The sequence below is a fragment of the Duganella phyllosphaerae genome (assembly GCF_001758785.1).
GTDB lineage: Bacteria > Pseudomonadota > Gammaproteobacteria > Burkholderiales > Burkholderiaceae_D > Rugamonas > Rugamonas phyllosphaerae.
On sequence record NZ_LROM01000090.1, the window covers coordinates 56,533 to 281,733 of the forward strand.

221 protein-coding genes, 1 tRNA gene and 2 pseudogenes (2 of these 224 cut by a window edge) are annotated in these 225,201 nt (G+C 62.9%); 114 read left to right on the forward strand and 110 right to left on the reverse strand.

Features of this window, described 5'->3' with window-relative positions; all coding sequences use genetic code 11:
* Positions 1 to 722 carry the 3' portion of a YheT family hydrolase gene (locus DUPY_RS14190; protein ID WP_070249046.1) on the forward strand. The gene continues 262 nt to the left of window position 1, outside the view, so 722 of the gene's 984 nt are visible here — the last part of the coding sequence; the start codon falls outside the window, past its left edge; the stop codon is at positions 720 to 722.
* The gene (locus DUPY_RS14195; RefSeq protein WP_070249047.1) at positions 715 to 1,308 is read left to right on the forward strand and encodes a DUF2946 family protein; all 594 of its coding nucleotides are present in this window, start codon (positions 715 to 717) and stop codon (positions 1,306 to 1,308) included. The genes DUPY_RS14190 and DUPY_RS14195 overlap by 8 nt, the downstream gene beginning before the upstream one ends.
* Here DUPY_RS14195 and DUPY_RS14200 read toward each other — a convergent pair.
* Positions 1,283 to 2,992 carry a M48 family metalloprotease gene (locus DUPY_RS14200; RefSeq protein ID WP_229255384.1) on the reverse strand — a complete coding sequence of 570 codons (1,710 nt, stop codon included), beginning with the start codon at positions 2,990 to 2,992 and terminating at the stop codon, positions 1,283 to 1,285. The two genes, DUPY_RS14195 and DUPY_RS14200, sit on opposite strands and share 26 nt — an antisense overlap.
* A 172-nt stretch (positions 2,993 to 3,164) precedes the next feature.
* Here DUPY_RS14200 and moaC point away from each other — a divergent pair, with 172 nt between their 5' ends.
* Positions 3,165 to 3,665 carry a cyclic pyranopterin monophosphate synthase MoaC gene (gene moaC / locus DUPY_RS14205; RefSeq protein WP_070249049.1) on the forward strand — a complete coding sequence of 167 codons (501 nt, stop codon included), beginning with the start codon at positions 3,165 to 3,167 and terminating at the stop codon, positions 3,663 to 3,665.
* Here moaC and DUPY_RS14210 read toward each other — a convergent pair.
* The gene (locus tag DUPY_RS14210; protein WP_070249050.1) at positions 3,662 to 4,129 is read right to left on the reverse strand and encodes a cupin domain-containing protein; all 468 of its coding nucleotides are present in this window, start codon (positions 4,127 to 4,129) and stop codon (positions 3,662 to 3,664) included. The genes moaC and DUPY_RS14210 overlap by 4 nt on opposite strands.
* 160 nt (positions 4,130 to 4,289) lie before the next feature.
* On the opposite strand from DUPY_RS14210, the gene DUPY_RS14215 reads away from it, so the two are divergent.
* Complete coding sequence (locus tag DUPY_RS14215) at positions 4,290 to 7,475, forward strand: glycoside hydrolase family 2 (protein ID WP_070249051.1); 3,186 nt, start codon at positions 4,290 to 4,292, stop codon at positions 7,473 to 7,475.
* A 47-nt stretch (positions 7,476 to 7,522) separates the two neighbouring features.
* On the opposite strand, the gene DUPY_RS14220 is transcribed toward DUPY_RS14215, so the two are convergent.
* The 5 genes from DUPY_RS14220 to recA form a co-directional block, all read right to left on the reverse strand.
* Positions 7,523 to 8,011, reverse strand: coding sequence for a pilin (locus tag DUPY_RS14220; RefSeq protein ID WP_275531537.1), 489 nt, complete (start codon positions 8,009 to 8,011; stop codon positions 7,523 to 7,525).
* Positions 8,012 to 8,244: 233 nt separating this feature from the next.
* Positions 8,245 to 9,126 carry a succinate--CoA ligase subunit alpha gene (sucD, locus tag DUPY_RS14225; RefSeq protein WP_019923788.1) on the reverse strand — a complete coding sequence of 294 codons (882 nt, stop codon included), beginning with the start codon at positions 9,124 to 9,126 and terminating at the stop codon, positions 8,245 to 8,247.
* Between the two features lie 13 nt (positions 9,127 to 9,139).
* Positions 9,140 to 10,309, reverse strand: a complete 1,170-nt coding sequence (sucC, locus tag DUPY_RS14230) for an ADP-forming succinate--CoA ligase subunit beta (RefSeq protein WP_070249053.1) — start codon at positions 10,307 to 10,309, stop codon at positions 9,140 to 9,142.
* A gap of 427 nt (positions 10,310 to 10,736) precedes the next feature.
* Positions 10,737 to 11,192: a recombination regulator RecX gene (recX, locus tag DUPY_RS14235; RefSeq protein ID WP_070249054.1), complete on the reverse strand. Its 456-nt coding sequence runs from the start codon at positions 11,190 to 11,192 to the stop codon at positions 10,737 to 10,739.
* Between the two features lie 214 nt (positions 11,193 to 11,406).
* Positions 11,407 to 12,501 (reverse strand): recombinase RecA, encoded by a 1,095-nt coding sequence (gene recA / locus DUPY_RS14240; protein ID WP_070249055.1) that lies wholly within the window; start codon positions 12,499 to 12,501, stop codon positions 11,407 to 11,409.
* 205 nt (positions 12,502 to 12,706) lie between these two features.
* Between recA and DUPY_RS14245 the strand changes: the two genes are divergently transcribed.
* The 5 genes from DUPY_RS14245 (at position 12,707) to DUPY_RS14265 (ending at position 19,431) form a co-directional block, all read left to right on the forward strand.
* Entirely contained in the window at positions 12,707 to 13,417 is a 711-nt protein-coding gene (locus tag DUPY_RS14245) for a response regulator (RefSeq protein ID WP_070249056.1), read from the forward strand.
* Positions 13,414 to 14,946 carry a sensor histidine kinase gene (locus tag DUPY_RS14250; protein ID WP_070249057.1) on the forward strand — a complete coding sequence of 511 codons (1,533 nt, stop codon included), beginning with the start codon at positions 13,414 to 13,416 and terminating at the stop codon, positions 14,944 to 14,946. Before DUPY_RS14245 ends, DUPY_RS14250 begins: the two co-directional genes overlap by 4 nt.
* A gap of 13 nt (positions 14,947 to 14,959) precedes the next feature.
* Complete coding sequence (locus tag DUPY_RS14255) at positions 14,960 to 15,223, forward strand: DUF4212 domain-containing protein (RefSeq protein ID WP_070249058.1); 264 nt, start codon at positions 14,960 to 14,962, stop codon at positions 15,221 to 15,223.
* On the forward strand, positions 15,220 to 17,274 hold the full coding sequence (locus DUPY_RS14260) for a sodium:solute symporter family protein (protein ID WP_070249059.1): 2,055 nt from the start codon (positions 15,220 to 15,222) through the stop codon (positions 17,272 to 17,274). The genes DUPY_RS14255 and DUPY_RS14260 overlap by 4 nt, the downstream gene beginning before the upstream one ends.
* Positions 17,275 to 17,337: 63 nt before the next feature.
* Positions 17,338 to 19,431 carry an alpha/beta hydrolase family protein gene (locus tag DUPY_RS14265; protein WP_070249060.1) on the forward strand — a complete coding sequence of 698 codons (2,094 nt, stop codon included), beginning with the start codon at positions 17,338 to 17,340 and terminating at the stop codon, positions 19,429 to 19,431.
* Here DUPY_RS14265 and DUPY_RS28905 read toward each other — a convergent pair.
* Positions 19,374 to 20,042, reverse strand: coding sequence for a hypothetical protein (locus tag DUPY_RS28905; RefSeq protein ID WP_229255371.1), 669 nt, complete (start codon positions 20,040 to 20,042; stop codon positions 19,374 to 19,376). The genes DUPY_RS14265 and DUPY_RS28905 overlap by 58 nt on opposite strands.
* Positions 20,043 to 20,061: 19 nt before the next feature.
* On the opposite strand from DUPY_RS28905, the gene DUPY_RS14270 reads away from it, so the two are divergent.
* Both DUPY_RS14270 and DUPY_RS14275 read left to right on the forward strand, forming a co-directional pair.
* Entirely contained in the window at positions 20,062 to 21,408 is a 1,347-nt protein-coding gene (locus tag DUPY_RS14270; protein WP_229255372.1) for an alpha/beta hydrolase family protein, read from the forward strand.
* Between the two features lie 39 nt (positions 21,409 to 21,447).
* Positions 21,448 to 22,662 (forward strand): 6-phosphofructokinase, encoded by a 1,215-nt coding sequence (locus DUPY_RS14275; RefSeq protein ID WP_070249061.1) that lies wholly within the window; start codon positions 21,448 to 21,450, stop codon positions 22,660 to 22,662.
* A gap of 51 nt (positions 22,663 to 22,713) precedes the next feature.
* On the opposite strand, the gene purM is transcribed toward DUPY_RS14275, so the two are convergent.
* Complete coding sequence (purM, locus tag DUPY_RS14280; RefSeq protein ID WP_019923774.1) at positions 22,714 to 23,757, reverse strand: phosphoribosylformylglycinamidine cyclo-ligase; 1,044 nt, start codon at positions 23,755 to 23,757, stop codon at positions 22,714 to 22,716.
* A gap of 245 nt (positions 23,758 to 24,002) precedes the next feature.
* Between purM and hda the strand changes: the two genes are divergently transcribed.
* From hda to panB, 5 genes are read left to right on the forward strand one after another with little or no spacing between them, the layout of a single operon-like run.
* Positions 24,003 to 24,689 carry a DnaA regulatory inactivator Hda gene (gene hda / locus DUPY_RS14285; RefSeq protein WP_070249062.1) on the forward strand — a complete coding sequence of 229 codons (687 nt, stop codon included), beginning with the start codon at positions 24,003 to 24,005 and terminating at the stop codon, positions 24,687 to 24,689.
* Entirely contained in the window at positions 24,686 to 25,360 is a 675-nt protein-coding gene (locus DUPY_RS14290) for a histidinol-phosphatase (protein WP_070249063.1), read from the forward strand. The genes hda and DUPY_RS14290 overlap by 4 nt, the downstream gene beginning before the upstream one ends.
* A complete protein-coding gene (gene pcnB / locus DUPY_RS14295) occupies positions 25,353 to 26,960 on the forward strand; it encodes a polynucleotide adenylyltransferase PcnB (protein ID WP_070249064.1) in 1,608 nt (535 codons plus the stop codon). The genes DUPY_RS14290 and pcnB overlap by 8 nt, the downstream gene beginning before the upstream one ends.
* A gap of 8 nt (positions 26,961 to 26,968) precedes the next feature.
* Positions 26,969 to 27,481: a 2-amino-4-hydroxy-6-hydroxymethyldihydropteridine diphosphokinase gene (gene folK, locus DUPY_RS14300; RefSeq protein WP_070249065.1), complete on the forward strand. Its 513-nt coding sequence runs from the start codon at positions 26,969 to 26,971 to the stop codon at positions 27,479 to 27,481.
* A gap of 53 nt (positions 27,482 to 27,534) precedes the next feature.
* Complete coding sequence (panB, locus tag DUPY_RS14305; RefSeq protein WP_208600047.1) at positions 27,535 to 28,416, forward strand: 3-methyl-2-oxobutanoate hydroxymethyltransferase; 882 nt, start codon at positions 27,535 to 27,537, stop codon at positions 28,414 to 28,416.
* 142 nt (positions 28,417 to 28,558) lie between these two features.
* On the opposite strand, the gene DUPY_RS14310 is transcribed toward panB, so the two are convergent.
* From DUPY_RS14310 to DUPY_RS14335, 6 genes are read right to left on the reverse strand one after another with little or no spacing between them, the layout of a single operon-like run.
* Positions 28,559 to 29,917, reverse strand: a complete 1,359-nt coding sequence (locus DUPY_RS14310) for an aspartate aminotransferase family protein (protein ID WP_070249066.1) — start codon at positions 29,915 to 29,917, stop codon at positions 28,559 to 28,561.
* A gap of 8 nt (positions 29,918 to 29,925) precedes the next feature.
* Complete coding sequence (locus tag DUPY_RS14315; RefSeq protein ID WP_070249067.1) at positions 29,926 to 31,263, reverse strand: glutamine synthetase family protein; 1,338 nt, start codon at positions 31,261 to 31,263, stop codon at positions 29,926 to 29,928.
* A gap of 17 nt (positions 31,264 to 31,280) precedes the next feature.
* Complete coding sequence (locus tag DUPY_RS14320; RefSeq protein ID WP_070249068.1) at positions 31,281 to 32,768, reverse strand: aldehyde dehydrogenase; 1,488 nt, start codon at positions 32,766 to 32,768, stop codon at positions 31,281 to 31,283.
* Position 32,769: 1 nt separating this feature from the next.
* A complete protein-coding gene (locus tag DUPY_RS14325) occupies positions 32,770 to 34,182 on the reverse strand; it encodes an aspartate aminotransferase family protein (protein WP_070249069.1) in 1,413 nt (470 codons plus the stop codon).
* 29 nt (positions 34,183 to 34,211) lie between these two features.
* The gene (locus DUPY_RS14330) at positions 34,212 to 35,582 is read right to left on the reverse strand and encodes a glutamine synthetase family protein (RefSeq protein ID WP_070249070.1); all 1,371 of its coding nucleotides are present in this window, start codon (positions 35,580 to 35,582) and stop codon (positions 34,212 to 34,214) included.
* Positions 35,583 to 35,599: 17 nt separating this feature from the next.
* On the reverse strand, positions 35,600 to 36,358 hold the full coding sequence (locus DUPY_RS14335; protein ID WP_070249071.1) for a gamma-glutamyl-gamma-aminobutyrate hydrolase family protein: 759 nt from the start codon (positions 36,356 to 36,358) through the stop codon (positions 35,600 to 35,602).
* Positions 36,359 to 36,469: 111 nt separating this feature from the next.
* Between DUPY_RS14335 and DUPY_RS14340 the strand changes: the two genes are divergently transcribed.
* Positions 36,470 to 37,612 (forward strand): MFS transporter, encoded by a 1,143-nt coding sequence (locus DUPY_RS14340; RefSeq protein WP_070249072.1) that lies wholly within the window; start codon positions 36,470 to 36,472, stop codon positions 37,610 to 37,612.
* Between the two features lie 4 nt (positions 37,613 to 37,616).
* On the opposite strand, the gene DUPY_RS14345 is transcribed toward DUPY_RS14340, so the two are convergent.
* From DUPY_RS14345 to DUPY_RS14415, 15 genes are all read right to left on the reverse strand, one after another.
* The gene (locus tag DUPY_RS14345; protein ID WP_070249073.1) at positions 37,617 to 38,462 is read right to left on the reverse strand and encodes an ABC transporter permease; all 846 of its coding nucleotides are present in this window, start codon (positions 38,460 to 38,462) and stop codon (positions 37,617 to 37,619) included.
* Complete coding sequence (locus tag DUPY_RS14350) at positions 38,459 to 39,352, reverse strand: ABC transporter permease subunit (protein WP_070249074.1); 894 nt, start codon at positions 39,350 to 39,352, stop codon at positions 38,459 to 38,461. The genes DUPY_RS14345 and DUPY_RS14350 overlap by 4 nt, the downstream gene beginning before the upstream one ends.
* 9 nt (positions 39,353 to 39,361) lie before the next feature.
* The gene (locus DUPY_RS14355) at positions 39,362 to 40,489 is read right to left on the reverse strand and encodes an ABC transporter ATP-binding protein (RefSeq protein ID WP_070249075.1); all 1,128 of its coding nucleotides are present in this window, start codon (positions 40,487 to 40,489) and stop codon (positions 39,362 to 39,364) included.
* Positions 40,490 to 40,710: 221 nt separating this feature from the next.
* A complete protein-coding gene (locus tag DUPY_RS14360; protein ID WP_070249076.1) occupies positions 40,711 to 42,081 on the reverse strand; it encodes a glutamine synthetase family protein in 1,371 nt (456 codons plus the stop codon).
* A gap of 77 nt (positions 42,082 to 42,158) precedes the next feature.
* Positions 42,159 to 44,903 (reverse strand): nitrate reductase, encoded by a 2,745-nt coding sequence (locus DUPY_RS14365; RefSeq protein ID WP_070249077.1) that lies wholly within the window; start codon positions 44,901 to 44,903, stop codon positions 42,159 to 42,161.
* A gap of 27 nt (positions 44,904 to 44,930) precedes the next feature.
* Positions 44,931 to 46,172 (reverse strand): NAD(P)/FAD-dependent oxidoreductase, encoded by a 1,242-nt coding sequence (locus tag DUPY_RS14370; protein ID WP_070249078.1) that lies wholly within the window; start codon positions 46,170 to 46,172, stop codon positions 44,931 to 44,933.
* A gap of 2 nt (positions 46,173 to 46,174) precedes the next feature.
* A complete protein-coding gene (nirD, locus tag DUPY_RS14375; RefSeq protein WP_070249079.1) occupies positions 46,175 to 46,522 on the reverse strand; it encodes a nitrite reductase small subunit NirD in 348 nt (115 codons plus the stop codon).
* Between the two features lie 10 nt (positions 46,523 to 46,532).
* Positions 46,533 to 49,061: a nitrite reductase large subunit NirB gene (nirB, locus tag DUPY_RS14380; protein ID WP_070249080.1), complete on the reverse strand. Its 2,529-nt coding sequence runs from the start codon at positions 49,059 to 49,061 to the stop codon at positions 46,533 to 46,535.
* 22 nt (positions 49,062 to 49,083) lie between these two features.
* Positions 49,084 to 50,388 carry an MFS transporter gene (locus DUPY_RS14385; RefSeq protein ID WP_070249081.1) on the reverse strand — a complete coding sequence of 435 codons (1,305 nt, stop codon included), beginning with the start codon at positions 50,386 to 50,388 and terminating at the stop codon, positions 49,084 to 49,086.
* Between the two features lie 383 nt (positions 50,389 to 50,771).
* On the reverse strand, positions 50,772 to 51,542 hold the full coding sequence (gene cobA, locus DUPY_RS14390; protein ID WP_070249082.1) for a uroporphyrinogen-III C-methyltransferase: 771 nt from the start codon (positions 51,540 to 51,542) through the stop codon (positions 50,772 to 50,774).
* A gap of 21 nt (positions 51,543 to 51,563) precedes the next feature.
* Positions 51,564 to 52,226 carry a methyl-accepting chemotaxis protein gene (locus DUPY_RS14395; protein WP_070249083.1) on the reverse strand — a complete coding sequence of 221 codons (663 nt, stop codon included), beginning with the start codon at positions 52,224 to 52,226 and terminating at the stop codon, positions 51,564 to 51,566.
* Entirely contained in the window at positions 52,226 to 53,032 is an 807-nt protein-coding gene (locus DUPY_RS14400) for an ABC transporter ATP-binding protein (RefSeq protein WP_070249084.1), read from the reverse strand. The genes DUPY_RS14395 and DUPY_RS14400 overlap by 1 nt, the downstream gene beginning before the upstream one ends.
* A gap of 10 nt (positions 53,033 to 53,042) precedes the next feature.
* Positions 53,043 to 53,945 (reverse strand): nitrate ABC transporter permease, encoded by a 903-nt coding sequence (gene ntrB / locus DUPY_RS14405; RefSeq protein WP_070249085.1) that lies wholly within the window; start codon positions 53,943 to 53,945, stop codon positions 53,043 to 53,045.
* Positions 53,946 to 53,984: 39 nt separating this feature from the next.
* A complete protein-coding gene (locus DUPY_RS14410) occupies positions 53,985 to 55,157 on the reverse strand; it encodes a CmpA/NrtA family ABC transporter substrate-binding protein (RefSeq protein ID WP_070249086.1) in 1,173 nt (390 codons plus the stop codon).
* Between the two features lie 385 nt (positions 55,158 to 55,542).
* Complete coding sequence (locus DUPY_RS14415) at positions 55,543 to 56,172, reverse strand: ANTAR domain-containing response regulator (protein ID WP_070249087.1); 630 nt, start codon at positions 56,170 to 56,172, stop codon at positions 55,543 to 55,545.
* Positions 56,173 to 56,421: 249 nt separating this feature from the next.
* Here DUPY_RS14415 and relB point away from each other — a divergent pair, with 249 nt between their 5' ends.
* A complete protein-coding gene (gene relB / locus DUPY_RS27235; protein ID WP_071651639.1) occupies positions 56,422 to 56,622 on the forward strand; it encodes a type II toxin-antitoxin system RelB family antitoxin in 201 nt (66 codons plus the stop codon).
* Positions 56,623 to 56,629: 7 nt separating this feature from the next.
* Here the strand turns inward: relB and DUPY_RS29165 are convergent, their stop codons facing one another.
* Positions 56,630 to 56,860, reverse strand: coding sequence for a hypothetical protein (locus DUPY_RS29165; RefSeq protein WP_307188196.1), 231 nt, complete (start codon positions 56,858 to 56,860; stop codon positions 56,630 to 56,632).
* Between DUPY_RS29165 and DUPY_RS29170 the strand changes: the two genes are divergently transcribed.
* Entirely contained in the window at positions 56,774 to 56,953 is a 180-nt protein-coding gene (locus DUPY_RS29170) for a type II toxin-antitoxin system RelE/ParE family toxin (protein WP_307188195.1), read from the forward strand. The genes DUPY_RS29165 and DUPY_RS29170 overlap by 87 nt on opposite strands.
* 57 nt (positions 56,954 to 57,010) lie before the next feature.
* Here the strand turns inward: DUPY_RS29170 and can are convergent, their stop codons facing one another.
* From can to DUPY_RS14455, 7 genes are all read right to left on the reverse strand, one after another.
* The gene (gene can, locus DUPY_RS14425) at positions 57,011 to 57,688 is read right to left on the reverse strand and encodes a carbonate dehydratase (protein ID WP_070249089.1); all 678 of its coding nucleotides are present in this window, start codon (positions 57,686 to 57,688) and stop codon (positions 57,011 to 57,013) included.
* 89 nt (positions 57,689 to 57,777) lie between these two features.
* Positions 57,778 to 58,908, reverse strand: coding sequence for a molecular chaperone DnaJ (gene dnaJ / locus DUPY_RS14430; RefSeq protein ID WP_070249090.1), 1,131 nt, complete (start codon positions 58,906 to 58,908; stop codon positions 57,778 to 57,780).
* A 192-nt stretch (positions 58,909 to 59,100) separates the two neighbouring features.
* The gene (dnaK, locus tag DUPY_RS14435; protein ID WP_070249091.1) at positions 59,101 to 61,059 is read right to left on the reverse strand and encodes a molecular chaperone DnaK; all 1,959 of its coding nucleotides are present in this window, start codon (positions 61,057 to 61,059) and stop codon (positions 59,101 to 59,103) included.
* 68 nt (positions 61,060 to 61,127) lie between these two features.
* On the reverse strand, positions 61,128 to 61,673 hold the full coding sequence (gene grpE / locus DUPY_RS14440; protein WP_070249092.1) for a nucleotide exchange factor GrpE: 546 nt from the start codon (positions 61,671 to 61,673) through the stop codon (positions 61,128 to 61,130).
* A gap of 260 nt (positions 61,674 to 61,933) precedes the next feature.
* A complete protein-coding gene (hemH, locus tag DUPY_RS14445; protein ID WP_070249093.1) occupies positions 61,934 to 63,043 on the reverse strand; it encodes a ferrochelatase in 1,110 nt (369 codons plus the stop codon).
* Positions 63,044 to 63,120: 77 nt separating this feature from the next.
* Positions 63,121 to 64,767 (reverse strand): DNA repair protein RecN, encoded by a 1,647-nt coding sequence (gene recN / locus DUPY_RS14450; protein WP_070249094.1) that lies wholly within the window; start codon positions 64,765 to 64,767, stop codon positions 63,121 to 63,123.
* Positions 64,768 to 64,798: 31 nt separating this feature from the next.
* Positions 64,799 to 65,707 (reverse strand): NAD kinase, encoded by a 909-nt coding sequence (locus DUPY_RS14455; protein ID WP_070249095.1) that lies wholly within the window; start codon positions 65,705 to 65,707, stop codon positions 64,799 to 64,801.
* A gap of 257 nt (positions 65,708 to 65,964) precedes the next feature.
* Between DUPY_RS14455 and DUPY_RS14460 the strand changes: the two genes are divergently transcribed.
* From DUPY_RS14460 to gloA, 4 genes are all read left to right on the forward strand, one after another.
* Positions 65,965 to 66,219, forward strand: coding sequence for a hypothetical protein (locus tag DUPY_RS14460; protein WP_070249096.1), 255 nt, complete (start codon positions 65,965 to 65,967; stop codon positions 66,217 to 66,219).
* 7 nt (positions 66,220 to 66,226) lie between these two features.
* Complete coding sequence (locus DUPY_RS14465; RefSeq protein ID WP_141749546.1) at positions 66,227 to 67,576, forward strand: PQQ-dependent sugar dehydrogenase; 1,350 nt, start codon at positions 66,227 to 66,229, stop codon at positions 67,574 to 67,576.
* A gap of 23 nt (positions 67,577 to 67,599) precedes the next feature.
* Positions 67,600 to 68,031: an OsmC family protein gene (locus tag DUPY_RS14470; RefSeq protein WP_070249097.1), complete on the forward strand. Its 432-nt coding sequence runs from the start codon at positions 67,600 to 67,602 to the stop codon at positions 68,029 to 68,031.
* A 164-nt stretch (positions 68,032 to 68,195) separates the two neighbouring features.
* Positions 68,196 to 68,603, forward strand: coding sequence for a lactoylglutathione lyase (gloA, locus tag DUPY_RS14475; protein ID WP_071651640.1), 408 nt, complete (start codon positions 68,196 to 68,198; stop codon positions 68,601 to 68,603).
* 132 nt (positions 68,604 to 68,735) lie between these two features.
* Here gloA and DUPY_RS14480 read toward each other — a convergent pair whose 3' ends face one another.
* The 5 genes from DUPY_RS14480 to DUPY_RS14500 form a co-directional block, all read right to left on the reverse strand.
* Positions 68,736 to 70,394, reverse strand: coding sequence for a DUF4394 domain-containing protein (locus tag DUPY_RS14480; RefSeq protein ID WP_070249099.1), 1,659 nt, complete (start codon positions 70,392 to 70,394; stop codon positions 68,736 to 68,738).
* A 122-nt stretch (positions 70,395 to 70,516) separates the two neighbouring features.
* The gene (locus DUPY_RS14485; RefSeq protein WP_070249100.1) at positions 70,517 to 71,869 is read right to left on the reverse strand and encodes a TolC family outer membrane protein; all 1,353 of its coding nucleotides are present in this window, start codon (positions 71,867 to 71,869) and stop codon (positions 70,517 to 70,519) included.
* Positions 71,870 to 71,967: 98 nt separating this feature from the next.
* Positions 71,968 to 72,291 (reverse strand): rhodanese-like domain-containing protein, encoded by a 324-nt coding sequence (locus tag DUPY_RS14490; RefSeq protein WP_070249101.1) that lies wholly within the window; start codon positions 72,289 to 72,291, stop codon positions 71,968 to 71,970.
* A gap of 11 nt (positions 72,292 to 72,302) precedes the next feature.
* Positions 72,303 to 72,956, reverse strand: coding sequence for a protein-L-isoaspartate O-methyltransferase family protein (locus DUPY_RS14495; RefSeq protein ID WP_070249102.1), 654 nt, complete (start codon positions 72,954 to 72,956; stop codon positions 72,303 to 72,305).
* 165 nt (positions 72,957 to 73,121) lie between these two features.
* Positions 73,122 to 73,766 carry a TetR/AcrR family transcriptional regulator gene (locus tag DUPY_RS14500; RefSeq protein WP_070249103.1) on the reverse strand — a complete coding sequence of 215 codons (645 nt, stop codon included), beginning with the start codon at positions 73,764 to 73,766 and terminating at the stop codon, positions 73,122 to 73,124.
* Positions 73,767 to 73,914: 148 nt separating this feature from the next.
* On the opposite strand from DUPY_RS14500, the gene DUPY_RS14505 reads away from it, so the two are divergent.
* The 3 genes from DUPY_RS14505 (at position 73,915) to DUPY_RS14515 (ending at position 76,989) form a co-directional block, all read left to right on the forward strand.
* Positions 73,915 to 74,133, forward strand: a complete 219-nt coding sequence (locus tag DUPY_RS14505) for a hypothetical protein (RefSeq protein WP_070249104.1) — start codon at positions 73,915 to 73,917, stop codon at positions 74,131 to 74,133.
* Positions 74,126 to 74,818 carry a nucleotidyl transferase AbiEii/AbiGii toxin family protein gene (locus DUPY_RS14510; RefSeq protein WP_070249105.1) on the forward strand — a complete coding sequence of 231 codons (693 nt, stop codon included), beginning with the start codon at positions 74,126 to 74,128 and terminating at the stop codon, positions 74,816 to 74,818. The genes DUPY_RS14505 and DUPY_RS14510 overlap by 8 nt, the downstream gene beginning before the upstream one ends.
* A 419-nt stretch (positions 74,819 to 75,237) precedes the next feature.
* Positions 75,238 to 76,989 carry a methyl-accepting chemotaxis protein gene (locus DUPY_RS14515; protein WP_070249106.1) on the forward strand — a complete coding sequence of 584 codons (1,752 nt, stop codon included), beginning with the start codon at positions 75,238 to 75,240 and terminating at the stop codon, positions 76,987 to 76,989.
* A gap of 64 nt (positions 76,990 to 77,053) precedes the next feature.
* Here DUPY_RS14515 and DUPY_RS14520 read toward each other — a convergent pair whose 3' ends face one another.
* Together DUPY_RS14520 and DUPY_RS14525 are read right to left on the reverse strand one after the other, a co-directional pair.
* Positions 77,054 to 78,139 (reverse strand): GDSL-type esterase/lipase family protein, encoded by a 1,086-nt coding sequence (locus DUPY_RS14520; RefSeq protein WP_084640720.1) that lies wholly within the window; start codon positions 78,137 to 78,139, stop codon positions 77,054 to 77,056.
* 2 nt (positions 78,140 to 78,141) lie between these two features.
* The gene (locus DUPY_RS14525) at positions 78,142 to 78,579 is read right to left on the reverse strand and encodes a PaaI family thioesterase (protein ID WP_070249107.1); all 438 of its coding nucleotides are present in this window, start codon (positions 78,577 to 78,579) and stop codon (positions 78,142 to 78,144) included.
* A gap of 230 nt (positions 78,580 to 78,809) precedes the next feature.
* Between DUPY_RS14525 and DUPY_RS27550 the strand changes: the two genes are divergently transcribed.
* Entirely contained in the window at positions 78,810 to 79,160 is a 351-nt protein-coding gene (locus tag DUPY_RS27550) for a CzcE family metal-binding protein (RefSeq protein ID WP_167359067.1), read from the forward strand.
* A gap of 79 nt (positions 79,161 to 79,239) precedes the next feature.
* Here the strand turns inward: DUPY_RS27550 and DUPY_RS14535 are convergent, their stop codons facing one another.
* The 3 genes from DUPY_RS14535 to DUPY_RS14545 all read right to left on the reverse strand — a co-directional run bounded on the left by DUPY_RS14535 (position 79,240) and on the right by DUPY_RS14545 (position 82,022).
* Positions 79,240 to 80,664: a glycoside hydrolase family 88/105 protein gene (locus DUPY_RS14535; protein WP_229255373.1), complete on the reverse strand. Its 1,425-nt coding sequence runs from the start codon at positions 80,662 to 80,664 to the stop codon at positions 79,240 to 79,242.
* A 72-nt stretch (positions 80,665 to 80,736) separates the two neighbouring features.
* Positions 80,737 to 81,540 carry a DUF2145 domain-containing protein gene (locus DUPY_RS14540; protein ID WP_208600048.1) on the reverse strand — a complete coding sequence of 268 codons (804 nt, stop codon included), beginning with the start codon at positions 81,538 to 81,540 and terminating at the stop codon, positions 80,737 to 80,739.
* A gap of 8 nt (positions 81,541 to 81,548) precedes the next feature.
* Positions 81,549 to 82,022 (reverse strand): hypothetical protein, encoded by a 474-nt coding sequence (locus DUPY_RS14545; RefSeq protein ID WP_070249110.1) that lies wholly within the window; start codon positions 82,020 to 82,022, stop codon positions 81,549 to 81,551.
* A gap of 133 nt (positions 82,023 to 82,155) precedes the next feature.
* Here DUPY_RS14545 and DUPY_RS14550 point away from each other — a divergent pair, with 133 nt between their 5' ends.
* The 6 genes from DUPY_RS14550 to recQ all read left to right on the forward strand — a co-directional run bounded on the left by DUPY_RS14550 (position 82,156) and on the right by recQ (position 87,959).
* Positions 82,156 to 83,172 carry a M14 family zinc carboxypeptidase gene (locus DUPY_RS14550; protein ID WP_070249111.1) on the forward strand — a complete coding sequence of 339 codons (1,017 nt, stop codon included), beginning with the start codon at positions 82,156 to 82,158 and terminating at the stop codon, positions 83,170 to 83,172.
* Positions 83,173 to 83,176: 4 nt separating this feature from the next.
* Entirely contained in the window at positions 83,177 to 83,956 is a 780-nt protein-coding gene (locus DUPY_RS14555) for an alpha/beta fold hydrolase (RefSeq protein ID WP_070249112.1), read from the forward strand.
* Between the two features lie 12 nt (positions 83,957 to 83,968).
* Positions 83,969 to 84,292, forward strand: coding sequence for a YkgJ family cysteine cluster protein (locus DUPY_RS14560; RefSeq protein WP_070249113.1), 324 nt, complete (start codon positions 83,969 to 83,971; stop codon positions 84,290 to 84,292).
* Positions 84,293 to 84,323: 31 nt separating this feature from the next.
* A complete protein-coding gene (locus tag DUPY_RS14565) occupies positions 84,324 to 85,049 on the forward strand; it encodes a substrate-binding periplasmic protein (protein ID WP_070249114.1) in 726 nt (241 codons plus the stop codon).
* 217 nt (positions 85,050 to 85,266) lie between these two features.
* Positions 85,267 to 86,106: an undecaprenyl-diphosphate phosphatase gene (locus DUPY_RS14570; protein WP_070249115.1), complete on the forward strand. Its 840-nt coding sequence runs from the start codon at positions 85,267 to 85,269 to the stop codon at positions 86,104 to 86,106.
* Between the two features lie 35 nt (positions 86,107 to 86,141).
* Positions 86,142 to 87,959, forward strand: a complete 1,818-nt coding sequence (recQ, locus tag DUPY_RS14575; protein WP_070249116.1) for a DNA helicase RecQ — start codon at positions 86,142 to 86,144, stop codon at positions 87,957 to 87,959.
* 4 nt (positions 87,960 to 87,963) lie between these two features.
* Here recQ and DUPY_RS14580 read toward each other — a convergent pair whose 3' ends face one another.
* Entirely contained in the window at positions 87,964 to 88,905 is a 942-nt protein-coding gene (locus DUPY_RS14580) for an AraC family transcriptional regulator (protein ID WP_371851793.1), read from the reverse strand.
* Positions 88,906 to 89,006: 101 nt separating this feature from the next.
* Between DUPY_RS14580 and DUPY_RS14585 the strand changes: the two genes are divergently transcribed.
* The 3 genes from DUPY_RS14585 to DUPY_RS14595 are packed head-to-tail and all read left to right on the forward strand — an operon-like array spanning position 89,007 to position 92,279.
* Entirely contained in the window at positions 89,007 to 89,903 is an 897-nt protein-coding gene (locus DUPY_RS14585; RefSeq protein WP_070249117.1) for a DMT family transporter, read from the forward strand.
* A 22-nt stretch (positions 89,904 to 89,925) separates the two neighbouring features.
* Entirely contained in the window at positions 89,926 to 91,713 is a 1,788-nt protein-coding gene (locus DUPY_RS14590) for an amidohydrolase (protein ID WP_070249118.1), read from the forward strand.
* A 53-nt stretch (positions 91,714 to 91,766) separates the two neighbouring features.
* Positions 91,767 to 92,279: a hypothetical protein gene (locus DUPY_RS14595; protein ID WP_070249119.1), complete on the forward strand. Its 513-nt coding sequence runs from the start codon at positions 91,767 to 91,769 to the stop codon at positions 92,277 to 92,279.
* A gap of 12 nt (positions 92,280 to 92,291) precedes the next feature.
* Here DUPY_RS14595 and trmB read toward each other — a convergent pair whose 3' ends face one another.
* Complete coding sequence (gene trmB, locus DUPY_RS14600) at positions 92,292 to 92,969, reverse strand: tRNA (guanosine(46)-N7)-methyltransferase TrmB (protein WP_070249120.1); 678 nt, start codon at positions 92,967 to 92,969, stop codon at positions 92,292 to 92,294.
* A 265-nt stretch (positions 92,970 to 93,234) separates the two neighbouring features.
* On the opposite strand from trmB, the gene DUPY_RS14605 reads away from it, so the two are divergent.
* Positions 93,235 to 94,590, forward strand: coding sequence for a GH1 family beta-glucosidase (locus tag DUPY_RS14605; RefSeq protein WP_070249121.1), 1,356 nt, complete (start codon positions 93,235 to 93,237; stop codon positions 94,588 to 94,590).
* A 140-nt stretch (positions 94,591 to 94,730) separates the two neighbouring features.
* Entirely contained in the window at positions 94,731 to 96,119 is a 1,389-nt protein-coding gene (locus DUPY_RS14610; RefSeq protein ID WP_229255374.1) for an MFS transporter, read from the forward strand.
* On the opposite strand, the gene DUPY_RS14615 is transcribed toward DUPY_RS14610, so the two are convergent.
* Complete coding sequence (locus tag DUPY_RS14615) at positions 96,107 to 96,349, reverse strand: hypothetical protein (RefSeq protein WP_070249122.1); 243 nt, start codon at positions 96,347 to 96,349, stop codon at positions 96,107 to 96,109. The genes DUPY_RS14610 and DUPY_RS14615 overlap by 13 nt on opposite strands.
* A gap of 76 nt (positions 96,350 to 96,425) precedes the next feature.
* Complete coding sequence (locus DUPY_RS14620; RefSeq protein WP_070249123.1) at positions 96,426 to 97,226, reverse strand: substrate-binding periplasmic protein; 801 nt, start codon at positions 97,224 to 97,226, stop codon at positions 96,426 to 96,428.
* A 179-nt stretch (positions 97,227 to 97,405) separates the two neighbouring features.
* Between DUPY_RS14620 and DUPY_RS14625 the strand changes: the two genes are divergently transcribed.
* The 5 genes from DUPY_RS14625 to crtB are packed head-to-tail and all read left to right on the forward strand — an operon-like array spanning position 97,406 to position 103,482.
* Positions 97,406 to 98,347, forward strand: coding sequence for a polyprenyl synthetase family protein (locus tag DUPY_RS14625; RefSeq protein WP_070249124.1), 942 nt, complete (start codon positions 97,406 to 97,408; stop codon positions 98,345 to 98,347).
* Positions 98,344 to 99,753, forward strand: coding sequence for a glycosyltransferase (locus DUPY_RS14630; protein ID WP_070249125.1), 1,410 nt, complete (start codon positions 98,344 to 98,346; stop codon positions 99,751 to 99,753). The genes DUPY_RS14625 and DUPY_RS14630 overlap by 4 nt, the downstream gene beginning before the upstream one ends.
* The gene (gene crtY, locus DUPY_RS14635) at positions 99,750 to 100,994 is read left to right on the forward strand and encodes a lycopene beta-cyclase CrtY (protein ID WP_229255375.1); all 1,245 of its coding nucleotides are present in this window, start codon (positions 99,750 to 99,752) and stop codon (positions 100,992 to 100,994) included. Before DUPY_RS14630 ends, crtY begins: the two co-directional genes overlap by 4 nt.
* Complete coding sequence (locus DUPY_RS14640; protein WP_070249126.1) at positions 100,991 to 102,490, forward strand: phytoene desaturase; 1,500 nt, start codon at positions 100,991 to 100,993, stop codon at positions 102,488 to 102,490. The genes crtY and DUPY_RS14640 overlap by 4 nt, the downstream gene beginning before the upstream one ends.
* Positions 102,487 to 103,482 carry a 15-cis-phytoene synthase CrtB gene (gene crtB, locus DUPY_RS14645; RefSeq protein ID WP_208600049.1) on the forward strand — a complete coding sequence of 332 codons (996 nt, stop codon included), beginning with the start codon at positions 102,487 to 102,489 and terminating at the stop codon, positions 103,480 to 103,482. The genes DUPY_RS14640 and crtB overlap by 4 nt, the downstream gene beginning before the upstream one ends.
* 88 nt (positions 103,483 to 103,570) lie before the next feature.
* Here the strand turns inward: crtB and DUPY_RS29060 are convergent.
* A pseudogene (locus DUPY_RS29060) lies at positions 103,571 to 103,936 on the reverse strand (sterol desaturase family protein); the annotation flags it as partial.
* Between the two features lie 37 nt (positions 103,937 to 103,973).
* On the opposite strand from DUPY_RS29060, the gene DUPY_RS14655 reads away from it, so the two are divergent.
* A complete protein-coding gene (locus tag DUPY_RS14655; RefSeq protein WP_084640722.1) occupies positions 103,974 to 104,408 on the forward strand; it encodes a DUF2141 domain-containing protein in 435 nt (144 codons plus the stop codon).
* Between the two features lie 147 nt (positions 104,409 to 104,555).
* Here the strand turns inward: DUPY_RS14655 and DUPY_RS14660 are convergent, their stop codons facing one another.
* Positions 104,556 to 105,695 carry an MFS transporter gene (locus DUPY_RS14660; RefSeq protein ID WP_070249128.1) on the reverse strand — a complete coding sequence of 380 codons (1,140 nt, stop codon included), beginning with the start codon at positions 105,693 to 105,695 and terminating at the stop codon, positions 104,556 to 104,558.
* 268 nt (positions 105,696 to 105,963) lie between these two features.
* Between DUPY_RS14660 and DUPY_RS14665 the strand changes: the two genes are divergently transcribed.
* The 4 genes from DUPY_RS14665 (at position 105,964) to DUPY_RS14680 (ending at position 109,392) form a co-directional block, all read left to right on the forward strand.
* Positions 105,964 to 106,698 carry an SDR family oxidoreductase gene (locus tag DUPY_RS14665; protein WP_070249129.1) on the forward strand — a complete coding sequence of 245 codons (735 nt, stop codon included), beginning with the start codon at positions 105,964 to 105,966 and terminating at the stop codon, positions 106,696 to 106,698.
* Between the two features lie 83 nt (positions 106,699 to 106,781).
* Positions 106,782 to 107,723, forward strand: coding sequence for an NAD(P)-dependent alcohol dehydrogenase (locus DUPY_RS14670; RefSeq protein ID WP_229255376.1), 942 nt, complete (start codon positions 106,782 to 106,784; stop codon positions 107,721 to 107,723).
* Positions 107,720 to 108,418 carry a helix-turn-helix transcriptional regulator gene (locus tag DUPY_RS14675; protein WP_070249130.1) on the forward strand — a complete coding sequence of 233 codons (699 nt, stop codon included), beginning with the start codon at positions 107,720 to 107,722 and terminating at the stop codon, positions 108,416 to 108,418. The genes DUPY_RS14670 and DUPY_RS14675 overlap by 4 nt, the downstream gene beginning before the upstream one ends.
* 80 nt (positions 108,419 to 108,498) lie before the next feature.
* Positions 108,499 to 109,392 carry a hypothetical protein gene (locus DUPY_RS14680; RefSeq protein WP_070249131.1) on the forward strand — a complete coding sequence of 298 codons (894 nt, stop codon included), beginning with the start codon at positions 108,499 to 108,501 and terminating at the stop codon, positions 109,390 to 109,392.
* Positions 109,393 to 109,555: 163 nt separating this feature from the next.
* On the opposite strand, the gene DUPY_RS27240 is transcribed toward DUPY_RS14680, so the two are convergent.
* A complete protein-coding gene (locus DUPY_RS27240; RefSeq protein WP_071651641.1) occupies positions 109,556 to 109,996 on the reverse strand; it encodes a DNA-binding protein in 441 nt (146 codons plus the stop codon).
* Positions 109,938 to 110,558 (reverse strand): nucleotidyltransferase domain-containing protein, encoded by a 621-nt coding sequence (locus DUPY_RS14685; RefSeq protein ID WP_070249132.1) that lies wholly within the window; start codon positions 110,556 to 110,558, stop codon positions 109,938 to 109,940. The genes DUPY_RS27240 and DUPY_RS14685 overlap by 59 nt, the downstream gene beginning before the upstream one ends.
* Positions 110,559 to 111,308: 750 nt before the next feature.
* Between DUPY_RS14685 and DUPY_RS27245 the strand changes: the two genes are divergently transcribed.
* Both DUPY_RS27245 and DUPY_RS14700 read left to right on the forward strand, forming a co-directional pair.
* Positions 111,309 to 112,463: an AAA family ATPase gene (locus DUPY_RS27245; RefSeq protein ID WP_071651642.1), complete on the forward strand. Its 1,155-nt coding sequence runs from the start codon at positions 111,309 to 111,311 to the stop codon at positions 112,461 to 112,463.
* Complete coding sequence (locus DUPY_RS14700) at positions 112,460 to 114,676, forward strand: S8 family peptidase (RefSeq protein WP_070249135.1); 2,217 nt, start codon at positions 112,460 to 112,462, stop codon at positions 114,674 to 114,676. Before DUPY_RS27245 ends, DUPY_RS14700 begins: the two co-directional genes overlap by 4 nt.
* Before the next feature lie 459 nt (positions 114,677 to 115,135).
* Here the strand turns inward: DUPY_RS14700 and DUPY_RS14705 are convergent, their stop codons facing one another.
* From DUPY_RS14705 to DUPY_RS14715, 3 genes are read right to left on the reverse strand one after another with little or no spacing between them, the layout of a single operon-like run.
* Positions 115,136 to 115,351: a hypothetical protein gene (locus DUPY_RS14705; RefSeq protein WP_070249136.1), complete on the reverse strand. Its 216-nt coding sequence runs from the start codon at positions 115,349 to 115,351 to the stop codon at positions 115,136 to 115,138.
* Complete coding sequence (locus DUPY_RS14710; protein ID WP_229255377.1) at positions 115,348 to 116,415, reverse strand: phage portal protein; 1,068 nt, start codon at positions 116,413 to 116,415, stop codon at positions 115,348 to 115,350. The genes DUPY_RS14705 and DUPY_RS14710 overlap by 4 nt, the downstream gene beginning before the upstream one ends.
* Positions 116,412 to 118,211, reverse strand: a complete 1,800-nt coding sequence (locus DUPY_RS14715) for a terminase ATPase subunit family protein (RefSeq protein WP_070249280.1) — start codon at positions 118,209 to 118,211, stop codon at positions 116,412 to 116,414. The genes DUPY_RS14710 and DUPY_RS14715 overlap by 4 nt, the downstream gene beginning before the upstream one ends.
* A 136-nt stretch (positions 118,212 to 118,347) precedes the next feature.
* Here DUPY_RS14715 and DUPY_RS14720 point away from each other — a divergent pair, with 136 nt between their 5' ends.
* The 23 genes from DUPY_RS14720 to DUPY_RS14820 all read left to right on the forward strand — a co-directional run bounded on the left by DUPY_RS14720 (position 118,348) and on the right by DUPY_RS14820 (position 137,365).
* Entirely contained in the window at positions 118,348 to 119,151 is an 804-nt protein-coding gene (locus tag DUPY_RS14720) for a GPO family capsid scaffolding protein (protein WP_070249137.1), read from the forward strand.
* A gap of 60 nt (positions 119,152 to 119,211) precedes the next feature.
* Positions 119,212 to 120,231, forward strand: a complete 1,020-nt coding sequence (locus DUPY_RS14725) for a phage major capsid protein, P2 family (RefSeq protein ID WP_070249138.1) — start codon at positions 119,212 to 119,214, stop codon at positions 120,229 to 120,231.
* The gene (gpM, locus tag DUPY_RS14730; protein ID WP_070249139.1) at positions 120,231 to 120,947 is read left to right on the forward strand and encodes a phage terminase small subunit; all 717 of its coding nucleotides are present in this window, start codon (positions 120,231 to 120,233) and stop codon (positions 120,945 to 120,947) included. The genes DUPY_RS14725 and gpM overlap by 1 nt, the downstream gene beginning before the upstream one ends.
* Before the next feature lie 108 nt (positions 120,948 to 121,055).
* Positions 121,056 to 121,559 carry a head completion/stabilization protein gene (locus DUPY_RS14735; RefSeq protein ID WP_071651643.1) on the forward strand — a complete coding sequence of 168 codons (504 nt, stop codon included), beginning with the start codon at positions 121,056 to 121,058 and terminating at the stop codon, positions 121,557 to 121,559.
* The gene (locus DUPY_RS14740) at positions 121,559 to 121,768 is read left to right on the forward strand and encodes a tail protein X (RefSeq protein ID WP_070249141.1); all 210 of its coding nucleotides are present in this window, start codon (positions 121,559 to 121,561) and stop codon (positions 121,766 to 121,768) included. Before DUPY_RS14735 ends, DUPY_RS14740 begins: the two co-directional genes overlap by 1 nt.
* Before the next feature lie 64 nt (positions 121,769 to 121,832).
* Entirely contained in the window at positions 121,833 to 122,207 is a 375-nt protein-coding gene (locus tag DUPY_RS14745) for a hypothetical protein (protein ID WP_070249142.1), read from the forward strand.
* Positions 122,204 to 122,779, forward strand: a complete 576-nt coding sequence (locus DUPY_RS14750; RefSeq protein ID WP_229255378.1) for a glycoside hydrolase family 108 protein — start codon at positions 122,204 to 122,206, stop codon at positions 122,777 to 122,779. The genes DUPY_RS14745 and DUPY_RS14750 overlap by 4 nt, the downstream gene beginning before the upstream one ends.
* Positions 122,776 to 123,297: a lysis system i-spanin subunit Rz gene (locus DUPY_RS14755; RefSeq protein WP_070249143.1), complete on the forward strand. Its 522-nt coding sequence runs from the start codon at positions 122,776 to 122,778 to the stop codon at positions 123,295 to 123,297. Before DUPY_RS14750 ends, DUPY_RS14755 begins: the two co-directional genes overlap by 4 nt.
* Complete coding sequence (locus tag DUPY_RS14760; protein ID WP_070249144.1) at positions 123,281 to 123,769, forward strand: phage tail protein; 489 nt, start codon at positions 123,281 to 123,283, stop codon at positions 123,767 to 123,769. The genes DUPY_RS14755 and DUPY_RS14760 overlap by 17 nt, the downstream gene beginning before the upstream one ends.
* Positions 123,766 to 124,242, forward strand: coding sequence for a phage virion morphogenesis protein (locus DUPY_RS14765; protein ID WP_070249145.1), 477 nt, complete (start codon positions 123,766 to 123,768; stop codon positions 124,240 to 124,242). Before DUPY_RS14760 ends, DUPY_RS14765 begins: the two co-directional genes overlap by 4 nt.
* Positions 124,243 to 124,365: 123 nt before the next feature.
* Positions 124,366 to 125,322: a YiiX/YebB-like N1pC/P60 family cysteine hydrolase gene (locus tag DUPY_RS27250; protein ID WP_071651644.1), complete on the forward strand. Its 957-nt coding sequence runs from the start codon at positions 124,366 to 124,368 to the stop codon at positions 125,320 to 125,322.
* Positions 125,323 to 125,424: 102 nt separating this feature from the next.
* The gene (locus tag DUPY_RS14770; RefSeq protein WP_070249283.1) at positions 125,425 to 126,084 is read left to right on the forward strand and encodes a phage baseplate assembly protein V; all 660 of its coding nucleotides are present in this window, start codon (positions 125,425 to 125,427) and stop codon (positions 126,082 to 126,084) included.
* A gap of 8 nt (positions 126,085 to 126,092) precedes the next feature.
* A complete protein-coding gene (locus tag DUPY_RS14775) occupies positions 126,093 to 126,428 on the forward strand; it encodes a GPW/gp25 family protein (RefSeq protein WP_307188194.1) in 336 nt (111 codons plus the stop codon).
* Positions 126,425 to 127,324 (forward strand): baseplate J/gp47 family protein, encoded by a 900-nt coding sequence (locus DUPY_RS14780; protein ID WP_070249147.1) that lies wholly within the window; start codon positions 126,425 to 126,427, stop codon positions 127,322 to 127,324. The genes DUPY_RS14775 and DUPY_RS14780 overlap by 4 nt, the downstream gene beginning before the upstream one ends.
* Positions 127,317 to 128,030: a phage tail protein I gene (locus tag DUPY_RS14785; protein ID WP_071651645.1), complete on the forward strand. Its 714-nt coding sequence runs from the start codon at positions 127,317 to 127,319 to the stop codon at positions 128,028 to 128,030. Before DUPY_RS14780 ends, DUPY_RS14785 begins: the two co-directional genes overlap by 8 nt.
* Positions 128,031 to 128,077: 47 nt before the next feature.
* Positions 128,078 to 130,582 carry a phage tail-collar fiber domain-containing protein gene (locus DUPY_RS14790; RefSeq protein ID WP_070249149.1) on the forward strand — a complete coding sequence of 835 codons (2,505 nt, stop codon included), beginning with the start codon at positions 128,078 to 128,080 and terminating at the stop codon, positions 130,580 to 130,582.
* Positions 130,583 to 130,644: 62 nt separating this feature from the next.
* Positions 130,645 to 131,820 carry a phage tail sheath protein gene (locus DUPY_RS14795; protein ID WP_070249150.1) on the forward strand — a complete coding sequence of 392 codons (1,176 nt, stop codon included), beginning with the start codon at positions 130,645 to 130,647 and terminating at the stop codon, positions 131,818 to 131,820.
* A 50-nt stretch (positions 131,821 to 131,870) separates the two neighbouring features.
* Entirely contained in the window at positions 131,871 to 132,380 is a 510-nt protein-coding gene (locus DUPY_RS14800; RefSeq protein ID WP_070249151.1) for a phage major tail tube protein, read from the forward strand.
* Between the two features lie 59 nt (positions 132,381 to 132,439).
* Positions 132,440 to 132,745 carry a phage tail assembly protein gene (locus tag DUPY_RS14805; protein WP_070249152.1) on the forward strand — a complete coding sequence of 102 codons (306 nt, stop codon included), beginning with the start codon at positions 132,440 to 132,442 and terminating at the stop codon, positions 132,743 to 132,745.
* An 8-nt stretch (positions 132,746 to 132,753) separates the two neighbouring features.
* Complete coding sequence (locus tag DUPY_RS27255) at positions 132,754 to 132,867, forward strand: GpE family phage tail protein (RefSeq protein WP_071651646.1); 114 nt, start codon at positions 132,754 to 132,756, stop codon at positions 132,865 to 132,867.
* Positions 132,868 to 135,522: a phage tail tape measure protein gene (locus DUPY_RS14810; RefSeq protein WP_070249153.1), complete on the forward strand. Its 2,655-nt coding sequence runs from the start codon at positions 132,868 to 132,870 to the stop codon at positions 135,520 to 135,522.
* Positions 135,523 to 135,533: 11 nt separating this feature from the next.
* Positions 135,534 to 136,142: a phage tail protein gene (locus DUPY_RS14815; RefSeq protein WP_070249154.1), complete on the forward strand. Its 609-nt coding sequence runs from the start codon at positions 135,534 to 135,536 to the stop codon at positions 136,140 to 136,142.
* Positions 136,139 to 137,365, forward strand: a complete 1,227-nt coding sequence (locus DUPY_RS14820) for a phage late control D family protein (protein ID WP_070249155.1) — start codon at positions 136,139 to 136,141, stop codon at positions 137,363 to 137,365. Before DUPY_RS14815 ends, DUPY_RS14820 begins: the two co-directional genes overlap by 4 nt.
* A gap of 105 nt (positions 137,366 to 137,470) precedes the next feature.
* On the opposite strand, the gene DUPY_RS27555 is transcribed toward DUPY_RS14820, so the two are convergent.
* Positions 137,471 to 139,930 (reverse strand): SEC-C metal-binding domain-containing protein, encoded by a 2,460-nt coding sequence (locus DUPY_RS27555; RefSeq protein ID WP_084640726.1) that lies wholly within the window; start codon positions 139,928 to 139,930, stop codon positions 137,471 to 137,473.
* Between the two features lie 465 nt (positions 139,931 to 140,395).
* Positions 140,396 to 140,839, reverse strand: a complete 444-nt coding sequence (locus DUPY_RS14830) for a helix-turn-helix domain-containing protein (RefSeq protein ID WP_070249157.1) — start codon at positions 140,837 to 140,839, stop codon at positions 140,396 to 140,398.
* Between the two features lie 296 nt (positions 140,840 to 141,135).
* On the opposite strand from DUPY_RS14830, the gene DUPY_RS14840 reads away from it, so the two are divergent.
* The 12 genes from DUPY_RS14840 to DUPY_RS14880 all read left to right on the forward strand — a co-directional run bounded on the left by DUPY_RS14840 (position 141,136) and on the right by DUPY_RS14880 (position 147,444).
* Positions 141,136 to 141,339, forward strand: coding sequence for a hypothetical protein (locus tag DUPY_RS14840; RefSeq protein WP_070249159.1), 204 nt, complete (start codon positions 141,136 to 141,138; stop codon positions 141,337 to 141,339).
* A 47-nt stretch (positions 141,340 to 141,386) separates the two neighbouring features.
* Positions 141,387 to 141,578: a hypothetical protein gene (locus DUPY_RS27265; protein WP_071651648.1), complete on the forward strand. Its 192-nt coding sequence runs from the start codon at positions 141,387 to 141,389 to the stop codon at positions 141,576 to 141,578.
* Positions 141,575 to 141,835, forward strand: coding sequence for an Ogr/Delta-like zinc finger protein (locus tag DUPY_RS27270; RefSeq protein ID WP_071651649.1), 261 nt, complete (start codon positions 141,575 to 141,577; stop codon positions 141,833 to 141,835). Before DUPY_RS27265 ends, DUPY_RS27270 begins: the two co-directional genes overlap by 4 nt.
* Before the next feature lie 119 nt (positions 141,836 to 141,954).
* Complete coding sequence (locus DUPY_RS14845; protein ID WP_070249160.1) at positions 141,955 to 142,173, forward strand: hypothetical protein; 219 nt, start codon at positions 141,955 to 141,957, stop codon at positions 142,171 to 142,173.
* Positions 142,174 to 142,274: 101 nt separating this feature from the next.
* Complete coding sequence (locus tag DUPY_RS27560) at positions 142,275 to 142,652, forward strand: hypothetical protein (RefSeq protein WP_084640727.1); 378 nt, start codon at positions 142,275 to 142,277, stop codon at positions 142,650 to 142,652.
* Positions 142,642 to 144,498, forward strand: coding sequence for a replication endonuclease (locus DUPY_RS14855; protein WP_084640728.1), 1,857 nt, complete (start codon positions 142,642 to 142,644; stop codon positions 144,496 to 144,498). The genes DUPY_RS27560 and DUPY_RS14855 overlap by 11 nt, the downstream gene beginning before the upstream one ends.
* Positions 144,495 to 144,647, forward strand: coding sequence for a hypothetical protein (locus DUPY_RS28405; protein ID WP_167359068.1), 153 nt, complete (start codon positions 144,495 to 144,497; stop codon positions 144,645 to 144,647). The genes DUPY_RS14855 and DUPY_RS28405 overlap by 4 nt, the downstream gene beginning before the upstream one ends.
* Complete coding sequence (locus DUPY_RS14860; protein ID WP_070249161.1) at positions 144,641 to 144,871, forward strand: hypothetical protein; 231 nt, start codon at positions 144,641 to 144,643, stop codon at positions 144,869 to 144,871. Before DUPY_RS28405 ends, DUPY_RS14860 begins: the two co-directional genes overlap by 7 nt.
* Entirely contained in the window at positions 144,868 to 145,731 is an 864-nt protein-coding gene (locus DUPY_RS14865) for a phosphoadenosine phosphosulfate reductase domain-containing protein (protein WP_070249162.1), read from the forward strand. The genes DUPY_RS14860 and DUPY_RS14865 overlap by 4 nt, the downstream gene beginning before the upstream one ends.
* A 78-nt stretch (positions 145,732 to 145,809) precedes the next feature.
* On the forward strand, positions 145,810 to 146,214 hold the full coding sequence (locus tag DUPY_RS14870) for a hypothetical protein (RefSeq protein WP_070249163.1): 405 nt from the start codon (positions 145,810 to 145,812) through the stop codon (positions 146,212 to 146,214).
* Positions 146,211 to 146,435, forward strand: a complete 225-nt coding sequence (locus tag DUPY_RS14875; RefSeq protein ID WP_070249164.1) for a DUF4224 domain-containing protein — start codon at positions 146,211 to 146,213, stop codon at positions 146,433 to 146,435. Before DUPY_RS14870 ends, DUPY_RS14875 begins: the two co-directional genes overlap by 4 nt.
* Positions 146,413 to 147,444, forward strand: a complete 1,032-nt coding sequence (locus DUPY_RS14880; protein WP_070249165.1) for a tyrosine-type recombinase/integrase — start codon at positions 146,413 to 146,415, stop codon at positions 147,442 to 147,444. Before DUPY_RS14875 ends, DUPY_RS14880 begins: the two co-directional genes overlap by 23 nt.
* Here the strand turns inward: DUPY_RS14880 and DUPY_RS14885 are convergent, their stop codons facing one another.
* The 3 genes from DUPY_RS14885 to DUPY_RS14890 form a co-directional block, all read right to left on the reverse strand.
* The gene (locus DUPY_RS14885; protein WP_070249166.1) at positions 147,445 to 148,074 is read right to left on the reverse strand and encodes a Fic family protein; all 630 of its coding nucleotides are present in this window, start codon (positions 148,072 to 148,074) and stop codon (positions 147,445 to 147,447) included. It lies immediately after the preceding gene.
* On the reverse strand, positions 148,071 to 148,268 hold the full coding sequence (locus tag DUPY_RS27920; RefSeq protein WP_141749548.1) for a hypothetical protein: 198 nt from the start codon (positions 148,266 to 148,268) through the stop codon (positions 148,071 to 148,073). The genes DUPY_RS14885 and DUPY_RS27920 overlap by 4 nt, the downstream gene beginning before the upstream one ends.
* Positions 148,269 to 148,484: 216 nt before the next feature.
* Positions 148,485 to 148,558: transfer RNA gene (locus DUPY_RS14890), tRNA-Gly, on the reverse strand.
* Positions 148,559 to 148,693: 135 nt separating this feature from the next.
* On the opposite strand from DUPY_RS14890, the gene DUPY_RS14895 reads away from it, so the two are divergent.
* The gene (locus tag DUPY_RS14895) at positions 148,694 to 149,812 is read left to right on the forward strand and encodes a glycosyl hydrolase (RefSeq protein WP_070249167.1); all 1,119 of its coding nucleotides are present in this window, start codon (positions 148,694 to 148,696) and stop codon (positions 149,810 to 149,812) included.
* A 95-nt stretch (positions 149,813 to 149,907) separates the two neighbouring features.
* On the forward strand, positions 149,908 to 151,191 hold the full coding sequence (locus DUPY_RS14900) for a M28 family metallopeptidase (RefSeq protein WP_070249168.1): 1,284 nt from the start codon (positions 149,908 to 149,910) through the stop codon (positions 151,189 to 151,191).
* Here DUPY_RS14900 and DUPY_RS14905 read toward each other — a convergent pair whose 3' ends face one another.
* The 14 genes and pseudogenes from DUPY_RS14905 to leuS form a co-directional block, all read right to left on the reverse strand.
* Positions 151,192 to 151,854: a DUF799 domain-containing protein gene (locus DUPY_RS14905; protein ID WP_070249169.1), complete on the reverse strand. Its 663-nt coding sequence runs from the start codon at positions 151,852 to 151,854 to the stop codon at positions 151,192 to 151,194.
* On the reverse strand, positions 151,851 to 152,225 hold the full coding sequence (locus DUPY_RS14910) for a DUF4810 domain-containing protein (RefSeq protein WP_070249170.1): 375 nt from the start codon (positions 152,223 to 152,225) through the stop codon (positions 151,851 to 151,853). Before DUPY_RS14910 ends, DUPY_RS14905 begins: the two co-directional genes overlap by 4 nt.
* Before the next feature lie 5 nt (positions 152,226 to 152,230).
* Positions 152,231 to 152,920 carry a CsgG/HfaB family protein gene (locus DUPY_RS14915; RefSeq protein WP_070249171.1) on the reverse strand — a complete coding sequence of 230 codons (690 nt, stop codon included), beginning with the start codon at positions 152,918 to 152,920 and terminating at the stop codon, positions 152,231 to 152,233.
* An 85-nt stretch (positions 152,921 to 153,005) separates the two neighbouring features.
* The gene (locus DUPY_RS14920; protein ID WP_167359069.1) at positions 153,006 to 154,064 is read right to left on the reverse strand and encodes a TraB/GumN family protein; all 1,059 of its coding nucleotides are present in this window, start codon (positions 154,062 to 154,064) and stop codon (positions 153,006 to 153,008) included.
* A 134-nt stretch (positions 154,065 to 154,198) separates the two neighbouring features.
* Positions 154,199 to 155,803, reverse strand: coding sequence for a tetratricopeptide repeat protein (locus tag DUPY_RS14925; protein ID WP_070249172.1), 1,605 nt, complete (start codon positions 155,801 to 155,803; stop codon positions 154,199 to 154,201).
* Entirely contained in the window at positions 155,800 to 158,034 is a 2,235-nt protein-coding gene (locus DUPY_RS14930; protein WP_084640729.1) for a putative bifunctional diguanylate cyclase/phosphodiesterase, read from the reverse strand. The genes DUPY_RS14925 and DUPY_RS14930 overlap by 4 nt, the downstream gene beginning before the upstream one ends.
* Before the next feature lie 4 nt (positions 158,035 to 158,038).
* Positions 158,039 to 160,184, reverse strand: a pseudogene (locus DUPY_RS14935) (HDOD domain-containing protein).
* A gap of 194 nt (positions 160,185 to 160,378) precedes the next feature.
* The gene (locus DUPY_RS14940) at positions 160,379 to 161,659 is read right to left on the reverse strand and encodes a multidrug effflux MFS transporter (RefSeq protein ID WP_208600051.1); all 1,281 of its coding nucleotides are present in this window, start codon (positions 161,657 to 161,659) and stop codon (positions 160,379 to 160,381) included.
* Between the two features lie 126 nt (positions 161,660 to 161,785).
* Positions 161,786 to 162,988: a THUMP domain-containing class I SAM-dependent RNA methyltransferase gene (locus DUPY_RS14945; protein WP_371851794.1), complete on the reverse strand. Its 1,203-nt coding sequence runs from the start codon at positions 162,986 to 162,988 to the stop codon at positions 161,786 to 161,788.
* A gap of 157 nt (positions 162,989 to 163,145) precedes the next feature.
* Entirely contained in the window at positions 163,146 to 163,562 is a 417-nt protein-coding gene (locus DUPY_RS14950) for a CopD family protein (RefSeq protein ID WP_070249174.1), read from the reverse strand.
* Between the two features lie 26 nt (positions 163,563 to 163,588).
* Positions 163,589 to 164,866: a glutamate-5-semialdehyde dehydrogenase gene (locus DUPY_RS14955; protein WP_070249175.1), complete on the reverse strand. Its 1,278-nt coding sequence runs from the start codon at positions 164,864 to 164,866 to the stop codon at positions 163,589 to 163,591.
* A gap of 22 nt (positions 164,867 to 164,888) precedes the next feature.
* The gene (holA, locus tag DUPY_RS14960; protein ID WP_070249176.1) at positions 164,889 to 165,905 is read right to left on the reverse strand and encodes a DNA polymerase III subunit delta; all 1,017 of its coding nucleotides are present in this window, start codon (positions 165,903 to 165,905) and stop codon (positions 164,889 to 164,891) included.
* Positions 165,906 to 165,914: 9 nt separating this feature from the next.
* Entirely contained in the window at positions 165,915 to 166,523 is a 609-nt protein-coding gene (locus DUPY_RS14965) for an LPS-assembly lipoprotein LptE (protein WP_070249177.1), read from the reverse strand.
* A gap of 12 nt (positions 166,524 to 166,535) precedes the next feature.
* Positions 166,536 to 169,154, reverse strand: coding sequence for a leucine--tRNA ligase (leuS, locus tag DUPY_RS14970; protein WP_070249178.1), 2,619 nt, complete (start codon positions 169,152 to 169,154; stop codon positions 166,536 to 166,538).
* Positions 169,155 to 169,355: 201 nt separating this feature from the next.
* Between leuS and DUPY_RS14975 the strand changes: the two genes are divergently transcribed.
* Complete coding sequence (locus tag DUPY_RS14975; RefSeq protein WP_070249288.1) at positions 169,356 to 170,432, forward strand: Fic family protein; 1,077 nt, start codon at positions 169,356 to 169,358, stop codon at positions 170,430 to 170,432.
* A 123-nt stretch (positions 170,433 to 170,555) separates the two neighbouring features.
* Here DUPY_RS14975 and DUPY_RS14980 read toward each other — a convergent pair whose 3' ends face one another.
* Positions 170,556 to 170,945 (reverse strand): winged helix-turn-helix transcriptional regulator, encoded by a 390-nt coding sequence (locus tag DUPY_RS14980; RefSeq protein ID WP_229255380.1) that lies wholly within the window; start codon positions 170,943 to 170,945, stop codon positions 170,556 to 170,558.
* 130 nt (positions 170,946 to 171,075) lie between these two features.
* Here DUPY_RS14980 and DUPY_RS14985 point away from each other — a divergent pair, with 130 nt between their 5' ends.
* From DUPY_RS14985 to map, 3 genes are all read left to right on the forward strand, one after another.
* The gene (locus tag DUPY_RS14985; RefSeq protein WP_070249180.1) at positions 171,076 to 171,819 is read left to right on the forward strand and encodes an SDR family oxidoreductase; all 744 of its coding nucleotides are present in this window, start codon (positions 171,076 to 171,078) and stop codon (positions 171,817 to 171,819) included.
* Between the two features lie 185 nt (positions 171,820 to 172,004).
* Complete coding sequence (locus DUPY_RS14990) at positions 172,005 to 172,376, forward strand: VOC family protein (RefSeq protein ID WP_070249181.1); 372 nt, start codon at positions 172,005 to 172,007, stop codon at positions 172,374 to 172,376.
* Between the two features lie 58 nt (positions 172,377 to 172,434).
* Complete coding sequence (gene map, locus DUPY_RS14995; RefSeq protein ID WP_070249182.1) at positions 172,435 to 173,244, forward strand: type I methionyl aminopeptidase; 810 nt, start codon at positions 172,435 to 172,437, stop codon at positions 173,242 to 173,244.
* A gap of 92 nt (positions 173,245 to 173,336) precedes the next feature.
* On the opposite strand, the gene DUPY_RS15000 is transcribed toward map, so the two are convergent.
* From DUPY_RS15000 to DUPY_RS15020, 5 genes are read right to left on the reverse strand one after another with little or no spacing between them, the layout of a single operon-like run.
* Positions 173,337 to 173,663 (reverse strand): barstar family protein, encoded by a 327-nt coding sequence (locus DUPY_RS15000; RefSeq protein ID WP_070249183.1) that lies wholly within the window; start codon positions 173,661 to 173,663, stop codon positions 173,337 to 173,339.
* Positions 173,645 to 174,094, reverse strand: a complete 450-nt coding sequence (locus DUPY_RS15005; RefSeq protein ID WP_070249184.1) for an ExbD/TolR family protein — start codon at positions 174,092 to 174,094, stop codon at positions 173,645 to 173,647. The genes DUPY_RS15000 and DUPY_RS15005 overlap by 19 nt, the downstream gene beginning before the upstream one ends.
* Positions 174,091 to 174,759 (reverse strand): MotA/TolQ/ExbB proton channel family protein, encoded by a 669-nt coding sequence (locus DUPY_RS15010; protein ID WP_070249185.1) that lies wholly within the window; start codon positions 174,757 to 174,759, stop codon positions 174,091 to 174,093. The genes DUPY_RS15005 and DUPY_RS15010 overlap by 4 nt, the downstream gene beginning before the upstream one ends.
* A gap of 6 nt (positions 174,760 to 174,765) precedes the next feature.
* Positions 174,766 to 175,575 (reverse strand): 4-hydroxy-tetrahydrodipicolinate reductase, encoded by an 810-nt coding sequence (dapB, locus tag DUPY_RS15015; protein WP_070249186.1) that lies wholly within the window; start codon positions 175,573 to 175,575, stop codon positions 174,766 to 174,768.
* A gap of 22 nt (positions 175,576 to 175,597) precedes the next feature.
* Positions 175,598 to 176,230, reverse strand: a complete 633-nt coding sequence (locus DUPY_RS15020) for an outer membrane protein assembly factor BamE (RefSeq protein WP_070249187.1) — start codon at positions 176,228 to 176,230, stop codon at positions 175,598 to 175,600.
* 215 nt (positions 176,231 to 176,445) lie between these two features.
* Here DUPY_RS15020 and fur point away from each other — a divergent pair, with 215 nt between their 5' ends.
* On the forward strand, positions 176,446 to 176,877 hold the full coding sequence (gene fur, locus DUPY_RS15025) for a ferric iron uptake transcriptional regulator (protein WP_056138182.1): 432 nt from the start codon (positions 176,446 to 176,448) through the stop codon (positions 176,875 to 176,877).
* A 104-nt stretch (positions 176,878 to 176,981) separates the two neighbouring features.
* Here fur and hrcA read toward each other — a convergent pair whose 3' ends face one another.
* Positions 176,982 to 177,998 carry a heat-inducible transcriptional repressor HrcA gene (gene hrcA / locus DUPY_RS15030; RefSeq protein ID WP_208600052.1) on the reverse strand — a complete coding sequence of 339 codons (1,017 nt, stop codon included), beginning with the start codon at positions 177,996 to 177,998 and terminating at the stop codon, positions 176,982 to 176,984.
* A gap of 11 nt (positions 177,999 to 178,009) precedes the next feature.
* Positions 178,010 to 178,744, reverse strand: a complete 735-nt coding sequence (locus DUPY_RS15035) for an HAD family hydrolase (protein WP_070249189.1) — start codon at positions 178,742 to 178,744, stop codon at positions 178,010 to 178,012.
* 227 nt (positions 178,745 to 178,971) lie between these two features.
* On the opposite strand from DUPY_RS15035, the gene DUPY_RS15040 reads away from it, so the two are divergent.
* Complete coding sequence (locus DUPY_RS15040) at positions 178,972 to 179,577, forward strand: hypothetical protein (RefSeq protein WP_070249190.1); 606 nt, start codon at positions 178,972 to 178,974, stop codon at positions 179,575 to 179,577.
* Positions 179,578 to 179,611: 34 nt separating this feature from the next.
* Positions 179,612 to 180,247 (forward strand): hypothetical protein, encoded by a 636-nt coding sequence (locus DUPY_RS15045; protein ID WP_070249191.1) that lies wholly within the window; start codon positions 179,612 to 179,614, stop codon positions 180,245 to 180,247.
* A 201-nt stretch (positions 180,248 to 180,448) separates the two neighbouring features.
* Here DUPY_RS15045 and rsmA read toward each other — a convergent pair whose 3' ends face one another.
* The 4 genes from rsmA to DUPY_RS15065 all read right to left on the reverse strand — a co-directional run bounded on the left by rsmA (position 180,449) and on the right by DUPY_RS15065 (position 186,259).
* Positions 180,449 to 181,225: a 16S rRNA (adenine(1518)-N(6)/adenine(1519)-N(6))-dimethyltransferase RsmA gene (gene rsmA / locus DUPY_RS15050; RefSeq protein ID WP_070249192.1), complete on the reverse strand. Its 777-nt coding sequence runs from the start codon at positions 181,223 to 181,225 to the stop codon at positions 180,449 to 180,451.
* Positions 181,226 to 181,237: 12 nt separating this feature from the next.
* Positions 181,238 to 182,332, reverse strand: a complete 1,095-nt coding sequence (gene pdxA, locus DUPY_RS15055) for a 4-hydroxythreonine-4-phosphate dehydrogenase PdxA (RefSeq protein ID WP_070249289.1) — start codon at positions 182,330 to 182,332, stop codon at positions 181,238 to 181,240.
* 62 nt (positions 182,333 to 182,394) lie between these two features.
* Positions 182,395 to 183,840, reverse strand: coding sequence for a peptidylprolyl isomerase (locus DUPY_RS15060; protein WP_084640734.1), 1,446 nt, complete (start codon positions 183,838 to 183,840; stop codon positions 182,395 to 182,397).
* 145 nt (positions 183,841 to 183,985) lie between these two features.
* Positions 183,986 to 186,259, reverse strand: coding sequence for an LPS-assembly protein LptD (locus tag DUPY_RS15065; protein WP_070249194.1), 2,274 nt, complete (start codon positions 186,257 to 186,259; stop codon positions 183,986 to 183,988).
* Positions 186,260 to 186,358: 99 nt separating this feature from the next.
* On the opposite strand from DUPY_RS15065, the gene DUPY_RS15070 reads away from it, so the two are divergent.
* From DUPY_RS15070 to DUPY_RS15085, 4 genes are read left to right on the forward strand one after another with little or no spacing between them, the layout of a single operon-like run.
* Entirely contained in the window at positions 186,359 to 187,402 is a 1,044-nt protein-coding gene (locus tag DUPY_RS15070) for an aminoglycoside phosphotransferase family protein (protein ID WP_070249195.1), read from the forward strand.
* A gap of 10 nt (positions 187,403 to 187,412) precedes the next feature.
* Positions 187,413 to 188,159: an N-acetylmuramate alpha-1-phosphate uridylyltransferase MurU gene (murU, locus tag DUPY_RS15075; protein ID WP_070249196.1), complete on the forward strand. Its 747-nt coding sequence runs from the start codon at positions 187,413 to 187,415 to the stop codon at positions 188,157 to 188,159.
* Positions 188,160 to 188,161: 2 nt separating this feature from the next.
* Positions 188,162 to 189,400, forward strand: a complete 1,239-nt coding sequence (locus tag DUPY_RS15080) for an aminopeptidase P N-terminal domain-containing protein (RefSeq protein ID WP_070249197.1) — start codon at positions 188,162 to 188,164, stop codon at positions 189,398 to 189,400.
* Positions 189,397 to 190,581 (forward strand): UbiH/UbiF/VisC/COQ6 family ubiquinone biosynthesis hydroxylase, encoded by a 1,185-nt coding sequence (locus tag DUPY_RS15085; protein WP_070249198.1) that lies wholly within the window; start codon positions 189,397 to 189,399, stop codon positions 190,579 to 190,581. Before DUPY_RS15080 ends, DUPY_RS15085 begins: the two co-directional genes overlap by 4 nt.
* A gap of 13 nt (positions 190,582 to 190,594) precedes the next feature.
* Here the strand turns inward: DUPY_RS15085 and DUPY_RS15090 are convergent, their stop codons facing one another.
* From DUPY_RS15090 to DUPY_RS15100, 3 genes are read right to left on the reverse strand one after another with little or no spacing between them, the layout of a single operon-like run.
* Positions 190,595 to 192,064, reverse strand: coding sequence for an NAD(P)(+) transhydrogenase (Re/Si-specific) subunit beta (locus DUPY_RS15090; protein ID WP_070249199.1), 1,470 nt, complete (start codon positions 192,062 to 192,064; stop codon positions 190,595 to 190,597).
* Positions 192,061 to 192,375: an NAD(P) transhydrogenase subunit alpha part 2 gene (locus DUPY_RS15095; RefSeq protein ID WP_070249200.1), complete on the reverse strand. Its 315-nt coding sequence runs from the start codon at positions 192,373 to 192,375 to the stop codon at positions 192,061 to 192,063. Before DUPY_RS15095 ends, DUPY_RS15090 begins: the two co-directional genes overlap by 4 nt.
* A gap of 13 nt (positions 192,376 to 192,388) precedes the next feature.
* Positions 192,389 to 193,501, reverse strand: a complete 1,113-nt coding sequence (locus tag DUPY_RS15100) for a Re/Si-specific NAD(P)(+) transhydrogenase subunit alpha (RefSeq protein WP_070249201.1) — start codon at positions 193,499 to 193,501, stop codon at positions 192,389 to 192,391.
* 223 nt (positions 193,502 to 193,724) lie between these two features.
* On the opposite strand from DUPY_RS15100, the gene DUPY_RS15105 reads away from it, so the two are divergent.
* Together DUPY_RS15105 and mnmA are read left to right on the forward strand one after the other, a co-directional pair.
* Positions 193,725 to 194,222, forward strand: coding sequence for an NUDIX hydrolase (locus tag DUPY_RS15105; protein WP_070249202.1), 498 nt, complete (start codon positions 193,725 to 193,727; stop codon positions 194,220 to 194,222).
* 16 nt (positions 194,223 to 194,238) lie between these two features.
* Positions 194,239 to 195,354, forward strand: coding sequence for a tRNA 2-thiouridine(34) synthase MnmA (gene mnmA, locus DUPY_RS15110; protein ID WP_070249203.1), 1,116 nt, complete (start codon positions 194,239 to 194,241; stop codon positions 195,352 to 195,354).
* Here mnmA and DUPY_RS15115 read toward each other — a convergent pair whose 3' ends face one another.
* Both DUPY_RS15115 and DUPY_RS15120 read right to left on the reverse strand, forming a co-directional pair.
* Positions 195,355 to 195,801, reverse strand: coding sequence for a response regulator (locus DUPY_RS15115; protein ID WP_070249204.1), 447 nt, complete (start codon positions 195,799 to 195,801; stop codon positions 195,355 to 195,357). It lies immediately after the preceding gene.
* Between the two features lies 1 nt (position 195,802).
* Positions 195,803 to 196,579: a 5'-3' exonuclease gene (locus DUPY_RS15120; protein ID WP_070249205.1), complete on the reverse strand. Its 777-nt coding sequence runs from the start codon at positions 196,577 to 196,579 to the stop codon at positions 195,803 to 195,805.
* A 122-nt stretch (positions 196,580 to 196,701) separates the two neighbouring features.
* On the opposite strand from DUPY_RS15120, the gene DUPY_RS15125 reads away from it, so the two are divergent.
* Together DUPY_RS15125 and DUPY_RS15130 are read left to right on the forward strand one after the other, a co-directional pair.
* Entirely contained in the window at positions 196,702 to 196,977 is a 276-nt protein-coding gene (locus tag DUPY_RS15125) for a hypothetical protein (protein WP_141749550.1), read from the forward strand.
* Positions 196,974 to 197,369: a type II toxin-antitoxin system VapC family toxin gene (locus DUPY_RS15130; RefSeq protein ID WP_070249207.1), complete on the forward strand. Its 396-nt coding sequence runs from the start codon at positions 196,974 to 196,976 to the stop codon at positions 197,367 to 197,369. Before DUPY_RS15125 ends, DUPY_RS15130 begins: the two co-directional genes overlap by 4 nt.
* Positions 197,370 to 197,380: 11 nt before the next feature.
* On the opposite strand, the gene DUPY_RS15135 is transcribed toward DUPY_RS15130, so the two are convergent.
* The 4 genes from DUPY_RS15135 to DUPY_RS15150 form a co-directional block, all read right to left on the reverse strand.
* Positions 197,381 to 198,052, reverse strand: coding sequence for a glutathione S-transferase family protein (locus tag DUPY_RS15135; RefSeq protein WP_070249208.1), 672 nt, complete (start codon positions 198,050 to 198,052; stop codon positions 197,381 to 197,383).
* Between the two features lie 85 nt (positions 198,053 to 198,137).
* Positions 198,138 to 198,443, reverse strand: coding sequence for a DUF6587 family protein (locus tag DUPY_RS15140; RefSeq protein WP_070249209.1), 306 nt, complete (start codon positions 198,441 to 198,443; stop codon positions 198,138 to 198,140).
* 1 nt (position 198,444) lies between these two features.
* Positions 198,445 to 200,346 carry a ferrous iron transporter B gene (gene feoB, locus DUPY_RS15145; protein WP_070249210.1) on the reverse strand — a complete coding sequence of 634 codons (1,902 nt, stop codon included), beginning with the start codon at positions 200,344 to 200,346 and terminating at the stop codon, positions 198,445 to 198,447.
* Between the two features lie 6 nt (positions 200,347 to 200,352).
* A complete protein-coding gene (locus DUPY_RS15150) occupies positions 200,353 to 200,619 on the reverse strand; it encodes a FeoA family protein (RefSeq protein ID WP_056138224.1) in 267 nt (88 codons plus the stop codon).
* Between the two features lie 259 nt (positions 200,620 to 200,878).
* Here DUPY_RS15150 and DUPY_RS15155 point away from each other — a divergent pair, with 259 nt between their 5' ends.
* Together DUPY_RS15155 and DUPY_RS15160 are read left to right on the forward strand one after the other, a co-directional pair.
* Positions 200,879 to 201,100: a (2Fe-2S)-binding protein gene (locus tag DUPY_RS15155; RefSeq protein ID WP_070249211.1), complete on the forward strand. Its 222-nt coding sequence runs from the start codon at positions 200,879 to 200,881 to the stop codon at positions 201,098 to 201,100.
* 151 nt (positions 201,101 to 201,251) lie between these two features.
* Positions 201,252 to 201,827, forward strand: coding sequence for an energy transducer TonB (locus DUPY_RS15160; RefSeq protein ID WP_229255381.1), 576 nt, complete (start codon positions 201,252 to 201,254; stop codon positions 201,825 to 201,827).
* On the opposite strand, the gene DUPY_RS15165 is transcribed toward DUPY_RS15160, so the two are convergent.
* Entirely contained in the window at positions 201,828 to 202,361 is a 534-nt protein-coding gene (locus DUPY_RS15165) for a pyridoxamine 5'-phosphate oxidase family protein (protein ID WP_070249212.1), read from the reverse strand. It abuts the gene before it with no gap.
* 261 nt (positions 202,362 to 202,622) lie between these two features.
* On the opposite strand from DUPY_RS15165, the gene bfr reads away from it, so the two are divergent.
* Positions 202,623 to 203,096, forward strand: coding sequence for a bacterioferritin (bfr, locus tag DUPY_RS15170; RefSeq protein ID WP_070249213.1), 474 nt, complete (start codon positions 202,623 to 202,625; stop codon positions 203,094 to 203,096).
* Between the two features lie 30 nt (positions 203,097 to 203,126).
* On the opposite strand, the gene DUPY_RS15175 is transcribed toward bfr, so the two are convergent.
* The 6 genes from DUPY_RS15175 to DUPY_RS15200 all read right to left on the reverse strand — a co-directional run bounded on the left by DUPY_RS15175 (position 203,127) and on the right by DUPY_RS15200 (position 211,711).
* Positions 203,127 to 204,449 (reverse strand): MFS transporter, encoded by a 1,323-nt coding sequence (locus tag DUPY_RS15175; RefSeq protein WP_070249214.1) that lies wholly within the window; start codon positions 204,447 to 204,449, stop codon positions 203,127 to 203,129.
* Entirely contained in the window at positions 204,446 to 205,441 is a 996-nt protein-coding gene (locus DUPY_RS15180) for a PfkB family carbohydrate kinase (RefSeq protein ID WP_070249215.1), read from the reverse strand. The genes DUPY_RS15175 and DUPY_RS15180 overlap by 4 nt, the downstream gene beginning before the upstream one ends.
* 57 nt (positions 205,442 to 205,498) lie before the next feature.
* Complete coding sequence (locus DUPY_RS15185) at positions 205,499 to 207,364, reverse strand: alpha-amylase family glycosyl hydrolase (protein ID WP_070249216.1); 1,866 nt, start codon at positions 207,362 to 207,364, stop codon at positions 205,499 to 205,501.
* A gap of 18 nt (positions 207,365 to 207,382) precedes the next feature.
* A complete protein-coding gene (locus DUPY_RS15190) occupies positions 207,383 to 209,713 on the reverse strand; it encodes a TonB-dependent receptor (RefSeq protein WP_070249217.1) in 2,331 nt (776 codons plus the stop codon).
* Positions 209,714 to 210,022: 309 nt separating this feature from the next.
* Positions 210,023 to 211,099 (reverse strand): LacI family DNA-binding transcriptional regulator, encoded by a 1,077-nt coding sequence (locus tag DUPY_RS15195; protein WP_070249218.1) that lies wholly within the window; start codon positions 211,097 to 211,099, stop codon positions 210,023 to 210,025.
* Positions 211,100 to 211,102: 3 nt separating this feature from the next.
* A complete protein-coding gene (locus tag DUPY_RS15200; RefSeq protein WP_070249219.1) occupies positions 211,103 to 211,711 on the reverse strand; it encodes a glutathione S-transferase family protein in 609 nt (202 codons plus the stop codon).
* Between the two features lie 145 nt (positions 211,712 to 211,856).
* Here DUPY_RS15200 and purB point away from each other — a divergent pair, with 145 nt between their 5' ends.
* The 5 genes from purB (at position 211,857) to DUPY_RS15225 (ending at position 217,376) form a co-directional block, all read left to right on the forward strand.
* Positions 211,857 to 213,233, forward strand: a complete 1,377-nt coding sequence (gene purB, locus DUPY_RS15205) for an adenylosuccinate lyase (protein ID WP_070249220.1) — start codon at positions 211,857 to 211,859, stop codon at positions 213,231 to 213,233.
* Positions 213,234 to 213,384: 151 nt separating this feature from the next.
* Complete coding sequence (locus DUPY_RS15210) at positions 213,385 to 213,912, forward strand: cytochrome b (RefSeq protein WP_070249221.1); 528 nt, start codon at positions 213,385 to 213,387, stop codon at positions 213,910 to 213,912.
* Positions 213,913 to 213,937: 25 nt separating this feature from the next.
* On the forward strand, positions 213,938 to 214,489 hold the full coding sequence (locus tag DUPY_RS15215) for a YceI family protein (RefSeq protein WP_070249222.1): 552 nt from the start codon (positions 213,938 to 213,940) through the stop codon (positions 214,487 to 214,489).
* Positions 214,490 to 214,524: 35 nt separating this feature from the next.
* Positions 214,525 to 215,097 (forward strand): YceI family protein, encoded by a 573-nt coding sequence (locus DUPY_RS15220; RefSeq protein ID WP_070249223.1) that lies wholly within the window; start codon positions 214,525 to 214,527, stop codon positions 215,095 to 215,097.
* A gap of 119 nt (positions 215,098 to 215,216) precedes the next feature.
* Entirely contained in the window at positions 215,217 to 217,376 is a 2,160-nt protein-coding gene (locus tag DUPY_RS15225; RefSeq protein WP_070249224.1) for a S46 family peptidase, read from the forward strand.
* Positions 217,377 to 217,429: 53 nt separating this feature from the next.
* Here the strand turns inward: DUPY_RS15225 and DUPY_RS15230 are convergent, their stop codons facing one another.
* Positions 217,430 to 218,158 (reverse strand): GAF domain-containing protein, encoded by a 729-nt coding sequence (locus tag DUPY_RS15230; protein ID WP_070249225.1) that lies wholly within the window; start codon positions 218,156 to 218,158, stop codon positions 217,430 to 217,432.
* A gap of 148 nt (positions 218,159 to 218,306) precedes the next feature.
* Here DUPY_RS15230 and DUPY_RS15235 point away from each other — a divergent pair, with 148 nt between their 5' ends.
* Positions 218,307 to 219,959, forward strand: a complete 1,653-nt coding sequence (locus DUPY_RS15235; protein WP_070249226.1) for a methyl-accepting chemotaxis protein — start codon at positions 218,307 to 218,309, stop codon at positions 219,957 to 219,959.
* A gap of 71 nt (positions 219,960 to 220,030) precedes the next feature.
* Here the strand turns inward: DUPY_RS15235 and DUPY_RS15240 are convergent, their stop codons facing one another.
* Both DUPY_RS15240 and DUPY_RS15245 read right to left on the reverse strand, forming a co-directional pair.
* Positions 220,031 to 221,071: a patatin-like phospholipase family protein gene (locus DUPY_RS15240; protein WP_070249227.1), complete on the reverse strand. Its 1,041-nt coding sequence runs from the start codon at positions 221,069 to 221,071 to the stop codon at positions 220,031 to 220,033.
* Between the two features lie 9 nt (positions 221,072 to 221,080).
* The gene (locus DUPY_RS15245; protein ID WP_070249228.1) at positions 221,081 to 221,569 is read right to left on the reverse strand and encodes a hypothetical protein; all 489 of its coding nucleotides are present in this window, start codon (positions 221,567 to 221,569) and stop codon (positions 221,081 to 221,083) included.
* 158 nt (positions 221,570 to 221,727) lie between these two features.
* Between DUPY_RS15245 and DUPY_RS15250 the strand changes: the two genes are divergently transcribed.
* A complete protein-coding gene (locus DUPY_RS15250) occupies positions 221,728 to 222,294 on the forward strand; it encodes an NADPH-dependent FMN reductase (RefSeq protein ID WP_070249229.1) in 567 nt (188 codons plus the stop codon).
* On the opposite strand, the gene DUPY_RS15255 is transcribed toward DUPY_RS15250, so the two are convergent.
* Complete coding sequence (locus DUPY_RS15255) at positions 222,295 to 223,047, reverse strand: hypothetical protein (RefSeq protein ID WP_070249230.1); 753 nt, start codon at positions 223,045 to 223,047, stop codon at positions 222,295 to 222,297.
* Positions 223,048 to 223,243: 196 nt separating this feature from the next.
* On the opposite strand from DUPY_RS15255, the gene DUPY_RS15260 reads away from it, so the two are divergent.
* Both DUPY_RS15260 and DUPY_RS15265 read left to right on the forward strand, forming a co-directional pair.
* The gene (locus tag DUPY_RS15260) at positions 223,244 to 224,932 is read left to right on the forward strand and encodes a M14 family zinc carboxypeptidase (RefSeq protein WP_070249231.1); all 1,689 of its coding nucleotides are present in this window, start codon (positions 223,244 to 223,246) and stop codon (positions 224,930 to 224,932) included.
* Between the two features lie 92 nt (positions 224,933 to 225,024).
* Positions 225,025 to 225,201, forward strand: partial view of an FUSC family protein gene (locus tag DUPY_RS15265; protein WP_070249232.1) — the start only. The gene runs 1,968 nt beyond the window's last position; 177 of the gene's 2,145 nt are visible here — the first part of the coding sequence; the start codon lies at positions 225,025 to 225,027; its stop codon lies off the right edge, out of view.

Below are 225,201 nucleotides of genomic sequence, written 5' to 3' on the forward strand. Positions count from 1 at the left end.
TGCCGCATTTTCGCGGCTGCTCGGGCGAAGCCAACCGCGCGCCGCGCTTTTACCACTCGGGCGACGCTGCCGAGGTGGACTGGATCGTGCGCAAGCTGCACGCGCGCCACTGCGGAAAATTCTACGCGGTCGGCGTCTCGCTGGGCGGCAACGCCCTGTTGCGCTGGCTCGGCGAATCGCAGCACCAGGCCGATTTTATCGATGCCGCCTGCTCGGTATCGGCGCCGCTAGACCTGGCGCAAGGCGGCGCCTCGCTCTCGCGCGGCTTCAACATGGTGTACACGCGCATGTTTTTGCAGACACTGAAACCCAAGTGCATCGCCAAGCTCGAGCACTTCCCCGGCCTGTTCGACCTGGACGCCCTGCACGCCGCCCGTGACCTGTACGCCTTCGACAACGTCGTCACCGCGCCGCTGCACGGCTACCGCGACACCAACGACTACTGGGACCGCGCCAGCGCCAAGCACGTCCTGACCGACATCACCGTGCCCACCCTAGTGCTCAACGCGAAAAACGATCCATTCCTGCCCGGGCGCCACCTGCCGCAACGTGCGGCGTCCAATGTGGTGCTCGAGTATCCTGATCACGGTGGCCACGTGGGCTTTGCCGTGGGCCGCCTGCCCGGCAAGCTGGACTGGCTGCCACGGCGCCTGCTCCATTTCCTCGACAGCGCCAGCGATCAACCGGGCAAACTACAGGACGGACAACTAAAACATGGATGACATCGTCAAGCAGGCCCTGGCCAAGTGGCCCGACGTTCCCAACTGCTACGGCTGGCTGGCGCTCGACGCGCGCGGCCACTGGCGCATGCGCGACGAGCGCGCCCAACACCTCGACCTGCCCGGCGACAAGCTCACCAATCCCGCCCTGGTCGGCTTCATCAACCGCAACTACGCCGCCGACGAGCGCGGCTGCTGGTATTTCCAGAACGGTCCGCAACGCGTGTACGTGCAACTGCAAGCGGCGCCGTACATCGTGCGCACCGATCCGGCCGCCGGCTGGCTGCTGCACACGGGCGCAGCCATGCCTGCCATCGAGGCGGTAGCGCTGACCGAGACCGGCGCCCTGCTACTGGTGGGGGAAGATGTGATTGCACAACTGGACGACCGCGACTTCGCCCAAGTGCTGCCGCGCCTGCACTTGCACGGCGCGCCGGTGGGCGACGATGCCCTGCTGGCATGGCTGGACGCGCCAGGCGCGCGATTGACCTTCGCCGACGGCGAACGTCATATCGACGTCGAACGCGTGGCTGCCGACCGGTTGCAGCAGCGGTTCGGCTTTGTCAGCGTGCCCAGCTCTCCGGCGTAGCGTCGGATTTTTGACGCAGTCGCTCGAACGGATCGGTGCTCTGGCGCAGCCGGCCGGACGGATCGGTCCACTCCCTGTCGGCGCTGTTGCCCAAACCGCCGGTACTGTTGGCGCCACCGTTGACACTGCTGTTGTTGCCGCTGCGTAGCTCCGCCTTGAAGGCCGGCTGTAACGCCAGGTCTTTCTTGGCCTTGTCCCCCATCGCCTCGCGCTGGCGCGCCTGCCAGTCGCGCTCGCGCGCGTCGATCAGCGCCTGGTCGTAAAACGAGGCATCGGACGCCTTGCGCGCATAGCCGAGCTGCTCCAGCGCCGACAGGGTGCCACCTTGCAGCATGTACGACTCGGCCAAAGCGATGTGCTGCAAAGCGATCTTGCCCTGCTTGGAATACACCTGCGCCAGGTAATCGAACACTTCCGGCTCCTCGCGGTAAAGCAGGGCCTGGTCGCGCAGGTAGGCGGCAGCATCGTCGTACTTGCCGGCGGCGATCATGGCCTCGGCGTACAGGTGCGACACCGTGCGCGACAGCGGGAACTTCTGCTGCGCCGCCTTGGCTTCTTCCAGGCCCTTGGCGATGGAATCGTGGTCGTCGGACTTGCCCAGCTTGATCTCGATCGAGGTGGTGACAAAAATCGCGTCCGACGCCGGCTTGGGCGCAGCGCTGAAGGTGCCGGGCGGCGGCGCCTTGTTGAAGGTGCCGCGCGCCTTGTCCAGCCACACCTGGGCATTGGCGGGGTCGCCATTCTTGAGCGACCAGAACGCCATGCCGTACTGGCCGGCCGTCAGCTGCAGGCGGTTTTCCTGCTTCATCTGTTCTTCGAAAAACTGTTTAGCTTCGGCCATCGCCTGCGAACCCTGTGCCTGCAACACGCGCGCGCGCGAGCGCACCAGGTAAAAATCGAGGCTGTCGGCACGCTGCTTGTACGGCTGGTCGCGGATGCGCGCCTGGATGTCGGCGATGCGCTCGGTGGTGAGCGGGTGGGTTTGCAGGTAGGCCGGCACCAGGTCACTGTAATTGCGCGTGGCCGACTGCATGCGCTGGAAGAACGCCACCATGCCGGTGGTGTCATAGCCGGCCTCGCCCATGATCTGGAAACCGATGCGGTCGGCCTCGCGCTCGGCCTCGCGGCCAAAATTGAGCTGGCGCTGGATGGCCAGTCCCTGCCCGCCCATGAACACGCCGATGGCCGCATCGCCACCGGCGCGCGACGCCAGCGCCGCCAGGATCATCGCTGCCAGCGGGATCAGCGCATCCTGCTTTTGCTGGCCGATCGAGCGCGCAATGTGGCGCTGCGCCACGTGGCCGATCTCGTGGCCGAGCACGGACGCGAGCTCCGACTCGGACTGCGCCGCCAGCAGCAAGCCCGAGTGCACGGCAATGAAACCGCCGGGCAGCGCGAACGCGTTCAACTGGGGATCGCGCACCGCGAAGAAATAATAGTCGTAATTGGCCTCGCCGCGTGCGCCGGGACGCGCCGCCACCAGCGCATTACCAAAATTGTTCAGGTATTCAAGGATGGGGCCGTCGTCGAGGAAATCGCGGTCGCGGCGGATGTCGCGCATGATTTCCTCGCCAATCTTGCGCTCCGAAATGGGCGACAAATCCTGGCGCTCGGTGTCGCCGAGCGCGGGCAAATTGGGGATTTTTGCGGGCGCGAGCGCATTTTGCGCGATGGCCATCGGCATCGCGATCAACAAAGCCGCAGCCACCATGCGCACACGCAGGGGACGGCGGGACTCACTGGCAGGGGGGCGGTGTTTTGAATTCACGGTGCTATGATACCCGCAACCGGGGCCTTGGCGCACCACGCGCTCCCCTTTGATCACCTTGTTGCCACTTTCCTATCCGCACCTTTCCATGACCGATAACCTCCCTCCAGCCGACCACCTGACCCACTTCGACGCCAGCGGCCAGGCCCACATGGTCGACGTGGGCGCCAAGGCGCAAACCCACCGCATTGCCGTCGCTTCCGGCACGATCCGCATGAAGCCGGAAACCCTGGCCATCATCATGGACGGCACCGCAAAAAAAGGCGACGTGCTGGGCATCGCCCGCATCGCCGCCATCATGGCCGCCAAGCGCACCAGCGACCTGATCCCCCTGTGCCACCCGCTGGCGCTCACCCGCGTGGCGGTCGATTTCGAGACCGACGCAGCCAACGCCAGCGTGCACTGCAAGGCGCAAGTGGAAACCTTCGGCAAGACCGGGGTGGAAATGGAAGCGCTGAGCGCCGTGCAGATCGGACTGCTGACCGTGTACGACATGTGCAAGGCGGTGGACCGGGGCATGGTGATGGGCGAGATCCGGGTGATGGAAAAGCACGGCGGCAAGTCGGGGGATTGGAGTGTGACGAGCTAGTCCGGGTAAGGGCTCGACGCGGGCTGGCCAGCCAGGTCGGTCCAGATGTCGTCCGGCAGTGAGCGGTCGCGCAGGCAAACCCGGTCGTGCTCGGGATAGGTAATGCGGTCGACCGGGGCGCGGGTGCCGACCACCAGGCAACGTGTGGGCGAAGCACTGCGGTTCTCCAGGCAATGTCCGACGGCGACGCCGGCCTTGAAGGTCGCAGTATCACCTGTACGCATCAGTGTCTCGGCCGGCCCTTCGATGACCATGATTTCACCATCAAGCACGTAGACCATCTCGTCTTCGGCGCTGTGCCAATGCCTGATCGACGATCTGCTGCCAGGCTGAAGCACCTCGACGAAGGCGCCGAACTGCGACAGTTCGCCCACCTCGCTGATCCAGCGTCGTTGATTCGGTTCCATGGAGCCTGCCGCCGGGTCGCTTTCGGTCAACAGTTGATCGGGCGTGAAGACAGGCATGGATGGGACTCCTTGATAACGTCAACAATGGCAGCGATGGCTGATTGTAACAACAAGCATCACCCTGCATGACGTAATCATGGCGTTGAGAATTGCCGCCACACCTGTCCGCGCCCGGCTTCGAAGTGATAGTTTCCTTAATCTCCAAGGAAACCATCGCATGCAAATGAAAAACATACCCTGGCTGGTGCTGTGGTTATTCGTCCTGGCCTTGTTCGGCCAGGCCAGCGCCGCCGATATCGTCCCGGCCAAAGACCCCGCCTGGTCGCAGTCCCTCAACGGCAACTGGTCGTTCAAATACCTGCCCTCTCTCGACGCCGGCGCCGATGCGCAGTTCACCGCGCCCGGTTTCGACGTCTCGCGCTGGCAGACCATCCCCGTGCCGGCCAACTGGGAGCTGCACGGCCATGCCGAGCCTTCCTATGGTGACGATCTCAGGGATGGCCTCGGCTTGTATCGGCGTACGTTCACGGTGCCGAAAAGCTGGCAAGGCCGGCGTACCTTCCTGCGCTTCGACGGCGTGGCGTTCGGCTACCAGGTGTGGGTCAACGGCAAGCTGGCTGGCACGTCATCGGCCAGCGCGTTCAATCGCCATACTTTCGATGTCACCGATATGCTGCAAGACCAGAATACGGTGGCCGTGCGCGTGACCACCAAGCCGCTCGGTTACGAGTTCGATCTCAACGATGACTGGTCGCTGTCGGGCATTTATCGCGACGTGACCTTGGTCTCGCTGCCAGCCGTGCACGTGCAGGACTTGAGCACCAGCACTGTCCTGCAAGGCAAAGACGCCCTGCTCGCGGTCAAGGTGCAACTGAGCGCGCCGAGCGCGGCGGTACATGCCGAACTGTTCGATACGCAAGGTAAGCGAGTAGCGCGGCAGGTACTCACCAACCTCGGCACGACAATACGCATCGAGCGGCCGCAACTCTGGAGCGCCGAAACGCCAACGCTGTACCGCCTGGTCCTCACCGTGACGCAGCAGGGCAAACCCATCCAGACCGTCGAACAGCGCGTGGGCCTACGCGACGTCAAGGTCGCTGGCAAGCTGCTGCTGGTCAACGGCAAGCCGGTCAAGCTGCGTGGCGTCAATCACCACGATCTCGATCCCGTCACCGGCCGTGCCGTGACCGGGGCGCAGATGCGGCAAGACCTGGCGCTGATGAAGCAAGGTAATGTCAATTATGTACGCACCTCGCACTACCCGCCCCATCCACGCCTGCTCGAACTGTGCGACGAACTGGGCTTTTATGTAATGGACGAAGTGGCCATCGGCCACGGTGAAAAGAACCTCGACAATCCTGCCTACCGCGACAACATCCTGGCCCGCGCCCGCGCGACCGTGATGCGTGACAAGAACCATGCGTCGGTGATTATCTGGAGCATCGGCAACGAGAATCCGATCAACGAGTTCGAGATGGACGCCGGCCGGCTGGTCAAGCAGCTCGATCCCACCCGGCCGATCACGCTGCCCAAGATCGGCAGTTACTTTGCCAAAAACTACGCGCGCATCCCGGCTTTCGTCGACCTGTATTCGCCGCATTACCCGAGCAACGATACCCTGGCAGGCTACGCCGACAAGCTCACGCGCCCGACCATCCTGACCGAGTACGCGCATGGCCTGGGCCTGGCCAGCGACCGCATCCAGGACCAGTGGGCGCTGCTGCAAGCCAACCCGGTGTTCGCGGGCGGCTCGCTGTGGCACTTCCACGACCAGGGCTTGCTGCGTCGCCGGGCAACGCCGGTCGATCCCGATCAGCCGACCCAATACGCGTGGCGCGCCCCCCACCAGTACTACGATACCCACGGCCTCGACGGCGCCGACGGCCTGGTCTATGCCGACCGCACGCCGCAGGTCGATTTCTGGCAGATGCGCAAGGTGTATGCACCGGTCCAGTTCGTCGAGCGCACGGCGCGGGTGGCACCTGGTCGGCAACGCATCGCCGTCACGCTGGAAAACCGCTACGACTTCCGCAGCCTGCGCGGCGTCACGTTGCACTGGGCCTTGCAACAGAACGGCGTGACACGCCAGCAAGGCAAAGAGGCGCTGTCGGCTCCAGCACGCGCTACGGAAGCGACCGCCATCGCGGTGGACATTCCGGCACCGGCCGCATCGCTCACCGACGTGCTGGTCTTGCAGTTGCGCGCGGTGGACGAGCACGGCACGCAAATCAACGAGCGCAGCTTGCACCTGCTGCGCGCGGAACCGGCACAATTCAACTGGACGGCCACTCCTGTGGATCCTGTGGCCTCTGTGACTCCTGCTGCTGCTCTTGCTGCTACTGCTACTTCTGCTACTTCTGCTGCCCCTGGTATTGCTGTCACTCCTGCTCCTCATTCGCCGATACTGGCCGAGGATGCGGACGCAACTTCCGTCACGACCGCGCAATGGATCTTGACCGTGCAGCGCGAAACCGGCGCACTGGCGATCCGCGACCGCGCCGGCCGGGTGCTGGTCGATGGCATCGTGCCGCATGGCGGACGCCGGTTCACCATGGCCGAGGCGCTGGGCGCGAAAAAATCGGGGACCTGGCCGGTGTCGATCCTGGAACAGGCCGACCAGCCCGTGATCAAGGCGGAGCGGCTGGGCGAGCGGGTGCGGCTGTCGGTACACGCGACTTACCGCCTGCCGGTACCCGCTGCGCTGGCAGAGGCGGCGCCGAAAGGCGCAGCCGCTCAGCCGGATGATCTGCTGCCCGCAGGCGAGGCCAACCACATCGCCAGCCCAGGCCGACCAGGTAGGCCAGGCAACAATGGCGGCGCCGCAGTCGCCAGCGAGCAAGGCCTGGTCGGCGGCTACACGCTCGAGATCGACGGCAAGAGCGCGATCGCCGTCAGCTATGCGTATCGGCCGCTGGCGCCTGGCGCCATCGTCTCGGAGGCGGGTTTGTCGCTGGTGGCGCCGGCAGGCATGGCCGAGTTCCGCTGGGTGGGGCAAGGGCCGTATGCCGGCTACCCGGGCAAGGATCAACTGAACGAATTCGGCATCTACCACCTGAACCGCGCCGACCTCCGCTTCCAGGGCAACCGGCGCCAGACCGAACTGGCGGTGCTGTCGGACGCCGTTGGCATCGGCTTTGCGCTGGCGCTGCCGGCAGCCGATGTGGCGGTGGAGCGCCACGGCGCACGCACGCTGCTCAGTCACAACGCGGTGATTGGAGGCTTGGGGAATAAGGGAACCCAGCCGGAAACCGTTGTCGCGCTGGACAAGGTGGGGGAAATCTCCGGCCGGTTCCTGCTGCTGCCGCTGGGTGGCGCCTGGCCCCAGGCCTTGCAAGGCTGGCTAGGTGCGCCGGGTGCGGCGGGGGAAGTGTTAAAACCGTTCTGGCACAGCTACGATCAATAGTAAAAGCAGAGTGGGCGCATGCCCGACTCCGCTCTATGTATCACTTATCAGCTCGCTGGCTTGTTGTTTTTCTTCAGCGCTTCGACTGCGGCTGCATTGTCGGTCGTGGTCGCGTCGGTATCCACGGTCCACGTGAGGCTGGTTGCGCCTGCGGCGACCACTGGCGTAAAGGTCACTTTCTTGTCCTTGAGTCCGGAGCCTACGCCATCGGCCAGCACGAGCGTGATGGTGCCACCGGTCACGGAACCGGAAGCGACTTCCTTCGTCGCCGTCACGGTCGGTACGCCGTTCGAGCCGGACGTGCAATCGGTCACCACGCCGCCAGCTTCCTGTGCGCACAGCGCCACGGCGGTCTTGGTGGCGTCGGCTGCCGACATGACGTTGGCGATCTTGGCCTTGACCGTGTAATTGCTGTAAGCAGGAATGGCCACCGCAGCCAGGATGCCGATAATGGCCACCACGATCATCAGTTCGATCAGGGTAAAGCCGGCTTGTGCCTGCGATTTCATGGATTTCATGGACTTGAGGGATTTCATGGTTGCGTCTCCGGGGTTGAGATGGGTCAGTGTCACACCTGAGATATCGCAATAGCTGTGCCAGCTCTGCGCCGGGGCAAACCGCGCCTCGGCAGCGCGAGAACTGCCGTTTTTTGTCAGTCGCGCCAGCGCGATTTGTCAGCGCTGACAATTTTCGTCAGCTCATCATGAGCCCAATAATGACAAAAGGGAGCGCAAGGCTCCCTTTTGTTATCGTGCGATCAAGCTGGCTATTACAGCATGGCTTTCAGCAGACGCGCCATTTCCGACGGGTTCTTGGTGACGGTGATGCCGCAAGCTTCCATGATTTCCAGTTTGGCTTGTGCGGTATCGGCGCCGCCGGAGATCAGCGCGCCGGCGTGGCCCATGCGCTTGCCCGGAGGAGCGGTGACACCGGCGATGAAGCCGACCACTGGCTTTTTCATGTTGTCTTTGATCCAATAAGCCGCGTTGGCTTCGTCAGGACCACCGATTTCGCCGATCATGATGACCGCGTCGGTATCAGGATCGTCGTTGAACATCTTCATGACGTCGATGTGCTTCAGACCGTTGATCGGGTCACCGCCGATGCCGACTGCCGACGATTGGCCCAGGCCCAGTGCGGTCAGCTGACCGACTGCTTCGTAGGTCAACGTGCCCGAACGCGACACCACGCCGATACGGCCCTTCTTGTGGATGTGACCTGGCATGATGCCGATCTTGATTTCGTCAGGGGTGATCAGGCCTGGGCAGTTAGGGCCCAGCAGCAGGGTTTTCGAACCGGCTTTGGCCATGCGGTCTTTCAGCGCCATCATGTCGCGCACTGGAATGCCTTCGGTAATGCAAATTGCCAGGTCCAGCTCGGCTTCTACGGCTTCCCAGATCGCGGCAGCTGCGCCTGCTGGTGGTACGTAGATTACCGACACGTTGGCGCCGGTTTCTTTTTTCGCTTCTGCAACGTTAGCGAAAATTGGAATGCCTTCGAAGTCTTCGCCGGCTTTCTTTGGGTTCACGCCTGCGACGAAGGCATTTTTGCCGTTCGCGTAGTCGCGGCAACCGCGGGTGTGGAACTGGCCGGTCTTGCCGGTGATCCCTTGGGTGACAACTTTGGTATCTTTATTGATCAGAATGGACATGTTGATTCCTTAATTAAGCTTGACCGGCAGCAGCTGCAACAACGCTCTTGGCTGCTTCTTCCATGGTGTCGGCTGCGATGATCGGCAGACCGGAATCGGCCAGCATCTTCTTGCCCAGGTCTTCGTTGGTGCCCTTCATGCGCACCACCAGTGGCACGTTCAGCGATACGGCTTTGACTGCGGTGATCACGCCTTCGGCGATGACGTCGCAACGCATGATGCCGCCGAAGATGTTCACCAGGATGGCTTTCAAGCCTGGGTTTTTCAGCATGATCTTGAACGCTTCGGTGACTTTCTCGGCCGTGGCGCCACCGCCGACGTCGAGGAAGTTGGCCGGCTCGCCGCCGAACAGCTTGATGGTGTCCATGGTGGCCATGGCCAGGCCGGCGCCGTTGACCAGGCAGCCGATGTTACCGTCGAGCGAGATGTAAGCCAGGTCGAATTTCGAGGCTTCCACTTCAGCTGGATCTTCTTCGTCCAGGTCGCGGTAAGCGACGATTTCTGGTTGACGGAACAGTGCGTTGGCGTCGAAGTTGAACTTGGCGTCCAGGGCGATAACCTTGCCCGAACCGGTCAGGATCAGTGGGTTGATTTCGGCCAGCGACGAGTCGGTTTCCCAGTAGGCTTTGTACAGGCCTTGCAGGTTGGTGACAGCGTCAGGGATCGAAGCTTCTGGTACGCCGATCTTGGCAGCGATGCCGGCAGCTTCAGCGTCGGTCAGGCCAACCGATGGGTCGATGGCGATCGAGTGCAGCAGTTCTGGATGCGATTCAGCCACTTCTTCGATGTCCATGCCGCCTTCCGACGAGGCCATCAGGACAACGCGCTGCGATACGCGGTCGGTGACCAGCGATACGTACAGTTCTTTCTTGATGTCCGCGCCTTCTTCGATCAGCAGGCGACGTACTTTTTGGCCTTCTGGACCGGTCTGGTGCGTGATCAGCTGCATGCCCAGGATTTGCTCGGCGTATTCTTTGACTTGTTCCAGCGATTTTGCGACCTTGACGCCGCCGCCTTTACCACGGCCACCGGCGTGGATTTGTGCTTTTACAACCCAGACCGGGCCGCCCAAGGTTTCAGCAGCTTTCACTGCCTCGTCGACGGACAGGCACGGAATACCGCGTGGTACCGTCACTCCGTATTTCCGGAGGATTTCTTTGCCTTGATACTCATGGATCTTCATGCTGGCTTCCCTTCTGATGCTGATGTGTAAAAATCGATTAAGACTGCGGAATAGTGTGGTGCTTGGGTAAAACTATGGCCCGGTCGCTATTGAAGCCAGCGGCAAGGCAAATCGGGGGGTGCAATGAGGGGGGTGGTCCACCATGGCGTGTACACGCTGAGGCGGCGATCGCGCGCGTGCGGAACGCACGACGAGAAACAGGAATCGACAATGACATAAGATGAATACCGCTTGCGCGGCATGAATTTTAGTTAGCAGCCTATGTATCCGTAGCTTCTACGGACAACCACCGCACCCACGGTGCTGCAAAAACCGTAAAAGTGTAGCACACACCAGACCGAGTTGATACGTGTCAAACGCCATCTGGCCGTAAACCGTTGGCGGTGACGAGGGTATTCATAGGTATTCACCAACTAAATATCGGCAATCACTGGTCGAAATCGGCAGTACCCTTCATGGCGGTGCGGATGGCGCGCTGGGAGAAGCCGCGTTGCAGCAGGAAGCGCATTTGCTTGTTGCGTTGCTCGGGATCGGTGGCGACCTCGCCGAACTTGCGTTCCCAGATCTCGCAACAGCGCGCGGTCTCGGTGTCGGCCAGGCTTTCCTTGAATCCTTGCAGCGCCTCGCCCTGCACGCCGTGGCTTTGCAGCTCGGCCATGATGCGGGCGTTGCCGAAACGGGCAGAACGACGGTGGATCAGCGATTCGGAAAAACGTTCCTGCGACAGCCAGTTGTTCTTTTCGAGCAGGTCGAGCAAGGCGTCGACGTCGTCGGTGTCTTCGGCGTAACGCGAGAGTTTGCGCGACAGTTCGAGACGGCTGTGTTCGCGCTGGGAGAGGTAGCGCAGGGCGCGGCCTTTGAGGCTGAGGGGGGGACGGGGCATGGTGGGACCTCTGGACTTTGAGGCGAGTGTACGGATGCTATGAAATACAGACACCGCACCGTTAGCCGGAGAACCGTCATCCCCGCGAAAGCGGGGATCCATACTGAGCGTGCGTTCTATGGATCCCCGCGTACGCGAGGGTGACAGGTATCAGGGCGCGGGCGCTTTGCGTTAAAGGCCGACGTGATAAAACGGCCAACCCGCCTCCATGAACTTACGCAGCGTCAGCTTCGCCTTTGGCAGGCTTGAGCTTGACCACGGTCTCTGGCTTTTCAGCGGCCAGCGGTGGCAGTGAACGAACGCCCAGCGATTCACGCACGCGGTTTTCGATTTCCCACGCCAGTTGCGGGCGCTCTTGCAGGAAGATGCGGGCATTGTCCTTGCCCTGGCCGACGCGCTCGCCGTTGTAGCTGTACCACGAACCGGACTTCTCGACGATCTTCGCTTCCACGCCCAGGTCGAGGATTTCGCCTTCGCGCGAAGTGCCTGCGCCGTACAGGATGTCGAAGTGCGCTTCCTTGAACGGTGGCGCGATCTTGTTCTTGACGACCTTGACCTTGGTTTCGTTACCGATCACCTCGTCGCCGGACTTGATCGAGCCGGTGCGGCGGATGTCCAGGCGCACGGACGCGTAGAACTTCAGTGCGTTACCGCCGGTGGTGGTCTCCGGGCTGCCGAACATCACGCCGATCTTCATGCGGATCTGGTTGATGAAGATGACCAGGGTGTTGGTGCGGTTGATCGAGCCGGTGAGCTTGCGCAGTGCCTGCGACATCAAGCGTGCCTGCAGACCTGGCAGCGAGTCGCCCATGTCGCCTTCGATCTCGGCGCGTGGCGTCAATGCAGCCACGGAGTCGATCACGACCATGTCCACGGAACCGGAACGCACCAGGGCGTCGCAGATTTCCAGTGCCTGTTCGCCGGTGTCCGGCTGCGAGATCAGCAGGTCGCTCAGGTTGACGCCCAGCTTTTGCGCGTAGGTGACGTCCAGCGCGTGCTCGGCGTCGATGAACGCGCAGGTGCCGCCCAGTTTTTGCATTTCCGCGATGGTTTGCAAGGTGAGCGTGGTTTTACCCGAGGATTCAGGGCCGTAGATTTCCACCACGCGGCCGCGCGGCAGGCCGCCCACGCCCAGCGCCACGTCCAGGCCCAGCGAACCGGTGGACACGACCTGTACTTCTTCGATCGGCGCACTGGCATCCATGCGCATGACGGAACCTTTGCCGAACTGCTTCTCAATCTGTGCCAGCGCGGCGGCCAGCGCCTTGGCTTTCTCGGATGCGGGTACTACAGCTTTTTTATCGTCCATAATGTGCTTTCAACCAGTTGGTGGTGACAATTTGTCGGTACAGGTAGTACTGTATAAAAAAACAGTGATAAGCGCAAGCGCGATTTGATTGAAATGTCGATTAATTTTGTTGCCAGCCCCGGCCGGTGCAAAAATTCGCCAGCAAGCAAAAAATCCAACACAATACCGGCTTGAGCCTTTGCCCCAGTGCACCCGGAGTATCCACATGCGTATTTTATTAGCCGAAGATGATGGCGTTCTCGCCGACGGGCTCACCCGCTCGCTGCGCCAGTCCGGCTACGCCATCGATTGCGTGCGCAACGGCCAGGAGGCCGACACCGCCCTCTCCACCCAGGAATTCGACCTCTTGATCCTCGACCTGGGTTTGCCCAAGCTGTCCGGCCTGGAAGTGCTGCGCCGGCTGCGTTCGCGCGGCTCGCTGTTGCCGGTGCTGATCCTCACCGCTGCCGACTCGATCGAGCAGCGCGTCAACGGCCTCGACCTGGGCGCCGACGATTACATGGCCAAGCCGTTTGCGCTCTCGGAACTGGAAGCGCGGGTGCGCGCCCTCACCCGCCGCGGCGCCGGCGGCGGCGCCACCGTCATCAAGCACGGTCCGCTGTCGTACGACCAGGTGGGCCGCAGCGCCTATATCAACGAGCAGATGCTGGACCTGTCCGCGCGCGAACTGGGCCTGCTGGAAATTCTATTGGCCCGGACCGGCCGCCTGGTCTCCAAGGAGCAACTGGTCGATCACCTGTGCGAATGGGGTGAAGAAGTGAGCAACAACGCCATCGAAGTGTATGTGCACCGGTTGCGTAAAAAGATCGAGGTGGGCGGCGTGCGCATCGTCACCGTGCGCGGTCTCGGCTATTGCCTGGAAAAATACACCGAAGCTAAGGCCGCAGCCGTGGAAGTCGGGGACGCCGTCAAGTGAGCGATCAGGCGGCAGACGAGGCTCCAGAATACCAGCCGCCTGCGGTCGAGCCCGACGAGAGCATGCAACGCTCGCTGTTCGGCGAGATCCTCGACTGGATGCTGGCGCCCTTGCTGCTGCTGTGGCCGATGAGCATCGCGATCACCTACCTGGTGGCCAAGTCGATCGCCAATCAGCCGTTCGACCATGCGCTCGAAGACAGCGTGACGGTACTGGCGCAACAGGTGCGCTCGGTCGATGGCAAGCTGATTCATGGACTGTCCGGGGCTGCGCGCGACATCCTGCGCGCCGACGATGTCGATAACATCTATTTCCAGGTTCAGGGCCCCAGCGGCGACGCCATCGATGGCGACCGCGACCTGCCTCATCCCGGCAGCGATCCCGAGGAAGACCAGGCCCGCGCCGGCAGCGTACGCTTTCGCAACGACATCATGCACGGCACCCCGGTGCGCGTGGCCTACATCCATATCCGCGTGGAACCCAGCGATGGCGCGCCCTCCCCGCACCCGCCGCTGGCGCTGGTGCAGGTGGCGGAAACCCTGGAAAAACGCGCCCAGCTGGCCAACGAGATCATCAAGGGCGTGATCCTGCCGCAGTTCATCATCCTGCCCATCGTGCTGGCCCTGGTCTGGTTTGCCTTGTCACGCGGCTTGTCGCCGCTGGCGCAGCTGCAGGAGCGCATACGCGCGCGCGGTTCCGACGACCTCAGCCCCATCGCCGCGAACCTGGTGCCGGAAGAAATCTCACCGCTGGTCGGCTCGCTCAACGAAATGCTGGAACGGCTCGGCCACACCATCGAAATGCAAAAGCGTTTTATTGCCGACGCCGCGCACCAGATGCGCACGCCCCTGGCCGGCATGCGCATGCAGTCCGAGCTGGCGCTGCGCCAGACCGACAGCGGAGAAATTCACCGCTCGCTCGAGCAACTGGCCAAAAGTTCGGAGTCGGCTACCCGGCTGGTGAACCAGCTGCTGGCCCTGGCCCGCGCGGAAAACCAGCCGCAGGCCGGATCAAGCATGGTGCAGCTGGAACTGTCGGCACTGGCGCGCAGCACCGTGCACGACTGGGTGCAGGCGTCGTTCGCCCACCAGATCGACCTCGGTTACGAAGAGCCGCCGGCGCCGGTGCACATCAACGGCGACCCGACCATGTTGCGCGAGCTGCTGTCGAACCTGATCGACAACGCGCTGCGCTACACCCCGGCCGGCGGCAGCGTTACCGTGCGGGTGCGGGTCGATTTCGAGGACCACGCGCTGCTGGAAGTGGAAGACACGGGCCCCGGCATTCCACCGGCCGAGCGCACCCGCGTGTTCGAACGTTTTTACCGCATCCTCGGCAATACCGCCGAAGGCAGCGGCCTGGGCCTGGCCATCGTGCGCGAAATCGCCCAGCAGCACGGCGCCGAGGTCGATGTGTTCAACAATCCGCGCGTGCAACTGGCCAGGCTGCCTGGCAGCCTGTTCCGGCTGACGTTCCCGCTGCCAGTCGATCCGCTCGACGATGCCGACGAACCGCCCCACTTTGGCTAACCAGGGATAAAGAATGGATAAAACCATCCGCCGCCGCCACTGGCAGCAAACCCGCCGCATGACCGGCTGGCTCCTGCTGCTGTGGCTGGTTACGACATTTTGCGCGGCCTTTTTCGCGCGCGAACTGAACAACCTGTCGATCTTCGGCTGGCCGCTGTCGTTTTATCTCGCCGCCCAGGGCGCCTCGCTGGTGTACCTGGCCATCATCGGTTTTTATGCCTGGCGCATGCGCCGGCTCGACCAGCAAGCCCGCGCCGCCGCCAGGGCCAAATCATGAAAGAGCGCAGCTTTTCCGGCAAACTGGGCCGCTACTACCTGCTGTTTACCGCCGGCTTCGGCGGCTTTTTGCTCTCGCTCACGCTGCTCGAACAGGAAGGCATGCCGCGCATCTGGATCGGCTACCTGTTCATGTTTGCCACCATCGTGCTGTACGCGATCCTGGGCGTGCTCAGCCGCACCTCGAACGTGCTCGAATACTACGTGGCCGGACGCAAGGTGCCGGCCATGTTCAACGGCATGGCCACCGCCGCCGACTGGATCTCGGCGGCCAGCTTCATCAGCCTGGCCGGCGGCCTGTATCTGCACGGTTTCGACGGCCTGGCCTACATCATGGGGTGGACCGGCGGCTACGTGCTGGTGGCGCTGCTGATCGCGCCGTACTTGCGCAAATTTTGCCAGTACACGATTCCCGACTTCCTGGCCATGCGCTTCGGCCACGCCAATGGCGAGGACAATGGCGCCGGACGCGTGGTGCGCATCATGGCGGTCATGGCCACCATCATCGTGTCTTTTACTTACGTGGTGGCGCAGATTTACGCGGTGGGCCTGATCACCTCGCGCTTTACCGGCGTCGATTTTTCGGTGGGCATTTTCCTCGGACTGGCCTCGATCCTGGTGTGCTCCTTTCTGGGCGGCATGCGCGCCATTACCTGGACCCAGGTGGCGCAATACATCATCATCCTGGTGGCGTTCCTGCTGCCGGCGATCTGGATGTCCATCAAGCTCAGCGACAACCCGATCCCGCAAGTGGCTTACGGCAAGCTGCTACCCAAGCTCAGCGCGCGCGAGGCCGTGCTGCAGGCCGATCCGAAGGAAGCCGAGGTACGCGCCATCTTCCAGCAGCGCGCCGATGACTACCAGCGCCAGCTCGACAACTTGCCAGCCTCGTGGGAAGCGGGCCGGCGCGACGCCCAGCGCCGGCTCGACCAGGTAAAAACCCGCAACGCCTCGCTGCTCGACATCCGCAGCGCCGAGCGGGCACTGATCGCCTATCCCAAGAACCCGGACATCGCCGCCCGCGAATGGGCCGCAGCCCATGCCTACAACCTGGCCCGGGCCCGTCCGATCAACCCGCACGCGGAACCGTACGCGGGCGACGCCGAAACCTCCGCCATCAAGCGCAACAACTTCGTGGCGCTGGTGTTCTGCCTGATGCTGGGCACGGTGGCGCTGCCGCACATCCTGATGCGCGCCTACACCACGCCGTCGGTGCATGCAACGCGGCAGTCGATGGTGTATGCGCTGTTTTTCATCCTGCTGATTTACCTGACGATTCCGGCCATGGCGGTGCTGGTCAAGTACGACATCTACACGGCGCTGGTGGGCAGCGACTTCAACCACCTGCCCGGCTGGGTGTCGTACTGGGCCAACGTGGACAAGGCCACGCCGCTGTTCAGCATTGCCGACGTCAACCGCGACGGCGTGGTGCAGCTGGCCGAAATCACCATCGACGCCGACGTGCTGGTGCTGGCCGCGCCGGAGATCGCCGGACTGCCGTACGTGGTCTCGGGCCTGGTGGCGGCCGGCGGCCTGGCTGCGGCCCTGTCCACCGCCGACGGCCTGCTGCTCGCTATTTCCAACGCGCTGTCGCACGACATCTATTACAAGATCGTCGACCGCCACGCGTCCACCCAGAAGCGCGTGACGATTTCCAAGCTGTTGCTGCTGGGCGTGGCCTTCATTGCCGCTTACGCTGCCTCGCAGCGGCCTGGCGACATCATCTCGCTGGTCGGCGCGGCGTTCTCGCTGGCCGGTTCGACGCTGTTCCCGGCGCTGGTGCTGGGCGTGTTCTGGAAGCGCGCCAACCACCAGGGCGCCGTGGCCGGCATGATCGCCGGCTTTGCCGTGTGCCTGTATTACATGTTGCACGCCAACCCGGTGCTGGGCGGCAGCGTGACCGGCCAGTGGTTCCATATCGCGCCCACGTCGGCCGGCATCTTCGGGGTGCCGGCGGGCCTGGTGGTGATGGTGGTAGTGAGCCTGCTGACGCCGGCACAGGATGCGCAGACCAGGGCGCTGGTGGACTATGTTCGTGCGCCTGAGAAATAATTTAATGGCGGTTATGACAACTCGGTGGTATTGTTGAGAGCTTAACAATTTATCTCGATCCCCATGGGCTCCAACCGAGTTTTCGCGCGCTTTGCACGCTGCGCAGTGCTGGCGGCAGTGGCTGCCAGCGCCGCATTTTCCCCGCTGACGTTGGCCGCCGAACCCCCGCCAGCCATTGTCACCCAGCGGCCGCCGATCGCCGACTTCTTTGAGAACCCCGAGTTCAGCGGCGCCCTGCTCTCGCCCACCGGCAACTACTTGGCTGTGCGCATCGGCAGCAAGGAGTTGCGCGACCGCCTGGCGGTGGTCACGCTGGCCGATAACAGCGTCAAGGTGGTGGCGGCGTTTGGCGACGCCGACGTCGGCACGTTCCAGTGGGTCAATGACGAGCGGCTGGTCTTCACCGCCACCGACCGTACCGTGGGCCAGGGCGACATGCGCTACGGCCCGGGCCTGTACGCGATCAACCGCGACGCCAGCAAGTTCATCCAGCTGGTCAGCCGCAGCAGCAAATCACTGTTTACCGGCGGCAGCATGATACGCAACCGCGACATGTTGCCGGTCACGGTCTACCTGCTCGGTCAGAAAGCTGCACAGGACAGCGAGTTCGTCTACGTGGTGCAACCCCAGGTGTCGGGCGCCAGCCAGGTGCACGAGGTGGGCCTGCTGCGCCTCAATACCCTGACCGGCCGCGCGACGCCGGTGACCGGCACCCCCGACAACAGCAGGCAGTGGCTGCTCGACGACAAGGGCGAGCCGCGCATCGTCACCACGGTCAACAAGGGCATCAGCACGATCCTGTACCGCGATCCGGCCAGCAATGCGTGGCGCGAGCTGGCCACGTACAACACCTATACCGGTGGCAAGGACGGGTTCTCGCCGCGCGCCTTCGGCCCCGATGGCACGCTGTACGTGGTCACCAACGCCGGCAACGACACCACGTCGCTGCACAAATACGACCTGGCCGCCAACCAGGTGGCGCCGCAAGCGCTGGTGCAGATCGACGGCTATGATTTTCGCGGCAGCCTGGTAACCGCCAACGGCAAGCTGCTCGGCGTGCGCTACCTGGCCGATGCGAACGGCACCACCTGGTTCGACGATGGCATGAAAGCGATCCAGGCGAAAATCGACACCATGCTGCCCAACACCGTCAACCTGCTCAGCGTGCCGACCCGGTCGGAGACGCCGTGGGTGCTGGTGATCGCCTATTCCGACCAGTTCCCGGCACGCACCCTGCTCTACGACAGCGCCACCAGCAACCTGACCACGGTGGGCGGCAGCCATCCGAAAATCAGGCCGGAACAGATGGCGCGCCAGACCCTGGTGCATTACAAGGCGCGCGACGGCCTGACCATTCCCGCCTGGCTCACCGTGCCCAAGGGTGGCGGCAAGAACCTGCCGCTGGTGGTGCTGGTGCACGGCGGCCCGTATGTGCGCGGCAATAGCTGGGGCTGGAAAGCGGACAGCCAGTTCCTCGCCTCGCGCGGCTACGCCGTGCTCGAACCCGAGTATCGCGGCAGCACCGGCTTCGGCAGCAAGCACTTCCGCGCAGGCTGGAAGCAATGGGGTCTGAAAATGCAGGACGATATCGCCGACGGCGCACGCTGGGCAATTGCCGAAGGGACCGCCGATCCGAAGCGCATCTGCATCGCCGGCGCCAGCTATGGCGGCTATGCCACCCTGATGGGCCTGATCAACGACAAGGACTTGTACCGCTGCGGCATCAACTGGGTGGGCGTGACCGACATCAACATGATGTACGACGGTCACTGGAACTTCTCGTCCGACCTGTCCGATCACTGGAAACAATACGCCATGCCACAGCTCGTCGGTGACCAGGTCAAGGATGCCGAGCAGTTGAACGCGACGTCGCCGTTACTGCGCGCAGCCGAGATCCGACAACCGCTGCTGCTGGCCTACGGCGGCGCCGACCGCCGCGTGCCGCTGCCGCATGGCACCAAGTTCTACAAGGCAGTCAAGCAGGCCAATCCCGACGTGGAATGGGTGGAGTACGAAGAGGAAGGCCATGGCTGGGCGCTGCCGAAGAACCGTATCGATTTCTGGGGCAGGGTGGAAAAATTCCTCGATAAAAATATCGGTCAGGCTGGCGCCGCAGCCGCAACCACGACCGCGAACGCAGCTGGAGCGCCGCAATGAGGCTGCGCATTGCGTTGACTGCGCTGCTGTTGCTGACTGCGCCGCAAGCGGCAGCCGCTGCACCGCCGCCGATTGCCAGCTTCTTCAGCAACCCTGCCTTCAACGGCGCCATGCTCTCGCCCAATGGCCGTTACCTGGCAGCTTTTACCGGCGCCCAGGGCCGGCGCGACGGCCTGGCGGTGGTGGACCTGACCACCATGGAAGCGGCCATGGTGGCGCAGTTTCGCGATACCGACATCGGCCAGGCGCGCTGGGTGAACAACGACCGGCTGCTGTTCTCCACCGTGGACCGTACCCAGGGCCGGCGCGACGTGCGCTTTGCGCCCGGCGTGTTTGCGGCCAACCGCGACGGCAAACAGTTCCGCCAGTTGGCCAAGCGCAACGAGCAATTCATCCGGTCCGGCGTCGATCGCGACGACATGCTGCCATGGCACACCTATATGCTGGACCAGGACGGCCCGCAAACCGGCGACGATGTGTACGTGACCGATGCCGGCATCATCGCGCCCGGCATCCTGGTCTCGCAAGACCTGGTGCGCGTCAACACCCGCAACGGCATCGCGCGCCCGGTAGATCACCCGGACACGGCGCAGGAATGGTGGCTCGACCACAAGGGGCGAGCCGCGCCTGATGGAAACCCTGGACCAGAACGTGCAAAAAATCCAGTATCTCGATCCGGCCACCGGCGCCTGGCGGGTGCTGGCCAGTTTCAATGCCTATGCCGCGAACAAGAACAGCTTCTCGCCGCTGGCCTTCGGCCCCGATGGCACCTTGTACGTGGTGGCCAACGGCGGCCAGGACTTGACCGCGCTGTATGCCTACGACCTCAAGAACAACAAGCTGGGGCCACGCCTGGTCACGCTCGACGGTTTCGATTTCCAGGGTCACCTGATCATCAGCAACGACAAGCTGCTGGGCGTGCGCGTGGATGGCGACGCCGAGGGTACGGTGTGGTTCGACACCGGCATGCAGATGCTGCAAAAAAAGATCGACACGAGGTTGCCGGGACTGTCCAACCTGATCACGCCGCCCAAGCGCCCGGACACCCCGTGGGTGCTGGTGGAATCGTATTCGGATCGCCACCCGCGCCGCTTCCTGGTGTTCAACACCGAAACGAACAAGCTGAGCGAAGTGGGCAACGTGGCGCCCGCCATCAAGGCCGCCGACATGGGCACGCGCGACCTGGTGCAATACACCGCACGTGACGGCCTGAAGATTCCTGCCTGGTTGACGTTGCCGCCGGGCGGCAAGGACAAGAACCTGCCGATGGTGGTGCTGGTCCACGGCGGCCCGTTCGTGCGCGGGAAGAACTGGGACTGGAACGCCGATGCCCAGTTCCTGGCCTCGCGCGGCTACGCGGTGCTGGAACCCGAATTTCGCGGCAGCACCGGCCACGGCAACGCCCACTACGTCGCCGGCTGGAAGCAATGGGGCCTGAAAATGCAGGACGACATCGCCGACGGCACGCGCTGGGCGATTGCCCAGGGCACTGCCGACGCCAAACGGATCTGCATCGCCGGCGCCAGCTATGGCGGTTATGCCACGCTGATGGGCCTGATCAACGATCCCGACCTGTATCGCTGCGGTATCAACTGGGTGGGTGTCACCGACATCGACCTGATGTACAACAGCGGGTGGCGCTATAGCTCTGATATGTCGGAAGGCTGGAAGCAATACGGCATGCCCGAACTGGTGGCCGACCAGGTCAAGGATGCGGCGCAGATCCGGGCCACCTCGCCCTTGCGGCGCGCGGCCGAAATCAAACAACCACTGCTGCTGGCCTACGGCGGCGCCGACGTCCGCGTGCCCCTGAGCCACGGCATCAAGTTCTACGACGCCGTCAAAAAGACCAATCCCAACGTCGAATGGGTGGAGTACGCAGAGGAAGGCCACGGCTGGCGGCTGCCGAAAAATCGCATCGACTTCTGGGGCCGGGTGGAGAAATTCCTCGACAAGCAGATCGGCGCGGGGCGCTAGGAGGGGTATAGTCGGGTTTCCACATACGGAGGAGACAGCATGACATCCGGCAAAATCCTGGTAGCGCAAGGAGGCGGCCCCACCGCCGTGATCAACCAGTCGCTGGCTGGCGTGGTGCTCGAAGCACGGCGCTTTCGCGACTGCACCCGCGTGTACGGCGCCATGCACGGCGTGCGCGGCATCGTCGACGAGAACCTGGTGGACCTCACGCGCGAAACCAGCCAGAACCTGGAAATGGTGGCCGCCACGCCGTCCTCGGCGCTCGGCTCCACCCGCGACAAGCCCGACATGGCCTATTGCGCGGAAATCTTCAAAGTGCTGCGGGCCCACGAGATCGAGCAGTTTTACTATATCGGCGGCAACGATTCGTCCGACACCGTGCGCATCGTCAGCGAGCAGGCGCAGCAGGCGGGCTACCCGCTGCGCTGCATCCACATCCCCAAGACCATCGACAACGACCTGGTGGGCAACGACCACACGCCGGGCTTCCCTTCGGCCGCACGGTTTGTCGCCCAAGCGTTTGCTGGCGCCAATCTCGACAACGCCGCCCTGCCCGGCGTGTACGTGGGCGTGGTCATGGGCCGCCACGCCGGCTTCCTCACCGCTGCAGCCGCCCTGGGCAAAAAGTTTCCTGATGATGGACCGCACTTGATCTACCTGCCCGAGCGGGTGTTTTCGCTCGAGCAGTTTTTGCGCGATGTGAAGGATGTGTATGCGCGCTACGGGCGCTGCGTGGTGGCGGTCTCCGAAGGCATCCACGACGCTTCCGGGGCGGCAATCGCCACCCTGCTGTCGAAAGAAGTCGAGCGCGATGCCCACGGCAACGTCCAGCTGTCGGGCACCGGTGCGCTGGCCGATCTGCTGTGCGACGAAATCAAGGCCAGGCTCGGCATCAAGCGCGTGCGCGGCGACACCTTCGGCTACCTGCAGCGCTCGTTCATCGGCTGCGTCTCGGACGTCGATCAGCGCGAGGCGCGCGAAGTGGGAGAAAAAGCGGTGCAGTTCGCCATGTGGGGCGACCGCGACGGTTCGGTGGCGATCAAGCGCACCGGCTTCTACTCGGTCGACTACGAATTGCAGGCCTTGCAGGCCGTGGCCGGCAAGACACGGGTGATGGAAGACGAATTCATCAGTGCCAGCGGCACCGATGTGACCGATGCGTTCCGCATGTACTTGCGGCCGTTGCTGGGCTCGGGGATGCCCGATGCGTTCCGGCTGCGGCCGGCGCCGGTCGAGAAAATCCTCAAACGGTAAACGTAAAAAAAGCACGCCGCAGCGTGCTTTCCTCGTTCCAGCGGATAAAACTTACACCACGATGGTCTGGTGCTCGTCGCCCACGCGCGCGCGGATCTTGCCGATGGTGTACACGGTTTCGCCAGCCGCTTCGAGCTGGGCGATCGCTGCCGCGGCGTTCTCTTGCGAGACGATCACGGTCATGCCGATACCGCAGTTGAACACGCGGTGCATTTCAGCGTCAGCCACGCCGCCATGCTGTTGCAGCCAGGTGAACAGCGGTGGCATGGTCCACGATTTGCCGTCCAGCTCGGCCACCAGGCCAGGCTGCAGCACGCGCGGGATGTTTTCCACCAGGCCGCCACCGGTGATGTGGACCATGCCTTTGACTTCGAGCGACGCCATCAGGGCCAGCAGCGGCTTGACGTAGATGCGGGTAGGCTGCATCAGCACGTCTGCCAGCTTGCGGCCGTGGAAGTCGCCTTCCAGGTCCGGCTTGGCTACTTCGATGATCTTGCGTACCAGCGAGTAACCGTTGGAGTGCACGCCCGACGACGCCAGGCCCAGGATCACGTCGCCCGGGGCGATCTTGGTGCCGTCGATGATCTGCGATTTTTCCACCGCGCCGACCGCGAAACCGGCCAGGTCGTATTCGCCGGCCGGGTACATGCTCGGCATTTCAGCGGTTTCGCCGCCGATCAGTGCGCAACCGGCTTGTTCGCAACCCTGGGCGATGCCCTTGATGACGTCGGTGGCGATCGCCACGTCGAGCTTGCCGCAAGCGAAATAATCGAGGAAGAACAGCGGCTCGGCGCCCTGCACCAGGATGTCGTTGACGCTCATGGCCACCAGGTCGATGCCGACCGTGTCGTGACGGTTCAGTTCGAATGCCAGCTTGAGCTTGGTGCCCACGCCGTCGGTGCCCGATACCAGGACCGGCTCCTTGAATTTCTTGCTGATCTCGAACATGGCGCCGAAACCGCCGAGGCCGCCCAACACGCCTTCGCGCAGGGTGCGCTTGGCAAATGGCTTGATCGCTTCGACTAAGGCGTCGCCTGCATCGATATCGACGCCGGCGTCACGGTAGGACAGGGAAACATTTGAAGGTTGGCTCATGGTGTGTATTTGGCAGCGGAGGCGGTAAAATAGAAGGCGGAGACCGTTTTTATGGCCCGGTCAATCCGCTATTTTATCAAACTGCCCCGTCAAAATCCCTTTTTATGCCATTTGCCGCCATTTTTCTGCTTGTGCAAGCAAAAACACACAGCGTTTCGGCCAGTTGTGGGGGCAGCACCTTCTATAATGCATAACATTAACAAGAAAAATGATTAGTACGAAGTTATGCAGATGATGGGACCACCATGAAGCAGTTGGTGCTCGATTTGGGCGCGGACCAGCCGCACAGCCTCGACGCGTTCGAGGTTGGCCAAAATGCCGAGGCGATGGCGCTGCTGGGCCAGTTCGCCTCGCGCACGGCGCGCGAGCACTTCGCCTATCTCTGGGGCAACGCCGGGGTGGGCAAGACCCACCTGCTGAAAGCGCTGGCCTCGGCCGGCGGCGAAGCCGAACAACTGCGCGCGCGCTATATCTCGCCGTTCTCGATCGAAACCGAATTCGTGTATTCGCCAGACGTCGACCTGTACCTGCTCGACGACTGCGAAAAGCTCTCGCCGGTCGCCCAGATCGACGCCTTTGCCCTGTTTAACGAAATCCGCGCAAATCACGCCTTCATGGTGTGCAGCGGCGCGGTGGCCCCGGCCGTATTGCCGGTGCGCGAGGACTTGCGCACCCGCATGGGCTGGGGTTTGATCTACCAGATTCATGGCCTGACCGACGACGAAAAGGTCGCGGCGCTGGGTGCGGCGGCCACCGCGCGCGGCTTGACGCTGTCGCCGGGCGTGATACCCTACCTGCTATCTCATTTCCAGCGAGACATGAGTTCCTTATCGACCATGCTCGATTCGCTGGATCAATATTCACTGGAAACCCAACGCCCGATCACCCTGCCGCTGTTGCGCGAGTGGTTGCAGGCGGAAGCAAAAGAATGAAAAAACTCGCCTTATTTGACCTCGACCACACGCTGCTGCCCATCGACTCCGACCACGAGTGGGGCGAGTTCCTGGTCCGCCTCGGCGCCGTCGATGCCGTCGAGTTCGCCCGCCGCAACGACGCCTTCTACGCCCAGTACCAGGCCGGCACCATCGACCCGGTCGAGTACCTGGAGTTCTCGCTCGGCACCTTGGCCACATTCCCGCGCGCCAAACTGGACGACATGCGCACCCAGTTCATGACCGAGGTGGTGGTGCCGAACATCCGCCCGGCGGCGCTGGCGCTGCTCAAACAGCACCAGGATGCCGGCGACCTGGTGGCCATCGTCACGGCCACCAACCATTTCGTCACCGAGCCGATCGCCCGCGCGCTGGGCGTGGAGCACCTGATCGCCGCCATGCCCGAACTCGACGCGGACGGCAACGTCACCGGCCGCCTGATCGGCACGCCCACCCAGGGCAAGGGCAAGATCACCCACACCGAAGCCTGGCTGGCCAAGATGGGCAAGACCTTCGCGGACTTCGAGAGCGTCCACTTCTACAGCGACTCGCACAACGACCTGCCATTGATGTCGCTGGTGAGCCACCCGGTGGCCACCAATGCCAACGCCACCCTGAAAACGCACGCCACCGCCCAAGGCTGGCAACTGATTGAACTGTTCAATGATTAAGAAACTGATCCGCAAAATCCTGGGCACCAAGACCAAGGTGCGTGATACCAATATCCCCGAGGTGCTGGGACCGGACGCGCACGGCATCGATCCGAAGCTGCTGTCCAATAACGCCGTGCGCGTGACCAGCACCTTGCAGGAAGCCGGCTTCGAAGCGTTCGTGGTGGGTGGCGCGGTGCGCGACCTGCTGCTGGGCGTCAAACCGAAGGACTTCGACATCGCCACCAACGCCACGCCGGAGCAGGTGCGCAAACTGTTCCGCCGCGCTTTCATCATCGGCAAGCGGTTCCAGATCGTGCACGTGATGTTCGGCCAGGACCTGCTGGAAGTGACCACCTTCCGCGGCACCACGTCGGACAACGCGCCCAAGGACGAACATGGCCGCGTGCTGCGCGACAACACCTTCGGCTCGCAGGCGGAAGACGCGGTGCGGCGCGACTTCACCATCAACGCCATGTACTACAACCCGGCCAACGGCCAGGTGCTCGACTACCACGGCGGCATCGAGGACATCCGCGCCAAGACGCTGCGCATCATCGGCCAGCCCGAAGCGCGCTACCGCGAAGACCCGGTGCGCATGTTGCGCGTGGTGCGCTTTGCGGCCAAGCTGAAATTCACCATCGAGCCGACCACCGCCGCCCCGATCGCGCTGATGGCGCCGCTGATCGACAACGTACCGGCCGCCCGCGTGTTCGACGAAATGCTCAAGCTGCTCATGAGCGGCCACGCGCTGGCGTGCCTGCAGCAGCTGCGCAAGGAAGGCCTGCACCACGGCCTGCTGCCGCTGCTCGACGTGGTGCTCGAGCAGCCGATGGGCTTCAAGTTCGTCACGCTGGCACTGGACTCGACCGACGCCCGCATCGCTGCCGGCAAGACCGTCTCGCCAGGCTTCCTGTTTGCCTCGCTGCTGTGGCACCAGGTGCTGGAAAAGTGGACCGCGTATCGCGCTGCCGGCGAGCAGACCATCCCGGCGCTGCACTTGGCCGCCGACGACGTGCTCGATTCGCAGACCGAAAAGCTGGCGCTGCAACGCAAGATCGGCACCGACATGCGCGACATCTGGTCGATGCAGCCGCGCTTCGAACGCCGTACCGGCAAGGCGCCGCACAAGCTGCTCGAACACCTGCGCTTCCGCGCCGGCTACGACTTCCTGCTGCTGCGCTGCGCGTCGGGCGAGATCGATGCCGAGCTCGGCGAATGGTGGACCGCGTTTTACGAGTCCGACGAAGCTGGCCGCGAGGCGTTGATCGCCAGCGCCAGCCGGGCGCCACGGCCGCCTCGTTCGGCTGGTTCGGCTGGTTCGGCTGGTGGTGCTGCTGGTGCTGGCTCGCGTGCTGGTGGTGGCGCGTCCCGTGCCGGCGCTGGTGGCTTCGGTGCTGGTGCTTCCAGTGCCGCTGACGGCTCCGGCGAGGACGATTATGCCGATGCTCCAGCCGCCAGCGAACCGCCGAAGCGCAAGCGCGCGCCACGTCGCAGCCGCGCGCGTGGCCCGGCAGCAGCCGCCGAGAGCGGTGCACCCGGCGCCTCGGGTGCTGGTGGCGCTGGTGGCACTGGTGGCACTGGTAGCGCCGGCGGCGGCGCGGGCTCCGATCACGACTAAATTTTGTCATGAGCATCACCGCCAAGCCCGATGAAGGCGGCTTCGCCTTCACCATCGCCTACATCGGCATCGGCGCCAACCTCGGCGACGCCCGCGCCAACGTGGCCGACGCCTTCGAGCGCCTGCAAAAACTGCCCGGCTGCACGCTGATGGCCACCTCGAGCCTGTACCGTACGGCGCCCATCGATTCGTCCGGCGACGACTACATCAACGCCGTGGCCCGCATCGCCACTACGCTGGGCGCCCCTGCCCTGCTGGCGGCGCTGCACGGCATCGAGCAGGCGCACGGGCGCGAGCGCCCCTACCGCAATGCCCCGCGTACCCTGGACCTGGACCTGCTGCTGTATGGCGACGCCGTGATCGACACGCCGGACCTGGTCGTGCCGCATCCGCGCATCACCGCGCGCGCGTTTGTGCTGGTGCCGCTGCTGGAACTGGCGCCGGCCATCCATGTTCCCGGTTTCGGCGCTGCACAGGATTATCTTGCAGCAGTCGCCGACCAGGGCATCGCCCCGCTCTAAACCGCTACAACCGCTACACTAGCGCCGTCTGCCCCCATTTTTAAAGGATTACCATGTCTGGTTATTTGCAAGGAAACGAACTGGCCGCGAGCCAACAGCCCGCCGCCAACGTACCCGCGCCGGCGCCGGCCAAGTCGGCCGCCACCAAGGCAGTGACCATCCACACCCTGGCCGAGCTGCGCGCACGCGGCGAGAAAATCGCCATGCTCACCTGCTACGACGCCAGCTTCGCCTCACTGATGGACCGCTGCGGCGTGGAGATGCTGCTCATCGGCGACTCGCTGGGCATGGTCTGCAACGGCCACGCCTCGACCCTGCCGGTGACGGTAGCCGAACTGGCCTACCACACGGCGGCCGTGGCGCGCGGCAGCAAGTCGGCGATGATCGTGGCCGACCTGCCGTTCGGCGCCTACGGCACCACCGAGACCGCGTACCACAACGCCGTGCAGCTGATGCAGGCCGGCGCCCACATGATCAAGATCGAAGGCGGCGCCTGGCTGGCCGACACCGTGCGCTTCATGACCGAGCGCGGCGTGCCGGTCTGCGCCCACCTGGGCCTGACCCCGCAATCGGTACACCAGCTGGGCGGCTACAAGGTACAAGGCAAAACCGCCGACAGCGCCGAACTCTTGAAGCGCGACGCCATGGCCCTGCAAGCGGCAGGCGCCTCGGTGGTGGTGCTCGAAGCGATCCCCGCCGCGCTGGGCAAGGAAGTGACCGACCTGCTGGCAATTCCCACGATCGGCATCGGCGCAGGCCCCGACTGCTCGGGCCAGGTGCTGGTGATGCACGACCTGCTGGGCGTCTTCCCGGGCCGCAAGGCGCGCTTCGTGAAAAACTTCATGGACGGCCAGACCAGCATTGATGGCGCGATCACTGCGTACGTGAGCGCGGTCAAGGACGGCAGCTTCCCGGCACTGGAACACTGCTTCTAAGCCCGGACCGATAAACCGTCATCCTCGCGCACGCGGGGATCCATGGAACATGTGAGCAGTGCGTCTCCAATGGATAGTAGCGCGACTCATCTGCCCTATGGATCCCCGCTTTCGCGAGGATGACGGAGCGGGGGCGGTGATTTTATACCAGCGCCGCCAGGCAGTCGTCGAACGCTTGCAGCAGTCGCTGCAAATCCGCTTCGCTGGTGGCAGGACACACCAGCAGCATATTGTGGAACGGTGTGATCAGCACACCGCGATTGAGCAGGTAGAGGTGGATCGCCTGTTCGAGTTCCTCGTCCATCAGCATTTTCGCTGCGCTGCCGTTCTGCGGTGGCACTAGGCCGAACTGGAATTCGGTGCGGGCCCCCACTTGCGTTACACACCACGGCAGGCCGCGCCTGGCGATGCCGGCGCGCAGGCCGTCGGCCAGTTGCTGCGCCAGCGCGAACATCTGCGTGTACGCGTCTTGCGTCATCACCTGTTCCAGGTTGGCGCGCATGGCCGCCATGGCGAACATATTGGCGGACAGCGTGGTGCCGATGCCCGAGTGGCCGTCCGGGGCGCTGCGCTTGGCGTGCTCCACGCGGCGCGCCAGTTCTTCCGTCATCCCGTACGCGGCACAAGGCAGGCCGCCGGCCAGCGGTTTGCCGATCACCACCGCGTCGGGCCGCATGCCGTGCGCTTGCGCGTAGCCACCGGGACCACTGCTGATGGTGTGGGTTTCGTCGATCACCAGCAGCGTGCCATGACGCGCGATGATCTGCTGCGCTGCCCGCCAGTAGCCGGGCTGCGGCAGCACCATGCCCACGTTGGTCATCACCGGTTCGGCCAGCACGCAGGCGATGTCGCCCGCGCCTAACGCGGCGTCCAGGGCATCGAGGTCGTTGAATTCCACCACCACCGTGTGCGCGGTCAGATCATGCGCCTGGCCGAGCAGGCTGGCGCGCTGGGTGGGCACGCCATCGACCAGATCGACGAACACATCGTCCACCGTGCCGTGGTAACAGCCGTTGAAGACCAGGAGCTTGCTGCGGCCGGTGGCCGCGCGCAGCCAGCGCAGCAGGAAGCGGTTGGCGTCGGATGCCGATAACGCGAACTGCCAGTATGGCAGGCCGAAACGGCGCGCCAGTTCGATGGCTACCGGCGCGGCGTCATTCGATGGCAGCATCGCCGTGTAGCCGCGCGTGGCCTGGCGGGCGATGGCGGCGGCCACCGGCACCGGTGCGTGGCCGAACATGGCGCCGGTGTCGCCGAGGCAGAAGTCGGCGTATTGAAGGCCATCGGCATCGGTAAAGTGTGCGCCGGAAGCTTCATTGACGGTGAGCGCGAACGGCGTGGACCAGTCGTTCATCCAGTGCATCGGCACGCCGAACAGCAAGTGCTGCGCCGCCTGCGCGGCCAGCGCTTGCGAGGCCGGATGGCGGGCGACGTAGTCGGCGCGTTCGCGTGCCGCCAGCGCCTGCACGCGTGGCCAGTTCAAGCCGTCGCGAGTACCCATGCGCCCTCCTACACCAGCAGCATCAGGTGCTCACGCTCCCACGAGCTGATCACCCGGCTGTAGGTGGAAAATTCAAGTTCCTTCACTTCGCAGAACGCTTCCACGAACAAGTCGCCGAGGATCTCGCGCAGCGGCGCGCATTCGCGCAAGCGGTTGATGGCGTCTTCCAGGTTGCGCGGCAAATGGTCGTGCACCTGCTCGGCGCTGCCGGCCATCGGCGGCGAGGCGTGCAATTCCTGCGTCATGCCGAGGTAGCCGCAGGCCAGGGTGGCGGCCATGGCCAGGTACGGGTTGACGTCCACGCCCGGCACGCGGTTTTCCACGCGGCGGTTGGCCGGCGTGGAGTTCGGGATGCGCAGCCCGCAGGTGCGGTTGTCGTAACCCCAGTGCACATTGGTGGGCGCGGACATGAAGCGCGACAGGCGCCGGTACGAATTGACGTGCGGGGCGAACAGCAGGGTGGCCGCCGGCGCGAATTGTTCGAGGCCGGCGATATAGCTGAAAAACAGGTCGCTGGCGCTGCCGTCGGCGCGGCTGAAGATATTGGCGCCGGTGGCCGTATCGAGCACGCTCTGGTGGATATGCATGGCGCTGCCCGGCTCCGCTTCCATCGGCTTGGCCATGAAGGTGGCGAAGATGCCGTGCCGTAGCGCCGTCTCGCGCACGGCGCGCTTGAACAGGAACACGCGGTCGGCCAGCTCCAGCGCCTCGCCATGGGTAAAATTGATTTCCATCTGGCCTGCGCCCGCTTCGTGGATCAGCGTTTCGACGCCCAGCTGGTGCTGCTTGCAGAAGGTGGACAGTTCTAAAAAGAACGGATCGAAGTCGTTGACGGCGTCGATCGAATACGACTGCCGGCCCGATTCTACCTTGCCGCTGCGGCCCAGTGGCGGCGTGAGCGGCTCGTGCGGATTGCTACTGCGCGCCACCAGGTAGAACTCCAGCTCGGGCGCCACCACCGGCTGCCAGCCACGATCACAGTACAGCTTGAGCACCTGGCGCAGCACCGCGCGCGGCGACAAGCCCACCGGCGTGCCATCGAAATTCTGGCAGTCGTGGATGACCAGCGCGACGTTCTCCGCCGCCCACGGCACTTGCCGCAAGGTGGCAGGATCGGGCACGCAGATCATGTCCGGGTCGGTCACGCCCACGTAGGGCCGGTTGTTGGGCTGCTCGCCGTTGACGGTGTTGAGCAGCACGCTCTTGGGCAAGCGCATTTCGCCTTCGCCCAGGAACAGGTCCTTGGGCAGGATTTTCCCGCGCGCGATGCCGGTCATGTCGGCGATCACGCATTCGACTTCGTGGATGTTACGCTCGCGCAGAAAATCCTTCATCGCCTGCGTCATCAGTATTCCCCTCGTGTTTAGCCAATCTGGATCCAGGTGGTTTTGAGCTCGGTGTACTTGTCGAACGCGTGCAGCGACTTGTCGCGGCCATTGCCCGACTGCTTGTAGCCGCCGAACGGCACGGTGATGTCGTCGTTGTCGTACTGGTTCACGTGCACGGTGCCAGCCCGCAGTGCGCGCGACGTCTGCACCGCCTTGGTCAAATCCGATGTCCACACCGCCGCGTGCAGGCCATAGACGGTGCCGTTGGCCTGCTTGATCGCTTCGCTCAAGTCGGTAAAACTGAGCACCGACAACACCGGCCCGAAAATCTCTTCGCGGGCAATCGTCATGCCGCTATCGACCTGGTCGAACAGGGTGGGCTCCACAAAAAAACCGCCGGTGTCATCGCGCACCCGGGCGCCGCCCGATAGCAGGCGCGCACCGCCGGCCTTGCCGGCTTCGATATAGCCGATCACGGTATTGAGCTGCGCGGCATCGACGATCGCTCCCATCACGGTGTTTTCGTCGAGCGGGTCGCCCGGCGCGAACGACGGCATCATGGCCATCGCCTTTTCGATAAAACGCTCCTTGATCGATTCTTCCACGAACAGCCGCGACGGCGCGTTGCAGCTCTGGCCCTGGTTGAAGTAGATCGAGCCGATGGCCGCTGCCACCGCCGCATCGAGGTCCGGGCAATCGGCGCAGACGATATTGGCCGACTTGCCGCCCAATTCCATCCAGGCGCGCTTGAGGTTCGATTGCCCCGCCATCTGCATGATCTGCTTGCCCACACGGGTGGAACCAGTGAAGGCTATGCAGTCGACATCCACGTGCAGCGCCAGTGCGGAACCGGCCTCGTTGCCGTAGCCAGGCACCACATTGAACACGCCCGCAGGGATGCCCGCCTGCAGCGCCAGGTCACCCAGGCGCAGCGCGGTCAGCGGCGACTTCTCCGACGGCTTCAGGATCACGCTGTTGCCGGCGGCAAGCGCCGGGGCGATCTTCCACGCGGCCATCAGCATCGGGTAATTCCACGGCACGATGGCGCCGACCACGCCCACCGGCTCGCGCGTGATCAGGGCCAGGCTGCTGTCGGCCGTCGGCGCGATTTCGTCGTAGATCTTGTCGATCGCCTCGCCGTACCAGCGGATGCAGTTGGCCGCGCCACCGACGTCCACGGTCTGGCTGTACTTGATCGGCTTGCCCATGTCGAGCGTCTCCAGCAGCGCCAGTTCCGCCCGGTTCTGCTCGATCAACTCGGCGAACTTGATGAGAATACGCTTGCGCTGCGCCGGCGCCTTGCCGGCCCACGCGCGCGCCTCGAACGCGGCGCGGGCACTGGCCACCGCCGCATCGACATCCTGACCATCGCAGCGCGCCACCATGCCCAGCGAGCGGCCGTCGATAGGCGAGCGGTTGTCGAACTGCTGGCCGCCCAGCGCCCACACGCGCTGGCCGCCGATCAAGGCGCGGCCATCCGGTGTGACAGCGGCGGCGCGGTCATGCCACGAAGATGCAGTCATGTCATTCTCCTTGCAGCCAGCCGCGCTGTTTGATGTCTGCGTGCGTCAGGTCCAGGCAACGCCGGATCAGGGTGATCATCTCGTCGATCTGCTCGCGCGTCATCACCAGGGGCGGTGCGATGATCATGCGATCGCCGACGGCGCGCATGATCATGCCGTTGCCGAACATGTGGCCGCGGCATACCATGCCCACCCCGAGCGCACTATCGAACGCCACGTTGTCATGGGGGTTGTCGGCCTTGGTGCGCACGAGGTTCAGCCCCGCGACAAAACCGCAGCTGTCGGCGTAGCCGACCAGCGGATGATCGGCCAGTTCGGCAAAGCGCTGCTTTAGGTATGGTCCGGTATCGTCGGCCACGCGTTCAATCAGCTTTTCCTCTTCCAGGATGCGGATGTTTTCCAGCGCGGCCGCGCACGCAACCGGGTGGCCCGAATACGTGAAGCCGTGATTGAACTCGCCGCCCTGCTTGATCAGCACATCGGCAACGCGGTCGCCCACCAGCACGCCGCCGAGCGGAATGTAGCCGGACGTGACGCCCTTGGCGAACGTGATCAGGTCGGGGCGGATGCCGAACATCTCGGACGCGAACCAGCGCCCCAGGCGCCCGAAGCCGCAGATGACTTCATCGGCGATCAGCAGGATGCCGTACTTGTCGCAGATGCGCTGGATCTCGGGCCAGTACGTGGCCGGCGGGATGATCACCCCGCCCGCGCCCTGCACCGGCTCGCCGATGAAGGCAGCGACCTTTTCGGCGCCCACTTCGAGGATTTTCTGCTCGAGCCACGACGCCGCTTCGATGCCGAATTCGGCCTCGGTCATGCCGCGCCCGGACTCGAGATAATTGGGCTGGCCGATGTGGACGATGCCGGGTATCGGCAAGCCGCCCTGCGCGTGCATGTCGGTCATGCCGCCGAGCGACGCACCGGCCACCGTGCTGCCGTGGTACGAGTTGTGGCGGCTGATGATGGTGTGGCGCTCCTTGAAGCCCAGCACATCCCAGTAGCGGCGCACCATGCGCAGGTTGGTGTCGTTGGCCTCGGAACCGGAGCCGGTGAAGTACACGTGGTTGAACTGCGGCGGCGAAATCGCCGACAGTTTATTCGCCAGCAGCACCGCCGGCACATTGGTGGTGTTGAAGAAGCTGTTATAGAACGGCAGCGTCTCCATCTGGCGGTACACGGCGTCCGAGATGCTCTTGCGGCCGTACCCCACATTCACGCACCACAGCCCCGACATGCCGTCGAGGATCTTGTTCCCTTCCGAGTCCCACAGGTAAATGCCCTCGCCGCGCACCATCACGCGCGCACCCTTTTCGCCGAGCGCCTGGTGGTCGGTAAACGGGTGCATATAGTGCGCCGTGTCGAGCTTCTGGATGGCGGCGGTGTCGTACAGTTCTTTGAGCTGGATGGTCATGTTCTGGTCTCCGGATTGCTGTTACTGGGTCAGACGTGCAGCAGCAGGTGCTCGCGCTCCCATGGGCTGATGACGGTCATGAATTCCTGGTGTTCGAGATCCTTGATGGCGGCGTAGACGTCGATGAAGCGCTCGCCGAGCACGGTGCGCAGCCGGTCCTCGCGGCGCAGCAGCTGCAGCGCCTCGGGCAGTCCCTGCGGCAGTTCGACGTCGAGGTCGTAAGCGCTGTCGGTGGTCATGGCCGTGGGCTCGATCTGGTCGATCATGCCCAGGTAGCCGCAGGCCAGCGTGACGGCCAGCGCCAGGTACGGGTTGGCGTCGGCGCCAATGATGCGGTTTTCCACGCGGCGGTCGTTCACGCCGGACTCCGGCACGCGGAAACCGACGGTGCGGTTGTCCATGCCCCACTGGATGTTGATCGGCGCGGCCGTGTGGCGCACGATGCGGCGGTACGAATTGACGTACGGTGCGACGATGGCCATCGCCGACGGCATGTAGCGCTGCAGGCCGCCGATGTAGTGCTTGAAGATCGGCGCGGCCGAGCCGTCGTCGGCGCTGAAGATGTTCCTGCCGGTTTTGATATCGACCACGCTCTGGTGCACGTGCATCGCCGATCCGGGTTCGCCGGCCATCGGCTTGGCCATGAAGGTGGCGTACATATCGTGCTTGAGCGCCGCCTCGCGCAAGGTGCGCTTGAAGAAGAACACCTTGTCGGCCAGGCCCAGCGGATCGCCGTGCAGGAAGTTGATTTCCATCTGGCCTGCGCCGATTTCGTGGATCAGGGTATCGACGTCGAGGTTCATCGTTTCGCAGTAGTCGTAGATGTCCTCGAACAGCGGGTCGAACTCGTTGACGGCGTCGATGCTGTACACCTGGCGGCTGGTTTCGGCGCGGCCGCTGCGGCCGATCGGCGGGCGCAGTGGCAGGTCGGGATCGGTGTTCTTGGCGGTGAGGTAGAACTCAAGTTCAGGTGCGACCACCGGCTTCCAGCCACGGTCCGCGTAGAGCTTGAGCACCCGGCGCAGCACCGAGCGCGGCGCGAAGTCCACCAGGCGGCCATCGGCAAAATAACAGTCGTGGATGACCTGCGCGGTAGGGTCGCTGGCCCACGGCACCATGGTGATGGTGGTGGGATCGGCCTTGAGGATCATGTCGCGGTCGGTGCTGGAAATGGCGCGGTCGTAGGCCGCATCATCGACCGGGTAATTGCCGGTGACGGTCATGCCCAGTACCGCTTCCGGGATGCGCATGCCGCGCTCCTGGGTGAATTTTCCGCGCGGGAGGATCTTCCCGCGCGCCACGCCGGTCAGGTCAGGCACCAGGCATTCGATCTCGGTGACGTGCTTTTCATTGAGCCACACGTCCATGTCGGTGTAGGTGAAGTTTTCGCGTATAGCCATCAGATCTCTCCGGAGTTTTATTTAATTCTGGTTTTTTTATAGTGCCGGCAGGCGTCACCGAACGCCTGCAGCAGCTTCAGGGAATCCGGGTTGTCCATCAGTTTCCATTCAGGGTGCCACTGTACCGCGAGCGTAAATCCGGTGGCGTCCCGCACGCGGTAGGCCTCCACCAGTCCGTCAGCGGCGCGGGCCTCTACTGCCAGCCTTGGCGCCAGCTGATCGAGGCCCTGGCCATGCAGCGAATTGACCATGATGCGGTCCACGCCACCCAAGGCGCGCGCCAGTACGCCGCCAGGTTCCACCTGCACATGGTGGATAGGCGCGTACTGCTCTTCCATCGTGTGACCCTTGTGTTCGCGGTGGTCGCTCATGCCGGCCACGCTGTGCACCGACTGGTGCAGCGTGCCGCCCAGCGCCACGTTCACTTCCTGGAAGCCCCGGCAAATCGCCAGCAGCGGGATACCACGCTCGATGGCGGCGCGGATCAGCGGCAAGGTGGTGGCGTCGCGCGCGGCGTCGAGCGGCAGCGCCGGATCGAGCACCGCCTGGCCGTACAGGCCCGCGTGCACATTCGATGGTGAACCGGTGAGCAGGATGCCGTCGGCCAGGTCGAGCAGCGCCTCGAAGTCGGTGGCCTCGCCCAGCGCCGGCATGATCAAAGGTGCGCAGCGGGCGCCGTCGGCGACGGCAGCGACGTACTTGAACTGCGCGGTGTGGGCGGCGTGCAGGCCAACCGGATTGACGCAGGCGGGGACGAGAACGATGGGGCTGCGCATATTGGTCTATGAAATATGAAGCAGGTTTGATCATAAGCCTAATTTGGTATGATTGCCATTACTGCTACTTGACCCAGCTTAAAGTCTGCTCCGCATGACCGCTTCAACCCCATGAAAAACCTGCCGTGGCGCGACTTCATCGCGCTCGTTGCCAGCATCGGCGTGGTCGGCCTGGGGCTCGGCGCGACCATCCCGCTTACCGCCCTGCGCCTCGACCAGCGCGGCATCGGCACCGACATCATCGGCGTGATCACCGCCGTCAGCGCACTGGGCATCCTGGCCGTGACGCCGTTCGTTTCGCGCTGGGTGACGCGCCATGGTGCGCGCACGTGCATGATCGCGGCGATTATCGTCGGTGGGCTGTCCACCGCGCTGATGGAAACCACGTCCGATTTATTCGCCTGGGCGCTGCTGCGCTTTGTCTTCGGCGCTTGCATGGGCGTGCTGTTTACCGTGGGCGAGGCGTGGGTCAACCACCTTGCGCCGGGTAACGCACGCGGGCGCGTGGTGGCCATGTACACCACCGCTTTTACGCTGTTCCAGCTGGTCGGGCCAGCGCTGGTGGCGGCGGTGGAAGATAAAATCACCTGGGCCTTTGCCGCCGCCGGCGCGCTGTTCTTGCTGGCGCTGCCCGGCATGGCGCTGATACGCGGCGACGCGCAATCCGACGACGAAGACGAAGCACAGGCGCCGTGGCGCACGGTGCTGCCGCAGATGCCGATGATCGCCATGGGCGCGGCGTTTTTCGCGCTGTTCGACACCCTGGCTTTGAGCCTGCTGCCGCTGTACGCGATGCGCCAGGGTATCGCCACCGAGCTGGCGCTGCTGTCGGCCACGGTGGTGCTGGCGGGCGACACGGTGCTGCAATTCCCGTTCGGCTGGCTGGCCGACCGCTACGGGCGGCGCCGCGTGCATACCGGCTGCGGCATCGCCGTGTGCGTGCTGCTGCCGGTGCTGCCGTTTGCGGCGGGCACGGCGTGGTTGTGGTGGACGGTGTTATTGATGCTCGGTGCGGCGGCGGGGGCGATCTACATGCTGTCGATCGTGGCGTGCGGCCAGCGGTTTACCGGCGCCAGGCTGGTGGCGGCCAGTGCCATCCTCAACGCCAGCTGGGGCGTGACCAGCAGCGGCGGGCCGCTGGTCACCGGGGTGCTGATGCACTCGGTAGGGATCAATGCGCTGCCGGCAGTGATGTGGTGCGGCGCGGCGACCTTCGTCGCCTGCGCATGGTGGGAGTATCGCCGGATTCCTTAGAACCTTAATCTTTACCGGCGTTGGAAATCTGCTTATGACGCAGCCGCTCGGCGCGGGCGATGTACAAGCTCGATGCGATCACACCAATGGACACGACCAGGATGGTCAGCGCCGCCACCGCATTCACGCGCGGATCGAGCCCCAGCCGCGCGCGCGAGAAGATCACGATCGGCATGGTCGATGAGCCGGGGCCGGACAGGAAGGCCGACAGCACCACGTCGTCGAGCGACAGCGTGAACGTCAGCAGCCAGGCCGAACCCAGCGCCTGCTTGATGTTGGGCAGCGTGACCAGGAAGAACACCTGGTACGGCCGGCAGCCGAGGTCCATTGCCGCTTCTTCGAGCGACTTGCTCATATCCTGCAGGCGCGATTGCACCACCACCGCCGCGTAGGCCATACCCAGCAGCGTGTGGCCGATCCAGATCGTGGTCAGGCCGCGTTCCGGAAAGCCGAACGCCTTTTGCACCGAGACCAGCATGAGCAGCAGCGACAGGCCGATGATCACTTCGGGCATCACCAGCGGCGCGCTGACCATGCCGGCGAACACTGTGCGCCCGGTAAAACGGCGGTAGCGATCGAGCACGAAGGCGGCAAAGGTGCCCAGCACCACCGAGGCGAAGGCCGTAAACACCGCAATGCGCAGCGACAGTCCCAGGCCGTTGATGATTTCCGTATCCTGCATCAGCGCCGCGTACCACTGCAGCGAAAAGCCGCTCCACACCATGTCCTGGCGCGAGCTGTTAAACGAAAACACCACCAGCACCACGATGGGCAGGTACAGGAACAAGTACCCCAGCGACAACCAGCCGCGCCCGAACCAGCGCTGCATGAAACTCGTATTGGTTTTCATCGGCTGTCCTCCTGCTCTGCCTTGTATTTGTTGAAGATCGCCATCGGCACCAGGATCAGCATGATCACCACCACCGTCACGGCAGACGCCAGCGGCCAGTCGTTATTGGTGAAGAATTCGTCCCACAGCTGGCGGCCGATCATCAGGGTCTCGGGGCCGCCCAGCAGCTCGGGGATCACGTACTCGCCCACCGACGGAATGAATACCAGCATCGAGCCGGCGATGATGCCGGACTTCGACAGCGGCACCGTCACGCGCCAGAAGGCCTGGAACGGCGTGGCGCCCAGGTCGGCCGCAGCCTCCAGGAAGCGCACGTCCATTTTCACCAGGTTGGCGTACAGCGGCAGGATCATGAATGGCAAATACGCGTACGTCATGCCGATGATCAGCGAGAACTGGGTGTTCATCAGGTGCAGCGGCTCGGCAATCGCCCCAATGCTGATCAGGAAGTTGTTGAGGATGCCGTTATTGGCCAGGATGCCCTTCCACGCGTAGATCCGCAGCAGGAACGAGGTCCAGAACGGCATCATCACCAGCATCAGCAGCACCGGCCGGATGGTTGGTTTGGCGCGCGCCATGAAGTAGGCGAACGGGTAGCCGATGAACAGGCACAGCGCGGTGGTGATCGCGGCGAACTTGAGCGAACTGAGATAGGTCAGCACGTACAGGTCGTCCTGCAGGATGAACAGGTAGTTCGAGATCTTGACCTTGAGCGTCATCACGCCGTCGGCCACCGTCACCAGCGTGCCGAACGGGTCGCCCACGTCGGCTTCCGCAAAGCTGATGCGCAGCACGATCAGGAACGGCACCAAAAAGGCGAACGTGAGCCACAGCGACGGCACGGCAATGACGAAGCGGCGCCCCGTGAAAAAATGCTTGAAGAGGTTCATGGCCGCGCCCTAGCTGGTGAGCACCACGACATCGGCGCCGTCCCACCACGCATAGACGCGCTGGTCGCGCTTGAGCGCGTCGGCGTCGTGGCGGGCGGCGTTGGTGCGCGACACCTTGATGCTCATACCGGTGTCGAGCTGCACGTGGTACAGCGTCTCGTTGCCGAAATAGGCCAGCGCGGTAATCGTGCCCTGCACGCAGTTGTAGCCATGTTCGCTGGCGTTGGCGCGCTGCTCGAGGGTGGGCGCCTCGGCCTGCACCGCGATCTTCTCTGGCCGCACGGCCACCGCCACCGGCATGCCCATGGTGCCGGTGATGCCGTGGGTGATGTAGTGGCGCCCTTCCGGCGTATCGATGATCACGTGGTCCGGTTCGTCGACGGTGACGCTGCCGTTGAACAGGTTGACGCTGCCAATGAAGTCGGCAACGAAGCGGCAATTCGGCGTCTCGTAGATTTCTTCAGGTGCGCCCACCTGCAAAATGCGACCGGCGCTCATGACGGCGATACGGGTGGCCATGCTCATCGCTTCGTCCTGGTCGTGGGTGACCATCACGCAGGTCACGCCCACTTCCTCGATGATGGACACGAGCTCCATCTGGGTGCGCTCACGCAGTTTTTTGTCGAGCGCGCCGAGCGGCTCGTCGAGCAGCAGCAGCTGCGGGCGCTTGGCCAGGCTGCGCGCCAGCGCCACGCGTTGCTGCTGGCCGCCGGACAGCTGGTGCGGCTTGCGTTTGCCGTATTCGGATAGCTGCACCAGCGCCAGCATTTTCTCGACGCGGGCGGCGATTTCATCTTTCGGCAAACCATCGCGGCGCAGGCCGAAAGCGATGTTATCCCATACCGACAGGTGCGGGAACAGCGCGTACGACTGGAACATCATGTTGATGGGCCGCTGGTACGGTGGCACGCCGACGATGTCCTGGCCGGCCAGGATGATCTCGCCGGCGGTGGGGGTCTCGAAACCGGCCAGCATGCGCAGCAGCGTCGATTTGCCACAGCCCGAGCTGCCGAGCAGTGCGAAGATCTCGCCCTTGTTGATCGCCACGGAGACATCATTGACGGCGCGTACGCCATCAAAGTCCTTGACGAGGTTGCGGATCAGGAGAAAAGGTTCAGCAGCTCGCTCTGGGGTCATATTGTGTAAATATTAATGGTGCCAATTAGAGAACAGAAATGTAACCACTGTCGGACAAGCCGTCATCCTCGCGCATGCGGGGATCCATAGACCGCGTAATCGGATACTCAGTATGGATTCCCGCTTGCGCGGCGGTCCGCCGATGCGGAATGACGACTCATCGGGCAGCGACATGTCGTCCGCATCCGATTTTTCGAACCCATGATTATAAATGCAGCGCTTCAAACATGTAGCAACAAGTGTTCCCGCTCCCACGGGCTGATCACGGTCATGAACTCCTGGTGCTCGAGTTCCTTGATCGCCGTATAGACGTCGATGAAGCGCTCGCCCAGTATGTCGCGCAAGCGGTCTTCGCGGCGCAGGCCTTCGAGCGCCTGTGGCAGGCCCTGCGGCAGTTCGTGGTCGTGGTCGTAGGCGCTGCCGGTGATCATCGGCGACGGGTCGATCTGATCGACCATGCCCAGGTAGCCGCACGCCAGCGTGACGGCCATGGCCAGGTAGGGGTTGGCGTCGGCGCCGATGATGCGGTTTTCCACGCGCCGCTGGCCGGTGCCGGAAATCGGGATGCGGAAGCCCACGGTGCGGTTGTCGATGCCCCACTGGACGTTGATCGGTGCGGCCGTGTGGCGCACCATGCGCCGGTACGAATTGACGTACGGCGCCAGGATCGCCATCGCCGCCGGCGTGTAGCGCTGCAGGCCGCCGATGTAGTGGCGGAAGTGCTGCGACGACGCGCCGTCGGCATCGGTAAAGATATTGCGGCCCGTGGCCAGGTCGTTCACGCTTTGGTGCACGTGCATGGCCGAGCCCGGCTCGCCCGCCATGGGCTTGGCCATGAAGGTGGCGTACATCGAGTGCTTGAGCGCGGCCTCGCGCAAGGTGCGCTTGAAGTAGAACAGGTTGTCGGCCAGGGCCAGCGCGTCGCCGTGCTGGAAATTGATGCCCATCTGGCCGGCGCCCGTTTCGTGGATCAGCGTATCGACGTCGAGGTTCATCAGCGCGCAGTAGTCGTAGATATCCTCGAACAGCGGATCGAACTCGTTGACGGCGTCGATGCTGTACACCTGGCGGCTGGTTTCGGCGCGACCGCTGCGGCCTACCGGCGCGCGCAGCGGCAGGTCGGGGTCGATGTTTTTCTCGGTGAGGTAGAACTCGAGTTCCGGTCCCACCACGGCCTGCCAGCCACGGTCCGCGTACAGCTTGAGCACGCGGCGCAGCACCGAGCGCGGTGCGTAATCGACCAGGGTGCCATCGGAAAAGTAGCAGTCGTGGATCACCTGCGCGGTGGGATCCTGCGCCCACGGCACGGTGGTGATGCTGCCGGGGTCCGCGCGCAGGATCATGTCGCGGTCGGTGGACGAGATGGCGCGGTCGTAGGCAGCGTTGGCGGTGGGGTAGTTGCCGGTGACGGTCATGCCCAGCACCGCTTCGGGGATGCGCATGCCGCGGTCTTGCGTAAATTTCGCACGCGGCAGGATTTTGCCACGTGCCACACCTGTCAGATCAGGTACCAGGCATTCGATTTCAGTGACGCGGTTCTCGTTGAGCCACGCGTCCATATCGGCGTCTGAGAAGTTTTCACGAAGTGACATGTTCGCTCTCATGGTGGTGATCAAGCGATCGGTGGTCTAATTTACCATATTTGGTAAATAGTTAAACCCTCGCCTGATCAACCAGCGGCCAGCTCCACCCGCGTATGCACGAGGATCTTCTTGATCTCGGGGACGCACGAGCCGCAATTGCCACCGGCCTTCAGGCACGCCGTCACCTGCGCCACCGTCTGCAGGTCCTGCTCGACGATGGCGTTGCAGATGGTGTTGCGACCGACGCCAAAGCACGAGCACACGGTCGGGCCGGTATCGGCGCCCTTCTCCACCGGCATGCCCACCAGCAGGCCCACGCGGTCGATCTCGCTCAGTTGATCCCTGGCGAACAGGCTGGCCAGCCACGCGCGCGACGGCATGTCCTGGCGCGGCGAGAGGAAGATGCACTGCTCGATACGATCGTCCACCACGTGCACGGCGCGGTACACGCCAGCGGTCTTGTCTTCGTATTCCAGCCAGTCGGCGTCGAGGTCGTCCACCCCCAGCAGCGCGCGCGCCCAGGCGCTGAAGTCGCCGATAGTGTTGCGGCCCGCGAGCTCGTAGCGGGCGAATGCCTTGCCCTGGATGCGGGTCCAGTGCGCCACGCTGTCGAGATTCACTTCGGTGCGGCTCAAGATAAAACTATGCCAGTTGACGCGGAACTGGTCGATGCGCACCGGCGTGTGCTTGAACTCCGGCTCGCCCGATACCGGATCGACCACCGGGTTGACCAAGGCGCCCACGCGCGCGTCCGACGAGGTCTGGCCGTTCCAGTGAATCGGGATGAACACGCTGCCGCGCGCGATGCCGCCGCCGTGCTGCACCCGCGCCACCATGGCGCCCCAGGCAGAGCTGATGCGCGCCAGTTCGCCCTCGCGCACGCCGTGCAGCAGCGCGTCCTGCGGGTGGATGTCGACGAACGACTCGGAGATGTGGTCGGCCAGCGTGTGCGACTTGCCGGTGCGCGTCATGGTGTGCCACTGGTCGCGCACGCGGCCGGTGTTGAGCGTGAGTGGATAGTCTTCGCACACGGCGTTGGCCGGCGCCCGGGTGGCAGTGGCGATGAAGCGCGCCTTGCCGTCGCCGTGGGCGTAGCGGTGGTCGGCGAACAGCCGTGCTTCGCTGTGCACCACGCCGGCGGCATCGCGCCGTGCCGGCCACTGTACCGGTTCGAGCTCGGCGTATTCGGCTGGCGTCAGGCCGGCCAGGCCTGACATGTCGAACGCGCGCGGAATATCCTGGGCTTCATTGCGGAAGCCGCTCAGGCGCGCGTGCTCGTCGAAGACGGCGGCAGCGTCGGCAAAGTCGAAGCCGGCGTAGCCCATGCGCTGCGCGAACAGCGAGATGATCTGCCAGTCGCCCAGCGCCTCGCCCGGTGCGGGCAAAAATGCGCGCTGGCGCGAGATGCGGCGCTCGGAGTTGGTGACCGTGCCGTCTTTTTCGCCCCAGCCCAGCGCCGGCAGCAGCACGTGGGCGTAAGCATTGGTGTCGGTATTCTGCATGATGTCGGACGCCACCACCAGCTCGCATTTTTCCAGTGCGCGGCGGGCCTGGTCGGCGTCGGGCAGGCTGACCAGCGGGTTGGTGGCCATCACCCATACCGCCTTGACCTTGCCCTCTTCGATGGCTTTGAAAAGATCGACGGCTTTGAGGCCGCCCCTGCGGGCCATGGCCGGCGAGTCCCAGAACGTTTGGACCACGTCGCGGTGATCGGCGCGCTCGAGGTCCATGTGCGCAGCCAGCATATTGGCCAGGCCACCGACTTCGCGGCCGCCCATGGCGTTGGGCTGGCCGGTGATCGAGAACGGTCCCATGCCCGGCTGGCCGATCCGCCCGCCAATCAAATGGCAGTTGATGATGGCGTTGACCTTGTCGGTGCCGGCGGACGACTGGTTGACGCCCATCGAGTAGGCGGTGATGGTTTTCGCCGTGGCGGCAAACGCTTCGTAGAATTCGATCAGCAGCGCCGGATCGATGCGGCACACCTTGGCCACCGCCAGCGGATCGGCGCAATCGATGTTGGCGGCGGCCAGCGCGGCGTCGAAGCCGTTGGTGTGGTCGGTGATGAAATCGGGGGCCACCGCGCCGATGCGCGACAGGTAGCTCAACAAGCCGTTGAACAGCCAGACGTCGGTGCCGGACTTGATCGGCAGGTGCAGGTCGGCCAGCTCGCAGGTGGCGGTGCGGCGCGGGTCGATCACGACCAGCTTCAGGTCCGGGCGGGCTTCCCTGGCTTTTAAAATGCGCTGGAACAGGATCGGGTGGCACCACGCGGTGTTGGAACCCACCAGCACCACCATGTCGGCCAGCTCCAGGTCGTCGTAGCACAGCGGCACCAGGTCTTCGCCAAAGGCGAGCTTGTAGCCGGCCACCGCCGACGACATGCACAGGCGCGAGTTGGTGTCGATATTGGCGCTGCCCACGTACCCCTTCATCAGCTTGTTGGCGACGTAGTAGTCCTCGGTCAGCAGCTGGCCCGAGACGTACAGCGCCACCGCGTCCGGTCCATGCTCGTCGATCACGGCGCGCCACTTGGCGGCCATCTTGCCGAGCGCCTCGTCCCACGATACGCGGCGCAGGCCATCGGCCTCGCGCACCTGCGGATACAGCAGGCGGCCGTCGAGACCCACGGTCTCGCCCAGGGCAGAGCCCTTGACGCACAGGCGGCCCAGGTTGGCGGGATGCTGCTTGTCGCCGGCGATGGCGACCGTGCCGTCGGCCTGCGGCGTGGCGCTCACGCCGCAGCCCACGCCGCAGTACGCGCAAGTGGTACGGACGGTGCCCACCGGGGCAACCGGGCGGATGGCAAGATGGTCTTGGGACAGGTTCAAGGTTGGCTCGCTATCTCGATAGTTTTGCTACGCGGCCCTGGCGCTGAGCGCCTCGCCGAACAACAGGTTCTGGCGCATGGCGCTGATGTCGGTGCGGTTCTGGATCAGGCCGAAGTACCACGGACCGTCTTTCACATCACCGTACAGCACGGCGCCGGTTACACGATTGTCCTTCAATACCAGCCGCTTGTACACGCCCCGGCGCGCATCGCGCAGCACCAGGTCTTCGCTGCCCGCGCCGCCGATGAAGTCGCCAACCGAGTACAGGTCCACGCCGGTCACCTTCAGGCGCGTGGGCGAGGTTTGCTGCACGTAGCGGCGCACGCCGGCGCCGGCCAGGTGGGCGCCGCACACGCGCGCCTGATCCCAGATCGGCGCCACCAGCCCGAACGTGGCGCTGCGGTGCTGCACGCATTCGCCCACGGCGTAGATGCGCGGATCGTAGGTTTGCAAGGTGTCGTCCACCACGATGGCGCGGTCGCAGTGCAGGCCGGCCGCCTTGGCCAGCTCGATATTCGGCCGCACGCCGGCAGTCATCACCACCAGGTCGGCCGGGATCCCGGTGCCATCCTGGAAGCGCACGCCCGTGACGCGGTCGGTGCCGGTAATTTCTGCGGTGTTGGCGTTCATCAGGAACGTCAACCCTTTCGCTTCCAGCGCCTTTTGCAGCAGCAGCGCGGCCGGCTTGTCGAGCTGCTGGTTCATCAGCGCGTCGCCCACGTGCACCACCGTCACCGCCATGCCCTGGCGTTGCAGGCCGTTGGCCGCTTCCAGGCCCAGCAAGCCGCCGCCGATCACCACCGCGTGGCGGTGATTGCGCGCCATGGCCAGCATGCTTTCCACGTCCTGGATGTCGCGGAAGGCCAGCACACCGCGCAACTGGTGGCCCGGCACCGGGATGATGAACGGCTTGGAGCCGGTGGCGATCAAGAGGCGGTCGTAGCGCACCTGCAGGCCGGAACGCGCACGCACGATGCGCTGCTTGCGGTCGATATGCTCGACCGGATCACCCGCGTGCAAGGTGATGCCATGCTGGACATACCATTCGCGCGTGTTGAGCATGATGTCCTCCATGCTTTTTTCGCCGGCGAGCACCGGCGAGAGCAGGATGCGGTTGTAGTTACCGTGCGGCTCGGCGCCGAACACGGTAATGTCGTACAGGTCCGGCGCGAGCTTGTACAGCTCCTCGACCGTGCGCATGCCGGCCATGCCGTTGCCGATGACGACCAGCGACGGCCTGGCGGCGTTGGCAGGCGCGTCTGCAGACATACTCACAGCCCTACCCACACTTTGCCACCGGCGATGCGCGCCGGGTACGTGCCCACCGAGTGCGCCGGCGACTCGATGCATTCGCCGGTCTGCAAATCGAAGTGCTGCTTGTAGATGGGCGAGGCCACCACGATCCGTTCGCCGATGCTCCCCACCAGGCCGCGCGAGAGTACCGAGGCTTCCGAGTTGGGGTCGTAGTTCTCGATGGCGAACACGCGCGAGCCACCGTCATCGACGTGGAACACGGCCACCTGCGCGCCGTTCAGCAAGGCGCACACGCCGGTGTTGGGGACGATGTCGTCCAGCTGGCAAACGGCAATCCAGTGGTCGGTTTGAATATCGCGATGCATAGCATTCTCCTCAGGCGGTAACGGCGATCGGAATCACGCGTTTGCGCTCTTCCACGGTGGCCGGGCGGATCTGGCCGCGTTCTTCCATGAACAGCACGTTCTCGTCGCCCTTGTCGCTGTTGACGAAATGGCGGAAGCGCTTGCGCGTCTCCGGGTTTTCCACGGCTTCCTTCCACTCGCACGCATAGGTATTGACGACGTGCTGCATGTCCGCTTCCAGGTCGGCCGCGATGCCCAGCTTGTCGTGCACCACGACCTGCTTGAGGTAATCGAGGCCGCCTTCGAGGTTTTCGCGCCAGGTGCTGGTGCGCTGCAGGCGGTCGCCGGTGCGGGTGTAGAACATCAGGAAGCGGTCGATGTACCGCACCAGCGTGGCCTTGTCGAGGTCGGTGGCCAGCAGCTCGGCGTGGCGCGGCTTCATGCCGCCGTTGCCGGCCACGTACAGGTTCCAGCCCTTCTCGGTGGCGATGATGCCCACGTCCTTGCCCTGCGCTTCGGCGCACTCGCGGGTGCAGCCAGAGACGCCGAACTTGATCTTGTGCGGCGTGCGCAAGCCCTTGTAGCGGTTTTCCAGCTCGATGGCCAGACCAATCGAATCATCGACGCCATAGCGGCACCAGGTGGACCCCACGCACGATTTCACCGTGCGCAGCGACTTGCCGTAAGCGTGACCCGATTCGAAGCCGGCCGCGATCAATTCCTCCCAGATCAGCGGCAACTGGTCCACGCGCGCGCCAAACAGATCAACGCGGGCGCCGCCCGTGATCTTGGTGTACAGGCCGTACTTCTTGGCGACCATGCCCACGGCGATCAGGCCATCTGCCGTCACTTCGCCGCCCGGCATGCGCGGCACGACCGAATACGTGCCGTCCTTCTGGATATTGCCGAGGAAGTAGTCGTTGGTGTCCTGCAGGCTGGCGTGCTCTTTTTTCAGCACGAAGTCGTTCCACACCGACGCCAGGATGCTGGCCGCCAGCGGCTTGCACACGTCGCAGCCCAGGCCCTTGCCGTGCTTTGCCAGCAGGTCGCCGAACGATTTGATCTGGCCCACTTTGATCAGGTGGAACAGCTCCTGGCGCGAGTAGGCGAAGTGTTCGCACACGTGGTTGTTGACCGCCATGCCGAGCTTTTTCATTTCGGCCTTCATCACTTGCGTCACCAGCGGCACGCAGCCGCCGCACGAGGTGCCGGCGTTGGTGCAGCTTTTGACGTCGCCGATGGTCGTGGCGCCGCCCGCCACCGCCGCGCAGATCGCGCCTTTGGAGACGTCGTTGCACGAGCAGATCTGCGCGCCTTCCGGCAGCGCGTCAACACCGAGGCCCGGCCTGGCCGCGCCATCGGACTGCGGCAGGATCAGGAACTCGGGCGACTCGGGCAGCTCTATCTTGTTGAGCATCATTTGCAGCAGCGTGCCGTATTCGGCTGCATCGCCCACCATCACGCCGCCCAGCAGGTACTTGCCGCAGTCGGAGACGACGATCTTCTTGTAGATCTGCTTGCGCTCGTCGGTGAACTGGTACGAGCGGCTGCCGGCGACATTGCCGTGCGGGTCGCCGATACTGGCCACGTCCACGCCCATCAGTTTGAGCTTGGTGCTCATGTCGGCGCCGGCGAATTCGCCCGCTTCGCCCAACATGTGCCTGGCCGCGACGCGGGCCATCTCGTAACCGGGCGCCACCAGGCCGAAAATCAGGCCGCCCCACAGCGCGCATTCGCCGATGGCATACACGTCCGGGTCGGACGTGACGCAGTTGTTGTTGATCTCGATGCCGCCGCGCGGGCCCACCGTCAGGCCGCATTCGCGCGCCAGCATGTCGCGCGGGCGGATGCCGGCCGAGAACACGATCATGTCGGCGTCCAGGTGGCCGCCGTCGGCGAATTCCATCCTGTGGGTGCCATCGACACCATCGACAATCGCCGTGGTGTTCTTGCCGGTGTGGACGGTCACGCCCAGCTCTTCGATTTTCCGGCGCAGCACGCGCGCGCCGCCTTCATCGACCTGCACCGCCATCAGGCGCGGCGAGAATTCCACCACGTGGGTTTCCAGCTTCAGATCGCGCAGCGCCTTGGCGCATTCGAGGCCCAGCAGGCCGCCGCCGATCACCACGCCGGTTTTCGAGCGCGCGCCGCATTCGAGCATCGCTTCCAGGTCTTCGATGGTGCGGTAGACGAAGCAGTCCTTGCGCTCCTTGCCCGGCAGCGGCGGCACGAACGGGAACGAGCCGGTGGCGATCACCAGCTTGTCGTACGGGAGTACGCTGCCGTCGCCGATGGTGACGGTTTTGGCGGCGCGGTCGATGGCGGTGGCGCGGGTGTTCAGGCGCAAGACCATGTCGTCGCGTTCAAAAAAGCCCGGTTTGACCAGCGACAGGTCTTCGGCGGTTTTACCGGAGAAGAATTCGGACAGGTGCACGCGGTCGTAGGCGGGACGCACTTCTTCGCACAGCACGGTCACCTGCAGGCCAGGCGTGCCGCCGGCAGCGAGCGACTCGAGGAATTTATGGCCGACCATACCGTGGCCGATGACGATGATTTTCATGGTGTAGTCCTTGACGTGATTACTACGCTGCCAGCTTGGAAGCGATGACGTTTTCTTCGATGGTGCTGCTGGAGAAGCGCGCCGCCAGTGCGCACAGGGCAGTGGCTGCAACGACGAAGCCGAGGATGGAGAGCGTCTGCTGGACGTCGCCCATGCCCTTCATCAGGAAGCCCGCGGCCACCGCACCGACGTTGCCGCCGGCGCCGATGATGCCGGCCACGCCACCCAGGGCGCGCTTGTCGACGAACGGCACCACGGCGTAGGTCGCACCGCAGGCCATGTGGGTGAACAGGCCGAAGATCAGCATGGCGCCGATGGCCAGGACGGCAGTGCTGGCGTGAGCAAACATCAGCAGGCCGGCGCCTTCACCGAGCATCAGCACGAACAGCAGCGTGACGCGGTGATTGAGATTGCCGCGTGCGGCAAACTTGTCCGAGGCCCAGCCGCCCAGGGCGCGGGCAAACAGCGCCAGCAAGCCGAAGCTGCCGGCGGCCATGCCGGCCTGGCCCAGCGTCAGGTTGAAATGATCGACGTAGTAGATGGCGGCGATGTTGTGGATGAAGATCTCGATACCGAAGCAGGCGCCGTAGGTGACGAACAGCAGCCACACGCGGTAGTTGGCGGCAGCCAGTTTGAAGCTCTCCCAGCCGCCCTTTTTGCCGCCTTCGATTGCAATGCCGGCGGCGCGCAGTTCGCTGAAGTTGCCCTGCGGGCAGTCCTGGGTAAAACGGTAATAAACGAAGGCCATCACGATCATCAGCACGCCCGGCACGATCAAGGCGGCGCGCCAGCCGAAGGTCTCGGAGACGCCCAGCATGATCATCGCGGTCATCAGCAGCGGCATCACGGCTTGCGCCACGCCGCCGCCCGCATTGCCCCAGCCGGCAGCTGCCGCATTGGCGGTGCCGACCACTTTCGGGCCGAACATGACGGAGGTATGGTACTGGGTGATGACGAAGCTGGCACCGGCCGCGCCGATCCCCAGGCGGAAGAACAGGAAGCTCTCGTAGCTCTGGGCAAAGGCGACGCCGATCACCGGGATGGAGCCGAGCAGCAGCAGGCCGGTATAGGTCTTGCGCGGACCGAAGTGGTCACACAGCGGGCCGACGATCAGGCGCACCAGGATCGTGATGGCGACGGCGGCGATATTGATGTTGGCGATCTGCGCGCCGGAGAGATTGAATTCTCCCTTGATGACGGGCATGAGCGGCGCGCAGGCAAACCACGCGAAGAAGCAGACGAAGAACGCCATCCAGGTCAGGTGGAACGCCCGCATTTGCGGCGTCGAGATCGAGAGGAGCTTGATGCTGTTAGCTTTGGTGGCCATTGTTTTATCCCGTTCAGAAAACAAAAAGGCGCCCGCGCAACCGGGCCATAAAAACCGGGTTGGGCGGACGCCGTTGTCCTGCCAGTCCGTCTTTGGACCGGCTATGTATTCGTGTGCTGCAGGGAGATCGCCGTTGACCTCTTGAGCTTACCTATTGCAAGAGGCGTGCCAGATAGGGGTGGGTGGTGCGACAGAGGGGGAATGCGGTGGCGAGGGTGATGAGCGACGTGGTTGGTGCAAGCTGGCGGTGCATGGTGCACGTTATGGGTGCGTTATTGCGGTGCAGGCACTAAACCCCGCAGGTCCGGCCACGACACGCGGCCTGCGCGTCGATGGGGTCGGACCCCGTAGGGGGTCCGACCCGGCATGGCCGTGCGGGGTTATCAGGCGTTCGCCTGCAGCGGTGCAGCCGCGGCCAAATCCTGCCAGTCATCGGCACACCGCACCACGTCACCGACCACGATGATGCTCGGGCTCCCCAGGCCGCTCGCGCGCAGCGCGGCGGGCAACTGGCCCAGGGTGGTAAGCAGCTTGCGCTGGTTGTCGCGCGTGGCGGCCTGCACGACGGCCACCGGCGTGTGAGGCGATGCGCCACCGGCCAGCAGCCCGGCCTGGATGGTGTCCACCCGTGCCACGCCCATGTAGATCACCAGCGTCAGCCGGCTTTGCGCCAGCGCCTGCCAGTTCGGTTCCGACGCCGCATCCTTGCCGTGGCCCGTCACGAAGGTCGCGCCCTGGCTCCACGAGCGGTGCGTGACCGGTACGCCGATGCTGGTCGGCGCCGCCAGGCCGCTGCTGATGCCGGGGATGACATCGACGTCGATGCCCTGCGCGCGCAAGGTGGCGCGCTCTTCGCCGCCACGGCCGAACATGTACGGATCGCCCCCTTTGAGGCGCACCACGTGGTGGCCGGCGCGCGCCTCGGCCACCATCAGCCGCTCGATGAATTCCTGCGGCGTCGATGCGCAGCCGCCGCGTTTGCCCACCTGGACCACCCGGGCGCCCGCAGGCGCATAGTCCAGCACCTGCGGGTTGACCAGGTCGTCGATCAGCAGCACGTCGGCACGTTCGATGGCGCGCACCGCCTTGATGGTCAACAGTTCCGGGTCGCCGGGTCCGGCGCCCACCAGCGTTACACTGCCCTGGGTATTCATTGATCTACTCCTCTGGTTGCGTCAGGCTGCTGCGGCCAGCGCGGTAGTGACCATCTGGTCGATTTCGTCGGTGATCCCGGACAGCACGCCCGCCACCACCGCAAACTCGCGCCCGGCCTGCCCGGCGCGCGCCGCCACCACGCGCGCATTGAAGGCCACCATGCGCGCCTGCTTGTTGATCTTCTCGATATCGGTGATCACGCCGCGCAGCTGCTTTTTCATCAGCCGCGCGTGCAGCTTGGCCTGTTCCTCGTACACGGCGGTGATCTGGTTGAGGATGGCCAGCGTGGGCGTGGTCAGGCGCACCAGTTCGGCCAGCAGGCTGGCTGCCGCGCCACTGCCGTGGGAGATGGCGGCCAGGGTGCGGTCGGCCTGCTCGGCAAAGGCGGCGATCTCGCGGTCGCCGGCCAGCTTGCCGAAATATGCCTCGCGCAGTTCGGCGCAAAACACGCCGGGCAAGCCGTCGGCGTCAGTCAGCAGCGCCTTGTGGGCGCCCCGGAACAGGCCCAGCGCCTCGCGCGCAATCGCTACCGCATCGTCCTGGCCTTGCGAAGCCAGCACCGCGTACAGCACGATGCGCTGCGACGTGAAGCGGCGCCGGCCCGACAGGTTGATCATGGCGCCGAACACTTCGCCCGACAGCGCCTTGGCCTCGTTTTCCAGATGGCGCGTATTCATGTCCATCAAGCCGCATCCTTGGCCGGGTGCGCCTGTTTGCGGTACAGAAACTCCAGCACGGCGGTGCGGTACGCCATGTAGCGCGCGTCCTGCGCCAGCGCCACGCGGTCGCGCGGACGCTCGATCTGTACGTCGACGATCTCACCGATGGTGGCGGCCGGGCCGTTGGTCAGCATGACGATGCGGTCCGACAGCAGTACCGCCTCATCGACGTCGTGGGTCACCATCACCACGGTGGACCTGGTGGCGGCGACGATCTTGAGCAGCTCGTCCTGCAGGTGGGCACGGGTCAACGCGTCGAGCGCGCCGAACGGCTCGTCCATCAACAGCACTTTCGGTTCCATCGCCAGCGCCCGGGCGATGCCCACGCGCTGCTTCATGCCGCCCGAGATTTCGTTGGGACGCTTGGTTTCGGCAGCGGTCAAACCGACCAGCGCCAGCGCCGCCATGGTGCGCTCACGCAGTTGCGCTTTCGAGTCGGTTTTGCCGAACACGCGCTCCACGCCCAGGTGGATGTTTTCGTAACAGGTCAGCCACGGCAGCAGCGAGTGGTTCTGGAACACCACCGAGCGCTCGGGCGACGGCCCGGCGATCTCGCGGTTGGCGCACAGCAGCACGCCATCGGTCGGGCGGGTCAAGCCGGCGATCAGGTTGAGCAGGGTCGACTTGCCGCAGCCCGAGTGGCCGATCAGGGTGATGAACTCGCCCTTGGCGACGGTGAGGTCGATCTCGCGCAGCGCGTGGAAGACACCCTTTCTGGTGTGGAACACCATCTCCACGCCCTCGATATCAATAAACCTGGAATCGTCCATGACATGCTCCTTAGTTCGACACTTGTTCGTAGGTGAAGGCACGGGCCAGCGCCATCAGCGCTTGTTCCAGCAGCAGGCCGACGAAGCCGATGGCCACGATGGCGATGATGATGTGCGGGACATTGAGGTTGTTCCACTCGTCCCACACCCAGAAGCCGATGCCCACGCCGCCGGTCAGCATTTCAGCCGCGACGATCACCAGCCACGCGGTACCGATCGACAGGCGTACGCCGGTCAGCACGTACGGCAGCGCCGATGGCAGCAGGATCTTGGTCAGGATCTTCCACTCGGACAGGTTGAGTACGCGCGCCACGTTCATGTAATCCTGCGGCACGCGCTGCACGCCCACGGCGGTGTTGATGATCATCGGCCAGATCGAGCAAATGAAGATCGACCAGATCGCCGCCGGGTTGGCCGACTGGAACACCAGCAGACCGATCGGCAGCCAGGCCAGCGGCGACACCGGTTTGAGCAAACTGATGATGGGGCTGAACATGGCGCTGACAAACTTCACGCGGCCGATGACAAAACCCAGCGGGATGCCCACCAGCGCGGCCAGGCCGAAGCCCACTGCCACCCGCTGCAACGACGCCAGCAGGTTCCAGCCGATGCCCTGGTCATTCGGGCTGTTGCGATAAAACGGATCGGAAAACATTTTTACCGCTTCGTGGAACGTCACCAGCGGCGTCGGGAAGGTGGCGTTCTTGATGGTGATGAGCTGCCAGATCAGCACCAGCAAGGCCGCGCCCACCAGCGGCGCGACAATTTTCATGGCAGTGGCAGAGAGCTGCTGGCGCACGCGCGAGCTGGAGTTGGCAGCCAGCGGGCGGCGCGGGCGGCGCGCCGGTTTTTCTGTAGCGATAACTTCTGTGTCTGGCGGCTGGGCGCTGCCGGGTTGGAGCATGGCGTTCATGGCTTTCCTTTGGAGGACGATGAATCGGACTTACTGCAACTAGGCTTTGATCTTGAACGAGGCGGCAAACGCCTTCGGGTCCTTGCCATCCCATACCGCGCCATCCATCAGCTTCGAGGTGCGCAGCGGGCTTTTCGGCACCGGCGTCTTGGTCATCGCGGCCGCATCCTTGTACAGGTCGATCTGGTTGACCTTGGTGGCCACGGCCAGGTAGTCCGGGTCGTCCTTGAGCAGGCCCCAGCGGCGGTGCTGGGTCATGAACCACATGCCGTCCGACAGGTACGGGAAGTTCACCAGGCCGTCGTTGTAGAACTTCATGTGATTCGGATCGTCCCAGGTCTTGCCCAGGCCATTCTGGTAGCGGCCCAGGATGCGCTGGTCGATCGCGTCCTTGCTGGTGTTGACATACGACTTGTCGGCGATCACTTCGGCCATCTTGTTCTTGTTGGCCAGCGAGGCGTCGATCCACTTGCTCGCATCCAGGATGGCAGCCATCATGGCGCGGCAGGTGTTCGGATATTTTTTGGCAAATTCCAGGGTGGAGCCCAGCACTTTTTCCGGGTGGTCCTTCCAGATGTCCTGGGTGGTGGTGGCGGTGATGCCGATGCCGTCCATGATGGCGCGGTGGTTCCATGGCTCGCCCACGCAGAAGCCGTCCATGTTACCGACGCGCATATTGGCCACCATTTGCGGCGGCGGCACCGTGATCACTTTGGCGTCCTTCATCGGGTTGATGCCGTTGGCCGCCATCCAGTAGTACAACCACATGGCGTGGGTGCCGGTCGGGAACGTCTGGGCGAACGTGTATTCGCGCTTGTCGGTGCGCATCAGCTTGGCCAGGCTGGCGCCATCGACGGCGCCCTTGTCGGCCAGCTTTTTCGACAGCGTGATGGCCTGGCCGTTGTTGTTCAGGCCCATCAGCACCGCCATGTCCTTCTTCTGGCCGCCAATGCCCATCTGCACGCCGTACAGCAGGCCGTACAGCACGTGGGCGGCATCGAGGTCGCCATTGGACAGCTTGTCGCGCACGCCGGCCCACGAGGCTTCCTTGCTCAGCACGAATTTCACGCCGTACTTCTTGTCGAAGCCCAGCACCGACGCCATCACCACCGACGCGCAGTCGGTCAGTGGAATGAAGCCGATCTTGACTTCCTCTTTCTCCGGCTTGTCCGAACCCGCCGCCCATACACCATTTGTTGCCAGACCCAACATGCTTCCTCCTGCGACCAGACTTGCGCCATGAATGATTTTCCTGCGCGTGACATTAACGTCGGCCGGGGTCGGTGGCAAGGCGTTGTCGGCGTTTTTTGGTGTTTCTTTCATGGCGTTCCCTTAGTAGTCAGCAAAACCGTTGGACCAACGAAAAACGCCTACCCCCGCGAACGCATTCGCGTGATGGTAGACGTCGTTGTCTTGTGACCCTCACCGCCGTTGGCGAGGTTCAGCAGCGCAGCGTTGCGCTTGGCTTTACTGTATGCAATGTCTGTGCCAGCCGGCTGTCACAGGAGAGAGGATGAGGAATTAGCGGCAACGCACCGCATCCGCGCACCGTTGGTGAGCACGCGCCTCATTTTGGACGCGAAAAACAAAATAAAGATTATCCGAGCAGATCTTCCACATCCAGAATACGCTGTGCGACTTCGGAGAGCTTGAGGTTCTTGCTCATGGCCATGCTGCGCAGCTTCTGGTACGCCTGCTCTTCGGTAAAGCGCTGGCGCTCCATCAGCAGGCCCTTGGCGCGCTCGATGACCTTGCGCTCGGCCAGCTTGCTCTTGGTATCGGACAATTCGTCGAGCAGCTTCTGCTCGCGCTTGAAACGCGCGAGCGCCACGTTCAGTACCGGCTTGATGCGGTCGCTCTGCAGCCCGGCCACGATGTACGCCGATACGCCGGCAGCGACAGCGGCCTCCATGCTGGCGGTGTCGTCGCTTTCGGTAAACATCACGATCGGCCGGCGCTCGTCGCGGGTGGCAATCACGATGTGCTCGAGCACGTCGCGCGCATCGGACTCGGCATCGACGATGATCATGTCCGGCTGCAACTGGGCGATACGATCCGGCAAAAACATGTCCGGCGGCAGCGAGGCGACGATATCGTAGCCAGCCTCGAGCAGCCCAATCCGCAGTATCCGCGCCCGTTCGACCTGGGCGTGCACGGCCTCGTCATCCTCGCTGCCGGGATGCATGAGGGCGTTGACGACAACAATGCGCAGGTTACGCGTGGTCATGGAAAGTGGCGGCGGGTTGGTCTCGAGCCCTTGGGCAAGCAAGAACCAAACCAGTGGAGTTGATGATCATGCGCAGATTCTAAGGCACAACACCAAATTTTTGCCAGTTTATCAGGGCTGCTGTCGATTTAATGCGACCATGTCCTCACCCGAGCCGTGACGTTGCGGGTCTCAGCGCTTTATCGACTAAAGATGTTGGAAAAGCTGCGTGGCGCCCTTTGTATTCCAATATCGTGTAACCTTAACTCTATGAATGCCATCCTCTCACCCATAGAATCAGAATTTGCTACCGCTGAAGAAGCGGCGGCCTACGATCTATGGTTCCGCGCCAAAGTTCAGGAATCGCTGGACGACCCACGCCCGAGTATTCCGCATGACGAAGTAATGGCGCAGATGCGAGCCATCTTGGCGTCGAAGAAGAACGATTCAGGGACGAAGAGCTCATCCTGAAGCCAGACTAAATACAGCTTGGCTGTACCGTAGTTTCTGGAGGATTAATGCTTCCCGTCCAATGGCTTGCCAACGCCAGCAACAACCTTTCACCATCATCGAGTTCATCGCCGAGCGCAATGAAACCGCCGCTGCCGATCTGCTTGATGATATCGAGCGCGCCGCCTCCCAGCTCCCGCAACATCCTTACCTGTACCGACCCGGCAGGGTGGCAGGCACGCGTGAAATCGTGGGGCATCCTAACTATGTCGTGGTGTATCGCATCCAACCGCACGTAATTGAAATTATTGCAGTGCTACACTCCCGACAACAATATCCAGCCGCCCCCTGATAAAGCAAAAAGGGAAGCGCAAGCGCTTCCCTCTTCGATATTGCCGTCACCGCTAGTTTACGCAGCAACCGCCTCGTACCGCGCCAGCGACTGCTCCACGCGCGGCGCCAGCTCTGCCAGCGACGACACGCTCATGCCCAGTTCCTGCAACTGGCCGTCCTGGATGCCGTACACCCAGCCGTGCACGGTCAGTTCCTGGCCGCGGTCCCAGGCGTCCTGCACGATGGTCGTGCGGCAGACGTTGGAAACCTGCTCGATCACGTTCAGTTCCACCAGGCGCTCCGAGCGGCGCTGTTCGTTGAGCACGGTGCCCATGTAGCGCTCGTGCTTCTGGTGCACGTCGTGGACGTGGCGCAGCCAGTTGTCGACCAGGCCCACGCGGGTGCCGGTCATGGCTGCGTGCACGCCCTTGCAGCCGAAGTGACCCACCACGATCACGTGCTTGACCTTGAGGATGTCGATGGCGAATTGCAGCACCGACAGGCAGTTCAGGTCCGAGTGCACCACCACGTTGGCGATATTGCGGTGAACGAACACGTCGCCCGGCGCCAGGCCCAGCAGCTCATTTGCCGGCACCCGGCTGTCCGAGCAACCGATCCACAGGTACTCTGGCGCAGCCTGGTTGGCCAGGCGGTTGAAGAAATCGGGATCGCGCTCAACTTCCGAGGCGGCCCAGCGCCGGTTGTTTTCCAGCAGGCCACGCAGGGGGGAAGTGCTCTGTTCCAGGTCGTTCATGATGTCCTCTCGTACATAAAGAGACCGCCGGTCCACCCACAATGGGCGGCGCGGCGGTCAGATCTTACCGGTGCTGCATGACGTGACAGTTACTCGAAGAAATCTTTCACCTTGTCGCGCCAGGTCTTGGTCTGCGGGCTGTGCTTGTTGCCGCCTTCGGTGGTCGACTTTTCGAACTCGCGCAACAGGTCTTTTTGCTTCTCGGTCAGCTTGACCGGGGTTTCGACCGCCACGTGGCAGAACAGGTCGCCCGCGAAACCGGAGCGCACGCCCTTGATGCCCTTGCCTTTCAGGCGGAAGGTCTTGCCCGACTGGGTGCCTTCGGGAATCGTAAACGACACTTTACCAGACAAGGTCGGCACTTCGATTTCGCCACCCAAGGCTGCCTTGGTAAACGAGATCGGCATTTCGCAATGCAGGTCGTCGCCTTCGCGCTGGAACACCGCGTGCGGCTTGATGTGGATTTCCACGTACAGGTCGCCCGATGGTCCGCCATTGGTGCCCGGTTCGCCGTTGCCGGACGAGCGGATGCGCATGCCGTTGTCGATACCGACCGGAATTTTCACTTCCAGGGTCTTGTTGCGCTTGATGCGGCCCTGGCCCGAGCATGCCGGGCATGGTTCCGGGATGATCTTGCCGGTGCCGTGGCACTTGGGGCAGGTCTGCTGGATGCTGAAGAAACCCTGCTGCATGCGTACCTGACCGTGGCCGGCGCAGGTGGTGCAGGTGACCGGCGCCGTGCCGGGCTTGGCGCCGCTGCCGTGGCAGGTGTCGCACTTGTCCCAGGACGGTACGCGGATGGTCGTATCGAAGCCATGCGCCGCTTGTTCCAGCGTGATCTCGAGGTTGTAGCGCAAGTCGGCGCCACGGTACACCTGCGGACCGGCGCTGCGGCCGCGCCCTGCGCCGCCACCGAAGATGTCGCCGAAGATGTCGCCAAAGGCGTCGCCGAAACCGCCGGCGCCCCCACCGAAGCCGCCACCGCCATTGTTCGGATCGACGCCGGCGTGACCGTAACGGTCATACGCCTCGCGCTTGTCCGGATTGGTCAGCATCTCGTAGGCTTCCTTGACTTCCTTGAACTTGCCTTCCGCCTCGTCGTCATCGGGGTTGCGGTCGGGATGGTATTTCATGGCCAGCTTGCGGTAGGCCTTCTTGATTTCGTCTTCCGACGCGTTTTTTGCGACACCGAGTGTCTCGTAGAAATCACGCTTTGCCATATTGGTCGGGACCTTGCTGTATTAAATATTCGGTAGTGATGATGCTAAAAAGCCGAGCCGGCAGCGTTGGGGACGCCCGCTCGGCTCGGCGGAATGCTGGCGGTGCGGGATGAACCCGCGCCTGCTGCGCCGTCATCCTCGCTTTCGCGGGGATGACGGTGCTACTGCTACTTGCTACGGTTGCTGCAACAATTACTTGTTGTCTTTGACTTCTTTGAAGTCGGCATCGACCACGTCGTCCTGTGGCTTGGCTTGCTCGGCGCCTGGGGCACCTTGCGCGCCCGCACCGGCACCAGCAGCACCCTCGCCGCCAGCTGCCTGCTGCGCCTGCATGTCGGCGTACATCTTCTCGCCCAGCTTCTGCGAAGCGGTGGTCAGGGCGGCCACTTTGGCGTCGATGTCGGCCTTGTCGCCCGATTTGATCGAACCTTCGAGGTCGGTGATCGAAGCTTCGATCGCTTCCTTCTCCGACGCTTCCAGCTTGTCGCCGTATTCGGTCAGCGATTTGCGGGTCGAGTGCACCAGGGCATCAGCCTGGTTGCGCGATTCGGCCAGTTCTTTCACTTTCTTGTCTTCTTCGGCGTTGAGCTCGGCGTCCTTCACCATTTTCTGGATTTCCGCTTCGGTCAGACCGGAGTTGGCCTTGATCGTGATCTTGTTCTCTTTGCCGGTGGCCTTGTCCTTGGCGCCCACGTGCAGAATACCGTTGGCGTCGATGTCGAAGGTCACTTCGATCTGTGGCGTACCGCGCGATGCTGGCGGGATGCCTTCCAGATTGAATTCGCCCAGGCCCTTGTTACCGGCCGCGATTTCGCGCTCACCCTGGTAGACCTTGATGGTCACGGCAGGCTGGTTGTCGTCGGCGGTCGAGAACACTTGCGAGAACTTGGTCGGAATCGTGGTGTTCTTGTGAATCATCTTGGTCATCACGCCACCCAGGGTTTCGATACCCAGCGACAGCGGCGTCACGTCCAGCAGCAGCAAGTCCTTGCGTTCGCCCGACAGGACCGAACCTTGAATTGCAGCGCCCACAGCCACGGCTTCGTCCGGGTTCACGTCCTTGCGTGGATCCTTGCCGAAGAACTCTTTCACTTTTTCCTGCACCTTCGGCATACGGGTCATACCGCCGACCAGGATGATGTCGTCGATGTCCGAGACTTTGACGCCGGCATCCTTGATGGCGATGCGGCATGGCTCGATGGTGGCGATGATCAGCTCTTCCACCAGCGATTCCAGCTTGGCGCGGGTCATTTTCAGGGTCAGGTGGACCGGCGCGCCGTTCGCCATGGCGATGTACGGCTCGTTGATTTCGGTCTGCTGCGACGACGACAGTTCGATCTTGGCGCGCTCGGCCGAAGCCTTGATGCGCTGCAGGGCGATCGGATCTTTTTTCAGGTCCAGGCCGTTGATCTTCTTGAATTCGTCGATGATGTAATCGATGATGCGCTGGTCGAAGTCTTCGCCGCCCAGGAAGGTGTCGCCGTTGGTGGCCAGCACTTCAAACTGCTTTTCACCGTCAACGTCGGCGATTTCGATGATCGAGACGTCGAACGTGCCGCCGCCCAGGTCATACACGGCGATCTTGCGGTCGCCCTTTTCGTTCTTGTCCAGGCCGAATGCCAGTGCGGCAGCGGTTGGCTCGTTGATGATGCGCTTGACGTCCAGGCCAGCGATACGGCCGGCGTCCTTGGTAGCCTGGCGCTGCGAGTCGTTGAAGTACGCTGGTACGGTAATGACCGCTTCGGTCACTTCTTCGCCCAGGTAGTCTTCAGCGGTTTTCTTCATCTTGCGCAGCACTTCAGCAGAAATCTGCTGTGGCGCCAGTTTCTTGTCGCGCACGCCGATCCACGCATCGCCGTTGTCGGCTTTGGTGATCGTGTAAGGCATCAGGCCGATGTCTTTCTGTACTTCTTTTTCGTCGAACTTGCGACCGATCAGGCGCTTGACCGCGAACAGGGTGTTCTTCGGGTTGGTCACCGCCTGGCGCTTGGCCGGGGAGCCGACGAGAATTTCACCATCTTCTTGATAAGCAATGATCGACGGCGTCGTACGTGCGCCTTCGGCGTTTTCGATTACCTTTGGCTGACCGTTTTCCATGACGGAAACGCAGGAATTCGTGGTTCCCAGATCGATACCGATAATTCTACCCATGATTTTCTTCCTCTTTGCTATGTTCTAGATGGTACTAATATGTGGAATTACTTTGTCTTTTCAAGTGCTTACTTTGCTTGCGCAGCAGTCACGATGGCCGGACGCAACAGGCGGTCGGCGATCATATAACCTTTTTGCAAGACAGCAACAACGGTATTGGCTTCCTGGTCCGCAGGCACCACGGCAACGGCCTGGTGCTTGTTCGGATCGAGCTTGTCGCCCTGCGCCGGCAGAATTTCCAGCAGGCGGTTTTTCTCGAACGCCGCGTTCAGTTGCTTGAGAGTCATTTCGACACCCTCTTTCAGCGATTCGAGCGTTGGCGCTTCGACCTTCAGCGCCATTTCCAGGCTGTCCTTGACCGGCACCATGGCTTCGGCGAAGCTTTCCACCGCAAATTTATGGGCCTTGGCCACGTCTTCCTGGGCGCGACGGCGCATGTTTTCGCAGTCGGCCTTGGCGCGCATGAACGCGTCGTGGGTTTCCGCCAGGCGCGCTTCGGTACTGGCCAGTTGCTCTTCGAGCGAAGATTGCTGGTCCGGAGTCGATGGCGCTGCAGGCTCGGCAGCGGCGGCAGTTTCTGGATTGGGTACGGCTTGATTTTCCTGATCTTGCATCTAAAGACTCCTACGATCGTATTTGTTTGATAAGGCGTTTATCACTGCACTGGCCATAAATGGAGCGCTATCGCCGTATTTCAAGGGGGTAGCGCAAGGTTGGCGCCAGCAGTGACGATGTAGCAAGCTGGGTATTTTAACAGGCTGGCACTCACCACCGGCAAGTGCTGATTATCGAAAAGTAGCAAGTACCCCACACTGCTTGGGGTCGGACCCCGAACCGGGGTCCGACCCCGGCCTTTCGCGCGCCAGCGGGCTTGTCAGTCGGCGGCACCGCGCGCCAGGGCTGCGGCGCGGCCCACTTCGGCATCCTTGCGGCGCGCCTCGTGCTCGGACGGACCGGCCTGGGTTGGCCAGCCGATCATGTGGTGCTCGGCAATTTCGGCCAGCGCCGAGATCCACTTGCGCGAGTCGTTCAGGCACGGGATGTAATGGAACTCGCGTCCGCCGTTCTGCTCGAAGTCGTGGCGCACTTCCATCGAGATTTCTTCCAGCGTCTCCAGGCAATCGCTGGTAAAGCCGGGGCACAGCACATCGATGCGGCGGACGCCGTCGCGCGCCAGCTGCGCCACCGTGGGCGCGGTGTACGGCTGCAGCCACTCGGCCTTGCCGAAGCGCGACTGGAAGGTCACGATATATTGTTCCGGCTTCAGACGCAGCGCGGTGGCCAGCAACCGCGCGGTCTTTAAGCATTCGCAGTGGTACGGATCGCCCAGCATCAGCGTGCGTTTCGGCACGCCGTGAAAACTGAGCACCAGCTTTTCCGGCCGGCCATGTTGATCCCAGTGCGCCAGCACCGAGTCGCGCAGCGCGTGGATATAGCCTTCGTCATCGTGGTAGTTGCGCACGAAGCGCAGTTCGGGAATATTGCGCACCGAGCCGTAGTGCTTGAACACGGCGTCGTAGATCGAGCCGGTGGTGGTGCCCGAGTATTGTGGGTAGGCAGGCAACACCAGGATGCGGTCGTGGCCGTCAGCCTTCAGCTTGTCGAGCACGTCCGGCAGCGACGGCGAACCGTAGCGCATGGCCATGGCCACGGTCAGGTCCTGGTGGCCACGGTCTTCCAGCGCGCCGATCAGCTTGCCCGCCTGGGCATCGGTATTGACTTTCAAAGGAGAACCTTCTGCGGTCCAGATGGTGGCGTATTTCTTGGCAGACTGGCTCGAGCGGAACGGCAGGATGATCAGGTTGAGGATGAACCACCACACCGCGCGCGGCACTTCCACCACGCGGCGGTCGGACAGGAATTCCCGCAAATAGCGCCGCACCGCCGAGGTGGTGGGCGCATCGGGCGTGCCGAGGTTGACCAGCACCACGGCGGTGCGGCCAACGGTGCCGTGTTTGTACGGTGGTTCTTTTTTGAATGTCATGTGGCAGGCGGCTATGAATTTGGATTAACCCGCCATTATAGATAAGAAACCGCGCAACCACCTGACACCACAACGGTTCACGACGCCAGCAACTCCCGCGCATGCTGGCGCGTGGTGGCGGTAATCTCGAGGCCGCCCAACATGCGCGCCACCTCCTCCACCCGTGCACCGGCATCGAGCACGTCGATGCGCGAGGCGGTCTTGCCGTTGGGAAGCGTGCGCTTGGCCACCTGGAAGTGCTGGCCGCCCTGGCTGGCCACCTGCGGCAAGTGAGTCACGCACAGCACCTGGCGCTCCTGGCCCAGCCGGCGCAGCAGGCGCCCCACCACCTCGGCCACGGCGCCGCCGATGCCGCTGTCGACCTCATCGAAAATCAGCGTGGGCGTGGTGGCGGCTTTCGAGGTGATCACGGAAATGGCCAGCGAAATACGCGCCAGCTCACCGCCGGACGCCACCTTGGCCAGCGGCCGCGCGGCCACGCCGGCGTGGCCGGCGACCAGGAATTCCACCTGCTCCACGCCGTGCACGCTGGGCTCGCACGGGTTGAGCGCGATATCGAAACGCCCGCCCGTCATGCTCAGTTCCTGCATCGCCTTGGTGACAGCGTCGGCCAACTGGCGGCCGGCGCGGGCGCGCACGGTGCTCAGTTTTTTCGCCATGTCGAGGTAGGCGTCCTTGAGCTTTTGCTCCTGCTTGCGCAGGCCTTCGATGTCGCTGGCGTCGGCCAGTTGCGCCAGGCGTTCGGCCTGTTTGGCGTGCTCTTCCGGCAGTTCTTCCTCGGTCACGCGGAACTTGCGCGCAGCCGAGTGGATCGCTTCCATGCGCGACTCCACCGCGCGCAGCCGCTCGGGATCGAGATCGACGCGGTCGAGATAATCGTTGATCGCGTACACCGCTTCCTGCAACTGGATGCGCGCCGGCTCGATCAGATCGACCACCGCCTGCAAGCCGGTATCGACCGCCGCCAGCTTGCCCAGTTTTTGATTCAGTGACGACAGCTGCGAGATGATCGGGTGCTCTTCCGCTTCGGACAGCATCGTCAACGCTTCCTGCGCGCCTTCGAGCAAACTGGCCGCGTGCGACAGGCGGCTTTGCTCGTTGGTCACCTCGGCCCACTCGCCCGGTTTCACGGCCAGCTTTTCCAGCTCGTTCACCTGCCATTCCAGCCGCTCGCGCTCGTACAACACGTTGGCGGCGTTGGTTTCGAATTCTTCCAGCTGCCTGGCCACCGCGCGCCAGGCTTTATAGGCGGCAGCCACGGCGCGGGTGTCGGCGCCAGCCTGGCCATCGAGCAGCGCGCGCTGGGCATCAGCCTTCATCAGCGACTGGTGGGCGTGCTGGCCGTGGATGTCCACCAGTAAATCGCCCAGCTCACGCAACTGGGCGGCAGTGGCTGCCACGCCGTTGATATAGGCTTTGCTGCGGCCGGCGTTGTCGATCACCCGGCGCAGCAGCGCGCCGCCCTCTTCCACTGCAAACTCGTGCGCCTGCAACCATTCGGCAGCCTGCGCGCTCGGGGAAAAATCGGCAGTGATGTCGGCCTTGGCCGCGCCTTCGCGCACCACGCTGGCGTCGCCGCGGCCGCCCAGGGCCAGGGTCAGCGCATCGATCAGGATCGATTTGCCGGCCCCGGTTTCGCCGGTGAAAACCGTAAAGCCTGCGGAAAATTCCAGTTCGATCGAATCGACGATAACGAAATCACGGATGGACAGGGTGCGGAGCATGGATGCCTGAAAGTGTGGTTGAACCGAGAGGTTAACTGAGTTTGCCTTCGCCCGACGGATACTCGTTCCAATGGAGTTTTTCGCGCAGGGTGTTGTAGTAGCTCCAGTTTTCCGGATGCAGGAAGTTGATCGTGTGCGGCGAGCGGCGGATCACGATCTGGTCTTGCGGCATCAGGCTGGCAAAGGTTTGCATGTCGAAGTTGACGCTGATATCGCGTCCGCGCACGATTTCCACCATGATCTCGCTCGACTCGGGCAGCACGATGGGCCGGTTGGACAGTGCGTGCGGCGCGATCGGCACCATCACGATGCCGCCCAGCGCCGGGTGCAGCAGCGGGCCGCCAGCCGACAGCGCATACGCGGTGGAGCCAGTCGCGGTGGAGATGATCAGGCCGTCGGAGCGCTGGTTGTACATGAACTGGTTGTCCACGTCCACGCGCAGCTCGACCATGCCGGCGCCGGCGCCGCGCGCCACCACCACGTCGTTGACGGCCAGGCCCAGGTGGATGCTGCGCCCTTCGCGCAGCACGCTGCCTTCGAGCAGGGTGCGGCGTTCGGCCTTGAAGCTGCCGCCGAGGATACGGCCAAGCGCGTCGAACATGCCTTCGAGCGGGATGTCGGTAATGAAGCCGAGCCGGCCCTGGTTGATGCCGATCAGCGGCACATTGAACGGCGCCAGCTGGCGGGCAATGCCGAGCATGGTGCCGTCGCCGCCCATGACGATGGCCAGATCGGCCTCGGCGCCGATCTCGGCGGCCGTCATCGAGCGGATGTCGGCAAAATGCGGCGCCAGGTCGAGCGCGGTTTGCTCCTCGAACACCACGGTGTAGCCGCCGGCGCGCAGAAAATCGACCACGCTGTCCACCGAGTCGGCGATGCCGTCGGTGTTCTTGCGCACGGCCAGTGCGATGGTGTGAAAGACGGCGTGCTTGGTAGTCATAAAAATCTCGGCAAAAGTTGGCGGCGGCGACACGCAGCAGAGTAACCGATTACGTCGGCTTCTGCCATCACCGGCCAACCCACGGCCCGCACCGGTTTGCTGTACATATGAACAGTATTTCGCGCAGTATAGTGTGCGCTTGCCCGGAGTGCAAGCATGCAACGCCCGCGCGCCAATAAGTTGTCAGGATTCAAGGTGGCGACTGCGGCCATGACAACTCGCTAATATCGTTGAAACAACGAATCAGGGAGAACACCATGCTCAAACAGGCCAACATCAATACCGAAGCCAAGGTCAAGGACGACGGCAAACCGCGCATGCCGCACGAGCGCGACGAGTCACCGGACGGTCACCAGCACAAGCAACGCACGATCATGGAACAAGCCGCCGCCGACGTCGAGAGCGGCATGGTCGATACCGACCGGCACAACAAGCCCGGCGTCGAACACGTCAAAAATCCCACCCCGCGCGAAGCCACCGCCAAGCCGCTGCCAGACACCAAACAGGACTAATCGAGCAATGAACAACAGCCTACGTAATGCCATCCTGATCCTGACCGCCGCTGCGGCGCCGGCTGCCGCACTGGCCCAGACACCGGCGCCGACTGCCCCTGGCGCTTACCCGGTCGGCTTCGGCCCCAACCCGGTGCTGCCCAAGCCCGACAAGTCCTTGATCCCCACCGTCAACGTGGCGCCGGTCGACCGCTGGACCGCGCAGGAAACCCCGCGCCCCGCCGCCGGCTTCACCGTCACCGCCTACGCGCGCGGACTCGACCATCCGCGCTGGATCTACACGCTGCCCAACGGCGACGTGCTGGTGGCCGAAACCAACGCCCCGCCCAAACCGGACGACAGCAAGGGCATCAAGGGCAAGATCATGCAGCACCAGATGAAAAAAGCCGGCGCAGTCACGCCGTCCGCCAACCGCATCACTTTGCTGCGCGGAGTCGATGCGAAGGGCGTGGCGCAAACCCGCACCGTGTTCCTGCAAGGCCTCAATTCGCCGTTCGGCATGGCGCTGGTCGGCAACAACCTGTACATCGCCAACAGCGACGCGCTGGTGCGCTTCCCGTACAAGGAAGGCGACACCAGCATCGCTGCCGCCGGCACCAAGGTCATGGACCTGCCGGCCGGTACCCGCAACCACCACTGGACCAAGAACGTCATCGCCAGCCCGGACGGCAAGTCGCTGTACGTTACCGTCGGCTCCAACAGCAATGTCGGCGAAAACGGCATGGAAGAGGAAGAAGGCCGCGCCGCCATCTGGCAGTTCGACATCGCCAGCGGCAAGGGCCGCCTGTTTGCTACCGGCCTGCGCAACCCGAACGGCATGGGCTTCGAGCCGCAAAGCAAGGCGCTGTGGACGGTCGTCAACGAACGTGACGAACTGGGCAACGACCTGGTGCCCGATTACATGACGTCGGTGCGCGATGGCGGCTTCTACGGCTGGCCGTACAGCTACTTCGGCCAGAACGTCGATACCCGCATCGAGCCGGCCAAGCCGGACCTGGTGGCCAAGGCCATCGCCCCCGACTACGCGCTGGGCGGCCATACGGCCTCGCTGGGCCTGGTGTTCTACGAAGGCAAATTGCTGCCGCAGGCTTACCAGGGCGGTGCCTTCATCGGCCAGCACGGCTCGTGGAACCGCAAGCCTTACAGCGGCTACAAGGTCGTGTATGTACCGTTCGCCAACGGCAAGCCGTCAGGTCCGCCGCAGGACTTCCTTACCGGTTTCCTCGACGCCAAGGGTAAAGCCCAGGGCCGCCCGGTGGGCGTGGCGGTGGATAAACCAGGCGCGGTGCTGGTGGCCGACGACGTGGGCAATATCATCTGGCGCGTGGCCCCTGCCGCGACAACCGCCAGCAAATAACCATTCAACCCAAGGAGAAACACATGAGCAGTCAACACAGCGGTTCGGCAGTCTGGAGCGGTGGCCTGAAAGACGGTATCGGCAGCATTTCCACCCAGACCGGGGTACTGAAGGAAGCGCCGTACGGCTTCAAGGCCCGTTTCGAAGACGGCCCCGGCACCAACCCGGAAGAACTGATCGGTGCCGCCCACGCGGGCTGCTACACGATGGCGCTTTCGGGCGTGCTGGGCGAAGCCGGCATGACCGCGCAAAAACTGGAAACCACGGCAGCCGTTACGCTCGACAAGGTCGATGGCGGCTTCGCCATCACCAAGGTGCACCTGACCCTGCTGGCCACCATCCCCGGCGCCGACCAGGCCAAGTTCGAGGAAGCGGCCAACAAGGCCAAGGTGAACTGCCCGGTTTCCAAGCTGTTGAACGCCGAAATCACCCTCGACGCCAAGCTCCAGGCGTAAGCGGTTGACAAACCCTGCATAGCGGCGTTGCAGGGCCTCGCCGTACATTCGTACTGTCTTCGTCCCTGCGCCTTGCTCTGCAAGGTTTGTCAACCGCTTCAAGCACTCAGCAGAGCTCGACCAAATCGCATAAAATCGCCGCTTGTTCATCACGAAAGACCACCATGCGAATCCTGCATACGATGTTGCGAGTCGGCGATCTTCAGCGTTCGATCGATTTTTACACCAAGGTGCTGGGCATGCAATTGCTGCGCACCAGCGACAACCCGGAATACAAATACAGGCTGGCGTTCCTCGGTTACGGCGCCAATCCGGACCATGCGGAGCTGGAATTGACGTACAACTACGGCACCACCAGCTATGACCTGGGCACCGCCTACGGCCATATCGCCATCTCGGCCGACGACATCTACGCCGCCGCAGCGGCAGTGCGCGCCAACGGCGGCGCGGTCACCCGCGAGCCGGGCCCGGTCAAGGGCGGCAACACGGTAATCGCGTTTGTCACCGATCCCGACGGCTACAAGATCGAACTGATCGAACGCCGGTTTGACGGCGCCGGCGCCGGGCTGTAATCGCCAACCCGCACGACTAAACAGGGGTCGGACCCCGCACGGGGTCCGACCCCAAGCACTTGGGGTCCGGCCCCATCACGCGAGATGGAAAAATGGCGGGCCACACGGCCCGCCATTTTTACGTCCAGCGCATTACTTGATGGCCAGCGCCAGATCGGTCAGTCCCACCGCACCGGCGCCAATCGCCGAGGTGGCCGGCGTGGTGGCGCCATTGGCCAGCACCGCCGCGCCGGTCGCCAGGTCGATCCGGTACAGCGCGCTCGGGCCGGCGGCCGTGGTGCGCAGCGCCGCCAGGGCCAGGCCGTTGGCGCCGCCGGCGATATCGAAGCCGGCATCGCCCGCCACCGCAACATTCAGCAAGCCGACGTTGACCAGCGTGCCGTCGTTGGGCGGGTTTTGCAGCGCCAGGCTGGCGCTGGCCGTGTCGATGTCGAACAACTGGGTGGCGGTGGTGCCTGCGTAGCTGTTGGTGTAGGCCGCTGCCGTGACCACTGGCGCCACGCCTGCGCGGTTGACGGCGCCATCGGTGGTGGTGGCGCCGGTATCGACGTTGATGCGCAGGCTCTGGCCGGTGTTGCCGATCACGCGCAGGCGGTCGGCGACCGGGTTGAAGTCCACCGCAAAGGCGGTACCGGCAATGGCCGTGTACGGCGCGGTGGTGTCCGCCGGGTCCGCTGCCAGGGTGGCCTTGGCAGTCGCCGCGCCGGTGGCGGGGTCGATGGTGACGATGCGGCCGGTCGAGGACATGCCGTACAACAGGCCGTCTTTCGGCCGCACGTCGATGCCCAGCAGGCGCTCGCCCGCTGCCAGGCCGGCAATGGCGACGTTGGCGTCGAGCGTGTTCGGCGTGGCGGTTTTGAACGTGACCAGGCGGGCGTCGTCGGTCAGGCCGTACGCGACCGGTGCGGCCGCAGCCTTGAGCGCAACACCGCGCAATTCTTCGCTGACATTGATCGCTGCCACCAGGGTCGCTTGCGTGGCCGGCGCCACCGGTGCCGCCAGGTTGAGCGTGTAGAAGCCGCGTACGCCGCCCACTGTCATCACGGCGTAGCCGGTGTTGGTGCGGGCGTCGATATCGAAGCCTGCCACGGCGCTGGCGGTCAGGCCCAGCGCCAGCGGCACCGCCAGGGTGCCATTGTTCGGTGGATTCTGGGTGTACAGCACGCCGTTGGCGGCGTCGATCACGAACAGCGTGGTGGTGGCGGTGCCGGCGAAGCTGTTGGTGTAGGCAGCTGCATTGACAGCGGTATTGGAGGCGCCGCCATTGATGGCGCCGTCGGTGGTGGTGGCGCCGGTATCGACATTGATGCGCAGGCTCTGACCGGTGTTGCTGACGAGGCGCAGGCGATCGGCTACGGGGTTGAAGTCGACGCCGAACTCGGTACCGGCCAGCGCCGTAAACGGCAAGGTGGTGTCGGTGGCGTCTGCGGCCAGGGTCGATTTGAGCGTGGCGGCGCCGGTGGTGCCATTCAGGGTGTAGATGCGGCCGGTACTGCCCACGCCGTAGAGCATGCCGTCGGCCGGGCGATAATCGATGCCCAGCAGGTTTTCGCCCGCTTGCAGGCCGGTGACAGTGGCCGTGGTGCGAATGGTGCCCGGGGTGGCGCGGTCGAACGACAGCAGCTTGTTGCTCGCGGTCAGCACGAACACGTCGCCGGCCACGGCAGCCACCGGTGGCGTCGTGGTCGGTGGCGTGACGGTGCCGATATCGTCATCGCTGCCGCCGCAGGCGACCAGCGAGAGGGAGACAGCGGAGGCGAGCAACAGTTTCGAGTATGGCAGGGTGGGCATGGTCTTGGCTCCTGTAGTGGTGGTTTTGGGCTTACCCAAGCACTACCCATGACCAGCCGGTTTGGATGCAGTCAAAATAAAATAATTATTTCGACTGCCTCCGCAGGAGTTGGCGCAGACGTTTAATGTTGCAGCAGCGCATTGACCGGCGCCAGGTCTTCCTCGCGCAGGGTGCCGGCGGCAGAGCGCAGGCGCAAGCCGTTCATGACCGTGTCGTAGCGTGCCTTGGCCAGGTCTTTCTGGGTGGCGTACAACTGGCGCTGGGCGTTCAGCACGTCGATATTGATACGCACGCCTACCTGGTAACCGAGCTTGTTGGAATCGAGCGAGGACTTGCTCGACACTTCCGCCGCTTCCAGCGCTTTCACTTGCGCCAGGCCGCTGTTCATGCCGAGGAAGGCCACGCGGGCATTCTGGGCCGCCAGGCGCTTGGTCGCTTCGAGGTCGTTGCGGGCCTTGTCTTCGAGTGCGATCGCTTCGCGCACCTGGCTGGTCACGGCAAAGCCGCTGAAGATCGGGACGGTCCAGGTGACGCCGATGGCGTTGTTCTTTTGCGTGCCGTACGCCGTGGTGCTCTGGTGGCTGGTGGACGCGGCCAGGTTCAGGGTCGGCATGTGGCCGGCGCGGTTGCGCGCAATTTCGCGCCGGGAGATTTCCACCTGCAGTTGCGAGGCGATCACCGAGAAGTTCTGGCCTTCGGCCGAGGTGACCCACGGATCGATGGCGGCCGGTTCCGGCGCGGTGATGGTCACGCCGGTGCGCAGCGGCGCCAGTTCGCCGGTGGGCTTGCCGGTGATCACCTGCAGCGCGGTGCGCTTGTTATCGAGATCGGTAATCGCGGCAAACTCCTGCGCCACCACCAGGTCGTACGCGGCTTGCGCCTCGTGGGTATCGGTGATGGTCTGGGTGCCCACTTCGAAATTGCGCTTGGCCGAGGCCAGTTGCTCGGTGGTCGCAGTTTTCTGGGCCTGGGTGGCGGTCAGGTTGTCCTGCGCCGTGAGCACGTCGAAATACGCTTGCGCCACGCGGGTGATCAGGTCCTGGCGTGCCTGGGCGAAGGTGGCTTCGGAGATGGCCTGGATCAGCTTGCTTTGCTGGAAGGTTTGCCAGGCGGCCCAGTTGAACAGCGGCTGGCTCAGCGTGACCGAGTAGCTGTTGACGTGGTTGTCCTGGTTCTGGCGGGTGACGAAGCCGGGTACGCCGTTGATGGTGGCCAGTTGCCCTTCGTTGAACGGGCGGAAATCGCCATCGTTACGGGTATTGCTCCCCTGCGCCGAGACGAACGGCAGCAAGCCGGCGCGTCCCTGGGTGGTGCGCTCGCGCCCCGCATCGAGTGACGAGCGGGCGCTGGCGTACGTGGCGTCGTTCGCCAGTGCTTGCTGATAGACTTGGATAAGATCGGCGGCCTGTGCGCCTGGTAAAGCCAAGGTCATCAAAGCGCTGGACAGCAGCACGGCGATAAGGGGTTTCTGCATTGCTTTCTCCGTTGGAGTCTTTTTAAGTTGATCGTATCAAACACCGCTCCCGCAGCGCCGGTATCGGCCGGCGCTTGCGTTTCATTTCTTTACCGCTTTTAATACTTTTTCATTGTGCCATCGACCTGCAGGGCCCAGGCATGAATGCCGCCGGTCAGGTTGACCATCTTGCCGAAACCGTTGCGTTCCAGGAACGCCGCCACGTTCATGCTGCGCGCGCCGTGGTGGCAGATGCAGACAATCTCGGCATCTTCATCGAGGTCGTCGATGCGTGCCGGGATGGTATTCATCGGGATCAGCACCGAGCCATCGATGCTGCACTCGGCAAACTCCCACGGTTCGCGCACATCGAGCAGCACCGGCTTGGTGCGCGTATCGTCGGCCAGCCAGGCCGCCAGTTCCGGCGCGGTGATCATCTGCATGCCGGCCCCGCTCAGAACTTGAACGCCGACGGCTTGGAAGCCAGGTGCAGCGGCTTGACCGAGGTCTCGAACAGCGTGCGCGTGTCGTAGCCGGCTTCGCCGGTACGGGTGACCAGTTGCGCCTTCATCGCCGGCGCCTGGCCGATGATGACCGCCAGTCGGCCGCCGACCTTGAGCTGCTTGAGCAGCGCTTCCGGCAGTTCCGGCAGCGAGCCCGACACCACGATCACATCGAACGGGGCGCCGTTGGTCCAGCCCTGCGCGCCATCGCCCAGCTCGACCGTGACATTGGCGACGGCGTTGGCGGCCAGGTTCTGTTCGGCCAGGGCCTTGAGTTCCGGCGAGATTTCCACGGTGGTCACGTGGCGGGCGCGGTGCGCCAGCAGTGCGGCCATATAGCCCGAACCGGTACCGATTTCCAGCACCGACTCATGTTTCTTGACCATGACGTCTTGCAGCAGGCGCGCTTCGATCTTCGGGAACAACATGTTCTCGCCGCCTGGCAGTGGAATTTCGGTATCGGCAAAGGCCAGCGCCTTGTGGGCGACAGGCACGAAATTCTCGCGCTTGACTACGTGCAGCAGCTCCAGCACTTCGGTGTCGAGGACGTCCCAAGGGCGGATTTGCTGTTCGATCATGTTGAAGCGGACTTGTTCAATATTCATCTGAAGACTCGGTCGGGATTAAATAATCCGTCATTTTATCGTTGAACTGGCATCGGGGGACATATTAACGATGTGACGGTCGGATCGCGGTAAATTGCGACAGTCTGCAATTTAAGGGGGATGAAGTGGCGGAATCGGCAAGTGGCCACGCCACCGCGCACTGGTTCACGGCGCGGGCACGGCCAGGCCGGCCAGGCTGGTCGTGATAAACAGGTCCAGATAGGCGTGCGGATCGACGGGCGGCATCTCGCAGGCGGGCATGTACGACTGGGTCCACATCAAGAGCATCATCACCGGGGCCACCAGCACCGGCGTCATGACATCGGGATCGACCGCGCGGAACTCGCCGCGCGCAATACCGCGCACCAGCACGCTGCGGATCACGCCAGTGCCGCGCGCGACCACTTCTTCGTTGTAAAAATGCGCCAGTTCCGGGAAGTTATTGCCTTCGGCAAACATCAGCTTGGTGATCCCGGCCAGCGGGGTGGCGCAGCACTGGTTCCACCAGCGTAGCAGCAACTCGCGCATCAGGTCGGCGCTATGGCCTGCGAAATCGGCCGCATCCTGCTCGGCCTCGCCGATCACTTCCACGATGGTGCCGCGCACCACGGCCTTGAACAGCTCTTCCTTGTTGGTGAAATACAGGTAGAGCGTGCCCTTGGACACGCCGGCGCGCTTGGCCACGTCTTCCAGGCGGGTGGCGGCGTAACCACGTTCGACGAACTGGTCGAGGGCGGCCGCCAGCAACTCCTGCGGACGCGCATCCTTGCGCCGCTCCCAGCGGGGCTTGTTGTCTTGGGGGGGGTGCATGGGGAATGGGCTCTTGCTCGACTCTGGACTGTTACTTACTTGTAAGTCATTAATATAAGCGCAAGGCCGGAGGACGTCAAGGTACGGCAAAGGACGGTGCGCCGACACGGGTTTTGAAAACACTGGCCGCATGGTGCATAATCGACCAATGAAAGCCGCAGCCGACACCCTCGTCATCGAGAACTTTCCTCAGCTCCGACTGATCGCATGGAACCGTCACCCTCATGACGCGATCACCGGCCAAGAAGCGTTCGACCTTTACGAACGCAATTGGCGTTTTATTGACGAAACTGCCATGCCTGCTCACGAACGGGCGCTGCTCGATCGGCTGACACGTGAATACGGCCACGGCATCCTCCATGTTTAAGCGTCCCCATCACCAGCGCATTGCCAGGCTCCTGGCTTCCCTCAACGCAGATTTTCTCGCACAGTCCGGTTGTTACTTCGGTGGTGGAACTGCGCTGGTACTGTCCATGAACGAATACCGGGAATCGGTCGACGTTGATTTTCTGTGCAGCTCTTTGGACGGCTACCGGGCCTTGCGCAATACGATCAGCAGTGCGTCGCTTGGCGATATCCTTGCACTGCCGGTGGAACTGGTCCGCGACGTGCGCGCAGATCGCTATGGCATCCGAACCTTTGTACGGGTCGGTGGTATCCCGATCAAGTTCGAGATCGTCAGCGAAGGGCGCATCGACATCGCTGGTGCGATCGACCCGGTTCTCGGCGTACCAACGCTGTCGCGCGAGGATATGTACGCGGAAAAGCTGCTGGCCAACGCGGACCGCTTCGGCGATGTGTCTGTGGCCAGCCGGGATGCCATCGACCTGGCGATGCTGATCGAGCATTGGGGTGCGGTGCCTGATCAGGCATGGGCCAAGGCTCGCCGCGCCTACGGCCAGAGCATCGACACATCGTACATGACGGCTATCGACCTGGTCGGCGATCAAGCTTACCTGGCGTCGTGCTTGAATAAAATGCACATGGACCCTGCAATGCTGGAGCGCATCCCGGAATTACTGCGAAGTTCATTGCCGCCCCGGTCCCCTTGACGCCCTCTGAGACGGCAGCAACTACATGCAAGTAGCCCGCTCCGCAGGCTTGCCTTGAAACATCGACAACAATGTCACAGAACGCGCTGAAAAGTGTCGCAAAAACGCCGTTGATCAACTTCATTTCATTTGCCCGGCAGAAATTAATCAGCTAGACTAACGCCGTTCGCTGTCACACCGCCGGTCTGTCGAGACTGCGCGCATGCAAGTCCATGGCCTGATCCCTGCCGCCGTGACCGAACCCTCGATGTGGCCCATTTCCCTGCCGCATAGCTGCCCACCGCCATCCCGGCGCACAGCGTAGAGGCCGATTTCAGTAACCGACCACTTTTTCCTGGTCCGTTGCCGCTGTTGACACTGCAATCCTGCTTCCGTTGACCGTATTTTGGCCTTGCGACACTTCTCGAATGGACTAGACCATGTTTGCAAACCTCACTATCCGTACCCGCCTGATCGGGACCATGTTGCTGCTTGGCGCCTTGATGATTTTCATCGGCGTGCGCGGCATCTCGGCGCTGCACACCACCAATGGCGTGCTCAAGGACGTCTACGAAAATTCCATGGTGTCGATGAAGGCCATTGCCGACGCCCAGATCCAGATCGACCGCGCGCGCCTGTCGATCGACCGCGTAGCGCTCAAACCGGACGCGGCCAATGCAGAAGAAACGCTGACGCGGTCGCAAGGCTTCTTGGAAGCCAGCGACAAGGCCTGGGCACGCTACACCGCACTGCCTTTCGGCGAGGGTGAAAAAGCGCTGGCCGACCAGACCGGTGCAGCACGCACGGCCTTGATCAAGGAAGGCATACAGCAAGCGTTCAAGGCGCTGCGCGAGAAGAACCAGCCGGAAATCGATCGCCTGATGCTGACCGAAGTCACCCGCCTGTTCCGCCTGTACACCGACAGCGCCGAAAAGCTGTCGGTCTACCAGCTCGAGTCGACCGCCAGGCAATACAACGACAGCCAGGCCGCCTATAACCGCAACATGACATTCGCCATCGTGGCCATCGTGCTGGGCCTGATCGTGGCGCTGGTGTCGTCGATCATGCTGCTGCGCGCCGTCATGAACCCGCTGGGCGAAGCGCTGAAACACTTCAACGCCATTTCCGACGGCAACCTGGCCAACACCATCGACCTCGGCCGCCAGGATGAAATGGGCGCGCTGATGACCGGCCTGCACCAGATGCAGGATCGCCTGGCCGACACCGTGCGCAGCGTGCGCGACGGTAGCGACGCCATCGCCACCGCCAGCAACGAAATTGCCGCCGGCAATATGGACCTGTCGCGCCGCACCGAGCAGCAAGCCGCCAGCCTGGAAGAGACCGCCTCGTCGCTGGAAGAACTGACTTCGACCGTCAAGCAAAACTCGGACAATGCGCGCCAGGCCAACCAGCTGGTCGGCTCGGCCTCGGACATCGCCGTCAAGGGTGGCGAGCTGGTCTCGCGCGTGGTCGATACCATGGCGTCGATCACCGAATCGTCGGACAAGATCGCCGACATCATCGGCGTGATCGACGGCATTGCCTTCCAGACCAATATCCTGGCGCTGAACGCCGCAGTGGAAGCGGCCCGTGCCGGCGAGCAGGGCCGTGGCTTCGCGGTGGTGGCCACCGAGGTGCGCAACCTGGCGCACCGCTCGGCCAGCGCAGCCAAGGACATCAAGCAGCTGATCACCGACTCGGTGGAAAAAGTGGGCACCGGCAGCGCGCTGGTGAACGAAGCGGGCACCACGATGACGGAAATCGTCAGCAGCGTGCGCCGCGTGACGCAAATCATGGGCGAGATCACCTCGGCGGGCCGCGAGCAGGAACTGGGCATCGAGCAGATCAACACCGCCGTGGCTGAGATGGACACCGTGACCCAGCAAAATGCCGCCCTGGTGGAAGAAGCCGCAGCAGCCTCGCAGGCGATGCAGGAACAGGCCGTGAAGCTGGCCGAGATGGTGAGCGTGTTCCAGGTGGCCGGCAATCCGGTGGCCGGCAGCCCCGCTCGCGCAGCAGCGGCGCCACGTGCAACAACGGCACCGGCCAAAGCAGCAACCCCGGCGGCCCGTCCAGCCATCGCCAAACCGGCAGCCAGGCCAGCCGCCAAGTCGCCATCGCTGAAACTGGCAGACAAACCGGCCCGCAACAAACCGGCCGCCAGCAGCGACGGCGACTGGGAAGAGTTTTAACCCTCGGCATTAACCCCGCCATTCCCGCGCAGGCGGGAATGACGGTGCGCGGAGACTGGCAACCTTACCACCCCATCTTTTGCCGAATAAACGCCGTCAGCTTGGCGGCGCTGGCCTGGTGGTGTTTTACGCGCGGGTGTTTGTCGTAGCCCGTGTAGTCGAAAAACAGCGTGTCGATGCGTTCGTCGTGCTCGGCGCGCAGTTGCGCTACCGCGCTGCTCACGTAACCGGGCCACTTGCTGCCCGGGCTCACCGCGTCCATGCTGCCCAGCGCGCAGACAATGTATGCGCGTGGATACTCGGCACGAATCTTTTTCACCAGGTCCTTGTAGGCGGCGATGCGCTGCTCGTCGGTCGGCGCCGGTTTCAAACGCTTTTCGCGGTCGATCAGCCACTTGTCGTTCTGGAACAGGTTGATCACCACCACGTCCGGCGTCCACTGGCTGAAGTCCCAGCGGCTGTCGTTGTTGCCCACCGCGCTCAACTGGTCGTAGAACTGCGGCATGGTGAACGGGAACCAGCTGATCATCACGCCGATGCCGCTTTGCGACACCACGTGCATTTCGGCGTCGAGCGCACGCGCGGTGATGGCGTCGTACGCCATGAAATTATTCTTGTCCTTGAGTTTGTCGTCCGGACCGTCGTCGGGCGATTGGTTGCCCATGCCGCTGGTGATCGAGTCGCCGAAGAATGCGATCTTGCGCGCCTTGCGCGGCGGCGGCGCCAGCAGCTTGCCGCCGTCGGCCAGTTCCAGGCCCCGGAACACGGTCGCGCCCTCCTCGCCCTCGGTGCGCTTGGTGATCAAAAAGCGGTGCGGGCCGGCCGGCAGGCCGGTCGCCACCGCATACGTCTTGCCGCCCTTGGCGGCGCTGATGATCACCGGCTGGTCCAGCTTGCCGTCGATGAAGACGTTGAACCAGTTCTTGCCGTACTGATCGTCCAGCGTGACCGCCAGGGTACTGCCGGTGAAGTTGCCTTCGATGCTGGTGCCTGGCCAGGAAATGACCGGCGCGGCCTGGTCGGCGAAGTCGATGCGGCCCGTGTATTGCAGGTTGGCGTTATCGGCGCCCACCACCACCGCAGCCCAGGCGCTGCCGGTGCACAGCAGCGCAGCCAGGCCGGCGGCGCGGAAAATGTTCAGGGTCGGCATGGTCAGTCGCGTCGCAGAATGAAACAGGTGGCGGTGGCATGGGCCAGCAACTTGCCGTCGGCCGTCCTGAGCGTGCCTTCGGAGACGCCGAGGCTGCGCGACAGGTTGATGATCTTGCCTTCGACCACCAGGGTTTCACCCTTGGGCACCGGCCGGAACATTTTGACGCTAAGGTCGGTGGTGCCATAGCCCACGCCCGCTTCCAGCATCGAGTGCACCGCGCAGCCGGTGGCCGAGTCGAGGATGGTGGCGGCAAAGCCGCCGTGGACGCCGCCCATCACGTTGATGTGGCGCTCGTCGGCGCGCGCGGTGCCGAGGATGTAGCCGGCTTTGGCCTCGGTAATTTCCATCGGCACGGTGTCGGACATGGGAGGACGGGGAAACTTGCCGTCGATCGCTGCCTGCAGCAGTTCCAGGCCGGTCATTTTTTCGGGATGCATCGGTAATTCCTTCGATAAGGATGGGCGTGGCAGCCACTATAGCGAAGCGCGTGCTGCTCTGCCAATAGAGTAACTCTTCAGAAAATATGCCGACCGGCATATACCGCGCACCCCGAGCGGCAGATTTTGGGCATGGACGCAGCACCCATAGTGTGTTCTGTCGGCAGCAAATCAAACGCGTGCCGGCAACGACCGCAGGAACCCCTGCTCTACCACTAAAGGATTTCATCATGTTCAAGACCTTCCGCAAAGCCGCTCTCGCAACCACCCTGGCAACGGGCATGGCCGCAGCACTGCTGGCTGGCGGCGCCCACGCCGCCGGTACCAAGGCCGCACCGTACGGCGTGATGGCGCCCGCCCCCGCCGCCGAGCGCCACGTGGTGATCACGGAAAAAACCCGGGCGGTCAACGTGAACAACGGCGAGACGGTGGAGTTCCGCGTCAACGGCCAGAGCTTCACCTGGCACTTCCAGACCCTGCGCGATGAAGCCCGCTTCGACCTGTCCAAGATCGCGCCGGGCGGCATGATCAACCACAAGGTCACGGTGCACGTGGCGTCCCACCCGCTGTACCGCGGCTAACTATCGAGGCTAAAAATCGCGGCTAAAAAAACCGCCGCCGGGTTCAACACCGGGCGGCGGTTTTTTAACGTCAAGGCGATCAGTGATCGCTGATGGCCTTGCCGTGTTCGCGTGGCACGTAGTGGTACGTGCGCAGCTTGTGCTGGATGTCGATCTCGGGATTCTTCAACATGCGCAGCATTTCAGCGCCAGCCAGCAATACCGGACCGTAGCCGTGCATGGCGTCGACGCTGGTCGGACGGTTGTAGTAATAGATGTGATCGCTGGCAAACGTCGTACCCACGCAAGTTCCTTCCACCTGGCCCTTGGCGTTGATACGCGTGCTCAAGCCCACCCAGCCGGCCTGGGCGATGGAGCCGTAGGTGGTCGGGCTGATCCAGCCTTCGTTGATCGCATGGGCGAACACGTAGACGAAGATGGCGGTAGCCGAGGTTTCCAGGTAGGAGTCGTTACGGTCGAGCATCTGGTGCCACAGGCCGGTACCGGACTGGGTTTCGGCGATGCCGTGCAGGCTGGCGCGCAGCTGCGCGAGCACCTTGTTGTACGACGGATGGTCTTTCGGCAGCACGTCGAGCAGGTCGCTCATGGCCAGCACGGCCCAGCCGTTGGCGCGGGCCCAGTAAAAGCGCGGCGCGTCCGGGTTGTTGGCGTTCCAGCCGTGGGTAAACAGGCCGTTCTGCTGGTTGTACAGGTGCTCGGCCATGGTCAGAACGTTCGAGGCGGCATCGTCGAACCAGGCTTTGTCGCCGGTCAGGTGGCCCATCTCGGCCAGCGCGGGAATGCCCATGTACATGTCATCGGCCCACAGCGACGACGCTTGCGGACGCTTGCGCGCGAAGGTGCCGTCGGCCAGCCGGTACTGCTGCTTTTGCACGTAGCCGCTGCAGGTGTCGATCATGTCCTTGAGGTCGGGACCGATCTTGGCAAAGCGCGCGCGCACCAGCGCTGCGCACATCGAGCCGCTGTCGTCGAGCGACATCGGCTGCAGGAAACGGGTGAAGCTGTTGGCGCGGCCCAGCTTGAACTGGTCTTCCTGGGCGCGGAAATAAGGCTTGCTGTCCTTGAAGAACTGGAAGTGGCGGCGCGTCATGTCGGTATAGCGCTTGTCGCCGGTCACTTCGGCCGCCTTGATCAGGCCGGAATGAATCACACCCATCTCGTACACCATCAACCCAAAATCGTTGGACGACGGCTCGAACACGGCGCCGGCGATCGGCTTTTTCAGGTCGGTGACCGGCTTACCGGTGGCCTTGTCGACGATGCGGGTGGGGGTGATGCTGTCCACGTAGCCGCGTACACGGTCCAGTGCGCCGGTGATGTCGGCGGCGGTGGGCTTTTTGTACGGGACCGGGTACGTGCCTTCGCTCGTATCGTTGAGGTTTTTGTTATCCGTGTTGCGGAACGATCCGCCCGGCTGAATATCGAGCGCCGTGGCGGCATGGACGGCCCCCGTGGCCAGGACCGCGGTCAGCAGCATTGCGAGGCGGCTTGAAACGTGTGTCATCGTTTACCCTTTTTATGGTTGTGTGTGAAGTCTCCAGCAGGAAGGCTATGGAAGGTAAACGATTTCGTCAAGTTACTTTTTCACTTCCTGCATGGTCCACCCCTGCCGCTGCCCGAGAAAAGCCTGCATCGAATCGACCGTCACCACGTTGATGCGTCCGGCATAGCGCAGCGTGCCCGGATGATCGTCGAACGCGACATTGGCCTTGAACATGCGCCCGCCCAGCCGCGTCAACGTTCCCACCCGCATTTCGGTGGGCTGGTAGCCAGCCGTCTTGAGCCATTCCTGCGCCTCGTCGCGAGTGCGCACCCGACCCTCGCTGGCGCTGGCGTACGCCAGCACCTCGAGCACCCACTGGTTGGAATTCTGGTACTTGTTCGAAAACGGGTAGGCCACCATGTTGTAGCGCCGCCCGTGCAGGCGGTGCAGGCCGGCGGTATCGGCCAGCGCCAGTGTCAGCCGCTGCGCGATGGCCGGCGGCGGCACCATTACCAGCGCATCGTAGCTGAATGGATCGTCGAGGAAGAAATTGCCCAGTCCATCGACCCACAGCGCCGAATCGGCCGTGCCGCAATCGTTGAGCAACTCGTACACGCGCCACGGCTGGTCCGGCGCCGCGCGCCAGGCCAGTCCCGCATGCGAGTATTTAAGCTGGTACTTCGACAGATCCTGGCCCTGGCGGGCGATCAGCGCCACGTCGCTGCCGGTGGCGTCGAGCGTCTCTCTCAGGCGCTGGCCGGCGTCGAGGGCATGGCCCAGCGATACCGCCGTCATCATGGTCTCTTCGCAGGTGCGGCCGGCGTGCGCGGGCGCCACGGCGGCGCCGGCGATGGCAGCTGCCAGCAGCACGGTCCGCAAGGTAGTTCCTGCGATCATTGCTGCGGTCATTGCTCGGGCAGGCGCTTCTGCGACAGCAGCGCTTCACCGACGGCGTTGGGGATGAAAGCCAGCACCTTGCCCGAGGCGACCAGCATGGTGCCGCTGGCATGGGCCGTGAATTCCACCGTGTTGCCTACCGAGACGCCGATACCCTGCAAGGTCTTGCCGGTCAGCTTGACCGACAGCTTGGCGCCGGTGGCGGCCGACGTCAGGATCAACTCGACCACCTTGGCGCTCAGCTCTGCCACGCCCGACACCACGTAGGTGCTGCCGACCAGCGCCAGCCCGCTGGCCGCGCCAAGGTCGCGGCCCTGCCCGGATGCAGCCACGGAGGCAACCGGCGCCACGACGACCGATACCACGCCCAGCGCGATGTTTTCCGACGGCTTGCCGTTCGACAGGGCCGGTTGCGCCGCGGTGGCGGCCTGCGCCAGGACTAGCAGCACAGCGGCGGCAGTTGCTTTGAAAGTGTTATTCATATAATCATTTCTTTATAACAAGTGACGACGAAGAATAGCATGTCGGCTGGCAAAAGTATCCGTGCATGCGGGCACGGTCATTTCAGCTACTTCAGCTACACTTGGGTGGTCCCCGCTTCCAGTGTCCCTGCACATGCCCGAGAAGAACCTGCCAGAACTGATCACCCTGAAACGCCTGATCGACGCCGGCGCCAGGCATATGCAGGTGGACACCCATTGCACCGTCTCGATAGACGGGCGCGACTTTCCCGTGTATTCGATCGCGCTGGGCAATCCCAGCCTGGACGTGCCGGCGCTCGGCTTTTTCGGCGGTATCCACGGCCTCGAGCGCATCGGCACCCAGGTCATCCTGTCCTTCATGGAAAGCATCCTGGCGCGGCTGCGCTGGGACAGCACGCTGCACCAGCAGCTCGAATCGATGCGGCTGGTCTTCATGCCGCTGGTCAATCCGGGCGGCATGTGGCAGGCCACACGCTGCAATCCACAAGGCGTCGATTTGATGCGCAACGCGCCGCTGTCGGCCGTGGACCGGGTGCCGTTCATGCTCGGCGGCCAGCGCTACAGCCATCACCTGCCGTGGTATCGCGGTCCGGCCGGCGCGCCCATGGAGCCGGAAAGCCTGGCCGTGTGCGCCGTGGTCGAGCGCGAGCTGATCAGCCGCCAGTTCAGCATGGCGCTCGACTGCCATTCCGGCTTCGGCCTGCGCGACCGCATCTGGTTCCCGCACGCCCACACCGCCGCGCCGATCGCCCACCTGGCCGACATCGGCGCGCTGGAAGAGCTGTTCAGCGAAAGCTACCCCAACCACAACTACGTGTTCGAGCCGCAAAGCCGCCAATACCGCACCCACGGCGACCTGTGGGACTACCTGTACCTGAATGGCACCAGCTACACCGAGCGCACGTTTTTGCCGCTTACCCTCGAGATGGGCTCGTGGCTGTGGGTAAAAAAGAACCCGCGCCAGCTGTTCGACCGCGTGGCCATGTTCAACCCCACCGCCGCACACCGGCTGCAGCGGGTGCTGCGCCGGCACCTGATCTGGTTCGATTTTTTGATGCGCGCCGTCAACAGCCACGGCCGCTGGGTGCCGGAAGGCATGGCGCGCAAGCAGCAGCAGCGGCGCTCGCTCACGCACTGGTACGGAAGCTGACGCCATGAGCACCTGGATCCTGCTGCGCGGCCTGATGCGCGAACAGCGGCACTGGGGCCGCTTCCCCGGCCAGTTGTCCCGGGCGCTGCCGGGCGAGACCATCATCACCCCGGATTTACCCGGCAACGGCATCCACCATGCGGCCATCAGCCCTGTTTCCGTAGCAGAGATGGTGGAGGCGTGCCGCGCCGAGCTGCGCACGCGCGGTGCACGGGCGCCCTACTCGCTGCTGGCCTTGTCGCTGGGCGGCATGGTGGCGGTGGAGTGGGCCAGCCGCTATCCAAAAGAAATCGAACGCGCGGTGCTGATCAACACCAGCATGCGGCCGTTCAGCCGCTTCCACCAGCGCCTGCGCTGGCGCAACTATCCAGCCATCGTGCGCATGTTGCTCGAAGGCGGCGTGGAGGCCCAGGAAAGGCTGATCCTGCGCCTGACCAGCCGCCACGGCGACAATGCCGAGCGCGAGGGCCTGCTGCGGCGCTGGCTCGGCTACCAGCACGAATTTCCGGTCAGTCGCCGCAACGCGTTGCGCCAGTTGCTGGCGGCGGCGCGCTTCCACGCACCAGCCGCGCGGCCGGCCGGACTGCCGCTGCTGGTGCTGTCGTCGAGCGGCGACCAGCTGGTCGATCCGCGCTGCTCGCAACAACTGGCGCAGGCGTGGCACGCCGAACACCGCATCCACCCCAACGCCGGCCACGACCTGGCGCTCGACGATGGCGACTGGGTGGCGCAGCGGGTGGCGGCGTGGGTGGCTTGCGGCGACCTGGCTGCCGAAGCGCGGTAAAATACCGCCCCTATGACTACCCAGATCATCCCGGAGGCGGCAGGTGCTGCATTCATCTGCCGCCCGCACTGCGGCGCCTGCTGCACCGCGCCCTCCATCACCAGCCCGATTCCCGGTATGCCCGATGGCAAGCCGGCTGGCGTGCGCTGCGTGCAGCTGGGCGACGACCAGCGCTGCCTGATCTTCGGCCATCCCGAGCGCCCGGCGTTTTGCGGAGGCTTGCAACCATCGCACGAGATGTGCGGCGACAGCCGGGAATTTGCCATGCACTGGCTGGGGGAACTCGAGCGTGCGACCGCGCCTCAGATAATTGACGCCATAGCAATAATCAGCTAACGTGGCATCACACTCCTCCTCGGGCCGCCACATGACCACACTGATCCGTATTCTCGCCGCCGCCATGCTGGCGGCGCCGTCGGCGACGGTGGTGGCGGCCACCGCCGCACCGGCCACCATCCGCTACATCCACAAGGTCGAAGACGCGCCGGGCGAGACTGTCGTGTCGCGCCGTTCGGGCTTCCAGGAGGCGCTGGGGGCGGCGCTGGCGCGCCAACTCAAGCGGCCGGTGCGCTTCATGCCGCTGCCGCGCAAGCGCATGATGGGTGCGCTCGAAGCGGCCGAGGGCGATATCGTGTGCGGCTACTCGCCGGCCTGGTTCAAGGGCAAGGTCGACTGGACCCTCCCCTTCATTCCCACCTCCGAAGTGCTGATCGCCTCGCGCCGGGTGCCGCCGCCGGCCACGCTGGAAGATATTCGTGGCAAGACCGTCGGCACCGTGCTGGGCTTTCAGTATCCACAAGTCCAGGGCCGCCTCGGCGACGGCTTCGTGCGCGACGATGCGCCGTCGCTCGAGCTCACCTTGCGCAAGTGGCAGGGTGGCCGCTTCGATTATTTCCTGGCCACCGGCGTCACGGTCGAGCGCCAGTTTGCCAGCGGCGAGCTCGATGCCGGCTTCAGCCAGCTGGTGATCAGCGAAGAAAGGACCGGCTGCGCGCTCGCCCGCAAGGGCACGTTGCGGGTGGCCGACGTCAACGCCGCCATCGACGCCATCGAGAAAAGCGGTGAACTGACGCGCTTGCTGCGATTGCGCTGACCAGGCCGCAGCGGGTGATTTTGCTGCAACGCAGCCGTTGAACGCAGCCGGGCGTGGCAATCTGCCGCCCGCATCATATTTCCGCAGTGCACCATTGCACATTACAGCTTGGTCAGATTGCAAATAGTGCCCCCCCGAACATGGTAAGCTTCGCCCCCGGTGCGTTCGTATTGGCAGCCATTTCCCTCCACTTTCAACCCTTTTTATAGTTAACTTCATGGATATTGTTCTCGTCATTAAAGCCATCATCATGGGCGTGGTTGAAGGTCTTACGGAATTCCTGCCGATCTCCTCTACCGGTCACCTGATCCTGACCGAACACCTGCTGGGCTTTGCAGGCATGGAAGACAAGATGAAAGTGTTTGAAATCGTGATCCAGGCCGGCGCCATGATGGCGGTGATCTGGGAGTTTCGTGCCCGTATCGGCCTGGTATTGGCGGGCATCTTCACCGATCGGGTGCAGCAGCGCTTCGCCCTCAATGTGCTGATCGCATTCCTGCCTGCCGCCATCCTGGGCTTGCTGTTCTCGTCGGCCATCAAGGCCCACCTGTTTGCACCGATTCCGGTGGCGACCGCCTTCATTGTCGGCGGCTTCATCATCCTGTGGGTGGAAAAGCGCGCCAAGGACAACCCGGCCGTTGAACGCATCACCTCGCTCGACCAGATCACCCCGCTCGATGCCCTGAAAATCGGCGTGGCCCAGGCCTTTGCCCTGATTCCCGGCACCAGCCGTTCGGGCGCCACCATCATGGGCAGCATGATCTTCGGCTTTTCGCGCAAGGTGGCGACCGAGTTCTCGTTCTTCCTGGCCATTCCGACCCTGATCGGCGCGACCGTGTATTCGCTGTACAAGGACCGCGCGCTGCTGTCGATGGACGACCTGTCGTTCTTCACGATCGGCACCGTGGCCGCGTTCATCTCGGCCTTCCTGTGCATCCGCTGGCTGCTGCGCTACATCATGACCCATACGTTCGTGGTTTTTGCCTGGTACCGGATTGTGTTCGGCCTGATCGTCCTCATAACCGGGTACTATGGCATCATTGTTTGGGCCGACTAATACCATCACACTTTCGTTGTAGAAATGAGCAGTAAATGAATCAGGAAAACCAGGAGCGCGCTCTCCATTTGCTGGAAACCGTGTTCGGCTACCCGGCCTTTCGCGGTCACCAGGCCGAGATCGTCGATCATGTCAGCAACGGCGGCGACGCCCTGGTCCTGATGCCCACCGGCGGCGGCAAGTCGCTGTGTTACCAGATTCCCGCACTGCTGCGCGACGGCGTCGGGGTCGTCGTCTCCCCCCTGATTGCGCTGATGCAGGACCAGGTCGATGCGCTCGAAGAAGTGGGCGTGCGCGCCGCCTTCCTCAATTCCACCCAGACCTACGAAGAAGCCAACCGCATCGAGCGGCTGGTGCGCACCGGCCAGATCGACCTGGTGTACGTGGCGCCCGAGCGCCTGATGACCGAGCGCTGCCTGAACCTGTTCCAGGATTCGAAGATCGCGCTGTTCGCCATCGACGAGGCGCACTGCGTGTCGCAATGGGGCCATGATTTCCGTCCTGAATATATTCGCCTGTCGGTGCTGCACGAGCAGTTTCCCGACGTGCCGCGGATTGCCCTCACCGCCACGGCCGACCCGCAAACCCGCGCCGAGATCGTGCACCGCCTGCAACTGGGTGACGCGGCGCAGTTCGTCTCGTCGTTCGACCGGCCCAACATCCGCTACCAGATCGTCGAAAAAGCCAACGGCCGCAAGCAGCTGCTCGACTTCATCACCACCGAGCACACCGGCGACTGCGGCATCGTCTACTGCCTGTCGCGCAAGAAGGTCGAAGAAACCGCCGAGTTCCTCAACGAGAACGGCATCCGCGCGCTGGCGTACCACGCCGGCATGGACCACGCCAAGCGCGCCGCCAACCAGGCCCGCTTCCTGCGCGAAGAAAACATCGTCATGTGCGCCACCATCGCCTTCGGCATGGGCATCGACAAGCCGGACGTGCGTTTCGTCTGCCACCTCGACCTGCCGAAAAGTATCGAGGGCTATTACCAGGAGACCGGCCGCGCCGGCCGCGACGGCGGTCCGGCCAGCGCCTGGATGGCCTACGGCTTGCAGGACGTGGTGCTGCAACGCCGGATGATCGACGAATCCGAAGCCGACGAAACCTTCAAACGCGTGCTCGGCAACAAGCTCGACGCCATGCTGGGCCTGTGCGAAACCCTGAGCTGCCGCCGCGTGCGCCTGCTCGATTATTTCGGCGAACAATCGGGCCCGTGCGGCAACTGCGATACGTGCCTGATCCCGCCGGTGTCGTTCGACGGCACGGTGCCGGTGCAAAAGCTGCTGTCGGCCGTGTACCGGGTCGACCAGCGCTTTGCCGCCGGCCACGTGATCGAAGTGCTGCGCGGCGTGGAAACCGACCGCATCAAGACCTGGCACCACGACAGCCTGTCGGTGTTCGGCATCGGCGCCGACCGCAGCGAGCACGAGTGGCGCGCCATCCTGCGCCAGATGATCGCGCTGGGCCTGCTCACGGTCGATCACGAACAATACAGCTCGCTAAAACTGACCGACGCCGCCCGCCCGGTGCTCAAGGGCGGCCAGAAGGTGCAGCTGCGCCAGTACCAGAAGCCGGTCAAGCAGAAGACCCCGCGCGCCTCGAAAGGCTACGTGGAAAGCGACCTGTCGCCGCAGCAGGAGAAAATTTTCGACCGCCTGCGCACCTGGCGCATGGGCACGGCGCGCGAGCACAACGTCGCTGCCTACATCATCTTCAACGACGCGACCCTGCGCGAAATCGCCAAGGCCCGCCCCACCGCACTGGACGACCTGCGCGGCATTTCCGGCGTGGGCGAGAAAAAGCTGGCATCGTATGGCGACCAGATCGTCGAGCTGATCCGCGAGTTCGAGTAAGCCCTCAGCGGGCAAGCACGCTGCGATAGCGCCCCGGTGCGGCGCCCACGGCGTCGCGGAAGCGGTGGCTGAAGTGGCTCAGGTCGGCATAACCGCAGGCGTCGGCAATCTGCTGCAGCGGCTGGCCCGTGTGCTGCAACAGCCGCCGTGCATGTTCGATGCGGCGTGCGCCGATCCACGCCGACGGCGTCATGCCGAACGATACCTTGAACATGCGCAGCAGGTGGTATTCCGACAGGCAGGCCAGCTGCGCCAGCATTTGCAAGGTCATCGGCTGCGCCAGGTGCGCTTCGATATAGTCGGCCGGCAGCCGCCGCACGGCCGGCGCCAGGCCACCGCGCACGCGGCCCTGGTGGCGCGGCAGCGACTGTGCGTGCAGCAGGTGCGACAGGGTTTCGTGGGTCATTTCGTTGGCGCGCAGCCGGGCGTCGGCGCCGTCCCAGTCCATGCCGGCCAGGGCGGCGCACAACTGGCCGATGCGTTCGTGCTCGAAATAGGTGCGGTCGGCCAGGGTCAGCTCGCGCGGTTCGCGGTCCAGTTCCACCACGGCGCGGCGGGTGAAATGCTCGGGCAGGAAATACACGTGAAAGAAGCGCACCGCGCCGCGTACGGTCCAGCGCGACTCGTGCCAGTCCGGCAAAGTGCACAGGCGCTGCGGGGCGCCGAACAGGCCGGGCAACTCGCCGCGCTCGGTGCGGTAGCCGCCGCCCATGTAGTACGACAGCGTGTGGTGGCCGGGCTGGCAGTACGAGGTTTCGGCGCACGGCGTGTCGCGCCGCCAGATCGCCAGCGCCAGCTCGTCGCCGAGCCAGGTAAAACGCTCGAGCACGGCGTCGGTCTCGGACATGGTCTTGAACACCGAATGCGACAGCCGGCCTTCCGGCAAACCGGGCGCAGGCAGCAAGGTGGCGGGCAAATCGAGTGGTCGGCGGTTGCGTAAATCCATGGATAAAGTCTAGCACGCGCCATCACGCCAACAATCGCCGTCGTGGCGATAAGCGCAATTTCAGACAAGCGCTGCCACTGCCCAGCCCTCATGCTGGCGCCATGAACATACTTCTCTACCTGCTGACCGTCCTGATCTGGGGTACCACCTGGATCGCCATCACCTTTCAACTGGGCGTCGTGCCCGCGCCGGTCTCGATCGCCTACCGCTTCTGGATCGCTGCCGCGCTGCTGCTGGCGGCGTTACTGGTCACGCGCCAGCGGTGGTGGCCGCCGCGCCAGGCCTGGCGCTATTTGTTCGCACAGGGCATTGCGCTGTTCTGCCTGAACTTCCTGTGCTTTTATTATGCCGCCCTCTACATCACCAGCGGCCAGGAGGCCGTGGTGTTTTCCACCGCGCCGTTGTGGATCGCGCTCGCTGGCCGCTTGTTCCTCGGTCGGCCGATCCGGGGCCAGGTGATGGTCGGCGCGCTGTTCGGCCTGGCCGGCATCGTGCTGCTGTTCGCGCCGCAAATGAGCGGCCACTGGAACGACAGCGGCGTGCTGCTGGGCCTGGTATTGTCGCTGGGTGGCACCTGGTGCTTCGCCTGCGGCAACCTGCTGTCCTCGCGCATGCAGTCGCTGGGCCTGACACCGTGGCTTACCAACACCTGGGCCATGCTGATCGGCGCCACCACGCTGGGCGTGGCCGCACTGGCGCTGGGCATGCCGTTCGCGCTCGACCCGTCGCCGCGCTACCTGTGGGCGCTGCTGTACCTGGCCGTCCCCGGCTCGGTGATCGGCTTTACCGCCTACCTGCTGCTGGTCGGTCGCATTGGCCCCGACCGCGCCGCCTATTCCACGGTATTATTCCCCATCGTCGCGTTGACGATTTCAACCATTTACGAAGGCTACCAATGGACACCGGCCGCGCTGTGCGGGCTGGCGCTGGTGCTGGCGGGGAATGTGCTGGCGTTCCTGCCGCCCACCCTGCGGGCCCGTCTCAAGGCAGCCTTCTAGCGCCTGAGATTCTGGAGACTGCATGACCCGACCCGGTTTATTCGCCCTGCTGGCACTGACGTTTGCCACCGCCCATGCTGCTGCGCCGGCCGACACCGTCTACCGCAATGGCACCATCGTCACGGTGGACCCGAAAGACAGCGTGCAGCAGGCGCTGGCCGTGCGCGGCGGGCGCATCGTGTACGTCGGCGACAATGCCGGCGCGACCAGGCTGCAGGGCAAAAAAACCAAGGTCATCGACCTGGCCGGCAAGATGCTGATGCCGGGCCTGATCGATGGCCACATGCACCCGCAGTCGGGCGGCAGCCGCCTGCTCAACTGCAGCCTCGACTACCTGCCGCTGACGGTGCCGCAATTCCAGCAGCGCATCCAGGCCTGCATTGACAGCGATGTGCGCCTGGGCAAGGCCGATCCCAGGCGCTGGCTGGTGGTCGTCAACTGGTTCCAGCAAGGCATGTCGCCCGACGGCGTGACAACCACTGCCGCTACCCTGGACGCGCTCAAGACCGACCGTCCGATCCTGGTGCGCTCGTCGTTCGGCCACTCGCTGCAACTCAACAGCACAGGCATCGCGGTGGCCGGCATCACGGCGACAACGCCGGACCCGGCCGGCGGCAAGATCGCCCGTGACGGCAACGGCCAGGCTACCGGCCTGCTGGAAGACGCCGCGCAGGACATGGCGATGAACTTGCTGCCGCCGCTCACGGTGGCCGAGAACCTGGCGGCCTCGACCAAGGCGCTGGAAGCGATGCGCAAGCAGGGCATCACGTCTTTCCTCGACGCCTACACCGATCCCGAAACCATGACGGCGTTCACCGACCTGCAACGCCAGGGCAAGCTCACCGCCCGCGCCCACTTCGCGGTGCTGATCGATCTCGACAAGGGCGCCACGCCGCAGCGCGCCGTGGCCGAACTGCTGCGCCAGAAAAAGCAATTCGACCAGGGCCCGACCAAAGTGGCGCCATCGATGCAGGTGCGCCACGCCAAGCTGTTCATGGACGGCGTGATCTCGGCGCCGGCCTTTACCGGCGCCATGCTCGAGCCTTACCTGGTCAACAAAGGCACCGAGCAGCAACCGGACTGGCAGCCAGGCCCCAGCAACGGCCCGCCCACCTATTTCTCGCAACCGGCGCTGCGCTCCACGCTCGACGTGCTGGCACGCGCCGGCATCGACGCGCACATCCACGTCGACGGCGACCGCGCCGTGCGCGAGACGCTCGATGCAATTGCCTGGCTGCGCGGCACGCTGGCCGGCAAGAAGGCACGCCCGGCGCTGGCCCACGACGAGATCGTGGCGCCAGCCGACTATGCGCGCTTCGCCAAACTCGATGTGACGCCGGTGCTGTCGTTCCAGTGGGCCAAGCCGGCGCCCGACACGCTCGGCGCGCTCAAGCCCTACATGGGCCCGCAGCGCTATCCGCTGGTGCAACCGCAGTCGGTGCTGCTCGACGCCGGCGCGCGCATCGCCTACGGCAGCGACTGGCCGGTCGATCCGCTCGATGCATGGTTTGCCTTGAAAGTGGGCGTGACCCGCACCGCCGCGCCCGACGCCGGCGCCGAATACGCAGGCCGGCTGGGCGACGTGGCCGGCATGCCGCGCGCAGCGGCCCTGCGGGCGATCACGCTCAACGCCGCGTACACGCTGCGCCAGGAAAAGCTGACCGGTTCGCTCGAGACCGGCAAGCTGGCCGACCTGATCGTGCTCGACCGCAATTTCTTCACGATACCGGCCGAGGACATCGCCAACATCAAGGTGCTGCAAACGGTGGTCGGTGGCAAGGTGGTGTACCAGTCGGCGGCGATGCAGTAGGCATGGTCCTGATCGGTTAAGATGGCGGCCTGATACTGCTGCCCGGTTACCTCATGCAACTCCTCATCTCCATCCTGATCATTGCCGTCACCGCGCTGGTGGTCTACCGCATCGTCAAATCCAACCCGGCGCAAAAGGTGGCGCTGCCGCCGCTGCCGGCTGCGCCCTACACGCCGGTGCTGCCCGACACCCCGGTCGCCCATTACTGGTCCGACGGCGGGCGCTTCCTGGTGGAGGTGGTCAACGAGTCGCGCTACCAGCCGGTGCTGAAAGCACTCGCTGGCGAGCATGGCGATGCTGCCGCACGCGCGCAGCACACGGCCATGCTGTTCTGCGACGACCGCAACGCGTATGAAGACGCGGCCGTGGCCGTGTTCCTGCAAGGACAAATGGTGGGATACCTGGAAGCCAAGGCGGCGGTGGTGTTCCGCGCCCGCCTCAAGCGCGACGGCTTTGTCGGCCAGCTGACCAGCTGCGATGCGCAAGTACGCGGCGGCGGCTTATGGCAAACCGCGCGCCTGTCGTACCACGTGGTGCTCGACCTGGAGCCGCTCGAGAAGCGGTAGGCCGAACCCCGATTACTTCTTCGAAAACACCAGGTCCCACACACCGTGGCCCAGCTTGATGCCACGGTTCTCGAACTTGGTCAGCGGACGGTAGGCCGGCTGCGGCGCGTAGCCGTCGGCGGTGTTCTGCAGGCCCTCTTCCGCGCTCAGCACTTCCAACATCTGTACCGCGTAGTCTTCCCAGTCGGTGGCGCAATGCAGGTAGCCGCCGGGGGCGAGCTTTTGCACCAGCAGCTTGACGAACGGCGCCTGGATCAGGCGGCGCTTGTTGTGACGCGCCTTGTGCCACGGGTCGGGGAAGAAGATGTGCACGCCATGCAGCGAGGCATCGGGAATCATGTGGTTGAGCACCTCGACCGCATCGTGCTGGATCGCCTTGAGGTTGGTGAGCTTTTGCTCGCCGATCAGCTTGAGTAGGCTGCCCACGCCCGGCGTGTGCACTTCCACGCCGATAAAATCCTTCTCCGGCATGGCGGCGGCGATGTGGGCCGTGGTGCCGCCCATGCCGAACCCGATTTCCAGCACCGTGGGCGCCTGGCGACCGAACGCCTGCGCGTAGTCGAGCGGCGCTTTTTCGTAGCCGATCAGGAACTGCTGCTGCTCTTCCAGCGCGCGCGCCTGGGCCGTGGACAGGCGCCCGGCGCGCGTGACGAAGCTGCGGATGCGGTGTTCGGTCGGGTCGTAGAGCATGCCCCGCGCTGGGGGTTCTTTGGGAGTATCGGAAGACATGGTGGCGGTGCGGTGAAAGAATGAGGCGGCATTATATCAGTGCGGTCAGGTCCTCTACCGGCCGGCGCGGCCATTCCATCCGGCTTGTTGCGTGCCGGCGCCGCTGAACAATGCCACCGTGTTATCAAATGATTGACACTGGATGGGAGTTCGGGTTTAATCTCCGCATCCGTTTGAAATCGTTTTCAAGCCCTCTTCCACCTGCAAGCCGACCCACAGCCGACCCATGACCGCCATTCGCCACGAGTTCACCCAATTCCCGCCATCGTTTACCTGGGGCATCGCCACCAGCGCCTTCCAGATCGAGGGCGGCGCCACCGCCGATGGCAAGGGTGCGTCGATCTGGGACACCTTCAGCCACACTCCCGGCAAGATCATCGACGGCACCAACGGCGATGTCGCCTGCGACCATTACAACCGCTACCCCGAAGACGTGGCCATCATGGCCAGCCTCGGCGTGGACGCCTACCGCTTCTCGATCGCCTGGGCCCGCGTGCAGCCGCAGGGCAAGGGCGCGTGGAACGAGGCCGGCTTCGCTTTCTACGACAAGCTCTTGACCGAGCTCGAAAGCCGTGGCATCGCCGCCCACGTCACGCTGTTCCACTGGGACCTGCCGCAGGGCCTGCAGGACGAAGGCGGCTGGCTCAACCGCGATACCGCTTACCATTTTGCCGAGTACGCGGCCGAAGTCGCCCGCCGCTTCGGCAACCGCGTGAAAACGATTGCAACTCATAACGAGCCTTGGTGCACGGCCAACCTTGGCTACGGCAACGCCCAGTTCGCGCCCGGCGTGGCCGACATCAAGCAGTCGGTGCAGGTGTCGCACCACCTGCTGCTGTCGCACGGCCTGGCCATGCGCGCCATGCGCGACGTCGCCAGCTCGGCCCAGCTCGGTATCGTGCTGAACCAGTGGCCGGCGCACGCCGCCACCGACAGCGCGGCCGACATCGCCATGGCCGAATTCGAATATTCGCGCTCGGTGGAATGGTTCATGGACCCGATCTTCAAGGGCCACTACCCGGCGCTGGCGCTCAAGGTCCACGGCGACAACGCCCCGGACGTGCAGGATGGCGACCTGGCCATCATCCAGGGCAAGCTCGACTTCATGGGCCTGAACTACTATTTCCGCTCGTTCTGCAGCGCCGAAGTGCCGCCGCGCCAGCCCGAAAACAAGCTGGGCACCACCGACATGGGCTGGGAAATCTACCCGGACGGCCTGACCGAACTGCTGCTCAAGCTGCACGCCGACTACGACCTGCCGCCGATCTACATCACCGAAAACGGCATGGCCAACGCCGACACCATCGTCGATGGCGAAGTGCCGGACGAAGCGCGTATCGATTTCGTGCTGCGCCACCTGAAAGCCATCAACGACGCCCGCCTGCAAGGCGTGGACGTGCAGGGCTATTTCCTGTGGAGCCTGCTCGACAACTTCGAATGGAATTCGGGCTACGCCAAGCGCTTCGGCATCGTCCACGTCGATTACGAAACCCAGAAGCGCACCCTGAAGCACAGCGCAATTTGGTACCGCGACTACCTGGTGCAGCAGCGCGCCGACGCCAAGCTGGAACAAGCCGCGTAATCGGCTGAGCACCGAGCAACCGAGCAACGCAACCGCAGTACAGTAGTAGTCCTTCGGCGTTCGCGCCGGAGGACCCGCAGAGCCGGCCGCAGAGCCCGCCCGCGCAGCTATACTCCATAGAGAACAACGAGGACGACACCATGCACCAAGAATCCACGCAGCCAGTGCAGCCCGTGCAGCCGCACGCTGCGCCCAAGCCGCAGCGCCTGCCGCCCGGCGCCGAGCACCCGTCGCTGCTGGCTGCCATGTTCCGCCCCGGCACGCCGATGCTGTGGGTGCCGAGCAGCTATTTCGCCATGGCGCTCACGTACATGATGCTCACCAGCGTGACGTCGATCATGTTCAAGAACCTGGGCATGGACAACGGCAAGGCTGCCGAATACGCGAGCTACCTGATCCTGGCCTACACCATCAAGCCGCTGTTCGCGCCGTTCGTGGAAATGTACCGGACCAAGAAATTCTTCGTGCTGTGCACCCAGGTGATCGTGGGCGTGGGCTTTGCCGGCGTGGCACTGGCCATGTCGCTGCCCAACTACATGGTGGTGATGGTGTTCCTGTTCGGCCTGCTATCGCTGGTGGGCGCGACGCAAGACATCGCCTCCGACGGCGTGTACGTCACCTCGCTCGACTCGCGCGCGCAGTCGCTGTTCTGCGGCATCCAGAGCCTGAGCTGGAACGTCGGCCCCATCGTCGCCTCGGGCGGCATGGTGTACCTGAGCGGCTGGCTGCACACCCATTATTTCGGCCACCCGGCCGGCGAGTTCGGACCGCAGTGGATCGAATCGTGGCGCGTGATCTTCTTCATCGTTGCCGCCATCATCATCGTCTCGGCGATCTGGCACGCACGCGTGATGCCGGACGGCGCCAAGGCCGAAAACGCCCCGAAGTCGGTCGGCGAAGCCGGTTTCATTTTATGGGATTCGTTCGTCACCTTCTTCCAGAAGCGCGACGTCTGGCTGATGGTGGGCTTTGCCTTCCTGTTCCGCCTCAGCATCGGCCTGCTGGAAAAGATCGGCCCGTTCTTCATGGTCGATCCGGTCGCCAAGGGCGGCCTCGGCCTGTCGAATGAAATGCTGGGACTGGTGTACGGCACGTATGGCCTGATCGCCGTGCTGGTGGGTTCGCTGCTGGGCGGTATTTTCGTCTCGCGCCGGGGTTTGCCAGCCACCCTGTTCATCCTGTGCTGCGCGGTGAACATTCCGAACGTGACGTTCCTGTTGATGAGCATGTACCAGCCGGAGAGCCTGTGGGTGATCAGCGCCGGCGTGGCGATCGAGAAATTCTTCTACGGCTTCGGCTCGGTGGGCTTCATGATCTACCTGATGCAGCAATTGGCGCCGGGCAAGTACAGCACCACCCACTATGCATTCGGCACCGGCCTGATGGGCTTGTGCATGATGGTGACCGGCGTGGTCAGCGGCCACCTGCAACAGGCGCTCGGCTACGTGCACTACTTCTGGCTGGTGATGGCGGCGACCATTCCGTCATTTTTGGTGACGTGGTTTGCGCCGTTCCATCACAAGGACTGAACTGCCTGCAAGTCTTCAGCGCGGACCTGGCGCTCGGGGCCCAGCACGCGGGCGATCACCTGCGGGTTGAGCCCGATGTTTTGCAGCAGTTCCACCGCGCCCGGGGTGCCGATGTCGCGCTGCACCTGCAGGGCCTGGCGCACGATGAAGTCGAAGGAATGCCAGCCTGCGGTTTCCGATGTTTGCGACGTTTGCGGCTGTCGTTGCCGTCTGTCGAGCTCGGGTGTCATGGCGCTCTCCTGTTTCAGAAGGCTCCAGCTTAGCGCAAGCGGCAGGGTCTTGCACGCCTGACACTACCGTGCGGACTTACTTGCATCCCGCATCTGGCGTGGCCGGGCGTTCGGCGCCTGGCACCGCCGCACCGTTTTTTGCCCCCAGCCGCTGCAACTCGCCCGAGCGCACCATCTGCTCGAGCAGGGCGTTGTATTGCCGCCGCGCACCGGCAAAAGCGGCCGTGCGCGGGAACGCCAGGTAGCTGTCGATGGTGCCAATGTCGGGACACAAGGCAGTCAGCTTGTCAGCCAGGCCCAGCGCACGGACCAGATTTTCGGTATGCGGCCTGTTGCCCGCGAACAGGTCCACCCGGCCTACCGCCAGCATCTGCAAGCCATTCTCCACCTGCGCCACTTCGCTCAGCTCGAACCTCGGGCGCGCCGCATCGAAGGCGTTGCCGTAATACCAGCCACGCACCGCGGCCACCCGCTTGCCGGCCAGGCTGGCGTACTCGCCGTGCCACGTCACGCCACCCTGGCGCCTGGCATAAAACACCAGGCGGTCGCGATAAAAAGGCTGGTCGAGGAAGTCGAACCGCTTGAGCCGTTCGGCGGACCGGTAAGGACCGATCAGGATATCGGCCTGGCCCCGCTCGACCATGGCCTGCGCCCGCGGCCATGGATACATCTGGTAGCGGATGGTGTCGCCCGCGCGGGCCGCGAGCGCGTTGAGCACATCGACGCCCAAGCCACTCACACGACCTTCGGCATCCTGCTCGAACAGGTAGCGAAAGCTCGCGCCAACGGCCAGCCGCTCCACGGCCAGCGCCGGGAGAACGACACCGGCGGCCAGGATCGATGCCAGCAAGCATTTGCTCAACACGGTGACGTGCATGGGCTCATCTTTCTAGTAAGAAACCCATCGATCTTAGCATGGCTACCAGGCGGCAGGTGCTTGCGCTGTCTCGGGATTGACCCGCTATTTTTCGGCATCGCACGATTGGAACGAAGCCACCAGATTGATAAAGCTTGAGTATGATGAGGGCACAAAACAACAGCATAAGGAAGTGCGCCATGCCTACCCAGAATTCACGGTCCAGCAGCGTCGGTATCGAAGCGGGCCATGATTCGTCGGCGGCGGACATGGAAGACATCCGCCGCCAGATCGAAGAGCGGCTCAGCCAGGCCCTGCCCGACCATGGCCGGGCCGATCCTCTCACCGGCGCCATGCGCGCCGCCGCGCTCGGTACCGGCAAGCGCATGCGCCCGTTGCTGCTGATGGTGGTCGCGCGCGACCTCGGCTGCACTTCACCAGCCTTGCTCGATGCCGCCTGCGCGGTGGAACTGGTACACGCCGCCTCGCTGATCCTCGACGACCTGCCATGCATGGATGACGCCAAGCTGCGCCGTGGCCTGCCCACCGTGCATCGCCAGTTTGGCGAGCACGTCGCCATCCTGGCCTCGGTCGCCCTGCTCAGCCGCGCCTTCCAGTTGCTGTCGCAGGCGCCCGGCATTCCGGCCCACGTACGCACCCGCCTGGTCGGCGCACTGGCCGATACCGTGGGCGCGCAAGGGCTGGTGCGGGGCCAGTTCCTCGACCTGCACGGTAACCCGCAGCGCTCGCTCGACGACATCGCCCGCACCAACGAACTGAAAACCGGCGTGCTGCTGGGCCTGTCCGTGGAAATGGCCGCCCTCATCGCCGAGGCCGACGAACGCGTGCTGCAAGCACTGCGCGCGTTTGCGCTGTCGGCCGGCCAGGCGTTCCAGATCAAGGACGACCTGCTCGACGACGCCGACGCCGCCATCACCGGCAAGGACGCCGGCCAGGACGCCGGCAAAGCCACCTTCAACGCCACGCTGGGACGCGAACGCACGGCTGGCCGACTGGCCGACCACCTGCGCGAAGCCGATACCTACCTGAGCGACGCCATCGGCGGCAAACAGGGCACACGCAGCCTGGTGGGCACGCTGTTCCGCAACGCCAGCCCGCTGGCCGCTGCGCGCGCGTCGTGACCGCCGAGTTACGCGCGCCGCGCCATTTCGGCGTGGTGGCGCCGGCGTTTCCCAGCCATTTCAGCGCGCTGGCCGCGCTGGCTGGCGAACTGGTAAGGCGTGGCCACCGCGTGACCTTCCTGCATCGGCCCGATGCGGCTGCCTACCTCGGCTCCCGCAGCGCCCACGCCGCTAACGGCGGCATGGCCCCCAGCCCCGGCATTGGCATAGGCCATGGCGGCGGTTGCATCGGGGGCGTTATCGTTCCCGGTATCGCCTTCCACGCGCTCGGCGCCGACCGTTTTCCGTCCGGCTCGCTGGAGGCGGCGCTGCGCCGCGCCGCCAATCCTGGCAGCCCGCTAGGCCTGCGCAAGGTCATCCTCGACATGGCCGCGGCCACCGACATGCTGTGCGAGGAATTACCAAACGCCATCGAGGCATTGCGCATCGACGCCCTGCTCGGCGACCAGATGGAAGCGGCCGCCGGCCTGGTGGCCGAGGCGCTGCAACTGCCCTTTATCTCGGTGGCGTGCGCGCTGCCCGTCAACCGCGAGGCAGCCGTGCCGCTGCCGGTAATGCCCTTCGGTTACGACGCCAGCGAACGCGGCCTGCAAATGGTGGCCGGCAGCACCGGTGTATACGACTGGATCATGACCCCCCACCGCCGCGCCATCGAACGCCAGGCGCGTCGGCTGGGCTTGTCCGCGCGCGGCGCAATGCACGAGTGCCTGTCGCCGCTGGCGCAGATCAGCCAGACCATCGCCGGCTTCGACTTTCCGCGCCAGCACCTGCCTGCCAGTTTTCATCACGTGGGGCCACTGCGCTCCAGTGACGGTGCCGGCACCCGGGCCACCATCACGCCGCTGCCCGCGTTCGACCCGGACCGGCCGCTGGTGTTCGCCTCGCTGGGTACCTTGCAGGGCCAGCGCTTCGGCGCCTTCCAGCGCATCGCCCGGGCCTGCCGCGCGCTGGACGTGCAATTGCTGGCAGCCCACTGTGGCGGCCTGTCCGAACACCAGGCCAAAGCCATCGAACACGCCGGCACGCCAGGCGCCACCACCGTGTGCGCGTTCGCGCCGCAGCGGGCAGCGCTGGTACGCGCCAACGCCGTGGTCACCCATGCCGGCCTCAATACCGTGATGGATGCGATTGCCACCGGCACGCCGATGCTGGCGCTGCCGATCGCCTTCGACCAGCCCGGCGTGGCCGCGCGCGTGAGCCATGCGGGCATCGGCCGGAAGGCGTCGGCACGCATCACTGGCGCCAGCGCGCTGGCTGCGCACCTGCGCGCGCTGCTGAACGATCCGTCGTACCAGCGCAGCCTGGCGCCGCTATCGGCCGAACTGGCGCAGGCCGGCGGCACTGCGCGCGCGGCCGATATCGTGGAACAGGCCTTGGCGCAAACACCGGCAGGAGCAGCAGCGTGAGCACCAGCCATGACGACGCCAGCCGGCGCATGCGCCACGGCACCGGCAACGGCAACGGCGCCGGCACCGGCGCAAAGCCCTACGACCTGGTCCTGGCCGGCGGCGGCCTGGCCAATGGCCTGATCGCCTGGCGCCTGCGCACGGCGCGCCCCGAGCTGCGCATCCTGCTGCTGGAACAGGACGCGCAGATCGGCGGCAACCACACCTGGTCGTTCCACGACAGCGATCTCGATGACGCCCAGCGCGCCTGGATCGCGCCGCTGGTCTCGGCGCGCTGGCCGCGCTACGACGTGATCTTCCCGGAACTCAAGCGCACGCTGGCAGGCGGCTACGCCAGCATCGCGTCCGACGATTTCGCCCGCGTGCTCACGCCGGTGTTGGGTGAGTCCTTGCGCACCAACACCACGATTGCCTCGCTCACGCCCACCACGGTCACCCTGGTCGATGGCACCGTGCTGCACGCTGGCGCCGTCATCGACGGGCGCGGCGCGGCTGCCAGCAGCCGCCTGGCGCTGGGCTTCCAGACCTTTCTCGGCCAGGAAGTGCAGCTGGCCGCACCGCACGGCTTGACCGCGCCGATCCTGATGGACGCCAGCGTGGCCCAGCAGGGCGGCTACCGTTTCGTATACGTGCTGCCGTTCGGGCCGGACCGGCTGCTGATCGAAGACACCCATTACGTCGATGCTCCCGAACGCGACCCCGAGCGCCTGCGCGCCAACATCGCCGCCTACGCGGCCGCGCGCGGCTGGTCCATCGCCCAAGTGCTGCGCGAGGAACGCGGCGCGCTGCCGATCACGCTGGCGTCCGACCACGACGGCTACTGGAACGACCTGCGCGGCCAGCCCAGCGCAGGGCTGCGCGCCGGCCTGTTCCACCCGACTACCGGCTACTCGCTGCCGCACGCGGTACGGCTGGCCGAATGCATCGCGCAACAACCAGACCTGCGCGCGCCGGCGCTGTTTGCCGCCATCCGCCAGCACGCCACCGGCGAATGGCGCCGCCAGCGCTTTTTCCGCCTGCTTAACCGCATGCTGTTCCTGGCCGGAGAAGCCGACCACCGCTGGCGCGTGATGCAGCGCTTTTATACGCTGTCCGCCCCGTTGATCGCCCGCTTCTATGCCGGCCGCCTGACCCTGGGCGACCAGCTGCGCGTGGTCTCCGGCAAGCCGCCGGTGCCGGTGGGCCAGGCCGTGGCAGCCGCACTCAAAACTCAACCTCAACAGATCAGGACATCCGCATGAACCAAGCAAAACAGGCCGTGGTGATCGGCGCCGGCTTCGGCGGCCTCGCGCTCGCCATCCGCCTGCAGGCGGCCGGCATCCAGACCACGCTGCTCGAACAGCGCGACAAACCGGGTGGCCGCGCCTACGTGTACCAGGACCAGGGTTTTACCTTCGACGCCGGCCCTACCGTGATTACCGATCCGTCGGCACTGGAAGAACTGTTTACGGTCGCCGGCAAGCGCCTGTCCGACTACGTGGAGATGCTGCCGGTGGCGCCGTTCTATCGCCTGTGCTGGGAAGACGGCAGCCACTTCGACTACGCCAACGACCAGGAAGCGCTGGACCGCCAGATCCACGCGCGCAACCCGGACGACGTGGCCGGCTACCAGCGCTTTCTGGCCTACTCGAAAGCCGTGTTCGACGAGGGCTATTTGAAACTGGGCGCGGTGCCGTTCCTGTCGTTCCGCGACATGGTGGCGGCCGGCCCGAAACTGGCCAAGCTCGAAGCGTGGAAAAGCGTGTACGGCATGGTCTCGCGCTTCATCAAGGACGAGCAGCTGCGCATGGCGTTCTCGTTCCACTCGCTGCTGGTCGGCGGCAATCCGTTTGCCACCTCTTCGATCTACACGCTGATCCACGCGCTCGAGCGCAAGTGGGGCGTGTGGTTTCCGCGCGGCGGCACCGGCGCCCTGATCAACGGCATGGTCAAGCTGTTCGAAGACATCGGCGGCAAGATCGAACTCAATGCCAGGGTGGCAGCGATCGACACGTCCGCCAACCGCGTCACCGGTGTGCGCCTGGAAGACGGCCGCACCTTTGCCGCGCAAGCGGTGGCGTCCAACGCCGACGTGGTGCACACGTACGGCAAGCTGCTGGGCCAGCACCCGCGCGGCCCGGCGCAAGCCAAGTCACTGGCCGGCAAGCGCCATTCCAATTCGCTGTTCGTGCTGTACTTCGGCCTGAACCACCACCACAGCCAGCTGCAGCACCACACCGTGTGCTTCGGTCCGCGCTACCAGCCGCTGATCAAGGAAATCTTCAATGGCAAAACACTGGCCGAAGATTTCTCGCTGTACCTGCATGCGCCGTGCGTGACCGATCCGTCGCTGGCGCCGCCGGGCTGCGGCAGCCACTACGTACTGGCGCCGGTGCCGCACCTGGGCAACGCCGACATCGACTGGGACGTGGAAGGTCCGCGCTACCGCGACCGCATCCTGGCCTACCTGGAAGAGCGCTACATGCCCGGCCTGCGCAGCCAGCTGGTCACCAGCCGCTTCTTCACGCCATTCGATTTCCGCGACCAGCTCAATGCCCACGTGGGTTCGGCCTTCTCGCTCGAACCGATCCTCACCCAAAGCGCATGGTTCCGCCCGCACAACCGCGACGCCGACCTGGCCAATCTCTACCTGGTCGGCGCCGGCACCCATCCCGGTGCGGGCGTGCCGGGCGTGGTCGGATCGGCCAAGGCCACCGCCGGCCTGATGATCGCGGAAATGATGGAAGGAGCGCGATGAGCGAAGCCTTGATGGAGCACGCCACCGAGACCATCAAGGTGGGCTCGAAGAGCTTTGCCGCCGCCGCCACGCTGTTCCCGGCCGACGTGCGGCGCAGCGTGCTGATGCTGTACGCGTGGTGCCGCCATTGCGACGACGTGGTCGATGGCCAGGAGCTCGGTTTTGCGCCGGCGGCCGTGACGCCCGCTCACGATGCCTACGCCGAACTGGCCACGCTCGAAGAGCAGACCCGGCGCGCCTACGCCGGCGAGCCAATGAAGGAACCGGCGTTTGCCGCGTTCCAGGAGGTGGCGCTCGGTCATGCAATTGCGCCGCAGTACGCCTACGACCACCTGGCCGGCTTTGCCATGGACGTGCACGACGCGCGCTACGAAACCATCGACGACACGCTGCGCTACTGCTACCACGTAGCTGGTGTGGTGGGCCTGATGATGTCCACCATCATGGGCGCCAAGGACGCCGCTGTGCTCGACCGCGCCTGCGACCTGGGCCTGGCCTTCCAGCTGACCAATATCGCGCGCGACATCGTGGCCGACGCCCAGATCGGCCGCTGCTACCTGCCGGCGGCCTGGCTGCGCGAGGCGGGCATCCCGCCCTCCGAACTGGCGCTGCCGCAGCACCGCGCGGCGCTGGCCACCGTGGCGGCGCGGCTGGTCGACTATGCGGAACCGTATTACGACTCGGCCAACCAGGGCATCGTCGCCCTGCCCTTGCGGTCGGCATGGGCAATCGCCACCGCGCGCAATGTCTATCGGCAGATCGGCGTCGAGGTCAAGGCGCGTGGCGCGCACGCGTGGGACGCGCGGGTGGGCACATCGAAGGCAGCCAAGCTGTGGCTGCTGGCCAAGGGTGGCGTGAGCGCGCTTACTTCGCGCTGGCGGAAGATGGACCAGCGTCCTGCTGGCCTGTGGCAGCGCCCTCCGCCGGAACGGCGTCGCGCTGAAGACGGCCTTCGAGCGAGCCGCCGTGCAGGGCCTGCAGCTGGCGCTTGAGGTCGGCCACGGGCGGCGCGTACAGGAAGCCGAACGACACCGCGCCGTGCTTGCCCGGCACCGCGTGGTGCATGCGGTGAGCCTGGTACAAGCGCTTGAGGTAGCCGCTGCGCGGCGTGTAGGAAAACGGCCAGCGGCGATGCACCAGGCCGTCGTGAGCGATGAAGTACAAGGCGCCGTAGGCAGTCATGCCGGCGCCGATCCATTGCAGCGGCGCATAGCCTTCGGTGCCGAACCAGATCAGGGCGATCGCCACGCCGGCAAACACCACCGCAAACAAGTCGTTTTTCTCGAACCAGCCGGTGAGCGGTTCGTGGTGCGACTGGTGCCAGCCCCAGCCGAAACCGTGCATGATGTACTTGTGCGCGACGATGGAAAACAGTTCCATGAACACCACGGTCAGCAATACTATGCCCGTATTTAATAACGCATTCGATAACGCATTCGATAACATCGCCGCTCCAACCCACTGTTCACACAAAGGAAACACTATGAGCACAGCCTACCACAAGCCCCTTTTCCCGCGCGCCATGCTGTGGCTGGCCTTCGCCCTGTTTGCCGGCTCGGCATCGGCCGCCAGCGTGGAAGTCAAGGTCAGCGGCGTGGCCGGCGGCAAGGGCAAGATCAATGCCGCCGTCTGCGACAAGGAACACTTCCTCAAGGATTGCGCCTACTCGGGCTCGGCCCCGGCGCAAGCAGGCCAGACCACGGTCACCATCGACAACGTGCCAAAAGGTACGTGGGCAGTGCTGGTCTACCAGGATGAAAACCAGAACGACAAGCTCGACCGCAACTTCATCGGTGTGCCGAAGGAAAACTATGGGTTCAGCCGCGATGCGCGCGGCAAGTTCGGTCCGCCCGATTTTACCGATGCGGCAATTGAGATCGGTGACGACAAGATCGTGGTGCCGGTCACGCTGAAATAAAAAAATGCCCCCATGGCAAACCATGGAGGCTGAAGACCACAGACAACACTGGACCACATGACCCGCAAAGGCCTTGAAATCGTTTTCATACTACCGAGTATCGGTTAAGGCTGTCAACGTAAGTTTGCAGCCCATGTTGTTTGTCGATCAGCTTTTTGCGTTCGCGCCCAGGCGGGCGCTGGCGGCAATCACCAGCATCGCGCCACCGAGGCCTGCAAAGGCCACGGTCAGGCTCGATGCGTGGGCGACGAAGCCGATCACGGCCGGCCCGGCCAGGATGCCGGCATAGCCGATCGTGGTGATGGCGCCGATGGCCAGCCCGGCCGGCATGGCGTCCTGGTTGCCGGCGGCGGTGAACAGGATCGGCACCACGTTCGAGGCGCCCAGTCCCACCAGCAAAAAGCCCAGCAGCGCCAGCGGCGCCGAGCTGGCCATGACGGCCAGGAAGAAGCCGAGCGCGCTGCACAGGCCACCGAGCAGCATCACCCGCTTGCCGCCCAGCCTGGCCACCACGCGGTCGCCGGTCAGGCGGCCGATGGTCATCGCCGCCGCAAACGCGGCATAGCCGAGGCCGGCGCGGGCCGCGTCCATGCCATGCTCGGCCGTGAGCAACAGCGCGCTCCAGTCGAGCACGGCGCCTTCGGCCAGGAAGCACAGGAAACACAGCACACCGATGAAGATCACGGCGCCGTGCGGCACCACGAACATCGGCGCCTCGCGGTCGGCCGCCTCGGGCTCGCGCAGGAAATGCGGCGCGCCGAACAGCAGCGCCAACGCCACCAGCACCGCCACGATCACGATGGCCAGCGCCGGCGTCAAGCCCAGCCACAACATGGCCGCCATCAGCCCGGCGCCAACAAAACCACCGACGCTGAACAGGCCATGGAAGCCCGACATCAATCGTCCGCCGCTCTCGCGCTCGACGATCACGGCCTGTACATTCATGGCCACGTCGAGCGCGCCGAGCGAAGCGCCAAAGCCGAACAGCGCGGCGCCCAGCGCCAGCGGCGTGGGCGCGATCGCCAGCGCAGGCAGGATCAGGCACACGCACAGTCCCGCCACCAGCATCACGATGCGGCAACCGAAGCGCGCGGTCATCAGGCCGATGGCCGGCATCGCCATCAGCGAACCAGCACCCAGGCACAGCAGCAACAGACCGAGGTCCGCTTCGCCGAGCTCCAGCCGTGCCTTGGCAAACGGCACCAGCGGCGCCCAGGCCGCCATGGCAAGACCGGCGGCAAGAAAAGCGAGGCGGGTGGAGCGGCGTTGCTGGGGACCGACGTGCATGGGGATTCCGGGATTTGAGCGAGGTGAACCGTGAAGTATACGGCAACCTGGCGCAGGGCGTGCAACACGGCAAGAAACCTGCTATAAAGTGTCTGTCGAAAGAGCGCAGACCAGATGGTAGCCCGGTCACCGCCCCGCCCCGGGGTGGCAGCTTTTCCCTACAGGGTATCCGCGACACCTGACCCGGCTTTTGCCGGTCGTCCAGGTGTGCCTGCGGCATCCGTCCTTTCGTAGGCACGCCTTTCTTAAACTCGAGAAAGACAGCGACATGAATCTCACCAATAACACCATCCTCATCACCGGCGGCGCCGCCGGCATCGGCTTTGCACTGGCGCGGGCCCTGGCACTGCGCGGCAACCGCGTGATCATCTGCGGCCGCAACCAGACAGCGCTCGACTCGGCCCAGGCGCAGGTACCGGAACTGGTTACGCGCGTGTGCGACCTCAACGACAGTGCCAGCCGGCGCGCGCTGGTCGGGTGGCTGCACGCCGCCCATCCCGACCTCAATGTGCTGGTCAACAACGCCGGCGTCCAATACCGGCGCCAGCTGGCCGAGCCCGATGCGCTTGATGGCCTGGAGCTGGAAGTGGCCACCAACTTCACAGCGCCGGTGCTGCTGACCGGCGCCCTGCTGCCCGCGCTGCAACGCCACCCGTCAGTGATCATCAATGTCAGTTCGGGTCTGGCGTTTGCACCGATGGCCGACGTGCCCGTGTATTGCGCCACCAAGGCTGCGCTGCACTCGTACACGCTGAGCCTGCGCCACCAGTTGCGCCATACCAGCGTGCGGGTGGTGGAAATGGCGCCGCCCATCGTCGATACCGGACTGGGCGGCGGTGCCCGCAGCAGCGGCACAGCCAGCGCGCCGATGATGTCGGCCGACGACTTCGTCGCCGACGCGCTGGCGCAACTGGCCACCGGCCAGGACGAGGTGCTGGTCGGACTATCGGCCGGTTCGCGCAAGATGGGCGAGGCGCTGTTTGCGCGCATGAACCGCGCGTGAGGTCAGCGCAGCACGCTGGTGACAGGAACTGGCACCAGCGTGCGCTACATTGAAGCCTTACCAGCCCAACAGTGAGCATGACCATGATGAAACGACTCGAGTACCAGCAATACGGCGGCCCGCAAGAGATGCGCGTGGCGCCGTTTACGCTGGAAGCGCCCGCCAAGGGCCAGGTGGCGGTGCGCGTCACGGCTGCCGCCATCAACCCCATCGACTGGAAAATGCGCCAGGGCGAGATGAAAATCGTCACCGGCAAGCGCTTCCCGCGCGCCATGGGCATGGACCTGGCCGGCACGGTGATGGCGGTGGGGCCCGGTGTTACCCGCTTCAAGGTGGGCGACGAGGTCTTCGACCAGTCGCGCTTCAAGCAGTGCGGCGCGCTCGGCACGGCCGTCATCGCCAACGACAGCGCACTGGCGCGCAAGCCGGCCAATCTCGATTTCGACCAGGCCGCCTGCCTCGGTACGCCCGGCGTCACAGCCTGGAACGCGCTGTTCGACAAGGCCGCCCTGGCAGCTGGCCAGCACCTGTTCATCAACGGCTGCATGGGCGCGGTGGGCGAAGCGGCGGTGCAACTGGCGCGCGGCGCCGGTGTGCGCGTATCGGGCACGTGCAGCGAGGCCGACATGGAACGCGCGCGCGCACTCGGCGTGGAGCACGCGTACGATTACAGCAGCACCGATTTGTCGCGCCTCGCCACCCGCTACGACGCCGTCTTCGACACCGCTGCCAACCTGACCATGGCGACCGGCTTCGGCCTGCTCAAACCGGGCGGCGTGCTGCTGGACCTGCATCCCACGCCGGGCAAATTTTTGCGCGCCGTGTTCGACCGGCGCCTCAAACTGGTGATGTGCGCGCCGCGCGCAGACCTGCTCGATCAACTGGCGCGCCAGGCCGGCGACGGCGCGCTGCGGCTGTCGATCGGCAAGGTGGCACCGCTGGGCGACGCGATCGCCATCATCACCGCACTGGAACAGGGGCAACGGCTCGGTGGCAAGGCCGTGATCAGGATGGACCGGCCATGACGCGCAGTCACCGTTTGCAGGACCTGATGCAGGTGATGCGCCGCCATCGCGGCACGGTGGCCGGCGCGGTGCTGGCGCGCGAGACGGGCGTGTCGCTGCGCACGCTGCGGCGCGACATCGCCACCCTGCAAACCATGGGCGCCGACATCGCCGGCGAAGCAGGCGTGGGCTATCTTTTGAAACCCGGCTACACGCTGCCGCCGCTCACCTTCACCGAAGAAGAATTGCAGGCACTGGTGGCCGGCGCCCAGTGGGTCAGTCGCCACACCGACGAAGGCCTGGCGCGCGCGGTGCAAAACGCGCTGGCGAAAATCGACGCCGTGCTCACGCCGGACCTGCGCCGCACCCTCGACGACAACGCGCTCTACATCAGCCGCCACCAGGACCACGCCGGCGTGGACCTGGGCCGTCTGCGGCGGGCGGTGCGCGAACAGCGCAAGTTGCGCGTCAGTTTGCTCGACGATGCCGAGCCGCGCGCGGCACTGGTCATCTGGCCGGTGATGCTGGGATTTGTCGATTCGCGCTGGTCGGTGGCGGCGTGGTGCGAGACCAGCGGCGCGTTCCGCGTGCTGCGCGTGGACCGCATCGCCACACTGGCGTTTCTCGACGAGTGCTACCCGGGCCACCGGCGCCAGCTGGTGAAGCAGTGGCGCGCGGATGTGAACAATCCGTGCCGCCAGCGAGATTGTGGCTGAAGGTTGGTGCGCGAACATACACCTGCTCGTCCTTGGCGCATGATCACCCCTGCCTGAATCACATTCAACAAGGAGCAATCATGCATGCACAACCAGCAGGACCGGGAACGACAGTCGTCAGCCGCGAATCGAGTGACAATTTATCTTCGGGCGTATCGTGGGGGGCCATTCTGGCCGGCGCCGCAGCCGCGTCCACCCTTTCGTTCATCCTGCTGATCCTCGGCATGGGCCTGGGCCTGTCGTCGGTCTCGCCGTACGAGTACAACAACGGTGGCGCACTGGGCGCCGCCGCCATCGGCTGGATCGCCTTTACCCAGTTGGCCGCAGCGGGCATCGGCGGCTACATGGCCGGCCGCCTGCGCGTCAAATGGGCCGGCGTGCAAAGCGATGAAGTGCACTTCCGCGACACTGCCCACGGCCTGCTGGCCTGGGCCGTGGCCACGCTGGTCACTGTTGCCGTGCTGGCCGGCGGCGTGCGCGCCGTGATCGGCGGCGCCATCGACACCGCCGGCGCCGCCGCACCGGCGGTCACCGCTGGTGTTGCAGCAGCTGGCGCCAAGGACGACGGCACCAACTACTTCTCCGACATGGTGCTGCGCTCGCCGGGCGGCTCGCCAGCGACCGAGGCCGAGCGCGCCGAGATCAACCGCATCCTGCTGGCCGACCTAGCCAACGGCAAGATCAACGCCGACGACCGCAACTACATGGCGCAAATCATCGCCAAGCGCACCGGCCTGACCCAGGCCGAAGCCGAGCAGCGCGTGGACCTGATTTACGCCCAGGCCAAGCAAGCGGCCGCCGACGTCAAGGCCAAAGCCAAAGCCGCCGCCGACGAAGCGCGCAAAGCCGCCGCCCACTCGGCCCTGTGGATGTTCGTCGCCCTGCTGCTGGGCGCCTTCGTCGCCAGCCTGCTGGCCACCGTCGGCGGCCGCCACCGCGACCATGCCCGCGTGTTCGTACGCACCACCATTTAATCGAAGGAGACCACCATGCGCTCGATCCTGTTGCTGTTACTGGGCATCCCGCTGCCAATCGTGATCCTGATTGCGTTGTTCGTGCATTGATTTTGTGCTGACGACGTTTTAAGGATACAAGCTGCGCCCTCGTGGTTCTATGGACTGCGGGGGCGTTGTGTCGTCAACAGAGCTCTGGATGATGTACAGTGAGCCATCTCCGAACATGTGAGAGTAAGTCTTCGGCTTGTTTGATGCATTCAGCCACCGCTGTAGGACTGATCGGGTCGCCGTCGTAGTCGGCGATATTGCGTTGCTTGCGTAGACCGTCAAGCACCACCATGGTCTTCGGGTCGAGACCCACAGTGAGCGGCAAGGTTTGAATGGCGGTTTGATGATGTCCAGGTTTGCTTTTCGATGTACGGTAGCCATGAGTGAGCAAGCTTGCCATTGCACACTGCATCACGCATTTATAGGCCGCATCGAATCGGTTTTCATCGCTGATGGCAGTGATGGCGGCATCGCTCAGGTTGCGCTCCGCTGCTGCGAGCAGACGCTGGACGTCTTCACGCCTGGTCTGGAACGCTATCAGGCTCTGGATCTTTAACAAGTTTTCTAAAGTCATACTCGTCCCCGATCAAAAACAGCTTGGGCTTCTCTACGACTTCGCGAGCCCAGCTATTGCCCGACGCCAGCTTGGCGCTGAAGTCATCGACTCTATAGACCACGGGATTAATTTCGCGATGGAGTTCATCCTGCGCAGGATGCAGCGCCTCAATCACTTCCGCAAAACCGACGCTCCCCAAAACCAGTATATCGACGTCCGAATGGACTGTCTCTTGCCCGCGCGCTACCGAACCAAAGATCAGTGCGTACTCGATGCAGTCGGCCAATGGCAGCAGCGCGTCAGCCAGCACGTTAGCCATCCCGGAAGTCTTCCTCAGCATGCCTGCCAATTCCTCGAAGACGGGACAGTCGCGGTTGGCGCGGTAGTGAACCTGATTGCCGACATTCTGGCGCAACAAGATACCGGCATCGGCAAGCTTGACCAATTCCCGGTTGGCGCTACCCGGCAGTACTCCGATGCGCCGGGCCAGTTCCCTGGAGTGCCAAGCGGCATCGGGATGCAATAGCAGCGCAGACAAGATGCGGGTACGGAAGGTGCCTAGGAGGAAATTTGCGAGCATACAAAAATGTATCACAACGGGAGACGAATGTCTCTCATTTGGAATCATGTGGCAATTTGAGAAAATTGCACTGAGAGCTGCCCGGCAGGCACGGGCGCAATGGTGGTAAGACACCTTGATCGTTCCAGTCCGGGGTCATGGCTTCCCTCCTGCTTGAACTATGGAGCGGGTGAAGGGAATCGAACCCTCGTATGAAGCTTGGGAAGCTCGGCAAGGAATTGAGCAACCAAGCAGGTTTGCGGACAGTTTTTACTCCACAAATATCGTTTCTGGAAGCCGTATATAGCCCTGATCCATGCGGTACGCCTCCCATTTGTGGAGCGCTCCATCCCAGAAAATCTCCCTTGAAGCGAAAGGCGTACCGCCCTGTTGGATGCCTTGTGAGCGCCAGGCGACGAAAGCCTTTCGACCATAAGTTGCCGGGCGATACGTTCCAAAAAACGTCGCTCCCCCTAAGAACATCGCCCCGATCAGCTCCGCTAGCATGCCACCGATTCGCCCGAAGCTTCCCGTAGCGCATGGGTGGGATCTTCCGCGCGGGTCCAGTGCATTTCCGATGCAGGGGACACGTCCTATTCCCTTGCCCCAGTCCTCTGCCTGTAAAGCCTCTTGATGTACTACGCATTGCTGTGTCAAACCTTCGCACTAAATACTGTACATCTATACACGTACGTTAAAAACAGTGTAAAATTTGATTAGTCCAGTTATCCAAATTAAATTTACTATGAAAAACAAAGAGTTACACCATCAATGGACGAATTAGATAAAATCAAGACGGATTTAGCCCAGCTTGTCAGACTGTCACTTTCTGAGCAAGTCGACGATGTGCGCCTTTTTGTTGCGCGCTTAGTCCGGAAATATCGAGCGAGCGAGCCGCAACTGGCTGGACAGCTCGACTTATACCTTCGCAATCGCTCGACGCGGACGAGTTCGCCGCTGCGCCGTGTGGCCACTCCGACTCCAAGCGCTCACCATGCGATGCCGATTGACGACGATTCCCGACTAGCTTTGCTGCGGGTATTTAACGATCCACGCGACTTCCCCCCGCCGCTTTTTCCCGAGGAGCTGAGTGCTTCGCTGACTCAGCTAGTTGAAGAGCGGCGGCAAACAGATAGGCTGTTGGCTGCGGGCCTTCAACCTTCACGCTCAGCTATTTTTGTGGGACCACCGGGAGTCGGTAAATCTATGACTGCACGATGGCTCGCTGCACAATTAGGAGTGCCACTTTACGTCCTCGATTTGACCGCAGTAATGAGCAGCTTGCTGGGGAAAAGCGGAAGTAATTTGCGATCGGCTCTCGATTTTGCGAAACGAGTGCCATGCGTGCTCTTCCTTGACGAGATCGATGCGATTGCAAAGCGTCGCAGCGATGATGCAGATGTAGGCGAACTTAAGCGGCTTGTTAATGTAATTCTGCAAGAGGTTGATAATTGGCCTTCCACCAGTTTGCTGGTTGCGGCCACGAATCATCCCGAGCTGATCGATCCTGCCTTGTGGCGTCGTTTTGATATGGAAATTAAGTTCGAACTTCCAGATCAGGTGGCGATTAAGGAGGCCATGCGCCGCTTCCTTGGGAATGATCTTCCATTGTTAGCAAAGTGGATCGATGTGCTTTCCCATGCCTTTAAAGGTTCTTCTATCAGCGATATCGAGCGCTCTATACAGAAATTCCGCCGCACTCTTGCGTTGGGAACTGCATCAGATGCAGCGATAATCGAAGAGTTTATTCGAGGGCGCACACAAGCGCTTGAGCGTTCTGCTCGGATCGATCTTGCAGTCATGCTGGCGAAGACCGAGTCACTTTCTCAACATGTCGTTTCTGATTTAACCGGAGTAAGTCGCGATACCATACGAAAGTATTTGAGCGAAACAACCAAAACTGCAAAGGGAAATAAGAAAATATGAACAAACCGAACTTTCTGATTGGTCGCGGAGAGATGCTTGTGCGCGACATTAAAGGACCTAAGCGCTTCGGCGACAAGGCTGAGGTCTATCCGTATTCTTATGCGATTAAACGATTGACGCCGAAATTGGAACGTGCGTCCCTTGAACTTGATGCCCTGCCCGAAGAGGCTTGTCCACGTGATTTCGGCGTTGCCGTGCTGACTCTTAATCCTGGCTATATTGCTCGGTCATACTTTCCTGTTGCATTGTTGCGTGCGGCGGGCCTGGAATCGGTGGGTAGCCGGACTGTCAAAATTACGCCAGAAGCTTGGACAAAAAAAGGCCCTCCTATCGAATCGAGCACTACTCAACTGTTTGTGGCCGGCAAGCGTAGCGTTTTCCGCAGCTTGCCTAACTGGATTCAGCATGCCGAGCAGGATTCTGATGAAGCCAAGGATATCGCACATATTGAGGACTTCGCGGCCTTTTTACCGGGAGAGCGGGTGCGTAAATACGGCAGTAAGAAGGAGCGCTTCTTCGAGGTGGGAATTCATCTGCTGCAAGACGAAGATTCTGCTTTCATCCAGAAGGCATTCTCTCGGTTCGCAGCAAAGCAGGATGTAAAGCTTCATGTAGAGCTGGCATTTCAAGCTGGAAGCCTGTGGTTCGTTCCAGCAGAAGGGAGTCGCGAATCTATGGAGCGGCTGTCTACTTTCTCTTTCGTGCGAGTTATCCGGCCGATGCCGAGTTTGCGTGGCACCCGTCCTGTGACGCGTGGCTCAAGTGTCTCTGTTACCTGCCAGTTGCCAAATGCGCAGCCGCTATCCTCCGAACCACGGGTAGCTATTTTGGATGGTGGGCTGCCAGCACAACATCCTATTGGCCCTTGGTTAAAAGCTTATCATCGCCTGGATATGAACGCAGCGGATGACCCGGAGGCGAATGAGCATGGCTTGGGGGTAACCTCAGCGTTCTTGTTCGGGCCGCTTCAACCGGGCGGAATTGCGGAACGCCCATATTCGTATGTTGATAATGTTCGAGTCCTTGATGATGATTCGGACACGGAAGACCGTCTTGATATGTATCGTACACTGGGATTTGTCGAACAAGTGCTGCTGTCTCGACAATACGAATTTATCAATCTCAGCCTCGGACCGGACTTGCCAATTGAAGATACTGACGTACATGCGTGGACAGCAGTAATCGATGACCTCCTGAGTGACGGCGACACATTTATGACTATTGCGGTCGGCAACAATGGCGAGCATGATCGTGAATCAGGTAATGCACGCGTACAAGTACCATCTGATTGCGTCAATGGTATTGCCGTTGGTGCAGCAGACTCAACTGGCGCGAGCTGGACTCGCGCGCCATACAGTGCCATCGGACCGGGACGCAGTCCGGGGGTGATGAAGCCTGACCTGCTAGCCTTTGGCGGTGAAACATCTCAATACTTTCATGTACTGACGCCTTCAAGCAAGCCCAAACTCTCACCGCAAATGGGAACGAGCTTTGCTGGTCCCTACCTACTGCGAAGCGCAGTGGGAATGCGCGCAATCCTGGGCGCGGACTTGTCTCCACTGACCCTCAAGGCGCTACTAATTCATGGCGCCGATCCGGGTGAATACGATAAATGCGAGGTCGGTTGGGGCAAGATCCCTGAGGACTTGATGACACTTATTACTTGCCCAGACGGCGTAGCACGAGTCATTTATCAAGGGGAACTCAAACCTGGCAAGTATTTGCGTGCGTCTCTCCCCCTGCCTGCTGGCGGGCTTACCGGCAATATCTCGCTGGGAGCGACTTTTTGCTATGCCTGCCCCGTCGATCCTCAGGATGCCTCTGCGTATACGCGCGCAGGCCTCGATGTGGTATTCCGACCAAACTCCAGCAAGGTAAAAGACGGTGCCGCAAATGCGGCGTCAAAGGGCTTCTTTGACTTGAAACAATTTGCGACCGAGGAAGAGCGTCGCTCCGATATGGGCAAGTGGGAAACTGTCCTTCATGGCGAAAAGAATATGCGCGGCACTTCGTTAAGCGACCCAGTTTTCGACATTCACTATAACGCTCGTGAAGGCGGCGGCAAGGCGAACAGCGCCGAAAAGATTCGGTACGCGTTGGTGATAACAATCAAGGCACCAAAGCATGCAGATCTTTATAACGAAATTCTTCGCGCCTATGCAAATATCTTGACGCCGCTTCAGCCTCAAGTGTCTCTGCCAATTCGAGTATAAGGCAATGGCGCTGCTGAACCGAGATGAAGGTTCGGCAGCGCCATGAGCACCAGCATCGATGCTCAATTACCACTTATCGCATTAGAGGCCATCCAAGCCCCCCTGGCGGCGCGGCCGGAGGCATTTCCTCAACTGGACATGCGGCAAACTTAAAATGCCTCAAAAGCGCGTCAAAATGCGTCAAAATTGATGCTGCAATTTCGGCCCGCCGCGCCAGCCGTCATGCGCCACCAGCCATAACGCAAATTTGAGTCATAAGAGGCCCATATAGCGGGCAGGTGTGGAGTGGGGACAACTGCGCGCGCCAGGCCAAAAAGGTTGTTTTTATTGCCTCTTATGCAACTCGCAACCTATGGGCGTGAAAAAGCCGCCTCATGGGCGGCCTGTGGGGTGGCTGGGGGCGGTCCTGCGTTATTGAGTAATGCCGGCACGGCGTGGCAGGAATACGCGCCCTGGTGCCTATCCTGGGCGGCCTGCGCGCGCCTTCGCCGCGAGTTCCTTATCATAATCGTCGCGGCATTCTACGCCGCAGAAACTCAGGGCCGACGGCACCAGCTCTTCGCAGTAGTGGCAGCAGCCCTGCGCCACCAGCGCGGGCCGGCCACGGACGGCGGCCAAGCCCCGCGCCACCTCTGCAAAAATGATCTTGTCGGTCTTGTCGATGTGGTCGCTCATGCTGCGCCCTCCCCGGATTTGGCCAGCTCGTACGGCGCGAACTTCACCACCTCCACGCCCGCCCACTCGTTAATGGCCATGAACTGCGTTTGCAACGGTTCGAGCTCGTTGCGTGCGAAGACCCGCGCGGCCGGCTCGACAGCGCCGAAGCCGCCCGCATTGTTAGGCAGGATGCCCATCAACTGCGGCGGCACCCGGTGCGCGGCCAACTGGTCGTCCCGCGTCACGCTCTTGATGTTGAAAAATTCATCCTTCGCGGCCACGTCCGACACCGGCAGGATCTGGATGCCGTCCTTCTTGCCGTTGGGTGCGTACATGAACAGGTTACGGAAATTGCCCGGTCCTTTGCTGTCGCGCATGGCCTGGCGCAGATTGTCCACGTCCTGCGTGTTGGCGGCGGCGTCGGTCATGTAGAACACGAAGCCGGCGTGCGAGCCGTTCTTGTAGTATTTGCGGCGGAACAGGGTGGCCGCCTCGTTGAGCCAAGCCGATTGCAGCGCGCTCAGGTATTGCGGTACGCCGTACAGCTCCTGGTTAACGTCCGGTTCCATCAGGTGGAACACCCTTCCCTTGTCGAACTGGTGCACCGTCTGGTAGGCGTTCACGAAAAAATACGTATCCAGCTCGACGCCACGCCGCATGTACTTGGCCAGGGCGTGCTCGTACTTGAGCGGCATGCCGCTGCGGCTGGGCCGGTCTTCCAGGTAGGCATTGCCGAACGTCAGAAAGTCCAGCGCCATGCGCTTGAAAGCGTCGCGCGACAGGTACTTGCTCGGCATCAGCGTTGACGCCAGCACGTTGGCCTTGAAGTGGATTGCGCTGCTGTGGTGCACGCCGGCGTTGAACGACTTGGCCAGGCCCGCCAGGTTGACAGGCGGCTCGTACCAGTTGCCGTTCTTCCAGCATTCGAAACAGTCGAGGATATCGGCGTGCTCGAGCACGGGCGTTGGGTCGCCAAACGAAAACGCCTCAATGCCGGCGGCGCTGGCCGGCGCCGTGCTGGCCGCCGGTGGCGTGTGTTCGGCCAGGCGGCCGCGCGCGCGCAGGTGTCGTGATTTGCTCAAGAATACATCTCCATGAATGATTGGTTGTTGTCGGTGGTGCCTTCGAACGGCTCGTGATCGAGGGCGTGCATACAGGCCCATGCCAGGTCGGCATGGCCGGTCTCTTCGTTACGGCCGGCGACGTAGGTGACGTTGCGGCCGCTGGGGGTGAGGGTCTTGCGGATGGCCATGAACGACTGCGCGATGTCGGTCCAGCCAGCATCAAATTCCAGCCGTGCGTGGCTGACGATGTTCTTGGCCTTCAAGACCATGCGGGTTTTGACTTCGGGCGAATAGTTAATCGCCGTGGCGGCCGGGAAGAACTGGCGCACGATGGGAAACACGCCGATGCCCATGCCAGTGGTGTCAATCCCAATGTATTCCACATTAAAGCGCTGGGTCATCAGGCGGATCTCTTCGGCGTGGTCTTTAAAATCCTTACCGCGCCACTGGTGGCGTTCCAAGATGCGGAACTTGCCGCCGGCGGTCATGGGCGGCGCCAGCACCACGCAGCCAGCGCTGTCGCCGTTCAATGCCGGGTCGTAGCCGATCCATACCGGTCGGTTGCCGAACGGGCGCAGTGATGCCAGCGGTTTGTAGTCGTCCCAGTCCACCCAAGAATCGACCATGCAGCGCTGCAAATCGCCAAGCGGGAAGACCGAGGCCGAATCGTCGATGAAGTTGCACATCAACAGGTTGTCGAACTGGTCCGGGCTGTATTCGAAGTTGCGCAGCTCGTCGATGTCGAACAGGTTGCAGCCGCCGCGCTCGGCGTCCATGATCGTGACGATCTGGCGCCAGATCTTGTCCTCGCCGGTGAAGCCAGAAGACAGGCGCGCGTGGCTCACGTCGATGTTGAACTGGTCAGCCTTGGCGCGGCGCTTGTTGAACAGCTCGCCGGTCCAGAATGGGTATGCCTGGTGCGTGGTCGAGGATGGCGTCGAGAAATACGTCTTGCGCCATTTTTTGTGAATGGCCATGCCGCTGGCCACCTTGTTGAGCTCCTGGAAATTCTGCGTCCAGAAAAATTCATCGAAATAGAAATTGCCGTGGTAGCCCTGCGCCGTGCGCGCGTTCGTCCCCAAGAAGTACAAGTGGGCGCCGTTCGGCAGCACGATGGGGTCACCGGTCAACTCGATGCCTGCCGCCTCGCGGGCGAACTGCACGATGTACTGCTTGAACACGTGGGCCTGACTCTTGGAGGCGGACAGGAAAATCTGATTGCGGCCCGTCTCCATGGCGTCGGCCAGCGCCTCACGCGCAAAGTACCAGGTGGCGCCAATCTGCCGGCTTTTGAGGATGGCGCGCGTGCGCTGGTCGCCATTGCGATACCAGACCTTTTGATAATCGAAGAGCGAATCCTGAAACGCATCGAGCAACTGGATTTTCTGCTCTTCGCTGAAATCGTTGCGGGTGGGCTTCTTCTTCGGGCCGGCGTTGCGATTGGCCAGCTTGGGGTTCAGATCCACCTCATTGCCGCCCGGCTGCTCATACCGGCGCACGCGCGCCATCTGCACGATGGTGCGCGCCAACAGGTCAATTTCCTTGTAGTCGCTGCCGCTCTTGACTTCCTTTTCGATCAGTTTGACCAGGCGCAGCTCCGCCGACGCTTCCACGTGCTCGATGGCTTGCGCCTTGTCCCACTCGTCGCGCGTCTTCCAGCTGTTGATGGTGCTGCGCTTAATGCCGAGGTGCCGGGCGATGGACGAAACGCGCCAGCCCTTCCAGTACAGGGCGCGCGCAGCACGGCGCGGCTCGGATTCCGGAACCGCCAGTTCGGCGATTTTGTCTTCGGGTTTGAGTTCGATTTCTAGCATGCCGCCAGCGTAGGCGCTGCGCGCGCGCAACGGTTGGGCGCGCGGGTCGGTATGCCCCATAGCAACCTGCTCGGCATTGAATGCAAGCGCCAAGAAGTTGACCATGGCGTTATCCGATCAACCGAGAACGCCCACCATGTCCAAACCATCGACCCCAACATCGAAATTCTTCCGCGTCGCCACCGAAGGCGCCACCACCGACGGCCGCAATATCGACCGCGCCACCATCGAACAAATTGCCGCCACCTACAACCCGGCCACCTACGGCGCGCGCATCTGGCTGGAACACATTCGCGGCATCCTGCCCGACAGCCAGTTCAAGGCATACGGCGATGTGATCGCGGTCAAGGCCGAAGAAGTGGATACCGACAGCGGCAAGAAACTAGCCCTGTTCGCGCAGATCGAGCCTACCGCCGAGCTCGTCGCCATCAACAAGGCCAAGCAAAAGCTGTACACCAGTCTGGAAATCCAGCCCGATTTCGCCGACTCGTCCAAACCCTACCTGGTGGGATTGGGCGTCACCGACAGCCCAGCCAGCTTGGGCACTGAAGCGCTGAAATTTTCCGCCGGCCGCAAGCAGCAAACCGACAACCTGTTCACGTCCGCAGTGGAGGTGACGCTGGAATTTGAAGAGCCGCAAGGCGGCAAGCTGGCCGACGTCGTCAGGGGCCTGCTGGCGCGCTTCTCCAGCGCCACCGGCAGCAACGCGGCGCAGTTCGCCGACATCACCGAAGCGGTGCAAGAGCTGGCCGGCCACGTTGTCACCGCCAGCGACAACTACGCCGCTGCCGTCAAACGCATCGACGCGGCGGAAAAGGCGCTCAAGGCTACCCAAGAAGAGCTGGCCACCTTCAAAACCCAAATGGACGAAGCGCCAGGCAACGGCCCGCGCCGCCCGGCCGCTACCGGCAACGACGGCGCCGTGCAGACCGAGTTTTAACAGGCCGCCTGCGCCACTACCAATCACAACATCAGCAACCCCAACAACGGAGCATCACCTATGAAGAAGCAAACGCGCCAGGTATTCGCCCAATATGAAACCCGCCTGGGCCAACTGAACGACACGGACAATGTGGCCAAGACGTTTAGCGTCACGCCGAGCGTGCAGCAAAAGCTGGAAACGAAAATGCAGGAATCGAGCGAGTTCCTGACCAAAATCAACATCATCGGCGTCACCGATCAGGAAGGCGAGAAGCTGGGCCTGGGCGTCTCCGGCCCGATTGCTAGCCGCACCAACACCAAAACCAAGGATCGCGAAACGCGCGACCTGTCAACCATGGACGGCACTAAATACCGGTGCGAGCAAACCAACTTCGACACGCACCTGGGGTATGCGAAGCTCGATGCCTGGGCCAAGTTCCAGGACTTCCAGTCGCGCGTGGCCAATGCCATCCTCACCCGCCAGGCGCTCGACCGCATCGTCATCGGTTTCAACGGCCTCAAAGCGATGGCCGACACCGATCTGGACGCCAACCCACTGCTGCAAGACGTCAATAAAGGCTGGTTGCAGCACTTGCGCGAGCTGGCGCCCGAGCGCGTGCTGGGCCTGGCCGGCGCCGGCCTGCCAAGCAAGATCGTCGTCGGCGACGTGGAAGGCGCGGACTACGCCAATCTGGACGCCGCTGTCACCGACGCCGTCAACCTGCTGGACCCGTGGTATCAGGAAGACACTGGCCTGGTCGCCATCGTCGGCCGCAAGCTCTTGAGCGACAAGTATTTCCCGCTGGTCAATGCCAAGCAGACGCCCACGGAAACGCTGGCCACCGACATCATCATCAGCCAGAAACGCATCGGCGGCTTGCCGGCGGCACGTGTGCCGTACTTCCCCGACAACGCGATCCTGATCACCCGTTTCGACAACCTGTCGATCTACTTCCAGGAAGGCGCGCGCCGGCGCCGCGTGGAAGACGTACCGAAGCGCGACCGCATCGAAAACTACGAGTCGTCCAACGATGCGTACGTCATCGAAGATCTGGGCCTGGCCGCGCTGGTGGAAAACATCGAGCTGAAAGACAAATAATGACCACCCAGTCCCCCGCCCTGCGCCACCGCGCGCGCATGCTGGCCGAGCGCACGGCCGGCGCCGCCGCGCCGCTGGGCGTAACCACCGGCACGGCTTACGAGCTGATGCTCTACAAGCTGGCCGATGACCGCCGGCGCTTGAAGTCGATTCAGTCGGTCGAGCGCAAGATCGAGGTCAAGGCCACGCTACTGCCGGAGTACACGCAATGGATCGACGGCGTGCTGGCCGGCGGCAAGGGCGCGCAAGATGACGTGTTCGCCACGCTGCTGGTCTGGCACATCGACACGGGCGAATACGAACGTGCGCTGGTGATGGCGGCGTACGCACTGGAATACAAATTCACCCTGCCCGAAACCTACAGCCGCGACATCGCCACGTTGATGCTCGACGAGTTCGCGGAAGGCTACTTGCACGGAAAGCTGGCGGCAGATCCACAGCACGCGGCGCAGGTGCTGTGCGCTGTCGAGCAGTTGACGGCGGCCCACGACGCCCCCGACCAGGCGCGCGCCAAGCTGCACAAGGCCATCGGCCTGTCCATGGTTGCGGTGCTCGACCAGGCCGACGACACCGACATCGCGCCGGCGCTGATCGCGTCGGCCGAGCAGGCGATGGACCACCTGAAACGCGCTCGCTCATTGTCGGAAGCGTGTGGCGTCAAAAAAGATATGGAACGGCTGGAACGGCGCATCAAGCGCGCGGCCGGTTCCGCGTAAGCGTACCCCCGCAGCACGGGCGGCACGGGGGGATTTTGGCCACGCATCGACAAAGATGCCAACCAAATGAACCCCGTCCACCGCCTCCCCCTTTTAAGAGCACTCCCTATGTCATTTATGGCCCTGCCCCCATGGTATCCGCCGACCGTCATGACACCGGCGCCGGCGCCGGTTCCCGGCATCATCGAGAACGACGGCTGGTTTCCAGATATCGCCTTAATCGAAATGCGCGACGCCATGCGGCTCGATGGCACCGTCACCGACGCGCGCCTGGTGCAAGCCGTGGTAGATGCCGTCCTGCACGTCAACCGCGAGCTGGCGACGTGGCAAGCGCTGCACGCGCAGGCCGGCATTGCCGCGCTGGCGGAGGTGCCGGCCACGCGCATCAACCGCGAAAGCCGCCTGCTGGCGCAGTATCGGCGCGCCGTCTACAGCACGGCCAAAGCGGATCTGATCGAGCGCTACCGCGACTATGACAGCACGGCCACATCGCTGGCCGACAAGAAAAGCATGGAGTGGCTGGACGAGGCGCCAGGCGCGCAGCGACGCAATGCGCAGTGGGCCATCGCCGATATGGTCGGGCGCTCGCACCTAACCGTGGAATTGATCTGATGCAGGTGCGCACCCAGCAACACGATACCGTCGATGCGCTGGTCTGGCGCTACCTGGGCGACGGCGCCGGCTATGTCGAGCAAACGCTGGAAATCAACCCAGGGCTTGCCCAGCACGGCGCGGTGCTACCGTCTGGTTTGCTCGTCACCTTGCCCGAGCCAGCGCCGGCCACTGGTCAGGCCACCGACATCGTGCAGCTTTGGGACTAGGCCCGTATTTCCTTTTTTATGAACCATGAAAAATTTACCTACCATCACCCCGGAGAATCAAGCTATGTCCGCAGAATCGTTTGGCAGTTTCGCCGCCTTGGTCAAGCTGTACGGCTTCAAGGCGGCTATCGGCATGGTCGGCGCCGCCATGCTGTACATCGTGCTGCCGCCGCTGAACGCGGACGGCACGTTCAACAAGCGCGAGTTCGTCGCGCGCCTGGCGTGCGCCGGCGTCTTCTCTTGCCTGCTGGGCAGCACCGTATACCAAATGCTGTGTGCGCAGTTGCCCACCATCGGCGCCATGGTCAACGCCTCTGCCGTCGATCTGGTCGTCGGCGCGCCGGCGTGGTGGGTATCGCGCGCCGTCGCCCTATGGTTCCAGCGCCGCAGCGACAAGGACATTGCCGAACTGGCGCGCGCCGCCAAGGAATCGATGTGAGCGCCCCAACCATTGCCACCGAATTCGCAGCGATCATCAAGGGCGTGATCGACGCGGTCCTGCGCGCAGAAGGCGGCTACGTCAATGACGCGGCAGATCGTGGTGGCGAAACCAATTTCGGCATCACGGTGGCCGTGGCGCGCGCCAACGGCTACACCGGCGCGATGCGCGACATGCCCGAAGCGGTAGCGCGCGCCATCTACACGGCCCGTTACATCGCGGAGCCGAAGTTCGACAAGGTGCTGGCCATCCATGCCGGCGTCGCTGCCGAGCTGATCGACACCGGCATCAACATGGGGCCGCACCGCGCGGCCGAGTTCCTGCAGCGCTGCTTGAACGGCTTCAACGACACCGGCGCCCGCTATGCCCCGCTGTTCGTGGATGGACGATTGGGCGAACTGTCCCTTGGCGCGCTGGCTGCCTTTTTGAAATGGCGCGGGCAGGAAGGCGCGTTGGTGTTGCTGCGCGCGCTCAATGGCGTGCAGACAGAGCGCTATCTGGCCATCACCGAAGCGAACACGACCCAGCGCCGCTTTTTGTACGGCTGGATCAAGGAACGGGTGGCCATGTGACAGCATCGATCTGGCGCCCACTGGTTGCATGCCTGCTGTGCGGCGCCGCGCTGGGCTGGACGGCGCAGGGCTGGCGTAAGGACGCCACCATCGCCGGCCTGCACCAGGTGGCCGCCACCAGCGCAGCCAACGCCGCCAATCGCCTGACCCAAGCCACCGCCCGCGTGCTCACGTTGGAGCGCGCCGCCGGCGCCGCCATGGTGCAGCGTGCCGGCAAACTCACCGAGGAACAAGACCATGCGAAAACTGAACGCGACCGCTTCAATGCTGCTGTGCGCAGCGGTGCTGTGCGGCTGTCAATCCCTGTCGCCAGCGGCCAGTGCACCACCGGCGCCGGCAGCGACCATTCCCCCGCTGCCGGCGGCGATCAGCACCAAGCGCGAGCCGAACTTGACCGCGAGACTGCGGCAACTCTTGGCGCCATCGCCGGCGACGGCGACGACGCCATCCGGCAACTAAACGCCTGCATCGACGCCTACCACAGCGTCATGGAGAAATTCAATGTACAAGCCCAATAGCCTGCGCCAGCACCTCGCGTCCGCCATCCCTGAACTACAGCGCGACCCGGAACGTCTGCTGGTGTTTGCGGACGAGGGCAACGTCGTCGCCTCCGCCACGGCATCGCTGTCGTTCGAATACCGCTTCAAGCTGAACCTGATCGTGACCGATTACGCTGGCGACGCCGACGCCATCATGGTAGCCTTGATCGCCTGGCTCAAGGTCCACCAGCTCGATCTGATGGCCAACGAAGACCGGCGCAAGAACGGCATCAGCTTCGAGGTGGATTTCAATAATCATGAAACGGTCGATATCTCGATCAAGCTGGACCTGACCGAGCGTGTGGCCGTGCAGAGGGGAAACCAAGGCCGCCTGGACATCAAGCACGTGCCCGAACCGCAAGCCACGCCCGGATACGCCAACGAGTTCTGGACTCTCTACGCCGGCGAGTCGCTACTGGCCGAGTGGCAAACCCCGCAGGCGGATAAATGAGCGACGATCTGCGTGCGCTGGAATCGTGGGCGGGTGCGCTGCTGGCCAAGTTGCAGCCGGCCCAGCGCCGCGCCATCAATCATAAGGTGGCCATTGATCTGCGCCGCAGCCAGGCGCAGCGCATCAAGTCTCAACAGGCGCCCGATGGCGCCGCTTATGTAGCCAGGAAAAAGCGAAAAGAGTTGCGGGGAAAATGTGGGCGCATCAAGAGGCAGAAAGCCGAGATGTTTTCGAAGATCCGCACGACAAGGTATTTGAAGGTGAAGGCGACCGGTGATCTGATCGAAGTTGGCTTTGTAAGTCGGGTGGCTCGCGTCGCACGCGTCCACCAATTCGGCGAATCTGATCGTGTGCCGCCACATGGAAGTGCTTACGAATATCCAGTTAGACGGTTACTGGGATTCAGCGAAACTGACGAAATCTTAATTCGTCAGTCACTCCTTAAAAACCTCTCAGAAAATCCCCTCTTCTGAAGCGCCATGTTCAAATGATTGAGCATCCCACGCGCCAACCAAGCTATACTATTTCCCGGAAATACCCTAGAGTTAAAAAACCTTTGGCAACCTCATAAATAGTTTTAATTTAACATCATTGTTATGAAAAATTTAAAAGACATGGCACGCAATATTGCCGCAGCCGAAATTTTCAGCCACATGGCGTCAAAGGAAAAATCGCAGAAGTTATACGATGAGCTCAAGTCACAGCCGGATGAAATGCTTGATTTTATGGCAAAATTCAGCGGTATCCCTGAGCATCACTTGTCGATTCATCGAGCCATGGTAAAAGGCGAGGATAACCCTTTCACTGACGGATTGAAAAAAGTTGATGGACTGTTTAAAACAGGTGACATCATACTGATGAAAGGAAAAACAGAAAATGCTGAAAAACTAGTAAGGCTTCAGCGAAAGCTCTATTCCAACACGCGTTCGAGCCACGTCGCAATCGTCCACGCTGATTTTATTTGCATCGATGCAATGCCAGGAATTGGGGTTACAAATAGATTAGTTCATGAAATTCTCTCTGATGTAGAGGACAACTGGAGAGTCATTCGCCCACGAAATTTAGATGAGCACGCAAGGCAATTAATTACTCGTGCTTGTGTTTTCTACCTCGCACAACCGTATAAGATCCTTCCCTCAACGAAGTCAGCAAAAACATATTCATATTGCTCTGAGTTAGCCAGAAAAGTTTATGACAATACGGGAATCTCCACACTGGGAATTCCTAACAATAAAATAATTAAGCCCTCCGATTTTGACAAACTCGCAGATCTACAATCCCAATGGGTAGATGTGACAGAGGAAATTCGGCCTGCCGTCGATTTTTTCAGAACCTACCCGGAATTAATGAAAGTTGCATCTAAACTTTTCGTTGATGGACTTAAACTAAATCGACAACGCTTCAAAGAAAGAACTGAGTCTTTAAAAGATATTCGTCTAGCTGCAAAAGCAGGGAAAATTTCACGAGAGAAGATGTTGGAGTTGATAAAGATTATCAAGGAAATCGAAAATAATATGAACCATACTTTCTGGGACGTATCTCGCCCCGCCTGACTATCAAGGTAAATTTAACAGTGTCATCCTGAACAGTCGTTAAGCTCATTAACAACCCGCCTCCGCGTGCATCCGCACGCGGACTTCGGCAACATGCATTGCATGAACGCCGACCTGTCCGACCTCCTCCGCTTGCTGCAAAACCTGATCCGTCTGGGCACCATCGCCCAGGTCAATGGCGCGAAAGCACGCGTCCAACTCGGGCCGCAACTCACCAGTGAATGGTTGAACTGGATCACCCCGCGCGCCGGCAGCACGTGCGCCTGGTCTGCGCCCACTGTGGGCGAACAAGTGATAGTTATCTCACCAGGCGGCGACCTGACGCGTGGCGTCATCTTGCCGGCGCTGTTCTCCAAGGCATTTGACGCGCCCGAGTCGAGCGACACCATACACACCACCCATTATCCTGATGGCGCCGTGGTGCAGTACGACCATGCCGTGCATATTCTGAGTGCCAGCCTGCCCGGCGGCACCGCCATCATCACCGCCGACAAAGTCACATCAGATGCCCCCAGGACCATCTGCACCGGCGACTTGACCGTGATGGGAAACTTGGTTGTCCAGCACGATGCCACGGTAACGGGCACCGCCGCATTGAATGGCGGCATGACCGCCAAAGCCGGCGCCGCTGGCGGCACCACGATGACCGTGGAGGGCAGTATTAAGGCCAGCGACGACGTGCTGGCCGGCGCGGTCAGCTTGGCCAAACACCCGCACAGCGGCGTCAAAGCTGGCAGCGACAAGTCGGGCGGGCCACTGTGATGCAAGGCATGAACGCTACCACCGGCCGCGCTATGTCAGGTCTCGCCCATATCCAGCAATCCATTACCGATATCCTGACCACGCCCATCGGCTCGCGCGTCGCGCGCCGCCGCTACGGATCGGAAGTCCCGGAGCTGATGGACCAGCCGTTGAACAACGCCACCATTCTGCGCGTGTACGCCGCCACCGCTTATGCGGTGCGCCTGTGGGAGCGCCGCATTGATCTGACCGACATGCAGTTTGAAGTCGGACAGGGCGGCGCCGCATCCTTGATCCTGTCCGGTACAACAGATGGACAATCTGTCCAGCTTGCGGTGGACGTCCGCCAAGGAAGCGCGGCATGAGCACCATCGACCTGTCGCTGCTGCCCGCGCCCAGCATTGTGGAAGTGCTGAACTTCGAAGACATCTATGCCGAGCGCAAAGCGGCTCTCGTGTCGCATTTTCCAGTCTCCCAGCAGGATGAAGTCGCGCGCGCCCTTGAGATTGAATCCGAGCCAATGGCAAAGATCTTGCAGGAGAACGCCTACCGCGAGCTAGTTTGGCGCCAGCGCGTCAACGATGGCGCACGCGCCGTGATGCTGGCCTTTGCCACCGGCGCCGATCTGGACCAACTGGCCGCCAACGTCAATCTGACGCGCCTGGTCGCGGTTCAGGTCAATGGAGACACAACCATCACCACGGTGGAGACTGATGCCTTGCTGCGCGAGCGGATCCAGTTGGCCTATGAGGGCTTGTCGGTGGCCGGCCCCCGCAACGCGTACGTCAAGCACGCCCGCGACGCCGACGCCCGCGTGGCTGATGTCACTGCCACGTCCCCGGAACCATGCGAGGTGGTCGTCACCGTTCTGTCCACCGCTGGCGACGGCACCGCCGCCAGCGACTTGCTGGACGTGGTGCGCGCTGCCTTGAGCGATGAAGACGTGCGACCGCTGGGCGACCGCCTGACGGTGCGAACGGCTGGCATCGTGCACTATGCCATCCGCGCCACGATCTACCTTGAGTCCATCCCGGAAGCGGAACCAATCCTGCAATTGGCCGGCGAACGGGCCGCTGCCTACGCCGCCGAACGTCGCCGCCTGGGGCGCGACGTGAACCGCTCCGCGATCACCGCAGCGCTGCATGCCGAGGGCGTCAAAAAAGTGGTGCTGCATGAGCCAGTCGACGATATCGCTGTCACTAACGTGCAGGCGGCATTTTGTGACGGTATCGACATCGTCAACGGAGGCGAGCGTGGTTGACCTTCTTCCGCCAAATGCCACCAGGTTAGAACGCAACCTCGCCCGCGCTGGCGCTTTGATCGACCGCGTCCCGGTGCCACTGCGTGACCTGGCCAACCCTGAAACCTGCCCTGTATCAGCTCTGCCATTTCTGGCCGCCGCTTTTTCAGTAGACCACTGGGAACCCACTTGGCCAGTGAGCACTAAGCGCGCTGTGATTCAGGCCGCATTCGCAGTGCATAAAAGCAAGGGCACCATCAGCGCCCTGCGCCACACGCTGCGTCACGTCAGCGCCGGCATCCATGTGCGCGAGTGGTTCCAGTCCACGCCGCCGGGTCCGCGCGGGACATTTCAATTGGAACTCGATGTGCTGGGTACCGGCATCACCGGCCCGATGTATGACGAAATCGACCGCCTCGTGGACGACGCCAAACCTGTGACGCGCCACATGACCGGCTTGACCATCAACGTGGGGTTGCGGGGCTCATCCCCCATTGCGGCAGCAGTCCATCTTGGCGACACGCTGACGGTGTATCCGCGCTCAATCGAGCTGAGGGCCACTGGCTTGTGCAAGATCGGCGGCGGCATCCATACCGGCGACACGATGACCATCCAGACCATGCCCGCGATAGAAATTCGTGTGCGCGGCGCCGCCCGCGTGGCTGCCGGTATTCACCTCGCCGACGTGCTCACCCTCTATCCGAGGCGACCGCTCCCGCCAGATTGAGCTTCCCCTGAACCAAGTTACCCGTTCAATAATTTTTAGAGGTTCGTATGTCTCAACAAGAAGAGTATTTCGCCGTCCTGACCGCTGCCGGTGAGGCCAAGGATGCAGCAGCCAAAGCCGGCGGCAAGCCGCTCAAATTCACCACCATGGATATCGGCGACGGCAACGGCATCGTGCCAACGCCGGATCCGGCGCAAACGCAACTGGTCAACCGTGTTTTTCAAACCAAGCTCAACGAAGTGGAACTCGATCCGCTCAATTCCAGCCAGGTAATTATCGAAGGCATCATCCCCGAACAAAGTGGTAATTTTTGGGTGCGCGAGGTTGGCATCCGTGACGACGATGGCGACCTGGTCGCGGTGGGCAACTGCGCACCAAGCTATAAGCCGGTGATGGCGCAGGGGTCTGCGCGTCACCAGCGCATCCGCATGATGCTCGTCGTCTCGAGCGCTGACACGGTGCAGTTGCAAATCGACCCGGGTATCGTCATGGCAACGCGCGAGTATGCTGACCAGGCCGGCGCCAAGGCTGAGTTCATCCAGGTGGGCAGCACCGTACCTATCAAGGTGGCCGAGAAGCTGCGTCAAATCGTCACCATGCAAGACTTGGGCGGCGCCGGCGACTTCGACATGAACAGCCAGAAGGGAACCAACAATTTCTTCAAGTTGGTGGACTTCACACGCGTGTACAACGACTGCCCGGTGGTCCATTTCCCATTTATTACTGGCGAGACCAACGTGTACTACTTCGCCTACGAGTTCGTCTACACGTTCCTGCGTGGTGCGCTGAAAGTCACTGCAGACAAGGGCGTTAAGTTCTACAGCAGCAACGTGGCGTTTGACTGCGAGATCGGGGAACACATCGAAGTGCACAGCCCATTCAAAATGGGAATGCATTATCTGGACAAGGGCGATACCAGTTTTCCGCAGCCGCTGTCTAAAAAGAAACGCTTTGTCGGCCGGGGAGACTTGATTAAACCCATGGTTCGGGCCGTCAAGCCATCTGCGGATTTCCGCCCCCTGGTGCTGGTCTGGCCTGGCAGTAACGCCAACGGTGGCTCCGACCTTGAGGTGCTGGGTGTGAGTGCCGCCGTGACACTGAGCGAGAGCGCGATCATCTTCAACAGCCCCGGAACAGGTGCGTTTGACGGCGCGGGCATGCGCTTGCGGGTCGGACAGCGGCTGAGTGCACGCGTCGTTATCCCTTCGGGGATGGGGGACTTCCACCCCTGCGTATTCGCCCGGACGGCGCAGGGCTACTACGGTATCAAGACGGCGACCGGGCGCACAGTGGTGCATGAGAAAGAAGCCGGCTTGCCGCCCATGACCGACGCCTGGCAGAAGCCTGCCGACGCATATCGCCAGCTTCACCAGTCGTTCGATATGGCCGTGGCGGTGGTCACGGTCGCGCTGCTCGATGCCTTCACGGTGCAGATCCTTGTGAACGGCGCGGTGTTCTATCAAAGGCGTACCAAGGAACCAGTTCAGGAAGTCTTCTTTGGCGGCTATCTGGCGGGCCCGGTCAACAATTGCGTTTGGACCGACTTCTACTTGCAGGAGGGCTTCGAGCGGGCATCGACCGATCTGATCGGCCTGTATTACATCGGCGACTCTCGGCAGGCGGAAAATACCAGTTGCCCGGCACGTTATTGCGCGCAATATCTGGACGGTTCTCTGGGCGCGCGGGTGATCCAGTACAACAACCAGGCGGTGGGTGGCCATGATTCTGCCGCGCAACTGGCGATCCTGCGACAGAACGGCATTCCGCCAGGCTCCACCGATGTGGTCATCGCCTGGGGCACGAATGACGCCCAGGGCCAAAGCAGCGTCGATGCACTGTATGCCAACACCATTGAAGCAATCAACATCGCCAAAGCAGCGCATGCCAACGTCATCGTTGATGTTTTCCCGCTGTGGTACACGCAAGACCAGGCCGGCCCTCGCGGACAGAAATCGCTGAACTATGGATTGGCGACGCCATACCGCATGGCACTGCTGAAGGCTGCGGCCGCCACCAGCGTGCCGGTGGTGGATGGCCTGACGGAATACGGCCTGTTGATCGCCAACATGGTCAACCCGGACCTGGTGCCGAACCTGACCATGTTCGACCCGCTCATCCCGGACAACATCCACGGCAATCCGACATTGGGCAAGCTGCAAGGCTTCGCGCATGCCAAGACGATTCTCGGTCAACGCAACCTTGTTGCCCATGACCGCGTTGATTGGCGAGCGATGCCAGCAGTGTGGACCAGCGCTAATTCGGTGGTGAATGGCTTCGTGGCCACCAGCGCGCAATACCGCGTGGCCACCGATGGCGACGTTGAATTCGCGTCCACCTACACCATCGGCGGCAATCGGGCCAACGGCACCATCGTGCAATACATGGGGCGGTTGCTCACTCCACGGGCGCCGGTTCAATTTCAGGTCACGACAGAGAAATTTGAGACCGGCTACGCCGTGCTGGGCATTGACGGCACCTTGAAAATTTACGGACTGGCGGCGAGCACCGGCACGACCCTCACGGCAATCTCGCGGCTTTATGCAACTGCTTAACGATGCGCCGAGCGCCTGTAACGCGGGCGTTCAATATTTTTCACTCAAAGATAGGAACTGTTATGGCAACTGACTACCACCATGGCGTGCGCGTCATCGAAATCAACGAAGGCTCGCGCCCGATCCGCACGGTCTCCACGGCAGTGCTGGGCCTGGTCGCCACGGCAGACGATGCCGATCCGGTCGCGTTCCCGCTCGATACCCCGGTGCTGGTCACCAACGTGCTGGCCGCCATGGGCAAGGCTGGCAAGGCCGGCACGCTGTACCGCGCACTGGAAGCTATCGCCGCGCAGACCAAACCGCTGACGGTCGTGGTACGCGTGGCCGAAGGCGACACCGAAGCCGAAACCACCAGCAACGCCGTGGGCGGCGTGTCGGTAGACGGCAAGTACCTGGGCGCCAAAGCGCTGCTGGCCGCGCAAAGCAAGCTAGGCGTCAAACCGCGCATTCTGGGCGCGCCCGGCATCGACACCCAGGCCGTCACCAGTGCGATGGCCAACGTCGCCCAGCAGTTGCGCGGCTTCGTCTATGCATCGGCGCACGGCTGCGCCACCGTTACGGAAGCGACCGCCTACCGTGGCAAGTTCGGCCAGCGCGAGGTGATGATCATCTGGCCCGATTTCGTCAACTGGAATACCGCGACCGACGCCGAAGCCAGCATGTCGGCTGTGGCCTACGCCATGGGCCTGCGCGCCAAAATCGACGAAGAAACCGGCTGGCACAAAACACTGTCCAATGTGGTCGTCAACGGTCCCACCGGCATCACCAAGGATGTGTTTTTCGACCTGCTAGATCCGGCCACCGATGCCGGCGTGCTCAACGCCAAAGAGGTCACCACCATGATCAACATGGGTGGCTACCGCTTCTGGGGCTCGCGTACCTGCGAAGTGCCAGGCGGCTTCTTCTACTTTGAAAACTACACCCGCACCGCCCAGGTGCTGGCCGACACCATCGCCGAAGCGCACTTCGCATTTGTCGATTTGCCGCTGCATCCGTCACTGGTGCGCGACATGCTGGAAAGCATCAACGCCAAGTTCCGCGATCTGGCGCGCCAGGGCTACATCATCGACGGCACTGCCTGGTATGACGAGCAGGCCAACGACAAGGACACGCTCAAGGCTGGCGTTCTGGCCATCGACTACGACTACACGCCAGTGCCGCCGCTGGAAAACCTCAAATTCCAGCAGCGAATTACCGACCGCTACCTGGCCGACTTCGCCTCGCGCATCACCGCCTAAACACCAACCTGCCCGCCGCGCGCGGGCGCATCGAATCACCGGAGAACGATATGGGAATGCCCCGCAAACTGAAAAATTTTAATCTGTTCCAAAACGGCGTGTCCTTCATGGGCATGGTGCCGGAAGTCACACTGCCCAAGCTGAGCCGGAAAATGGAAGAGTACCGCGCCGCCGGCATGACCGGCCCCGTGTCGGTCGATTTCGGCAATGAGGCGTTGTCGCTGGAATGGAGCGCGGGCGGCCTGATTGTCGAAGCATTGAAACAATACGGCGCCAGCTCGCACAGCGGCGTGCAGTTGCGCTTCGCTGGCGCCTACCAGGAAGACGACGACGGCAGCGTGGCGGCCGTTGAAGTGGTCGTGCGCGGCCGTTACAAAGAGCTCGACCTCGGCACGGCCAAGATGGCCGACGACACCACGCACAAGTACACCATGGCGTGCAGCTATTACAAGCTCATGGTCGATGGCGCCAACGTCATCGAACTCGATTTCATGAGCGGCATCGAGAACATCGGCGGCGTCAGCGCCAACGACGCCATCCGCAAGGCCATCGGCCTGTAGGCCGTGGCGAACGTAGTTTCTAACCATCCACCAATCCATCAACAATTTAAGGAAGCATCATGACCAATACCCAATCTCACGCCGTTATCGAACTCGACGAGCCAATCAAACGCGGCGATAGCCTGATCACGTCCCTGACGGTGCGCAAACCGAAGGCCGGTGCCCTGCGCGGCGTCTCCCTGATCGAGCTGGCCAATCTGTCGGTATCGGCGCTGCAGGTCGTGCTGCCGCGCATCACCGAACCGACCCTGACCGCGCACGACATCGCCAACATGGACCCGGCCGATCTGCTGAGCGTGGGTGCGGAGGTAGGCAATTTTTTGGTGAGCAAAGCCGATCGCCTCTCGGTATCCCCGGCGAAGTAGAAGACGCCATGGCCGACATCGCCAGCGTGTTCCACTGGGCACCGTCGGCGATGGACGATTTTACGATCAATGAATTAATGTCCTGGCGCGAGCGCGCCAGGCAGCGAAGCGGAGCAGAATAGATGGCGGGTCGGGATCTGAAATTACAGGTGGTATTTGCGGCGCTGGACAAGATCACCGGCCCTCTCAAGAAAATCGTCGGTGGGTCGAACGAGACGGCCAAGGCGTTGAAGGCCACCAGCGACCGCCTGCGCGATTTGAACACACAGCAAAAAAACATTGGCAAATTCCGCGAACTACACGCCGGCCTGGACGCCACGCGCACCAAGCTCGATGCAGCGCAGCAGAAGGTCGCCGGCCTGGCCAACAAAATGAAGCAGGTGGAAAATCCCACGCGTGCCATGACGCGCGAATTTAACGCCGCCGTCAAAGCGGCGGGCGCGTTGAAGACGGCCGGCCAGCAGCAGGCCCAACAATTGCAGATCATGCGCGAGCGCCTGTCGGGCGCCGGCATCGGCACCAAAGACCTGGCCAATCACGAACGCACCTTACGGCGCGAGATTGAAGCTACCAACAAGACCATGGCGCAGCAACAGCAGCGACTGGCCAACACCGCCGCCAAACAACAGCGCGTTACCGCTGCCACCGCGCACGCGGACAAGCTGCGCAGTAAGGCCGGCAGTATGGCTGCGGCCGGCGCCGGCGCGACCGCTGCCGGCGCCTTCGTCGGCGCGCCCATCGTCAAAGGCGTGAATGAGGCGAAGCATTACCAAATAGAGGTGGGCCGCGTCAACGCGCTGGGCCTGGGCGACAAGGTATCGGCCGAAGCGGTTGCATTCGCCCGCAACATGAAGACCTACGGCACGAGCCAGCTCGACAATTTGCAACTCATGCGCGACGGCATGAGCGCCTTTGCTGACGTGCACCATGCGGAAATGGTGGCGCCTACTCTCGCCAAAATGAAATTTGCGAACCATGCCTTTTTCGGTGAAGAGGAAGGCGCGGACAACGAACGCAAGTTCATGGACATGCTCAAGGTGATCGAGCTGCGCGGCGGTCTGGAGAGCAAGGAAAAGTTTGAGGCCCAGGCCAATATCGTGCAGCAGGTGATCACGGCCACGGGCGGGCGCGTGGGCCCGAATGAATGGCTCAACATGATCAAGACCGGCGGCCTGGCCGCCAAGGGCTTGCGCGATGACGCGTTCTACTACCAGATGGAGCCGCTGGTGCAGGAGATGAGCGGCAACAGGGTCGGCACGTCCCTGATGAGCGCGTACCAGAACTTGTACCAGGGCAGGACCACGAAGCGGTCGGCCGCCAAGCTGGAAGAGTTTGGCTTGATTGGCGACAAGAGCAAGGTCAAGCACGACAAGGCGGGCCAAGTATCGTTCCTCGACCCCGGCGCTCTGCTGGGCGCCGACCTGTTTCGAGAAAACCAGTTCGAATGGATGGAAAAGGTGCTGCTGCCGCAACTGGCAAAAAAGGGCATCAGCGAGCGCAGCAAGATTCTCGACGCTATCGGCAGCATTTTTTCAAATCGCACCGCGTCGAACCTGTATTCGCAGATGTATTTGCAGCGCGCGCAGATCCACAAGAATGAAAAGCTCAACCGTGGCGCCGCCAACATCGGCACACTGGAAAAGCTGGGCCGCGACTCGGCAGGCGGCAAGGAACTGGAAGCCCAGTCGAAGCTGGCCGACCTCAAGCTGACCATGGGTGAAAAGATCCTGCCCATGTATTCGCAAGCGCTTGAAATGGCGATCAGCGCCGTCACACGCTTAAACGGATTCATGGAGCGCAACCCGACAGTGGCCAAGGTTATGATTGCGGGCTTCTCCGTGCTGGCGGGCGTACTGCTGGTGCTGGGGCCGTTGATGCTGGGCATTGCCGCGCTGGTGGGGCCGTACGCCATGCTGTACGTCATGTTTGCCAAGATGGGCGTGGCCGGCGGCGTGCTCACGCCCATCATGCGTGCGCTGGGCGGCTCGTTGATGTGGGTGGGCAGAGCAGTGCTGTGGATTGGGCGGGCCTTTATGCTCAACCCGATTGGCCTGGCTGTCACGGCAATCGCCGGCGCCGCCTACCTGATCTACAAATACTGGGAACCGATCAAGTCGTTCTTCGGTGATGTCTGGTCGCAGATCAAAATGGCCTTCGCTGGCGGCCTGTCTGGTATCGGTAGCCTGATCGTTAATTGGTCCCCGCTGGGCCTGTTCTACCAGGCCATGTCTGGCGTGCTGGGCTGGTTCGGCATCAAGCTGCCGGCGCAATTTACCGAGTTCGGCGCCAACATCCTGGGCGGCCTGGTCAATGGCATCAAGAACTCCATGGGCGCCGTGAAGGATGCGATTAGCAGCGCCGGCGCCAGCACCATCAGCTGGTTCAAAGAGAAGCTGGGCATCCACAGCCCAAGCCGCGTGTTTGCCGAGCTGGGCGACTACACCATGCAAGGGCTCGCTGTCGGGCTGGACCGCAGCGGCGGCAAGCCGATAGGCGTTGTCAGCGGCCTGGCGCAGCGCTTGACGCAGATGGGGGCAGGCATCGCCATCAGCGCAGCAGCCGCTCTGCCCGCCAGCGCGTTTGATACGCGCCCGCCGCTGGGGCAGCGCGCCGCCGGCGCCGGCATGATCGTGCAAGGTGACAAGATCGAAATTACGATCCAGGCGCAAGCCGGATCAGATCCCCAAGCCATCGCCCGCGCGGTGTACGCCGCGATGGAGCAGCGCGACCGCGAGAAGGTGGCGCGCATGCGCTCAAGCCTGTTTGATCGAGAATAAAGGAAAGCACCATGATGATGATTTTGGGAATGTTCGTGTTCAGCTTGCCCACGCTGGCCTATCAGGATTTTCAACGGCAAACCGAATGGAAGCACGCCAGCACGGCACGCGTGGGGATGCGGGATGCACACCAGTACGTGGGGCCAGGTGACGACACCATTACGCTGTCGGGCTGGGTGGCGCCCGAACTGACCGGCTCCCTGTATTCGCTCGATGCGCTGCGCATGATGGCCGACACGGGCAAGTCGTGGATCCTGATACAGGGGACCGGCCGCGTCTTCGGTTCGTACCGCATCACGGGCATGACGGAGGGCCGCAGCATTCTTGACGCCCACGGCTCGGCGGCCCGCGTCGAGTTTTCGGTATCACTGAAACGCGATGACGACGGCGTGCTGACCATGCTGGGCCTGGGTGACATCGGCGACCTGAAAAACATGCTGAGCATCGACAGTTTGACCAGCGGCATTGCGGGCAGCGCCAAGAGCGCTGTCAGCAGCGTGGTGGGCAATGCGGTCGATGGCATTACCGCCAAGTACGGCGGCGTGGTCGGCGACATGAAAAACAAGATCGGCACCACCATCAGCGGCGCCATTGGCAATGCAGCGGACAAGCTCAAATGACGGACCATATCCCCACATTCAAGATCAGTATCGAAGACAAGGACTTGACAGCAATCGTTTCGCCGCGCCTGGTCAACCTGACGTTGAACCTCTGCCGAGGAGACGAGAGCGACCAGCTCGATATCTCGCTCGACGACAGCGACGGCAAATTGGCGCTGCCGCCGCGCGGCGCGCAGATCGCTGTGGCGCTGGGGTGGCAGTCGAGCGGGCTGGTCGATATGGGAAAATTCACGGTCGATGAAGTGGAACACAGCGGCGCGCCTGACACCATCACTCTGCGCGCCAGGTCGGCCAATCTGATCGACAAATTCAAACGCCAGGAAGAGCGCAGTTTCCACAATACGACCCTGGGCGCCATCATCGAACTGATCGCCTTCCAGAATGAGCTGGCGTCGGGCATTTCGGCCAGCCTGCGCGACACGGGCGTGCCGCACATCGACCAGACCCACGAAAGCGACGCGGCATTTCTGCGCCGGCTGGGTAAGAAATACGACGCCGTGGCCACCGTCAAGAACGACACGCTGCTGTTTATCCCGATCAACCAGAGCCGCACCGTCAGCGGCAAGGCGCTACCCGTGATCACGATCACGCGCGCCTTGGGCGACGGCCACCGCTACCACAGCGCGGAAAGCAACGCCTACACCGGCGTGCGCGCGTTCTGGCATGACGAGCGCTATGCACGCCGGCGCAGCGTGGTGGCCGGCGTGCCGGGCAACAGCAAGCGTCTGCGCACCATCTTTGCCACGGAAGCCGACGCGCGCGCGTCCGCCGTGGCGGAGTGGCAGCGGATCCTGCGCGGCCTGGCCACCTTCGAAATGTCGCTGGCCTTGGGCAACCCGGCCGTGTTCCCGCAATCTCCGGTGACGGTGAAAGGTTTCAAGCCAGAGATCGACGCCACGCCATGGCTGTCAACCAAGGTCACGCACAGCCTGGGCGGTAGTGGTTTTACCACGCGCGTGGAGTTTGAAACGAAGACGGAAGTGGTCGAGGCTGAGCGCGAGGAAGAGAAAGACCCGGACGAAGGCATCACGGGAGTGCTGGCCAAGTGGACGGACGTGGCGGCGAAGAAAAAAAAGGAGGGACAGGAGCAGGCTGGTGCCGCTGGTACGCTCAAGACGCTGGAGCATATTTACCATAGCAAGCAGGCCGCGAAGCGGGCGGTCCTGCATGCCTGGCGACATATTCAGGAAGTGCGGAACATCATTCGTGAAAACGGAGAATAGTCTGGAAGCCTAAGTAAGTGGGGGCGCCACTCTCAAATGAAACAACATATACCGTGTCTACAACCTAGGCCGCCAATTACTACTGCCATCCTAGTGCCTGAATAACTAAGGCATGCAACACTTCTTGAACTTCTTTCCACTTCCACAGGGACAAATTTCATTACGCCCAATGCTGCCAAAGTTGGCAACAGAGCGAGCAAGTCTTTTTTCTTTCAAATCAATTGCTTTTTCTTTAAATAGCTCGACCTTTTCCTGAGCAAGCCCGTGTAACGACACTGTCGACAGTAAGACTCGTATGGGGCCACTGAGGCCATATGTCAGCTCAAGCAGCATACGGTCTGATTCACCAGAAGCAATTATTGCCACCTGCGTGTGCTCAACGGCCTGATCGTGGCTCAACTCTACAATTCCATCAATATTTAAGAATGTCGTCAACCGGACCTCGCCAATCGTCGATAGAGGTATACATCGACCGCGCTGAGGGATAGCGATCAATTCCTCGTCAATCCATTTACTCAAGTCAGAACGCCAGTCACCAGAAAAACCAAGAAAATAACTTGCGATTCGGGAGCGACCAGGGTGGCCTTGAGTTGCGAGGAAATCGACTAGCTCACGGAGTCGATATGGAAGCTCTTGCATCGGCGGGGTCAAGTCATCAGACCCGGACAGTTTCGCAGAGAAATACGCGTCAATCGAAGAACGATAACCATTGAATCGCAAATGAGCACCACTCTTTGAAAGTTCATTCGCATGCATCACGTAATTATTATGTTCAAAATAGAGTCCCAAGTGATCTAATTCGTCGTCGAGTACTAGCTTCTCTGAACTAGCGGCAGCCATACGCTGTTCGACAAAGTGAAGGAAATCAAGAGGTCCGACAAAAACATCACTGTAAACTCGTAGGTCAGCGAGCGAAATTGACCAAACGGGAACATCCCCAGCGTCCACCCCAATTTTGTGCAGATGCTGAGCTTGAGCGGAAAGCTCTGTGAAAGGATCAAGAGTGACTGCACAAATTGACTTACAACGAAAATCTCCCAAGCGTAGTGTGCCCACTGGCTGTCGTTGTGCATCATAAATTTCGACTTCTGCAGCGCTTTCTAAATATCTTAAGAATCGCTGCCCTTGCTTACTCGGCTCCCCAACAAGAGCTTTCAGCGACTTAATGTACGCGGGCAGGTCATTTGCAGGTGAAGTATAAGTGAACGCACCGGCTTTCACTTCGATGATAAATAGATGATCGTCATAAATAACAAGGCAATCCGCTTCAGCTAGATTCCTGGAACCACCGGACGCTGAAATGACTGGATAGTATACCTCCGGCAATACAGTAGCCCCAGGCAAGAGCCGATTAAAATATTCTACCGGGAGGTTTTCGGACACTATTTTTCGATTTTTTATCCATTCTTGTTTTTCAATGCCTGAACTCTGGAATATTTTCTTTTCGATTTGACGGTAAAAGTTATCGCACAATGAATAAAGATCGAAACAGTAATAATTCCCCTCCAACTTTAAAAAAGGCCGTTTGAAAATTGGTTGAATTCTCAACGGCCAACCTTTAAAATCACCATCGACCAAAAATTCTTTTTCTTGGCCAGGTGCCCAAGAAAAATCTTCTAAAAAATCGAGTGGCAGATTGGTTGTCTTGCGCAGATCAAAAAGTCCCATATTGAAACAGGAATCCATGCTTTTACGTATCGCATCCGCATGACCTAAACGAATAGTAACCTCGCGAACAAGATCTCCGGGTGACTTATAAGTATAAACGACATTTTGTTTCTGCATGCGCTCTATCTCCGCCATGACCTCGGCATGGATACGGCGCATAGACGCCATCGCTTCTGGAAAACCAAACGTCAATGATTGCCAAATCTTCCTGATTTCCAAAACAAGATCTTCCGAAGTGATACCATATGCCGATTTAATCAGCCGGGACTGATTTTTCAATAAGTCCGATATTATATCAACTTGATGTACCTGATAATAATCACCACGAATATTACACCAATGCAATTGTGCTCGCGTATGAAAAACCTCCATCGCCTCGTCGTAAAAATCTCCAGAAGTTCGACGATAGGCAGTAGCACAGCTCAAGTATTCAGTGTTTATCTTCGAGAATAGCGCAACAACTTTCGTTTTCAGATCTTGCCAATCATCTTCTGTAAGTTCGATTTTTTGGGGCTCGCAACGTGAAGCTGCAGCGATCACGCTCTGTACATAGTCGATCATTCGCAACGCCATGGCATCATCTTGCGTAACGTCCGCCTCGACCTTTATGTGCTGGTTAGATATAAGCTGCTCTTGCCACGCGCGCATCAATAATTGATCAGGTGGTAGAACACTTACGGCAGAAAAAATCTGGCTGACGATATCGTCTATTTCCTGGACGACAGTGGGATAGCGAGCCGCCAACTTCGCAATGACCTCTGCGTGCTGTCCTTCAGACCAGTTAGAGGTCATTGCAACATGCTTACCAAAGCGAGCAACTTGCAGTGGGCCAACAGAGAATACCTCATCGGGCATTGCTGGTTTAGCACTTCTGAAACGGCTATTACGCTTTTTCATATATGATTAATTTCCGTACTGATTTTGAAAGTTAATCGGATAAAGGCTTTTTGAGGGTCAGGTGCGCCATTACGACAGAGACCCAAATATGCGAATCCCAAAGCTTAAGTCTCTACGTAATCTCAGTGTCAATACACATACGCAGCGTAGTGAGTCGTGCCGTATTGACAATTAGCACATCACGATTTGCTGTGAGTCCAGACGCCAAGTCGGAGATCGTGTCCAAATAGAAGACCTGCCGCCGCCATCGTTCAGCTTTCCTCTGGCGGAGCTGTAATTCGCTCGGTTAGACATGGAGACGTGCTCACCTTTGCGTTTGGTATGCATAGTTGAATATGTCGCCAAAGGGAAGCACCCAGCTCGCCAGCGTCAATTGCTCCCTTCCGAGGATTCCAGCTACTGAAGATTATGCAAAGCAAACAAGCAGCGATTACAATAAGCATAAGAGGATGAATCATTTGTAGACTATTTTTCCTTTTTCCGTCCGCTGCCGGCCACATTAAAAGTCTGTGGCCCAATAATATTCCCCACGAAATTTTGCCCAATCTTGCCATGGGTTTCAACGTGTGGTGCATTTCCTGCTTGGGATGCAGGGGGCGTTGGCGAGCGCATGCCACCAATCATCCCAAGTACGCCTGCTTTCCCGCGAACGTCCATACTTCTATAGCCATCCAACAGTTCTTTCTCGTCCGAGGTAACGGCTGATTGCAATCTCTCACCCGTAAGGATGTAGTGGACATCGACCCCGATCCCAGCCAGCGCTCTTAAGTAAAGCGCATCCGGGGCACGCTCGTCTTGCTCATACAGCGTTTGTGCGCGTCGCTTCAACCCGCCGATGGCAGCAAAATCGTCCTGATTCATGCCCAAGCGTTGACGCTCTTCTTTTAGTATTTCACCAATTGATCTCATTTGTGCGCAAATTCTTCTTTACAATGCTCTCATTTGAGAGCTATAGTTATGCCATACCATAGCGATTACAGATCATAACATTATGAAAAACGTGTCCATAGCGAGGCGCACTGCCAAGGGCGTCACGACTAAGCCTCTTGGCGTTCGTCTGACGTCTGATGAGGTAGACGAAGTCGAAGGCTACGCAGAGAAACTTGAGCGCTCCCGTGCCTGGTTTCTCCGTTTCCTGATCCTTCGCGGCCTCGCCGATTACAAGCGTGAACTCGCTTCCAAATCCATTCACTAAGGACAACGTCATGTACCCCGATGTAAAACGTATCCGCACCCACCGCGTCATGCTCCGACTTGACGATTACGAACATCAGCTAGTTACCTCCATCGCCAACTACCAGGGCGAAGAACTGGCCGTGCTGGTGCGCCAGATCGTCATGCGCGAAGCGCTGGCGGTTGTTGAGGCAGACGACATCAATAACGACAGCGTATCGCGTCGCAGCGCATAAGCCCAGTCCCCAAAAAGCAACTCTAGAGCAACTGCAAAGTTACACACATGCCAGATCTACACATCAGCTTTAGTGACGAAGAACGCGAATTGCTGGAACGCGTGCGTCAGCGGCAAGGACTGGAGAGTATCGAGCAGGTAGCGGAATGGCTCGTAAAGTCGCGCCTGCGCAAACAGTCACGCAACATGACGGGCCGTGGTCGCGCCCTGTATCAAGTCGAAAGAAAGTCCAGCAAATGAGAGTCATCGGCCTGCCATGCCCGCATTGTGATTACACCGTCCGCGCCGTCAAAAGCCGCACGATGTCAGCCATGTTCAAGGAAATCACCTATATGTGCCAGAACCCCGAATGTGGTCACGTGTTCGTGGCAGGTCTTGAAGTGCTGCGCACTTTGTCGCTCTCCGCTGTGCCAAAGCCAGATGTCCGAATCCCCATGTCCCAGCACGCACGTGCGGCCGCCACTAACCAACTGGCGTTTGACCTGACGGCATGTTGACCTTGGCTTAATCCTTTTTGGCGCCGGCTGATACCCGGTCCATTAACTCCCCGTTCGCTGCCTCCTGCTGCGCCCCCAATTGGGCGTGCGGGATTCGTTCACCCTAAAGAAAGTTGCACATGAGCGCCACGATCAAAACTGAGTCCCGCGAAGCATGGCTGCGCAAAGCCTTAGCTAGGCATCTGCAATGTGCCGCTATCGGCCGTCAGATGATGATGGATTGCGCCATGTTCGATCAGTTGCACAAAGTGACGGTCATTGCCCTGGGCAGTGCGGCGGCTGATATGGCCGTGGCGGCATGTCTGGGATCGCTGGGCGGCATGGCGGGGGAATGGTAATGCGCCGCCTCTTGGACACCTGCGTGGTCTGGCTGCTGTCGCTCTTGATCGTCATCGCGCCATCGCTGCTGCTGGCCATCGGCGCCATCAAGGACTGAGCCATGCCTACCGCCCTTATCGACAACCACCTATCTTTCCTGCCTGCGGCCGCCATTCTCGCCGCCCGCGACAAGGACGTGCCCACGCGACCAGGTGCGCCCGAAGCGCTTGCCGCACTTGCCGCCGCAAAGGCGTGCCTGGCAGCCAGGAATGACCTCAGTGCAGTCGAAGAGCGCCGCGCCAACGAAGCGCGCTTCATTGCCCAGGCGTGGGGACTGTCACCGCGTGGCGCGCGCCGGTCGGTGTTGATCGCGGCAGGCCTGGATGCCGACCGCTGGGAATCTCCAATTCATTCATTTACCGATGCCGAGCGCATCGAATTACGTGCGGCCACCCGCGCCGCAATCCGTGTTTACGAAAGGCTGTTCAATGCAATCTAAGAAAGTGCTACTGCCCTCCCACGTGCGTCACGAAGCGTTCTTGCGTTCATCGCACTTCGCGCCCGAGCTGGCCCGTATCCCGTTCAAGTGGCGTAACCGGGTGATCGCTGCCGCCATGGCCAAGATGGCTTGGTCGTCCTGGTACAAGGTATACGAATCCATCGCCGCCACGTTTATCCGCGACTTTACGGATCAGTATGTACCGGCCGGCGTGGATCTGTCGCAGAACGACGCCGACATCGTCGCCACGGCTGAGCGGGCCGCCGCCGATGTCACCAAGATGCTATGGGGTGCAACGTCGGAGAAGCACGCTACGCAGATCATGGAAACCGAGTGCGCCGAGTACGGCATCGAGCTGCCTGAATTTGAGAAGCAAGCCGATGTCATCGCCCGCTTGGTAGATGCGCGGTGGTGGCGCGCTCAACTGCGCAAGACCGTCAAACGCGCCTTCGAAGCCGGCAATATCAAGCTGGGTTACGTGAACTATCGCGGTGAGCCGTACGCCAGCAATGACGCGGTGCGATCGCGCCTTGCGCAAAACCGGCGTAACGCGGCGGCGCTGGCCGCAACGCTGGTGCAGAACGACAATGGTCAGCAGTTCAGTATCGCCGAGCTGGCGGAAAAGACCACGGCCAACAAATCTATCCGGCGCGGCGAATTGATGTTGCGCATCAACGGCTTCGAACAGATCGCCCGCGAGTGTAACGACCAAGGCATTTTCGTCACCTGGACCTGCCCATCGCGCTTCCACGCCGTGCAGCATAACGGCAAGGCAAATGACAAGTTCGATGGCTCGACGCCGCGCGAGGCAAACGCCTACCTGGGAAAAGTCACGGCGCTGTGTCGTTCCGCGCTGGCGCGTCGCGGAATTGGCTTGTATGGCTTTCGCATCGCCGAACCGCACCACGACGGTTGCCCGCACTGGCACTTGCTCCTATTCGTGCGCCCCACCGGGAAATTCAAAACGCTGCATGTGCAGGACGTGGCTGGCCGTGCAATCCGCATCATGAAGCGTTACGCCTGGCGCGCCGACCGTGGAGAGCCTGGCGCGTTCAAGCGCCGCCTTGATGTCAAGCGCATCGACTGGAGTAAGGGCAGCGCGGCCGGCTATATCGCCAAGTACGTGGCCAAGAATATCGACGGCGTGGCGGAGCACAAGACCAAAGAGGGTTATGTGGTCGTGCCTGAAACAGACGGCGATATCGAGTTGACGCCGTCGGCACGCGTTGAGTCGTGGGCGGCCTGCTGGGGTATCCGGCAATTCCAGCAATGGGGTGGCGCCCCTGTCACCGTCTGGCGCGAACTGCGCCGCATCAAGGAAGCCATGGTCACCGAAGCACCCGCAGCCATGCGCCGTGCATGGGACGCTGTGCAAAAAATCGACGGTGAAAAGCGCGCGTGCTGGGCCGAATACCTGCGCGCCCAAGGCGGCGCCCTGGTGCCACGCAAAGAGCTGGCCATCACGTTGGCCAAGGACGAAAAGACGGTTATCGGGCGCTACGGTGAAACCCAGCGGATTACCCCATACGGCGTGCGTTGCGCATCGCTGATCGGGGTGGTGTTCAAGTCAGTGCGCCACACGTGGACGCCGGTCACGTCCACCGGCGCTGGCGGGATTGCTGTTGGGGTTGGGGTTGCCGTTCCTCGGACTCGTGTAAATAACTGTACGCAACCCGTTCCAGCGGTGCAGCCGACACCATGGATCGAGCGGCCGGACACAGCGCTTCCCGATCTGCCCGACTGGGCGAAAACCCAAATTATCGACGCCTGGGCGGCGCTACGAGCATGTCCATTCCCCAGGCTGATCCTCACCAGCCAACCACCAGCAGAAGAAAGCGCCACATGAGCACCTATGCCGTGACCGTTCGCACGCAAACCGACCGATTTGATTTTTTTGAGGTTGCCGCATCCAGCGGCGACGTGATCGACGCCGCCATCGAGCGCTTCGGCGTGTGCGGCGTTACCGCAAAACTGAAAGGAGCACCGCAATGCTGACCACCTCGACTAATTCACCGCGGCAAATCGCCGTTGGCGACCGCGTAACGTTCGACACCGACGAGGGCGGCCAGGCCGGCATCGTCAGCGACCTACGCCGCGACGTAGGCAACGGCGAGTTGCATGCTTGGGTAGAGCTCGATCACCAGTGGCCAGGCGTGTTCCGCGCCGTGCCGCTGGCCGCCATCGTATCGGCCGGTGCTGGCTCGATGGTGTACGCATGAACAACCCCTTTCTGTTTGACGGCCCGGGTGTCATATCGTTCAGCGGTGGCCGCACCAGCGGCTACATGCTGTGGCGTACGCTGCAAGCCCATGGCGGCACGTTGCCAGATGACGTGACCGTCCTGTTTGCGAACACCGGCAAGGAAATGCCGGAAACCCTGGATTTTGTCGAGGCGTGCTCGGTAAATTGGGACGTCCCGATTGTGTGGATCGAGAACCGGCCCCGCGATGCGGAGCGGAAAAAATCCCACGCTGTCGTCACCCATGCGACCGCCAGCCGCAACGGTGAACCGTTCGCGGCGCTGATCGCGGAGAAGTCATACCTGCCAAACCCGGTCGCGCGAATCTGCACGGCTGAGCTGAAAGTACGCCCCATGCAGCGCTACCTGAAATCCATCGGATACACAGAATGGACCACGTTCATCGGCATGCGCGCCGACGAGCCGCGCCGCGTGGCGCGCCTGTCGAACCAGGACTACGGCAGCCACGAAACGAAAGAAGCGCCGCTGGCTATGGTCGGTGTGGATAAGGGCGCCGTGGGCCGCTTCTGGAAAGAGCAGTCATTTGACCTCGCGTTGCCGAACATGGATGGCGTCACCATGCACGGCAACTGCGACCTGTGCTTCCTCAAGGGCGGTAACCAGAAACTGGCGCTGATCCGCGAGAAGCCAGAGCGCGCGCTGTGGTGGATCGAGCAGGAAAAGGGCAAGCATATGGAGCACCGCGAGCAACCTATCGGCGGCGGCGGCTGGTTCCGCAAGGATGCACCCAGCTACCAGGCTATGTATGACATGGCGATGGGCCACGGTGAGCTGTTCCCGTTTGAAGACACGTTGAACGATTGCGGCTGTACTGACTAGAGGTCAAGGACTAGTTAAGCCTCAATACCAACATGCAACGCAATGCAAAATAAGCCTTGAAAATTAGAAAGAAAATTGATGTTCGAATATTTTAAATCACTGCAATTTTCAGCCATGGAAGTGGCCGTGTTGCATGCTGCGGTGGCCGCGCACGCCGATAGGCTAAGCACCCTACTGGCGGATGCCGGCCTTCCCGAATTAAGCGTCAGCAATATGCGGATCGAGCTGAGCGCCACGCAGCAGGCGCTGCGAAAATTGTCGGCAAGCCGGTTTGAGGCGGTCAACGCTCTGGACGCAAAAAATGTAAGCGCGGCGGAAAGCCAGTATAGGGAATTTTGCCGGCTTCGGGACTATCGCAAACCAGGCGTCGAGGTGTGTCAGCACACGGAAGCCGAAGCCTTCACGCTGGCGACAGGTCAGCGCATCGAACGGCAATCTATATCAGCAGTCCCCACTTACATGGAAGCGGAGAAATCCAGATGAGGACATTTCTTTCGTTGGATGAAATTTGCGCTTTGACGGGCCGGAAGATGAAAACCAAACAGATCGAAGCGCTGCGAACAATGGGCCTTCCGTTTTGGGTCAATGCGATTGGCCAGCCGGTAGTAACGGTGGCCGCTGTAGAGGGGCGCAAACAAGCGCCACAAGAAAAAAAATGGATAATGCCGAGGATCAAGAAAAATGGGCCGACGAAACACGCGTAATTTGAACATGCCGCCGAACATGCATCCGCGCACCCAGCGCAGCGGTAAAGTCTATTACTACATGTACACCAAAGATAAGCCACGAAAGGAAATCCCTCTTGGCCCGGACTTTATTCTGGCGCTGAAAAAATATGCTGAACTGAACATCGTGGTCGAGCCAACTGCCGGTGCGACTTTTTCCGACGTGCACAAGCGCTACTTGGTCGAGGCCGTGCCGAAACTGGCGACCAGCTCAGCGCGAATGTTCAGCTATGACGTCAAGCATTTATTGGCTGCATTTTCCGAGGCTCCCCTCGACCAAATCAAGCCGATGCACATCCGTCAATTCCTTGATGACCACGCTGACAAGCCGACCACGGCTAACCGGTGTAAGCGCGTCTTTTCGACCATGTGGAACCATGCCCGGGGATGGGGTTACACGGATCAGCCCAACCCATGCGAAGGCATCCGAGGCCATGCCCTGGCCAAGCGCACCGTGTACATAACCGATGCCGTCTTCGCGGCCGTGCGCTCCCATGGGAGCTCGCCTCTGCGTGATGCCATGGATCTGGCGTATCTGACCGGCCAGCGGCCCGCTGACGCGCTTCGCATGACAGAGCATGACATTGTGGAAGGCCATCTGATTATCACGCAGGAAAAGACCAAGCAGCCCCTGCGCATAACCATCACCGGCGAGCTGGCCAAGTTAATGGAACGCATACGCGAACGCAAGGCAACGCACAAAATAGTCACTGCCGCACTACTTACCAATAACAATGGCAAGCGTCTTACGGCGCCGGCACTGCGGACTCACTTCCATACCGCGCGAAAAAAAGCGGCCGACCAATTGCCCGAGCTGGCGAAAGACATCAAGGCATTCTGGTTTTACGACTTACGCGCGAAGGCAGCCGACGACACTTCCGACGACCGAGGTGACCAAGCAGCTAGTGATCTTTTGGGACACGACAGCGTCAAAACCACTCAGCGGCACTACCTGCGCCGAGGTAAGATAGTAGCGCCGACAAAATAATTATGCTTCAGGCGGCGGTGACTCTGAAGGCGCGGAACTCAACTGTTCCTGCACTAGCATTTCGAGAAGTTGGTGAAGAGGTTTTAAATCAAATGCGCCCGCATGGAAACTAGCATCCACTTCCCTTAAAGCCACCACATATGCCTCACGCTCACGGCGGATCAGCTCAGGCAAGATCGTGGTACCCGGCAGCCAGCCGCCAGCAGAGAGGCATAACACAAAGTAGCACACTGCACGTGCAGTTCGGCCATTTCCATTAATGAAAGGATGGATGTAATTCAAACGCCACAAAACAAAAGCAGCAAGTGCGATTGGGTCAGTGATCCGCCACTTGCTATTCACCTCATTAACAAAATCGTCCATATAAGCTTGGACGCGATAGAACGCGGGCGGTTGGTAATCGCCGACAGTGACGGCGCATGGTCGAAATTCACCAGCGTTAGTATGCAAGCACGTGATGGCCTGAAAATTTAACGCCTTGATGACATGGGTTGACAAGAAAATTTTGTCAGCCTTAATAGCTGCGCTGATGATGGAGCGGAGAAAGTCATACTGACGGTTACCATTGGACATCTCCAGTTCTTGATATAACGGGTGCTCTTCACTCCCCATCAGCTCAAATAGGATCATGCGGCCACACGTCCCTCGTGGCGTTCAAGCGCACTTTCAACCTGCGCCCGAGTTACCGAGCTCTTTGCCCCTAGTGAACCATAAACGAACGAAATTCTTTGCTGCCGAATCTCATCCGCTGTTTGTGTTTTGGTACTAGCTTCTTTAATTGCGCGCAGCAGGTCGGGGCTCGTACGAATTGTCTCGATAGCCATGATGGTACTCCTAAATTGATGGTGACTGACTAGTCAAATTCCGGTGGTTAGTACGCGATTTACGGTGCCGAAGGCAACTCGCTCGCGCCGAACGCTCGCATTTAGGGTATCCCAAATTTGATCAATGTGCAACCCAATTGGGCCGGAAATGTAGGGTTTTGTGGAGCGACTAAGGCTTTGTGGAGCGCAAAAGATACGATTTTGCAGGCTTTCCATTGGAGCGGGTGAAGGGAATCGAACCCTCGTATGAAGCTTGGGAAGCTGCCGTTCTACCATTGAACTACACCCGCGTGGCTGGCATTTTACGCGCTGGCGGTAAACAACACCAGCATCACCGCTAAACATCGCCCCCGGCACACTGGGTACTTGAACAACCCCGCCCCCACCCGCTACATTGTGCCCAGTTCACCTCAAGCGGATTCCAGATGCCCACCACCTCCAGGCTAGCCGCCTGCCTGCTCGCCCTCTCGGCCATAGTCACCACCGGCGCCACCGCCGTCCCCCTGCGCGCAGCGCCCGTGGATCCGGCCGCCACCGCCAAAACCCGCGCCATTTATACCTACCTGCGCGATACCTGGGGCAAGGCGGTCATCGCCGGCCAGACCGACCTCAGCTGGGACGACAGCATCGACATGGCCGAGCGCGTGCATGCCGATACCGGCAAATACCCTGCCCTGATGGGCTACGACTTCATGGACTACGGCCGCACCGGCGCCAACCTGTCCGGCCAGCGCCAGGTCGAGGAAGCGATCGCCTTTGCCGCCAGGGGCGGCCTGGTGACGTTCCACTGGCACTGGCGCGATCCAGCGCTGCTCAAGACGGCGCAGGTGAACCAGGCCAATTTCTATGCCGGCGGCGACGATCCGGCCAGGCGCACCGACTTCACCATCCCGATGGCCAATGGCGCGCTCGATCAAACCAGCCCGGCGTTCGCCCAGCTCAATGACGGTATCGACCTGGTGGCCACGCAACTGAGGCGCCTGCAGGATGCCGGCGTGACCGTGCTGTGGCGCCCGTTGCACGAGGCGGCCGGCAGCAACGGCGCGGGGTGGTTCTGGTGGGGCCGCGCGCGCACCGACGGCCAGTCGGCTGCTGCCGCCAATATCGCGCTGTGGCGGCATATGTATGACCGGCTGGTGCGCGTGCACGGCCTGCACAACCTGATCTGGGTGTGGAACGGCCAGGATGCGCGCTGGTATCCCGGCGACGACGTGGTCGATATCGTCGGCTACGATGTGTACGACACCACCGACAACCGCAGCTACCGCTCACAGATCGACACCTATCGCAAGACCGCCGCCATGACGAGCGAACCGAAGCCGGTGGCGCTGACCGAGACCAGCTACATCCCCGATCCCGATGCGATGGCGCAGGACGGCGCATGGTGGTTGTGGTTCATGGTGTGGAACGACGGCGGCGGGCCGGCCGGCGTCACCAACGCCAACAACTTCTGGACCGGTGAGCAGTACAACACCAGCGCCCACAAGCGCAAGGTCTACCAGCATCCGAATGTCATCACGCTCGACAAGCTGCCAAAGTTCTAAAAAGGCTGCGCACGCTTGAACTGCGCTTGAACTGTTCAAGCAGGCCACACTGATGCAAAATGGCAAAGCTCCCACCATCGACCAGAGGACTTTCCATGAAATCAGTTGTTTCGCTCAGTGTTGCGCTGGCGTTTGCCGCACCGCTGGCACTGGCCCAGGCTCCCACTTCCCAGGCTCCGGTGCAAACTGCTGCGCCGGTTGACCCGATCGCCACCCTGGTCAGCCAGCTGGAACTGGAAAAATACAAAGCCACCATCAAGAGCCTGACCCTGTTCGGCGACCGCCGCCAGGGCACCCAGCGCAACCGCGATGCGCTCGCCTGGATCGAGACGCAACTGAAATCCTACGGCTGCAGCAACACCGAACGGATGCAATACCAGTACACGGAACTGGCCAAGGACGCGCCGCGTCCCAGGCGCGCGGCGGGCATCGCCAGTGGCGGCGCCGGCGGCCCACCGGGCCAGGGCGGCAGCACGCTGTTCGGCAACCGCATCAAGACCGGCGTCAACAACGATCCGCTGTTGCAGCCCGATGAAAAGCTGCGCGCCATCAATGCCGAGCCGACGCCGCTGGGCACCTCGCAGCGCGAGAACGTCTACTGCACCAAGGTGGGCAGCAAGCATCCCGAGGAAATGTATATCGTCAGCGCGCACATGGACGGCATCGGCTTTGGCGAGGCCGCCAACGATGACGGCTCGGGCACGGCGCTGGTGATGGAACTGGCGCGCATCTTCAGCGCACCGGGCGTGGAAACCGACCGCTCGATCCGCTTCATCCTGTGGAACAACGAGGAAACCGGCCTCAATGGCGCCGCCGCGTACGTGGAGCAGCGCAAGGGTTTGCAGGGGATCGAGTCGCCCAAAGGCTCGGGCAAGTACCCGGAGCCGAAGTGGCTGGGCATGATCCAGCACGACATGATGTTGTTCGACCATGGCATGCCGTTCCAGAAGATCGACGGCTACGGCAAGCCGGTGGTCGATGAGCATGGCGAGCCGGTGTTCGTGGCGCCGCCCGAGCAGCGCCTGGAAGCGGACGTCAACATCGAGTACCAGTCGCAGTCGAAGCAGTCCGAAGGCTCGGCCAAGCTGGCCTGGCACTTCCGCAGCGCCAACGACAAGTACGCCTCGCACTACCCGGCAGCAGTGGGCTTCCACATGACCAATACCGATTCGACGCCGTTCATGGACCTGGTGCCGTCGATTTCGCTGCGCGAGAACGAGCGCGGCCAGCAGATCGGCGCCGGCTGGGATCCGCACTGGCACCAGCCGACCGACCTGTATAAAAACTTCTCGGACAAGGACTTCATGCTGGGACTGAACGCCGCCCAGACCACGCTGTCGGGCGTGGCGCAACTGGCCGGCGTGCGCATCAAGAAGTAGTTACTGGGTCATGTAACGGTCCGAACGCGGACCGTACAGGATGCCCTGCGCACCGCCTGCCGTCAGCAGGCGGGCATTGGCCACGCCAGCTACCGGATGCGACGCATCGGTGGTGCTGTTGATGATCTGCTTGACGGCAGCAGCCACCAGCGCGCCGATCAGGCCGCCGCCACCGTTGTTGCCACCCTCGTTGTTGGAGGCGCTGGCCTTGCCGTTCCACAGCAGCGCGCCCGTCTTCAGGTCCACCAGCTTGGCTTCCACCGTCACGACTGCCACGCTGTTGAGTACCGTGTAAGTCGCGCCGTACTGGGAGATGGTGACGTACAGGCCGGCATCGGCGCCGAAGATCTCGTTGAGTTTTTTCGGGTCGAGGCCGTGGATGTCGGCCGCCGTGGTCATGCCGTTCTGCTTGAAGGTCTCGGCCACCACCGCCACCGGCAGCACGTAGTAGCCGCTCTCGGCCAGCGGATACGTCACCTGCGCATACACGCTGTTGCCGGCGTTGACTTCCGGCGAATTGTTCAGCGGCGGCAGCACCACGATCGAGCGCGGCTTGGCGGCCTTGAAGGCGGTGTAGTCGTACGCCGCCTGCTTGGTGGCGCAACCGAACATCAATACTGCAGCGCCAACACACGCGCCCACTTTTAACAAACGACGCATCATGACTGGTCACCTTTCTTTACTTTGGCCAGCAGGAAATCCATGTAGGCGGCCGATTCGGGGAACAACTTCTTTTCATCTTCAAACTGCGCGACCATCTGGTCGGTCTTGCCGGTGACCGAGTACAACATGCCCAGGTGGGCATGGAAGCCCGGCGGCGCGCTGCCGCCCTTGGCGCTGAACAGCATCAGGTCTTTTTCCATGGCGGCGATTTGCTGGTCGGGGCTCTCGCCTTTCAGGTATTGATACACCTGCGGCTGGTAGCCACCCCACTGGTACAGGGTTTTCGGTGGCGTGGCGCAGCCGGTCAGCAGCACGGCGCCAGCCAGCGCCAGCACGCCGGCGCATTTTTTCAATACGGACATCGTCATCATCGGCCTCACTGTGCTTGCAATTTCAACGCGCCGGCATCCACGCCGGCCACCAGGCGGTCCACCGCTTCGCGCATGGCCAGGTCCAGCACCTTGCCGTTGAGCGTGGAGTCGTAGCTGGCGGTGCCGCCAAAGCCCAGTACTTCGCGGTTCGACAGGCTGTACTCGCCCGCACCGGACGCCGAATACACCACCTCCGAAGTCGTGATGTTGACCACGTTGAGCGTGACCTTGGCGTACGCTACCTGGGTCTTGCCACGGCCCACGATGCCGAACAGCTGATGGTCGCCCACTTCCTTGCGGCCGAATTCGGTGACGTCGCCGGTGATGACGAAGTCGGCGCCCTTGATCTTCTGGCCCTGCTGCTTGAAGCCGGCTTCCTGCTGCAGTTCCTTCAGGTTGTCGCGGTCGAGCACATTGAAGCGGTTGGTGGTTTGCAGTTGCGCGATCAGGATGGTTTTCGACTGGCCGCCCAGGCGGTCGACACCGTCGGAGAACACGCCGCGCATGAAGCTCGAACGGTTGTCGAATTTGCCGACAGCGATCAGGGTGCGCGGACCGACGTACGGCGGCGGAGTGACGGCGCTGGCGGGAATCGCGACTGCCACGGCGCGCGACGATTCGGTGGCACAACCGGCCAGGGCGGAGACGATCAGCGCAGAAACCAGCGCGCCGGCGAGACGAGTATTCATGGACATCCTTGGAGTGAGAATTACTTTGAAATAATAAATTTTCTTATGAGAAATTATACGTTCTTGATGAGCGCTACAATCTATCCAATAATCACTGCGGCTTCTCCACCACAAAGCCCCTGGCCTGCAACGCTGCCATCGCGCCTTTCGGGTCGAGCAGGTCGTTGAGCGACAGCGTGGCGAAAGTCGAAGCATTGGCCGCCAGCGCTTTTTCGGCCGCCGCCAGCCAGCTCTCCTGGATGCGCGCTTCGATCGAGCGCATGCCGGGACGGCTCTGCATCACCGCGCTGCTGAAGACTGCGGTATTGCAGGCGCCGCGGCGGTCGGCGTAGCTGAGCTTTTCAATGACCGCCAGGTCGCCCTTGGCCCAGGCGTTGGCGCGCACGCGCATGGCGTCGATGTCGTCCTCGAGCCGCGCCAGCGTGTTGGCGAAGCAGGCGGCGTCTTCCAGCGGGGTTTTCTTGAACTCGCGCAGCATGGTGACCGGGTCGTCGATCGCGACCTGGACCTGGGTGTCGGTCTGCTTGATGCCGCTTTGCTTGATCAGCTTGCCAAGGGACTTGCTCAGCTCGCCGTCGTACAGGTCGGCCTGCCTGAGCGCCTGGTCGTACAGCGTGGCGGCGGCAAAGATCGGCCGTTCGCGCTCGATGCCGTCGTCCTCGCCCAGGTATTTCGACTTGAGCACCAGCCAGCGTGCATAAACCGGTGCGGGCACCAGGTCTTTCAACGTGGCGCCGTCGGGATTTTTCTTGACGCCGATGGCAAACGGCAGCATCGCCACCTGCTTGAAAAAGCCCACTTCGGCGTGCATGCCGGGCGGTTTCAGGTATTCCTGCGACTGCGCCAGGATGGTTTCCACCTGTTGCGAGCGCCATTCCATGTTCTTCGGCAGCGGGCCATAGGTGCCGAACACCCACAGCACGTGGTCGCCCTGGCTCACTTTCCACAGGCCCGGGCCGGGGCGCTGGCCGGTGACCAGGATGATGTCGGGCACCGGCGCCTGCTCGGCGCCAGGATCGGCAACCACTGCGGGGACAACGTTGGCCGCTGGCGCGGCAGACGGTGGTGGCGGGGCCCCGGTCTGCGACCGGGCCGGCGCAACCGACAGGGACAGGGAGGCGACCACGACCAGGCGGGGCCACAATGACAATCGCAACATATCCGAGCGCAACATATCGTTCTTCCAGGAGGGAATGGAGTTGCCGATTGTATATTTCAATGTGGAAACCTGTAGCGGCGGGACACGAAGTATCGTCGGCCGCTACCAGTCGTAGCGTTTGCGGTTCAGGCGGCCAGACCGGGCACGTTGTCTAGCCTGGCACGCGCGTGCGCCAGTTGCTCGGCATCGAGACGGGCGGCAGCGGTCGCCAGGTAGCGGGCGGCGCTGGCGTGGCCGCTGCGCTCGGCCAGCGCCAGCCAGGTCCAGGCCTGGGTGGCGTCGGCGCGGGCGCCTTGCCCGGTCAGGTACATCAGCCCCAGGTTGAACTGCGCGCGCGCATGGCCCTGGGCGGCGGCCAGCGCGTACCAGTGCAGCGCCTGGGCATAATCCTGCGCCACGCCCTGGCCGTTGTCGTAGCGCAGGCCCAGCGCGAACTGCGCCAGCGTGTGGCCCTGGCGCGCCGCGCGGGCGTACCAGTGACCGGCCTGTTGTGGATCGGGCTGGGGGCCGGGTTGGCGGCCAGATCGCGGGCTGACATCGCGGTCGTACAGCAGCCCAAGGTGGAACTGGGCTGCCGCGTAGTCCTGCTCGGCGGCGCGGCGGTACCAGGCTTGCGCCTGGCGCAGGTCGTGCGGGGCACCGCGTGCCGTTTCATAGCGCAGACCGAGGTCGAACTGGGCGCGCAGGTGGCCCTGCTCGGCGGCCTTGCGATACCAGTCGGTCGCCGCCTCGGCATCGGCCGGCACGCCGAGGCCGGCGTCGTGCAACTGGGCCAGGTGGTACTGCGCACCGGGAAAATTCTGCGCGGCCGATTTGGCGTACCAGGCGTGTGCTTCCAGGTAGTCCTGCGCCACGCCCTGGCCGTGGTGGTAGCGCAGCCCGAGGTTGTTCTGGGCGCCGGCGTGGCCCTTGGCGGCGGCCTTGCGGTACCAGTCGAGCGCCTTGTGTTCGTCGCGCGGCACGCCCTGGCCGTTATCGTAGATCAGGCCCAGGTTGAACTGCGAGCTGGCGTGGTCCTGCTCGGCCGCGCGGCGATACCAGAGGATGGCCTTCTGGCTATCCTGCGCCACGCCGTCGCCCTTGTCGAAGCGCAGCGCCAGGTTGAACTGCGCCGGCGCGTAACCCTGCTCGGCCGCCTTGCGGTACCACGACATGGCCTGCCCCACGTCCGCCATCTCCGGCGTGAGACCCTGGCTGTTCTCGTAGCGCAGGCCCAGCTGGTACTGGGCGCGTGCATAACCCTGCTCGGCGGCCTTGCGGTACCAGTGCAGCGCCTGCACCGGGTCTTGCGGCACGCCCTTGCCGGTGTCATACATCATGCCCAGGTTGTGCTGGGCGCCGGCGTCGCCCTGGCTGGCGGCCTTGCTGAACCAGTGCATGGCCTGGCGCGTGTCGGCCGCCACGCCCTGGCCCCTGGCGTACAGCCAGCCAAGGTTGTACTGGGCGGCGGCATAGCCCTGGCTTGCTGCCAGCTGGTACCAGGCAGCGGCTTCCTGGAAGTCCTGCGCCACGCCCTGCCCTTTCTGGAACATCACGCCCAGGTTGTACTGCGCCTGCGGCATGCCCTGCAACGCGGCCTGGCGGTACCACACCACGGCCAGCTCGTAGCTGGCCGCCACGCCCTGGCCGTTGAAGTACATGAAGCCCAGGCTGTGCTGGGCGGCGGCCACGCCGCGTTCGGCCTGGCCCCTGGTGCGCAGGAATTCCGCCGTGTGCGTGGCCTGGTTCATGCCTGTACAGCGACCAGCACCGGCTGCGCGTGCAGCATGGGCGGCACATCATAGTCCGGCATCAAGCGCACCTGGCCTTGCAGTATCTCGATAAAGCGCGGCAGCGGCACCGGCCGGTGGTACAGGTAGCCCTGCATGGTGGTGCAGCCGTTCGCTTGCAGGTAGCGCGCCTGCACGGCGGTTTCCACGCCTTCGGCCACCAGGTGCAGCCCCAGGCCGCGCGCGATCGAGATGATCGCCAGGATCACCGGGTAGTGGCCGTTTTCGTCGTGGATCTCCTTGACGAACGACTGGTCGATCTTGATGGTGTGGATCGGGAAGCGGTGCAGGTACGACAGCGACGAGTAGCCGGTGCCGAAATCGTCGATCGCCACCGACACGCCCAGTTCGCACAGCTTGTTCAACTGCTCGATGGCGTCCTGCGGGTTGCGGATGCAGATGTTCTCGGTGATCTCCACCTCGATCTGTTCCGGCGCGATGCCGTAGCGGGTGAGCGCGCCGCGCATCTTCTCGAAAAAGTCGCCGCGGTCGAGGTACTGCGGCGACAGGTTCAGCGACAGCTTGACCTGCTCGCCGCCGGCCGCGTTCCAGCGCACCAGGTCGCGGCACAGGGCGCCGAGCATCCAGTCCGAGATCGGCAGCATCAGGCCGTTGTCCTCGGCGAACGGCAAAAACTCGCCGGCCGACAGCACGCCGCGCTGCGGATGGTTCCAGCGCATCAGGCCCTCGGCGCCGACGATGCGCCCGGTGGAGACGTCGATCTGCGGCTGATAGTACATTTCCAGCTGGTTCAGTTCCAGGGCCTGGCGCAGGCTGCGTTCGAGCGCGATCTTCTGGTGCGACACTTCCTGCATCGACTGGTGGTAGAAGGTGTGGCCGTTCTTGCCCAGCGCTTTCACCTGGTACATGGCAATGTCGGCGTGGCGCAGCAGCTCGTCGATGCTCTCGCCATCGTGCGGATAAACGGCGATGCCGATCGAGGCCGAGATGTGCACCTGGTGGCCATCGAGGTCGAACGGCGCTTCCAGGCTGTCGATCAGTTTCTCGGCCACGGCCCGGGCCTCCTGGCGGTCCTGCAATTCCGGCAGCACGATGGTGAATTCGTCGCCGCCCTGGCGCGCCAGCGTATCGCCGCGCCGCAGGCAGTCCTGCAGGCGCCGCGCCACCTGCTGCAGCAGCTCGTCACCCTTGACATGGCCCAGCGTGTCGTTGACCAGCTTGAAGCGATCGAGGTCGATGAACATCACCGCCAGCTCGGCAGCCTTGCGCCTGGCCTGGATCACGGCCAGGCCCAGGCGGTCCTTGAACAGCATGCGGTTGGGCAGGTCGGTGAGGATGTCGTGGTAGGCCTGGTACGAGATCATCTCTTCGGCGCGCTTGCGGTCGGTGATGTCGCGCGCCACGCCGTAGGTGCCATACGTGTCCTGCGGACCGATGGCGTTGGGCGCCATCGAGGTGAGCGTAATGCTGAAGGTGCGGTCGATGCCATTCTTGCACTTGAGCCGCAGCTCGGCGGTGCGCCCGCCCGTGTCGCTCACGCGACTGCGGACCAGGCCCTGGCGCTCGCCAAAGGCAAAGCGCGCGCGGTCCTGGTCGTCGTCGTGCACCAGCACCGAGTAATGGCGCCCCACCACCTCGTCGCGTTCGAAACCGAGCAGCTGCTGCACGCGGTCGTTGACAAACGTGACGCGGCCATCGGGGGCCAGCGTGTAGATGATGTCGGGCGAGCTGTCCACCAGGTACCGGTACATCTTTTCCGACGTTTCCAGCTGCGCGGCGATGCGCTCGTTGTCGAGCGCCATGCGGCGCTTTTGCAGCACGTTCTCCACCGTCTTGAGCAGCTCTTCGCGACCGTACGGCTTGCGCAGGTAGTCGTAGGCGCCGCGTTTGAGGGCGCCGATGGCGGCGTCGATGCCGACTTCACCGCTCATCACCACCACGTCGCCGCCGATGGCGCGCGCGTTCATGAAGTCCATGATGTCGTGGCCGCTCATGTCGGGCAGGCGCAGGTCGAGCAGCACCAGGTCGAACGGTTGCCGCGCCAGGTGGACCAGCGCCTCGGCGCCGGTGGCGGCGGTAAACAGCAGGTAGTCGCCGCCGGCGTGACTGCGCAGTAGCTCGTACAGCGACGACAGCAGGCGCGGTTCGTCATCGACCAGCAGCAGGCGCGGTCTCGAATCGTGGAGGGGGACGACGGGGGTTGGGTCGTCCTGAAAATTCAGGTTCATCATGGCCTTAAACGGAATCCATCAACCGGGGGGTTTGGCCGGCGGTGGAACTTGCAACGGAATGAACTGCGGGCAGCAGGATTTCGAACGTGGTGCCGGCCTTGCCGGAACGGCAGGCGATCAGCCCCCCCCATCTTGCTCACCAGGCTGTGGACGATCGACAGTCCCAGGCCGTGGTGGGGGCCTTCCTTGTTACTCTTGACGGGGACGAACAGGTTGGCCAGCAGTTCGGCCGACAAACCGGGGCCGGTGTCGGCCACCACCAGTTCCAGGTACAGCTTGCGCTCGCGGTTGACCAGGCCGCGGTTGGCGATCTCGATGCGGCCGCCGTCCGGCATGGCTTCCACCGCGTTCTTGACCAGGTTGACCAGTATCTGCTTGAGCAGGTCGGCGTCGCCTTCGATGGCGCCCGGGCCGTCCTGCATGCGCACCACCATCTGCACCGAGGCCGGTACGAAACCGGTGGCGCGGAACAGCCGCAACACGTCATCGACCACGCCGGCCACCTCGGTGGTCGTGTCCGCGCCCGACGCATCGCCCGGCTGCAGGTCGGCCAGGCCATTGATCAGCTGGCCCACGCGGTCGATCTCCTCGTTCAGGATCGACAGCTCGCCGACCACCGGTTCGCGCCGCGCCAGCTTGCTGTCGAGGAGAGACAGGTAATTCTTGATGATCGACAGCGGGTTGTTTACCTCGTGAACCACGCGGCGCGACGCTTCGCGGTATTGCTCGGCCATTTGCGCCAGCTTGCGCCGCGCGTGACCGCGCTCGGACAGCGCCGTCTCCAGCGCGCTGGCGGCCTGGGTGGCGAAGGATTGCAGGAAGCGCTCGCGCTGCTGGCAGCTGGCCAGTTGCCAGCCCGGCACACCGCCGATCAGCACCCCCAGGCAGCGCTGGCTGGCCACCAGCGGCAGGCACACCAGCGCCTCGCTGCCGAGGATGCGGAACAGCTGTTCTTCGGCCACCGGCAGCGCCGCGCCAAGGCCCGCATTCGTGCCGGCGCGGCTGGCATACACGGGCTTGCGGGTGCGCGCCGACTGCGCCACCTGGCCGCCCTGCTGCGGGTCCAGCGCCAGCATGAACTCGGCCAGGCGCCCGGGATGGTTGCCGGTGGCGGTGCCCAGCAGCGCCTGGCCGGTGGGATTGGCCAGCATCACCACTACGTTTTCGAAGTCGAACAGGATGCGCGCCGAACGTGTCATGGCGTCGAGCAGGCCGGTCTCGCCATCCTGGCGCGCGAACGTCTGCGCCATCTCGGAGACCAGCATCATGTTGCGCACTTCTTCCGACAGCCGCTGCTGCACCGGATCGACCGGTGGCGGCGGCACGTACGCCGACGGCGCGACGATGTCGTCGGCGCCGGCCAGGTCGATACCGAGGTAGTCGGCCGATGCCTCCACCTGGCGGGCGGCGTTGGCGAGGATGGGTTCGAGCGCAGCATCGTCGATGCCGCACAAGCTGGCCGCATCCTCGATGGCCTCCGGTGCGTCGCCGTGGCAGCACAGCAGGTGCGCCAGGCGCACCATGCGGATCAGGGGATGGGCCGCAGCCAGGCGCGCCACCGGCTCGTGGTGATAGAGCACGCTATCGGCCAGGAAGGAGTCGAGCTGCCAGCGTTCGATCAGCCAGGCGCCCGCCTCGGCATGGGTGATTTGCAGGGTGCGCTGCTCGACCGCGCACAGGTCTTCGTCGTCGCGCGCCATGAAGTTGACGGCGTATTCGCGCGGCGCAGTGGCCAGCAGCGCCAGGCGGCCAACGTTGTGCAGCAGGCCGGCCAGGTAGGCTTCCTCGACATGCGGGTAGTCCATCTGGCGGGCCAGGTCACGGGCGATGACGGCCGTGGTGAGCGCGCTTTTCCAGAAAGCGCGCAGGTCGGCGCTGGCGGAATGGGGAAAACTGTTAAAGGTCTGGAACACCGATTCGCTGATCACCAGCGTCTTGATCATGTCGGTGCCGAGCGCCACCAGCGACTGCTCGAGCCCCACCGTGCGGGCGCCATTGCCATGACTGTTGCGGTGAAAGGCCGAACTGCTGGCGACCGACAAAATCTTGCTGGCCATGGCAGGATCCTGGGCGATCAGCGCGGCCAGCTCGGGCATGCCGGCGTCGTCGGCCTGCAAATGCTCGATCAGTTTGATCAGTATCTGCGGCATCGCCGGCAAGCGTGCGATCAGCAGCCGGTGGCGGATATCAAGGTCGGGTTGCAGCATCGTCATCTACCAATAATCAAGTCAAACCGGAAACGAATAATGCCGAGAAAGAACTTATATTAGCATAAAGTGTGATAGCAACTTGGCACTTGCAACCCTATCGTGCCGGTGCCGTTATCATTTACCAATGAAAACTTTTATTGTTCCGCGTGGGGTAAGAGAATGCGCCGGTAACGGCGTGCAGTCAACCATAAAACCAGCGCGGAGCCGGTAAGTACCAGTTGTCCGAGTGCTAAAGACAACACCGAGTGCGACAGCGCCGGCGCCATCACGCCAGCGACAATGGCGCCCACCATGGTGGTGGCAAACGACTGGCACGACGCCACCGTGCCACGAATATGCGGGAACAGGTCGAGCGCCAGCAGCGTGGCGCCCGGCGCCACGATCGACATGCCGAAGGTATAGAACAGCATCGGCAGCACCGTCCACGGCAGCGCCGGCGGCAGGAACACGTGGTACAGCGTGTTGCACACGGCGGCGGCGATCAGGAAGCAAAAGCCGATGCCGATCTGGCGCGAGAACGAGATCTTGCCGGCGAAGCGGTTGGCCACCAGCGCGCCCAGGAAAATCCCGCTCACCGAGGGAATGAACAGCCAGCCGAACTGGCTCGCGCCCAGGCCCAGCGAATTAGGCAGGAACTCGGGCGCTGCCGCGATGAACAGGAACAGGCCGCCGAAGTTGAGCGCCACCACGCCCGACTTCAGGTGGAACAGCTTGGAGCGCATGATCTCGGCGTAGTTGCGCGCCAGGTGGCGCGGATTGAACGGCTGGCGCTTATGGACCGGCAAGGTCTCGGGCAGGTTGCGGTAGCAGTAGATGAACAGCAGCACGCTGTAGACCAGCAGCGACAGGAAGATCGCGCGCCAGTCGAACAGCGTGACGATCCAGCCGCCCAAAATCGGGGCAATCGCCGGCGCGATCGAAAAAATCATCGTCACCAGCGACAGCAGCCGCGCAGCAGCCGCATCGGAATACAGGTCGCGGATGATGGCGCGCCCCACCACCACGCCGGCGCCGGCCGAAATGCCCTGCATCACGCGGAACGCCCACAGGTAGGGCACCGAATGAACCGACGCGCAGCCCAGGGTACCGATCGCGAACATCACCAGCGAGACCAGGATGACATTGCGGCGCCCGAACGCATCGGACAGCGCGCCGTGCCACAGCACCATGCCGGCAAAGGCCAGCATGTAGAAGGTGAGGCTTTGCTGCACTTCCAGTGGCGTGGCACCCAGGGTGGCCTGGATGTTGGGGAACGCCGGCAGGTAGGCATCGATCGAGAACGGCCCGAGCATCGACAGCAGGGCCAGGATCACCGCCAGCGCGGTGGCGCTGAGCACCTTGGGCGTCGATGGCGGTGGCGGCGGGACTTCCTTGACGGGATCGGGGAGGACGTTGTCGGGCGGGGTCGGGTACATATAACGCTTTCCAGGTGGATCAGGCGTGCACCCCTACCCGCAGATCGAAGACTGGGGTCGGACCCCATCCGGGGTCCGACCCCGCCCGGCCCTGCGGGGTTCAACGGCGGCGCAGCAGTGCAGACATCAGATTTCTTTGGGTTTGGCAGCTTCGCGGCGGTTGAAACCAGCCACCATGTCGAAGCGGAACAAACGGCATTCCAGCGCGCCGTTGAAGAACGGCGTCTTGCGCGATTCTTTCAGGCGCAGCATCTTGGGCAGGCCCAGGTCGGCCGTGAACAGGTACACGGTCCAGCCGGCGAAGCGCTGCTTGAGGGTGCCGCTGAAGTCCGAGTAAAAACTCTTGGCCAGTTCGTCCTCGCCCAGCGAACTGTCGCCGCGCACGCCGATCCGCTCGCCGTACGGCGGGTTGGTGAGCATGATGCCCGGCTGCTCGGTCGGCGCTTTCACTTCCTGCGCCTCGATCTGCTTGAGCGGCACGTCGAACATGATGCCGGCCGCGCGCAGGTTGTGGCGTGTCATGGCCACCATGTCGCCCGAAATGTCGGAGCCGAAAATCGTCGGTTCGGTCGGCAGCGGGTTCGGCTTGATGGCGTTTTTCATGTCGTTCCACGGCGCCGGGTCGAAGTCGTTGAAGGCTTCGAAGGCGAAACGGCGACGTGCGCCCGGCGGCACGCCCTGCACCATCTGCGCCGCTTCGCACAGGATGGTGCCGGAGCCGCACATCGGGTCGAACAGCGGCATGCCCGGCTTCCAGCCAGCCACGCGCAGCAAGCCCGCTGCGAGGTTTTCGCGCAACGGCGCGTCACCGGTTTCTTCACGCCAGCCGCGCTTGAACAGCGCTTCGCCCGACGTGTCGAGGTAGATGATGAACTGGTGGGCGTCGAGGAAACCGACGATGCGCATGTCCGGCTCGCGCGTATCGACCGACGGGCGCTTGCTGTACATGTCGCGGAAGCGGTCGCAGATCGCATCCTTGATTTTCAAGGTGGTAAATTCCAGGCTTTTCAACGGCGACTTGACGGCCGTAACATCGACGCGGATGGTGTGGTCGTAGGTGAACCAGTCTTCCCACGATTGCGCCAATACCAGGTCGTAGATGTCGTTCTCGGTCTTGTAGCCGGTAACGGCCATGCGCATCAACACGCGCGAGGCGATGCGCGAGTGCAGGTTGATGCGGTACGAGTCGATCAGCTCCCCGGAGCAGTGGACGCCGCCGGGCACCTGGTTGTGCACCTTCATGGTGGTGCTTTGCTGGGCGATTTCGCCCAGTTCTTCGGCCAGCGCCGCTTCCATGCCGCGCGGGCATGGGCAAAAATATGAAGCCATAAGGAGTACCTTTTATCCGTTAATAATACGGGACTCGCAAAACCTACTGCGCGTCACGCTATCGCCTTTGCGTTGCTCAGCGTACCTCCGTACGCTTGCGCTAATCAAGACGATACCGAGCCGCTCGCTACGGTTTTTCGAGTCCCGGTGTGCGTGGTCAGAAGGGTTTGACCACCACGAGGATGATGATGGCCAGCAGCAGGAACACCGGCACTTCGTTAAACACGCGGAACCACTTGTGGCTGCGGGTGTTGACGCCCTTCTCGAATTTTTTCAGGATGCGGCCGCAAGCATGGTGGTAGCCGACGATCAGCACCACGAACAGCAGCTTGGCGTGCATGAAGCCCGGCATGTGCGCGCCGTACAGCATGTACAACAGGATCGCACCGAACACGATCGCCGGCACCGCGATCCACATCGAAAAGCGGTACAGCTTGCGCGCCATGAGCAACAGGCGTTCGGTGACGGCGGTGTTGGTCTCCATGGCCAGGTTGACGAAAATGCGCGGCAGGTAAAACACGCCCGCCATCCAGGCGATGACGAAGAAGATGTGCAGCGATTTAATCCAGAGCATGGCGATCCTTTAGGGTGACGAGCAGTTTATTGACGGATTTCACCGTGGCCGAACACGACGTACTTGAGTGAAGTCAGGCCCTCGAGCCCCACCGGGCCGCGCGCATGCAGCTTGTCGTTGGAGATGCCGATCTCCGCACCGAGGCCGTACTCGAAGCCGTCCGCAAAGCGGGTGGACGCGTTGATCATGACGGAGGCCGAATCGACTTCGCGCAGGAAGCGCATGCCGGCGCTGTAGTCTTCGGTGACGATCGACTCGGTGTGCTTGGACGAGTACTGGCTGATGTGGTCCATCGCCTCGTCGATGCCGTCGACGATTTTCACGGCCAGGATCGCGGCCAGGTATTCGGTGGACCAGTCTTCCTCGGTGGCCGCCGCCAGGTGCGGGTAGCCGGCCAGGATGGCAGCGGCTTCGGCGTCGGCGCGCAGTTCCACTTCTTTGGTGGCGTACAGCTTGGCCAGTTCCGGCAGCACCCTGGCCGCGATGGTGCGCGCGACCAGCAGGGTTTCCATGGTGTTGCAGGTGCCGTAGCGGTGGCACTTGGCATTGAAGCCGATATCGACCGCCTTTTGCAGGTCGGCCTTGTCGTCGATGTAGACGTGGCAGATGCCGTCGAGGTGCTTGATCATCGGCACCGTGGCTTCTTCCATCAGGCGCGCAATCAGCCCCTTGCCGCCGCGCGGCACGATCACGTCCACGTACTGCGGCATGGTGATCAGGGCGCCTACGGCGGCGCGGTCGGTGGTGTCCACCACCTGCACGGCGTTTTCCGGCAGGCCGGCGCCCAGCAAGCCTTCCTTGACCAGCTGCGCCAGCGCGCGGTTGCAGTGGATCGCTTCGGAGCCGCCGCGCAGGATGGTGGCGTTGCCGCTCTTGATGCACAGGCCGGCCGCGTCAACCGTGACGTTGGGGCGCGACTCGTAGATGATGCCGATCACGCCGAGCGGCACGCGCATCTGCCCCACCTGGATGCCACTCGGGCGGAATTTCAGGCCGGAGATTTCACCGATCGGGTCGGGCAGCGCGACGATCTGGCGCAGGCCCTCGACCATGGTGGCAATCGCCTTGTCGGACAGCGCCAGGCGGTCGAGCATGGCCGGGGCCAGGCCGTTGGCGGCGGCGGCATCCATGTCGAGCCGGTTGGCCGTGCGCAGGGCGTCGGCCTCGCGCTCGATGCCGTCGGCAATCAGCGTAAGCGCACGGTTGCGGGTGGCGCTGTCGGCACGGGCCATGGCGCGCGACGCCTTGCGCGCCTGCTGGCCCAGTTGTTCCATGTAGTGCTTGATGTCGAGCTTCGTGTCCATGTTTGTCCCGTTTCGATTCTTTTTAGCCGCGCGCGACTTTGAGACCCAGCTGCAGCATGGCATCCCACGCATCGCCACTGTGGTTCTTCGCGCGCAGGCCCTTGATCATCTTGTCCACCTGCGCGGCGTCCTTCATGGCCGCTTCCAGTGTGGCCTGTGAAATGCGCCGCAGCGCCGGGTCCATCATGCGCTCCTTCGGACCCCAGATACGGTATTCCTTGAGCAGCGCACCGAGCGGCCGGCCTTGCGCCATGCCCGACTTGAGCTTGAGCAGCGTGCGGATTTCTTCCGACACCGCCCACAGCACCAGCGGCAGCGCCTCGCCCTCGCCCTTCAGGCCTTCGAGCATGCGCACCAGGCGGGCGGGGTCACCCATCAGCATCGCTTCGCTCAGTTTGAACACGTCGTAGCGCGCCACGTTGAGCACGGCGTCGTGCACCTGCTCGTAGGTGAGCTTGCCCGGTTCGTGCAGCAGGGCGAGCTTCTGGATTTCCTGGTGGGCCGCCAGCAGGTTGCCTTCCACGCGATCGGCGATGAAGTCGATGCTTTGCCGGTCCGCGCTCTGCCCTTGTGCGGCAAGGCGCTGGCCTATCCAGTTGGGCAACTGCACCCGTTCGATTTGCGCGATGTCGATGTACACCGCCGCCTGTTGCAACGCCCCCACCCACGCCGCCTTCTGGGTTTGCCAGTCGAGCTTGGGCAGGGTAATCAGCGTTAAATTATCGGGGCTCAGATCTTTTACATACGCTTGCAGCGCAGCGCCGCCATCCTTGCCCGGCTTGCCGGTGGGGATGCGCAGCTCGATCAGCTTTTTATCGCCGAACAGCGACAGCGCCTGGTTGGCCGCCAGCAGTTCGCCCCACTTGAAGCTGCGCTCCACGGTCAGCACGTCGCGCTCGGAGTAACCCTGCGCGCGCGCGGTGCGGCGGATCTTGTCGGCCGCTTCCAGCGCCAGCAGGTGCTCGTCGCTGGTGATGACGTACAGCTGCGACAGCGACTTGTTCAGGTGGCCGTCGAGCGCGTCCAGGCGCAATTGCATGGTGCCGCCTTACAGGATCGGCACGGCAGGCGCGGCCGACGGATCCTGCGGCGCCGGGCCCGGTGCGGGCACCGACATGCGCGTGGTTTTCACGGCTGCCATGCGCCGCATCATCTGCTGCACCAGGTCGGTTTGCATGTCGCGATACAGCAACGCTTCTTCCTGCTCCTTGGCCAGCAACTGGGTTTCGTTGAAGTCGATCGGACGGCTCAGCGCAATCGTGGTGGGGCCCAGCAGCTCGGCGCCCTGGCGGTCGAGCACGCGGAACAAGATCGTGTATTGCAGCAGGTACTGGCGCACGCGGCCATTGCTGTTCAACGACAGAATGGTCTTGGTCTTGGTAGTTTCCGGGTTGGACAGCACTTCGACCACGCCGTCGGCATCTTTCGGGTTGCTCACCACGGTGGTATTGCCGTTGACGCGGATGTTGCGCTTCAAGTCAATCGCCAGTGGCGACGACTCCGGCAATCCGATGTACATGGTCGGGAACGGCAGCGTGTAATGGCCGCCGTCGCCGCGCAGGTGGAAGCCGCAGGCGGACAACGAGGTTGCCACTACAGCTGCCAGCAGCAGCGCCTTGCCGGCCGCGCGGCCACGTCGGAACAGGGTCGTCGTCATGGGGTTCTCTCTTTACACTACGATGTTGATCAGTTTGCCGGGCACGACGATGATCTTTTTCGGCGTCCCTTCGATGAACTTCTGCACCGCCTCGTTGGCCAGCGCCAGCGCCTCGATGCTGGCCTTGTCGGCGCCCTTGGCCACGACCACGCTGCCGCGCAGCTTGCCGTTCACCTGGATCATCATCTCGATCTCGGACTGTTCCAGCGCGGCCGGATCGACCTGCGGCCATGGCGCGTTCAGGATGTCGCCTTCGTAACCGAGTTCGGCCCACAGCACGTGGGTGATGTGCGGCGCGACCGGGTTGAGCAGGCGCAGGAAGATGGCGTAGCCTTCGGCCACCACGCCGGCTTCCACGTCCTTGGCCGCTTCGATCGTGTTGAGCATCTTCATGCAGGCCGATACCACGGTGTTGTACTGGATGCGCTTGATGTCGTAGTCGGCCTGCTGCAGCAGCTTGTGCAGTTCGCGGCGCAGGGTTTTGCCGGCGTCGGTGGTGGCTTTTGCGGTCAACGGCGAACCGGCAGCCTTGATGGCGGCCTGCTGCGCATAGCCGAACGCCCACACGCGGCGCAGGAAGCGGTTGGCGCCTTCCACGCCGCTGCCCGACCATTCCAGCGTTTGCTCCGGCGGCGAGGCGAACATGGTGAACAGGCGCGCGGTGTCGGCGCCGTATTGTTCGATCTGCGCTTGCGGGTCGATGCCGTTGTTCTTCGACTTCGACATTTTTTCGGTGCCGCCGATGTGGACCGGCTGCTGGTCGTCGCGCAGGATCGCCGCTTGCGGACGGCCCTTGTCGTCCACCGTCAGGTCGACGTCGGCGGGGTTGAACCAGGTCTTCTTGCCGGCCGCGTCTTCGCGGAAGTAGGTTTCGTTGAGGACCATGCCTTGCGTGAGCAGGTTGGTAAACGGCTCGTCGAACTTGACCAGGCCGAAGTCGCGCATGACCTTGGTCCAGAAGCGCGCATACAGCAGGTGCAGCACGGCGTGCTCGATGCCGCCGATGTACTGGTCCATCGGCATCCAGTAGTCGTTGCGTTCATCGACCATACTGTTGGCGCCGGGCGAGGTATAGCGCATGTAGTACCACGACGAATCCACAAAAGTATCCATGGTGTCGGTTTCGCGGCGCGCCGGCTTGCCGCACTGCGGGCAGTCGCACTGGAGGAACGCTTCGTACTTGTTGAGCGGGTTGCCGCTGCCGTCCGGTACGCAGTCTTCCGGCAGCACCACCGGGAGGTCTTTCTCAGGCACCGGCACCGAACCGCAGTCCGGGCAGTTGATCATCGGGATCGGCGTGCCCCAGTAGCGCTGGCGCGAAATGCCCCAGTCGCGCAGGCGGAACGTGATCTTCTTCTCGCCCAGGCCACGGGCCTCCATGTCGGCGGCAACGGCTTCCACGGCGTCGGCGTAGTTCAGGCCATCGTACTTGCCCGAGTTGGTGACGATCGAAATGCTCTTGTCGCCGTACCATTCCTGCCAGGCGGCGTCCGAGAATTCCTGGCCTTCGGCGCGAATCACCTGCTTGATGACGAGGTTGTATTTTTTGGCAAACGCAAAGTCGCGCTCGTCGTGCGCCGGTACGCCCATCACGGCGCCGTCGCCGTAGGTCATCAGGACGTAGTTACCGACCCATACTTCGACCTGCTCACCGGTCAGCGGATGGGTGACGAACAGGCCGGTGGGCATGCCCTTCTTTTCCATCGTGGCCATGTCGGCTTCGATCACGGAGCCCAGCTTGCACTCGGCGTTGAAGGCGGCCAGTGCCGGGTTGGTCTGGGCGGCGTGCACGGCCAGCGGGTGCTCGGCAGCGACGGCGCAGAAGGTCACGCCCATCACGGTGTCCGGGCGGGTGGTAAACACGTACAGCTTGCCGTCGCCGATCAGGGCGCCGTCGGCGTCTTTAATCTGGTGCGGGAAGGCGAAGCGCACGCCGGTCGATTTGCCGATCCAGTTGGCCTGCATGATGCGCACGCGCTCGGGCCAGCCCGGCAGCTTGTCGTCGACATAGCCGAGCAGTTCGTCGGCATAGTCGGTAATACGCGCGTAGTACATCGGGATTTCGCGTTTTTCAATCGCCGCGCCCGAGCGCCAGCCACGGCCGTCGATGACCTGCTCGTTGGCCAGCACGGTCTGGTCGATCGGATCCCAGTTCACGGTGCCGGTCTTCTTGTAGATGATGCCCTTTTCCAGCATCTTGAGGAACATCCACTGGTTCCACTTGTAGTACTCGGGCTTGCACGCCGTCATCTCGCGCGACCAGTCGATGGCCAGGCCCATCAGCTCCATCTGCGAGCGCATGTGGGCAATGTTCGAGTAGGTCCACTGCGCCGGCGGCACGTTGTTGGCCATCGCCGCGTTTTCAGCCGGCATGCCGAACGCATCCCAGCCCATCGGCATCAGCACGTTGTAGCCGTTCATGCGCAGGTAGCGGTACATCACGTCGTTGATCGTATAGTTGCGCACGTGGCCCATGTGCAGCTTGCCCGAAGGGTAAGGCAGCATCGAACAGGCGTAATACTTACCCTTGGGGAAACGCGGGTCGTGCTCGACCGCCTTGTAGGCGTCGATGGCTTTCCAATGGGATTGCGCTGCGGTTTCTACGTCGGCGTGACTATATTTATCTTGCATGATGGTGTGCGGCCAGAGTTGAATATGAACCGGTCATTATACCGGTTCACGCTCCAAATGAGCGGCAGGGCTCGGTCATGGGTCGCTCGATCGCGGCCGAAGCGTTGAACTGAGCCCTTGTTCACACAATATGCGGCAATTTACGGCAGCAGTACATAGGATAAGATGCTGGTGTTCATATGTACTGCAATAGGCAGCCTGATGGCCTTCGACCGCAACCAGCCCTACAACGATCTGCCACTTTTGCCTCCTCTCCAAGACCTGGAGACCAAGGCAGTGCTCAAGCAAGCCATCGGCGCCAACCGAGCATTGGCCAATCTGCGCGGGCTGGCTGGCCAGATCCCTAATCAGATCATGCTGATCAGTAGCATAACCTTGCAGGAAGCCCGGCTGTCCTCGGAGATCGAGAATATCGTCACCACCAACGATGAGCTATATCGCGCCGATGCCGATGCCGATGGCAAAGCTGATCCGCATACGAAGGAAGTGCTACGTTACCGGCAAGCGCTGCAACACGGTTTCGCGGCCCTGCGTGAGCGGCCTTTGACGACCAACCTCTTCATCGAAATTGCACGGTTAATCAAACAGTCCGACATCGGCATCCGGGCACTACCCGGTACGGCACTCAAAAACGAGATGGGCGAGATCGTGTACACGCCTCCTGTCGGCGATCACGTCATTCGCGACAAGCTCTCCGATCTCGAACGGTTCCTTCATGCAGATGATGGCATTGATCCGCTGATCAAAATGGCCGTGATGCACTATCAATTTGAGGCTATCCATCCTTTCCCAGATGGAAACGGACGCACGGGCCGGATACTGAATTTACTTTACCTGGTACAAGCGGGGCTGATGGATATTCCGGTGCTGTTCCTATCGCGTTACATCATTGGAAACAAGCGTGAGTACTATCTGGGACTGCAGAAAGTAACAGAGCAGCAGGATTGGGAAAATTGGGTGCTGTTCATGCTGCGCGCTGTAGAAAGCACTGCGCAGCAAACGTTCGATCAAGTCAAACGCATTCTTGCGCTCATGGAAACTGTACGTGAAAAAGTACATCGTGAGCTTCCAGGCATTTACAGCAAAGACCTGATTGAAGCGATCTTCCGGCATCCTTACACCAAAATCCAGTTCCTGGTAGATGCCAACATCGCAAAACGTCAAACATCATCCGGTTACCTTCAGGCGCTAGCGGCGCATGGTGTGTTGGTTGAAAAGCAGATGGGACGAGAAAAATACTTTATCAACCACGCATTGCTGGCAGAGTTGGCGCGATAGCAATAGGTTGATGTGATCGACAGATCAGGAAAACGTGTCGATTTTTTCGATTTTTTTAATCATATTTGATCAATGTGTCGATTTGATCGACACATCCATGCTGCCCATGCCGCTTATCAGCGGCTAAGCACGCTGCGCGAACGCCGCCCGAGCCCGCATGATCTCGCCGTAATGGGTCTCGGCCCAGATCCACACGCCGCAAAAGGCCGCGCCCAGGCTCTCGCCCAGCGGCGTGAGCGTGTAATCGACGTGAGGCGGTATCACCGGGTGGACCGTGCGGTGGACCAGGCCGTCGCGTTCCATCTGGCGCACGGTTTGCGTCAGCATTTTCTGGCTGATGCCGGTCACCGCCTTGCGCAACTGCGTGTAGCGCAGCGTGCCGCCAGCGTGCAGGGCTTCGAGGATCAGCATGGTCCAGCGGTCGGCCACCTGGCCGATGATGTCCTGTACCAGCGCCTCGATGGCGGGATCGACCTGCTCGGGCGCCGGTTCGCGGCGGCGTTGTTCAATCACGGGGTCAGGTTCGGCTCGCAACATATGACTTTGACACTCTCTTTCAGGTGTGTATAAATCTTTTGGGTGCCTACTTTATCATCGTGCCCGTCCTTTGTACACTGGTCCCACTTTTACAGGAGGACTGACCATGAAATCGACTGGCAACACCATCTTGATCACCGGCGGCGGCAGCGGCATCGGCGAGGCGCTGGCCCATCGCCTGCACGACCTCGGCAACACCGTCATCATCGCCGGCCGCAGGCTCGAGGTCCTGCAGCAGTCGGCAGCCGGCCGCGCCAACATCGTGCCGGTGCAGTTCGACGCCGACAGCACCGACTCGATCGAGGCGTTTGCGCGCCAGGTCGTGGCCGACCATCCCGCACTCAATGTGCTGGTCAACAACGCCGGCGTGATGCGCTTCGAAGACGTGACCGCGCGACGCGACCTGGCCGATGCCGAGGCGACGATTACCACCAACCTGCTGGGTCCGATCCGCCTGATCAACGCGCTGATCGACCACCTGCGCCAGCAACCGGACGCGGCGATCATCAACACCACGTCGGGCCTGGCCTTCGTGCCGCTGCTGATCACGCCCACCTACAACGCCACCAAGGCGGCGCTGCACTCGTACACGGTGAGCTTGCGCGAAGTGTTGAAGGGCTCGGTGGAAGTGATCGAACTGGCGCCGCCAGCCGTGCAGACCGACCTGACGCCGGGGCAGTCCACGCGCGAAGGCTACCAGCCGCTAGACGACTACGCCGACGAGGTGATCAGCCTGCTAACCACCAGCCCTACCCCGGCCGAGGTGCTGGTCAAGCGCGTGCTGTTCCTGCGCAACGCTGAAAAGGAAAACCGCTACGCGCAAACGCTGGCAACGCTGAACAGTCACTAAAAAGCTTCCATTTTTACAATCACCGTCCCACGATTTATGCCACCATGGCGTTTTAACCTCACCCCGGGGTCAGGTCCGACATTCGGACATCGCGGAACTTTTTTGTTGTAGTGAACAACAACGAATAAGTTCAAAAATGTCCGAATGTCGGCACTGACCCCGAAGTGAATAATGAGGAGAGCATGATGATCAAGGGACTGCGGACGGTGGTGTACCCGGTGGACGACCTGGCGGCGGCGCGCGACTGGTATGCCAGGACATTCGAGACGGCGCCGTATTTCGATGAGCCGTTTTACGTGGGTTTCGCCATCGGCGGCTTCGAGCTGGGAATGATCCCCGCCGATAAGTTCAAGGCGGCCAAGGCGGGCAGCATGGTGTACTGGGGCGTCGATGATATCGAGGCCGAAACCGACCGCCTGGTGGGCCTCGGCGCCACCGTGCACGCCGCCATCGAGGATGTCGGCGAAGGTATCCAGACCGTGGAACTGGCCGACCCGTTCGGCAATTTGCTGTGCCTGATCCTCAACCCGCACTTCGACCCGGCGGCGGTTCGCTGAGACCGATACCCGTGGTTTGTGGCAAACTACGCCCCTTTGCCATAAGAATGAGGTAGTCATGTCCCGCCGTAACGCCAATCTGATCAAGTCGCCCGAGCAAATCGTCCTGGCGCGGGTGGCCGCCCAACTGGCGGCCGACGTGCTGACCATGATCGGCCCGCACATCAAAGCCGGCGTGACCACGGCCTACCTCGACCAGCTGTGCAACGACTACATCGTCAATGTGCAGAAGGTCACGCCTGCCAACGTCGGCTACGGTGGCTTCCCGGCCACCGTGTGCAGCTCGGTCAACCAGGTGGTGTGCCACGGCATTCCGTCAGACACCGAAATTTTGAAGGATGGCGACATCATCAACATCGACGTCGCCGTCATCAAGGACGGCTGGCACGGCGACACCAGCCGCATGTATTACGTGGGCGAACCGTCGAAGGCCGCGCGCAAGCTGGTGGAAACCACGTATGCGGCCATGTGGGCCGGCATACGCGCGGTCAAGCCGCGCGCAACGCTCGGCGACGTCGGTTTTGCGATCCAGACCGTGGCGGAAAAAGCCGGTTACAGCGTGGTGCTCGATTACTGCGGCCACGGCATCGGCATGACCTACCACGAAGACCCGCAGGTGACCCACTACGGCCGTCCCGGCCAGGGGCTGGTCCTGAAACCCGGCATGTTGTTTACCATCGAGCCGATGATCAACGCCGGCCGCGCCGCGACAAAGGAACTTGACGACGGCTGGACCGTGGAAACGCGCGACCAGTCGCTGTCGGCGCAGTGGGAACACATGGTGACGGTCACCGAGACCGGCTTCGAGGTGCTGACCCTGGCGCCCGGCGAAACCGGCGCCAAGGGCGATATTCCGATCGTCGGCTGAGTTTATAACCCGCACGGCCAGGACGCGACATGCAGGCGTCAACTCTTGGGGGCGGACCCGACCGGGTCCGACCCCAGCCTGGCCGTGCGGGTTTATTTAAGCGTGAGCTTCAACGCCGGCTTCTCGCCGTAATCGTCATAGCGGTCGTTGATGCCGGCCACGCAGTAGCTGACCTCTTCCAGCAACTCCGGCGCGGCCACCTTCACAGCGGCCGAGTCGGTGATGACGATTTCCAGCACTTCGTTCGGCTTGAGCTTGAACTTGCTCATGTTGTCGTCGTCGCGCAGGTAGCTCAGGCAGTCGATCCAGGCATCCATGGTGTTGCCGTAGCTGTCGGGAAAACCCAGTGCCGCCTTGCAGGCCGCATGGAAGCTCGCGGCGTCGGTGATTGCTGCGCCGTTCAGTTGTGCGGTTGCCATGATTTACTCTCTGTTTTTCCCGGATCGGTCACGAAACCCAGTTTGGTTAAGCCATGCGTTTGCGCAGCGGCCATCACCTGCGCCACCACTTCGTAGCGGGTGTCCTTGTCGGCGCGCAGTTGCAACTCGGGCTGCACGTCCAGTTTGGCCGCCTCCACCAGGCGCTGTTCGAGCGCCTTGGGCGCCACTGGCTCGTTATTCCAGTACACCTGGCCCTTGGCGTCGATGGCCACCGTGACCGTGGTGGCCGGCGCCGACGGGGCAGATGGCGCCTGCGCCTTGGGCAACTCCAGCTGAACCGAACTGGTCCACACCGGCGCGCCGAGGATGAAAATTACCAACAGCACCAGCATCACGTCCACCATCGGCGTGACATTGATGTCGGCCATGGGGCCGGGCTGGCGATGGTGGTTGAAGGCGCCGAAGCTCATTTTTTGACCAGGTACGCGTGCAGGTCATAGGCGAAAGCGTCGAGCTCGGCCAAGGTCAGCCGGTTGACGCGGTTGAAGCCGTTATACGCCAGCACGGCGGGAATGGCCACGGTCAGGCCCACGGCGGTCATCACCAGCGCCTCGCCCACCGGGCCGGCCACCTTGTCGAGCTGCATGGCGCCGCTGGTGGAGATATTGGCCAGCGCATGGTAAATCCCCCACACCGTGCCCAGCAGCCCGACAAACGGCGCGGTGGCGCCGATCGAGGCCAGCACGGTCAGGCCGCCTTCGAGGCGGTTGGTGGAATGCTGGATCGCCGCGCGCAGCACGCGCGTGATCTGCGCCGAGCGGTCCATCTCGCCACCCAGGGTGGGATGGTCGGGCACGACCAGTTGCGCCGCGCCCTGCTGCGCCAGCGGCACGAAGATTTTTTCCGGATCGGCCAGGCTTAGCGTGGCCACGCCGTCGGCCATGGTGGGCGCATTCCAGAACGCCTGCACGGCCGGCGCACTGCGGCGGATGCGCACCGCGCCATACAGCTTGGCCAGGATGAAGAACCAGCTCACCAGCGACATCGCCAGCAGCGCCAGCGCGACCGCGTGGCTGACCGCATCGGCCTGCGCCCAGAAGTGCGATACCGAGAAGTTGGACACTTGGCCGTTCACGCGAGCTTAGCCGTTCAGGGACAGCACGTCATACATGTCGAACAGGCCGGTCGGCTTGTCGGCCAGGAAGCGGCAGGCGCGCAGCGCGCCGTGGGCGTAGGTGACACGGCTGCTCGATTTATGGCTGATTTCGATGCGTTCGCCGATGCCGGCAAACAGCACCGTATGGTCGCCGACGATGTCGCCGCCACGGATGGTGGCAAAGCCGATCGACGACGGGTCGCGCTCGGCGGTCACGCCTTCGCGCGCGAACACGCCGCATTCCTTCAGGTCGCGGCCGAGCGCGTCGGCAATGACTTCGCCCATTTTCAGGGCAGTGCCCGACGGGGCGTCCACCTTGAAGCGGTGATGGGCTTCGACCACTTCGATGTCGTAACCGGTGGACAGCGCCTTGGCCGCCTGTTCGAGCAGCTTCATGGTGACGTTGACGCCCACGCTGAAGTTGGGCGAGAACACGATCGCGGTTTTCTTGGCCGCTGCGGCAATCGCCGCCTTGCCGGCTTCGTCGAAACCGGTGGTGCCGATCACCAGCTTGATGCCGTGCTCGGCGCAATAGGCCAGGTGTTCGAGCGTGCCTTCGGGGCGGGTGAAGTCGATCAGGTACTGGGCACCGGCCAGGCCGCGCGCCAGGTCCGATTCCACGATCACGCCGGCCGGCTGGCCGAGGAAGGCGGCGGCATCTTCGCCGATGCCGGGCGCGCCGGCGTGGTTGACGGCGCCGGCCAGGCGGGCGTCGTCGGCCTGCTGGACGGCTTCGATCAGGATGCGGCCCATGCGGCCACCGGCGCCGGCAATGGCGATATTCATCTCGGTCATGCGGTTTCCTTGCTGGTTACGCTTATTTTGTCACGCCCACGCCCACCGGCGCGGCATTGGCCTTGTCGCTGCCCGCTGGCAGCGGCGCGGTGGCCGGGGCCGGCTTGTTCTCGGGCGCGTCCGGATCTTTCTTGATTTTGGGGGCCGGACCGGCAATGCGGGCAATGTATTCTTTTTCGGTCGGCAGGTTGCCGCCTTCCCAGCGCTCGACCTTGCCGTCCTTGTCGAAGAACACGATTACGCGGCTGGTGGTGATTTCGCCGCTGCCCTTGGCCATGCGGAACGCGTAGTCCCAGCGGTTGGCGTGGAACGGGTCGGCCAGCAGCGCAGTGCCGAAGATGAAGCGGACCTGGTCGCGCGTCATGCCGACCTTGAGCTGGTTGAGCATTTCTTCGGAGACGAAGTTACCTTGCTGGATGTCGGGACGATACGGCGAGAAGAACCACATGAAGCGTTGCAGCTTGGTGATGGTGGTGGTCTGTGCGCCCTTGCTGGCGTCCAGCGTCGGCTCGGTGTCCTTGACCTGGTTCGATCTCTCGCCCAGCGTGGTCTTGGAGGCGCAGCCACCCAGCGCTGCGGCCAGCACCACACATGCGACCACCTTGGAAGTAGAACCGTGCAACAACGACTGCGATAAAGCCTGGGTGACGCGCATAAATGTCCTCAATCTGGTCAAGCGGAATGCCAAAAAACGCCATATCATAAAGCACAATCCCTGATATGTCCTTGTTTTGCAAGGCGCGAGTGTAAAAGTTTGCAAATGCCAAAAAACCTCCGGCGCCGCAAGATGGCGGCGGATTGTATGCGGCGCGGCGCGGAGTGCGTTAAACTACGGGCTAGCTAATCGCCAACCAGAATAGAGTGTCCACTATGGGAAATAATCCAACCGATCTGAAGGCCAGCGGCCTGAAAGCCACGCTGCCTCGCCTCAAAATCCTGGACATCTTCCAGACCAGCGACGTGCGCCACCTGACCGCCGAGGATGTCTACAAGATCCTGCTGGCCGACAATATGGACGTGGGCCTGGCCACCGTCTACCGCGTGCTGACCCAGTTCGAACAGGCTGGCTTGCTTAACCGCAATCATTTCGAAACCGGCAAGGCGATCTTCGAGCTCAACGCCGGCTCGCACCACGACCACCTGGTGTGCCTCGATTGCGGCCGCGTCGAAGAGTTTTACGACGAAGCCATCGAAGAGCGCCAGAACGCGATTGCCAAGGAACGCGGCTTCAGCATTGCCGAGCATGCTCTCGCCATCTATGGTAACTGCACCAAGGTCGCCTGCCCCCACAAGCCCTCATAAAACCTACTGCGCGTCCCGCTATCGCCTCTGCGTTGCTCAGCGTACCTCCGTACGCCTCCGCTACTCGAGACGATATCAGACCGCTCGCTACGGTTTTCAAAACCTTAACTATGGCTCAGCGCGTTCGATAACAGCTTGGCCGTAATATCCACGATCGGTATCACCCGCTCGTACGCCATGCGGGTGGGGCCGATCACTCCCAGCGTACCGACGATCTTGCCATTGGCCGTGTACGGCGCGGTCACCACGCTCATTTCGTCCATCGGTACCAGGCTCGATTCGCCGCCGATATAAATCTGCACGCCGCTGGCCTTGCTCGACATGTCGAGCAGCTGCAGCAAGCCGGTCTTTTGCTCGAACATGTCGAACATCTGCCGCAGCGACGACATATTGCTCGACAGGTCGCTGACCGAGAGCAGGTTGCGCTCGCCCGAAATCACCATGTCGTCCTTGTCGTCGGCCATCGCTTCGCTGCCCGCTTCCACCGCCACCTGCATCAGCCGGCTCATATCGTCGCGCAACTGGCGTACTTCGCCCGCCAGGCGACGGTGCACTTCGTCGAGCGACAGGCCGCCGTAGTTCTGGTTGATGTAATTGGCCGACTGCACCAGCTGCGACGGACTGTAATCGACATCGGTGAGCAGCATGCGGTTCTGGACGTCGCCGGTCGGGCCGACGATGACCAGCAAGATGCGTTTTTCGCCCAGGCGCAAGAATTCGATCTGCTGGAACACCGATTCGCGGCGCGGGCTGAGCACCACGCCGGCAAACTGCGACAGCGACGACAACATCTGCGCGGCATTGGAAATCATTTTTTGCGGCTGCGGCGCCTGCAGGCGCATGCGCGACTCCACCGACTGCTCGTCGAACGGTTGCACGGTGAGCAAGGTATCGACAAAGATGCGGTAGCCGCGCGGCGTGGGCACGCGCCCGGCCGACGTGTGCGGACTGGCCACGTAGCCGAGGTCTTCCAGGTCGGCCATGATGTTGCGAATGGTGGCCGGCGACAGGTCGAGGCCGGAGATCTTGGACAGGGCGCGCGAGCCCACCGGCTGGCCGTCCGCAATATAGCGTTCGACCAGGGCTTTGAGCAGGGTTTGGGCGCGGGTGTCGAGTTGCATGGTGATTATCTTCAGTGTCCCTTGGGTTCTTGATCTTCATTATGCCGCATCTGCGCCTTCACCCACACCAGCAGTTCGTCGAAACTGGCGCAGATGGCGTCCGGCACGATGCCGGCCTCGAGATGGGCGCTGCTGCCGCTGCGGTTGATCCACACCGCGCGCATGCCCACTGCCTGCGCCCCCTGCACGTCGAGCCGCAAGTCGTCGCCCACGTAGATAGCGTGCTCGGGCGCCACGCCCAGCGCCGTGCAGGCAGCCAGGAAAATCTCGGGGGCCGGCTTGGCGCGGCCGAAGCTGTGCGAGGCCAGCGCCACTTCAAAGTGGTGGTGCAGGCCGATGACTTCAAGGTCGGCGTTGCCGTTGGTGATCACGCCCAGGCGCAGCATGGTGCGCAGCTCTTCCAGCACGGGCAGCACGTCGTCGAACATGGTGACGGCGTTGCGCAGGGTATGGAAGTGGGCCATGGCGCCGTCGATATGGGTACTATCGGCGCCGGTTTCGAGAAACACGGCTTCGAGCGCGGCGCGGCGCAATTTGTACAGGTCAGCCACCATGTCGGGCTGGCGTTCGAGCAGCGCCATGCGCAGCGCGCGCAATTGCTCTACCGTATATTTGTCGGTCACCACCGGCGCGCGCTCGGCCAGCCAGGCATGCCAGCCCAGTTCGGCCGCAGCGATCACCGGGCCGATCGGCCACAGGGTGTCGTCGAGGTCGAACAGCAGGGCTTGCGGGGGACGGTGGTTCATCATGGCAGCGTTATGTATAGGGGGGAAGCCGCTATTGTCGCACTGATCGCACCGATCGCACCGAGAGCCGCAAGCGGCACTAACACGCTGTTACATCCGTGGCGGCGACCGCTGTTACCAAATGCACTAAAATACCGTCCAAACCCGTGTAAGATGCTGCACCCGTGCGGCCCGCGTGCCACCGTTGTGCAAGCTGCCGGCCCCTATTCGTTTTGGAGAAAGATCTGATGAAAAATACGACTCTGCGCTCGAGCCTGGCGCTGCTGTGCGGCGCCATCCTGAGCGCCTGCGGCGGCAGCGATGGCAGCCTGCAAATTGCCGGCAGCATCAACGGTTATACCAAGACCGGCTTACAACTGATTAACAACGGCAACGGCGAAACCTTGGACGTGGCGACCGGCGCCGTCAACTTCAACTTCACACGCCAGGTATCGGTTGACGACAACTTCGACGTACAGATCAAAAACCAGCCGGCCAATGCCAATTGCGTCGCGACCAACAACCAGGGCAAGGCCAATGTCTACAATGCCTATTCTGTCGTGATCACCTGCACCAACACCCCCCGCACGCTGGGCGGCAAGGTCGCTGGCCTGACAGCCGATGGTTTGGTGGTAGCCAACGGCTCGGACACGATAGCCGTACCCCGCGGTGCAACCTCCTTCGTCTTCCCACGCACGGTGGGGGATGGCTCCAACTACGGCATCAGCGTGCTGAGCCAGCCAACCGGACAGACCTGCACGATCCCGGCCGCTACCAGCACCGGCAACATCACTGGTGGCGATCGCCTTGATGCAGTGACGGTCTCGTGCGGCAACACGTCCAGCGGCCAATAGTCGGCACGCAACCATTTAAAATCCGGAGAACTACATGAAATTTTCGTACGTGGGCGCGCTGGTCGCGCTGACCCTGGCCAGCCTGCTCACCGCCTGTGGCGGCAAAGCCCAATACACGGTGCAAGGTTCGGTGTCAGGCCTGACCGTGGATGGCCTGGTCATCTCGAACGGCGGCAATACGCTGACCGTGCCCAAGGGCGCCACCTCGTTCGCCTTCCCCCAGCAGATCGACTACGGCTCGGAGTACAACATCACGATCACCCAACAGCCCGAATTCTTCACCTGCGAGGTGCTGGGCCCCAAGGGCACCGCCGGTTACACGGTCACGATCGCCGCAGGGATCAGCTGCACGCCAACGGCGTTCACGGTGGGCGGCAAGTACTCGGGACTGGTGTCGGTCGAGAATACCGTGGCAACGCCGACGGCCCCCTCGGCGCCGGTCCCTAACACCGTCACACTGATCAACGGCAGCGGCACTCAGGTACAGCTGAGCAGCGCCACCGCCACCAGCGGTGACTTCGCCGCTGCGAGCCTCACCAACGGACAGGTGTACAGCATCAGTATCCTGACACAGCCTAAAAACCTGGTGTGCACCTTGACGAACCCGAGTGGCGTGATCCGTGGCGCATCGGTCACCAACCTGGTGCTTACCTGCGCCCCACCGGCCTGAGTAACAATGCATTGAACGGCACAGCCAAACCGGCTGTGCCGGCATGGAAGAGGTGACATTCACATTGATGATGTTGGATATGTGAAAAATAAAGTAGCATGATATGCCGCGACGCAGCATACTGCACTTGTCTCCTCCACTTCTTGCAAAGGAATTGGATTTAGCCCGCTCCCTGAGCGGGCTTTTTTTTTGCCTGTGGTGTTAAACCGGCTTGAGGATATTGGCCAGCGCCACGTACTGCGCCAGGCCCACCACTTCCGGGCGGTGGGTAGGATCGATGCCGGCGGCGATGATCTGTTCTTCGGTAAACATGCCAGCCAGGCAGTTGCGGATCACCTTGCGGCGTTGCGAGAACGCTTTTTGCACCACCGCTTCCAGGGTCTCACCGTCGCACCGCAGTTGCTCGGCGACCGGGATCATGCGCACGATGGCCGACTCCACCTTCGGCGGCGGATCGAACGCTTCCGGCGGCACCACGAACAGCAGCTTCATGTCGTAACGCCATTGCAGCATCACCGACAAACGGCCGAAGGTCTTGCAGCCCGGCTCGGCCACCATGCGCTCTACCACCTCTTTTTGCAGCATGAAGTGCTGGTCTTCGACCACGCTGGCAAACTCCGCCAGGTGGAACAGCAGCGGGCTCGAGATGTTGTACGGCAGGTTGCCGACGATGCGCAGCTTTTTGCCGGCCGGTACGGGAATCGCGCCGAAATCGAATTTCAGGGCGTCGCCGGCGTGGATGGTCAGCTGTTCGCGCGGAAAATCCTTCTCCAGCCGGGCGACCAGGTCGCGGTCCAGTTCCACCACGTGCATGTGCTTGAGCGTGCGCAGCAGTCCCTTGGTCATGGCCGCCAGGCCGGGGCCGATCTCGACCATGGTATCGTCCGGCGCCGGGCCGATGGCCGAGGTGATGTCTTCCAAGACGTATTTGTCGTGCAGGAAATTCTGGCCAAAGCGTTTGCGGGCTACGTGTTTCATATTGTTCTATCTTTAAGTCGAAGTGTGGGGGCGGGCATGGCGCACCGCATCGGCCATGCCGAGCGCAGCGGTGATGGCGGCGTCCATGCTGCCGCAGTCGGCGTGGCCGAGGCCGCGCGCGGCCAGGTCGAGCGCGGTGCCGTGATCGACGGAGGTGCGGATCAACGGCAGGCCCAGCGTGATGTTGATGCCATGGCCGAAGGTGGCGAACTTGAGCACCGGCAGGCCCTGGTCGTGGTACATGGCCAGCACGCAGTCGGCGTCCTGCAGGTACTTGGGCTGGAACAGGGTGTCGGCCGGGTACGGGCCCAGGGCGTCGATGCCGCGTGCGCGCGCCGCGTCCAGCGCCGGGGTGATGGTATCGATTTCCTCGCGGCCCAGGTAGCCACCCTCGCCCGCGTGCGGATTCAGGCCGCACACCAGGATGCGCGGCGCGGCGATGCCGAACTTGGTCTTCAAGTCACGGTCGATGATGTCGAGGATGCGGCCCAGGCCGTCCTGGTTCAGCGCGGCCGGCACATCCTTCAAGGCCAGGTGGGTAGTGGCCAGCGCCACCCGGAACTGCTGCCCGGCTTGCCCAGGTTGACTGAAGGCGGCCGGCATCGGCCCGGCCAGCATCATTACCACTTGGTCGGTGCCGGTGCGCTCGGCAAAGTATTCGGTATGGCCGGAAAACGCCACGCCGGCGTCGTTGATCGTGCTTTTTTGCAGCGGCGCGGTGACCACGGCCTCGAACCAGCCGGCCTTGACGCCCTCGATGGCGGCGTCCAGTGTGGCCAGCACGGCGCGGCCGTTATCGCGGTTCAGGGTGCCTGGCACCACGTGGGCGCCCAGTGGCACGTCGATCACGCTGATGCGCTCGGGGCCGAAGTGCGGCAGACCGCCGTTGCGCACTGCCATCAGGGATAGCGCAGAAACGCGGATCTCCGGGTCGATGGCGGCGGCCGTCATGGCCAGGAAGGCGGCGTCGCCGAGCAGCACGCAGTTGACTTCGTGCCGCCGCGCCCAGGCGGCGCGCAGCGCGATCTCGGGGCCGATGCCGGCCGGTTCGCCCACCGTCACGGCAAGCGCCGGACGGCTGCGCCGTGGCAAGGTGGAAGGCGGCAGGCCGGTGTGCGCAGTATGCGCGGTGTTCGCATGTGCGCTCACGGATGCTCCTGGTTGAATGATTACTTTGGCGCGGTGGCGACGGTGCCGTCTTCGTTGCGGAACTCGACGAAGGCGCGGTCGCGCACTTCGCGCTGCCAGCTCTCGGTCGCTTCTTCCAGCTTCTGGTCGCGCAGGGCCTGGCGGGCCATGTTGCGCTCGCGTTCCTTGGAGGCGTCGTCCGATTTACGTTCGAGCACTTCGATCAGGTGCACACCGAAGCTGGTTTCCACCGGGTCGCTGATTTCGCCGATTTTCAGGCCGTTCATGGCCGACTCGAATTCCGGCGTCAGGTCGCCCGGGTAGAGCCAGCCGATGTCGCCGCCCTTGGCGGCCGAGCTGTCGTTGGAGAACAGGCGCGCCAGTTCCTCGAAGGTGGCACCCTTGTTGACCAGGCGCTCCTTGAGTTCGGCCAGCTTGCGCTTGGCGTCGGCCGCGCTCATGGTGGGCGTGACCTTGATCAGGATGTGGCGCGCATGGGTTTGCTGCACGACGGCGGCCGCTTGCGCTTCGGCCACGCTGCGGCGATCGACGGCTTTGAGGATGTGGAACGCGCCCACGCTCTTGATGATCGGCGTGACCTGGCCCGGGGTGAGCTTGGACAGCGCTTCAGCAAACACCGGCGGCAGCCGCTCGGGCTGGCGCCAGCCCACCGCGCCGCCCTGCAATGCATCGCTGGCGTCGGAATAGGTGGCGGCGGTCTTGGCGAAGTCGGCGCCGGTGCGCAGCTGGCGCATCACTTCTTCGGCGCGCGCGCGGCGCTGGGCGATCACCTCGGCGGTGGCGTTGTCCGGGATGCGCACCATGATTTGCGAGATGTTGATCTCGTACTGCTGGGCGGCAGCAGCCTTCTGGGCGGCCAGGTAGCTGTCCACTTCGGCATCGGAAATCTGGATCTTGGCATCGACCTCGTGCTCGCGCAGGCGCTGCATGATGATTTCTTCGCGGATCTCTTCGCGGAACGCGGCGAACGGCGTACCGTCCTTCTCCATCTGGTTGCGCAGGTCTTGCACCGTGGCTTTTTGCGCCTCGGCGATCCGGGCGATGGCGCGGTCGAGCTGGTTGTCGTCCACGCGCACGCCCATTTCCCTGGCCAGTTGCATTTGCGCGCGTTCGACGATCATGCGCTCGAGCAGCTGGCGCTCGAGATCGACGGCCGGCGGCATCTGCACGTTCTGCTGCTTCATGCGGGCGGTCACGGTCTTGATGCGGTTGTTCAGTTCACGGCGGGTGATGACGTCGTCGTTGACCACCACCACGATCGAATCGATGGCCACGTTGCTCGACGAACCAGGCGGCACGAAGCCGGAACCGTCGGCCTTGGCCACCGGCTTGGCGGCCGGCTTGGCGACGGGCGCGGCAGCGGCTGCCGATGCGGCCGGGACGGCTGGCGCCGGTTGGGGCTTTTTCGAGAACAGGCTGCAACCGCTCAGGGCTACGCTGCACAGCAAGACGGCGAGGACTTTCATTTGGTACGCATTACGCATGGGGGAACGCTCATGAGTCAGGTAGTAAAAATCACGCGGCGCAAACAAGCTACGCCGCGTGCCTTGCTGGAAAATATCGCAAAGCGCATCATACCGTGCGCTTTGTTACATCTGCTTAAGTTGAACTTTATCTGCCCTCGTTCAGGCGCTGGTAACCGGGAATGCTGTTCTTCATGGCATCGAGCGGACTGCCCACGCCCAGGTGCGACAGGCCGTTGAGTTCGAGCTGGAAGAAGATCGGCGTGGACGCCTTGGTCGAGGTGGTCACGAAGCGCTGCGCGCCCATGCGGAACACCCAGCAGTCATGGCTGTACTCGAGGCCGATCAGGCTTTCGAGGATCTTCTTGTCCTGGGCCGAATAGCTGACGCGGCCCACGCCGTACCAGCGCTTGAACAGCGGCCACTGGCTCGACAGCTCGATATTCTTGAAGCTGTTGCGCAGGTAGCGGTAGCCGAGGTTGAGCACTTTCTTTTGCGCCGGCGTCCACTGGAACGTATAGCTTTGCGACGACACCTGGCTCAGGCTCGGATTGTATTGCACCGCGCTGTCGAAGGTCCAGTGCTCGGAAATGCGGCCGCTGGCGGCGAGCAGGATATCGGAGTGGGCATCGACCACCGGCGTGGACGAATCGAGCTGCACGCGCTGGTCTTCGAAGTAGAAGCGCTGGCCGAACGACAGGCGCAGCTGCTCGGCGCCCGAGCTGTCGAGGAAGCGCGACACCAGCGCGGCGGTCAGCTGGTTGGCGTCGCCGATACGGTCGGAGCCGACGAAGCGGTTTTCGCTGAAAATCTGGCTGAAGTTGAACGTGGCCGCGTCGGTGTCGAAGGTGGGGAACCGGGTCTGGTCGCGGTACGGCGTGCGCACGTAGAACAGGCGCGGCTCCAGGGTCTGGGTCATTTCCTTGCCGAGGAACTTGGCGTCGCGCTCGAACACCAGGCCCGAATCGATCGACACCGTGGGAATCGCACGCGACAGGTTTTGCGAACCGCCGCCGGCCTGGTTGTCGAGCTGGTAGCTGGCCGCGTTGAGCATCACTTTGGGGGTGATGAAATAGCTGGGTCCGATGATCGGGTAGCTGATCTGCGGTATGCCCACCAGGCGCGTGCCATTGAGCAGGGTCGGATGGTGGAAGCGCGTGAGTTCGCTGTCGAAGGCCCAGTCGAAGCCGCCCATCACGTCGTACTGCGCGGCGTGGAAGTTGATCGCCGGCAGGCGGTCGTACGGCCGCGAGACGAACAGCGACGGATCGATGCCCGCTTCCGGATCTTGCAGCACCTGGTACTTCTGCACGCGCGCAGTCAGGGTCCAGAAGTCGCCGTGGTAGTCGGTGCGCAGCTCGCGCAACAGTTGCCGCTCGGTCGAGCTCGATACCGACTTGGAGAAATCGTTGGGATAATTGTTATCCGACGAAGCGCGGACATTCCAGCCATACGACCAGTCTTCCGACAAGGCCTGCTTGTGCACCGACTTGATGGTCCAGCGGTCGGTGGAGTCGCCCGGGTCGACCGGCACGTATTTTTTATCGTGCGGCAGGTATTCGAGGTAGGTTTCCCCGGCGTACAGGCCGCCATCGGTTTCGCCCATGTAGCGGCCCTTGGCGCCCATTTGCAGGCCGCGGCGCAGGATCACTTTCGGGTACAGGGTCAGGTCGCGGTTCGGTGCGATATTGACATAGTACGGCACCAGCAACTCGGCCTCACCCTTGGAGCCGAAGCCCGGCGTGGGCGACAGCCAGCCCGAACGGCGCGCGCCCGACAGCGAGAACGACAGTGCCGGCGTGCCCAGGATCGGTATGTCCTTGAAGTAAATCACGGTATGGCCGGCGGTGCCGACGTCGCGCCCGTTGTCCAGGTTGAGCGTGCTCGAACGCAAATACCAGTCGGGATCGTCCCCCTGGCAGGTGCTGTAGGTGCCGTTGACAACTTGTGCTTCGTCGGCGTTGATGAAGTTGATGCGCTCGGCCTTGCCCTGCGCATTGTTGGCCTCCATCTTGTAGGTCGGGTTGAGCATATAGCCCTTGCCGCTGTCCATGTTCAGCTTGAGCTGGTCGCCGGTGAAATAGTCGCCGAAACGCCAGATCTTGACGTTGCCATCGGCTTCCACTTCATTCTCCACCTGGCGGAAGCAGGCCGAGTCCGATTGCACCTTGGTCTGGTCCTTGACGATTTCGGCGTCGCGCACGAGGTTCAGTTCACGCTCAGGGCGGCCATTGATTTCCTCGGCCTTGACGATGGTGGGGGCGTTGACATCCTCCACCCGCGGCACGCGCTGCTTGCCCGGCACGGCAGGCTGAACCTGGGCTTGAGCCTGGGCGTAAGTAGGCACTGCGGAAACAGTGACGATGGCAGTCAGGGCAGAGGCCCAGCGGTGCGAGGGTGTGGGGGGCAGAAGCCAGCGCATGCAACTCATGAAAAGAAGGGTGGAAACACCGGGCGATTTGAAATTAATCCCTTATTATATGGGAATCTATCCTCAACGCCGGTTTCAACCGCTCGCTTCATGTCTTTATTACAGAATTTAACTCCCGACCTTCGTCTCGAGGCACTTACCGCCTGGCTGGCCACCCTCAACGTCGTCGATGCCGCCTCCGCGCGCCCGGCATCAAGCGATGCCAGCTTCCGCCGTTATTTCCGTGTCAACGTTTTACCCGAGCACCAGGCCAGCCTGGGCGCCACCCTGATCGTGATGGACGCCCCGCCCGAGCGCGAAAACGTGCTGGGCTTCGTTAAAGTTGACGAAATGCTCACCCATGCCGGCGTCTCCGTGCCGCGCATCGTCGCCACCGACTACGAACGCGGCTTCATGCTGATGTCCGACCTCGGCAACACCACGTACCTGCAGGTGCTCGACCACGACAACGCCTCGGCCATGTACGCCGATGCACTCGAAGCGCTGGTCAAGTTCCAGCTCACCAGCGAGCCGGACGTGCTGCCCGAGTACGACCGCGCCTTCATGGAGCGCGAGCTGGGCATCTTCACCGAGTGGTACCTGGGCCGCCACCTGAAGGCCACGCTCAACGACAAGCAGCAGGCCGAACTGAAGTCCGTGTTCGACGCCATCCTGGCCAACGTCACGGCTCAGCAGCAGGTGTATGTGCACCGCGATTTCCATTCGCGCAACCTGATGCAGATCGACGCCGGCAACCCCGGCGTGCTGGACTTCCAGGATGCGCTGTACGGCCCGATCACCTACGATGTCGTCTCGCTGCTGCGCGACGCCTACGTGCAGTGGGACGAAGAGCTGGTGCTGGACTGGGCCATCCGCTACTGGCAGCACGCCAAGTCGGCCGGTCTGCCGGTCAACAAGGACATCGACAGCTTCTACCAGGACTTCGAGTACATGGGCCTGCAGCGTCACCTGAAGATCCTCGGCATCTTCTGCCGCCTGCACTACCGCGACGGCAAGGACCAGTACCTGGCCGACCTGCCCACCGTGATGGACTACGTGCGCAAGACCGCCGGCCGCTACCGCGACCTGAAACCGCTGGTGCGCCTGCTCGACCTGCTGGAAGACGTGCAGCCGCAAGTCGGCTACACTTTCTGAGGCCGGGCTGATGAAAGCCATGATCTTTGCCGCCGGACGCGGCGAGCGCATGCGTCCGTTGACGGACACCTGCCCCAAGCCGCTGCTCAAGGTGCGCGGCCGCCCGCTGATCGTCTGGCACATCCTCGCTCTGGTGCGCGCCGGCATCACGGAAATCGTGATCAACCACGCTCACCTGGGCGACCAGATCGAGCAAACGCTGGGCGACGGCAGCAGGTACGGCGCAAAACTGCTGTACTCGCGCGAAGAGACCGCGCTGGAGACGGCCGGCGGCATCGCCAACGCCCGCCACCTGCTCGGCGATGCACCGTTCGTGGCGATTTCGGGCGACATCTATTGTCCGCACTTCGACTTCGAACAGGTCAAGGACGTGCTGCACGACGAGGACATGTGGGGCAACCCCTATCCGGCCGACCAGCGCGACATCTGCTGGTTGTACCTGGTGCCGAACCCCGACTTCCACCCGGAAGGCGACTTCGGCCTGTCGATGTACACGCTCAATAACGACGGCGCGCCGAAATTCACCTTCGGCAATATCGGCGTGTACCGGCCCGAGATGTTCGACACCATCACGCCCGGCACGCGCGCCAAGCTGGGCCCCTTGCTGCGTGAATTCATCGACAAAAAACTCGTCGGCGGCGAGGTGTACGAGGGTGAGTGGCACAACCTGGGCACGGTGCAGCAGCTCGAGTTGCTCAATGCGCCGAGGGCCGCACTTGCCCACCCGTTGGCACCCGGCCCCAAGGCTGCGCAGTGACGATGGTGGCTGCTTGCGCAAACCGGCGGACACGCCTGCTGGCGCAGCTGCCGCCCGGCGCGGTGGCGGTGCTGCACACGGCGCCCGAGGTGGCGCGCAACGGCGACAGCCACTACCCTTATCGCTACGACAGCGCGTTTTACTACCTGACCGGTTTCACCGAGCCGGAAAGCGCGCTGGTGCTGGTTGCCGCGCGCGGTGACAAACCGGCACGCAGCATCCTGTTCTGCCGCGCCAAAAATCCTGACCGTGAAATCTGGGATGGCTTGCGCCATGGGCCGCAGGCTGCGCGTGCCGCCTTTGGCTTCGATGAGGCCTACCCGATCGAAGACCTCGATAGTTCCCTGGTGCGGTTACGCGACCACGCACCGTCCGGGATTGACCTGCTGCCGCTGCTGGCCGAGATGCGCCTGGTGAAGGACGATGTCGAGCAAGCCACCATGCAGCGCGCCGCCACCATCTCGGCGCTGGCCCACGTCCGGGCGATGCAGCACGCGCGCGCCGGCCTGCACGAGTACGAAATCGAGGCGGAACTGCTGTACGAATTCCGCCGCCACGGCGCCCAGGGCCAGGCGTATCCGCCGATTGTGGCTGCGGGCGCCAACGCCTGCGTGCTGCACTACAGCGCCAACAACGCCCTCGCCCGCGACGGCGACCTGGTACTGATCGACGCCGGCTGCGAGCTCGATGGCTACGCCTCCGACATCACCCGCACCTGGCCCGTCAGCGGCCGCTTTACCGCGCCGCAGCGCCAGCTGTACCAACTGGTGCTGGCTGCGCAAGGTGCCGCGCTGGACGCCGTGGTGCCGGGCCGGCCGTATGCCGGCATCCACGCCGCAGCGCTGGACGTGCTGGCGCAGGGCATGCTGGACCTGGGCCTGCTCGATCAAAATACCTGTGGCAGCGCCGCCGACGTCATCGCCGACAAGCGTCACCTGCAGTTCTACATGCACGGCACCGGCCACTGGCTGGGCCTCGATGTGCACGACGTGGGCGCGTATCGTCACACGGGAAACGCGCAGGCCGCCGACCAGCCCCAGCCCTCACGCGCGCTGCAGGCGGGCATGGTGCTGACGGTGGAGCCGGGCATCTACGTACGCCCCGCGCCCGGCGTGCCCGAACAATACTGGAACACCGGCATACGCATCGAAGACGATGTGCTGGTCACCGCCACCGGCCATACGATATTGAGCGCAGCCGCGCCCAAGTCCGTGGCTGACATCGAAAAGCTGATGCAATGACCGACCAAGACACCCCGCCCCCACCAGTTACCCTGTCCTGCGATGTGGCCATCTGCGGCGCCGGCCCGGCCGGCATGGCGCTCGCCGCCCTGCTGGCCAAGCGCGGCATTCCCGCCCACCGCATCGCCCTGATCGATGCCAAGACGCTGGCCCAGTCCAGCGCCGACCCGCGCTCGCTGGCGCTGTCGTGGGGCAGCCGGCAAATCCTCGAAGACATCGGCGCCTGGCCGGTGGCCGGCACGGCGATCAACGAAATTCACGTCTCGCGCCGTGGCCAGTTCGGCCGCAGCATGATCACCAGCGCCGAGCAGGGCGTGCCGGCGCTGGGCTACGTCACGCGCTACGGCGACATCGTCAAGGCGCTCGGCAACGTGGTGAATGCGGCCGGCATTGCCACCCAGCGCCCGGCGCGGGTGGCTGCGCTCGACGAACTCGATAACCAAGTAGTGCTCACCATTACCGACCTGGCCACCGGCGCGGCGCGCGCGCTGCACGCAGGCGTGGTGGTGCAGGCCGAAGGTGGCCTGTTCAACGAACAGCAGGACCGCGCCCGGCGCCGCGACTACGGCCAGACCGCGATCATCGCGCAGGTGCGCAGCAACCGCCCGCAGCCACACCGCGCCTACGAGCGCTTCACCGACGAAGGCCCGCTGGCGCTGCTGCCGCAGGGCGAAGCCCAGCTTGGCGAATACTCGATGGTGTGGTGCGTGCGCCCGGCGCGCGCCGAGCAGTTGCTGGCGCTGGACGATCAGGCATTTTTGGCGCAACTGGGCGAGGCGTTCGGCGACCGCGTAGGCCGGTTTACCTATGCCTCACCGCGCCTCGGTTTCCCGCTGGGCCTGAACGCCGATGCGCGTGCCACCGCGCGCACCGTCGCCATCGGCAACGCCGCGCAGACACTGCACCCGGTGGCTGGCCAGGGCTTGAACCTGGGCCTGCGCGACGTGACGGTGCTGGCGCGCCTGCTGGCACAAGGCGCCACGCCGCAGATGCTGGCGCAATTTACCGCCGCGCGCCAGCAGGACCGCAGCACCACGGTGCGCCTGACCGACACCATGGCCCGCGTGTTCGCCAACAACTCGCCGGCGCAGGCGCTGCTGGGATTGTCGCTGGCGGCGATCGACGTGGTCGGACCGGCGCGCAGCGTGCTGGCCGAGTTGATGATGTACGGCCGGCGCTAGTTATCCCACCGCTTTACTCGACCGCCTTCACCATGTCCTCGATCACCTTCTTGGCGTCGCCAAACACCATCATGGTATTGGCCTGGTAAAACAGCTCATTGTCGAGCCCCGCATATCCGGACGCCATCGACCGCTTGTTGACGATGATGCTCTTGGCTTTATACGCCTCCAAAATCGGCATGCCGGCAATCGGCGACCCCGGATCCTTGGCGGCCGGATTGACCACGTCATTGGCGCCCAGGATCAGCGCCACGTCGGCCTGGCCGAATTCGCCGTTGATGTCCTCCATCTCGAACACCTGGTCGTACGGCACCTCGGCTTCGGCCAGCAGCACGTTCATGTGGCCCGGCATGCGCCCGGCCACCGGGTGGATCGCGTATTTCACCGTCACGCCCTTGTGGGTCAGTTTCTCCACCAGTTCCTTGAGCGAGTGCTGGGCGCGCGCCACGGCCAGGCCGTAGCCGGGCACGATGATCACGCTCTCGGCGTTGGCCATGATGAACGCGGCATCGTCGGCCGAACCGGATTTGACCGGCCGCTGCTCCTTGGCGCCGCCGGCGGTGGCGTCGGCCGGGGCGCCGCCAAAGCCGCCCAGGATCACGTTGAAGAACGAACGGTTCATGGCCTTGCACATGATGTACGACAGGATCGCGCCGGACGATCCGACCAGCGAGCCGGCGATGATCAGCATGGCGTTATTGAGCGAGAAGCCGATGCCGGCCGCCGCCCAGCCGGAGTAGGAGTTCAGCATCGATACCACCACCGGCATGTCGGCGCCGCCGATCGGAATGATGATCAGCACCCCGAGCACAAAGGCGATCGCGGTCATGATCAAAAACGGCGTCCAGGCAGGCGCCACGCCGTCGGCCAGGCAGAACGCCAGCCCCAGGCCCACCATCAAGATCGCCAGCGCCAAGTTGAGCATGTGCTGGCCGGGAAAGCTGACCGGCGCCCCCTGGAACAGCCGGAACTTGTATTTGCCCGACAGCTTGCCGAACGCGATCACCGAGCCCGAGAACGTGATGGCTCCCACGAAGGTACCGATGAACAGCTCGATGCGGTTACCGAACGGCAGCGGCTCGCCGGTGGCGGCAATGCCGAACGCGTGCGGCTCGGACACGGCTGCCACCGCGATGCACACGGCAGCCAGGCCTATCAGCGAGTGCATGGCCGCAACCAGTTCCGGCATCTTGGTCATCTCGACCTTTTTGGCCAGGATGGCGCCAATCGCGCCGCCCACCACCACGCCCACCGCGACCAGCGCCAGTCCCATGCCACCGTTGAGGCCCGCCTGCAACGCCTCCTCGCGCAGCTTGAGGATCAGCGCCACGGTGGTAATGAAGGCGATGGCCATGCCGGCCATGCCGAAGGCGTTACCCGAGCGTGCAGTGGCCGGCGACGACAACCCTTTGAGTGCCTGGATGAAGCACACCGAGGCGACCAGGTACATCATCGTCACCAGGTTCATGGTGATGAAGCTCATGGCTGGTCTCCCTTCTTGGCCTTGGGTTCCTTTTTACGGAACATCTCGAGCATGCGCTGGGTGACCAGGAAACCGCCGAACACGTTGACCGCTGCCAGCGCCACGGCCACCGTGCCGGCGATTTGCCCAACCAGTCCTTCGGTGAGCGCGGCGGCCAGCATGGCGCCGACGATGATGATCGCCGAGACGGCGTTGGTAACGGCCATGAGCGGCGTATGCAGCGCCGGCGTCACGGTCCAGACCACGTGGTAGCCGACATAGATGGCCAGCACGAAGATGATCAGGTTGATGATGGTGTGGCTCACTTCCATGGCGGGTCCCCTCTTATTGTCGTAACAGTTGGCCGTCCGCGCACAGCAGCGTGGCCTTGATGATGTCGTCCTCGCGGTCGATGACCAGTTGCTCGTCCTTGTCGATGATCAGCTTGAGGAAGTCGAGCACATTGCGCGCGTACAGCGCCGAGGCGTCCGCCGCCACCAGCGTGGCGAGGTCGGGCTCGCCGACGATGTGCACGCCGTGCTTGATCACCGTTTTGTTGAGTTCCGACAGCGGGCAGTTGCCGCCTTGCGACACCGCCAGGTCGACGATGACCGAGCCGGGTTTCATCGCCTTGACCGTCTCCTCGGAGATCAGCACCGGCGCCGGGCGGCCGGGAATGAGCGCGGTGGTGATGATGATGTCGGCCAGCTTGGCCCGTTCGTGGACCAGCGCCGACTGGCGCGCCATCCAGTCCGGCGGCATCGGGCGGGCATAACCGCCCACGCCCTTGGCGATTTCGCGCTCCTCGTCGGTGAGGAACGGCACGTCGATGAACTTGGCGCCCAGCGACTCCACCTGCTCCTTGACCGGCGGTCGCACGTCGGACGCCTCGATCACCGCGCCCAGGCGCTTGGCGGTGGCAATCGCCTGCAAACCGGCCACGCCCACGCCCATGATCAGCACGCGCGCCGCCTTGACCGTGCCGGCCGCCGTCATCAGCATCGGCATGAAGCGCTGGTAGGTATTGGCGGCAATCATGACGGCCTTGTAGCCGGCGATATTGGCTTGCGAGGACAGCACGTCCATCGACTGCGCACGGGTGATGCGCGGCACGGCCTCCAGCGCCAGCGCACGCAGGCCGGCGGTGGCCATGGCGACGTTGTTGGCGGAGTCAAAAGGATTGAGCATGCCGATGACGACCGTGCCGGGCTTGATCAGCGCGCGCTCGTCGTCGGACGGCGCGCGTACCTTGAGCACCACGTCGGCACCAAAGGCCTCGGCCGCGTTGCCGATGGTGGCGCCGGCCGCCGCGTAGGCGTCGTCGGTGATCGAGGCGGCCAGTCCGGCGCCGGCCTGCATGATCAATTGATGTTTCGCAGATAACTTCTTGATGGTTTCGGGCGTCGCCGCTACCCGGGTCTCCCCCGGCCTTGTCTCGGCCGGTATGCCTATTCTCATGGTGCCCCCTTGGCGGATGTCGAAAACCTACTGCGCCACCCGCAATGATTAATAAACTGACTACCCAATCTAACATGGTTTTTTGAGCAAAAGTGGCTATCTGGCGTTGTTTATCCCATGAAATGTTGCGTAAGTTCAAAGCAAACGCTGGTTTTAAGCACAGGGGTTTCAAACCAACGCTGCCAGAACAGGCTAAAATGTCGGCTCTTTTCAAGGATGACTCATGCCGCGTATCTGGAAACCCTCTGTGACTGTTGCCGCCATCGTCGAAAAAGACGGCAAGTTCCTGCTGATCGAAGAAGAGACCAGCGACGGCATCCGCATCAACCAGCCTGCCGGCCATCTGGACCCCTACGAATCGCTGGAACAGGCCGTGATCCGCGAGACGCTGGAGGAAACCGCGTACGACTTCACGCCCACCGCGCTGGTGGGCATGTATATGTCGCGCTACACCTCCAACCGCACCGGCGAGGAAGTGACGTACCTGCGCTTTACCTTCTGCGGTGTACCGGGCGTCCAGCACGACCGCCCGCTCGACGAAGGCATCCTGCGCACCATGTGGCTCACGCGCGACGAACTGGCCGCCTGCGCCGACCGTCACCGCAGCCCCACCGTGCTGCAATGCGTGGACGAATACCTGGCCGGCATCCGCGCCCCGCTGGCATTGATACAGACCCACGCTTCGGTCTATAAAGAGGCAATCAGCACTGCAGTCGGTTAAACCAAGGATAGACGCAATGAGCAAGAAAAAAGTCGTGATCGGTATGTCGGGCGGGGTCGATTCCTCGGTCGCGGCGTGGATGCTCAAGGAGCAGGGCTACGACGTGGTGGGCCTGTTCATGAAGAACTGGGAAGACGACGACGATTCCGAATACTGCTCCACGCGCCAGGACTGGATCGACGCGGCCAGCGTGGCCGACGTGATCGGCGTGGACATCGAGGCGGTCAACTTCGCCGCCGAATACAAGGACCGCGTGTTCGCCGACTTCCTGCGCGAATACCAGGCCGGCCGCACGCCCAATCCCGACGTGCTGTGCAACGCCGAGATCAAGTTCAAGGCGTTTCTCGACCACGCCATGCACCTGGGCGCGGACCTGATCGCCACCGGCCACTACGCGCGCGTGCGCCAGAACGGCGAAAAATTCGAACTGCTCAAGGCCGTCGACCACACCAAGGACCAGAGCTACTTCCTGCACCGGCTGAACCAGTCGCAGTTGTCGCGCACCCTGTTCCCGCTCGGCGAAATCCCGAAAACCGAAGTGCGCCAGATCGCCGAAAAACTGGCGCTGCCCAACGCCGCCAAGAAGGATTCGACCGGCATCTGCTTTATCGGCGAACGCCCGTTCCGAGAATTCTTGAACCGCTACCTGTCATACAAGCCGGGCCCGATGAAAACCCCGGACGGCAAGGTCGTGGGCGAGCACGTCGGCCTGTCGTTCTACACGCTGGGCCAGCGCAAGGGCATCGGCGTCGGCGGCATGAAGGCGTACAAGAACCCCGACGGCAGCAGCGACGCCTGGTACGTGGCGCGCAAGGACGTGGCTGAAAACACGCTGTACATCGTGCAGGGCCACGACCATCCGTGGCTGCTGTCGTCCACGCTGCGCGCCGACCAGGCCAGCTGGATCGCCAGCGAAGCGCCCTCCCCGCGCGCGCTGTCGGCCAAGACCCGCTATCGCCAGGCCGACGTGGCGTGCACGTTGGACTACGATGCGGCGCCCGAAGGCGACTCGGACTTTGCGTTGCGCTTCATGGAAGCCCAGTGGGCGGTGACGCCGGGACAGTCGGTCGTGCTCTATGACGGCGACGTGTGCCTGGGCGGCGGCATCATCGACAGCTCCACCACGTCGTAGTTATGGGGCAGCGTCGCTGCCGTCTTCCGGTTTCGGCGCATCGGCTGCCGGCGCGCTGGCAGCCATCGCCGCGCGCTGGCGCTTGACCATCGCGATCACCACGTTGCGTATCGTATTGAGTACCGTGTCGGCTTTGAAAGGCTTGACGATGAAGCCGTTGACGCCCATCGCGTGCGCGGACTGGATGGTGGCCGCGTCGAGCTGGCTGGAGACCATGAAGATCAGCGCCTTGGGCCACTTGCTCTTGATCTCGCGCATGCCGTCGAGGTCGCTTTCAACCTGTTCCAGCGCGATGCACACGATGTGCGGATTGTGCTTGATCATCAGGGCCACGCCGGCCGCACAGGTATGGCCCTGGCCCGCCACGTCGTAACCGCCGTCCAGCAACACCGTATTGAGCAGGCCACGCGCGACCGCGCTCGAATCGATAATTATCGCTTTTAACATCTTAAAACTGCTCCCAGGCCAGCATATTCCAGGTGACGCCTACCTTTACGTCGGTTTTCAGCGCCACCAACTGTCGAGAAAGATACAGCATTTCACGTTCTTTTCGTAAAGTTTCACCCAGAGAATCTTTAAGAATGCCGGCGCCGGCCATGATGGCGTCGAGAGTGCCGTAAGTACGCAACAGCCGGGCTGCAGTTTTCACGCCGACCTTCGACACGCCCGGTATCGAGTCGGTGACATCGCCCATCAGCGCCAGCAGGTCGGGCAGTTGCTCGGGGGGCACGCCCCACTTGCGTTCGACCCAGGCATGGTCGTGCCATTCGCCCTTGAAGTGGTCCCACACGCGGGCGCCGTGGGCGATCAGGCCGTGCAAGTCCTTGTCGGTACTGGCGACGGTGGCGTCGCCGCGGCTGTCCGCCAGCCAGCGCAGCACCACGGTGCCGATCACGTCGTCGGCCTCCACTTCGGGCACGCACACCACGTGCATGCCGATGCCGCGCAGCTTGTCGTAAAACGCCGGCAGCGCAGCGCGCAGCGGCTCGGGCATTGGCGCCCTGCCCTCGCGGTAGCCGCCAAACAGGTCGTGGCGCCAGGTCCGGCCGCCAAAGTCGAATGCAGGCAGCACGTGGGAGGGCTGGTGATCGTTGATCAGGTTACGCAATGAAGAAAAGGCGTGGCGCAGCGCGATCTCGGCCTTCTCGGGGCTGTCGGGTTCGGGGCTGGCTTCATAGACACGGCGCACGATATTGAGGCCGTCGATGGCAAGGAGTCTACCCATGTTAAAAATCGTCCGGGCTACTTGGTCAAGCCGCCATTCTACCCGAGCGGGGTGCGGTGGCGCTTGCTTGAACTCCTCTACATTTGGCGTAAGATCAATGTAATCAATGACCGGAGTTGATCATGAACGCAGCTGACGACAATGCGCCGCTATGGAAGGCCTCCAGCTACGAAACAATGTCGATCGAGGAATTCGACCGGCTTGCCCCGGAGCTTCATCGCCGCGTCATGGAAAACGGCGGCACCTTGCTGATCATCGAGGGACGGCGCGTCCGGATGGAACTCAAATATCACGACCTGGGTCCCGTACAACGGAGCGATGCGCTCAAGGGCTCAGTTGTGTATGAAGGAGATATCGTCTCTCCGATCGAAGCTGATGGCTATGCACCGTTCAAATGATTTTGCTCGATACGCATGCCTTGATCTGGTGGCGCGAGGCCAGTGCCAGGTTATCGCCGCGCGCGCAAGCAGCCATAGCGAATGAGGAAAAGGTTGGCATGATTGCCGTCTCCTCATTTTCATTCTGGGAAATTGCGCTGCTGGTCAAGCGTAACCGCCTGAAATTGTCATGCGCGGCGGCAAAGTGGATCGGCGTGATCGAAGCGCTCGACTGCACTTTTTCCGTCCCGGTCGATACCAACATCGCCGTCGCATCAGTTGAGCTCCCTGCCGGCTTTCATCAGGATCCCGCCGATCGCATCATCGTGGCCACGGCAATCACGATGAATATTCCGCTCGTTACCGTCGATCAAAAAATCCGCGCCTACCCTCACGTGCAAACCATCTGGTAGCGCCACCCAGGTTACTTCAGCAACGCATACTCGCCACCACGCTCGATCGCCCGTTTGTATGCCGGCCGCGCATGGATGCGTTCGAGGAAACTCATCAAGCGGGGGCGGCTGCTGTCGAGGCCGGCTCGGGCGGCGGCCGCTTCCAGGGGGAAGCTCATCTGGATGTCGGTGGCGGTGAATTCGGGGCCGGCGAACCATGGCGACCTGGCCAGCTCGGCTTCGAGGTAGTCGAGGTGGGTGGCGATTTGCGGTTCCAGGTAGCTGCCTTTGACCTTGCGGGCGATGCCGCGCATGATCGGCTTGACGAAAAATGGCGCCGGGCTGGTTTCCACCCGGTCGAACACCAGCTTCATCAACAGCGGCGCCATGGCCGAGCCTTCGGCATAGTGCAGGAAATAGGTCCAGCGGCGGCGGTCTTCGGTGCCGGCCGGCGGGATCAGGCGGCCGTTGCCGTAGGTGTCGATCAGGTATTCGACGATGGCGCCCGATTCGGCCACCACGATGCCGTTATCGACGATCACTGGCGACTTGCCCAGCGGGTGGATGGCGCGCAGCTCTGGCGGCGCCAGCATGGTCTTGGCGTCGCGCTGGTAGCGCACGATCTCGTAATCGAGGCCCAGCTCTTCGAGCAGCCAGAGCACGCGCTGCGAGCGCGAGTTGTTAAGGTGGTGAACGACGATCATCTGGAATCCTGGGAAAGAACGGCGGTGCCGCGATTTCCCAGCTTAGCATTGTTGGCTGCCAGGCGCCGCTACCCGATGGAGGGAATCAGCGCTGCACGTGCAGCGGAATCACCCGCTTGAGCGGTTGCGAGGCATCGGCGCGAGAAGCACCGGCGGCACCGGCGGCACCGGCAGCCGGCGCCTTGGCATCGGTGCCGCACGAACCGCACGAACCGCAGCCGCTGCCGCAGTCCGGCGTGGTCTTGAAAAACCTGGCGGCCTTGTCCTGGTTCACGCCATGGCGCGCCAGCAGGTACACGATCTGGCGGCGCCAGGCGGCCGGCAAATACTTGGTACTGAAGTGCAGCAAGGCTGCAGCCACGATCACTGCCACGATAAGGTTCTGCCACATATCAGCCTCCGATGATTGCCGTCGAAATGCGGAACGTGAGGAATGCCGCCACGTACGCCAGCGCAAACAGATATCCGGCCATGAACCAGGCGGCTTTCACGCTGTTGGTTTCACGGCGCACCGTACTCAGGGTGGCCAGGCACTGCGGCGCAAACACGAACCACGCCAGCAGCGACAAGGCTGTTGGCAGGCCCCAGCTGGCCGCCAGCACGGGTGCCAGCGAATTGGCCAGCTCGTCGCCGGTTTGCGACATCGCATACACGGTGCCCAGTGCGCCAACCGCCACTTCGCGCGCAGCCATGCCCGGCACCAGGGCAATGCAGATCTGCCAGTTGAAGCCGATCGGCGCGAAGATGTATTCGAGCCCGCGGCCGATGATGCCGGCCACGCTGTAGTAGATGGCCGGCTGGGTGGCGCCTTCCGGCGCGTCCGGGAACGAACTCAGTGCCCACAGGATGATGGTGAGACTGAGGATGATGGTACCGACGCGGGTGACGAAAATCTTGGCGCGCTCCCACAGGCCCAGCGCCAGGTTGCGCAGGTGCGGCCAGTGGTAGGCCGGCAGTTCCATCATCAGCGCGTGCTTGCCCTTGCCGCCCATGGTGCGCTTCATTACGTACGCCACCAGCATGGCCGAGACGATGCCGGCCACGTAGAGGATGAACAGGACCAGCCCTTGCAGGTTCATGATGCCGAACACTTCGCGGCTCGGGATGAAGGCGGCAATCACCAGCGCGTACACCGGCAGGCGCGCGGAGCACGTCATCAACGGCGCGATCATGATGGTGACAAAGCGGTCGCGCCGGTTTTGAATGGTGCGCGCGGCCATCACGCCGGGAATCGCACAGGCAAAGCTCGAGAGCAGCGGGATGAAGGCGCGGCCCGACAGGCCCACGCCGCCCATCAGGCGGTCGAGCAGGAAGGCGGCGCGCGGCAGGTAGCCGCAGTCCTCGAGGATCAGGATGAAGAAGAACAGGATCAGGATCTGCGGCAGGAACACCAGCACGCCGCCCACGCCGCCGATGATGCCGTCGACCAGCAGGCTGCGCAGGTGGCCCTCGGGCACGTAGGCGCCCAGCAGGCCGCCCAAGTGCTCGAACGCGCCGGTGATCATGTCCATCGGCGTGGCGGCCCAGCTGAACACGGCCTGGAACACGAAAAACATCAACACGGCCAGGATGATCGGGCCAGCGACCGGGTGCAGCACCACGCTGTCGATTTTCTCCGACGTGGACGATGCCTCGTCGTCGCCGCTGACGGCGGCAGCGATGATGCGGCGCACTTCGCGCTGGGTCTCTTCCACCGACACGGCGTCGATCGCGGACAGTGGCTTGGTGACGACCTGCGGCAGCGGCAGCATGGCGTCGAGCGCGGCGACCAGGGCTTTTTCGCCGCCCGGCTGCACGGCCACGGTTTCCACCACCGGCATGCCCAGTTCCTGCGCCAGGCGCGCGGTGTCGATCACCACGCCGCGCTTCCTGGCCACGTCCACCATGTTCAGCGCCAGCAGCATGGGCAGGCCGAGGCGCTGCACTTCGAGCACCAGGCGCAGGTTCAGGCGCAGGTTGGTGGCATTGACCACGCAGACCAGCACGTCGGGTGCGGCGTCGCTGCGGCGCAGGCCGGCCACCACGTCGCGCGTGATCGCCTCGTCCGGGGTGTGGGCGGTGAGGCTGTAGGCGCCAGGCAGGTCGAGCACGCGAAAGGTGTGGCCGGCCTGCGAGTTGAAGGCGCCTTCCTTGCGTTCGATGGTGACGCCCGCGTAGTTGGCCACTTTCTGGCGCGCGCCGGTCAGGCGGTTGAACAGCGCGGTCTTGCCGCAGTTGGGATTACCCAGCAGGGCCACGACTGGCGGCAAGGAGTTTGCGGGAGAGTTGTGCACCGCTTTTTCTACGACAGCCATTGGTAATTATTCCGGTTGGATCGAAATCAGCGCAGCTTCGAAGCGGCGCAAGGCAAAGGTGGAGTTGCCCACCTTGATGGCCAGCGGTTCACCGCCGGGCATGCCGCGCTTGAGCAGGCGGACTTTTTCGCCGGGCACAAAACCCAGCTCCATCAGCCGGCGCGACAGCGACACGCCGTCTTCGGCAACATCGCCAGGGGCGACCTGGGTGACGATAGCGGAGGCGCCTACAGCGAGCGCATCGAGAGTGAGGAAGGGAACAGCTTGCGTCATGGGATAAATCCAGGCTGGTGAGTCGGCACCTTGTCGGCTGCGCGCAACAAACTTTTAGTGCGGCAAAGAACAGGATACTAGCATTATATTCGTTAATGCGAATGACTACTATTTAGGCTTGCATCTCCAACAGAACTGAGGCAGTATACGGCTAATGATAATGATTCGCATTAAGTTAGTAGCAAGCTTGTTCTCAGCCAACTAACCGTCTGCCGTCATCAACCCGCTTAGTGTCGTAGCCTAGCCAGAAGGTGTGTCAATGATTGTATGTGTCTGCAACAACATATCTGATCGTGAAATCCGTCAAGCCATGGAGTTTGGGATCACGTCGATGGAAGAACTGCGCCGCGATCTGGGCGTGGCCACCTGCTGCGGCCAGTGCTTCAGCTGCGCCGAAGACATCCTGAACGAGCACCTGGCCAGCACGCAGGCTGTCGCCATCGAAGAAACTGTGCTCAAGCGCCCAGTATTTACCAACTGATATGAATACTATGTTCTATGAACGGACCGCGAATGCGATGTCCGTGGATGGCTCCGGGCTGATGTGGCGGGCCAGGCGATTCTGGCGCGTGCGCGGACGCAAGGCAGCCCCACTGGCCGCAATTGTGGCAGTCCATGGAGTGCTGTTCTGGATGATGAGCAACGGTATGCTCAACAAGGTGGCGCAGGCCGTCATGCCCAAGGTGGTCACGGTCAGTTTCGTGGCTTCGCCCGAGCCATTGAAGCCGCCGCCGGAACCGAAGACCGTGCCGTTGGTGGTGCAGGTGCCGAAGTTTATTCCGCCGATGCCGATCCTGCCCACGCCGCAAACGCAGCCGACCATCACGGTCGCGCCGCCGTCGCCGCGCAACGTCGAACCCACGCCCCCCACCGCGCAAGCACCGGTCGCCGCGCCGACGCCAGCGCCGCCAGCACCGGCGCCTGCGGCACCGAAAACCATCAACGGCGCCGACTACATCCGTGCACCGCAACCGGTCTATCCCAACATCGCCCGCCGCATGGGCGAGAGCGGCGTCGTGCTGCTGCGCGTGCTGATCGGCGAAAAAGGCTTGCCCGAGCAGGTCGTGATCCAGAAATCGTCAGGATCGACCAATCTGGACGAAGCCGGCCGCCAGGCCGTTCTGAAGGCGTTGTTCAAGCCGTATGTCGAGGATGGCAAGGCCATCCCCGTGTATGCGCTGGTACCGATCAACTTCCAGCTCGGCTAATTACAAATCCAAACGGCCCTCGATCGAGTCATCGAGGGTCTTGCCGGTAATGGCGCCCACCAGCATTTTCACACCTGCCACCGCACGTCCGTGCTTGGTATCCCAGTAGTAGCCGTAGGTTGGCGCGAACTTGATCAGCGTGATGCGCGGGTCGTCTTCGCCTTCGGTGAACCACGTCTTGAGCGTGAAGTTCCACAATTCCTTTTGCTTGACCGGGTCGCGCAGCACGGTGGCGATGCCTTCGAGGTGCAGGAACTCGTGCGATGCGCCCTGGAAGTACAGCGTGGCCGACGGATCGGCTGCCAGTTCGCGGTTTTTCAGACTGTCGCTGGCGCTGAAGAACCAGACATTGCCCAGGTCATCGACCTGCATTGCGTGCATCGGGCGCGAGTCGCCGGGACCGCCGCTGGCGTCGCTGGTGACGAAGAAGCATTCGGGCGTGCTGTCGACCAGGTCGCGGATTTTCTTGATGGCGTCCTGGCCCATCAGGTCTTCGTGGTTATGTTCTGGCTGGTTGGCGTTGATCGAGTCCATGGCATGCTCCTGTTGGGTGAAAAGTTGGAACACCCATACTAGCGCCGACCGCTGCCACACTAGGTTGGTTGCTTCACACCCGGACAATTGACTTGGTTGCGTTGACTTCAGATGCGCATGCTAATTGTTCTCATTATTTTCACTGGTCTCGTTACGCGCAATTAAATATGTTATTTCGGCTTTTACGCGAAATTAACTACACATAGCATCCGACTTCGTGGCAGAATGCGGGCATCCGTAACTATTTGAGAGAGCTCCATCATGAAGGGCGACGCCGAAGTCATCCGCTTGCTGAACGCACAGCTGACCAACGAACTGACCGCAATCAACCAGTACTTCCTGCACGCGCGCATGTACCGCCACTGGGGCCTGGAAAAAATCGCGAAGAAGGAATACGAAGAATCGATCGGCGAAATGAAGCACGCCGACAAACTGATCGACCGCATCCTGATGCTCGACGGCCTGCCGAACCTGCAAGCGATGCACAAGATCATGATCGGCGAGAACACCGAAGAAATGATCGGCTGCGACCTGAAGCTGGAAAAAGCCGCTCACATCACGGTCAAGGAAGGCATTTCCACCGCCGAGAAAGCCGGCGACTACGTCTCGCGCGACCTGCTGTTGATGATCCTGGAAGACACCGAAGAGCACATCGAGTGGCTGGAAACCCAGCAAGACCTGATCGCCAAGGTCGGCATCCAGAACTACCTGCAAAGCCAGATGCACAGCGAATAAAAAAACTGCCCGAAGCATCGGGCAGTTTCATCAAGCCGCAGCCGGAGCCAGCTCCGCTTGCGGCTTTTTTATTTTCACGAACAGCACCGCCACCGCGCCGCACAGCATCAGCACCCCGGCCAGGCGGATGACGTTTTCCGGATTGCCACCCAACAGGCTGCGGTAGTACAGCGGCAGCGTGAAGATCTGGATAATCATCGGCAGCACGATGAACATATTGAAGATGCCCATGTACACGCCGGTGCGCTCCGGCGGTATGCAGCCGGCCAGCATCACGTAAGGATTGCCCATGATGCTGGCCCACGCCAGGCCGATGCCGATCATCGGCACGAACAGCAGCGCCTCCGAGTGGATCGACGGGATGCTCATCATGGCAAAGCCGGCCAGCGTCAGGCAAATACTGTGCGTGATCTTGGGACCGTAGCGGCGCGTAAAGGGCACCAGCGCCAGCGCGCCGACGAACGCGATGAAGTTGTAGAACGCCCCCACCTGCCCGGACAGCAGGCCGGCATCGCGGAAGCCTTGCGAGGCCTGGTCGGTGGTGCCGTACAAGGTGGTCGACAGCGACAGCATGATGTACTGCCAATAGCAGAACATCGCGTACCACTGGAACAGCTTGACCCAGGCCAGCTGGCGCATGGTGGGTGGCATCTCGCGCACTGCCGTGACGATGTCGCCCAGCGTGTGGCGCCAGCCTGCCGGGCGGGCGCGGATCTCGGCCAGCTCGACCGGCGTCAACGGATGCTCGGGCGTGGTTTTGAGGGTCCACAGCACCGACGTGATCGAGAACACGGCGCCGATCATGAAGGCGGCAATCACGATGTGCGGAATATGGCTGCCGTTGACGGCATCCTTGTTCATGCCCATCCAGACCAGCAGCGACGGCGTCAGGTAGGCGAGCGTTTGTCCCAGTCCCGTAAACGCGCTTTGGGTGAGAAAACCGAGCGAATGCTGCTTGGGCGCCAGCTTGTCGGAGACGAACGCGCGGTACGGCTCCATGGTGACGTTGTTGGCGGCGTCGAGGATCCACAGCAGGCTGGCGGCCATCCACAAGGTGGGGCTGAACGGCATGGCCAAGAGGCCCAGGCTGCACAAAATCGCGCCGATCAGGAAGTACGGCGTACGCCGGCCCCACCGCGTGACGGTGCGGTCGCTCATGGCGCCGATCAGCGGCTGCACCAGCAGGCCGGTCATCGGGCCGGCCAGCCACAGGTAAGGCAGGCTCGCTTCGTCCGCGCCCAGGTACTTGTAGATCGGACTCATGCTGCTTTGCTGCAGGCCAAAGCTGAACTGGATCCCGAAGAACCCGATGTTCATGTTGACGATCTGCCAGAACGACAGGTGCGGCTTCATGCGGCCACTCCTGGCACCTGGGCCAATTCGATGTTTGGCAACACCGCACCGGCATGCCACGCGGCCAGCCACGGTGCATAGAAGCCGATATCGGCTGGCACCGCGCCGGCTACGCCGCAAATGGCGCCGGCAAACGCATTGGCGCGCGCCAGGGTCAACGGCAGCGGCCAGCCCTGCGCCTGGCCATACAGGAACACGGCGGAAAACGCGTCGCCTGCGCCCACGGTATCGACGATGTGCGCCGGTGCGTGGCATTCCTGGTTGATGGTAACGCTGCCGTCGGCCCCGAACACCATGGCGCCGCGCTCGCCGAGCGTGACGATCAGGGTTTGCAGGGTGAAGGTGCGCATCAGCGCCTGGCAGGCGTCGGCCATTGCGCGGCTCTCGACCGACCGGGTGCCGGGCTGGGTGTGGGTGTACCACTTGAACAGGTCTTTCAACTCGTCCTCGTTGACCTTGACGATGTCGGCCAGGTGCAGCGACTCGAAGGCACAGCGCTCGGTGACCTGGCCGTCGCGCACATTGAGGTCCAGGTAGCGCCTGGCCGGTGACGCCTCGAGCATGGCGCGCACGGTGGCGCGCGAGCACTCGTGGCGCTGGGCCATGGTGCCGAAGTACAGCACCGAGGGCGTGGCTGCGGCCAGGGCTGCCAGCGCCGGTGCGGCCTGCACGTAATCGTAGGCCTGGTCGGGCAGTATGACAAAACGATGCTCGACCCCTCGATGGCCGGCGTCATTGCGCTCGACCACCACGCGGCCGGTGGCATCAAGTGCGTCGATCTGCAGGCCGGCCTCGCTCATGCCGAAGCGCGCGAACTCGCGCCGTACCAGCGCGCCGTTCTTGTCTTCGCCGATGCGGGTGACCATCAGGGTGGCCACGCCGAACGCCGCCAGGTTGCGCGCCACGTTGAACGGCGCGCCGCCCACCACCTGCTCGGTGATGAAATCGTCCACCAGCGATTCGCCGAATACGGCGATGGTTTGTTGGTTCATGCTTGTCTCCGCGCCCTTGCAGGCGAGTTTATCCCAACCCTTAAGGCCAGATTCTAATTATTCGCGTACCAGCCAGTGCATCGCGTACGGCGCCAGCGTCAACGTCCCGCTCAACAGCCCCGGTTTGGCGCAATCGCTCCACGCACCATCGAGCGCGTACTGCTGCGGCGCGGCCGAGAAATTGAACAGCGTGAGAAACCGTTCGCCGCGCGCCAGCGCCAGCACGCCGGCCGGCGCCTCGGCCAGCAAGGTACGCGGCGCGCCGGCGGCCAGCGCATCGTGGGCGCGGCGGACGCGCAGCAGCTGCGCCAGTCCTTCGTACATCGCGCCTTCGGTGGTGCCGGCATCGTGACGGTGTTCCCAGCGCTGCTGATCGAACACGGGGCGGTGCAGCCAGCGGCTGTCCATCGCGTGCTCGGGGCGGGCCAGGTAGCTCTCGTCGTTCTGCATCGCCAGCTCGTCGCCCATGTACAGCACCGGCAGCGCGCCAAAGCTCAGCGCCAGGCCGTGCAGCAGCAACATGCGGCGCAGCGCCAGTGCGTGCTCCACCACGGTATCGGCGGTCTGCAGCCCGGTCAGCGAAGCGGCCATGCCGTTGCTGCCGTGCGCCGCGTCGGGATCGGTGCTCTGGAAGATGGCGCCGCGCGCATAGCTGCCCGGCGTGACGCCGGCAAAGAAGCGCGAGGCAGCGGCCAGCCGTGCAGCGCTGTTCTCACCGGCCTCGGCGCGCAGGACGTTCCAGCCGATGTCGTCATGGCAGCGCACATAACTGAGCCAGGTCGCCGCGCGCGGCAGGTCCGGCGTGTTGTTGACCACCGCGCGCAGCACCTCGGTATTTTGTTCGGCCAGCGCCACCCAGCCGGCTGCCATCAGGCTGCTGTGATACGCGATGTGGCACTCGGGCGCTTCGGCGCTGCCCAGGTAGGCGGGCAGTTCGCGCGTGGGCACGATCGCTTCGGCTTTGAGCAAAACGCCTGGCGCGACGATATCGACGATGGCCCGCAACGCCTGCAGCAGCTGGTGCGCCTCGGGCTGGTTCATGCTGTTGGTGCCTTCGCGCTTCCACAGGAAGGCGGTGGAGTCGAGGCGGAACGCTTCGATGCCACGATTGGCCAGGCGCAGCATCACCGCCGCCATCTCGGCAAACACCTCCGGGTTCGACCAGTTCAAATCCCACTGGTACGGGTAGAACGTGGTCCACACCCAGCCCTGCACTGCTTCCACGTAAGTGAAGTTCCCCGGCGCCACCTGCGGGAACACCTGGCCCAGCGTACGCTCGTGGCGGTCCGGCAGGTCGCGGTCCGGAAACACGTGGAACCTGGCGCGGGCCTGCGCATCGCCGGCCTTGGCGGCCAGCGCCCAGGCATGGTCGTCGGCCACGTGGTTGAGGATCAGGTCCGAACACAGGCTCACACCGGCGCCGCGCAGTTGACCGGTCAGCGCTTCCAGGTCGGCATTGCTGCCGAGGCCAGGGTCGACTTCGTCGAAACTGGTGACGGCAAAGCCGCCATCGTTTTCGCCAGCGCGCGGCCGCAGGAACGGCAGCAGGTGCAAATACGTCACGCCCAGCTCTGCCAGGTATGGAATGCGCTGCGCCACGCCATTCAGGTCACCGCCGAACTTTTGCACGTAGGTGCAGTAGCCGAGCATGCGCTGGTCGAGGAACCAGTCCGGCTCGGCCGCGCGCGCGGCGTCCTGCGCGTGCAGCTCCGGCGAGCGCTGGGCGTGCAGCCGGCCCAGCGCTTCCATCAGGTCGCCGAACCAGTCGTCGAAGCCTGTCGCGTCGGCAAAGGCGTCGCCGTACAACCATGCCAGCAAGCTGCGCAGCACCGGGCCACTGGTGGCCAGCCGCTGCGCCGCCGGTGCACGCAGTTCGTCGGGAAGGACCGCCAGCAGGCGGTCGGCAAAAACATCAGAAGCCATGGTCGGGTGCTTGGTTGATTAGAACGCGTAAGAGACAGTGGCTTTCACGGCGCGGCCGGTGACCGAGCGTGCGGCATGGCCGTCGCCTTCGATCTCGGTGTAGCCGATCTTGTTGAACAGGTTATTCGCGCTCAGGGCGATGGTGGCTTTTTCGGTCACGCGGTAGTTGACGAAGGCATTGACGATCGCATACGACGGCATGATGATGGTGTGCGCATCGTCGCCCCACGATTTACCGGTGCCGACCACGCTGGCGCCCACGGTCGCGTCGCCGAAGGTGTAGGTCGGTGCGACCTGGTAAATCCACTTGGCCTGGCGGCGCGGGGTGTTGCCGATATTGGCCACGTCGGCCGCGGCGGTGCCCACGATCTTGGCGTGGGTGTAGGTGGCGCCGCCGGTGATGCGGAAGTCGCCGAGGCTGTAGGCTCCTTCCAGTTCCACGCCCTTGGCGTCGTAGCGGTTCGAGGTGCTGCGCTGGGTGGTCGCTTCGTAGTTGCTCTCGTCGGTCTTGGCCTGGAACAGGGTGACGAAGGTGCTCACGCCGCCGCTGCGCCATTTAACGCCGCCCTCGTACTGCTTGACGGTGTTGATATTGATCGGCGCGCTGCCGTCGAGCGGGGTGCCGAACAGGATGCGGTCGGCATTGAAGGCCACGCCGTCGCTGACGCGGGCAAACGCCGCCAGGTTGTTGGTGATGCGATAGTTACCGCCGACCGAGTACGAGGTGTGATCCACCTTGTAATTGACCATCTGCTCGGTGGCCGGGTTGTACAGCAGTCCGTTGACAGCGTTCGGCGACGTGCTGGCCGCAGCCTGGTTGGCGGTGCCGGTGGCTTTCTGGTTGTCGCGGCGTACGCTCGCGTCCAGGTTGACCGGACCCATTTCGTAACCCACGTTCAGGTATGGCGACGTGGTCTTGTATTCCATGTCCACGGCGCGCGAGCAGCAGCCGCTAAAGGCCGGGCCGACCAGGCCAGGGGTGGCGCTGGCCGTGGTGGCGTTGGAGAGCAGCGCCGGCTTGTCGCCGGTAGCCTGCATCAGGTATTCGTTGAAGTTCCAGGTCAGCGCCAGCTTCTGGTTCGACAGGTACAGGCCGGCCGTGGTGGTCAGCTTGGCGCCGCCAGCGAGGGCAAAGGTCTTCGACAGCTTGGTGTCGTTGAGGGTGTTGCCGGCGTCGTCGATCGAGGTATTGAACACCACGGCAGAGAAGGCGCGGCCATTGTAGGCCTGGCCGCGATTCGGGCCGGTGGCCACCGTGTAGTTGCCCACCACGCCGTTGTTGCCGGCGAAGATGCCGGTAAAGCGGCCGCTGTTGTCGGCGGTGCGGAAGTTGTTCGACAAGGTCCAGCCATCGCCGAGCTTGAACGAGCCTTCGAGGCCGAAGGTGTTGCTCTTGACGTGCAGGCCGTCGTTGACGTCGGTGGAGACCGGCGTGTTGTTCTTGCCCAGGGTGACGTCGCGGACCCAGTACGGCGAGTAGAAGCTCACGGTGCGCGGGTCGATGCCCGGAACTTCGCTGATGTGCTGGTTGTTCACGCTGACCGGTACCGGCAGCGCGGTCGGGGTCTTGTCGTCGAGATGCTTGAACGACAGGCGGATGAAGCCGTTGTCGAGTTCATGGGTGATGTTGCCGCGCACTTGGCCGCCGCTGGCGGTGCTCATGCCGGTGTCGCGTACGCCTTCGCCGGTGCGGTAGTTACCGCCGATGAAGAAGCGGGTCTTTTCCGAGATTGGCGCGCCGTAGCTGAAGTCGTAGCGGGTTTCGTCGTAGCCGAGGCCACGGCTAATCGCAATCTTGCCGCCCTGCTCTTCGCCGGTCTTGGTGATGAAGTTGATGATGCCGCCCGGGGCGTTGGTGGCCAGGGTGGAGGCCGAGCCGCCGCGCACCACTTCCAGGTGGTCGAGCGTGCTGTCGATTTTCACGAAACTGTCGGGCGTGGTGAAGTTGAAGTCGCCAAATTGCAGCACCGGCAGGCCGTCTTCCTGGATTTGCACGTAGCGCGCGCCGCCGGCCGAGACCGGCACGCCGCGCACGGTGATGTTGGCATTGCCTTCGCCACCCGACGATTCGGCGCGCACGCCAGGAACCGAGCGCAGCACTTCAGCGGCGCTCAACGGCGCGGCGTTCTGGATGGCGTCGCCTTCGATGGTACTGAGCGAGACGCTCGATTTCATTTTCGACGAACCGAGCGTGGTGCCGGTGACGACCACGCGCTCCATGTTCAGGCCGTCGGGTTGGGCGGCCGGTGCGGCAGCGGTCGTGGTGTCTTGTGCGTGGGCGCCCAGGTGCAACATGGCGATGGCGACAGCGGCAGCGATGCCGCCCAGTTTGGGGGTGCGTTGAATCATGGTGATCTCCAGTGTTGTTGTCGTTTTGCTCTGCTGCATTATTGAGCAGAGCCGCCATTATTCACCGGAATGACATTTAATGCAATCGATTGCATATCGTGCTGCAGCAATGCTAGCAGGCGCGTGATTCGTCATCCTCGCGTACGCGGGGATCCATGCTGAGTAACAGATCAGGCGGTCTATGGATCCCCGCTTGCGCGAGGATGACGGAATTAATGTTGACAACTAAAGGGAGCACGATGGCGTAGCACGTTACGCTGCACCGCAGCAAAAATAATTATGCAATCGGTTGCATAAACCCGACAGTCTTCAGACTGCCCGGCTGCTGCTGCGCACGACCAGGGTGGTCGGGAGTTGTTGGGACGGCGCTTCGCGGCCTTCGATCAACTCCAGCAGCGAGGTCACCAGCGCCCGGCCCGCTTCGCGGATCGGCTGGCGGATCGTGGTCAGCGGCGGGTGGAAGTAGCTGGCCAGTTCGATATCGTCGTAACCGACCACCGCCACCTGGCCCGGCACGAACAGGCCGTGCTCGCGCATGGCGTTGATCGACATCATGGCCAGCAAGTCGGAGCCGGCAAAGATGGCGTCGAACGCCACGCCCCGGCGCAGCAGCTCCTCGATCGCCAGCTGCCCGCCCGACGGCAGAAACGATGCCGGTACCATCAGTTCGGGATCGATGCCGATCCCGGCGCGTTGCAGGGCGCGGCAGTAGCCGGCGTAGCGCAGCCCCACTTCGGGCAGGTTGATGTCGCCGAAGAAGGCGATCCGACGGCGGCCTTCTTCCAGTAAATGGTCCACCGCCAGTTCGCCGCCGGTGACGTTGTCGCCGCCCACGGTGCAGTACAGCTGCTGCGGCAGTTGCGCGCCCCACACCACGATCGGCACGTGGCGCGCGGCCAGCTGGTTCAACTGGTCGTGGTGGCGCCACTGGCCTATCAGCACGATGCCGATCACGCGGCCGGTGTCGAACGGCGCGGCGGCCGCGTCGAGCTCGTCGGCATCCACGCGCGAGACCAGCATGTCGAAGCCAAGTTCGGTCAGCGCATCGGCCAGGCTGCCGAGCATGCCGAGGAAGAACGGATCGGACAGGTGCTGGCGCGTGTTGTGGTCGTACGGGATCACCACGCCGATGGTGCGGTTCTGCTTCATGCGCAGGTTTTGCGCACCGATATTGATGGTGTACTTGAGCGAGCGGGCCAGCTCCATGATGCGCACCCGCGTCTCTTCACTGACGAGCTTGCTGCCGGCGAGCGCACGCGACACGGTGGACGTGGACACCCCGGCCAGGCGCGCAATGTCGGCCATCTGCAGGCGCCGCTGCTGGGCGGCGGAGGGGTTGCTGTCGCTCGCGGATGTGGGGTCGGCCAGCAGTTTGGGGTCGGCCATCACTCAGGCGGACGGGAACGTGTCCTTGAACGACTGGCGCTCGGACAGCTTGTCGAACAGGCGCGCCAGGTTGGCGTGGTCGTCGCGCCAGCCGATGTCGGGGAAGCGAAACGCCAGCCAGCCCAGGGTGCAGCCGACGGCGACGTCGGCCAGCGAGTAGTTTTTGCCCATGCAGTAAGGCAGGTCGCCGAGCTTGTCGGACAGCGCGGCCAGGCCCAGCCGCACCTTGCCCAGCTGGCGCGCCACCCAGTCCTCGCTTTGCAGCTCGATCGGCCGCAGGCGCTCGAGGCGCACGATGACAGCCGCGTCGATGATGCCGTCGGCCAGCGCTTCCCAGCACTTGACGTCGGCGCGATCGCGGCTGTTGGTGGGCAGCAGCTTGCACACGGGCGTGAGGGTGTCGAGGTACTCGACCATCACGCGCGAGTCGATCATCACCGAGCCGTCGTCCATGATCAGGCTGGGCACTTTGCCCAGCGGGTTCCATTTGCTGATGGCGGTATCGGAGGCCCAGACATTTTCCAGTTCGAACTGGTAGTCGAGTTTTTTCTCGGCCAGCACGACGCGTACTTTGCGGACATAAGGACTGCCAAGGGAACCGATGAGTTTCATAGCGCGCTAAAGTAAGGGCCGAGTAAGAGCGAAGGCCGGGGTTGAAGATCGGTGGTGAGTATAACATCGGGAGCCACGGGTCGGACTGCCTGAGCGGCCAATGGTAAAATCTGTCTTTGCGCATTTTCCACCCTACCCTGCCATCATGACCACTACTCCTTACTCCACGCTGTCGGCGCTGTCCCCGCTGGACGGCCGCTACGCCGGTAAAACCGATCTGCTGCGTCCCATCCTGTCCGAGTCCGGCTTTATGCACCACCGCGTCAAGGTGGAAATCTCGTGGCTGCAAGCGCTGTCGCTGGCAGGTTTCGACGAGATCAAGCCGTTCTCGGCCGAAGGCTCGGCCCTGCTCGACAAGATCGCCTCCGGCTTTACCGAACAGGACGCCGCCCGCATCAAGGAAATCGAAGCCGTCACCAACCACGACGTGAAAGCCGTGGAGTACTGGCTCAAGGAACAGGTGAAAGATGTGCCGGAACTGGTGGCCGCGTCCGAATTCATCCACTTCGCCTGCACCTCGGAAGACATCAACAACACCTCGCACGGCATGATGCTCAAAGCTGCGCGCGACACCGTGATGCTGCCATCGCTGCGCAACGTCGTCGCCCGCCTGACCGAAATCGCCCACGCCAACGCCGAGCTGCCGATGCTCTCGCGCACCCACGGCCAGACCGCCAGCCCGACCACCCTGGGCAAGGAAATGGCCAACGTCGTGGCGCGCCTGCAGCGCGCCATCAAGCGTATCGAACAGGTTGAAATCCTCGGCAAGATGAATGGCGCCGTGGGCAACTACAATGCCCACCTGTCGGCATACCCGTCGTTCGACTGGGCGGCGTTCTCGAAAGACGTGATCGAAACGCGCCTGGGCCTGGAATTCAATCCGTACACGATCCAGATCGAGCCGCACGACTACATGGCCGAACTGTTCGACGCGTTTGCCCGCGCCAACACCATCTTGCTGGACCTGAACCGCGATATCTGGAGCTATGTGTCGCTCGGCTACTTCAAGCAGAAGCTCAAAGCCGGCGAAATCGGTTCGTCGACCATGCCGCACAAGGTTAACCCGATCGACTTCGAAAACTCCGAAGGCAACCTGGGCCTGGCCAACGCGGTGCTGAAACACCTGTCGGAAAAGCTGCCGGTCTCGCGCCTGCAACGCGACCTGACCGACTCGACCGTGCTGCGCAATATCGGCGTGGGCTTCGGCTACACGCTGCTGGCCTACGACAGCTGCCTGCGCGGCCTGAACAAGCTGGAAGTCAATCCGGCCCGCCTGGCAGCCGACCTCGACGCCAACTGGGAAGTGCTGGCCGAGCCGGTACAAACCGTGATGCGCCGCTACGGCATCGAGAACCCGTACGAGCAGTTGAAGGAACTCACGCGCGGCAAGGGCATCTCGAAAGACGCGCTGCGCGACTTCATCACCGGCCTGGCGATTCCGCAGCAAGCCAAGGACGGCCTGCTGGCGATGACCCCCGCCAATTACATCGGTATCGCCGCATCTCTGGCAAAAGCCATCTGATGTTGTAAGCGCATGTCGCTGACACTGGCCCCCGCAACTGAAAAAGTTCCGGGGGCTTTTTTATTCTGGTTTAATGCGTTGTTAAGCAAAAGAATTATTTGTTTGCTATAGTCCGATTTAGTCCTAACACGTACTAATTTTTGGAGCATCTATGCAACGCTATACCAAGACAGCCATGCTGCTGCACTGGCTGATCGCCCTCCTGATCATCTCGGCCTTTTTCCTCGGGCTGACCATGGTCGCCATTCCGGGCTTCTCGCCCACCAAGCTCAAGTATTTTTCGTGGCATAAATGGCTCGGTGTGACCGTGCTGGCGCTGGTGGCGATACGCCTGTTGTGGCGCCTGGCAAACAAGCCGCCGGCGCCGCTGGCCAGCATTCCGCCGGTCCAGCACAAGCTGGCCGAAGGCATGCACTACCTGCTGTACTTCCTGATGTTTGCCGCGCCGATCTCGGGTTACCTGTTCAGCAGCGCGGCCGGCGTGCCGGTCGTGTACCTGAAACTGATCCCGCTGCCAGTGATCATCGGCCCCGATCCCGAACTGAAGGCACTGCTGTCCACGGTGCACTACGTGCTGGTCATGACCATGGCCGCCGCAGTCGTGGCCCATGCTCTCGCTGCCCTCAAGCATCACTTTTTCGACCGCGACGTCACGCTCAAACGCATGCTGCCGTTCTAATTTTTTTTTACTTATTGGAGTTCCTATGAAAACCGTCAAAAAAATCGCCTTCCTGTCCCTGCTTGGTGTGAGCCTGATCGCCGGCGCCGCCGTCCTGAAAACCGATCCGGCCAAGTCGACCGTCTCGGCCACGTTCAAGCAAATGAATGTGCCGATCGAGTCGAAATTCAAGAAGTTCACCGCCACCATCGACTACGATGCCGCCAAGCCGGATGCCTCGAAAGCGACCGTGGAAGTGGACACGGCCAGCCTCGACATGGGCGACCCGGACTACAACAAGGAAGTGGCCAAGAAGGAATGGTTCAACGCCGCCCAGTTCCCGAAAGCGACGTTCGTCTCGAGCTCGATCAAGGCGGCCGGCGCCGGCAAGCTGACCGTGGCGGGCAAGCTGACCGTCAAGGGCAAGACCACCGACGTCACCTTCCCGCTGACCGTGAAAACCGAAGGCGGCAAGCAAGTGTTTGACGGCGTCCTGCCGATCAAGCGCCTGACCTACAACATCGGCGAAGGCGAATGGAAAGACACCAGCATGGTTGCCGATGAAGTGGTGCTCAAGTTCCACGTCGTCGCTGGCTAAATACAACTAAACCACCACCACAGGAGATACATCGCATGAAGCTGAAGTTACTGATCGCCACGCTGTTGACCGCCGCTACCGCCTCGTCCATGGCGGCAAGCACGACCTACAATCTCGATCCGACCCACACGTTCCCGAGCTTCGAGGCCGACCACATGGGCCTGTCGGTCTGGCGCGGCAAGTTCAACAAGACCAGCGGCACGGTCACGCTCGACCCGGTCGCCAAGACCGGCTCGCTGAACGTGAAGATCGAGGCCGATTCGGTCGACTTCGGCCTCGATGCGATGAACAAGCACGCCAAGGACGACACCATGTTCAACGTCGCCAAGTATCCGACCATGACCTACACCAGCAAATCGTTCAAGTTCGACGGCGACAAGCTGGTGGGCGTGGAAGGCGAGCTGACCATGATGGGCGTGACCAAGCCGGTGGCGCTCAAGGTCGACAAGTTCAAGTGCATCATGCACCCGCGCTACAAGAAGGAAGCGTGCGGCGCCGACGCCACCGCCGAATTCAAGCGCAGCGACTTCGGCCTCAATATCGGCCTGCCGAACTTCTCGCCCGAAGTCAAGCTGGCGATCCAGATCGAGGCGATCAAGGCCGACTGATTTCCTGGCATTTGCAACAAAGCCCCGCCATCCACTGTCCGTGGATGCGCGGGGCTTTTTTTTGTTGATATACTCGCTGCGCTGTTCCCAATCACCATTTTGGAAAACGAACTAAAACAATGCATAAGACACTGATCGCGCTCGCCATCCTGAGCACCACCGCCGCAGCCCACGCCGACGAAGGCATGTGGATGCCACAACAGCTGCCACAAGTAGCCAACCAACTGAAAGCGGCCGGCCTGGCGCTCGATCCCGCCGCGCTGACCAAGCTGACCGAGTTCCCGATGGGCGCCATCGTCAGCCTGGGCGGCTGCTCGGCGTCGTTCGTCTCGCCGCAAGGCCTGGTCGCCACCAATCACCACTGCGTCTATGGCAGCGTGGCCCACAACTCCACGCCCGAGCGCGACCTGCTGGCCAACGGTTTCCTGGCCAAGACCCTGGGCGAGGAACTGCCGGCCGCGCCCGGCAGCCGCATCTTCGTCACCAAGGCCGTGACCGACGTCAGCCAGCAGGTGATCACGCCAGCCGTCGCCAGGTTGAACGGCAAAGCCCGCCTCGATGCGATCGAGAAAAACACCAAGACCATCCAGGCCGAGTGCGAAAAAGACGCCGGCCACCGCTGCACCGTGTCGTCGTTCTACGGCGGCCTCGAGTTCTACCTGATCAAGCAACTGGAAATCCGCGACGTGCGCCTGGTGCACGCGCCGCCTGCAGGCGTGGGCAAGTTCGGTGGCGACACCGACAACTGGATGTGGCCGCGCCACACCGGCGACTACGGTTTCTACCGCGCCTACGTCAGCAAGGATGGCAAGGCCGCCGACTTCAGCAAGGACAACGTGCCGTACGTGCCGCAGCACTTCCTGAAACTGGCCAAGGAAGGCAGCAAGGAAGGCGACTTCGTCATGGTACTGGGCTACCCGGGCCGCACCAACCGCCACCGCCTGCCATCGGAAGTGGCCTACACCTTCGACTGGAGCTACCCGGCGTTCGTCAAATCGTCGGCCGAGAGCCTGGCGATCATTGCCGAGACCACCAAGGACAACAAGGACACCGCGCTCAAGTACGCGTCGCAAGTGGCCGGCATCAACAACTACTACAAGAACCGCCAGGGCATGCTGGACTCGTACGCCGGCAGCGACATGCTGGCGCGCAAGACCGCCGAGCATGAAGCGCTGAAGCAGTGGATCAGCGCCGACGCCGCCCGCAAGAAGGCATACGGCGCCGACATCGCTACCGTGGAAAAGCTGATCGCCGAGCGCGACGCCGAGACCAAGCGCGACTACTTCCTGTCGTCGTCGAAACCGCGCCTGCTCAACACCGCGCGCATGTTGTACCGCCTGGCTAACGAAAACGCCAAGCCGGACACCGAGCGCAAGTCCGGCTACCAGGTTCGCGACGTGCCACGCATCAAGGCTAGCGTGGCCGCGCTGGTGCGCAACTACGATGAAAAAGTCGACAAGGCCCTGGTACTGAACAGCCTGGCCAAGTACGCCGCGCAACCGGTCGCCCAGCGCAACGCCGCTTTCGACAAGGTGATGGGCATCAAGGACGGCATGGACAAGGCCGGCCTGCAGGCGGCACTGGACAAGATCTACGCCGGCAGCAAGCTTGGCGACGCTGCCACCCGCACCGCCTGGATCGACAAGAAACCGGCCGACTTCAAGGCCAGCGACGACAGCTTCATCCAGGCTGCCGTGGCGCTGTACGGCCCGGACCTGAGGGAGGAAGCGAAGGAAGAAGAACTGGCCGGCAAGCTGCAAGAGTCCTACGCCAACTACATGAAGGCAAAAATCGCCTACATGAACAGCAAGGGCCAGGCCGTGTATCCGGACGCCAACAGCACCCTGCGCGTGACGTTCGGCCAGATCGCCGGCCGCCAGCCGGGTTCTGACGGCACCGACTGGAAAGCGTTCACCACCGTTGCCGGCGTCGCCGCCAAGGCCACCGGCACCGGCGAGTTCAATGCGCCGAAAGCGCAGCTCGATGCGATCAAGGCCAAGGACTTCGGCAAGTATGTCGACCCGGCGTTGAAATCGGTACCGGTCGCCTACCTGGCCACGCTCGACATCACCGGCGGCAACTCCGGTTCGGCTGCGCTCAACAGCAAGGGTGAATGGATCGGCCTGGCGTTCGACGGCACGCTCGACTCGATCATTTCGGACTGGGATTTCAACAAGGCGATGACGCGTTCGATCCAGGTCGACCTGCGCTACATCCTGTGGAACATGAAGCACGTGGACCACGCCGATAACCTGCTCAAGGAAATGAACGCCGAATAAGCGCTTCTGCTCTCTCGAAAACCACGCTGCGGCGTGGTTTTTTTATGACTGTTTTATCGCTGCTGCCTGATTTCACGGCAGGCGATGCCACCGAGCTCACGCAGCGCACGCGCCTGCTGGCCAGTCAGGCGGCGCGGCTCGGTATCGATCACGCACAGCGAACCGAGCTTGAAGCCATCCGCATCAATCAGCGGCACGCCGGCATAAAAGCGGATATGCGGCGCGCCGGTGACCAGCGGGTTGTCGCGAAAACGCGGATCGTCGAGCGTGTCGGTCACGAAGAACAAATCGTCCTGGGCAATCGTGTAATTGCAAAACGCCCAGTCGCGCGGGGTGCCCGTCAACGCCACGCCCTGGCGCGATAAAAACAGCTGCTGCGACTGCGTGAGCAAGGTCAGCAGAGCGATCGGCGCTGTCGTGACCGTGGCCGCCAGCCAGGTCAGCGGGTCGAAGATCGGGCCGATCGCGCGCTCCCGCAATCCAGACCGGTCCACCGCTGCCAGCCGCTGCGCCTCGGCAGGCGTCAGCGCGGCGCCACTGAGCGGGACCACCTCTGGTTCGCCGGCGTCATGCGCCAGGCGTTGTTGCAAGCGCCGCACCGACGACAGCTGCACACGGCGATGACCGCCAGGCGTCTTCCAGGACGGCAAATTGCCGTTTTCCATCCACAGTTGTGCAGTCGAGATGGAAATGCCCAATAGCGCAGCCACGCCTTTGCTGGTCAGGATCGAGTCTTGGTCGGTATCGGCTGGGGTGCCGGGAGCGGAAAGTGTGATGGCCATTCCGGACTGTAGCGCAATCACTGTGGTGTAACAAGAACTCAATCTCGCAAAAATTAATGAATTCAATAGAAAAATGTGACGAATTCATTTTATGATGCTATAGTGCAACCCTAATTAACCTTGTATCATCAATTTTCGTAAGGCAATCATGCTGTCCAATATCAAAATCAAGCACCTGGTGATTGCCGCGTTGGCAGCACTGATGACCGTCATCGTGCTCATCGGAAGCTATGGCATCTATGCAGCCGACCGCTCTGTCGCGCTGATCAACGACGTCACGCTGGCCGACCAGGCCCGCGCCGGCGAGCGCAACGCCATCCGGCTCGACATGGAAACCAACCGCAGCCAGATCCTGCAGGCGCTGCAACACAACACCGAATTCGAATGGGCCAAGCTGCACGACCACGAGCTGAGCGTGCACTGGGGCGTGATCGATGCGGCCAGCGCGCGCATCACCGAGCGCTGGACGCGGTATCTCGACAGCATCGACAACGCCGAACAGAAAGCCCTGGCGCAAGAGTGGTACCGCACGAGCGATGGCCTGGGCGTGGCGCATATTGCCGCTGCCGTCGCTGCCATCAAGAACGGCGACTGGGACGATGCCGAGCTGGTGCTCATCAAGAAAATCAACCCCACCTACCGCGTCGGTGACGTGGCCCTGGCAGCGCTGAAAAAATTCAGCGACGAGCGCGCCGAAGCCAACCACGACATCGTGCAGGACAGCCTGTCCACCATGCGTTACAGCACGATTGCGGCACTGCTGCTGGGCGCCGCGCTGGCGCTGGCCGTCGGCTACCTGCTGATCAGGGCGATTGCCCAGCCGCTGCAACAGGCCATGGCAATTGCCGAGCGGGTGGCGGCAGGCGACCTGCGTGGCGACGCCACCATTCATAGCACCAACGAAATCGGCACCTTGCTGACCGCGCTCGACACGATGAAGGACAACCTGGCCGGCATCGTCGCCGAAGTGCGCGGCAGTACCAGCCACATGGCCAGCGCCTCGGCGCAGATTGCCGCCGGCAACCACGACCTGTCGCAGCGCTCGGCAGAACAGGCCGCCTCGCTCGAGGAAACCTCGTCGTCGATGGAGGAAATGACCGCTACCGTCAAGCAGAATGCCGACAGTGCGCGCCAGGCCAACACGCTGGCGCTGTCGGCCTCCGAAGTGGCGGTCAAGGGCGGTGTGCTGGTGGCGCAGGTGGTCGATACCATGGGCTCGATCAGCGCCTCGTCGAACAAGATTGCCGACATCATCGGCGTGATCAACAGCATTGCGTTCCAGACCAATATCCTGGCGCTCAACGCCGCCGTGGAAGCGGCGCGCGCTGGCGAACAGGGGCGCGGATTTGCCGTGGTGGCGTCGGAAGTGCGCAACCTGGCGCAACGCTCGGCGGCGGCGGCACAGGAAATCAAAGTGCTGATCGAAGACTCGGTGCAAAAAGTGGGCAGCGGCGCCAAGCTGGTGAACCAGACCGGCGCGACCATGCAGGAAATCGTCGGCAGCGTGCAGCGCGTGACCGGCATCATGGGCGAGATCACCGGCGCCAGCCAGGAGCAGGCTACCGGCCTCGACCAGATTCGCGCCGCCATCGTGCAAATGGACGGATTGACCCAGCAGAACATGGCGCTGGTGGAAGAAGCCAGTGCTGCAGCCGATTCCCTGCACGAACAGGCGCAAGGCCTGGAGACGGTCGTCAGCGTGTTTCAACTCGACGGCGTGAAGCAGGCGCCGACGCCAGTGGCGGCGACGCTGAGGCCCCGCACGCAGCGCCGGTCCGGTCTGCAGTTGCAACTGGGTTGACTGGACTGACTGGCCCGGGTGTATGGCCTGCGGCGTGCCTGCATGCACCTTGCCGGTCTGCCCGCAGCAGTTCAGGTTGCCGTGCGTACCCTGCCGTATGTGGTCGCCGGTAACGGCGTATCGGCCACGCCGATTTGCTCCTTATGTTCGCGCAACCAGGCCTCGGCTGCGGACACGCCCGCTTCATGCAAGTGCAGCAGGAAACCGAGCTCGCCATTGAGCTTGCTCGAGATACTGTAGTCGGCCAGCATGTCGATGCCGCTGATCAGGTGCAGGCGCGGGCGATCGAACGCCATCGTGTCGCCCCGCTCTTCCAGCGGCACACCCTGGCCGTGCTGCAGGGCGGCGATCTCGCGCAAAAAGCTCATGTTGAAGGCGATTTCATTGGTGCGATTGGCGATGTCGGCCACGCTGCGCGGCGCCCGGCTGCGCGAGACGGGGTTGTTCTGGACCACCAGGATATCGCGCGCGCCGTGCTCGAGAAACGGCGCCAGCGGCGGGTTGGCCACGAAGCTGCCATCCCAGTAGCTCTCGCCGTCCACCTCGACAGCGGCAAACACCGTGGGCAGGCAGGCCGAGGCCAGTACCCGTTGCGGGTCGAGCTCCTCCCTGGTAAACATGCGGCCGGCACCGGTGCGCACATTGGTAGCCGCTATAAATAATTGCAGCTCGGTGCAGGCGCGCACGCGCTCGAAGTCCACCATGGCGGTGAGGAAGTTGCGCAGCGGATTTTGCGTGAGCGGCGCCTCCCATACCGGGCCGTGGAACGCTGCGCCCATTTCCAGCAGGTGATAGATGGGTGAATGTTCGAGCGTCCAGCTGCCGGTCAGGCGATCGAACGGCGTGCGCTGCAGCGGGCTGAACGTCATGGTCTGCCCCAGCGTGGTCCAGTAGCGGCGCAAGGCGGCCTGCGCGCCGCGCCGGCCGCCGCCATGGGCATAACCATCGGCCAGCACCACGGCGTTGATGGCGCCCGAGCTGCTGCCGCTGATCTTGTCGAACACCAGGTCGTCTTCATCGAGCAGGCGGTCGAGTACACCCCAGGTGAAGGCCCCGTACGTGCCCGCGCCTTGCAGGCCGAGGCTGACGGTCTTGCGGAGCGGCGTCGTCATGCGCGGCCCTTACGACAAACCGGCGCCATCGTCATGGCGATGGTTGAGCCAGGCGCCAGCAGCCAGGCCAACGCCGAACGCCACGTACACCCACGCCAGCGAGCTGCGCGAGACGCGCTGCTCGAAGCCGGGCTGGAATCTTTTAGGCGTGAGCTTGTAGTCGACAACGCAGGCCACGGCAGTGGCTGCCGCCGACGCCGCCACCGTGGCGGCCGGCGATTTCTTCCCCAGCACGCGGCCGGCCAGTTGCTCGAAGATGCTGCCCCAGAAATGTGAGCTGGCGTGGTGGATGCCGTAGCCGACCAGCGTATATTTCAAGGTGGGCCGGTCCTGCTCGAAGGCGCGGTCGCCCCACAGCCAATGGCTGATGGCGTTGGCGCCCGCGAACGGGCTGCCAGCCTCCTTCTTCGAGAACAGCGCCAGTACCGCCGTGGACGCCAAACTGGCCAACAAGCCCGGCGCCATGCCCTTGCCAACAATAACTTTCCAGTTATCCATAACGTCTCCCGAGTGCGTTAATCGATACGCCAGCCTATCCAAAAATTCGGCATCACGGCGCACCCCTCCCAAAAGGCTGGCGCGCGCCCTGTGGCGGTGGGGATCGGTTACAGTAAGCGGTCTGTTTTTCCCCTATCGACCCACCTACTGGAGTTCACATGCCCGCCAAGAAAATCGCTGTCATCATCGGCAGCCTGCGCAAAGATTCGATCAACCGCAAATTTGCCCACGAAGTCATTGCCCTGGCGCCCGAATCGCTGAACCTGGAAATCGTCGAGATCGGCGAACTCGCCATCTATAACCAGGACCTGGAAGAAAACGGCGCGGTGCCGCCGCAGGCCTGGACCCAGTTCCGCGAGCGCATGCAGGAGTTCGAAGGCGTGCTGTTCTTCACCCCGGAATACAACCGCTCCACCACCGCCGCCCTGAAGAACGCGCTCGACGTCGGCTCGCGTCCTTACGGCAGCAGCGTGTGGACCGGCAAGCCGGCCGGCGTGGTCAGCATCACCCCTGGTGCGACCGGTGCCTTTGGCGCCAACCACCACCTGCGCCAGTCGCTGGTGTTCCTCGACATGCCGGTGCTGCAACAGCCGGAAATGTACATCGGCAGCGCCGCCAAGCTGCTCGGCGATGACGGCAAGGTCAACAACGAAGACACCAAAAAATTCCTGAAGAAATTCATCGATACCTACGCCGTGTGGGTCGAGACCAACGCCAAAAAATAATCAGCGCCTGATGGCGGTAAACGCGTAGCCGGCACGGGTGAGTACCGTCGGCGCCAGTTGGCGCTGCTGGTGCCCCGGTTGCAGGGGCAGCAGGCGCGGCGCCGGTTCTGCCGGCACCGGCAGCAACGCCAGGTCCGCCCCCGGCAGCCGCGCCGGCAGCGCCTCGAGTTCCGCGTCTTCAAGCGGCGTGCAGCTGATATACACCCGGTACGACGTCCGCCCCGCCCCCAGCTCCAGCACGAAACCCGCAATTTGCGCCATCCCAGGGGGCCCCGGCATGGCCGTCACGCGCAGCAATGCCTTGCCCTTGCGCAGGTGTAGCACATCCCAGGTGTGCATCGGATAGAAGCGCGGTCCCGGCGGCACGGGAGTGCCATCGACTGGCGCGGGCAACAGCACGTTCAGGCCATGGAGCGCTGCCAGCGGCGCCAGGCCGCTGTAGCGCCCCGTCAACGCCGGGCTCATGACCAGCAGGTCGGCCTGCGGCCAGTCACCGACGGCTGCGGCGCTGTAAGCTTCCGCGTCCGCACCCACGGTAAGGATGCGCAGGCCATCGTAGCGGATCAGCGTCAGCCCCTTGCCGACCAGTTCCAGCCGGCCCTGCTGCGCCTTGCCCGAGCCGCCCTGCCAACCTTTGCCGGTCATGATGTCCACCGTGTAGCGCGGCCCGATCTGCGCCAGCCCCAGCCGGCATCCCAGCGCCAGCACCAGCGCTACCGCGATACCCGCGGCCATCCCGGTCTTGTTTCGCATCATCGCCTCCTCCCTGTGTACAGGGTCCCAGTACACCATCGATGACGATTATTTTCCTTAATGCAACTCAAGCGAGGCCCGGCAAGCGCTCAAAAAACGGGCAGCAATGATACAATTGTCGCCCTTGAAACGTGCCGGCAAGCTCACAAGGCACACCGCACGCACCGCCAACATGCCTCCTGAGAACCAGACCGCCATGCACCCAGAAATGCCGACACCCTACGAACAGGGCAATCAAAACCAGACCACCTTGCACAGCGAATGCATCGCCTTCTACGAGCAACTGGCGCAGCGCTTCCCGCAAGTGCTGCGTTTTGAGCAGATCGGCACGTCCGATGGCGGCGTGCCGATCCACGCCGGCGTGGTCAGCGCCGACGGCGTATTCGACCGCCACCTGATCAAGGCGCAGGGCCGCCCGGTGTTCTTCAACAACAATGGCATCCACCCCGGCGAACCCGAGGGCGTCGATGCCTGCATGGCCATCGTGCGCGACCTGTGCTTCGATGCCGACAAGCTGGCCGCGCTGGGCACCACCGTGCTGCTGTTCGTGCCGCTGTATAACGTCGATGGCGCCCTCAACCGCGCCAACACCTCGCGCGTGAACCAGGATGGCCCCGAACAGTTCGGCTTCCGTGGCAACAGCCGCCACCTGGACCTGAACCGCGACTTCATCAAGTGCGACACCCTCAACGCCCAGCTGTTCAACCAGCTGGTGAGCACCTGGGACCCGGACGTGATGGTCGATACCCACACTTCCAACGGCGCCGACTACCCGTACACGATGACCCTGATCCACACCCAGGCCGACAAGCTCGGCTATGGCCTGGGCCCATTCCTGCGCGACACCATGCTGCCGCACATCTACGCACAGATGGCAGCCAAGGGCTGGCCTACCTGCCCGTACGTCAACCCGGTGCACGACACGCCCGACGACGGCATTGCCGAATTTCTGGAAGTGCCGCGCTTTTCCACCGGCTTCGCCGCCCTGCACCACGTGATCGGCTTCATGCCGGAGACCCATATGCTCAAGCCGTTCAAGGACCGCTACGAGTCGATGCGCGCGCTGCTGGACGTGACCATGGCCTTCACCACCGCGCACGGTGAGCGGATCATCAAGCTGCGCGCCGATGCCCGCGAGCAGGCCGCCAACGCCAGCGAATGGACCGTCAACTGGAAGATGGACGAAGCCAACCCCTCGACCTTCCGCTTCAACGGTTACGCGGCCAAGCGCAGTCCCAGCCTGCTGGGCAACTACCAGCGCCTGTCGTACGACCGCACCCAGCCGTGGGAAAAGGACATCGCCTACTACAACAGCTTCGTGCCAGCGGCCACCGTGCGCGCCCCCAAAGGCTATATCGTGCCGCAAGCGTGGCGCGAAGCGATCGAGCGCCTGAAGTGGAACGGCGTGGAAATGGCGCCATTCGACGAGGCCGCCACCATCGAGGCGCAGTACTATCACATCGTCTCGGTCACCTCGCGCCCCAACGCCTACGAAGGCCATCTGTACCACGACGCGGTCGAGCTCGAAGCGCGCACCGGCAGCTTCACGGTACAGGCCGGCGACTGGTTCATTCCGCTCAAGCAGCACAACGCCCGCTACGCGGTAGAAACGCTCGAACCGCTGGGCCACGACTCGTTCTTCCGCTGGGGCTTCTTCAACAGCGTGCTGGAAAAGAAGGAAGCGTACTCGGACTACGTGTTCGAAGACCTGGCGCTGGACATGCTCGAGACCGAGCCTGAATTGAAAGCCAAGTTCGACGCATGGAAGGCGGCCAACCCGGCGCTGCTGTCGCAACAGGATGCGGTACTGGGCTTTATCTTCGAACACGGCCAACGCCACGCGGAGCCGGAGTGGCGCCGCTACCCGGTGTTGTCGGTCTTCTAAAGCCGCATAAAGTTTGCGTTTTTCCGATGCACGCAGCGGCGATCCCGCCGCGTGCATCTTGTCGCTTGTTTCGCCGCCCACAAGGTCACCGCATGCATTACGCACTCAACCTGCGCACGTTTTTCTATAGCCACTATTTTTACCTGGGGCTGCGTTTTGCCGCCGGCCTGGTCGGCGTCACCCTGATCTCGCTGCAGTTCACCAACCTGCACACCGCGATGACGGTGTGTATCGGCGCGCTGTGCACGGCGCTGATGGATATGCCCAGC

Coding starts and splice junctions, on each gene's coding strand:
- DUPY_RS14665 (WP_070249129.1), top strand. CDS start 105,964: ATGAATCTCACCAATAACACCATCCTCATCACCGGCGGCGCCGCCGGC.
- DUPY_RS15000 (WP_070249183.1), bottom strand. CDS start 173,663: ATGGCAACCGCACAACTGAACGGCGCAGCAATCACCGACGCCGCGAGC.
- DUPY_RS14855 (WP_084640728.1), top strand. CDS start 142,642: ATGCAATCTAAGAAAGTGCTACTGCCCTCCCACGTGCGTCACGAAGCG.
- DUPY_RS14270 (WP_229255372.1), top strand. CDS start 20,062: ATGGAAACCCTGGACCAGAACGTGCAAAAAATCCAGTATCTCGATCCG.
- recQ (WP_070249116.1), top strand. CDS start 86,142: ATGAATCAGGAAAACCAGGAGCGCGCTCTCCATTTGCTGGAAACCGTG.
- DUPY_RS14340 (WP_070249072.1), top strand. CDS start 36,470: ATGAAAAACCTGCCGTGGCGCGACTTCATCGCGCTCGTTGCCAGCATC.
- DUPY_RS14895 (WP_070249167.1), top strand. CDS start 148,694: ATGCCCACCACCTCCAGGCTAGCCGCCTGCCTGCTCGCCCTCTCGGCC.
- DUPY_RS14700 (WP_070249135.1), top strand. CDS start 112,460: ATGAACAAACCGAACTTTCTGATTGGTCGCGGAGAGATGCTTGTGCGC.
- can (WP_070249089.1), bottom strand. CDS start 57,688: ATGAACGACCTGGAACAGAGCACTTCCCCCCTGCGTGGCCTGCTGGAA.
- DUPY_RS14660 (WP_070249128.1), bottom strand. CDS start 105,695: ATGCACGTCGGTCCCCAGCAACGCCGCTCCACCCGCCTCGCTTTTCTT.
- feoB (WP_070249210.1), bottom strand. CDS start 200,346: ATGGCTGTCGTAGAAAAAGCGGTGCACAACTCTCCCGCAAACTCCTTG.
- DUPY_RS15260 (WP_070249231.1), top strand. CDS start 223,244: ATGCACCCAGAAATGCCGACACCCTACGAACAGGGCAATCAAAACCAG.
- DUPY_RS15255 (WP_070249230.1), bottom strand. CDS start 223,047: ATGCGAAACAAGACCGGGATGGCCGCGGGTATCGCGGTAGCGCTGGTG.
- DUPY_RS14455 (WP_070249095.1), bottom strand. CDS start 65,707: ATGACTACCAAGCACGCCGTCTTTCACACCATCGCACTGGCCGTGCGC.
- DUPY_RS15105 (WP_070249202.1), top strand. CDS start 193,725: ATGCCGCGTATCTGGAAACCCTCTGTGACTGTTGCCGCCATCGTCGAA.
- DUPY_RS15245 (WP_070249228.1), bottom strand. CDS start 221,569: ATGGATAACTGGAAAGTTATTGTTGGCAAGGGCATGGCGCCGGGCTTG.
- panB (WP_208600047.1), top strand. CDS start 27,535: ATGTCTGGTTATTTGCAAGGAAACGAACTGGCCGCGAGCCAACAGCCC.
- DUPY_RS14880 (WP_070249165.1), top strand. CDS start 146,413: ATGGGCCGACGAAACACGCGTAATTTGAACATGCCGCCGAACATGCAT.
- DUPY_RS27250 (WP_071651644.1), top strand. CDS start 124,366: ATGAAAAATTTAAAAGACATGGCACGCAATATTGCCGCAGCCGAAATT.
- gpM (WP_070249139.1), top strand. CDS start 120,231: ATGACCACCCAGTCCCCCGCCCTGCGCCACCGCGCGCGCATGCTGGCC.
- dapB (WP_070249186.1), bottom strand. CDS start 175,575: ATGACCGAGATGAATATCGCCATTGCCGGCGCCGGTGGCCGCATGGGC.
- DUPY_RS14715 (WP_070249280.1), bottom strand. CDS start 118,211: ATGCTAGAAATCGAACTCAAACCCGAAGACAAAATCGCCGAACTGGCG.
- DUPY_RS14560 (WP_070249113.1), top strand. CDS start 83,969: ATGACTACCCAGATCATCCCGGAGGCGGCAGGTGCTGCATTCATCTGC.
- DUPY_RS14875 (WP_070249164.1), top strand. CDS start 146,211: ATGAGGACATTTCTTTCGTTGGATGAAATTTGCGCTTTGACGGGCCGG.
- DUPY_RS14525 (WP_070249107.1), bottom strand. CDS start 78,579: ATGCATCCCGAAAAAATGACCGGCCTGGAACTGCTGCAGGCAGCGATC.
- DUPY_RS14345 (WP_070249073.1), bottom strand. CDS start 38,462: ATGAAAACCAATACGAGTTTCATGCAGCGCTGGTTCGGGCGCGGCTGG.
- DUPY_RS27920 (WP_141749548.1), bottom strand. CDS start 148,268: ATGGCTATCGAGACAATTCGTACGAGCCCCGACCTGCTGCGCGCAATT.
- DUPY_RS15215 (WP_070249222.1), top strand. CDS start 213,938: ATGAAAACCGTCAAAAAAATCGCCTTCCTGTCCCTGCTTGGTGTGAGC.
- recA (WP_070249055.1), bottom strand. CDS start 12,501: ATGGACGATAAAAAAGCTGTAGTACCCGCATCCGAGAAAGCCAAGGCG.
- DUPY_RS14505 (WP_070249104.1), top strand. CDS start 73,915: ATGAAAGCCGCAGCCGACACCCTCGTCATCGAGAACTTTCCTCAGCTC.
- DUPY_RS14830 (WP_070249157.1), bottom strand. CDS start 140,839: ATGAGATCAATTGGTGAAATACTAAAAGAAGAGCGTCAACGCTTGGGC.
- DUPY_RS14595 (WP_070249119.1), top strand. CDS start 91,767: ATGCAACTCCTCATCTCCATCCTGATCATTGCCGTCACCGCGCTGGTG.
- DUPY_RS14780 (WP_070249147.1), top strand. CDS start 126,425: ATGAGCACCATCGACCTGTCGCTGCTGCCCGCGCCCAGCATTGTGGAA.
- DUPY_RS15005 (WP_070249184.1), bottom strand. CDS start 174,094: ATGAGCTTCGGCGCCTTCAACCACCATCGCCAGCCCGGCCCCATGGCC.
- DUPY_RS27245 (WP_071651642.1), top strand. CDS start 111,309: ATGGACGAATTAGATAAAATCAAGACGGATTTAGCCCAGCTTGTCAGA.
- DUPY_RS14985 (WP_070249180.1), top strand. CDS start 171,076: ATGAAATCGACTGGCAACACCATCTTGATCACCGGCGGCGGCAGCGGC.
- sucC (WP_070249053.1), bottom strand. CDS start 10,309: ATGAAGATCCATGAGTATCAAGGCAAAGAAATCCTCCGGAAATACGGA.
- DUPY_RS14765 (WP_070249145.1), top strand. CDS start 123,766: ATGAGCGACGATCTGCGTGCGCTGGAATCGTGGGCGGGTGCGCTGCTG.
- DUPY_RS15165 (WP_070249212.1), bottom strand. CDS start 202,361: ATGGACTCGATCAACGCCAACCAGCCAGAACATAACCACGAAGACCTG.
- DUPY_RS14990 (WP_070249181.1), top strand. CDS start 172,005: ATGATCAAGGGACTGCGGACGGTGGTGTACCCGGTGGACGACCTGGCG.
- DUPY_RS14800 (WP_070249151.1), top strand. CDS start 131,871: ATGGGAATGCCCCGCAAACTGAAAAATTTTAATCTGTTCCAAAACGGC.
- DUPY_RS15250 (WP_070249229.1), top strand. CDS start 221,728: ATGCCCGCCAAGAAAATCGCTGTCATCATCGGCAGCCTGCGCAAAGAT.
- DUPY_RS14925 (WP_070249172.1), bottom strand. CDS start 155,803: ATGAACCAGGCCACGCACACGGCGGAATTCCTGCGCACCAGGGGCCAG.
- DUPY_RS15130 (WP_070249207.1), top strand. CDS start 196,974: ATGATTTTGCTCGATACGCATGCCTTGATCTGGTGGCGCGAGGCCAGT.
- DUPY_RS14940 (WP_208600051.1), bottom strand. CDS start 161,659: ATGTACCCGACCCCGCCCGACAACGTCCTCCCCGATCCCGTCAAGGAA.
- DUPY_RS15240 (WP_070249227.1), bottom strand. CDS start 221,071: ATGACGACGCCGCTCCGCAAGACCGTCAGCCTCGGCCTGCAAGGCGCG.
- DUPY_RS14735 (WP_071651643.1), top strand. CDS start 121,056: ATGTCATTTATGGCCCTGCCCCCATGGTATCCGCCGACCGTCATGACA.
- nirB (WP_070249080.1), bottom strand. CDS start 49,061: ATGAAAATCATCGTCATCGGCCACGGTATGGTCGGCCATAAATTCCTC.
- DUPY_RS14625 (WP_070249124.1), top strand. CDS start 97,406: ATGCCTACCCAGAATTCACGGTCCAGCAGCGTCGGTATCGAAGCGGGC.
- DUPY_RS27255 (WP_071651646.1), top strand. CDS start 132,754: ATGGCCGACATCGCCAGCGTGTTCCACTGGGCACCGTCGGCGATGGAC.
- grpE (WP_070249092.1), bottom strand. CDS start 61,673: ATGCAAGATCAGGAAAATCAAGCCGTACCCAATCCAGAAACTGCCGCC.
- DUPY_RS14790 (WP_070249149.1), top strand. CDS start 128,078: ATGTCTCAACAAGAAGAGTATTTCGCCGTCCTGACCGCTGCCGGTGAG.
- DUPY_RS14275 (WP_070249061.1), top strand. CDS start 21,448: ATGACATCCGGCAAAATCCTGGTAGCGCAAGGAGGCGGCCCCACCGCC.
- DUPY_RS14840 (WP_070249159.1), top strand. CDS start 141,136: ATGTACCCCGATGTAAAACGTATCCGCACCCACCGCGTCATGCTCCGA.
- folK (WP_070249065.1), top strand. CDS start 26,969: ATGAGCATCACCGCCAAGCCCGATGAAGGCGGCTTCGCCTTCACCATC.
- DUPY_RS15220 (WP_070249223.1), top strand. CDS start 214,525: ATGAAGCTGAAGTTACTGATCGCCACGCTGTTGACCGCCGCTACCGCC.
- DUPY_RS14685 (WP_070249132.1), bottom strand. CDS start 110,558: ATGCTCGCAAATTTCCTCCTAGGCACCTTCCGTACCCGCATCTTGTCT.
- DUPY_RS14360 (WP_070249076.1), bottom strand. CDS start 42,081: ATGTCACTTCGTGAAAACTTCTCAGACGCCGATATGGACGCGTGGCTC.
- DUPY_RS15085 (WP_070249198.1), top strand. CDS start 189,397: ATGACCGACCAAGACACCCCGCCCCCACCAGTTACCCTGTCCTGCGAT.
- DUPY_RS15225 (WP_070249224.1), top strand. CDS start 215,217: ATGCATAAGACACTGATCGCGCTCGCCATCCTGAGCACCACCGCCGCA.
- DUPY_RS14335 (WP_070249071.1), bottom strand. CDS start 36,358: ATGCGCAGCCCCATCGTTCTCGTCCCCGCCTGCGTCAATCCGGTTGGC.
- DUPY_RS15070 (WP_070249195.1), top strand. CDS start 186,359: ATGTCTTTATTACAGAATTTAACTCCCGACCTTCGTCTCGAGGCACTT.
- DUPY_RS14870 (WP_070249163.1), top strand. CDS start 145,810: ATGTTCGAATATTTTAAATCACTGCAATTTTCAGCCATGGAAGTGGCC.
- DUPY_RS15090 (WP_070249199.1), bottom strand. CDS start 192,064: ATGAGCTTCATCACCATGAACCTGGTGACGATGATGTACCTGGTCGCC.
- DUPY_RS14795 (WP_070249150.1), top strand. CDS start 130,645: ATGGCAACTGACTACCACCATGGCGTGCGCGTCATCGAAATCAACGAA.
- purB (WP_070249220.1), top strand. CDS start 211,857: ATGACCACTACTCCTTACTCCACGCTGTCGGCGCTGTCCCCGCTGGAC.
- DUPY_RS14975 (WP_070249288.1), top strand. CDS start 169,356: ATGGCCTTCGACCGCAACCAGCCCTACAACGATCTGCCACTTTTGCCT.
- nirD (WP_070249079.1), bottom strand. CDS start 46,522: ATGCATCGCGATATTCAAACCGACCACTGGATTGCCGTTTGCCAGCTG.
- DUPY_RS14930 (WP_084640729.1), bottom strand. CDS start 158,034: ATGATGAACCTGAATTTTCAGGACGACCCAACCCCCGTCGTCCCCCTC.
- DUPY_RS27555 (WP_084640726.1), bottom strand. CDS start 139,930: ATGAAAAAGCGTAATAGCCGTTTCAGAAGTGCTAAACCAGCAATGCCC.
- DUPY_RS27265 (WP_071651648.1), top strand. CDS start 141,387: ATGCCAGATCTACACATCAGCTTTAGTGACGAAGAACGCGAATTGCTG.
- DUPY_RS14615 (WP_070249122.1), bottom strand. CDS start 96,349: ATGACACCCGAGCTCGACAGACGGCAACGACAGCCGCAAACGTCGCAA.
- purM (WP_019923774.1), bottom strand. CDS start 23,757: ATGAGCCAACCTTCAAATGTTTCCCTGTCCTACCGTGACGCCGGCGTC.
- fur (WP_056138182.1), top strand. CDS start 176,446: ATGGGAAATAATCCAACCGATCTGAAGGCCAGCGGCCTGAAAGCCACG.
- DUPY_RS15235 (WP_070249226.1), top strand. CDS start 218,307: ATGCTGTCCAATATCAAAATCAAGCACCTGGTGATTGCCGCGTTGGCA.
- DUPY_RS15120 (WP_070249205.1), bottom strand. CDS start 196,579: ATGGGTAGACTCCTTGCCATCGACGGCCTCAATATCGTGCGCCGTGTC.
- DUPY_RS14915 (WP_070249171.1), bottom strand. CDS start 152,920: ATGTCCATGAATACTCGTCTCGCCGGCGCGCTGGTTTCTGCGCTGATC.
- DUPY_RS15140 (WP_070249209.1), bottom strand. CDS start 198,443: ATGTGGCAGAACCTTATCGTGGCAGTGATCGTGGCTGCAGCCTTGCTG.
- DUPY_RS14740 (WP_070249141.1), top strand. CDS start 121,559: ATGCAGGTGCGCACCCAGCAACACGATACCGTCGATGCGCTGGTCTGG.
- DUPY_RS14705 (WP_070249136.1), bottom strand. CDS start 115,351: ATGAGCGACCACATCGACAAGACCGACAAGATCATTTTTGCAGAGGTG.
- DUPY_RS27560 (WP_084640727.1), top strand. CDS start 142,275: ATGCCTACCGCCCTTATCGACAACCACCTATCTTTCCTGCCTGCGGCC.
- DUPY_RS29165 (WP_307188196.1), bottom strand. CDS start 56,860: ATGCCCCACGATTTCACGCGTGCCTGCCACCCTGCCGGGTCGGTACAG.
- DUPY_RS14400 (WP_070249084.1), bottom strand. CDS start 53,032: ATGGACGATTCCAGGTTTATTGATATCGAGGGCGTGGAGATGGTGTTC.
- DUPY_RS14315 (WP_070249067.1), bottom strand. CDS start 31,263: ATGACGCAGGCGATGAAGGATTTTCTGCGCGAGCGTAACATCCACGAA.
- DUPY_RS14410 (WP_070249086.1), bottom strand. CDS start 55,157: ATGTTGGGTCTGGCAACAAATGGTGTATGGGCGGCGGGTTCGGACAAG.
- DUPY_RS14555 (WP_070249112.1), top strand. CDS start 83,177: ATGAGCACCTGGATCCTGCTGCGCGGCCTGATGCGCGAACAGCGGCAC.
- map (WP_070249182.1), top strand. CDS start 172,435: ATGTCCCGCCGTAACGCCAATCTGATCAAGTCGCCCGAGCAAATCGTC.
- DUPY_RS14310 (WP_070249066.1), bottom strand. CDS start 29,917: ATGGGTACTCGCGACGGCTTGAACTGGCCACGCGTGCAGGCGCTGGCG.
- DUPY_RS14535 (WP_229255373.1), bottom strand. CDS start 80,664: ATGACACACGTTTCAAGCCGCCTCGCAATGCTGCTGACCGCGGTCCTG.
- DUPY_RS14215 (WP_070249051.1), top strand. CDS start 4,290: ATGCAAATGAAAAACATACCCTGGCTGGTGCTGTGGTTATTCGTCCTG.
- mnmA (WP_070249203.1), top strand. CDS start 194,239: ATGAGCAAGAAAAAAGTCGTGATCGGTATGTCGGGCGGGGTCGATTCC.
- DUPY_RS14545 (WP_070249110.1), bottom strand. CDS start 82,022: ATGAATAACACTTTCAAAGCAACTGCCGCCGCTGTGCTGCTAGTCCTG.
- DUPY_RS15150 (WP_056138224.1), bottom strand. CDS start 200,619: ATGACGCAAGCTGTTCCCTTCCTCACTCTCGATGCGCTCGCTGTAGGC.
- DUPY_RS15035 (WP_070249189.1), bottom strand. CDS start 178,744: ATGAACCACCGTCCCCCGCAAGCCCTGCTGTTCGACCTCGACGACACC.
- trmB (WP_070249120.1), bottom strand. CDS start 92,969: ATGCTCTACGACCCGACCGAACACCGCATCCGCAGCTTCGTCACGCGC.
- DUPY_RS14470 (WP_070249097.1), top strand. CDS start 67,600: ATGAGCAGTCAACACAGCGGTTCGGCAGTCTGGAGCGGTGGCCTGAAA.
- DUPY_RS14255 (WP_070249058.1), top strand. CDS start 14,960: ATGGATAAAACCATCCGCCGCCGCCACTGGCAGCAAACCCGCCGCATG.
- DUPY_RS14350 (WP_070249074.1), bottom strand. CDS start 39,352: ATGAACCTCTTCAAGCATTTTTTCACGGGGCGCCGCTTCGTCATTGCC.
- DUPY_RS14395 (WP_070249083.1), bottom strand. CDS start 52,226: ATGGACATGAATACGCGCCATCTGGAAAACGAGGCCAAGGCGCTGTCG.
- DUPY_RS14485 (WP_070249100.1), bottom strand. CDS start 71,869: ATGCAGAAACCCCTTATCGCCGTGCTGCTGTCCAGCGCTTTGATGACC.
- DUPY_RS14265 (WP_070249060.1), top strand. CDS start 17,338: ATGGGCTCCAACCGAGTTTTCGCGCGCTTTGCACGCTGCGCAGTGCTG.
- moaC (WP_070249049.1), top strand. CDS start 3,165: ATGACCGATAACCTCCCTCCAGCCGACCACCTGACCCACTTCGACGCC.
- DUPY_RS15065 (WP_070249194.1), bottom strand. CDS start 186,259: ATGCGCTGGCTTCTGCCCCCCACACCCTCGCACCGCTGGGCCTCTGCC.
- relB (WP_071651639.1), top strand. CDS start 56,422: ATGAATGCCATCCTCTCACCCATAGAATCAGAATTTGCTACCGCTGAA.
- DUPY_RS15115 (WP_070249204.1), bottom strand. CDS start 195,801: ATGTTAAAAGCGATAATTATCGATTCGAGCGCGGTCGCGCGTGGCCTG.
- DUPY_RS14210 (WP_070249050.1), bottom strand. CDS start 4,129: ATGCCTGTCTTCACGCCCGATCAACTGTTGACCGAAAGCGACCCGGCG.
- DUPY_RS14885 (WP_070249166.1), bottom strand. CDS start 148,074: ATGATCCTATTTGAGCTGATGGGGAGTGAAGAGCACCCGTTATATCAA.
- DUPY_RS14680 (WP_070249131.1), top strand. CDS start 108,499: ATGCATGCACAACCAGCAGGACCGGGAACGACAGTCGTCAGCCGCGAA.
- DUPY_RS15135 (WP_070249208.1), bottom strand. CDS start 198,052: ATGATCGTCGTTCACCACCTTAACAACTCGCGCTCGCAGCGCGTGCTC.
- DUPY_RS14290 (WP_070249063.1), top strand. CDS start 24,686: ATGAAAAAACTCGCCTTATTTGACCTCGACCACACGCTGCTGCCCATC.
- DUPY_RS14480 (WP_070249099.1), bottom strand. CDS start 70,394: ATGCCCACCCTGCCATACTCGAAACTGTTGCTCGCCTCCGCTGTCTCC.
- recN (WP_070249094.1), bottom strand. CDS start 64,767: ATGCTCCGCACCCTGTCCATCCGTGATTTCGTTATCGTCGATTCGATC.
- pcnB (WP_070249064.1), top strand. CDS start 25,353: ATGATTAAGAAACTGATCCGCAAAATCCTGGGCACCAAGACCAAGGTG.
- DUPY_RS28405 (WP_167359068.1), top strand. CDS start 144,495: ATGAGCACCTATGCCGTGACCGTTCGCACGCAAACCGACCGATTTGAT.
- DUPY_RS14725 (WP_070249138.1), top strand. CDS start 119,212: ATGAAGAAGCAAACGCGCCAGGTATTCGCCCAATATGAAACCCGCCTG.
- DUPY_RS15185 (WP_070249216.1), bottom strand. CDS start 207,364: ATGGCTTCTGATGTTTTTGCCGACCGCCTGCTGGCGGTCCTTCCCGAC.
- DUPY_RS15020 (WP_070249187.1), bottom strand. CDS start 176,230: ATGCGCGTCACCCAGGCTTTATCGCAGTCGTTGTTGCACGGTTCTACT.
- DUPY_RS15230 (WP_070249225.1), bottom strand. CDS start 218,158: ATGGCCATCACACTTTCCGCTCCCGGCACCCCAGCCGATACCGACCAA.
- bfr (WP_070249213.1), top strand. CDS start 202,623: ATGAAGGGCGACGCCGAAGTCATCCGCTTGCTGAACGCACAGCTGACC.
- murU (WP_070249196.1), top strand. CDS start 187,413: ATGAAAGCCATGATCTTTGCCGCCGGACGCGGCGAGCGCATGCGTCCG.
- DUPY_RS14200 (WP_229255384.1), bottom strand. CDS start 2,992: ATGCCGATGGCCATCGCGCAAAATGCGCTCGCGCCCGCAAAAATCCCC.
- DUPY_RS27240 (WP_071651641.1), bottom strand. CDS start 109,996: ATGACTTTAGAAAACTTGTTAAAGATCCAGAGCCTGATAGCGTTCCAG.
- DUPY_RS14610 (WP_229255374.1), top strand. CDS start 94,731: ATGCACCAAGAATCCACGCAGCCAGTGCAGCCCGTGCAGCCGCACGCT.
- hda (WP_070249062.1), top strand. CDS start 24,003: ATGAAGCAGTTGGTGCTCGATTTGGGCGCGGACCAGCCGCACAGCCTC.
- DUPY_RS14670 (WP_229255376.1), top strand. CDS start 106,782: ATGATGAAACGACTCGAGTACCAGCAATACGGCGGCCCGCAAGAGATG.
- sucD (WP_019923788.1), bottom strand. CDS start 9,126: ATGTCCATTCTGATCAATAAAGATACCAAAGTTGTCACCCAAGGGATC.
- DUPY_RS14330 (WP_070249070.1), bottom strand. CDS start 35,582: ATGGCTATACGCGAAAACTTCACCTACACCGACATGGACGTGTGGCTC.
- DUPY_RS14640 (WP_070249126.1), top strand. CDS start 100,991: ATGAACCAAGCAAAACAGGCCGTGGTGATCGGCGCCGGCTTCGGCGGC.
- DUPY_RS15195 (WP_070249218.1), bottom strand. CDS start 211,099: ATGGCCGACCCCAAACTGCTGGCCGACCCCACATCCGCGAGCGACAGC.
- DUPY_RS15210 (WP_070249221.1), top strand. CDS start 213,385: ATGCAACGCTATACCAAGACAGCCATGCTGCTGCACTGGCTGATCGCC.
- DUPY_RS15100 (WP_070249201.1), bottom strand. CDS start 193,501: ATGAGAATAGGCATACCGGCCGAGACAAGGCCGGGGGAGACCCGGGTA.
- DUPY_RS27270 (WP_071651649.1), top strand. CDS start 141,575: ATGAGAGTCATCGGCCTGCCATGCCCGCATTGTGATTACACCGTCCGC.
- DUPY_RS15040 (WP_070249190.1), top strand. CDS start 178,972: ATGAAAAATACGACTCTGCGCTCGAGCCTGGCGCTGCTGTGCGGCGCC.
- DUPY_RS14355 (WP_070249075.1), bottom strand. CDS start 40,489: ATGACCCCAGAGCGAGCTGCTGAACCTTTTCTCCTGATCCGCAACCTC.
- dnaK (WP_070249091.1), bottom strand. CDS start 61,059: ATGGGTAGAATTATCGGTATCGATCTGGGAACCACGAATTCCTGCGTT.
- DUPY_RS14245 (WP_070249056.1), top strand. CDS start 12,707: ATGCGTATTTTATTAGCCGAAGATGATGGCGTTCTCGCCGACGGGCTC.
- recX (WP_070249054.1), bottom strand. CDS start 11,192: ATGCCCCGTCCCCCCCTCAGCCTCAAAGGCCGCGCCCTGCGCTACCTC.
- DUPY_RS14570 (WP_070249115.1), top strand. CDS start 85,267: ATGGATATTGTTCTCGTCATTAAAGCCATCATCATGGGCGTGGTTGAA.
- DUPY_RS15125 (WP_141749550.1), top strand. CDS start 196,702: ATGAACGCAGCTGACGACAATGCGCCGCTATGGAAGGCCTCCAGCTAC.
- DUPY_RS14745 (WP_070249142.1), top strand. CDS start 121,833: ATGTCCGCAGAATCGTTTGGCAGTTTCGCCGCCTTGGTCAAGCTGTAC.
- DUPY_RS14860 (WP_070249161.1), top strand. CDS start 144,641: ATGCTGACCACCTCGACTAATTCACCGCGGCAAATCGCCGTTGGCGAC.
- DUPY_RS14590 (WP_070249118.1), top strand. CDS start 89,926: ATGACCCGACCCGGTTTATTCGCCCTGCTGGCACTGACGTTTGCCACC.
- DUPY_RS14865 (WP_070249162.1), top strand. CDS start 144,868: ATGAACAACCCCTTTCTGTTTGACGGCCCGGGTGTCATATCGTTCAGC.
- DUPY_RS14945 (WP_371851794.1), bottom strand. CDS start 162,988: ATGGCTTCATATTTTTGCCCATGCCCGCGCGGCATGGAAGCGGCGCTG.
- ntrB (WP_070249085.1), bottom strand. CDS start 53,945: ATGAACGCCATGCTCCAACCCGGCAGCGCCCAGCCGCCAGACACAGAA.
- DUPY_RS15080 (WP_070249197.1), top strand. CDS start 188,162: ATGGTGGCTGCTTGCGCAAACCGGCGGACACGCCTGCTGGCGCAGCTG.
- DUPY_RS14810 (WP_070249153.1), top strand. CDS start 132,868: ATGGCGGGTCGGGATCTGAAATTACAGGTGGTATTTGCGGCGCTGGAC.
- DUPY_RS14955 (WP_070249175.1), bottom strand. CDS start 164,866: ATGGACACGAAGCTCGACATCAAGCACTACATGGAACAACTGGGCCAG.
- DUPY_RS14805 (WP_070249152.1), top strand. CDS start 132,440: ATGACCAATACCCAATCTCACGCCGTTATCGAACTCGACGAGCCAATC.
- DUPY_RS15175 (WP_070249214.1), bottom strand. CDS start 204,449: ATGAAGCCGCACCTGTCGTTCTGGCAGATCGTCAACATGAACATCGGG.
- DUPY_RS14550 (WP_070249111.1), top strand. CDS start 82,156: ATGCCCGAGAAGAACCTGCCAGAACTGATCACCCTGAAACGCCTGATC.
- DUPY_RS14540 (WP_208600048.1), bottom strand. CDS start 81,540: ATGATCGCAGGAACTACCTTGCGGACCGTGCTGCTGGCAGCTGCCATC.
- DUPY_RS15200 (WP_070249219.1), bottom strand. CDS start 211,711: ATGAAACTCATCGGTTCCCTTGGCAGTCCTTATGTCCGCAAAGTACGC.
- DUPY_RS14325 (WP_070249069.1), bottom strand. CDS start 34,182: ATGACCATCCAGCTCAAAGAACTGTACGACACCGCCGCCATCCAGAAG.
- DUPY_RS14905 (WP_070249169.1), bottom strand. CDS start 151,854: ATGATGCGTCGTTTGTTAAAAGTGGGCGCGTGTGTTGGCGCTGCAGTA.
- DUPY_RS14510 (WP_070249105.1), top strand. CDS start 74,126: ATGTTTAAGCGTCCCCATCACCAGCGCATTGCCAGGCTCCTGGCTTCC.
- DUPY_RS15180 (WP_070249215.1), bottom strand. CDS start 205,441: ATGAACCAACAAACCATCGCCGTATTCGGCGAATCGCTGGTGGACGAT.
- DUPY_RS14965 (WP_070249177.1), bottom strand. CDS start 166,523: ATGACGACGACCCTGTTCCGACGTGGCCGCGCGGCCGGCAAGGCGCTG.
- DUPY_RS14820 (WP_070249155.1), top strand. CDS start 136,139: ATGACGGACCATATCCCCACATTCAAGATCAGTATCGAAGACAAGGAC.
- rsmA (WP_070249192.1), bottom strand. CDS start 181,225: ATGAAACACGTAGCCCGCAAACGCTTTGGCCAGAATTTCCTGCACGAC.
- DUPY_RS14775 (WP_307188194.1), top strand. CDS start 126,093: ATGAACGCTACCACCGGCCGCGCTATGTCAGGTCTCGCCCATATCCAG.
- DUPY_RS14565 (WP_070249114.1), top strand. CDS start 84,324: ATGACCACACTGATCCGTATTCTCGCCGCCGCCATGCTGGCGGCGCCG.
- DUPY_RS14465 (WP_141749546.1), top strand. CDS start 66,227: ATGAACAACAGCCTACGTAATGCCATCCTGATCCTGACCGCCGCTGCG.
- dnaJ (WP_070249090.1), bottom strand. CDS start 58,908: ATGGCAAAGCGTGATTTCTACGAGACACTCGGTGTCGCAAAAAACGCG.
- DUPY_RS15060 (WP_084640734.1), bottom strand. CDS start 183,840: ATGAAAGTCCTCGCCGTCTTGCTGTGCAGCGTAGCCCTGAGCGGTTGC.
- DUPY_RS14495 (WP_070249102.1), bottom strand. CDS start 72,956: ATGAATATTGAACAAGTCCGCTTCAACATGATCGAACAGCAAATCCGC.
- DUPY_RS14620 (WP_070249123.1), bottom strand. CDS start 97,226: ATGCACGTCACCGTGTTGAGCAAATGCTTGCTGGCATCGATCCTGGCC.
- DUPY_RS14675 (WP_070249130.1), top strand. CDS start 107,720: ATGACGCGCAGTCACCGTTTGCAGGACCTGATGCAGGTGATGCGCCGC.
- DUPY_RS14585 (WP_070249117.1), top strand. CDS start 89,007: ATGAACATACTTCTCTACCTGCTGACCGTCCTGATCTGGGGTACCACC.
- DUPY_RS15160 (WP_229255381.1), top strand. CDS start 201,252: ATGATGAGCAACGGTATGCTCAACAAGGTGGCGCAGGCCGTCATGCCC.
- DUPY_RS14520 (WP_084640720.1), bottom strand. CDS start 78,139: ATGCCGACCCTGAACATTTTCCGCGCCGCCGGCCTGGCTGCGCTGCTG.
- DUPY_RS14385 (WP_070249081.1), bottom strand. CDS start 50,388: ATGGCCACCAAAGCTAACAGCATCAAGCTCCTCTCGATCTCGACGCCG.
- DUPY_RS14320 (WP_070249068.1), bottom strand. CDS start 32,768: ATGACTGCATCTTCGTGGCATGACCGCGCCGCCGCTGTCACACCGGAT.
- DUPY_RS14580 (WP_371851793.1), bottom strand. CDS start 88,905: ATGGATTTACGCAACCGCCGACCACTCGATTTGCCCGCCACCTTGCTG.
- DUPY_RS14415 (WP_070249087.1), bottom strand. CDS start 56,172: ATGACCACGCGTAACCTGCGCATTGTTGTCGTCAACGCCCTCATGCAT.
- hrcA (WP_208600052.1), bottom strand. CDS start 177,998: ATGCAACTCGACACCCGCGCCCAAACCCTGCTCAAAGCCCTGGTCGAA.
- DUPY_RS14500 (WP_070249103.1), bottom strand. CDS start 73,766: ATGCACCCCCCCCAAGACAACAAGCCCCGCTGGGAGCGGCGCAAGGAT.
- hemH (WP_070249093.1), bottom strand. CDS start 63,043: ATGACATTCAAAAAAGAACCACCGTACAAACACGGCACCGTTGGCCGC.
- DUPY_RS14770 (WP_070249283.1), top strand. CDS start 125,425: ATGAACGCCGACCTGTCCGACCTCCTCCGCTTGCTGCAAAACCTGATC.
- DUPY_RS14220 (WP_275531537.1), bottom strand. CDS start 8,011: ATGAAATCCCTCAAGTCCATGAAATCCATGAAATCGCAGGCACAAGCC.
- DUPY_RS27550 (WP_167359067.1), top strand. CDS start 78,810: ATGTTCAAGACCTTCCGCAAAGCCGCTCTCGCAACCACCCTGGCAACG.
- DUPY_RS14815 (WP_070249154.1), top strand. CDS start 135,534: ATGATGATGATTTTGGGAATGTTCGTGTTCAGCTTGCCCACGCTGGCC.
- DUPY_RS14370 (WP_070249078.1), bottom strand. CDS start 46,172: ATGTCTGCAGACGCGCCTGCCAACGCCGCCAGGCCGTCGCTGGTCGTC.
- DUPY_RS15095 (WP_070249200.1), bottom strand. CDS start 192,375: ATGGAAGTGAGCCACACCATCATCAACCTGATCATCTTCGTGCTGGCC.
- DUPY_RS14195 (WP_070249047.1), top strand. CDS start 715: ATGGATGACATCGTCAAGCAGGCCCTGGCCAAGTGGCCCGACGTTCCC.
- gloA (WP_071651640.1), top strand. CDS start 68,196: ATGCGAATCCTGCATACGATGTTGCGAGTCGGCGATCTTCAGCGTTCG.
- DUPY_RS14950 (WP_070249174.1), bottom strand. CDS start 163,562: ATGCTCTGGATTAAATCGCTGCACATCTTCTTCGTCATCGCCTGGATG.
- crtB (WP_208600049.1), top strand. CDS start 102,487: ATGAGCGAAGCCTTGATGGAGCACGCCACCGAGACCATCAAGGTGGGC.
- DUPY_RS14515 (WP_070249106.1), top strand. CDS start 75,238: ATGTTTGCAAACCTCACTATCCGTACCCGCCTGATCGGGACCATGTTG.
- DUPY_RS14720 (WP_070249137.1), top strand. CDS start 118,348: ATGTCCAAACCATCGACCCCAACATCGAAATTCTTCCGCGTCGCCACC.
- DUPY_RS14260 (WP_070249059.1), top strand. CDS start 15,220: ATGAAAGAGCGCAGCTTTTCCGGCAAACTGGGCCGCTACTACCTGCTG.
- DUPY_RS14760 (WP_070249144.1), top strand. CDS start 123,281: ATGTACAAGCCCAATAGCCTGCGCCAGCACCTCGCGTCCGCCATCCCT.
- DUPY_RS14490 (WP_070249101.1), bottom strand. CDS start 72,291: ATGCAGATGATCACCGCGCCGGAACTGGCGGCCTGGCTGGCCGACGAT.
- DUPY_RS14900 (WP_070249168.1), top strand. CDS start 149,908: ATGAAATCAGTTGTTTCGCTCAGTGTTGCGCTGGCGTTTGCCGCACCG.
- leuS (WP_070249178.1), bottom strand. CDS start 169,154: ATGCAAGATAAATATAGTCACGCCGACGTAGAAACCGCAGCGCAATCC.
- DUPY_RS14605 (WP_070249121.1), top strand. CDS start 93,235: ATGACCGCCATTCGCCACGAGTTCACCCAATTCCCGCCATCGTTTACC.
- holA (WP_070249176.1), bottom strand. CDS start 165,905: ATGCAATTGCGCCTGGACGCGCTCGACGGCCACCTGAACAAGTCGCTG.
- DUPY_RS15045 (WP_070249191.1), top strand. CDS start 179,612: ATGAAATTTTCGTACGTGGGCGCGCTGGTCGCGCTGACCCTGGCCAGC.
- DUPY_RS15155 (WP_070249211.1), top strand. CDS start 200,879: ATGATTGTATGTGTCTGCAACAACATATCTGATCGTGAAATCCGTCAA.
- DUPY_RS14460 (WP_070249096.1), top strand. CDS start 65,965: ATGCTCAAACAGGCCAACATCAATACCGAAGCCAAGGTCAAGGACGAC.
- DUPY_RS14845 (WP_070249160.1), top strand. CDS start 141,955: ATGAGCGCCACGATCAAAACTGAGTCCCGCGAAGCATGGCTGCGCAAA.
- DUPY_RS14655 (WP_084640722.1), top strand. CDS start 103,974: ATGAGCACAGCCTACCACAAGCCCCTTTTCCCGCGCGCCATGCTGTGG.
- cobA (WP_070249082.1), bottom strand. CDS start 51,542: ATGAATACCCAGGGCAGTGTAACGCTGGTGGGCGCCGGACCCGGCGAC.
- DUPY_RS14910 (WP_070249170.1), bottom strand. CDS start 152,225: ATGATGACGATGTCCGTATTGAAAAAATGCGCCGGCGTGCTGGCGCTG.
- DUPY_RS15190 (WP_070249217.1), bottom strand. CDS start 209,713: ATGATTCAACGCACCCCCAAACTGGGCGGCATCGCTGCCGCTGTCGCC.